This is a genomic window from Rhodococcus tukisamuensis NBRC 100609 (assembly GCF_001894985.1).
GTDB classification, from domain to species: Bacteria; Actinomycetota; Actinomycetes; order Mycobacteriales; family Mycobacteriaceae; genus Rhodococcus_G; species Rhodococcus_G tukisamuensis.
Genome location: NZ_BCXG01000002.1, coordinates 225,825 through 427,434 on the forward strand (window position 1 = coordinate 225,825; position 201,610 = coordinate 427,434).

172 protein-coding genes, 1 tRNA gene, 1 pseudogene and 1 riboswitch (1 of these 175 running past the window's edge) are annotated in these 201,610 nt (G+C 69.6%); of the genes and pseudogenes, 80 read left to right on the plus strand and 94 right to left on the minus strand.

Annotated features, from left to right (window positions below):
- Positions 1-1,077: the 5' portion of a cation:dicarboxylate symporter family transporter gene (locus tag RT2_RS03130; protein WP_072843059.1), read on the minus strand. It extends 339 nt beyond the left edge of the window; only the first 1,077 of its 1,416 coding nucleotides appear in the window; it begins with the start codon at positions 1,075-1,077; the stop codon falls past the left edge of the window.
- Between the two features lie 147 nt (positions 1,078-1,224).
- Between RT2_RS03130 and RT2_RS03135 the strand changes: the two genes are divergently transcribed.
- Both RT2_RS03135 and RT2_RS03140 read left to right on the plus strand, forming a co-directional pair.
- On the plus strand, positions 1,225-2,778 hold the full coding sequence (locus tag RT2_RS03135; RefSeq protein WP_072843060.1) for an ATP-binding protein: 1,554 nt from the start codon (positions 1,225-1,227) through the stop codon (positions 2,776-2,778).
- Positions 2,775-3,464 carry a response regulator gene (locus RT2_RS03140; RefSeq protein ID WP_072843061.1) on the plus strand — a complete coding sequence of 230 codons (690 nt, stop codon included), beginning with the start codon at positions 2,775-2,777 and terminating at the stop codon, positions 3,462-3,464. Before RT2_RS03135 ends, RT2_RS03140 begins: the two co-directional genes overlap by 4 nt.
- 11 nt (positions 3,465-3,475) lie before the next feature.
- Here the strand turns inward: RT2_RS03140 and RT2_RS03145 are convergent, their stop codons facing one another.
- The gene (locus tag RT2_RS03145) at positions 3,476-4,543 is read right to left on the minus strand and encodes an NAD(P)H-dependent amine dehydrogenase family protein (protein WP_072843062.1); all 1,068 of its coding nucleotides are present in this window, start codon (positions 4,541-4,543) and stop codon (positions 3,476-3,478) included.
- 46 nt (positions 4,544-4,589) lie between these two features.
- Positions 4,590-5,372 (minus strand): SDR family oxidoreductase, encoded by a 783-nt coding sequence (locus RT2_RS03150; RefSeq protein ID WP_072843063.1) that lies wholly within the window; start codon positions 5,370-5,372, stop codon positions 4,590-4,592.
- An 87-nt stretch (positions 5,373-5,459) separates the two neighbouring features.
- Here RT2_RS03150 and RT2_RS03155 point away from each other — a divergent pair, with 87 nt between their 5' ends.
- A complete protein-coding gene (locus RT2_RS03155) occupies positions 5,460-6,131 on the plus strand; it encodes a TetR/AcrR family transcriptional regulator (protein WP_072843064.1) in 672 nt (223 codons plus the stop codon).
- 28 nt (positions 6,132-6,159) lie between these two features.
- Here RT2_RS03155 and RT2_RS03160 read toward each other — a convergent pair whose 3' ends face one another.
- Together RT2_RS03160 and RT2_RS03165 are read right to left on the minus strand one after the other, a co-directional pair.
- Positions 6,160-8,328 carry a S9 family peptidase gene (locus tag RT2_RS03160; RefSeq protein WP_072843232.1) on the minus strand — a complete coding sequence of 723 codons (2,169 nt, stop codon included), beginning with the start codon at positions 8,326-8,328 and terminating at the stop codon, positions 6,160-6,162.
- 36 nt (positions 8,329-8,364) lie between these two features.
- Positions 8,365-9,246 (minus strand): phosphoribosylaminoimidazolesuccinocarboxamide synthase, encoded by an 882-nt coding sequence (locus RT2_RS03165; RefSeq protein ID WP_072843065.1) that lies wholly within the window; start codon positions 9,244-9,246, stop codon positions 8,365-8,367.
- 164 nt (positions 9,247-9,410) lie between these two features.
- Here RT2_RS03165 and RT2_RS03170 point away from each other — a divergent pair, with 164 nt between their 5' ends.
- The 4 genes from RT2_RS03170 (at position 9,411) to RT2_RS03185 (ending at position 14,572) form a co-directional block, all read left to right on the plus strand.
- On the plus strand, positions 9,411-10,832 hold the full coding sequence (locus tag RT2_RS03170) for an MDR family MFS transporter (RefSeq protein WP_072843066.1): 1,422 nt from the start codon (positions 9,411-9,413) through the stop codon (positions 10,830-10,832).
- 49 nt (positions 10,833-10,881) lie between these two features.
- The gene (locus tag RT2_RS03175) at positions 10,882-11,163 is read left to right on the plus strand and encodes an Rdx family protein (RefSeq protein WP_072843067.1); all 282 of its coding nucleotides are present in this window, start codon (positions 10,882-10,884) and stop codon (positions 11,161-11,163) included.
- Positions 11,164-11,344: 181 nt separating this feature from the next.
- A complete protein-coding gene (locus RT2_RS03180) occupies positions 11,345-12,760 on the plus strand; it encodes an aldehyde dehydrogenase family protein (RefSeq protein WP_072843068.1) in 1,416 nt (471 codons plus the stop codon).
- 30 nt (positions 12,761-12,790) lie between these two features.
- Entirely contained in the window at positions 12,791-14,572 is a 1,782-nt protein-coding gene (locus tag RT2_RS03185; protein WP_072843069.1) for an AMP-dependent synthetase/ligase, read from the plus strand.
- Between the two features lie 16 nt (positions 14,573-14,588).
- Here RT2_RS03185 and RT2_RS03190 read toward each other — a convergent pair whose 3' ends face one another.
- Together RT2_RS03190 and RT2_RS03195 are read right to left on the minus strand one after the other, a co-directional pair.
- Positions 14,589-15,599, minus strand: coding sequence for a 1-aminocyclopropane-1-carboxylate deaminase/D-cysteine desulfhydrase (locus tag RT2_RS03190; protein WP_072843070.1), 1,011 nt, complete (start codon positions 15,597-15,599; stop codon positions 14,589-14,591).
- An 8-nt stretch (positions 15,600-15,607) separates the two neighbouring features.
- Positions 15,608-16,060: an HIT family protein gene (locus tag RT2_RS03195; RefSeq protein ID WP_072843071.1), complete on the minus strand. Its 453-nt coding sequence runs from the start codon at positions 16,058-16,060 to the stop codon at positions 15,608-15,610.
- A 109-nt stretch (positions 16,061-16,169) separates the two neighbouring features.
- On the opposite strand from RT2_RS03195, the pseudogene RT2_RS03200 reads away from it, so the two are divergent.
- Positions 16,170-17,576: pseudogene (locus RT2_RS03200) on the plus strand (FAD-dependent oxidoreductase); the annotation flags it as partial.
- Here the strand turns inward: RT2_RS03200 and RT2_RS03205 are convergent.
- From RT2_RS03205 to RT2_RS03215, 3 genes are read right to left on the minus strand one after another with little or no spacing between them, the layout of a single operon-like run.
- Positions 17,493-19,439: an ABC transporter ATP-binding protein gene (locus RT2_RS03205; RefSeq protein ID WP_307718205.1), complete on the minus strand. Its 1,947-nt coding sequence runs from the start codon at positions 19,437-19,439 to the stop codon at positions 17,493-17,495. The pseudogene RT2_RS03200 and the gene RT2_RS03205 overlap by 84 nt on opposite strands.
- A 58-nt stretch (positions 19,440-19,497) precedes the next feature.
- Positions 19,498-20,082, minus strand: coding sequence for a TetR/AcrR family transcriptional regulator (locus RT2_RS03210; RefSeq protein WP_072843073.1), 585 nt, complete (start codon positions 20,080-20,082; stop codon positions 19,498-19,500).
- A gap of 43 nt (positions 20,083-20,125) precedes the next feature.
- Positions 20,126-21,244 (minus strand): agmatine deiminase family protein, encoded by a 1,119-nt coding sequence (locus RT2_RS03215; RefSeq protein WP_072843074.1) that lies wholly within the window; start codon positions 21,242-21,244, stop codon positions 20,126-20,128.
- 179 nt (positions 21,245-21,423) lie between these two features.
- On the opposite strand from RT2_RS03215, the gene RT2_RS03220 reads away from it, so the two are divergent.
- The 4 genes from RT2_RS03220 (at position 21,424) to RT2_RS03235 (ending at position 23,348) form a co-directional block, all read left to right on the plus strand.
- Positions 21,424-21,849: a MarR family winged helix-turn-helix transcriptional regulator gene (locus tag RT2_RS03220; RefSeq protein ID WP_072843233.1), complete on the plus strand. Its 426-nt coding sequence runs from the start codon at positions 21,424-21,426 to the stop codon at positions 21,847-21,849.
- 170 nt (positions 21,850-22,019) lie between these two features.
- A complete protein-coding gene (locus RT2_RS03225) occupies positions 22,020-22,484 on the plus strand; it encodes an SRPBCC domain-containing protein (protein ID WP_072843075.1) in 465 nt (154 codons plus the stop codon).
- The gene (locus RT2_RS03230; protein ID WP_072843076.1) at positions 22,481-22,819 is read left to right on the plus strand and encodes an ArsR/SmtB family transcription factor; all 339 of its coding nucleotides are present in this window, start codon (positions 22,481-22,483) and stop codon (positions 22,817-22,819) included. Before RT2_RS03225 ends, RT2_RS03230 begins: the two co-directional genes overlap by 4 nt.
- A gap of 88 nt (positions 22,820-22,907) precedes the next feature.
- A complete protein-coding gene (locus RT2_RS03235; RefSeq protein WP_072843077.1) occupies positions 22,908-23,348 on the plus strand; it encodes an SRPBCC family protein in 441 nt (146 codons plus the stop codon).
- Positions 23,349-23,459: 111 nt separating this feature from the next.
- Here RT2_RS03235 and purB read toward each other — a convergent pair whose 3' ends face one another.
- The 7 genes from purB to RT2_RS03270 form a co-directional block, all read right to left on the minus strand.
- Positions 23,460-24,881, minus strand: a complete 1,422-nt coding sequence (gene purB / locus RT2_RS03240) for an adenylosuccinate lyase (protein WP_072843078.1) — start codon at positions 24,879-24,881, stop codon at positions 23,460-23,462.
- A gap of 17 nt (positions 24,882-24,898) precedes the next feature.
- Positions 24,899-25,510 (minus strand): TetR/AcrR family transcriptional regulator, encoded by a 612-nt coding sequence (locus RT2_RS03245; protein ID WP_072843079.1) that lies wholly within the window; start codon positions 25,508-25,510, stop codon positions 24,899-24,901.
- A 48-nt stretch (positions 25,511-25,558) separates the two neighbouring features.
- Positions 25,559-26,728 carry a pyridoxal phosphate-dependent aminotransferase gene (locus RT2_RS03250; protein WP_072843080.1) on the minus strand — a complete coding sequence of 390 codons (1,170 nt, stop codon included), beginning with the start codon at positions 26,726-26,728 and terminating at the stop codon, positions 25,559-25,561.
- A 78-nt stretch (positions 26,729-26,806) separates the two neighbouring features.
- Positions 26,807-28,384: a GMC oxidoreductase gene (locus RT2_RS03255; protein ID WP_083577034.1), complete on the minus strand. Its 1,578-nt coding sequence runs from the start codon at positions 28,382-28,384 to the stop codon at positions 26,807-26,809.
- A gap of 340 nt (positions 28,385-28,724) precedes the next feature.
- A complete protein-coding gene (purD, locus tag RT2_RS03260) occupies positions 28,725-29,978 on the minus strand; it encodes a phosphoribosylamine--glycine ligase (RefSeq protein WP_072843082.1) in 1,254 nt (417 codons plus the stop codon).
- 10 nt (positions 29,979-29,988) lie between these two features.
- Positions 29,989-32,052 carry a glycosyltransferase family 39 protein gene (locus RT2_RS03265; protein ID WP_083577035.1) on the minus strand — a complete coding sequence of 688 codons (2,064 nt, stop codon included), beginning with the start codon at positions 32,050-32,052 and terminating at the stop codon, positions 29,989-29,991.
- Positions 32,049-33,284 carry a bifunctional glycosyltransferase family 2/GtrA family protein gene (locus tag RT2_RS03270; protein WP_072843083.1) on the minus strand — a complete coding sequence of 412 codons (1,236 nt, stop codon included), beginning with the start codon at positions 33,282-33,284 and terminating at the stop codon, positions 32,049-32,051. Before RT2_RS03270 ends, RT2_RS03265 begins: the two co-directional genes overlap by 4 nt.
- A 178-nt stretch (positions 33,285-33,462) precedes the next feature.
- Between RT2_RS03270 and RT2_RS03275 the strand changes: the two genes are divergently transcribed.
- From RT2_RS03275 to RT2_RS03285, 3 genes are read left to right on the plus strand one after another with little or no spacing between them, the layout of a single operon-like run.
- Positions 33,463-34,299, plus strand: a complete 837-nt coding sequence (locus RT2_RS03275) for an alpha/beta fold hydrolase (RefSeq protein WP_072843084.1) — start codon at positions 33,463-33,465, stop codon at positions 34,297-34,299.
- 44 nt (positions 34,300-34,343) lie between these two features.
- Positions 34,344-34,967 (plus strand): dihydrofolate reductase family protein, encoded by a 624-nt coding sequence (locus tag RT2_RS03280; RefSeq protein ID WP_072843085.1) that lies wholly within the window; start codon positions 34,344-34,346, stop codon positions 34,965-34,967.
- 7 nt (positions 34,968-34,974) lie between these two features.
- A complete protein-coding gene (locus tag RT2_RS03285; protein ID WP_072843086.1) occupies positions 34,975-35,400 on the plus strand; it encodes an HIT family protein in 426 nt (141 codons plus the stop codon).
- 79 nt (positions 35,401-35,479) lie between these two features.
- Here the strand turns inward: RT2_RS03285 and RT2_RS03290 are convergent, their stop codons facing one another.
- From RT2_RS03290 to RT2_RS03305, 4 genes are read right to left on the minus strand one after another with little or no spacing between them, the layout of a single operon-like run.
- Entirely contained in the window at positions 35,480-36,220 is a 741-nt protein-coding gene (locus tag RT2_RS03290) for an ABC transporter ATP-binding protein (protein ID WP_072843087.1), read from the minus strand.
- Positions 36,220-38,022 (minus strand): branched-chain amino acid ABC transporter ATP-binding protein/permease, encoded by a 1,803-nt coding sequence (locus RT2_RS03295; RefSeq protein ID WP_072843088.1) that lies wholly within the window; start codon positions 38,020-38,022, stop codon positions 36,220-36,222. Before RT2_RS03295 ends, RT2_RS03290 begins: the two co-directional genes overlap by 1 nt.
- A gap of 2 nt (positions 38,023-38,024) precedes the next feature.
- A complete protein-coding gene (locus RT2_RS03300) occupies positions 38,025-38,882 on the minus strand; it encodes a branched-chain amino acid ABC transporter permease (RefSeq protein ID WP_072843089.1) in 858 nt (285 codons plus the stop codon).
- 6 nt (positions 38,883-38,888) lie between these two features.
- Complete coding sequence (locus RT2_RS03305) at positions 38,889-40,103, minus strand: ABC transporter substrate-binding protein (RefSeq protein ID WP_072843090.1); 1,215 nt, start codon at positions 40,101-40,103, stop codon at positions 38,889-38,891.
- Between the two features lie 230 nt (positions 40,104-40,333).
- Between RT2_RS03305 and RT2_RS03310 the strand changes: the two genes are divergently transcribed.
- Both RT2_RS03310 and RT2_RS03315 read left to right on the plus strand, forming a co-directional pair.
- Entirely contained in the window at positions 40,334-40,855 is a 522-nt protein-coding gene (locus tag RT2_RS03310; RefSeq protein ID WP_072843091.1) for a nuclear transport factor 2 family protein, read from the plus strand.
- 123 nt (positions 40,856-40,978) lie between these two features.
- On the plus strand, positions 40,979-42,121 hold the full coding sequence (locus tag RT2_RS03315; protein WP_072843092.1) for an oxidoreductase: 1,143 nt from the start codon (positions 40,979-40,981) through the stop codon (positions 42,119-42,121).
- Positions 42,122-42,247: 126 nt separating this feature from the next.
- Here the strand turns inward: RT2_RS03315 and RT2_RS03320 are convergent, their stop codons facing one another.
- A complete protein-coding gene (locus RT2_RS03320) occupies positions 42,248-42,856 on the minus strand; it encodes a DUF4352 domain-containing protein (protein ID WP_072843093.1) in 609 nt (202 codons plus the stop codon).
- 171 nt (positions 42,857-43,027) lie between these two features.
- On the opposite strand from RT2_RS03320, the gene RT2_RS03325 reads away from it, so the two are divergent.
- Both RT2_RS03325 and RT2_RS03330 read left to right on the plus strand, forming a co-directional pair.
- Positions 43,028-44,242, plus strand: coding sequence for a sensor histidine kinase (locus RT2_RS03325; RefSeq protein ID WP_371851133.1), 1,215 nt, complete (start codon positions 43,028-43,030; stop codon positions 44,240-44,242).
- A gap of 59 nt (positions 44,243-44,301) precedes the next feature.
- Positions 44,302-44,964: a response regulator gene (locus RT2_RS03330; RefSeq protein WP_072843095.1), complete on the plus strand. Its 663-nt coding sequence runs from the start codon at positions 44,302-44,304 to the stop codon at positions 44,962-44,964.
- On the opposite strand, the gene RT2_RS03335 is transcribed toward RT2_RS03330, so the two are convergent.
- Positions 44,957-46,426, minus strand: coding sequence for a sensor histidine kinase (locus RT2_RS03335; RefSeq protein ID WP_083577036.1), 1,470 nt, complete (start codon positions 46,424-46,426; stop codon positions 44,957-44,959). The two genes, RT2_RS03330 and RT2_RS03335, sit on opposite strands and share 8 nt — an antisense overlap.
- A gap of 8 nt (positions 46,427-46,434) precedes the next feature.
- On the minus strand, positions 46,435-47,151 hold the full coding sequence (locus RT2_RS03340) for a response regulator transcription factor (protein WP_072843096.1): 717 nt from the start codon (positions 47,149-47,151) through the stop codon (positions 46,435-46,437).
- Positions 47,152-47,269: 118 nt separating this feature from the next.
- Positions 47,270-47,334, plus strand: a riboswitch (guanidine-III (ykkC-III) riboswitch).
- Between the two features lie 16 nt (positions 47,335-47,350).
- On the opposite strand from RT2_RS03340, the gene RT2_RS03345 reads away from it, so the two are divergent.
- From RT2_RS03345 to RT2_RS03360, 3 genes are all read left to right on the plus strand, one after another.
- Positions 47,351-47,665, plus strand: a complete 315-nt coding sequence (locus RT2_RS03345) for a DMT family transporter (RefSeq protein WP_072843097.1) — start codon at positions 47,351-47,353, stop codon at positions 47,663-47,665.
- A 64-nt stretch (positions 47,666-47,729) separates the two neighbouring features.
- On the plus strand, positions 47,730-48,521 hold the full coding sequence (locus RT2_RS03350; RefSeq protein WP_072843098.1) for an ABC transporter: 792 nt from the start codon (positions 47,730-47,732) through the stop codon (positions 48,519-48,521).
- A gap of 662 nt (positions 48,522-49,183) precedes the next feature.
- Positions 49,184-49,825 (plus strand): hypothetical protein, encoded by a 642-nt coding sequence (locus tag RT2_RS03360; RefSeq protein WP_072843100.1) that lies wholly within the window; start codon positions 49,184-49,186, stop codon positions 49,823-49,825.
- Positions 49,826-49,858: 33 nt separating this feature from the next.
- Here RT2_RS03360 and RT2_RS03365 read toward each other — a convergent pair whose 3' ends face one another.
- The 10 genes from RT2_RS03365 to RT2_RS03405 form a co-directional block, all read right to left on the minus strand.
- A complete protein-coding gene (locus RT2_RS03365) occupies positions 49,859-51,493 on the minus strand; it encodes an MFS transporter (protein ID WP_083577037.1) in 1,635 nt (544 codons plus the stop codon).
- Positions 51,494-51,537: 44 nt separating this feature from the next.
- Positions 51,538-52,527, minus strand: coding sequence for a linear amide C-N hydrolase (locus RT2_RS03370; RefSeq protein ID WP_072843102.1), 990 nt, complete (start codon positions 52,525-52,527; stop codon positions 51,538-51,540).
- 97 nt (positions 52,528-52,624) lie between these two features.
- The gene (gene mdlC, locus RT2_RS03375) at positions 52,625-54,118 is read right to left on the minus strand and encodes a benzoylformate decarboxylase (protein WP_342742029.1); all 1,494 of its coding nucleotides are present in this window, start codon (positions 54,116-54,118) and stop codon (positions 52,625-52,627) included.
- A 263-nt stretch (positions 54,119-54,381) separates the two neighbouring features.
- The gene (gene gad / locus RT2_RS03380) at positions 54,382-55,758 is read right to left on the minus strand and encodes a glutamate decarboxylase (RefSeq protein ID WP_072843103.1); all 1,377 of its coding nucleotides are present in this window, start codon (positions 55,756-55,758) and stop codon (positions 54,382-54,384) included.
- 65 nt (positions 55,759-55,823) lie between these two features.
- Entirely contained in the window at positions 55,824-57,809 is a 1,986-nt protein-coding gene (locus RT2_RS03385; RefSeq protein ID WP_072843104.1) for a YhgE/Pip domain-containing protein, read from the minus strand.
- Positions 57,810-57,813: 4 nt separating this feature from the next.
- Complete coding sequence (locus RT2_RS03390) at positions 57,814-58,413, minus strand: hypothetical protein (RefSeq protein ID WP_371851134.1); 600 nt, start codon at positions 58,411-58,413, stop codon at positions 57,814-57,816.
- Between the two features lie 234 nt (positions 58,414-58,647).
- The gene (locus tag RT2_RS03395; RefSeq protein ID WP_072843105.1) at positions 58,648-59,928 is read right to left on the minus strand and encodes a metal-dependent hydrolase family protein; all 1,281 of its coding nucleotides are present in this window, start codon (positions 59,926-59,928) and stop codon (positions 58,648-58,650) included.
- A 719-nt stretch (positions 59,929-60,647) separates the two neighbouring features.
- Complete coding sequence (locus RT2_RS03400; RefSeq protein WP_245709116.1) at positions 60,648-61,070, minus strand: tail fiber domain-containing protein; 423 nt, start codon at positions 61,068-61,070, stop codon at positions 60,648-60,650.
- A gap of 8 nt (positions 61,071-61,078) precedes the next feature.
- Positions 61,079-61,240: a hypothetical protein gene (locus tag RT2_RS25730; protein ID WP_169888124.1), complete on the minus strand. Its 162-nt coding sequence runs from the start codon at positions 61,238-61,240 to the stop codon at positions 61,079-61,081.
- A gap of 495 nt (positions 61,241-61,735) precedes the next feature.
- Positions 61,736-61,810: transfer RNA gene (locus RT2_RS03405), tRNA-Thr, on the minus strand.
- Positions 61,811-61,967: 157 nt separating this feature from the next.
- Between RT2_RS03405 and RT2_RS03410 the strand changes: the two genes are divergently transcribed.
- Genes RT2_RS03410 through RT2_RS03445 form a run of 8 tightly spaced genes read left to right on the plus strand, consistent with a single transcriptional unit; the run spans position 61,968 to position 69,800 of the window.
- On the plus strand, positions 61,968-62,795 hold the full coding sequence (locus RT2_RS03410; protein ID WP_072843106.1) for an FAD binding domain-containing protein: 828 nt from the start codon (positions 61,968-61,970) through the stop codon (positions 62,793-62,795).
- Positions 62,792-65,518: a molybdopterin-dependent oxidoreductase gene (locus RT2_RS03415; RefSeq protein ID WP_072843107.1), complete on the plus strand. Its 2,727-nt coding sequence runs from the start codon at positions 62,792-62,794 to the stop codon at positions 65,516-65,518. Before RT2_RS03410 ends, RT2_RS03415 begins: the two co-directional genes overlap by 4 nt.
- Before the next feature lie 8 nt (positions 65,519-65,526).
- Positions 65,527-66,498 (plus strand): antibiotic biosynthesis monooxygenase, encoded by a 972-nt coding sequence (locus tag RT2_RS03420; protein WP_072843237.1) that lies wholly within the window; start codon positions 65,527-65,529, stop codon positions 66,496-66,498.
- On the plus strand, positions 66,495-67,607 hold the full coding sequence (locus RT2_RS03425; RefSeq protein ID WP_072843108.1) for an XdhC family protein: 1,113 nt from the start codon (positions 66,495-66,497) through the stop codon (positions 67,605-67,607). The genes RT2_RS03420 and RT2_RS03425 overlap by 4 nt, the downstream gene beginning before the upstream one ends.
- Positions 67,604-68,155: a nucleotidyltransferase family protein gene (locus tag RT2_RS03430; protein ID WP_072843109.1), complete on the plus strand. Its 552-nt coding sequence runs from the start codon at positions 67,604-67,606 to the stop codon at positions 68,153-68,155. Before RT2_RS03425 ends, RT2_RS03430 begins: the two co-directional genes overlap by 4 nt.
- A gap of 30 nt (positions 68,156-68,185) precedes the next feature.
- The gene (locus RT2_RS03435) at positions 68,186-68,785 is read left to right on the plus strand and encodes a PepSY domain-containing protein (RefSeq protein ID WP_072843110.1); all 600 of its coding nucleotides are present in this window, start codon (positions 68,186-68,188) and stop codon (positions 68,783-68,785) included.
- A 35-nt stretch (positions 68,786-68,820) separates the two neighbouring features.
- Positions 68,821-69,228: a nuclear transport factor 2 family protein gene (locus RT2_RS03440; RefSeq protein WP_072843111.1), complete on the plus strand. Its 408-nt coding sequence runs from the start codon at positions 68,821-68,823 to the stop codon at positions 69,226-69,228.
- Positions 69,229-69,269: 41 nt separating this feature from the next.
- Positions 69,270-69,800 (plus strand): hypothetical protein, encoded by a 531-nt coding sequence (locus RT2_RS03445; RefSeq protein ID WP_072843112.1) that lies wholly within the window; start codon positions 69,270-69,272, stop codon positions 69,798-69,800.
- Here RT2_RS03445 and RT2_RS03450 read toward each other — a convergent pair.
- From RT2_RS03450 to RT2_RS03460, 3 genes are read right to left on the minus strand one after another with little or no spacing between them, the layout of a single operon-like run.
- Positions 69,797-70,738, minus strand: coding sequence for an alpha/beta fold hydrolase (locus RT2_RS03450; protein WP_072843238.1), 942 nt, complete (start codon positions 70,736-70,738; stop codon positions 69,797-69,799). The two genes, RT2_RS03445 and RT2_RS03450, sit on opposite strands and share 4 nt — an antisense overlap.
- A gap of 4 nt (positions 70,739-70,742) precedes the next feature.
- Complete coding sequence (locus tag RT2_RS03455; protein ID WP_245709115.1) at positions 70,743-71,384, minus strand: YdeI/OmpD-associated family protein; 642 nt, start codon at positions 71,382-71,384, stop codon at positions 70,743-70,745.
- Between the two features lies 1 nt (position 71,385).
- Positions 71,386-71,799: a VOC family protein gene (locus RT2_RS03460; RefSeq protein ID WP_072843113.1), complete on the minus strand. Its 414-nt coding sequence runs from the start codon at positions 71,797-71,799 to the stop codon at positions 71,386-71,388.
- A gap of 94 nt (positions 71,800-71,893) precedes the next feature.
- On the opposite strand from RT2_RS03460, the gene RT2_RS03465 reads away from it, so the two are divergent.
- Positions 71,894-72,844: a helix-turn-helix transcriptional regulator gene (locus RT2_RS03465; protein WP_072843114.1), complete on the plus strand. Its 951-nt coding sequence runs from the start codon at positions 71,894-71,896 to the stop codon at positions 72,842-72,844.
- Positions 72,845-72,903: 59 nt separating this feature from the next.
- On the opposite strand, the gene RT2_RS03470 is transcribed toward RT2_RS03465, so the two are convergent.
- Positions 72,904-76,071 carry a multicopper oxidase family protein gene (locus RT2_RS03470; RefSeq protein WP_072843115.1) on the minus strand — a complete coding sequence of 1,056 codons (3,168 nt, stop codon included), beginning with the start codon at positions 76,069-76,071 and terminating at the stop codon, positions 72,904-72,906.
- 168 nt (positions 76,072-76,239) lie between these two features.
- Here RT2_RS03470 and RT2_RS03475 point away from each other — a divergent pair, with 168 nt between their 5' ends.
- Together RT2_RS03475 and RT2_RS03480 are read left to right on the plus strand one after the other, a co-directional pair.
- Complete coding sequence (locus tag RT2_RS03475) at positions 76,240-76,614, plus strand: nuclear transport factor 2 family protein (RefSeq protein WP_072843116.1); 375 nt, start codon at positions 76,240-76,242, stop codon at positions 76,612-76,614.
- A 1-nt stretch (position 76,615) separates the two neighbouring features.
- Positions 76,616-78,061 carry a threonine/serine exporter family protein gene (locus tag RT2_RS03480; RefSeq protein WP_371851135.1) on the plus strand — a complete coding sequence of 482 codons (1,446 nt, stop codon included), beginning with the start codon at positions 76,616-76,618 and terminating at the stop codon, positions 78,059-78,061.
- Here RT2_RS03480 and RT2_RS03485 read toward each other — a convergent pair whose 3' ends face one another.
- The 4 genes from RT2_RS03485 to RT2_RS03500 all read right to left on the minus strand — a co-directional run bounded on the left by RT2_RS03485 (position 78,062) and on the right by RT2_RS03500 (position 97,581).
- On the minus strand, positions 78,062-78,295 hold the full coding sequence (locus tag RT2_RS03485; protein ID WP_072843117.1) for an MbtH family protein: 234 nt from the start codon (positions 78,293-78,295) through the stop codon (positions 78,062-78,064). It abuts the gene before it with no gap.
- Positions 78,292-79,656, minus strand: a complete 1,365-nt coding sequence (locus tag RT2_RS03490) for a lysine N(6)-hydroxylase/L-ornithine N(5)-oxygenase family protein (RefSeq protein WP_092775836.1) — start codon at positions 79,654-79,656, stop codon at positions 78,292-78,294. Before RT2_RS03490 ends, RT2_RS03485 begins: the two co-directional genes overlap by 4 nt.
- A gap of 102 nt (positions 79,657-79,758) precedes the next feature.
- A complete protein-coding gene (locus tag RT2_RS03495; protein ID WP_072843119.1) occupies positions 79,759-96,693 on the minus strand; it encodes a non-ribosomal peptide synthetase in 16,935 nt (5,644 codons plus the stop codon).
- Positions 96,694-96,780: 87 nt separating this feature from the next.
- Positions 96,781-97,581 (minus strand): alpha/beta fold hydrolase, encoded by an 801-nt coding sequence (locus RT2_RS03500; protein ID WP_072843120.1) that lies wholly within the window; start codon positions 97,579-97,581, stop codon positions 96,781-96,783.
- 123 nt (positions 97,582-97,704) lie between these two features.
- Between RT2_RS03500 and RT2_RS03505 the strand changes: the two genes are divergently transcribed.
- The 3 genes from RT2_RS03505 (at position 97,705) to RT2_RS03515 (ending at position 100,680) form a co-directional block, all read left to right on the plus strand.
- Positions 97,705-98,643 (plus strand): methionyl-tRNA formyltransferase, encoded by a 939-nt coding sequence (locus tag RT2_RS03505; RefSeq protein ID WP_072843121.1) that lies wholly within the window; start codon positions 97,705-97,707, stop codon positions 98,641-98,643.
- 132 nt (positions 98,644-98,775) lie between these two features.
- On the plus strand, positions 98,776-99,666 hold the full coding sequence (locus RT2_RS03510) for a bile acid:sodium symporter family protein (protein ID WP_072843122.1): 891 nt from the start codon (positions 98,776-98,778) through the stop codon (positions 99,664-99,666).
- Between the two features lie 102 nt (positions 99,667-99,768).
- Positions 99,769-100,680, plus strand: a complete 912-nt coding sequence (locus RT2_RS03515) for a tyrosine-protein phosphatase (protein WP_083577039.1) — start codon at positions 99,769-99,771, stop codon at positions 100,678-100,680.
- 107 nt (positions 100,681-100,787) lie between these two features.
- On the opposite strand, the gene RT2_RS03520 is transcribed toward RT2_RS03515, so the two are convergent.
- From RT2_RS03520 to RT2_RS03540, 5 genes are all read right to left on the minus strand, one after another.
- Positions 100,788-102,233 carry an HNH endonuclease signature motif containing protein gene (locus RT2_RS03520; protein ID WP_072843123.1) on the minus strand — a complete coding sequence of 482 codons (1,446 nt, stop codon included), beginning with the start codon at positions 102,231-102,233 and terminating at the stop codon, positions 100,788-100,790.
- A 104-nt stretch (positions 102,234-102,337) separates the two neighbouring features.
- Positions 102,338-103,207, minus strand: a complete 870-nt coding sequence (locus RT2_RS03525; RefSeq protein WP_072843124.1) for a hypothetical protein — start codon at positions 103,205-103,207, stop codon at positions 102,338-102,340.
- Positions 103,204-104,019: a MerR family transcriptional regulator gene (locus RT2_RS03530; RefSeq protein WP_245709114.1), complete on the minus strand. Its 816-nt coding sequence runs from the start codon at positions 104,017-104,019 to the stop codon at positions 103,204-103,206. Before RT2_RS03530 ends, RT2_RS03525 begins: the two co-directional genes overlap by 4 nt.
- Before the next feature lie 62 nt (positions 104,020-104,081).
- Positions 104,082-105,830, minus strand: coding sequence for an ABC transporter ATP-binding protein (locus RT2_RS03535; protein WP_072843126.1), 1,749 nt, complete (start codon positions 105,828-105,830; stop codon positions 104,082-104,084).
- Positions 105,827-107,548: an ABC transporter ATP-binding protein gene (locus RT2_RS03540; RefSeq protein ID WP_072843242.1), complete on the minus strand. Its 1,722-nt coding sequence runs from the start codon at positions 107,546-107,548 to the stop codon at positions 105,827-105,829. Before RT2_RS03540 ends, RT2_RS03535 begins: the two co-directional genes overlap by 4 nt.
- Before the next feature lie 137 nt (positions 107,549-107,685).
- Between RT2_RS03540 and RT2_RS25735 the strand changes: the two genes are divergently transcribed.
- Positions 107,686-107,859, plus strand: a complete 174-nt coding sequence (locus RT2_RS25735) for a hypothetical protein (RefSeq protein ID WP_169888127.1) — start codon at positions 107,686-107,688, stop codon at positions 107,857-107,859.
- A gap of 51 nt (positions 107,860-107,910) precedes the next feature.
- Positions 107,911-109,371 carry an alpha,alpha-trehalose-phosphate synthase (UDP-forming) gene (locus tag RT2_RS03545; RefSeq protein WP_281244398.1) on the plus strand — a complete coding sequence of 487 codons (1,461 nt, stop codon included), beginning with the start codon at positions 107,911-107,913 and terminating at the stop codon, positions 109,369-109,371.
- A 74-nt stretch (positions 109,372-109,445) separates the two neighbouring features.
- Here the strand turns inward: RT2_RS03545 and RT2_RS03550 are convergent, their stop codons facing one another.
- From RT2_RS03550 to RT2_RS03605, 12 genes are all read right to left on the minus strand, one after another.
- Positions 109,446-110,012, minus strand: a complete 567-nt coding sequence (locus RT2_RS03550) for an Rv1363c family protein (protein ID WP_092775782.1) — start codon at positions 110,010-110,012, stop codon at positions 109,446-109,448.
- Positions 110,009-110,887, minus strand: coding sequence for an Rv1363c family protein (locus RT2_RS26270; protein WP_255312497.1), 879 nt, complete (start codon positions 110,885-110,887; stop codon positions 110,009-110,011). Before RT2_RS26270 ends, RT2_RS03550 begins: the two co-directional genes overlap by 4 nt.
- Positions 110,854-112,272 (minus strand): MCE family protein, encoded by a 1,419-nt coding sequence (locus RT2_RS03560; RefSeq protein WP_072843128.1) that lies wholly within the window; start codon positions 112,270-112,272, stop codon positions 110,854-110,856. The genes RT2_RS26270 and RT2_RS03560 overlap by 34 nt, the downstream gene beginning before the upstream one ends.
- Complete coding sequence (locus RT2_RS03565; protein WP_072843129.1) at positions 112,269-113,516, minus strand: MCE family protein; 1,248 nt, start codon at positions 113,514-113,516, stop codon at positions 112,269-112,271. The genes RT2_RS03560 and RT2_RS03565 overlap by 4 nt, the downstream gene beginning before the upstream one ends.
- Positions 113,513-114,796 (minus strand): MCE family protein, encoded by a 1,284-nt coding sequence (locus RT2_RS03570; protein WP_072843130.1) that lies wholly within the window; start codon positions 114,794-114,796, stop codon positions 113,513-113,515. The genes RT2_RS03565 and RT2_RS03570 overlap by 4 nt, the downstream gene beginning before the upstream one ends.
- Positions 114,793-115,848 carry an MCE family protein gene (locus RT2_RS03575; protein ID WP_072843131.1) on the minus strand — a complete coding sequence of 352 codons (1,056 nt, stop codon included), beginning with the start codon at positions 115,846-115,848 and terminating at the stop codon, positions 114,793-114,795. The genes RT2_RS03570 and RT2_RS03575 overlap by 4 nt, the downstream gene beginning before the upstream one ends.
- Positions 115,845-116,873, minus strand: a complete 1,029-nt coding sequence (locus RT2_RS03580) for an MCE family protein (RefSeq protein ID WP_072843132.1) — start codon at positions 116,871-116,873, stop codon at positions 115,845-115,847. Before RT2_RS03580 ends, RT2_RS03575 begins: the two co-directional genes overlap by 4 nt.
- Complete coding sequence (locus tag RT2_RS03585; RefSeq protein ID WP_072843133.1) at positions 116,873-118,051, minus strand: MCE family protein; 1,179 nt, start codon at positions 118,049-118,051, stop codon at positions 116,873-116,875. Before RT2_RS03585 ends, RT2_RS03580 begins: the two co-directional genes overlap by 1 nt.
- A 4-nt stretch (positions 118,052-118,055) precedes the next feature.
- A complete protein-coding gene (locus tag RT2_RS03590) occupies positions 118,056-118,907 on the minus strand; it encodes an MlaE family ABC transporter permease (protein WP_072843134.1) in 852 nt (283 codons plus the stop codon).
- A gap of 4 nt (positions 118,908-118,911) precedes the next feature.
- Entirely contained in the window at positions 118,912-119,676 is a 765-nt protein-coding gene (locus RT2_RS03595) for an MlaE family ABC transporter permease (protein ID WP_072843135.1), read from the minus strand.
- Positions 119,677-120,270: 594 nt separating this feature from the next.
- On the minus strand, positions 120,271-121,179 hold the full coding sequence (locus RT2_RS03600) for a 3-oxoacyl-ACP reductase (RefSeq protein ID WP_072843136.1): 909 nt from the start codon (positions 121,177-121,179) through the stop codon (positions 120,271-120,273).
- A 136-nt stretch (positions 121,180-121,315) separates the two neighbouring features.
- A complete protein-coding gene (locus tag RT2_RS03605) occupies positions 121,316-121,507 on the minus strand; it encodes a ferredoxin (RefSeq protein WP_072843137.1) in 192 nt (63 codons plus the stop codon).
- 225 nt (positions 121,508-121,732) lie between these two features.
- Between RT2_RS03605 and RT2_RS03610 the strand changes: the two genes are divergently transcribed.
- The 3 genes from RT2_RS03610 (at position 121,733) to RT2_RS03620 (ending at position 125,735) form a co-directional block, all read left to right on the plus strand.
- A complete protein-coding gene (locus tag RT2_RS03610) occupies positions 121,733-122,908 on the plus strand; it encodes an acyl-CoA dehydrogenase family protein (protein ID WP_072843138.1) in 1,176 nt (391 codons plus the stop codon).
- A gap of 69 nt (positions 122,909-122,977) precedes the next feature.
- Positions 122,978-124,096 (plus strand): acyl-CoA dehydrogenase family protein, encoded by a 1,119-nt coding sequence (locus RT2_RS03615; protein WP_072843139.1) that lies wholly within the window; start codon positions 122,978-122,980, stop codon positions 124,094-124,096.
- Between the two features lie 16 nt (positions 124,097-124,112).
- On the plus strand, positions 124,113-125,735 hold the full coding sequence (locus RT2_RS03620; RefSeq protein WP_072843140.1) for a long-chain-fatty-acid--CoA ligase: 1,623 nt from the start codon (positions 124,113-124,115) through the stop codon (positions 125,733-125,735).
- A 130-nt stretch (positions 125,736-125,865) separates the two neighbouring features.
- Here the strand turns inward: RT2_RS03620 and RT2_RS03625 are convergent, their stop codons facing one another.
- Positions 125,866-126,978: an NAD(P)H-dependent flavin oxidoreductase gene (locus RT2_RS03625; protein WP_072843141.1), complete on the minus strand. Its 1,113-nt coding sequence runs from the start codon at positions 126,976-126,978 to the stop codon at positions 125,866-125,868.
- Positions 126,978-128,624, minus strand: a complete 1,647-nt coding sequence (locus RT2_RS03630) for an acyl-CoA synthetase (protein ID WP_072843245.1) — start codon at positions 128,622-128,624, stop codon at positions 126,978-126,980. Before RT2_RS03630 ends, RT2_RS03625 begins: the two co-directional genes overlap by 1 nt.
- 81 nt (positions 128,625-128,705) lie before the next feature.
- On the opposite strand from RT2_RS03630, the gene RT2_RS03635 reads away from it, so the two are divergent.
- The gene (locus RT2_RS03635; RefSeq protein ID WP_072843142.1) at positions 128,706-129,530 is read left to right on the plus strand and encodes a crotonase/enoyl-CoA hydratase family protein; all 825 of its coding nucleotides are present in this window, start codon (positions 128,706-128,708) and stop codon (positions 129,528-129,530) included.
- Positions 129,531-129,620: 90 nt separating this feature from the next.
- On the opposite strand, the gene RT2_RS03640 is transcribed toward RT2_RS03635, so the two are convergent.
- Entirely contained in the window at positions 129,621-130,661 is a 1,041-nt protein-coding gene (locus RT2_RS03640; protein ID WP_072843143.1) for an LLM class F420-dependent oxidoreductase, read from the minus strand.
- A 106-nt stretch (positions 130,662-130,767) separates the two neighbouring features.
- Here RT2_RS03640 and RT2_RS03645 point away from each other — a divergent pair, with 106 nt between their 5' ends.
- The 6 genes from RT2_RS03645 to RT2_RS26105 all read left to right on the plus strand — a co-directional run bounded on the left by RT2_RS03645 (position 130,768) and on the right by RT2_RS26105 (position 135,854).
- Positions 130,768-131,718, plus strand: coding sequence for a Zn-ribbon domain-containing OB-fold protein (locus tag RT2_RS03645; protein WP_371851136.1), 951 nt, complete (start codon positions 130,768-130,770; stop codon positions 131,716-131,718).
- Between the two features lie 13 nt (positions 131,719-131,731).
- Complete coding sequence (locus tag RT2_RS03650; RefSeq protein ID WP_072843145.1) at positions 131,732-132,799, plus strand: thiolase family protein; 1,068 nt, start codon at positions 131,732-131,734, stop codon at positions 132,797-132,799.
- Complete coding sequence (locus RT2_RS03655) at positions 132,799-133,974, plus strand: thiolase family protein (protein ID WP_072843146.1); 1,176 nt, start codon at positions 132,799-132,801, stop codon at positions 133,972-133,974. Before RT2_RS03650 ends, RT2_RS03655 begins: the two co-directional genes overlap by 1 nt.
- Positions 133,975-133,988: 14 nt before the next feature.
- Entirely contained in the window at positions 133,989-134,852 is an 864-nt protein-coding gene (locus RT2_RS03660) for a TIGR03619 family F420-dependent LLM class oxidoreductase (RefSeq protein WP_072843147.1), read from the plus strand.
- A gap of 15 nt (positions 134,853-134,867) precedes the next feature.
- Complete coding sequence (locus RT2_RS03665; protein WP_072843148.1) at positions 134,868-135,284, plus strand: nuclear transport factor 2 family protein; 417 nt, start codon at positions 134,868-134,870, stop codon at positions 135,282-135,284.
- A 363-nt stretch (positions 135,285-135,647) separates the two neighbouring features.
- Positions 135,648-135,854, plus strand: a complete 207-nt coding sequence (locus RT2_RS26105; protein WP_072843149.1) for a hypothetical protein — start codon at positions 135,648-135,650, stop codon at positions 135,852-135,854.
- Positions 135,855-135,869: 15 nt separating this feature from the next.
- Here RT2_RS26105 and RT2_RS03675 read toward each other — a convergent pair whose 3' ends face one another.
- Positions 135,870-137,123, minus strand: coding sequence for a cytochrome P450 (locus RT2_RS03675; RefSeq protein ID WP_072843150.1), 1,254 nt, complete (start codon positions 137,121-137,123; stop codon positions 135,870-135,872).
- A 162-nt stretch (positions 137,124-137,285) separates the two neighbouring features.
- Here RT2_RS03675 and RT2_RS03680 point away from each other — a divergent pair, with 162 nt between their 5' ends.
- From RT2_RS03680 to RT2_RS03690, 3 genes are all read left to right on the plus strand, one after another.
- On the plus strand, positions 137,286-138,449 hold the full coding sequence (locus RT2_RS03680) for a steroid 3-ketoacyl-CoA thiolase (RefSeq protein WP_072843151.1): 1,164 nt from the start codon (positions 137,286-137,288) through the stop codon (positions 138,447-138,449).
- A 7-nt stretch (positions 138,450-138,456) separates the two neighbouring features.
- Positions 138,457-138,921, plus strand: coding sequence for a nitroreductase family deazaflavin-dependent oxidoreductase (locus RT2_RS03685; protein ID WP_072843152.1), 465 nt, complete (start codon positions 138,457-138,459; stop codon positions 138,919-138,921).
- 108 nt (positions 138,922-139,029) lie between these two features.
- On the plus strand, positions 139,030-139,701 hold the full coding sequence (locus RT2_RS03690; protein WP_072843153.1) for a GNAT family N-acetyltransferase: 672 nt from the start codon (positions 139,030-139,032) through the stop codon (positions 139,699-139,701).
- Between the two features lie 80 nt (positions 139,702-139,781).
- On the opposite strand, the gene RT2_RS03695 is transcribed toward RT2_RS03690, so the two are convergent.
- On the minus strand, positions 139,782-140,696 hold the full coding sequence (locus RT2_RS03695) for an SDR family oxidoreductase (RefSeq protein ID WP_072843154.1): 915 nt from the start codon (positions 140,694-140,696) through the stop codon (positions 139,782-139,784).
- Positions 140,693-141,469: an SDR family oxidoreductase gene (locus RT2_RS03700; RefSeq protein ID WP_072843155.1), complete on the minus strand. Its 777-nt coding sequence runs from the start codon at positions 141,467-141,469 to the stop codon at positions 140,693-140,695. The genes RT2_RS03695 and RT2_RS03700 overlap by 4 nt, the downstream gene beginning before the upstream one ends.
- Positions 141,470-141,604: 135 nt before the next feature.
- Here RT2_RS03700 and echA20 point away from each other — a divergent pair, with 135 nt between their 5' ends.
- From echA20 to RT2_RS03720, 4 genes are read left to right on the plus strand one after another with little or no spacing between them, the layout of a single operon-like run.
- Entirely contained in the window at positions 141,605-142,390 is a 786-nt protein-coding gene (gene echA20, locus RT2_RS03705; protein ID WP_072843156.1) for a (7aS)-7a-methyl-1,5-dioxo-2,3,5,6,7,7a-hexahydro-1H-indene-carboxyl-CoA hydrolase, read from the plus strand.
- Positions 142,390-143,280 carry a CoA transferase subunit A gene (locus RT2_RS03710; protein ID WP_072843157.1) on the plus strand — a complete coding sequence of 297 codons (891 nt, stop codon included), beginning with the start codon at positions 142,390-142,392 and terminating at the stop codon, positions 143,278-143,280. Before echA20 ends, RT2_RS03710 begins: the two co-directional genes overlap by 1 nt.
- Positions 143,277-144,026, plus strand: coding sequence for a CoA-transferase subunit beta (locus RT2_RS03715; RefSeq protein WP_072843158.1), 750 nt, complete (start codon positions 143,277-143,279; stop codon positions 144,024-144,026). Before RT2_RS03710 ends, RT2_RS03715 begins: the two co-directional genes overlap by 4 nt.
- Positions 144,023-145,087 (plus strand): NAD(P)H-dependent flavin oxidoreductase, encoded by a 1,065-nt coding sequence (locus RT2_RS03720; protein WP_072843159.1) that lies wholly within the window; start codon positions 144,023-144,025, stop codon positions 145,085-145,087. The genes RT2_RS03715 and RT2_RS03720 overlap by 4 nt, the downstream gene beginning before the upstream one ends.
- Before the next feature lie 89 nt (positions 145,088-145,176).
- On the opposite strand, the gene RT2_RS03725 is transcribed toward RT2_RS03720, so the two are convergent.
- A complete protein-coding gene (locus RT2_RS03725; protein ID WP_072843160.1) occupies positions 145,177-145,449 on the minus strand; it encodes a DUF2277 domain-containing protein in 273 nt (90 codons plus the stop codon).
- Between the two features lie 125 nt (positions 145,450-145,574).
- Between RT2_RS03725 and RT2_RS03730 the strand changes: the two genes are divergently transcribed.
- On the plus strand, positions 145,575-146,183 hold the full coding sequence (locus RT2_RS03730) for a TetR/AcrR family transcriptional regulator (protein ID WP_072843161.1): 609 nt from the start codon (positions 145,575-145,577) through the stop codon (positions 146,181-146,183).
- Between the two features lie 78 nt (positions 146,184-146,261).
- Here the strand turns inward: RT2_RS03730 and RT2_RS03735 are convergent, their stop codons facing one another.
- Positions 146,262-147,413, minus strand: a complete 1,152-nt coding sequence (locus RT2_RS03735; protein WP_072843162.1) for an acetyl-CoA C-acetyltransferase — start codon at positions 147,411-147,413, stop codon at positions 146,262-146,264.
- Positions 147,414-147,441: 28 nt separating this feature from the next.
- The gene (locus tag RT2_RS03740; RefSeq protein WP_072843246.1) at positions 147,442-148,074 is read right to left on the minus strand and encodes a TetR/AcrR family transcriptional regulator; all 633 of its coding nucleotides are present in this window, start codon (positions 148,072-148,074) and stop codon (positions 147,442-147,444) included.
- A 40-nt stretch (positions 148,075-148,114) separates the two neighbouring features.
- On the opposite strand from RT2_RS03740, the gene RT2_RS03745 reads away from it, so the two are divergent.
- Positions 148,115-148,876 carry an SDR family NAD(P)-dependent oxidoreductase gene (locus RT2_RS03745; RefSeq protein ID WP_072843163.1) on the plus strand — a complete coding sequence of 254 codons (762 nt, stop codon included), beginning with the start codon at positions 148,115-148,117 and terminating at the stop codon, positions 148,874-148,876.
- 111 nt (positions 148,877-148,987) lie between these two features.
- Here RT2_RS03745 and RT2_RS03750 read toward each other — a convergent pair whose 3' ends face one another.
- Positions 148,988-149,797 (minus strand): SDR family oxidoreductase, encoded by an 810-nt coding sequence (locus RT2_RS03750; RefSeq protein ID WP_072843164.1) that lies wholly within the window; start codon positions 149,795-149,797, stop codon positions 148,988-148,990.
- The gene (locus tag RT2_RS03755) at positions 149,794-150,999 is read right to left on the minus strand and encodes an acyl-CoA dehydrogenase family protein (protein ID WP_072843165.1); all 1,206 of its coding nucleotides are present in this window, start codon (positions 150,997-150,999) and stop codon (positions 149,794-149,796) included. The genes RT2_RS03750 and RT2_RS03755 overlap by 4 nt, the downstream gene beginning before the upstream one ends.
- 54 nt (positions 151,000-151,053) lie before the next feature.
- Here RT2_RS03755 and RT2_RS03760 point away from each other — a divergent pair, with 54 nt between their 5' ends.
- From RT2_RS03760 to RT2_RS03790, 7 genes are all read left to right on the plus strand, one after another.
- A complete protein-coding gene (locus RT2_RS03760) occupies positions 151,054-152,607 on the plus strand; it encodes a FadD3 family acyl-CoA ligase (protein ID WP_072843166.1) in 1,554 nt (517 codons plus the stop codon).
- A complete protein-coding gene (locus RT2_RS03765; RefSeq protein ID WP_072843167.1) occupies positions 152,604-153,479 on the plus strand; it encodes an enoyl-CoA hydratase in 876 nt (291 codons plus the stop codon). The genes RT2_RS03760 and RT2_RS03765 overlap by 4 nt, the downstream gene beginning before the upstream one ends.
- Complete coding sequence (locus RT2_RS03770; RefSeq protein ID WP_072843168.1) at positions 153,479-154,639, plus strand: acyl-CoA dehydrogenase family protein; 1,161 nt, start codon at positions 153,479-153,481, stop codon at positions 154,637-154,639. Before RT2_RS03765 ends, RT2_RS03770 begins: the two co-directional genes overlap by 1 nt.
- A complete protein-coding gene (locus RT2_RS03775) occupies positions 154,636-155,592 on the plus strand; it encodes an acyl-CoA dehydrogenase family protein (RefSeq protein WP_072843169.1) in 957 nt (318 codons plus the stop codon). Before RT2_RS03770 ends, RT2_RS03775 begins: the two co-directional genes overlap by 4 nt.
- Positions 155,589-156,719 (plus strand): acyl-CoA dehydrogenase family protein, encoded by a 1,131-nt coding sequence (locus tag RT2_RS03780; RefSeq protein WP_072843170.1) that lies wholly within the window; start codon positions 155,589-155,591, stop codon positions 156,717-156,719. The genes RT2_RS03775 and RT2_RS03780 overlap by 4 nt, the downstream gene beginning before the upstream one ends.
- A gap of 119 nt (positions 156,720-156,838) precedes the next feature.
- Positions 156,839-157,345, plus strand: coding sequence for a nuclear transport factor 2 family protein (locus RT2_RS03785; protein WP_072843171.1), 507 nt, complete (start codon positions 156,839-156,841; stop codon positions 157,343-157,345).
- Positions 157,346-157,455: 110 nt separating this feature from the next.
- The gene (locus RT2_RS03790) at positions 157,456-158,184 is read left to right on the plus strand and encodes an acetoacetate decarboxylase family protein (protein WP_072843172.1); all 729 of its coding nucleotides are present in this window, start codon (positions 157,456-157,458) and stop codon (positions 158,182-158,184) included.
- A gap of 22 nt (positions 158,185-158,206) precedes the next feature.
- Here RT2_RS03790 and RT2_RS03795 read toward each other — a convergent pair whose 3' ends face one another.
- Entirely contained in the window at positions 158,207-158,650 is a 444-nt protein-coding gene (locus RT2_RS03795; protein ID WP_072843173.1) for an SRPBCC family protein, read from the minus strand.
- 336 nt (positions 158,651-158,986) lie between these two features.
- Between RT2_RS03795 and RT2_RS03800 the strand changes: the two genes are divergently transcribed.
- Positions 158,987-161,044, plus strand: coding sequence for a neutral/alkaline ceramidase (locus RT2_RS03800; RefSeq protein WP_072843174.1), 2,058 nt, complete (start codon positions 158,987-158,989; stop codon positions 161,042-161,044).
- A gap of 119 nt (positions 161,045-161,163) precedes the next feature.
- On the opposite strand, the gene RT2_RS03805 is transcribed toward RT2_RS03800, so the two are convergent.
- The 5 genes from RT2_RS03805 to hsaA all read right to left on the minus strand — a co-directional run bounded on the left by RT2_RS03805 (position 161,164) and on the right by hsaA (position 165,600).
- A complete protein-coding gene (locus RT2_RS03805) occupies positions 161,164-161,982 on the minus strand; it encodes a hypothetical protein (RefSeq protein ID WP_139191119.1) in 819 nt (272 codons plus the stop codon).
- Positions 161,983-162,048: 66 nt separating this feature from the next.
- Complete coding sequence (hsaB, locus tag RT2_RS03810; RefSeq protein WP_072843176.1) at positions 162,049-162,633, minus strand: 3-hydroxy-9,10-secoandrosta-1,3,5(10)-triene-9,17-dione monooxygenase reductase subunit; 585 nt, start codon at positions 162,631-162,633, stop codon at positions 162,049-162,051.
- Positions 162,634-163,533, minus strand: coding sequence for an iron-dependent extradiol dioxygenase HsaC (gene hsaC, locus RT2_RS03815; RefSeq protein WP_072843177.1), 900 nt, complete (start codon positions 163,531-163,533; stop codon positions 162,634-162,636).
- Positions 163,533-164,414: a 4,5:9,10-diseco-3-hydroxy-5,9,17-trioxoandrosta-1(10),2-diene-4-oate hydrolase gene (gene hsaD / locus RT2_RS03820; RefSeq protein ID WP_072843178.1), complete on the minus strand. Its 882-nt coding sequence runs from the start codon at positions 164,412-164,414 to the stop codon at positions 163,533-163,535. The genes hsaC and hsaD overlap by 1 nt, the downstream gene beginning before the upstream one ends.
- A gap of 10 nt (positions 164,415-164,424) precedes the next feature.
- Positions 164,425-165,600, minus strand: coding sequence for a 3-hydroxy-9,10-secoandrosta-1,3,5(10)-triene-9,17-dione monooxygenase oxygenase subunit (gene hsaA, locus RT2_RS03825; protein ID WP_072843179.1), 1,176 nt, complete (start codon positions 165,598-165,600; stop codon positions 164,425-164,427).
- 200 nt (positions 165,601-165,800) lie between these two features.
- Here hsaA and RT2_RS03830 point away from each other — a divergent pair, with 200 nt between their 5' ends.
- A complete protein-coding gene (locus RT2_RS03830; RefSeq protein ID WP_072843180.1) occupies positions 165,801-166,973 on the plus strand; it encodes a 3-ketosteroid-9-alpha-monooxygenase, oxygenase component in 1,173 nt (390 codons plus the stop codon).
- Positions 166,970-167,308 (plus strand): hypothetical protein, encoded by a 339-nt coding sequence (locus RT2_RS03835; RefSeq protein WP_072843181.1) that lies wholly within the window; start codon positions 166,970-166,972, stop codon positions 167,306-167,308. Before RT2_RS03830 ends, RT2_RS03835 begins: the two co-directional genes overlap by 4 nt.
- 70 nt (positions 167,309-167,378) lie before the next feature.
- Here the strand turns inward: RT2_RS03835 and dmpG are convergent, their stop codons facing one another.
- Genes dmpG through RT2_RS03855 form a run of 4 tightly spaced genes read right to left on the minus strand, consistent with a single transcriptional unit; the run spans position 167,379 to position 171,807 of the window.
- Complete coding sequence (gene dmpG / locus RT2_RS03840; protein ID WP_072843182.1) at positions 167,379-168,458, minus strand: 4-hydroxy-2-oxovalerate aldolase; 1,080 nt, start codon at positions 168,456-168,458, stop codon at positions 167,379-167,381.
- Positions 168,459-168,463: 5 nt separating this feature from the next.
- The gene (locus RT2_RS03845; protein WP_072843183.1) at positions 168,464-169,366 is read right to left on the minus strand and encodes an acetaldehyde dehydrogenase (acetylating); all 903 of its coding nucleotides are present in this window, start codon (positions 169,364-169,366) and stop codon (positions 168,464-168,466) included.
- A 12-nt stretch (positions 169,367-169,378) separates the two neighbouring features.
- Positions 169,379-170,164, minus strand: a complete 786-nt coding sequence (locus tag RT2_RS03850; protein WP_072843184.1) for a 2-keto-4-pentenoate hydratase — start codon at positions 170,162-170,164, stop codon at positions 169,379-169,381.
- A 23-nt stretch (positions 170,165-170,187) separates the two neighbouring features.
- Positions 170,188-171,807: an FAD-binding protein gene (locus RT2_RS03855; RefSeq protein ID WP_072843185.1), complete on the minus strand. Its 1,620-nt coding sequence runs from the start codon at positions 171,805-171,807 to the stop codon at positions 170,188-170,190.
- A 145-nt stretch (positions 171,808-171,952) separates the two neighbouring features.
- On the opposite strand from RT2_RS03855, the gene kstD reads away from it, so the two are divergent.
- The 3 genes from kstD to RT2_RS03870 all read left to right on the plus strand — a co-directional run bounded on the left by kstD (position 171,953) and on the right by RT2_RS03870 (position 176,455).
- A complete protein-coding gene (gene kstD / locus RT2_RS03860) occupies positions 171,953-173,683 on the plus strand; it encodes a 3-oxosteroid 1-dehydrogenase (protein WP_245709112.1) in 1,731 nt (576 codons plus the stop codon).
- Between the two features lie 11 nt (positions 173,684-173,694).
- Complete coding sequence (gene chsH3, locus RT2_RS03865) at positions 173,695-174,555, plus strand: enoyl-CoA hydratase ChsH3 (RefSeq protein ID WP_072843187.1); 861 nt, start codon at positions 173,695-173,697, stop codon at positions 174,553-174,555.
- A 94-nt stretch (positions 174,556-174,649) separates the two neighbouring features.
- A complete protein-coding gene (locus RT2_RS03870; protein ID WP_072843188.1) occupies positions 174,650-176,455 on the plus strand; it encodes a cholesterol oxidase substrate-binding domain-containing protein in 1,806 nt (601 codons plus the stop codon).
- A 72-nt stretch (positions 176,456-176,527) separates the two neighbouring features.
- On the opposite strand, the gene RT2_RS03875 is transcribed toward RT2_RS03870, so the two are convergent.
- From RT2_RS03875 to zapE, 3 genes are all read right to left on the minus strand, one after another.
- Complete coding sequence (locus tag RT2_RS03875) at positions 176,528-177,994, minus strand: MFS transporter (protein ID WP_245709111.1); 1,467 nt, start codon at positions 177,992-177,994, stop codon at positions 176,528-176,530.
- Entirely contained in the window at positions 177,991-178,827 is an 837-nt protein-coding gene (locus tag RT2_RS03880) for a mycofactocin-coupled SDR family oxidoreductase (protein ID WP_072843248.1), read from the minus strand. Before RT2_RS03880 ends, RT2_RS03875 begins: the two co-directional genes overlap by 4 nt.
- A gap of 100 nt (positions 178,828-178,927) precedes the next feature.
- Positions 178,928-179,881 (minus strand): cell division protein ZapE, encoded by a 954-nt coding sequence (zapE, locus tag RT2_RS03885; protein ID WP_072843189.1) that lies wholly within the window; start codon positions 179,879-179,881, stop codon positions 178,928-178,930.
- Between the two features lie 125 nt (positions 179,882-180,006).
- On the opposite strand from zapE, the gene RT2_RS03890 reads away from it, so the two are divergent.
- Positions 180,007-180,618, plus strand: coding sequence for a TetR/AcrR family transcriptional regulator (locus tag RT2_RS03890; RefSeq protein WP_072843190.1), 612 nt, complete (start codon positions 180,007-180,009; stop codon positions 180,616-180,618).
- Positions 180,619-180,758: 140 nt separating this feature from the next.
- On the opposite strand, the gene RT2_RS03895 is transcribed toward RT2_RS03890, so the two are convergent.
- From RT2_RS03895 to RT2_RS03925, 7 genes are all read right to left on the minus strand, one after another.
- A complete protein-coding gene (locus RT2_RS03895) occupies positions 180,759-181,133 on the minus strand; it encodes a RidA family protein (RefSeq protein WP_072843191.1) in 375 nt (124 codons plus the stop codon).
- Between the two features lie 125 nt (positions 181,134-181,258).
- On the minus strand, positions 181,259-182,431 hold the full coding sequence (locus RT2_RS03900) for a lipid-transfer protein (protein ID WP_072843192.1): 1,173 nt from the start codon (positions 182,429-182,431) through the stop codon (positions 181,259-181,261).
- Positions 182,428-182,868, minus strand: coding sequence for a MaoC family dehydratase (locus RT2_RS03905; protein ID WP_072843193.1), 441 nt, complete (start codon positions 182,866-182,868; stop codon positions 182,428-182,430). Before RT2_RS03905 ends, RT2_RS03900 begins: the two co-directional genes overlap by 4 nt.
- Positions 182,865-183,869 carry a bifunctional MaoC family dehydratase N-terminal/OB-fold nucleic acid binding domain-containing protein gene (locus RT2_RS03910; RefSeq protein ID WP_072843194.1) on the minus strand — a complete coding sequence of 335 codons (1,005 nt, stop codon included), beginning with the start codon at positions 183,867-183,869 and terminating at the stop codon, positions 182,865-182,867. Before RT2_RS03910 ends, RT2_RS03905 begins: the two co-directional genes overlap by 4 nt.
- On the minus strand, positions 183,866-185,032 hold the full coding sequence (locus tag RT2_RS03915) for an acyl-CoA dehydrogenase family protein (protein ID WP_072843195.1): 1,167 nt from the start codon (positions 185,030-185,032) through the stop codon (positions 183,866-183,868). The genes RT2_RS03910 and RT2_RS03915 overlap by 4 nt, the downstream gene beginning before the upstream one ends.
- Positions 185,017-186,126, minus strand: coding sequence for an acyl-CoA dehydrogenase family protein (locus RT2_RS03920; RefSeq protein WP_072843196.1), 1,110 nt, complete (start codon positions 186,124-186,126; stop codon positions 185,017-185,019). Before RT2_RS03920 ends, RT2_RS03915 begins: the two co-directional genes overlap by 16 nt.
- Positions 186,127-186,162: 36 nt before the next feature.
- Positions 186,163-188,334 carry an acyl-CoA dehydrogenase family protein gene (locus tag RT2_RS03925; protein WP_072843197.1) on the minus strand — a complete coding sequence of 724 codons (2,172 nt, stop codon included), beginning with the start codon at positions 188,332-188,334 and terminating at the stop codon, positions 186,163-186,165.
- A 128-nt stretch (positions 188,335-188,462) separates the two neighbouring features.
- On the opposite strand from RT2_RS03925, the gene kstR reads away from it, so the two are divergent.
- Positions 188,463-189,128, plus strand: coding sequence for a cholesterol catabolism transcriptional regulator KstR (gene kstR, locus RT2_RS03930; RefSeq protein WP_072843198.1), 666 nt, complete (start codon positions 188,463-188,465; stop codon positions 189,126-189,128).
- 14 nt (positions 189,129-189,142) lie between these two features.
- Complete coding sequence (gene otsB, locus RT2_RS03935; RefSeq protein ID WP_072843199.1) at positions 189,143-191,707, plus strand: trehalose-phosphatase; 2,565 nt, start codon at positions 189,143-189,145, stop codon at positions 191,705-191,707.
- 33 nt (positions 191,708-191,740) lie between these two features.
- On the opposite strand, the gene RT2_RS03940 is transcribed toward otsB, so the two are convergent.
- The gene (locus tag RT2_RS03940) at positions 191,741-192,826 is read right to left on the minus strand and encodes a LacI family DNA-binding transcriptional regulator (RefSeq protein WP_072843200.1); all 1,086 of its coding nucleotides are present in this window, start codon (positions 192,824-192,826) and stop codon (positions 191,741-191,743) included.
- Positions 192,827-192,911: 85 nt separating this feature from the next.
- On the opposite strand from RT2_RS03940, the gene RT2_RS03945 reads away from it, so the two are divergent.
- From RT2_RS03945 to RT2_RS03965, 5 genes are all read left to right on the plus strand, one after another.
- A complete protein-coding gene (locus RT2_RS03945) occupies positions 192,912-193,988 on the plus strand; it encodes a metal ABC transporter solute-binding protein, Zn/Mn family (RefSeq protein ID WP_072843201.1) in 1,077 nt (358 codons plus the stop codon).
- Positions 193,989-194,050: 62 nt separating this feature from the next.
- Positions 194,051-194,878: a metal ABC transporter ATP-binding protein gene (locus tag RT2_RS03950; RefSeq protein WP_083577053.1), complete on the plus strand. Its 828-nt coding sequence runs from the start codon at positions 194,051-194,053 to the stop codon at positions 194,876-194,878.
- On the plus strand, positions 194,875-195,762 hold the full coding sequence (locus RT2_RS03955) for a metal ABC transporter permease (protein WP_072843203.1): 888 nt from the start codon (positions 194,875-194,877) through the stop codon (positions 195,760-195,762). Before RT2_RS03950 ends, RT2_RS03955 begins: the two co-directional genes overlap by 4 nt.
- Positions 195,763-195,823: 61 nt before the next feature.
- Positions 195,824-196,582: a LamB/YcsF family protein gene (locus tag RT2_RS03960; RefSeq protein ID WP_072843204.1), complete on the plus strand. Its 759-nt coding sequence runs from the start codon at positions 195,824-195,826 to the stop codon at positions 196,580-196,582.
- Positions 196,582-197,193 (plus strand): 5-oxoprolinase subunit B family protein, encoded by a 612-nt coding sequence (locus RT2_RS03965; protein ID WP_072843205.1) that lies wholly within the window; start codon positions 196,582-196,584, stop codon positions 197,191-197,193. Before RT2_RS03960 ends, RT2_RS03965 begins: the two co-directional genes overlap by 1 nt.
- 6 nt (positions 197,194-197,199) lie before the next feature.
- Here the strand turns inward: RT2_RS03965 and RT2_RS03970 are convergent, their stop codons facing one another.
- A complete protein-coding gene (locus tag RT2_RS03970) occupies positions 197,200-198,597 on the minus strand; it encodes an MFS transporter (protein ID WP_072843206.1) in 1,398 nt (465 codons plus the stop codon).
- A gap of 138 nt (positions 198,598-198,735) precedes the next feature.
- On the opposite strand from RT2_RS03970, the gene soxR reads away from it, so the two are divergent.
- On the plus strand, positions 198,736-199,146 hold the full coding sequence (soxR, locus tag RT2_RS03975; protein WP_281244393.1) for a redox-sensitive transcriptional activator SoxR: 411 nt from the start codon (positions 198,736-198,738) through the stop codon (positions 199,144-199,146).
- A gap of 7 nt (positions 199,147-199,153) precedes the next feature.
- Here the strand turns inward: soxR and RT2_RS03980 are convergent, their stop codons facing one another.
- The gene (locus RT2_RS03980) at positions 199,154-199,843 is read right to left on the minus strand and encodes a ZIP family metal transporter (protein ID WP_072843207.1); all 690 of its coding nucleotides are present in this window, start codon (positions 199,841-199,843) and stop codon (positions 199,154-199,156) included.
- Between the two features lie 49 nt (positions 199,844-199,892).
- On the opposite strand from RT2_RS03980, the gene RT2_RS03985 reads away from it, so the two are divergent.
- Complete coding sequence (locus tag RT2_RS03985; protein ID WP_072843208.1) at positions 199,893-200,750, plus strand: 5-oxoprolinase subunit C family protein; 858 nt, start codon at positions 199,893-199,895, stop codon at positions 200,748-200,750.
- Positions 200,751-200,823: 73 nt separating this feature from the next.
- Here RT2_RS03985 and rlmB read toward each other — a convergent pair.
- On the minus strand, positions 200,824-201,610 hold a 787-nt coding region (gene rlmB / locus RT2_RS03990; protein ID WP_218019046.1), incomplete at its 5' end, for a 23S rRNA (guanosine(2251)-2'-O)-methyltransferase RlmB.

Sequence of the window (201,610 nt, forward strand, 5' to 3'; positions counted from 1 at the left end):
GCCGGCCGCGCCCTTGGAGGCGATGATCATGAACACCAGCAGCGAGAGCTGCTCGGTCAGCGAGAGCGGCTGCCCCATCGCGTCGGCGATGAAGATCGACGCCATGGTCAGGTAGATCGCGGTGCCGTCGAGGTTGAACGAGTATCCGGTCGGGACGACGACGCCGACGGTGCTGCGCTCGACGCCGACGTGCTCCATCTTCGCGATCAGGCGCGGCAGCGCCGACTCGGACGACGAGGTCGCGAAGATCAGCAGGTACTCGCGGGCCAGGTACTTCACCAGCTTGAAGATCGAGAATCCGGTGGCCAGGCGCAGCAGGCTGCCGAGCACGCCGAAGACGAAGATCAGGCAGGTCAGGTAGAAACCGATCATCAGGGTGCCCAGCTGCACGACCGCGCCGAGGCCGGTCTGCCCGACCACGTTGGCCATCGCGCCGAAGGCGCCGATCGGCGCGAGCCACAGGATCATCGACAGGATCTTGAAGACCAGCTTCTGGAGGTGTCCGACGCCCTTGAGGATCGGCTCGCCCTGCTTGCCCAGGGCCTGCACGCCGAAGCCGACCAGCAGCGCCACGAACAGCGTCTGCAGGACACTGCCGGCGGTCAGCGCCGACAGCAGCGACGTCGGGATGATCGAGGCGATGAAGTCCATCGTCCCGCCGGCGCCGTGCGCCTGGTCGGCCAGTGCCGCACCCTGACCGGCGGTCGCCGCGGAGATGTCGAGGCCGCTGCCCGGTTCCAGCAGGTTGCCGACGACCAGACCGATGCCGAGAGCCACGGTCGACATGCCGATGAAGTAGGCCAACGCGAGCCCGCCGACCCGGCCGACCTTGGCCGCGGCCTTCACCGACCCGATGCCCAGCACGATGGTGCAGAAGATGACGGGGCTGATCATCATCTTGATCAGCGAGACGAACAGCGTCCCGAGCACGCCGAAGGACTTGCCGACGTCCGGCGCCAGCCAGCCGACGAGGATGCCGCCGATCACGGCGATCACGACACCGATGTACAGCCAGTGGGTGCGGTCACGCTTGCTGACCGTCGCCTCTGGGGCCTGGTCCTGGATGGTCGCACTCATCGGTGTTCCTCTGATCGAATGGCAACGAAGTGACGGCACTCACGTCGAGTCACGGAGAATTCTGCGGGCGCGCCCGAAACCGATGAAGATTGTGTTCATTACGTTCACGAGAGGAGCGCGGTGGCCCGCCGATCGCCCCGACGGCCGATGAGCCTCGCCCGCCAACTCCTGCTGCTGCAGGTCGCGGTGCTGGCGCTGGTCATCGCCGCGGGCACGGCGCTGGGCATCGTCGACCAGCTCCGCGACAGCGACGACGCCAACCGGCGCGAGGTGACGGCGGTCGCCGAGACCCTGGCATTGTCGGACTCGACCGCCGCCGCACTGCGCTCCCCCGACCCGACCGCGCTGCTGCAGCCGGAGACCGAACGCATCCGGCAGGCCACCGGCGTCGACTTCATCGTGGTGATGGCGCCCGACCGCACCCGGTACACCCACACCAACCCGGCCCTGATCGGGCAGCCCTTCGGCGGGAACATCGACCGCGCCCTCACCGGCGAGACGTTCACCGAGACCTACGCCGGCTCGCTGGGCCCGTCCGTCCGGGCCGTGACGCCGGTCTACGACGACGGCACCCTGGTCGGGTTGGTCGCGGTCGGCATCACCCGTGCCCGGGTGGGCGCGGAGGTCGCGGCCAGCCTGCCCCTGCTCTTCACGCTCGCCGGTGCGGGCCTGGTCGCGTCGACCCTCGGCGCCCTGCTGCTCAGCCGACGGCTGCGCCGCCAGACGCTGGGACTGGCCCCGGACGAGCTGCGCCGGCTCTACGAGCACCACGACGCCGTGCTGCACTCCATCGGCGAGGGTCTGGTCGTGTTCGGCCGCGACGAGGAGGTGGCGGAACTGGTCAACGACGAGGCCCGACGACTGCTCGAGCTGCCCGACGGTCCGGTGCGGCTGGCGTCGCTGCCGGCGTCGTTGCGCCGCCTCGACCTCTCCGACGCCACCGATGCGGGCGACGAGGTGCACCTGACCATGAACCGGGTGCTCGTGGTAAACCGGCATCCGGTCAACTGGGAGGGCCGCCGGATCGGCACGGTGCTGACCATCCGGGACCACACCGAACTCCAGGACGTGCTCGGTGAGCTCGACTCGGTGCGCGGGTTCGCCGAGACCCTGCGATCGCAGGCCCACGAGTCGGCGAACCGGCTGCACACGATCGTCACCATGGTCGAGCTCGGCCGCTACGACGAGGCCGTCGCCTTCGCCACCGACGAGCTGCGGCTCTCCCAGCAGCTCATCGACCGGCTGATGGCCACGGTCGAGGAGCCGGCCCTGGCGGCGCTGCTGCTGGGCAAGGTCGGAGAGGCGGCCGAGCGGGGCGTGACGCTGACCGTCACCGAGGACACCGCGCTCGGTCCGGTGCCGACGCTGCGGGCCCGGGAGCTGGTGACGCTGGTCGGCAACCTCGTCGACAACGCCGTCGACGCCGCCCGCGACACCGACGACCCGTGGGTGGAAGTCTCGGTCCGGCAAGAGGACTCGATGCTGGTGATCCGGGTCGCCGACAGCGGACCCGGCCTGTCCCCGGACTCGTTGGCGAACGCGACCACCCGCGGGTACTCGACCAAGTCGGGTTCCCGGGGACTGGGGCTGGCGTTGGTCTCCCAGGTGGTCGGCCGCCACCGCGGCGTCCTGCGTGCCGAGCCGTCGCTGGGTTCGATGCTCGTCGTCGAGATCCCGCTGCCGCCAGGGGGCGGGTCGTGATCCGGGTCCTGATCGTCGAGGACGAGCCGCTGATCGCGCAGGCGCACCGCTCGTATGTCGAACGGGTGCCGGGGTTCTCGGTGCACGGCGTGGTGCACACCGGCAATGCCGCCGTGCGCGCCGTGGTCGCGGCGGGCGACACCGACGACCCGGTGGACCTCGTCCTGCTCGACTTCGGTCTGCCCGACGCCGGCGGCCTCGACGTCGCCGCCGCGCTGTCCGGCCTGCGCCCGCGACCGGACGTCATCGCGGTCACCTCCGCGCGCGACCTCGAGGTGGTGCGCACCGCAGTCGCCCGGGGCATCGCCGTGTACCTGCTCAAGCCGTTCACCTTCGCCGCATTCCGCGACAAGCTCGAGCGGTACCTCGAATTCCGCAACGCCCTGCCCGCAGGCCGGTCCGCCGCCGGACAGCACGAGATCGACCGGGCCATGGCCGCATTGCGCGGCTCCAGCGAACGCCCCGTGACCCCGAAAGGCGTTGCGCGGCAGACCCTCGACCACGTCGCCTCCTGCGTCCGCGACGCCGACCGGGCGCTGACCGCCGCCGAGGTCGCGGCCGCAGTCGGGGTGTCCCGGGTGACCGCGTGGCGCTACCTGGAGCGGATGGCCGAGGACGGGCTGGTCGACCGGCGCACCGAGTACGGGCGCGCCGGCCGGCCCCAGGTGCGGTACGCCTGGCGCTGAGCGTCGTCCGTCTACGACCGGATGGTGCCCCGGCCCGGGATCACCGGCAGGTCGAGCGCGGACAGCAGTCCGGGCTTGGCGTCGCCGAGGTACGGGATCGCGTTGATCGCGCGCATCCCGGTGGCCAGGCACCCGCCGGTGATCGGGTTGTCGTCGAGTTCACCGCGGAAGACGGTCTCCTGGGTGATGTTCGGGCTGCCCTTGATGATCACCCGGTACACGTCGTTCTCCACCGAGGTGGCCCGCGGCCAGTGCGTGGCCGCGTCGTTGGTGATCCGGTTGACGTGCTCGATGACGATCTTCGCCTCGTCGCCCACCCAGCCGCGGATCTCGAATCGCACCGCGGCGCACTGGCCGGGTTCGATGACGCCGAACTTGTACTCGATCGGCTCGGTGGCCGCCCACTTCTCGTAGACGGTGTCGATCCGGTCCAGCTTCACCCCCACCGCATCGGCGATCATCGGAATGGTGTGACCCCACGCGAAGATCAGCACCTCCGGGATCTCGAGCACCGCCGCCTGCTCGATCGGCGCGCCGATTCCCATGGTCGGGCCGTAGTCACCCTCGTAGGTGGCGTAGTCCAGCAGTTCCTGCACCCGCACGCTGTCCACCCGCCCGCACACGCCCATCAGGGTCATCGGGAACAGGTCGTTGGCGAACCCGGGGTCGATCCCGGTGGTGAAGCAGGACTTTCCGCTCTCCTCGCAGGCCTGCTCGAGCGCGACCTTCATCTCCGGCGGGCACGGCTCGGGGTAGACCAGCGGCGTCATCGAGGTGGACACCACGTGCTTGCCGGACCGCAGGGCGGCGGTCATGTTGTCGATGTTCTGCACCGCGTACTCGGCGGTCGGGCCGTAGTACGCGACCGCGTCGGCGTCCAGCCGAAGGACCGCCTCCCAGTCCGTGGTGGCGGCGAGCCCGGCCGGCTCGGCGCCGATCAGGGTGCCGACGTCGACGCCGTCCTTCTCCGGGTCGTGCACGATGACGCCCACGAGCTCGAACTCCGGGTGGTCGAGGAGCTCACGGATGACGAGCTTGCCGACGACGCCGGTGCCCCAGACGATGACCTTGTGCTTCATGCCTACTGCCTTTCAAGAATTGTTGTGCGTCAACAGGTTCCGAACTTCAGCGGAAGTACTCGCCCGCGTTCACGAATAGCGTCTGGCCGGTGAGCATCCGGGCCCGGTCGGAGGCGAAGAAGACCACCGAGTTGGCCACGTCGTCGTCGGCGGGAATCTCGCCGAGCGGCATGTTCTTGGTGATCTCGCCGATCACGGTCTCCTCGGGGACGTCGCGCTGCTTGGCGGACAGCGCGACGTACAGCTCGATCGGCGGGCCCCACATCCACGTCGGGACGACGGTGTTCACCCGGATCTTGTGCGGTCCGAGCTCCTTTGCCAGTGACCACATCGCCGCGTGCAACGCTCCCTTCGACGTGGCGTATGCGGACTGCGGCAGCTGCGGGTGGAACATCGCCTGCGAGCCGATCAGCACCACAGACCCGCCCCGCTTCTTCAGCTCCGGCAGCGCGGCCTGCGTCAGGGTGAGCGTGCCGATCACGTTGGCGTCGAGCATCGCCTTCCAGGCGTCGAGGTCGGCTCCCTCGAGCCCACCGAAGACGTCCTCCTTCGCGGCAACGTTCACCAGGGCGTCCACCGACCCGAAGCGGTCGGCAGCCGTGCCGATCAGCCCCGCGCAGGCCTGTTTGTCGAGGATGTCGGTGACCGCGTACGCGACCCGCTCCCCGGTGGGGTCGATCTCATCGGCCACCGACTTCAGGTTCGCCTCGGTCCGCGCGCCGAGCACGACGTTCGCGCCGTCCCGGTACGCGGCCAGCGCGATCTCCCGCCCGAGTCCGTTGCCGACCCCCGAGACAACGACCGTCTTGCCATCCAACAGCTCCGCCATGTCCAGCTTCCTCCGGTGTGATGCAGATCATTACGTAACGTCGAGTTACGAATTTTTGCAACGTAACACCGCGTTACGCTATTGACAATGACTTCCGGCGAAGAGACGACAGGGACGGCCGCCGAGCGCAGGCGCGGGCGCCCGCGGAGCGCGGCGATCGACGACGCCGCGCTGGCCGCTGCGCGCGAACTGCTGGCCGAGGTCGGCTGGGACCAGACCACCATGGTGGCGATCGCCGATCGCGCCGGAGTCGGCAAGCCCGCCCTCTACCGGCGCTGGCCGTCCAAGACGCACCTGGTGTTCGAGGCGGTCTTCGGATGGGTCGACGAGGCCACCCCCGTCGCCGACGCGACGGACGCCGCGGACTGGATCCGACGCTCCTGCGCGTACTCCCTCGAACTCTTCGGCCGCCCCGAGGTGAAGGCCGCACTCCCCGGGCTGCTGGCGGCGTTCCGGGACCGCGCGGACCTGCTGACCACGCTGTGGACCGACTTCGGCGGCCCGGGCGTCGGGATGCTGGCCGACGTCCTCCGCGCGGACGAGAAGCGACACGAGGGCGAGGGCGAAGACGCGACCCTGGACGCACAGGCCACCATGCTGTTCATCGTCGGCGGCGCCATGGTGCTGCGCCTGATGATGGCCGACGAGGACGCCGCCGGCGTCGTCGCCCGGATGCCGGACATCCTGCTCGGTGGCGTGGAACGGGCACAGCCCTCAGGCGGCGTTAAACGGGCACGGCCCTCACCCGACGAGGGGTGAGGGCCGTGACCGAGGCCGAAGCCGAGGGCTACGCGGCGCCGCAGGTGTCGAGCACCCAGGCGTACTCGAACGCGACCTCTTTCCACTTCTCGTAGCGGCCACTGACGCCGCCGTGACCGGCGCTCATCTCGGTCTTCAGCAGCAGCGGCGCGTCGCCGGTCTTGGTGGCCCGCAGCGCCGCAACCCACTTGGCGGGCTCGACGTAGAGCACCCGGGTGTCGTTGATGCTGGTGATCGCGAGGATCGCCGGGTAGTCCTGCGCGGTGACGTTCTCGTACGGCGAGTACGAGCGCATGTACTCGTAAACTTCCTTGTCCGCCAACGGGTTTCCCCACTCGTCCCATTCGATCACCGTCAGTGGCAGGGACGGGTCGAGGATCGAAGTGAGCGGGTCCACGAACGGCACGTTCGCGAGGATCCCGGCGAACAGTTCCGGCGCCAGGTTCGCCACCGCGCCCATCAACAGCCCGCCCGCGCTGCCGCCGTCCGCCACCAGCTGCGCGGGGGTGGTGCGGCCGGTGTCGATCAGGTGCCGCGCGCAGTCGACGAAGTCGGTAAAGGTGTTCTTCTTCGTCAGCATCTTGCCGTTCTCGTACCAGTGCCGGCCCATCTCGCCGCCGCCGCGCACGTGCGCGACGACGAACACCACGCCGCGGTCGAGCAGCGAGAGCCGCGCCACCGAGAAGCCGGGGTCCATGCTGGCCTCGTAGGAGCCGTAGCCGTAGAGCAGCAGCGGCGCGGGCCCGGCGGCGTCCCGATCCCCCGTCGCTGCGCTCGCCCCGTCCGCCTCGCCGCGCTTGCGCTGCACGATCGAGATCGGGATCTGGGTGCCGTCGGCCGCCTCCGCCCAGTCCCGGTGCTGTTCGTAGTCCGCGGGGTCGTACCCGCCCAGGACCGGCTGCGACTTGCGCAGCATCAGCTCACCGGTGGCCACGTCGTAGTCGTAGACGCGGCTGGGGGTGAGGAAGGAGGTGTAGCCGAGCCGCAGCAGGGGTCCGGTCCACTCCGGGTTGGAGCCCGCGCCCACGGAGTAGAGCTCCTCGTCGAACTCCAGCTCGTGCCGATCGCCGTAGCCGTCGGCCGCGAGCGGCCACACCGCCAGCCGGGTCAGGGCCTCGCGCCGGTAGCTGAGTACCAGGTGCCCGGCGAACGCCTCGACCTCCTCGAGCCGGACGTCCTCGTCGTGCGGGAGCAACGTCCGCTGGTCCGTGGGATCGGCCACCGGCGCGTCGACCAGGGTGAAGTTCTCCGCCTTCACCCCGTCCACGACGCCGTTGTGCAGGATCAGGAAGCGGTCCTGGCCGGCCACGACGGCATGCTCGACGCTGTACTCGACGCCGTCCTCGCGGGGCAGCACCACCCGGAATTCGCCCTCGGGCGTCGCCGACTCCAGGCACAGGATCTCCGAGGTGATCTTGGAGCCGACCCAGATCATCAGGTACTTCTCGCTGCGGGTGGAGCCGCAGCCCACCCAGAACCGCTCGTCCGGCTCGTGGAAGACCTTGACGTCGTCGGCAGGCGCGGTGCCGAGCCGGTGCCGCCACACGGTGTCGGGGCGCCACGCGTCGTCGACGGTGAGGTAGAAGACGTGCTGGTCGTCCACCGACCAGGTCACTCCCGGCGCGGTCCCGGGGATCTCGTCGACCAGCAGCTCGCCGGTGCGCAGGTCCTTGAACCGCAGCGTGTACCGCTCGTCGCCCGCGGTGTCGACGGAGTAGGCGAGCAGGTTGCCGTCGAGGGTTACGGAGAAGGCACCCAGGGAGAAGAACGCGTGCCCCTCGGCCAGCACGTTGCCGTCGAGGAGGACCTGCTCACCCGGGATGTCGGTGTCGGCGGACAGCACCGGCGGGGTCCAGTCGTCCGGCCCGGTGATCGGGCACCGGCACTGCACGCCGTACTGCTTGCCCTCGAAGCTGCGCGAGTAGTACCACCACTGCCCCATCCGGGACGGCACCGACAGGTCGGTCTCCTGGGTGCGGGACTTGATCTCCTGGAAGATCGCGTCCCGCAGCGGCGCCAGGTGCTCTGTGTGCGCGTCGGTGTAGGCGTTCTCCGCCTCCAGGTACGCGAGGACCTCCGGGGACTCCTTGTCCCGCAGCCACTCGTAGTTGTCGACGAAGGTCTCGCCGTGGTGGGTGCGTTCGAGGGGAACCTTCTTGGCCACCGGAGCGGTGACCGGGGAGACGGACGAAGTCATGGCGCCCACCCTATGCGGTGGGCGCCACGACGTGAGTCAGACCCAGTCGGCGAAGGACAGCCCGGAGATCCGCTCGTAGGCCTCGATGTAGCGCGCCCGGGTGGCCTCGACGATCTCGTCCGGCAGCGGGGGCGGCGGCGTGTCGCCCGCCCGGTCCCATCCAGACTCGGCGCTGGTCAGCCAGTTGCGGACGAACTGCTTGTCGAAGCTCGGCTGCACCCGGCCCGGCTCGTAGCCCTCGGCCGGCCAGTACCGCGACGAGTCCGGGGTGAGCACCTCGTCGGCGAGGACCAGGTTTCCGTCGGCGTCGAGACCGAACTCGAACTTGGTGTCGGCCAAGATGATTCCGCGGTCGGCGGCGAAGCTGGCGGCCCGGAAGTAGATCTCGAGGGTGTCCTCGCGAAGCTTGACGGCGAGGTCCTGCCCGAGCTGCTCGACGACGGTCGCGAAGTCCACGTTCTCGTCGTGCTCACCCATCACGGCCTTGGTGGCCGGGGTGAAGATCGGCTCGGGCAACTGGCTCGCCTCGACGAGGCCGTCGGGCAGCTGGACGCCGCACACGGCGCCGGTGCGCTGGTAGTCGGCCAGTCCGGAGCCGGTGAGGTAGCCGCGGGCCACGCACTCGACGGGCACCATGTCCAGCTTCCGCACCACCAGCGCGCGGCCGAGCACCTCCGCCGGGATCCGCTCGTCGTCCGGGGGTCCGGCCAGGTGGTTGTAGCCGCCGAGCTCGTTGAAGAAGAACACGCTCATCGCGGTGAGCACGCGCCCCTTGTCCGGGATCGGCGTGTCGAGCACGTGGTCGTAGGCCGAGATCCGGTCGCTCGCGACGAGCAACAGGTGCTCGTCGTCGATCGTGTAGAGATCGCGGACCTTGCCGCCGGCCAGGTGGGCGTAGTCGGAAAGTGAAGGGCGCACGTCGAGTAACCCTATCGGGTGTGCCACCCACCCGACAGTGCCGCCGCCCGCCGCCCCGGGACCGGCGGCCGAATGTGCCCCGCGCCACGCCGACGCCGGGGCCATCCAGTCGCCGCGACGTAGCGTGATACACAATCGAGTCCTTCCGAGGACAAGGGCACGCGATGACAACCGAGGTGGTGGACAGGCGCAGCATCGGACTGCGCTCGGATCGCGGGCCGGTCCTGCTCTCGCTGATGCTCACCACGGCCCTGGTCGCGCTGGACTCCACCATCATCGCGACCGCGGTGCTCACCATCGTCGACGACCTCGGCGGCTTCACCGCGTTCCCGTGGCTGTTCTCGATCTACCTGCTCGCGCAGGCCGTCTCGACGCCGATCTACGGCAAGCTCGCCGACCTGTTCGGCCGCAAGCCGGTCATGCTGTGGGGCATCGGAGTCTTCTGCGTCGGCTCGGTGCTGTGCGCGAGCGCATGGTCGATGCCGGCGCTGATCGCGTTCCGCGCCGTGCAGGGCCTCGGCGCGGGAGCGGTGCAGCCGATGGGCCTGACCATCGCCGGCGACATCTACACGCTCGCCGAGCGGGCGAAGGCGCAGGCGTACCTGGCCAGCGTCTGGGGAATGTCCGCGGTGGTCGGCCCCACCCTCGGCGGGCTGTTCTCGGAGTACCTCTCCTGGCGCTGGATCTTCTGGGTCAACGTGCCGCTGTGCGCACTGGCCGCGGTGATGCTGATCCGCAACTTCGTCGAACCGCCGCGGACCCGGAACCGGCCCCGCATCGACTACCTGGGCGCCACCTTGCTCAGCGTCGGCGCCGCGCTGCTGATCCTGGGCCTGCTCGAGGGCGGGCAAGCCTGGGCGTGGGGCTCCCCGGTCGGATTCGGGGTGTTCGCCGTCGCCGCCGTCTCGCTGGCACTGTTCGTCCTGGTCGAGTCCCGCGCCAAGGATCCGGTCCTGCCGCTGTGGGTGCTGACCAGCCGGGTGCTGGTGGCGAGCAGCCTGGTCGCGGTGAGCATCGGCGCCATCGTGATGGGACTGGCCTCCTACGTGCCGGCGTTCGCGCAGGGTGTGCTCGGCACCGGCGCCCTCGTCGGGGGGTTCGCACTGGCCGCCCTCACCGTCGGCTGGCCGGTCTCCGCGGCGCTGGCCGGCCGGCTGTACCTGCGGCTGGGCTTCCGCTCCACCGCGCTCGTGGGCGGCGCCCTGACCCTGATCGGCACGGCGGCCACCACGCAACTCGGGACCGGGTCGCAGGTGTGGCACGTGGCGGCCGCATGCTTCGTGACCGGCGCCGGTCTGGGGTTGGCCGCGGCCCCCACCCTGATCGCCTCGCAGACGAGCGTGGACTGGGAGCAGCGGGGCGTGGTGACGGCCACCAACATGTTCGCGCGCTCGCTGGGCAGCGCCGTGGGGGTCGCGATCTTCGGCGCCCTCGCCAACGGCCGCCTCGGCGGGGCCCAGGATCCGTCGGCCGCGGAGCTGTCCTCGGCCCTGGATCCCGTGTTCCTGGCGGTGACGGTGGCCGCGGCGGCGGTGCTGGCCGCGGCGGCGTTCATGCCGGGCCGCACCACAACCGACGGTCGCTGAGCCAGACACTCGCCGAGCCTGGCCGGGCCGGGTTTGGCAGGCTGAGGCGATGAGCTCCCCTCGCGTCACCATCACCTACTGCACCCAGTGCAACTGGCTGCTCCGCGCCGGCTGGATGGCCCAGGAGCTGCTGCAGACGTTCGCGGCCGAGCTCGGCGAGGTGGCGCTGGTCCCCGGAACCGGCGGCATCTTCCAGATCGAGGCCGACGGGCAGTTGCTGTGGGACCGGGCCCGCGACGGCGGTTTCCCGGACATCGTGGCGCTGAAGAGGCTGGTACGCGACGCCGTCGCGCCGGACCGGGACCTCGGGCACGCGGACCGGTCGCGCTGACACCCTGGTCTGCACGCCGGCACCCGGGCCTTGACTGGGCCCGCGGAGGCGACAAGTGTTGACGGCTAGGGGGGAACGGCGGCGCTGATGCCGCCGAACGGCTCACCGCCACTTCACGGTCGGCCCCGAACACCTCACATGCGATGACTTGAGCCGTGCCACCACACGATCGAGGTGCGCCATGACCGCCAATCCGAGCACCGTCACCGGCACCGTCGACACCGATGCCGCGATCCCCGAGATCGTCGGGTCGCTGCGCACGACGTACGCCTCGGGCCGCACCAGACCCGCGACGTGGCGGATCGAGCAACTGCGCGGCATCGAGCGACTGCTGGCCGAACGAGAGGACGAGATCGCCGACGCCCTCGCCGAGGATCACGGGCGCGACGCCTTCGAGGCCTGGATGACCGACATCCTCTCCACCAAGCTCGAGGCCGCGTACGCACGCAAACGGGTGCGCCGGTGGATGCGCAGCCGGCCACGGCCGCTGCCGCTGCACCAGATGCCCGCACTGGGATGGGTGCAGTACGAGCCGCTCGGGGTGGTGCTCGTCATCGGGGCCTGGAACGGTCCACTGACGGTCACCCTGGGACCGCTGGTCGCCGCCGTGTCGGCGGGCAACTGCGCAGTCGTCAAGCCGTCGGAGCTGGCCCCCGCGACCTCGCGCCTGCTGGCCCGACTGCTCCCTGAGTACCTCGACGCCGACGCCGTCACCGTGGTCGAGGGCGACGGGCACACCACCCAGACGCTGCTCGCCCAGGGCTTCGACCACGTGTTCTTCACCGGCGGCACCGAGATCGGCCGGAAGATCCTGGCCGGGGCCGCGCCCCACCTGACGCCGGTGACCCTCGAACTCGGTGGCAAGAGCCCGGCGATCGTCATGCGGGACGCGGACCTCGCCGTCACCGCCCGCCGCATCGCGGGGACGAAGGTACTCATCTCCGGCCAGGCCTGCATCGCGGCGGACTACGTGCTGGCCGAGCGTGCCGTCCGGGACGAGCTGGTCGAGCGAATAGTCCACAGTCTCAACGAGTTCCGGGCAGACGAAACTCAGCCGGGCGTGCGCATTGTCAACGAGCGCCAGTTCGACAGGTTGGCCGGGTACCTCGCGAGCACCGAGGCCACCGTCGCGCTCGGGGGCGGCACCGATCGGGCTTCGCTGACGATCGAGCCCACCGTGCTGGTGGACCCTGATCCCGGCGAGGCGGTGATGCGGGAGGAGATATTCGGGCCGATCCTGCCGGTGCTCGCCGTCGACTCGCTGGACGAGGCGATCGCGTTCGTCAACGCGCGGCCGAAACCCCTGGCCGCCTACGTCTTCACGAGGTCGGCGCGGACTCGCCGTCGGGTGCTGTCCGAGATCAGCTCCGGAGGAGCGGTGGTCAATCACGTGACCTTGCAGTATCTGGTGCCGCAGCTCCCGTTCGGCGGTGTCGGGAACAGCGGCATGGGGCAATTCCATGGCAGGTGGGGATTCGAGGCCCTCAGCCACCGAAAGGCCGTGCTAGTCAAGCCGTTCAAGCCCGATCCCCGGTTCGCGTACCCGCCCTACACCGACCGGGCGGTCAAGCTGATCCGACGGATGTACCGGTCCTGAGGCGACCGACGCCCCCCGAGGAGGCTCACGATGACCACCAGCAACGCGTCACCCCGGACCCTGTGCGAGGCCTTTCAGGCCACGGTCGCTCGAAAACCCGACGCCGTCGCCCTCCGCACCCCCGGCGACGCCGTTGTGATCACCTGGCGCCAGTACGGCGAAAGGGTCCGCCGCATAGCCGCGGGCCTGGCCAAACTCGGTGTCCGCCACGGCGACACCGTCGGCATCATGCTGACCAACCGGCCCGAGTTCCACCTGGTCGACACCGGTGCCCTGCACGCGGGCGCCACCCCGTTCTCCGTGTACAACACGCTCGCCCCCGAGCAGTTGAACTACGTCCTGGGCAATGCCGGGAACCGAATCATGGTCTGCGAGGAGCAGTTCCTGCCGGTGATACGCAAGGCGGTCGAGGGCACCGCGGTCGAGCACATCGTCTGCGTGGACGCGGACGCGGAGGGCACGACGAGCCTGCGGGATCTCGAGGCGAACGGCGACCCGGACTTCGACTTCGAGGCGTCTTGGCGGGCAGTGGATCCCGGCGACCTGCTCACCATCGTCTACACCTCGGGCACCACGGGGCCACCGAAGGGGGTCGAACTGACACACGCAAACCTGCTCGCTGCCCGGGATGCGGTCATCGAGTTCGTCTCGGACCGACCGGATCACCGGATCGTCTCGTACCTTCCGGATGCGCACATCGCGAACCGGGCGATCGCGCACTACCTCGCCGCATTTGTCGCGGCGCAGGTCACCACCCTGGCGGACATCAAGCAGGCGATCACCGTGCTGCCGGAGGTCCGCCCGACGATCTTCCTCGCCGTGCCGCAGGTCTGGTACAAGGTCAAGGCCGCGATCGAACTGGCGCTCGCAGAGGAGTCGAGCCCGATCAAGAGGAAGCTCGCGCACTGGGCGATCGACATCGGGAAGCGGAAGGCACGTCTCGAATCCGACGGCGCACCCCTGCCGCGGCGGCTGCTGGTCGAGCATTCGCTCGCGGACCGACTGGTCCTCGGCGCGGTCCGGAAGAAGCTGGGGCTCGATCAGGTGCGATTCGCGGTGACGGGCGCGGCCCCGATCTCACCGGACGTGCTGGAGTTCGTCCTGGGTCTCGGCATCCCGTGCTCCGAGGTCTGGAGCATGACCGAGACGAGCGCCGCCGCGACGATCAACCCCCCGGATTCCTTCCGGATCGGCAGCGTCGGGAAGGTTGTCCGCGGTGCGAAGCTCAGGCTGGCCGAGGACGGCGAGCTCCTGGTCTCCGGTCCGATGGTGATGAAGGGCTACCGGGGCGACCCCGCCAAGACCGCCGAGGCCATCGACGCCGACGGCTGGCTGCACACCGGCGACATCGGGACCGTCGACGCGGACGGCTATGTCCGGATCATGGACCGCAAGAAGGAACTGATCATCAACGCCGCGGGCAAGAACATGTCGCCGTCGAACATCGAGGGCGCCCTCCGCGCGGCCAGCCCGCTGATCGGCGGCGCGGCGGTGATCGGGAACGACCGCCCCTACGTCGTCGCCCTGCTGACGCTGGACCCCGATGCCGCGGCCGCCTTCGCGACCCGCAACGGCATCCACAACGGCTCGCCCGGGGACCTCGCGTCGAACCCCTTGGTGCGTGCGGAGATCGACCGCGCCGTCGCGGCCGCCAACGCGAAACTCTCCCGCGTCGAGCAGGTCAAGAAGTTCAACCTGCTGCCGGCGATCTGGGAGCCGGGCGGCGACGAGTTCACCCCGACGATGAAGCTGCGGCGCAAGCCCATCGACGCCAAGTACGCCCGCGAGATCGAGGCGTTGTACGCGGGCTGACGACGACGGCCGGGCGTCAGTCCGGCCGCGGGCCGTAGGTGTCAAGCATGACGACGGGCCCCTCGCCGAACCGCTGGTCGGCGTCCATCTCCAGCACCGCGGCGAAGGCCTTCGCCGTGTAGACGGGGTCGAGGGTGAGCCCGTGGTCGGCCCCGACCCGCTGCGCGGCGGTGCCCTCGGGGGTCGCGTACCCGTATCCGGGCCCGAGCCACTCCCCCGTCACCACCAGTGCGCCCGGTTCGAACTCGACCGGCCCGATCGCGGCGCCGCGATCGCGCAGCAGCCGGTGCGTCCGGCGCGCGAGCCCGACCAGGTCCCGCTCGGCCAGCGGCAGCGTGTCGTTCACGACGACGCCGACCACCCGGGTGCGCAGGCCCGCGAGCCGCAGCCCCAGCAGCAGTCCCGCCGCGGTGCCGCCCGAGCCCACCGCCGTCACCACGTGCGTCGGCTCCGGCATCACGCCGGCCTCGACCTGGGCGGCGAGCTCGAGGGCGACCTCGACGTACCCGAGGGTCCCGAGCGGCGAGGACCCGCCCGCGGGCAGGTAGTAGGGCAGGTGCCGGCCGCGCACGTGCCGCGCGAACAGCCAGGGCGCCGCCGCGATCGTCCGCGCCTTGGTCCGGGTGAAGTGCAACGTCGCGCCGGCGCGCCGCAGGCGGTCCACCTGGGCGTGCACGTGCGCGTCCATCGGCTGGTCGATCAGCGCCAGCGCCGTGTCGATGCCCTGCTCGCGCGCGTAGAGGGCGATGGCCAGGCCCCAGTTGGTGCCCTGCCCACCGACACTGAGGATCTGCCGGGAACCTCTCGCGAGGACATCGGGGAGGATCCACTCCAGCTTGCGAACCTTGTTGCCGCCCCAGCCGCCCGAGCCGTAGGCGCCCTCGTCCTTGCACCACAGCCGGTTTCCGGCGCCCAGCCCGTCGAGGTGGACGATCGGGGTCGGGGCGGAGCCGAGCCTGCGGTACGGGGTGGTCGCCCCGAGTTCGGGGAACATGCGGTGCAGCGTGGGGGCGGTCGTCTGGTCCATCCGGTCGCCTAGACCGAGCCGAGCCGACGGCGGAGCGCACCGGCCAGGTAGTCGAGGTCGGGCCGACGCGCGGAGACGGGACGGCCGCGGAGACCGAACCCGTCGCCGGGGGTGCGCGGGACGACGTGCAGGTGCACGTGGAAGACCTCCTGGCCGGCGACGGCGCCGTCCGCGAGGTAGAGGTTCACCCCGTCGGCGCGCGGACCGTCGGCGGGCAGGCCCGCCCCGTCGGCGCCGTTGTCCCGCAACGCGGCCGCCAGCTTCTGACCGACCGCGAAAATCCGACCGCCGTCCTCGGGATCGAGCTGCGCCAGTCCCGAGGCGTGCCGCTTCGGGACCACCAGCAGGTGCCCCGGAGTGAACGGGCGGATGTCCATGAACGCCACGGTGTGCTCGTCCTCGTGTACGAGGCTCGCCTCCGCCTCGCGCGCGATGATGGCACAGAAGATGCAGTGGCTCATGGGGATTGATAATAGGCCCATCGGCCTTCCCGGTGGACGGACATTGGCCCTACCCGCGGCGGCGGGGCGGTCCTACAGTGTGCCCACCGACAGTGGATGGGAGTTGCGAATGAGTGCACACAGTCCGGTGACGCCCCTCGATGCGGGCGACGTCGAACACTTCGACCACGAGACCGATGTCCTCGTCGTCGGTTACGGCTGTGCCGGCGCGGCCGCGACCCTGGAGGCAACGGCCGCGGGCGCCGAGGTCATTGTCCTGGAGAAGGCGAGCGGAGGCGGCGGGTCGTCGGCGCTGTCCGGCGGCGAGATGTACCTGGGCGGCGGCACCGAGATCCAGCAGGCCTGCGGATTCGAGGACACCGCGCAGGACATGGAGGCGTTCCTGCTGGCCGCCCTCGGACCCGACGCCGACAAGGAGAAGGTCAGCCTCTACAGCCGCGAGAGTGTCGCGCACTACCAGTGGCTGGTCGATCACGGGGTGCCGTTCAAGCCCTCGCTGTGGAACTCCCCCACCTGGGTGCCGCCGACCGACGACGGACTGATGTGGATGGGCGAGAACTCCTACCCCTTCACGGAACTCGCGAAGCCGGCACCCCGCGGGCACCGCGTCACCTCGGACGGGTTCGGCGGCAAGGTGCTGATGCAGAAGCTGTCCGAGGCAGTCGCGGCCACCGACGTCGCGGTGCACACCGACACCTACGCCACCCGGTTGATCGTGGAGGCCGGCGCGGTGGTCGGCCTCGTCGCCCGCCAGTACGGCAAGACGTACACCTACCGGGCGCGCCGCGGCGTGGTGCTCACCACCGGCGGGTTCGCCGACAACGCGGAGATGGTCGCGCAGCACGCCCCGCAGCTCGTGGGCCTCGGCGTCAACAGCGACGGCGGGGACGACGGCCGCGGCATCGTGATGGCCCAGGCCGTCGGCGCCGCCGTCAAGCACATGTCCGCCGGCCAGGTCGGCATCTCGCTGGTCCCGGGGATGATGGTGCGCGGCATGATCGTCAACAGCGTCGGCCAGCGCTTCATCAACGAAGACGTCTACCCCGGCCTGGTCGGGCAGGCGGCGTTGTACAAGCACGGACTGAAGGTGTGGGTGATCCTCGACGAGCAGGCCTACGAGGAGGTTCCGGTCGACGAACGCTGGGGCGTGCAGCCGCATTTCGTGGCGGAGACGCTCGAGGAACTCGAACAGCAGATCGGCATGCCGCCCGGCGCGCTGGTCACCACCGTCGGCGAGTACAACCGGCACGCCGCCGAGGGCGAGGACCCGTACTTCCACAAGTCCGCGACGTGGCTGCGACCGCTGAAGTCCCCGTTCGCCGCGATCGATGTCCAGCGCGGCATCGCCCCGCCGGAGTACGGCGAGGCGGGCCGCGGCGGCGCGGAGGTCTTCACCATCGGCGGCCTGCACACCACCGTCGACGGCCGCGTCCTAGACCTCGACGGCGACGCGATCCCCGGCCTCTTCGCCGCGGGGCGCGCGACGTCGGGCCTGCACTCGTGGGGCTACATCAGCGGCACCTCGCTCGGCGACGGCACCTTCTTCGGCCGCCGCGCGGGCGTCGCCGCCGCGAGCGAGTAGCGCGGCATAGCGACCGCCGAGTGCGCGCAGTTCCTCGTGGCTGCCGCGCTCGGCGGCCCGTCCCCGGTCGAGCACCACGATCTGGTCGGCGTCACGGATCGTCGAGAGCCGGTGCGCGATCGTGATCGTGGTCCGGCCGCGGCTCACCGCGTCGAGAGCGGTCTGCACGGCTCGCTCGGTCTCGTTGTCGAGGGCGCTGGTGGCCTCGTCGAGCACCAGGATCCGGGGATCGCGCAACAGCGTGCGCGCGATCGCGATGCGCTGCTTCTCGCCGCCCGAGAAGCGATGCCCGCGGGCACCGACCACGGTGTCGTAGCCGTCGGGCAGGGACTCGATCAGCTCGTGCACCTGCGCGGCCCGGGCGGCGGCCTCGATGTCGGCGTCGCTAGCCTCGGGGCGGGCGTGCCGCAGGTTCTCCCGGATGGTCGCGTGCAGCAGGTAGGTCTCCTGCGAGACCACACCGACCAGCTCGGACAGCTCCGCGAGCGAGATGTCGCGCAGGTCGACGCCGTCGATCGTCACGCGGCCCGCGGTGGGGTCGTGCAGTCGCGGCACCAGCGACGCGAGTGTGGTCTTGCCCGAACCGGTCTCGCCGACCAGCGCCAACGAGGACCCGACCGGCATGTCGATCGTGACGCCGTCGAGGGCGTTGCGGTCGGCGTTCTCGTAGCGGAACACGACGCCCTCGAAGCGGACCGCGCCGGCGACGTCCTCGCGGGGCATCGGGACCGGGTGCCGCGGGTCGTCGATCTCGACCGGCAGGTCCAGGTACTCGAAGATGCGGCTGAACAGCGCCAGCGAACTCGTCACGGACACACCGACGTCCAGCAGGCTCATCAGCGGCCGGAAGAGTGCGCCCTGCAGTCCCGTGAACGCGACCAGGGTGCCGATGGTCATGCCGCCGGAGGTCGCGGGCAGGCCGGCGGCCAGGTAGAGCAGGGCCGGGATCGCGGCGAACACGATGCTCATCGTGGCCATCCGCCAGCGGCCGGACAGGTCCGAGCGGACCTCGAGGTCCGTCAGGACGAGCGAGGATTCCGAAAACCGTTGCGACATGGCCGGACCCGCGCCGAGCGTCTTCCCCAGCTGAATTCCGCTGATGGAGAGCGACTCCTCGATCTGGGACTGCATGTCGGCGAGGGTCCGCTGACGCTCGGCGGTGATGGCGCGGCGCATCCGGGCGACCTTGCGGGTCAACCAGATGGCGGGCGGGAGCACGATCAACGAGAGCAGCGACAGCCGCCAGCTCAGCACGGCCATCGCGACCGCGGTGCCCACCACGGTGGTGAGGTTGGACGCGATCGAGGTGGCGGTCGAGGTGACGACCGTCTGCATGCCGCCGATGTCGTTGGTCAGCCGGGACTGGATCTCGCCGCCCCGGGTGCGGGTGAAGAAGCCCAGCGACTGCCGGTGCAGGTGCGCGAAGACGTCCGTGCGCAGGCCGTGCATGATGCGCTGGCCGACGGTGGTGGAGATCCACGTCTGCACCACGCCGATCACGGAGACGGCGACGGTCACGGCGAGCATGCCGAGGACGGTCCACACGAGCAGCGGGACGTCCTGCGCGGGAATCGCCCGGTCGATCACCGCGCGGACGAGGAACGGATTGGCCAGGGAGATCAGCGAGGACGCCACGATCAGCGCCACGACCACGGCGACCTGCCAGCGGTAGGGCGCGAACAGTGCGCCGATCCGGCGCAGGCTGACGGGTTGTTCTGCGAGTTGGGCACGGTCCGCGGGATCGACCTTGCGTGGGCGGGGGCCCGATCCGGGTCCGCCGTAGTGGGGGCTGGTCATCAACCACCCCTCTCAGTACGTCGGGGCATGACTTACTGAGGTTTCCTCACAATGAGGTTTATGTCAAGGAGGGTCGGGGCCCGAGCTCGACCGCGATCGCCCCGGCGAGGAGTTGTTGCGCCCGCTCCACGGTGATGGACCCACTGAGCCAGCGCTCACTCAAACCCTCCACCAGTGCGGTCAGTCGCTCGCCGGCGTCGACGGGCACGACGGCCGGGTCCACCAGTCCCGCCGCCTGCGCCTGCCCGACGAGGGTCTCGACGTCACCGACCCACGACTGGGTGGTCGCGCGCAACGAGTCCCGGAGGTCGTCCGAGAAGACGGCGCTGGCCCGGAGCTCGCCCCAGGCAATGCTGTTCTCCCGGACCGTGGGGGTGCTCTGGATCTCCAGCAGGAGCATCTGCTCGAGCTGCGTCCGCGGGTCTGCCGACACGAGGGCGTCCTCGGTATAGCGTTCGGCCCGCTCGTTGACGTGCTCGAGCGCGCGGCGGAGCACGCCGGCCCGGTCCCGGAAGTGGTAGTAGACAAGGGCAGTCGACACGCCGGCCTCGGCGGCGAGCTTCTCGACCCGAAGGCCGCGCACGCCGGACTGGGCAATGACGCGAATGGCTGCTTCCAGGATCTGAGTTTGACGGTCTGCCACGAATCCTCACTCTACGGACGTCCGAACTACCGGACGACGGGTCCTAGGACGCGGGTTCCTGCTGCGTGGTGCAGTGGATGCCGCCGCCGCCCGCCGCGATGGCGTCGATGTTGATCTGCACGACGCGGCGGCCGGGGAAAAGTCGTTCGAGCTCCCTTTGGGCAGCTCGGTCGGTTTCGGGGTCGCCGAACTCGGGGGCGATCACCGCGCCGTTGCAGACGTAGAAGTTGATGTAACCCGCCGCGAAGTCGTCCGAGTCGAACGCCGGCCTGACCGAACCCGGCGCGTCGAGCACCACGACCTCGAGCGGGCGGCCCTTCGCATCGGTGGCCTGCTCGAGGATCTCGAGGTGGCGGGCCGTGACGTCGTGGTCGAACGACTCCAGATCGGGATCGAACCCGGCGACGACCACGCCCGGGCGCGCGAACCGTGCGTAGAAGTCGGTGTGACCGTCTGTGATGTCCTTGCCCTTGATCCCGGGCAGCCAGATGATCTTCTCGAGCCCCAGCAGCGCCCCCAGCTCGGCCTCGACGTCGGCCTTCGACCATCCGGGATTGCGGTTGTCGTTGAGCACGCAACTCTCGGTGATGATCGCGGTCCCGTCGCCGTCGACCTCGATGCCGCCGCCCTCGAGAATCAGATCGCTGGGCAGCGACTCGACACCGGCGCGGGCGCAGACGACGTCCGCCACCCCCGCGTCCCGATCGAAGTCCTGCTTCTCACCCCAGCCGTTGAAGTTGAAGTTGACTCCGGCCTTGGTGCCGTTACCCGTGACGAACACGGGGCCCGTGTCGCGCATCCAGAGGTCGTCGAGCGGGGCCTCGACGAGTTCGACGGTTGGGCCGACCAGGCCGCGTGCCAGGTCGAGCTCCTCCGGACGCACCAGCATCGAGACGGGCTCGAACTGGGCGATCGCCTGCGCGATCGTCGCCAGGTCGCGGCGAACCTCGGGCAGGAGGGCTGCGCCCCAGACCGCCTCGCTCGCACCGAACGCCATCCAGGTCCGCCGGTGCGGATCCCCCTCTTCCGGCATGTGCCATGTGCGCGGATCATCCTCCCCACCGCTGCCGCCGCCGCGGAACAGGTCGGGGTCGGAGCAACCCGCGGCGAGCAGTCCGCCGACCGCGGCCAGGCTCGCCTGCAGGAATCGTCGTCTCATCATTACGTTGTTCTCCCTGCTCTTGCCTGCACCGTACGACCAGATCGTATCCTGACTGAAAATTCAGTCAAGATCTCGGACGAGCCGAGTGACCCAGTTCATGCCAGGTCCCGTTCGCGTCCGGGTCCGACTCTTGCTGGGGTTTCCTCACAATGAGGCGAGTGCAGATAAGCTCCGCGACCATGACCGAGGGACCGCCCGCCCCGCTCCGCGATCTTGTGATGTCGACCGCCCGGGCGCTGCGCAGGCGCTGGCTCGTCGCGCTCGAGCCGTGGCAGCTGTCGCCGCACGAGTACCGCGCGCTCCGCGCGATCGGGCGCGACGCGACGGCGGCCCCGCGACTCGGCGACGTCGCCAAGGAGCTGCGGATCGCACCGCGCTCGGCGACCGAGGTGGTGGACCGACTGGAGCAGCGCGGCCTGGCCGAACGGCTACCCGATGCCGGCGACCGGCGCGCGGTATGTGCGCGGCTGACCGACGAGGGCCGTCACGTCATTGCCACGCTCGACGCCGCACGCGACGCGGACGCCGACGACTTCTTCGCCCGCCTCGACGATCGCGAGCGGGCCGAACTGCGCCGAATCCTCGACAAACTGCAGCAGGCCTGATTCATCCGGGACCCGGAAACGACCATGCGCGGTCGGCGACCGAGACGGGCACCGCATTTCTCGACCAACTCCTCTCCGACGAATACGTCCAGCAACCTTTGGTTGCGCATCCCCAGCGGATGCCCTACCGTCATATGCAACCAAAGGTTGCTAGAGGATGGGAGAACGGAATGGAGTACGGCAGCATCGAGAGGGAGATCCACGTCGAAGCCGCGCCCGAGGTGGTCTACGAGGTCATCAGCGCGCCCGAACACCTGCGGGAGTGGTGGCCGGACGAGGCAGAGCTCGAGCCGGTGCCCGACGCCACCGGGGTCATCTCGTTCGGCGACAGAACCACGCCGGATGCGAAGGTCGTCTCACTCACGGTGATGGAAGCCGACCCGCCCCGGCGGTTCTCCTTCCGCTGGGTCTACGACGAGGGTGCGACCGCCACGTCGACCAACTCGCTCCTGGTGACCTTCGATCTCGTCCCGTCGGGTGCGGGCACGCTGCTGCGGTTCACCGAGGCGGGGTTCCGTGAGAGAGGCTGGGAGGCAGCAGTACTCGAGGAGGCGTACCGCGAGCACGTCACCGGCTGGGACCACTTCCTGCCCCGCCTGGTCACGTACGTCGCTCGGCTGGTGTCGACGCCGTGAGTGCCGCCATCGACGACGACCTCTGGTCGGCGGTCGGGGACCCTATCCGGCGACGGATGCTCGACCTCTTGTTGAGCGGCGGCAGCGGGACGGCGACCACGCTGAGCGAGCAACTGCCGGTCACGCGGCAGGCGGTCGCCAAACATCTCGGCGTCCTCGACCGGGTCGGTCTGGTCCACGTCACCCCGTCCGGGCGCGAGCGCCTCTACCAGGTCGACCAGGCCCAGCTCGCCCGCGCGGTCGCGCAGCTGTCGTCCGTCGGGGCCACCTGGGACGCCCGCCTGCAACGCATCAAACGGATCGCCGAGGCGATCCAGCGCAGCCAGGAGAGCTGACACCCCACAAACGAACGTCGTCACGTCCGTGGCAGCGCCGACGAAACGCGCCCGAATGCGGACGCCTGCACTGGAAAGAGGTATCGAGATGGTGGACATCCTGCACCGGATCGGAGTCACATCGACTCCCGAGGCTGTCTACGCGGCCCTGACCACGGTCGACGGGCTGGCGAGCTGGTGGACGGAAGGCACGGACGGGGACGGCGATGTCGGAGGAGTCATCCGGTTCCGCTTCGAGCCCGGCGGGTTCGACATGAAGGTACTGGAGGCTCAACCCGCCGAGCGCGTGCTCTGGGAGGTCATCGACGGTCCCGAGGAGTGGCTCGGCACGCAGATTCGGTTCGACCTGAAACAGGAGGACGGCTTCACGATCGTGCTGTTCCGACACGAGGGCTGGAGGGAGCCGGTGGAGTTCATGTACCACTGCAGCACCAAGTGGGCGACGTTCCTGATGAGCCTCAAGAAGCTGGTCGAAACCGGCAAGGGCGAGCCCGCGCCGCACGACGTCAAGATCAGCAACTGGCACTAGACGCCGATTCGAGCGGTCCCCGGCCGCGCCGACGAGAACCGGGTCCACGCACCAGCGTGGCCCGGTCCTCGTCGGCGCGATCTCGACGAATCCGGTCGATGCCGCGCGACGCTAGAGGATCGGCGACGGCGAGTACTTCGCCGCCTCGGGGTACTGCTCGACCAGCAGCCCCACCCGACGCACGACGGCGTCGACCTGCGCCTCGGCGGCGCCGATGAACGCGGACTTGTCGGCGAGCGCGGCGTCGAGGCCGGCCCGGTCCAGCGGCAGCCGGTCGTCGGCGGCCAACCGGTCCAGCAGGTCCGGCTCCTTGCCCTCCTCGCGCATCGCCAGCGCGACCGCCACCGCGTGCTCCTTGATGGCCTCGTGCGCGGTCTCGCGTCCGACGCCGGCGCGCACCGCCGCCATCAGCACCTTGGTGGTGGCCAGGAACGGCAGGTAGCGGGTCAGTTCCTTCTCGATGACGGCCGGGTACGCCCCGAACTCGTCGAGCACGGTCAGGAAGGTCTCGATCTGCCCGTCGATCGCGAAGAACGCGTCCGGCAGCGCGACGCGGCGCACCACCGAGCAGAACACGTCACCCTCGTTCCACTGTGCGCCGGCCAGCTCAGCCGCCATCGACGCGTAGCCGCGCAGGATCACCTGCAGGCCGTTGACACGCTCGCAGGAACGGGTGTTCATCTTGTGCGGCATCGCCGAGCTGCCCACCTGGCCGGGCTGGAAGCCCTCGGTGACCAGCTCGTGGCCCGCCATCAGGCGGATGGTGTGCGCGAACGACGACGGGCCCGCGCCCAGCTGCACCAGCGCGGAGAGCACGTCGTGGTCGAGCGAGCGCGGGTACACCTGGCCGACGCTGGTGAGCACGTGCGCGAAGCCGAGGTGCTCGGCGACCTTGGCCTCGAGGAACTCGAGCTTCTCGGTGTCACCGTCGAGCAGGTCCAGCATGTCCTGCGCGGTACCCATCGGGCCCTTGATGCCGCGCAGCGGGTAGCGGTCGATCAGCTCACGCAGCCGGGTCAGGGCGACCAGCAGCTCGTCGGCGGCGGACGCGAACCGCTTGCCGAGGGTGGTGGCCTGCGCGGCGACGTTGTGGCTGCGGCCGGCCATCACCAGCGACGAGTACTCGGCGGCCCGCTCGGCGAGCCGGGCCGCGACCGCGACGCCGTGCCCGTGGATGTACTCGAGCGACCGCAGAACCTGCAGCTGCTCGACGTTCTCGGTGAGGTCGCGGCTGGTCAGGCCCTTGTGCACGTGCTCGTGCCCGGCGAGGTCGTTGAACTCCTCGATACGTGCCTTGACGTCGTGCCGGGTCACCCGCTCGCGGTCGGCGATCGAGGCCAGGTCCACCTGGTCGAGGACCCGCTCGTAGTCGTCGAGCGCGGCCGCGGGGACGTCGATGCCGAGCTCGGCCTGAGCCCGCAGGACCGCCAGCCACAGCTGACGTTCCAGCACGATCTTGTGCTCCGGCGACCACAGTTCGGTCAGATCGGGGCTGGCGTAGCGGGTGGCGAGGACATTGGGGATGCGGGTCACGAGATGCCAGTTTACGGCTACCTCGGGGCCATCGGCGCCAGGATGTCGATGACCTGCACGAGCATCTCCCTGGCGAAGCCCATCGGGTCCGGATCCGCCGCGCTCAGCGCCCCCACTGCCGCGCCGTCCACCACGCACACCAGCCGCCGCAGTCCGTCGGGTCCGATCTCCCTGCCGGACCGCCGCAGCACCTCCACGATCAGGTCCTCGAGCTGCGAACGCAGTCGCAGCTGGGTCTCACGCAGCTCCGGGTGCCGCGCGAACGCGACGAAACGCTCGCACCGGCTGACGAGCTGTTCGCGGCGACCGTCGGCGGACTCGAAGACCCCGATCAGCATGTCCACGAGCAGCTCGACGGTGGCGTCGACGCCACGGTTGCGCTGCGACACCTCGGCGACCCGGGCCCGCATCATGTCCAGTTCTCGGTTCCCGCAGGTCTCCACCGCCGCGGCGACCAGGTCGTCGAGGGACTCGAAGTAGTAGGTGGTCGAGGCGAGCGGAAGATCGGCGCGCGAGGCCACCGCACGGTGCCGGACGGCATCGAGGCCGCCCTCCAGCAACAGGTCCGCGGCGGCCTCGACCAGCGCGACCTTTCGTCGCTCGCCCTTCGGCGTCACCGCTGCAGTCACCGTGCCATCCTGCCAGCGGTCCCCTCGTTGGGACCGCAGAACCGCGAACTACCCACCCAGCAACGCACTTCGGGCCATCCGCGCCAGCGCCTCCTCGATGTCCGCGGTGGCCCCCGCGAACGAGAGCCGCATGGTCCGGTCGCCGTGGACGGTGTCGAAGTCGATACCCGGCGCCACCGCCACCCCGGTCTCCCGGAGCAGGTCCGCGCACCACGCCGTGGAGTCGCCGGTGAGGTGGCCGATGTCCGCGTAGACGTAGAAGGCGCCGTCGGCCGGCGCCAGGTCGGTGATGCCGAGCCGCGGCAGGCCGGCCAGCAGAACGTCCCGGTTGAGGGCGTACCGGCGTACGTGGCCGTCGAGTTCGGCGACGGACTCGTCCGTGAACGCCGCGACCGCCGCGTACTGGGAGATCGCGGGCGGGCACACCGTCATGTTCGACGCCAGCCGCTGCAGCGGGCGGCGCAGCGCGGCCGGCACCAGCATCCAGCCCAACCGCCAGCCGGTCATCGAGAAGTACTTGGACACCGATCCGACCACCACGGCCTCGGTCGAGGTCTCCCAGGCGCACGCGGTCGCCGACTGGCCGGAGCCGAACTCGATGCCGTGGTAGATCTCGTCGGAGATCAGCAGGGTGTCGTGCGCCTCGCACCAGCGGGCCAGCGCCGCGAGTTCGGCGGGGTCGATGACGGTGCCGGTGGGGTTGGCGGGGCTCGCCACCACCAGCCCGGCCGGCGGCTCGTCGAGCGCGTCGAGCATCGCCACGGTCGGCTGGTACCGGGTGTCCGGCCCACAGTCGAGTTCGACCACTCGGCAGCCGAGGGCGGTGAGGGTGTTGCGGTAGGCGGGGTAGCCGGGCCGGGCCACCACCACGGTGTCGCCTGGGTCGAACGCGGCCAGGAACAGCAGCGTGAACGCCCCGGACGAGCCGGTGGTCACCACCACGTCGTCGGGGTCGACGGCGATGCCGGAGCGCGCCGAGTGGTATCCGGCAATCGCCTCGCGCAGCGGCAGGATCCCGAAAGTCTCTGTGTAGCCCAGCAACTGCGTGTCGACGGCCTCCCGGGTGGCCCGCAGCACGGGCGCGGGCGCCGGTGTGGACGGCTGCCCGGCCGCCAGGGTCAGCACGTCGCCGTGGGTCCGGGCCCGCTCGGTCGCGGCCCTCCAGACGTCCATGACGTGGAAGGCGGGGATCTGGGATCGCTGGGACTCTGCTCGCACCTGTCCAGGCTATCGCTCCCGGTCGAGCGGGGGTTCACGGCTCGACTGCGTGCCGTGAACCCCCGCTCGGCCGAGGGTCTAGTGCAGGTCGTTCGCGACGATGTTCGCGATGTTGCGTTCGGCCAGGGCGGTGATGGTGACGAACGGGTTCACGCCAAGGTTGCCCGGCACCAGCGCGCCGTCCATCACGTACAGGCCGGGGTGCCCGTGCAGCCGGCCGTGGTTGTCGGTGGCCTTGTTCAGGATGGCGCCGCCGAGGGGGTGGTACGTGAGGTTGTCGCCCCACGTCTTGTACCCGCCGAACATGTCGGTGCGGTAGATCGTGCCTTCCTTGCTGTTGATCTTGTCGAAGATCCGCTTCGCCATGTTGATGGCGGGCTGGTTCTGCGAGGTCTGCCAGGACAGCCCGACCTTGCCGGTCGACGCGTTGTACTGGAACTGCGCGCGTTCCGGGTTCTTGGTGATCGACAGGTACAGGCTGATGAACAGGTCGGCGCCCGCGGGGAAGGGGGCGATCTCCGCGAACGCGGGTCCCCCGGCGTCGTCCCAGTTGTCGATGCCCATGGTCGGGATCGACGCCTGCTTGCCGCCCGTCGCGTCCCAGAGGTGGTTGGCCCGGCCGACCATGACGTTGCCGTTGTTTCCCCAGCCCTGACCGACCTCACCGGACAGGTTCGGCAGATGGCCCTGCGCCTTCATGGCCACCAGCAGCTTGCTGGTGCCGATGCTGCCCGCCGCGAAGAACACCTTGTCCGCCGCGACCGTCTTGGTCGCGACGATGTTGCCCTGCTCGTCGATCTGCTCCATCTCAACGGAGTAGCCGGCGCCACTGGGCACGACCTTGGTCACTCGGTGCAGCGTGGTGATGGTGACCTTGCCGGTCGCCGCGGCCTCCGCCAGGTACGTCTTGGGCAGCGACTTCTTGCCCGCGTGGTTGCCGAAGATGACCTCGCCCGCCAGCGCGGACTTGAGCACGGCGCCGGCCGACTCCTGCTTCATGTAGTTCATGTCGTAGACGTTGGGCACGAACACCGTCTTGAAACCGGAGCGCTGTGCGGTCTTTCGGCCCGTCCGCGCGAACTTGTACCACTCGGTCGACTCGAACCAGGCCTGGTCGATGTTGTTGACTCCGAGCCCGCTGTTCGCCCTGGGGAAGAAGACGTTGTACATCTCGGTGGAGTCGACCGAGGGCAGAAGTTCCTCGAAGTAGCCGCGCCTGGGCGTGACTGCCATGCCGCCGTTGACCAGCGAGCCGCCGCCGACACCGCGACCCTGGTAGACGTTGATCCCACCCATGTTCTCGCAGTCGAGGATTCCGACGTACTTCTCGATGTCCTTGTCGATCGAGACACCCATGAAGTGCGAGACCGGCTGCGCCGTGCGATTCCTCAGCCAGAACCCGCGCTTGTCCGGCGCGGTGGTGGAGGTGAAGACCCCGGAGTCGGCCGTGGACCACTCCTTGCCCATTTCGACGATGTGGGCGTCGATGCCCGCCTGCGCCAGTCGCAGCGCAGTCACGGCGCCGCCGTAACCACTGCCGATGATCAGGGCGGGAACCCGGTCACCGGTGTTGAGGGCGCGGCGCGGCGACGCCGCCGCGGCGACGCCGGCCGACGACAGGGCGATGGCACCGGCCGCCAAACCGGTTGCCGCCATAAACCTTCGACGGGAGAGCGGGGGATTGATCGACGCTGACCTGACTCGTGACTGCCGGTATTCGTTCAACGGAACCTCTCTGTTCACGGCCGTGCTGACGCGCTCGTTATACCGTCGTGACCCGACGTCGCGGCCGAATACCGGCGAGTAATTCCATTGAATGATTAATCTGAATTGAATCCGTCGAATTCTGTCCGGTTCGTCACCTGCGCCAGTAATGTCTGGCGACCCAAATGCGAACGGGCGCAGCGGTCTGCACCGAGACGAGCCGACTGCCCCACATGACAACACCCCCTCCGGCGATGGCCGGAGGGGGCGTTGGAAGGTGTGGGATTCCCCGTCAGATGCCGATTCGTCCCTCGACGGCGCCGAGTCCGATGTCGGTGCGGAAATGACCGCCCGGCAACCGGACATCCGCGAGCCGGGCGTACGCGTCCGCGCGGGCCGCGGACAGGTCGGTGCCGGTGCCGACCACGCTGAGTACCCGTCCGCCCGCGGAGACCACCGCGCCGTCCTCGCGCAGCGCGGTGCCGGCGTGCAGCACCCCCGCCGCGTCGGCGCCGGAGATCGCGTCCCCGGTGCGCGGGGTGCCGGGGTAGTTCTCGGCCGCCAGCACCACGGTGACGGCGGCGCCCTCGGTCCAGCGCAGCGGCGCGGCTTCCGCGAGGGTGCCGGTGGCGGTGGCGCCCAGGACCTCGCCGAGCGGCGACTCCAGCAGCGCCAGCACGGCCTGGGTCTCGGGGTCACCGAAGCGGCAGTTGAACTCGACCACCGCCGGGCCCTGGGCCCCCATCGCGAGGCCGGCGTACAACAGGCCGTTGAACGGGCAGCCGCGACGGGCCATCTCGGCGGCCACCGGCGCGACCACGTCGTCGACGATCTGCTGCACGGCGCCGTCGGGCAGCCAGGGCAGCGGCGTGTAGGCGCCCATGCCGCCGGTGTTCGGGCCGGTGTCACCGTCGCCGACCCGCTTGTGGTCCTGCGCGGGCAGCAGCGGGACCACGGTCTCTCCGTCGACCAGGCAGAACAGCGAGACCTCGGGGCCGTCCAGGAACGACTCCAACAGCACCGGGTGACCGCACTCGAGCAACTCGGCGGCGTGGGCCCGGGCCGCGTCGCGGTCGGTGGTGACCACGACGCCCTTGCCCGCGGCCAGCCCGTCGTCCTTGACCACCCAGTTGGGCCCGAAGCGGTCCAGCGCCTCGTCCAGGTGCGCCGGGTTGTCGACGATCTCGCTGTGCGCGGTCCGCACACCCGCGGCCGCCATCACGTCCTTGGCGAAGGCCTTGGAGCCCTCGATCCGGGCGGCGTCGGCGGAGGGGCCGAAGCAGGCGATGCCAGCCGCCCGCACGGCGTCGGCGACGCCGAGCACCAGCGGCACCTCGGGGCCGATCACCACCAGGTCGGCGTCGACCTGCCGGGCGAGGGCCACCACGGCCTCGCCGGAGGCGACGTCGACGGGATGCTGCTCCGCGATCTTCGCGGTTCCGGCGTTGCCGGGCGCACAGATCAGCGCCGTCACGGACGGGTCGCGACCGAGGGCGAGGAGCAGGGCATGTTCACGGGCACCAGAGCCGATAACGAGTACGCGCACGGACCTCAGACTACGGCCCTGCCTGCACCTGGGGCGCGGTCAGGTCGTACAACGTGACCCCGTCGACGGTGCTGGGCGTGAAGTTCAGCGTCACCCACTCGGCGATCGCCGAGCCGGCGCCCTCCCCCCGGCCGCCCGTCGTGCCGCCACCGCCGATGAAGTAGTGGATCCGTCCCGCCGCCACATCCTGCTGGAACTGGGCGAGGGTCGGCGACGGGTCGCTGCCGTTGAACCCGCCGATCGGCATCACCGGCAGCTGCGTCGCCAACTGGTAGCCGGAGGCGCTGTTGGACCCGACGGTCGCCGCCACCCAGGTGTAGCCGTCCCCGCCGGACTCGAGCAGCGCGGTCAGTTCCGGTCCCGGCTCGCTGCCCCGCAGCAGGTTGCCCGCCGCGCCGCCGGCACCGCCGCCTCCCCGACCGTCAGTGCCCGCCCCGGGAGGACCGCCCGCGAACATCTCGCCCAGCTGCGCGGCGCCCGGGACCTGTCCGCCCGGCCCGGCGCCGCCGGGGAACATGCCGCCGCCGGGGAACTCGCCCCGTCCGCCGTGTCCGCCGAACCCGCCCATGCCGCCGGCCACCGCCGGTCCCGCGGTGTTCAACGCCCCGGCGTGCGGGGTCCCGACCGTGTCGAGCGCGTAGGCCGTCGGGCCGGCCAGCGCCGCCACCACCACCGCCAGGACCGACGCCGCCGTCAGCCGACCGGTCAGCCGGGGCACCAGCAGCGCGACCGCCGCGACCACGCCGACCACCAGCACCGCCCAGCGCAGCCACGGCAGGAACGACGGGCTGCGCCCCAGCAGCTCCCACGACCACCACGCCGTCGCCAGCATGGTCAGCGCCGAGACCACCCGCACCCAGGCCGCGCCGCGGCTGCGCCACGCGAGCACCGCTCCGCCGCCGACGAGCGCGCCGATCTGCGGGGCCAGCGCCACGGTATAGTAGGAGTGGAAGATCCCGGCCATGAAGCTGAACACCAGGCCGGCGGTGAGCAACCAGGAACCGAACAGCACCAGCGCCGCCCGTGGCACATCCACCCGGGTCAGCTTGCCCCGCAGGACGATTCCGAGGACCCCGAGGATCAGGGCCGCCGGGATCAGCCAGGCGATCTGCCCGCCCTGCGCGGGTTCGAACATCCGGGCCAGGCCGGTGCTCCCCCACCTTCCGCCGCCGCCCCCGGGCGGGCCCGCCGCGGCGCCATTGACGCTGCCCCGTTCGTCGCCGTTGAGCCGCCCCAGGCCGTTGTAGCCCAGGGTCAGCTCCAGGATCGAATTGTTCTGCGAGCCACCGATCCACGGGCGCGACGAGGCCGGCCACAGCTCCACGGCCAGCAGCCACCAGCCGGCGGCAACCACCGTCGCCGCCAGCGCGGCGAACAGCTGCGCGATCCGTCGCCCGAGCCGCGGCGGCCCGAACAGCAGGTAGGTCAGCGCGAGCGGCGGCACCACCAGCATCACCTGCAGCTGCTTGGTCAGGAACCCGAGGCCGACGAACACGCCGGCGAGCACCAGCCAGCGGGTGCGCCCGTCCTCGACGCCGCGCAGCAGCGCCCAGGCCGCGGCCAGGGTCAGCAGCACCAGCAGGGCGTCCGGGTTGTTGAACCGGAACATCAGCACCGCAACCGGGGTCAGCGCCAGCACCAGGCCCGCGAGCAGGCCCGCCGCCGCGCCGAAGTGCCGCCGGACGGTGGCCCACAGCAGCCCGACGGAGGCGACGCCCATCAGCGCCTGCGGGACCAGGATGCTCCACGAGCCGAGCCCGAACGCCCGAACCGAGAGCGCCATGATCCACAGCGAGGCGGGCGGCTTGTCGACGGTGATCGAGTTGGCCGCGTCGGACGAGCCGAAGAAGAACGCCTTCCAGGACACCGACCCGGCCTGCACCGCGGCGGAGTAGAAGGAGTTGGCCCAGCCGGAGGCGCCCAGCCCCCACAGGTAGGCGACGGCGGTACCGAGCAGCAGCAGCGCCGGCGCCCACGACTCCCAGCTCCGCCGCGGCGTGGGGTCTCCGGCAGCGGGCGACCCGCCGGTCCGGTCTGGCACGGTGGTGTCGGGTTCGATCTCGGTCGTGGTCACAGCGTGGCTTCCTGGTCGTGGCTCCGGAACACCCGGCGAAGGGCGACGAAACGGGTCAGTGTGGCAACGAGATTGGCGACGACGAGCACCGCGAGTTCGAGGTGCCGGGATGCGTCGGGCAGGGCGCGGTGCAGGACCAGCAGCGAGCCGCTGGTGAGCAGCAGGCCGAACGCGAACACCGCCAGGCCCTGCAGCTGGTGCCGGGCCGCCCCCTCCCGGCCGCGGATCCCGAAGGTGAAGGCCCGGTTCGCCGCGGTGTTGAACACGGCGGTGACGAGCAGTGCGAGGAGGTTCGCGGCCTGCGCGCCGAAGAGCGGGTGCGCCAGCAGGTAGAGCACCGCGTAGGCCAGCGTGGACACCACGCCGATCACGCCGAACCGGACCAGCTGGCCGACCATCCCGGGTGGCACCCCCGGCACCAGCGGCTCGCGGCCCAGACTGGTGCGCAGCGCCGCGACCGGCAGCGACCCGGCGGCCAGCGCCCGCCCGACGCGGACCACGCCCTTGAGGTCGGCGGTCGCGGTGGCGACGACGTCCACGGTGGAGTCCGGGTCGTCGACCCAGTCCACCGGCACCTCGTGGATCCGCAGGCCCACCCGCTCGGCCAGCACCAGCAGTTCGGTGTCGAAGAACCAGCCGGTGTCCTGCACCAGCGGCAGCAGCTGCCGGGCCACGTCGGTGCGGATCGCCTTGAACCCGCACTGCGCGTCGGAGAACTTCGCCCGCAGCGCGCCCCGCAGGATCAGGTTGTAGCAGCGGGATATCACCTCCCGCCTGGGCCCGCGGACCACCCGCGACGACCGCGCCAGCCGGGAGCCGATCGCCAGGTCGGAGTGCCCGGAGACCAACGGCGCCACCAGTGGCAGCAGCGCGTTGAGGTCGGTGGACAGGTCCACGTCCATGTAGGCGACGACGGTGGCGTCCGAGGCACCCCACACGGTGCGCAACGCGCGACCGCGGCCCTTCTCGTCGAGGTGCACCACCCGCACCGCGTCGATCTCGGCCGCCAGCCGGTGCGCGATGGCCAGCGTCGCGTCGGTGCTCGCGTTGTCGGCGACGGTGATCCGGCTGGGGAAGGGGACGTGCGCGCCGAGGTGCTCGTGCAGCCTGCGCACGCAGCGTTCGAGGTCGCGTTCCTCGTTGTAGACCGGTACCACCACGTCGAGCGCCACGGTCCGGGTGTCCGGTGGCGGTTCCGGTGCCGTCTCGCCCCGGACCAGTGAGTTCGTCATGCGGCCCACCCTCACGGCCGAACCTGTGGTGTCCCTGGACCGCGCCTGGCAACTTCCTGCGGACGCGGGATGTGACCTACGTCACATGGCGGTGGCGATGAGTGCCGGTGCCGACCGCCGTCTCTATTGCCGAACCCACCGCACGGTGAGAACAGAGTTCGACGAAAGGACTCAGATCATGGAATCCATCACCACACCAGCCGGAATCACGCTCGCCTTCGACCGCTATGTCGGTGGCGATGCCGGAACAGTCATTCTCGTCGGTGGTGCATTCAGCTACCGCACCTTCCCGAAAATGGTGGAGCAGGCCCAGAAGCTGGCCGATGAATACCGTCTCACCGTCATCAATTACGACCGTCGAGGCCGGGGCGACAGCACCGATTCGCCGGGCGTGTACGACGTCGAGAACGAGATCGACGACATCGCCGCACTGGTCGAGGCGACGGGTGGAGCCGCCGCACTGTTCGGCTGGTCCTCCGGCGCGGGACTCGCACTGCTGGCGGCCGCCTCGGGCCGGGTGCCCGGCATCACCAAGGTGATCGCCTTCGAGCCGCCGTTCGTCGTCAACCACGAGAACTTCGTTCCCGCCGCGAATCTCCATGTCACGCTGCACAAGCTGATCGCCGAGGACCGCCGCGCCGAGGTCGTGAAGTTCTACATGACCCACGCCATGGGCATGCCCCGCCCCTTCGTCGCCGTCATGCGGTTCACGCCGTTCTGGAAGAGCCTGAAGGCGACCGCCCCTGCGACGGCCCATGATTGGGCCGTCATGGGCGACTACATGCGCGGCGAACCGCTGCGCGCGGCGGACTGGTCCGACATCACCGTGCCGACCCTGGTCATCTCCGGCGGAAAGAGCGGTGATCTGCTGCGCACCGCCGCTCGCGCGATCACCGCGGTACTGCCCAACGCCCAACACGTGGAGCTGGCCAAGCTGAGCCACAACCCGAACATCGCGCTCCTCACCCCACCCACCGGCGAATTCCTCACCGGTACAGCAAAATACGCCATCTGATCCAGGCCACACCCACACCCGACAACACCGCCAGGAGTACTCCCATGCGCAGAATCACCGCAGGCCTGTTCATTTCGCTCGACGGCGTCGTCGGCGAACCTCAGGACTGGCACTTCCCCTACTTCAACGACGAGATGGGCGCGGCCGTCGGCGCACAGCTCGCGTCCGCCGACACCCTGCTGCTCGGCCGCGAGACCTACGACAGCTTCGCCGGAGCCTGGCCGGGGCGGGAAGCCGCGGGCGGCGAGGACGCCGGCATGGCCAAGGCCCTCGGCGATGCCCGCAAGGTCGTCGTCTCCCGTCGGGATCTCGAATTCACCTGGCGCAACTCCGAACAGCTGAAGGGCGATCTGGTCGACGCCGTCACCGAGCTCAAGCAACAGCCGGGCGCGACGGATATCGCCATGAGCGGTTCCCCGTCGATCGTCCAGCAGTTGCTGGCAGCAGGGCTGATCGACGAGCTGCATCTGCTCGTCCACCCCATCGCACTGCGCAGCGGTAAGCGGCTGTTCGAGGAGGGCACGCCGATCCCGCTGCGCCTGATCTCCGCCCAGACGTTCACCACCGGGGTGCTGCACCTGATCTACACCTCCGCCGAAGCCGCGGGCTCCGCCGGCTACGACGACGCCCGAGTGCATCTCGCCGCCGAAACGGCTCACCCGGCATAATCGCGGCATGGCATCCGTGTTCAGCATGATCATCGCCGGCGACCTCCCGGGCCGGTTCGTCTGGGAGGACGACGAGGTCGTCGCGTTCCTCACCATCAACCCGATCACCCAGGGGCACACGCTCGTCGTCCCCCGCGCGGAGATCGACCAGTGGCAGGACCTCGACGGCGAGGTCCTGGCCAAGTGCACCCGGGTCGCGCAGGTGATCGGCCAGGCGGTGCGCGCCGGCTTCGACGCACCGCGCGCCGGCCTGCTGATCGCCGGGATGGAGGTGCCGCACCTGCACCTGCACGTGTTCCCCGCGTTCACCCTCCACGACTTCAACATCTCGGGGGCGGACCCGTCGCCGTCCCCGGAGTCCCTCGACGAGGCGCAGGCGAAGATCAAGGCCGCGTTGCGCGAGGCCGGCCACGGCGCGCACGTCCCCGCCTGACCGAGTTCCCCCACCCGACACACCGCGACCCCGCACGGCTGCTGCCGGGCGGGGTCGCGTGCGTCGTGGGGCCGGTCGCTCAGGTCACCGACGACATGTCCGCGCGGCCGAGGTAGGCCTCGCGCAGGCTGTCCCGGTTCGTGATCGCCGCCACCGGCTTGTCCATGACGACCTTGCCCATGTCGATCACCGTCACGTGGTCGGCAACCGACAGCGCGGTGTCCACCTCCTGCTCGACCAGCAGCACCGCCAGCCCGCGGGCCTTGAGCGCCTCGACCTGGCGCAGCACGTCCTTGACGATGACCGGGGCCAGGCCGCCGGACGGCTCGTCGAGCAGCAGCACCTTCGGCTGCGACATCAGCGCCTGCCCGATCGCCAGCATCTGCTGCTGACCGCCGGACATGGCCCCGGCCAACAGGTTCTTCCGCTCGGCGAGCATCGGGAACATGTCGTAGACGTCGTCGAGCGAGTTCGCCAGCTTGCGCCGCCCCAGCCCGCGGGAGAAGCCCCCGAGCACCAGGTTCTGGTCCACCGTCTGCTCCCGGAAGACCTTCTTGCCCTCCTGCACGTAGGCCAGTCCGGCGCCGACCCGCTTGTGCGCGGGCATCGAGGTGATGTCCTTCCCCTCGAGCCGGACCGTGCCGGCGCTCGCCTTGTTCAGCCCCGTGATCGCCCGCAACGTGGTCGTCTTGCCTGCGCCGTTGCGGCCCAGCAGCGCGGTGATCTTCCCCGGGAGCACCGTCAGGCTCACGTCGGTGACCACCCGGATGTCCCCGTAGCCGGTGGCCAGCCGCTCGACCGTCAATCCCTGTTCCGACATCAGGACGACACCTCCTCCACGCTGATCCCGAGGTACTCGGTGAGCACCCGGGGGTTGGTCTCGATCTCTTCCGGGGGCCCCTGCGCAATGACCTCGCCCCGGGCCAGGACGTAGATGACGTCCGCGAGCTTGAGCACGAGGTCGAAGTTGTGCTCGACCAGCACGACCGTGCCGCCGGACGCCCGGATCTGGCGCACCAGCTCGGCCAGGCGAAGGATCTCGTCCTCGTCGAGTCCCGACGCGATCTCGTCGAGCAGCAACAACGCGGGCCGCGCCACCACCGCGCGGGCGAGTTCGAGCAGACGACGGTTGCCCAGCGGCAGGTCCGACGCCTTCTCGTTGGCCTGGTCGGCCAGACCCACGAGGTCGAGCACCCGCATGGCCTCGGCTCGGTCGTCGCGAACGACCCTGCGGTACTTGGGTAGTCGCAGGATCGCGCTGACCATGGAGACCCGGTCGGTGCTGTACCGCCCGGTCTGCACGGACTCGAGGACGGTGATGTCCTCGGGGATGTTCGGGGTCTGGAAGGTGCGGGCCACGCCGCGACGCGCGACGGCGTCGGAGGTCAGGGTCTGCAGCTCGCCGTCGCCGAGCGCGATGACGCCGGCGTCGGAGCGGTAGAAGCCGCCGATCATGTTCATCAACGTGGTCTTGCCGGATCCGTTGGGCCCGATCAGCGCGGTCACCTCGCCGGGGCGGGCCGTCAGGTTCACCCCGTTCAGCGCCTTGTTGCCGCCGAAGGCCTTCTCCAGCCCGTCGACCACCAGGAGCTGACCGTCGATCCGCCCGCCGCCGGCGCCCGCCGCGGCCGGGTCGACCGCCGGTGTCGCCGGCACGTACCCCGCGCGACGGTCGAGCTTCTCGATGGCCAGCTTGCCGAACTTCGCCAGACCGCCGCTGAGCAGCACCCCGCCGATGATCAGGAAGATGCCGTAGAAGATCAGCGCGTAGTCCTGGAACTCGGTGGACTGGTTGGGGCCGAACTGCATGATCAGCGCGCCGGCCAGCGCGCCGTAGATGCTGGCCGAGCCGCCGAGGATGCTCGCCGCCAGCACGGTCATCGCAAAGGTGAAGCCGAAGGACATCGGCGAGATGTAGAGGTCGGTGTTGGCGAACAGCGCACCGGCCAGGCCGGCCGGGATGGCACCGATGGCGTAGCCGGTCAGCTTCATCCGGTAGACCGAGATGCCCTGCGCCGAAGCGAGAACCGGACTCTGCTTGAGCGTCCGGAATGCCACACCGTGCCGCGAGAGGACCAGGTTCCGCAGCACCGCGAACCACGCGATCATCACCACGACCACGACCACGTAGAAGCTGTCGGAGTCGATCACGGAACCGAAGAGGGTGGCCTGCTCCATCCCGCTGAGGCCGTTCTTGCCGCCCGTGGTCTCGCTGAAGATCGACAGGATGTCGGGGATCAGCAGCACCAGGAAGAACGACGTCATCGCCAACGACCAGCTGCCCAGGCGCAGGCCCGGGATGCCGGTGAGCAGGCCGACGAGCAGTGCGACCGCGCCGGCCGCGACGATCTGGACGATCAGGTCGGTGTGGCCGTGCACGGAGAGCAGTCCGGCGGTGTAGGCACCGGCCGCGTACATCGCGGCCTGGCCGAGGGCCAGCTCACCCGCATAGCCGAGGCTGAGGTTCAGGCCGCTGACCACCAGCGCCAGGATGCAGGCCAGCTGCATGTTCCGGGTGGTGCTGTACCCGAGCCCGAAGGCCGGTAGGAAGATCAGCAGTACGCCGATCGCGAGCGGGAAGACCCAGCTGGGAATTCGCCGAATGGCTAGCCACGCGGACATGGTCACACCACCCTTTCCTTGACTTTGCCGAACAGGCCGGCGGGCCGGATCATCAGGATCACGATGAGCACCATGAAGACCGTGAGGTTGCTGTACTGCGCGCCGAGCTGATAGGTCGCGACGGCCTCGATGACGCCGACCGACAGTCCGCCGATCAGCGCTCCGTAGAGCGAGCCGAAGCCACCGATGGCCAGGGCCACGAAGCCCTTGAGCGCCAACGACGTTCCGAGTGTCGCGACCGCGAAGGTCTTCGGCCCGACGAAGACGCCGAGCAGGCCGGCGATGGCACCGGAGAGCAGGAACGCGGCAAAGATGAAGCCGCGCACGTTGATGCCCTTGAGCTTGGCGGCCTCCTCGTCCTCGGAGATGCCGACCAGCGCGAGACCGTAGCGGCTCATCTTGGTGAAGCGGCTGAGCACCACCACCAGCACGACGGCGACGACGAGCAGTGCGATTTCCGCGGGATAGGTACGGCCACCAAGGATCTCGACGACGTTGTTACCGCCGGTGAACGGGACGGAAAGCGGGTCCCGGCCCCAGATCAGCTGGGTGATCCCGTCGAGCAGGATCGAGACGCCGAGCGTAGTCACCAACAGGGTGCGGTGATCGGAGACCGGCCGGATGGCCAACACCTCCTCGAGCCCGGCCACCACCGTGACGACGAGCATGGCCATGATCACCACGACCACCACCGGCAGGTCCAGCGTGACCAGACCCGTGTAGGCGACGAACGTGCCGAGCATCATCAACTGCGCGTGCGCGAAGTTGAAGGCCTTCGAGGAGATGTAGACGATGTTGTAGCCGATGGCCACCAACGCATAGACCGCGCCGAGCGCGAGTCCTGACCACAGAAGTGTCATCGGATGTCAGGCCCCGCCGGCGGCCGGGTTCGCGAACTGCCCGTTGAGCAGCGGCGTGGGTGCGATGTAGGTGAAGGTCGAGGCGTCGGGGTTCGAGCTGTGGCTCTCGGCGCTGTAGTTCGGGACCGGGATCATCGCGGTCTTCGCCTGCTTCTGCACCTCGATGTCCTCGATGGCGTCGACCAGCTTGTCGAGGTCGGTGCTGCCTGCGCTCTCGGCGGCGGCGGCGACCATCGGGACGGCGTCGTAGGAGGCCGCGACGATCAGCGTCGAGGCGATGGTCCCCATGCCGGCCATCGTGTCGACCGCGGTGTTGACCAGCTCGTCCGCGGGGTCGTACGCGGTGCTGTGGAACATCTGCATGACCATGTCCTTGGTCTGCGGGACGCCGAGGAAGCCGCCGGGCGGCGGGGTCGCGATCGACGAAGTGCCGGCGACGGAGTTGTTGCCGATCAGCGGGACGTCCCAGCCGAGCCGTTCGAGGCTCTGGATCAGGTAGCCGAGGGGTGCGCCGTAGGCGTCGACGACCAGGGCCTTGGTGCCGGCGTTCTTGAGCGACTGCAGCTGCGCGGTCATGTCCAGCGCCGCGGTGTCGTACTCCTTGCTCTCGGTGACCTTGACGCCGGCGGAGCCGAGCGCGGCGACCATCGCGTTGCCGAAGTTCTCGCCGTAGGTGCTGTTGCCGTGGATGATGCCGACGTCCTGGTACTGCTTGCCGGCGATGAAGGCGGCAATGCCCTTGGCGTACACCTCGGCACTGGGTGAGATGTCGAAGTTGTACGGCGCGACCTTGGGATCGGCCCCGGATGCGGTGGGGCTCATCGTGAACGACAGGATCTTGTTCTGGGTCAGAATCGGGACGGTCGCGGTGCCGACGGTCGAGGAACCGGTGTTGACGTAGAGGTCCGGCTTGGTCTTGCCCGAGGCGATCTCCCGCAGCTTGGAGACCGCGATGGTCGGGTCGCCGCCGTCGTCGAGGACGGTCACCTTGATCTGCCTGCCGTTGACGCCGCCGGATTCGTTGGCGATCTTGGCGCTGGCCTCGACCGCCAGTGCGGAGGTCTTGGCGTTCTTCGCCAGCTGGTCCGGGCCGCTGATGGCGGCCGCCACGTAGACATTGAACTCACCGTTCGAGCCCGCGTCGGCGCCGCTCGAACAGCCGGCCAGGGTCAGCGCACCGACCCCGATCAGGGCGAGCGTCGAGACTGTCAACTTCTTCACTTCGGACTCCTACCTGGTATCCGGGGCCGCGGTACGGCCGGCTCCGGAGGGCAACTGGACGTGGCGCGCCTGGCGACCACTCGGCCGATTCACGCACCCCAAGCAAATGATTGGCCGATCACCAATCAAGCGCTTGATCGATCTAAGCGTATGATCTACGTCATATCAACCGGTCGCCCGGGTCCAGACCCGCCGGCAGCCAGAAAAATAGCTACTGACCAGGAGAAACAGTGAACGAAACCGGACCCGATCCCACCGAGTTGGCCGGCCAACTCGCCGATGTCGAGGCCATCAAGCGACTCTTCGCGGCCCGACTGCGGTGCATGGACACCAAGCAGTGGGACCGCTACGCGTCGTTCCACACCGACGACATCGTCAGCCAGTCGTGGGGCGGGCTGCCGGCGGACAAGCAGCCCGGGACCGACGGCGAGGCCAACCGGGTGGTCGGCGGCGAGGCGCTCACCCGCGCCATCAGCCGGCTCCTCGACGGCCCGGTCTTCGTGACCACCGTCCACCACGCCCACTGCCCGGAGATCACCCTCACCTCACCGACCACCGCGACCGGGATCTGGTCCATGGAGGACAAGCTCTGGTGGTCCGACGAGACCACCGAGCACCACCTGCACGGGTACGGCCACTACCACGAGACCTACCGCAAGGTCGACGGCGAATGGCTGATCAGCTACCGCAAGCTGACCCGCCTGCGCGTCGACGAGACGCCCGGATTCTGGTCGTTCGTGGAGGAGCTGTGAGCACCGCGGGGCGAGCCTCGCGAGGGCCGACGCGTCGGTCGCGCGTCGACGTCCGACCGGCCGCGGGTCCCGCTAACCGGGATTCGGCATGCATTCGCACCGCCCGAGCGATTGGTTGTTAGCGTGACCACCACTGCATCCCCGCTCCACCAGCCCCTGCGCATCCGTGGGCTCGAGCTGCCCAACCGCATCGCCATGTCCCCGATGACCCGCACCTTCTCCCCCGGCGGGGTGCCGACCGAGGACGTCGCGCAGTACTACCGCCGCCGCGCCGAGGGCGGCACCGGGCTGATCGTCACCGAGGGCGTCGGCATCGACCACCCCAGCGCGATCGACCACCCGGACGTACCGAACATGCACACCCCCGCGGCCCGCGACGGCTGGCGCCGCGTCGTCGACCAGGTGCACGAGGCCGGTGGACGGATCGTCCCGCAGCTCTGGCACGTCGGGCCCCTCTTCGGCGCGATGACCGACATGCCGCACATCGCACCGATGCGCCCGTCCGGCGTGTGGGGCACACCCGGCGTCACCTCGTACCCGCAGGAGTACGTCGACCGGGCCGTGCCGGAGACCGCCGCGATGACCGAGGACGACATCGCCGCCGTCATCGCCGCCTACGCCGACGCCGCCCGCACCTCCGTCGAGCTGGGCTTCGACGGCATCGCGATCCACGGCGGCCACGGCTACCTGCTGGACTCGTTCCTGTGGTCCTCGACCAACCTTCGCGACGACGCCTGGGGAGGAGACCTGCAGCGCCGCACCGCGTTCCCCGTCGCCGTGGTCCGCGCGATCCGGGAGGCCATCGGCGACGACCTGCCGATCGTGTACCGGTTCTCGCAGCACAAGCAGCAGGACTTCACGGCCCGGATCGCGGAGACCCCCGAGGAGCTCGGCCTGATCCTGGGCGCCATCGTCGACGCCGGCGCGGACGTCCTCGACGCAAGCTCGCGCCGGTTCGACGCGCCCGCGTTCGAGGGCAGCGACCTGTCGCTGGCCGGCTGGGCGAAGAAGACCACCGGGGCGATCACCATGAGCGTCGGCTGCGTCGGCCTCGGCAAGTCGCTGCGTGACGGGCGACTGGCCGGCGGCAGTGTGGAGAGCGTCGACAACATCGCCGAGCTCGAACGCCGCATCGGGACAGGCGAATTCGACCTCGCCGCCATCGGCCGGCTGCACCTGGCCGACCCGCGGATCACGGAGACGCTGCGCAACGGCGGCCCGCTGCCGACCTTCGACCGCGCGGTGCACGAGTCCGTCCTGACCTGAGGCGACTCCGTCGCTCGTGAGTCCTTCTGGTCCCCCCTGCGGGCCAGAAGGACCACGAGCCGGGCTGTCCGTGGTTTCGGACGAGGCCGCCGCGATCCTCGCGCGGCGGCCTCGTCCGACTCGGCCCTAGATCGTGTTGATCCAGGCGACCCGGTCGGAGGACATCGAGAAGGTGTCCTTGAACAGCACGACGTAGGTTCCGGACGCGGCACCTTGGCGGGCGTCGAAGCAGACGCTTCCCGATGCCTGCCCGCCCGGCGCCAGCTGTCCGGACTCCAGCAGTTCGTGATCGGGGGCGTAGGTGGCGTCGCGGATCGCGCCGTTCGCGTCCTGCATGCTCCAGTCGATGTAGCCGTTGAAGTCGTTCTGTTTGTCGCCGACGTTCTTGATGGTGACGTTGCTGCACATGTAGTCCCCGACGACGCTGCTCCCCTGCTCGAGCGGCGTCACGGTGTACGCAAGACCATCCCGGGTAATCGTGTCGCCGGCCATCGCGGACGTGTCCTTGGCGAGCTTGCCAGGGAATTCCGGGCCGCTGTTCGCCGCGGGAGCGCCGCCACCGTCGCTCGAACCCGAACTGACGGTGGCGCTCTCGTCGCCGCCGACTGCGGAGACCATCGCCACCGTGCAGCCGCCGAAGAGCAGTACCGGGACCCCGATGACGATCCACGGCCAGATCTTGCGCTTCTTCTTCGCCGGCGGCTGCTGCGGGTAGGGCTGATTCGGGTCGGTCATCGGTGAGCTCCTTTGCGGCGGATTCGGTAGTGCTCACAGCTCACTCGACCAGCGGCCGCGGCGCCTCGTCCGATCGGGCGGAACCGGTCGTCCTTTCGGTCGGACCTCGTCCCGGAACTCCACCTTTCGGGTCCTGCCGGACCGCCGTGGTCATTGCGTAGCCTCCATTCGGTGACTGCGAAAACCGAGATCATCCGTCGCCGCGCCTGGACGACGGGCGCAGTGACACTGAGCGTTTTCTGCACCCTGATGGCCCTCGGGCTGTCCGCCGACTCGGGCAACGTCCACGACCTGAACCTCGCCCTCGGCCTGATGCTGAACCTTGGTGCCGCCGTAGCTCTGGTGTGGCGTCATGAGCGCCCCTGGCTGGTCCTCGCTCTGACACTGGCGGGGCCCCTGTTCTTTTCGACTGACGCCACGGCGGCGCTGATCGTGCTCTACGCGATCGCGAAGACCGAGCGGGGCGAGCGACTGGCCGCCGCGGCGATCGCGGTGTTCCTGGCGTGCGCCGTGTCGCTGACCTACGACGCCCACCGCACCCGCGACAACTCGGTTCTGACGATGGGCGCCACCAGGCCGGAGGTGGGTGCACCGAAACCGGAATGGGATATCGCACCGTGGATTCCGTGGTTCGTCGCCGCGGTGCTGGTCGCGCTCGTGGTCGGCGGGGCGATGCTCAAACACACCCGATCCGAGTTGGCCGAAGCCGAGCACAGCCGCGACGTCGCGACCGAGCAGACCTCCGTGATGCGCGATGAGGTGATCCGGACCGAGGAGCGCACCCGGATCGCCCGGGACATGCACGACACCCTTGCCGCGAGCCTGAGTCGCATCTCGCTGTTCGCCGGCGCGCTCCAGGTCAACGGCGCCGACAACCCGGAGAAGGTCGCCAACACCGCCTCGATGATCCGCTCCACCGCTCACGACGCACTCGACGATCTCAAGCACATCGTCGGAGTGCTCCGTGGATCCGCGTCGGCCGGCGCCCGGCCGAGCGGACACCAGGGCATCGACAGCGTCGCCGAGCTCGTGCAATCCGCGCGCGCCGCGGGCCTGCACGCCACCCTGTTCACAGACCTTCGACCCGGCGACGTCGGGACGGTGTCCGGCCACGTCACCTACCGCGTGGTGCAGGAATCGCTCACCAACGCCCAGAAGTACGCGAGCGACCAGACCATCCGCATCGCAATCAGCGGCGCCGCCGAGCTCGGCATCCGAATCGACATCCGCAACGCCCTGAGCGCACAGCCCCCGACAGTCCCGCCCGGGTCAGGGTCTGGCCTGCGCGGGCTCTCCGAACAGACCCGCGACATCGGCGGCACCCTCAACGCCGGAGTACTCGGCACCGAGTTCGTCGTTGACTGCTGGCTCCCCTGGTACGCCTGAACAGAACGCACCCGCCCTCCTGATCGGCCTGTGCCGCCGGGTAATAGCCTGACGGCACCATGACTGCATCCGACGTCATCACCGTGCTCATCGTCGACGACGACCCGTTCGTGCGTCGTGGAGTGGCCGACATCTTCGCCGCCGCCGCCGACATCACCGTCGTCGCCGGCGTCGATGACGGGGACCAGGTCCCCGCCGCTGTCTCGGCCCACCGCCCCCGCGTGGTGCTGATGGATCTGAAGATGCGGCGCGTCGGTGGTCTCGAGGCCACCCGCCACCTGATGACCCTTCCGGATCCGCCTCGTGTGATCGCGATGACCGCGATGGACGTCGACGACCTCGTCATCCAGGCAGTGACCGCCGGAGCCCACAGCTTCCTCTCGAAGGACGAAGCCCCCGAGACCTTCCACCAGTCGGTGCGCGCGGTGGCCGCCGGCAACACCCTGTTCAGCCAGGAGTCACTGCGGCGCATCGTCGGCAGGACACCACCGTCACCCACGACTCATGCGGCGGCGCCGGCCAATCTGGGAACGCTCAGCGAGCGTGAACGTGAAGTACTACGGGCCCTGGCAACCGGTGCATCGAACGCCGACCTCGCCGCCGCCCTGTTCCTCAGCGAAACCACCGTCAAAACCCACATATCCTCGATCTTCACCAAGCTCGGCACCCGCAACCGAGTCGAGGCGGCACTCACCGCGTTCCGGGCGGGCCTGGTCACTTGAGCTCCGGGTCTGCCGACCACGAGGCCGTACGCGAAGGCGACGCCGCCACGTCGGCGTCAGCGCCTCCATCGGCACGCGGCAGCAGCACCCGGAACACCGCGCCGCCCGCCGCGGGCGAGTCCACGGTCACGGTGCCGCCGTGCGCGGCGACGAGGGCCGCCACGATCGACAGGCCCAGGCCGCTGCCCCCGGACTCCCGGGTGCGCGAGGTGTCCGCGCGGTAGAACCGCTCGAAGACCCGCTCGCGGGCCTGCTCGTCCAGGCCCGGACCGGTGTCGGCGACCTCGAGCAACGCGTGCGGCCCGACGGTGCCGACGCGCACGGTGACCGAGGCCGAGTCCGGGGTGTGCCCGAGCGCGTTGCTCACCAGGTTGGTCAGCACCTGCCGTAGCCGCGCGTCGTCACCGAGCACCTGCGGGCAGCCCGGCCCGTCCACCACCTCCAGCGCGATCTCCCGGTCCGGGGCGATCGCGCGGGCGTCGTGGACGGCGTCGGAGGCCACCGTCAGCAGGTCGACGTGCTCCTGCGCGAGCGGTCGCTGCGCGTCCAACCGGGCGAGCATCAGCAGGTCCTCGACAAGCAGGCCCATCCGCGACGCCTCCCCCTCGATCCGCGCCATCAGCATGTCCGTGTCGGTGGTCGCGCCCTGCCGGTACAACTCGGCGAAGCCGCGGATGGTGGTCAGCGGGGTGCGAAGTTCGTGGCTGGCGTCGGCGACGAACCGGCGCATCCGGTCCTCGGAGCGCCGGGCCGACTCCTCGGACGCCTCGGTTGCGGCGAACGCGGTCTGGATCTGGGTGAGCATCCCGTTGAGCGCCACCGACAGTCGGCCGATCTCGGTCCGCTCGTCACGCTCGGGGACCCGGCGGTGCAGGTCGCCCGCCGCGATCGCCGCCGCCGTGTGCTCCACCTCCACCAGCGGACGCAGGCTGCGGCGCACCACCAGGTAGCCCGCGACGCCGAGCACACTGAGCACCACGACGCCGATCCCCACCTGCAGTCCGACCAGCCGTTCCACGGTCTGGTCGACGTCGGCGAGCCGGATCGCGACCGTGACGGCGCCCTCGGGGGTGACGGCGGTCAGGGCCCGCCAGTGCTGGTCGGGGTGCCCGATCGAGCCGACCGTCACCGGGTCCGGGCCGGGGTCCGCCGGCAGGTCCGGGTCGAGCTTGCCGTCGTTGATCGGCGGGTTCACCGTCCCGTCGTTCGTCACCGTGCGCACGTAGAACTGGGTGGGCGGCCGGGCGGGTCCGGCCTCGCCCGGCGGCGGCAGGGGCCGGTCCCCCCGCGGCTTCGCCCAGCCGTGCGCGGCGTCGCGCAACGTCGCGTCGGTGCGGGCGATCAGGGAGTTCTCCAGGGCCGAGGTCACCGCGACCCCCGACGCCAGCAGGCCGAGACCGGCGAGCACCAGCAGCGCGGCGACCAGGGTGAACCGCAACGGCATCCGGCGCAGTGGGCGCATCACGCCCCCTACCTGGGCTCGCGCATGACGTACCCGACGCCACGCAGCGTGTGGATCAGCCGGGTGTCCCCGGTGTCCACCTTGCGCCGCAGGTACGACACGTAGGACTCGACCACACCGACCTCGCCGCCGAAGTCGTAGTGCCACACGTGATCCAGGATCCGCGGCTTGCTGAGCACCACGCCCGCGTTGACCATGAAGTACCGCAGCAGGGTGAACTCGGTCGGCGAGAGCGCCACCGGCTGGCCGGCCTTCCACACCTCGTGGGTGTCGTCGTCGAGTTCGATGTCGGCGAACCGGATTCGGGACGGCGGGACGACGTCGCCGTCCCGGGAGGCGCGGCGCAGGATCACCCGCAGTCGCGCGACCACCTCCTCGAGGCTGAACGGTTTGGTCACGTAGTCGTCCGCGCCGAGGGTCAGCCCGGTGACCTTGTCGTCGACGGCATCCCGCGCGGTGAGGAACAGCACCGGCGCATCGACGCCGTCCGCGCGCAGCCGGCGCAGCAAGCCGAAGCCGTCCATGCCGGGCATCATCACGTCGAGGATCAGGGCATCGGGCCGGAACGCCCGCGCCCGGTCGAGTCCCTCCGCGCCGTTGGACGCGGTCGCCACCTCGAATCCCTGGAAGCGCAGGCTCACGGACAGCAGTTCGACGATGTTCGGCTCGTCGTCGACGACCAGCACCCGGGCTTCGGTTCGGTTGGCACTCACGTTCCCCATCATCACCGCGGGCCCTGTCCGCCGGCTGATGGTTCGCTGGGAACTTCCTGTGAGCCGCGCGGCGACCGCCGGGACAGATTGCTCACAGTGGCTTCGGTTCGACCGTGAGCTCTTGCTACGGTGGTGGCGTCACTCTGACACCCCGGACGAGCGCACCGTACCCGGACAGCGACAAGACGGTGCCTTGGGAGAATCAGTCACCATGGCATGGATCATTCTCGTCATTTCCGGTGTCCTCGAAGCCGTCTGGGCCACCGCCCTCGGCAAGTCCGACGGCTTCAGCCGTCTCGCACCCACTGCGGTGTTCGGCGTCGCGATCGTCGCCAGCATGGCCGGCCTGGCCTACGCCATGCGCACCCTGCCGATCGGCACGGCGTATGCGGTCTGGGTCGGCATCGGCGCCAGCCTCACCGTGGCCTACGCCATGGTCACGGGCAGCGAGTCCGCGTCGGTGGTGAAGGTCCTGCTGATCCTCGGCATCGTCGGCTGCGTGGTCGGGCTCAAGGTCCTGCACTGACAGGCCCTGCGTCCGCGCCGCTCGGAGCCCGAATTGTCCATCGGCACCGGGTTACAGTTACCGCATGAACCTGGTGGCGCTCGTCACACTGCCGGCCCGGGCGAGTCTCTCGCTCGCCGACTCGGCCCTCGGTGTTGCCGAGACCGCGCTCAGTGCCGCACGGCTGATGTTGTCGGCGTCCTCGGGCGGCGCGGCGTCCTCTGCCAACCCGTCGGGCCCGTTGAAGCTGCTGCAGCAGGTCGCCGAACTGGCCTCCGACCAGCGACCGCTGGGCCAGGCGATGCGGCCCGGCGGTCCGCTGGACCGGCTGCTCGAACCGGGCGGCGTGGTGGACCGGCTGACCGCCCCCGGCGGCACCCTCGAGCGAATCATCGAGCCCGGCGGGCCGCTCGAGCGGGTGCTCGCCACCGGCGGACCGGTCGACCGACTGCTCGACGAGGACGGCCCGGTCGAGCGACTGCTCGCCCCCGGCGGCCTGCTCGACCGACTCACCGCGGAGGACGGCCCGCTCGAACGGCTCACCGCCAGCGCCGGACCGCTCGAGACCCTCACCAAGGAGGGCGGCCTCATCGACCGCGCGCTCGAGGAGGGCGGCATCCTCGAGACGCTGCTCGCCGAGGACGGCGCCGTCGAACGCATCATCGCCGAGGGCGGCCCGCTGGACCAGATCGTGTCGCTGTCGGAGACGCTGGCGGCCCTGGCCCCGAACCTGGAGAAGATGGGCGACAGCATCGAACTGCTCCGCGAGACGGTCGGGGTGCTCAGCTCCGCGGTCGGGCCGCTGGGCGACCTCGCCGGCCGACTGCCCGGGCGGTGGCTCAAGGGCGGCCGCGCCAACGGGACCGAGCTGACCTAGCTCCGATCCAACGACAAGGAGATCCGCCGATGCACCGACGTGGTCGGGATCCTCCCCGACCACACCGCATCGATCCGACTCGTCGGTTCCGTCCTCGCCCGCGGCGACAAGCGCGCCGACACCGGGCTCGTCGTCCAGCCGTGGTCCTCGAGCCACCGCAGGGTCGGGAAGGTCTGCGACAGGATCGATACCAGTGACCAAAGGCCCATCCCCGCAACGCTCGCAGCTGACAGCCCGCACCAGATCACCAGGCGCGTTTCCTGCCGCGCTCGAGCGCTTTGTTGCAGTCCGCGGAGCACACACGCCGTTCCTGACAGATCCAGTGCATGTCACGGCGGATCAGGGAGGTGCACCGGGTCCTGCTCGATCGTCTCGCGCGTGACCTCGATCCATGCGAACAAGTCGGGATCTCGAGGCGCTCTTCTGCACCGCGGCAACCGCATTGGTGACCAGGTTCGATGCCTCCGCCCGGGTGAGGGTGTCGAGTGTGCCGGTCGAGAGTCCCGTCAGGGTCCTGGTTCCGGCCTGGGTGTTGAGTGCAATCGCGATCAAGGCGGCCGCTGGTCTGAGCCCGGGGCACGGCAGAGGACTACCACTCGGCAATTCAACGCGCTGACAGCAAATCGTACATTTTACATACAACGCCAACTAGACTGCGGCCCATGCTGATTCACCCGACGCTGCGGATGCAATCATGGGGATTCACCATCGGGGCACTGCTGTTCGCACTCGGATCCGCACCCTGGATTTCCACGGCGATGGGCACCGCCAGTGCCAACACCGTCTTCTTCGTCGGATCCTGGTTCTTCACCGCCGCCGCCTTCGTGCAACTGGTACTGAGCGGGCCGGCGACCACGACCGACCAGGGCAAGCCGGCCATCCGAGCGGAATGGCTCTCCGCAGCCACCCAACTCCTCGGGACACTGCTGTTCAACATCAGCACGGGCGCCGCACTGCACGCTCACACCATCAAGGGCGAAGAGCATCTCGTGTGGAATCCGAACGCCGAGGGGTCGGTCGCCTTCCTGCTGAGTAGCGCCCTGGCCGTCCTGATGTTGCTGCGGGTCAACCAGATCTGGGAACCCGGATCGAGGGACTGGCAAAGCGTGTGGCTGAACATGCTCGGATCGATTGCGTTCGGGATCTCGGCGGTCGGCGCGTTCATCACCCGGGACGGCACGGTGATGGACGACGTGCTCGCGACCGGTGGCACGTTCGTCGGTGCGCTGTGCTTCTTCGCGGCCTCAGCGATGTTCCTCGGCAAGGACGACGAGCCCGCCGGCGAGTTGGCCGGCGCCAGCTGACCCGCACCGGGCCGGCACGGAACCCGGGACAAATCACGCGTCCGGTTCCCGGCGAGACGGCAGGTGCCGGAACGTCACGATCGGCAGGAGTACCGCCAGCCCGAGCACGAAGAGGCTCGCGCGCAGCGCGACCAGTCGGGATTCGATGTTGATCGTGACCGCGCGGTCGAGTTGCTCCGACGTCAGGTCCAGTCCGGCGAGTCGGCCGCGGAGATCGTCGTTCTCGACGAAGCTGACCGAACTGGTGGTCACTTCGATTCTGCTGTCGGACCGCAGGTCCGGGTCGTCGGCGATCCGGCTCGACGCGGACTGAGTGAGCACGGACATCAACACCGCTCCCGCGACTGCGGTTCCGGTACACAGCCCGAGGAAGTTCGCCATTCCCCGAGCGCTGCCGATCTCACCGGAGAGCGACGGCGGGTTGGTCTCCATGAGCAATGCGCTGCCCGCACTCAATCCCACACCGATTCCCAGACCCAGACACACCTCGCTGACCCCGGTCCACCCGCCCGACCACTGATTCGAAATGGTCAACGCCAGCAGCATCACGGACGCAGCAGCGAGCACATGAGCGGCGGTCAACAACGGGCGGCACGCGAACAATCGCATCAGAACCGGTGTGACAGCCGCCGAGACGAGCGCGGCGAGGGAGATCGGCACCAGCATCATCGCCGATCCCATGGGGCTCTTACCCAACACCATCTGGGTGTACAACGGCAGCAGATAGCTCACTCCCGCCATCAGCAGGTTCACCGCGACCAGACCACTCAGGCAGGCACGATTGAGCCCCGACCCGAACACCTGGGGGTCGAGCAGAGCCGTCCGTCCGCTGTCGACCAGCGAATGCTGCCGCGCGGCGAACACATGCAGCACCAGCGCTCCGAGAACCAGCAATGCCAGAACGGGTGACATGCCGAGCACATTCGCCGGCGCCGACTCGGCGGCGAGAAGAAGTCCCCACGCACCGATCTGATTGATCGCCGCGACCAACAGGAGCACACCGACGGCCGACAGCGCGATACTCGTCTTGTCGATGGAGCCACGGAAGGCAGTCCGGGGTAGAACCACTCGGGAAGCGATGACGAGCGTTCCGACAATGATGACGAGTAGGAGGGCGAAGGGCGCCCGCCAGCCCCAGGTCTGCACGAGGAATCCACCGACCAACAGCGCGAGCGCAGCACCGATTCCGGTCGTGCCCGCCAGGATCGACACCGCAACGGTGCGCTGCGCACCGGAATAGGCCTGACCGAGAATCGCCAGCGCGTTGGGAACGAGAAGAGCGCCGCCGAGTCCCGCAACCGCCTCGCCGGCGATCAGCGCCGAGACATCCCGGGCCAGGACGCAGATCAGCATGCCGGCGGCGTACACGGTCAAGCCGAGCAACTGGGTGTTCTTGGCGCCCAGGACTCCGCTGATCTTGCCGCCCGTGACAGTGAAGGCGGCAACGAACACCCCGTACGCAACGATGGCCAACTGCACGTTCGAGATGGTGGTATCCAGGCCCTCGACCACCCCACTGATTGCCATCGGCAGCACCGAGGCGTTGAACACCGAGACGAGGCCGGTGAAGCACACGAGCATCAAAGGCAACCAGCTCGCTCTGAGGAGCGCCTCGTCTGCGCTCTCAGTTGTCACACGAACGGAAGGCTGCTGATCAGCGATATCCATATGTGCACCCCTCGGGGATCATGCGGTGGGTTCGAGCCTGAAGGTCAGGACGGCAGAGTCAGGAACTGCATCGGGGCCGTTTCCTCGAAGCGGCCTGTGACGTTGCCAGCGAGCCCACCCTCGAGCGCCGTGTCGCCCATCAGGTCGAGCTTGCCCGCCGGTGCCCCCACACCGAAGTCCAGCTTGTCGAGGTCAACCCACACGACGTTGGGCCGTGTCGTCGAGTCGAAGACGTACCGCTTGTTGGTCAGGTCGGCGACCGTCTGCCAAATCGTCTGCGACGCATACGGCTTGTCGGGATCAGGGATGCGGAAGGGCTGAGCGGCATTGCGGATGACACTGAACATTCCCGCGACCGCCTCGACCTTCGTCTTGGGCTCCGGCAACCGGCCCACGTAGTACGCGGCGCGAGCGAACCGGTCGGCCGCGAGTGTGGTCCCGGGCAGGGGCTTGGTGCCGCCGAACCCGTCGACCTCCTTCAGCAATTCGATCTGCTTGTCGTAGGTCGGGGAATTGGTCATCACGCGATAGTCGCGGTCGTGCCAGACGGTGGCCTTGCCGTCGAGGTACTCGATGATCGCAGAGTCCCCGTTCGCGTCGTCCAGTGCGAGGTGCACCGCCGGCACCTCGCCGGTCGCCGGATCGCCGAGTGGCACGACCTGAACCTCGGACTCCGCGATCCACGCGGCCGCCTCGGCGACCGTACGGAAGTTGTCCAGGAAGTACTGCAGCCAGATGGCCATGCTCAGGCCCGGCCGGGCCTTGTCATGGGTTCCGTAGTCGGATTCCGCGAGCCACAGGATGTGGCCCGCCAGGCCCACCTCGTTCATGCCGTCCGCCGACATCATGTCGAACGCACCGGCCACGACACTGCCGTACTCGGCGGTCCAAGCGAGAGAACCACCGACGCCGTCGTTACGCTCGATCCCTCGGGGAAGCGACCACAGGTTCGTCCCGGTGTCTCGGTGATAATCCATGTTGCGCCCAACCAGCACGGCCCCGGCAGCGTCCGGCCACATCACCCTTGTACACATAGCTCCACCTTCCGTCGCATTTCGAGTTGCGTTCGAGAGAAACGACATTCGTCATCGAGCGTTCGGAACCAGAAGTCCGAACGGTATGGGAATCGGGCTACAGCAGGGGCGGGACGGTCGGCAGGATCGGCACCTCCAACACGGTGGGGCCGGAGCGGTCGAGTGCGGCCTTCACCGCAACCTGGACCTCGGTCACCGTCTCCGCACGTTCGGCGGCGCATCCGTACCCCTCACCGAGTGCCACGAAATCCAGGGACGGGAGGTCGAGTCCCGGCACGCCCGGCGTGTCTTCCAGCTCTGCAAACGCCTTGAGAATCGCGTACTCCCCGTTCCGTGGAACCACGTAGAGAATGGGGAGTCGATGGGCCGCGGCGGTCCCCAGCGCCTGGATCGCGTAGTGGAACGATCCGTCGCCGATCATCACCACCACCGGGCGGTTTCGGCCGGAATCGCGTTCTGCCAGAGCGACACCCACGCTGGCCGGCAGGGTCCAGCCGAGGCTTCCGCTCGCCGCGGTGTAGAAGGAGTCGGGCTCCTCGATCGGCCACGCCGTGTGCAACTCGGCGATGTTCGAAGGCGATTCCTCCATCAGCACCGTGGCGTCGGGCACCACCGACCGGATGGTCTCGAACAGCTCGAGTGCGGTCATGACCTCACCCGGGTCACCGACCAGCGGTGCCGGATGAGGGGCCATGCGATGCGGATTCACCTCGGCTGGCTTGCTCGGCGCGCGGTCGACGACTCGCTCGATCAAACCCTCGAGCGCAAGAACCGCGTCGCACAGCAGACTGTCCCCGACCGGGGCCTTCCCCGCCTCGGCCGGATCGTCGGTGACATGGAGGAGCGCCATCCCCTCTGGCAGGTACTCCCCGGCGACGTACGGGTAGTAGCGGAACACCGGCGCGCCGATGACGATGCCGACGTCGTGGCCCGCCAGTCGATCCGCAAGTGGGCCGATGGCGAACGGCAGCCCACCCCGGTACTGGGGGTGGTTCTCGGGGAACGGCGGCCGCTCCGAGGACGGCGCCGCCCAGACGGGTGCGCCGAGTTTTTCCGCCAGGGTCACCGCCTGTGCCCAGCCATCCCCGCGGGCGATCGAGGATCCGTAGATGAGCACCGGGTTCTTCGCGCCGGACAAGCGACGGGCGAAGTCGGCGATTCGTTCGGGGTCCGGCCCGATCTGCGTCGCCACCGAGCGAAGCACGGGCGTGCTCGCCGCAGGTTGCTCCCAATCGTCCAGCGGGATCGAGAGGAAGACCGGCCCGGCCGGTGGCTGCACGGCGATCGCGTAGGCGCGCATGAATGCCGCGGGTACGTCCGCGGCCCGGACGGGCTGATAGCTCCACTTGGCCCACGGCTTCGTCAGCATTTCGGGCTCGACGTTGGTCAGCCACGGCTCCATCAGGAGCATGTCGCGTGTCTGGTTTCCCGCGGTCACGATGAGCGGGGTGTGGTTCATCGCCGCGGTCATGATGTTGCTCATCGTGTTCGAGATGCCCGCGGAGGTGTGCACGTTGACCAACGCAGGCGAGCGGGTGGCCTGTGCGTAGCCGTCGGCGATGGCGACCGCCGAAGCCTCCTGCAGTGCCAAGATGTACCTGAAGTCGCTCGGGAGCTCCTTCAGGAAGGTCTCCTCGGTCGAGCCGGGTTTCCGAACACCGTGGTCAGCCCGAGCGTGCGAAGCAGGTCGAATGTGACGTCGCGAACAGTGTGCATCGATATCCACTCCCCTTGTGTCGCCCGCATGGTGTCGCGGGGCATGCTGTCCGAACGCCGGCGCGGCACCCGGAGCTCGGCCGGGTGGCCCGTAACGCACGGGGAGGGCCGGCGGCGGCCGACCCTCCCCTGCTCAACTCAGTGCGCGAACCCCTTGGCGGCGTGCTCGGCACCCGCCTTCAGCCGTGCCACCACGTCCTTCATCGCCAACACCAGCTTGTATGCCATGTCCCGACTGAACCCTTCCCGCAACACGATTCGCAGGACCGCGACGTCCTCCGCGTCGGCCGGCATGGTGTAGGCCGGCACCTGGAAGCCGCGAGCTCGCAGTTCGTGCGAGATGTCGAACACCGTGAACCCGGGATCACCGACGACCTCGAACGACAGCACGGGAATCGCGGTGCCATCGGTGATGACGTGCATGTCGTCCATGGCGGACAGTTCCGACGAGATCATCAGGGCGGTGTCGCGCAGCGACTCCATGATCTGGGTGTACCCCGCGACACCCAGCCTGATGAAGTTGTAGTACTGCCCGACCACCTGGTTGCCCGGCCGCGAGAAGTTCAGCGTGAAGGTCGGCATGTCACCACCGAGGTAGTTGACCCGGAAGACCAGATCCTCGGGCAGGTGTTCCTTCGATCGCCACACCACGAAGCCGATGCCCGGATACGTCATGCCGTACTTGTGGCCACTGACATTGATCGACACCACACGGGGAATGCGGAAGTCCCACTTCAGTTCCGGATGCAGGAAGGGGACCACGAAGCCCCCGCTGGCCGCGTCGACGTGCAGCGGCACGTCGGGGCCGCCCTTCGCGGCGATCTCGTCCAGCACCTTGGCGATCTCGGCGACCGGTTCGAGCTCACCGGTGAAGGTGGTACCGAGGATCGCGACGACCCCGATGGTGTTCTCGTCCACTGCCTCCCGAACCTGTTCCGGCGTGATGACGTAACGCCCCTTCTCCATCGGGAGGTACTTCGGTTCGACGTCGAAGTACCGACAGAACTTCTCCCACACCACCTGGACGTTGCTGCCCATGATGAGGTTCGGGCGCGCCGTGTCCTTGCCCGACGCCTCCCGCGCCGCACGCCATCGCCACTTCAGCGCGAGTCCGGCCAGCATCACCGCCTCTGAAGAACCGACGGTGGACACCCCGGTCGCGGACGCCGGATCGGACTCGTCGAGATCCACCGCATTGAACAGCGCCGCAACCATGTTCACGCACCGGGTTTCGATCTCGGCAGTCTGCGGGTACTCGTCCTTGTCGATCATGTTCTTGTCGAAGGTCTCGGCCATCAGCCGGTCGGCCTGTGGGTCCATCCAGGTGGTCACGAAGGTGGCCAGGTTCAACCGTGAGCTGCCGTCGAGCATCAGCTCGTCGTGGATGAACCGGTAGGCGGCTTCCGGATCGGTTTCGGACTTCGGCATCCGCAGCGCCGGAATCGCATCGGTGCCGAGCCGTCCGGTGTAGGCGGGGGCGAGAGTTTCGGCCGGAGCGGCAAAGGAATCAGACATCTTCTCTCCAATACTCGGTGTAAGAGACCTGCTCGGTGTAGGCGATCGACAGGGATTTCTCCTGGTCACACCTCCAGTGGTGGGTAAAGCCGCTCCATGGTGTACCGGCGGTTGCGGCGGACGGAGAGGGCGCTGACGGTCAGGCTCACCAGCAGGATGCCCACCAGCACCGCGATGGCGATCCACAGCCGCGAGTCGACGTGTTCACCGACGGTGAGCTGTCGCAGCCCGTTGACCGTGTACGTCATCGGGTCGAATGGGTGGATGTACTGGAACGGCTTGGTGGTGGTCGGCACCGGGTAGATTCCGCCGGCAGAGACGAGCTGGAGCATCAGGAAGGCGAGGGTCACCACCCGACCGACCGCTGTCCCGAACAGCGCGTTGAACGCCTGGATCATCGCCAGGTAGGTGGCGGAGATGAGCATCAGGAACGCGATCGTGCCGAGCACGTGCTTGACGTCGAGCCCGACTCCGAAGTGGACGACGGTGTACATGACGATGACTTGCAGGATTCCCACGAGCAGCGCCGGCCAGTACGAGGCCAGCACCGTTCGGTACAAGCCGACTCCACCAACCGTCGGCCGGGACTGCAGGGGGGTCAACAGCATCCAGGTGATGATGCCGCCGACGAACAGGGCCAGGGACAGGAAGAACGGCGCGAATCCGGTGCCGAAGGTGGGCGCGATGTTCGTGTAGTCCTGCTGGAGCTTGACCGGGGTCGACAGCGTCTCCGCCGTCGCCGTCTTCTGCTCGTCCGTCCAGCTCGGAACCTGCCCGGCCCCCTCCCCCAGCGCGGTGGCGAGTTCCTTCGAACCGGACTGCAGTTCGACCATCCCGGACGCCAGCTGACCGGCGCCGCCGGCGAGCTGGTTGCTGCCGTCGGTCAGCTGGACCATTCCCGAGCTGAGGGTGGCGGCACCGCTGCTGAGCTCGTCGGCGCCGCTGCGCAACTGGCGCAGGTCCGACGCGATCCCGCCGTTCTGCAGCAGCGCCAGACCGGACTGCAGGGGGCTGTTGGGGTCGGTGAGCTGGTACTCGACAGCGCGGGCGTCACCGCTGAGCCGATTGATCTCCGCCTGCAACTCCGCGGTGTCGGTGCGAGCCTGCGCGGTGGTGAGCGGCGACAGTGCCGCGACCGCCCGCTGCACGAGGGGATCCGAGCTCTGCCTGAGGATGTCGAGCGCCTGCGAGACCGCAGTGGCGGGTGCGGGCTGCGCAGGCTCGGGCAGCCGGCTCCCGAGGGCCTCGAGTGACTGCCGGAGCTCGGACACCTGGCCGCCGATGTTCGGGACGGCGCCACTACCGAGGGCGTTGATCAGCGGCGTGGTGGCCCCGTCGATTGCGGTCGCGAGCTGGGCCGCGCCACTGGCCAGTTGCGCCGATCCCGATTCCGCAGTGACCATGTTCGTCGCCAGCTCATTGGCGCCCGAGCTGAGCTGGTCCGCTCCGCTCTTCGCGGTGTCGATCCCCGAGGCGAGCTGGTCCGCACCGTCTGCGGCCTTCTCGAGGCCGGAGCCCGCACTCTGCAGGCCGGTCAGGACCTGCCCGACCCCCTGCGCACCGATCGTCGAGTTCACCTGGTTGATGACCTGCTCCGACGCATCCTGCCCGATGATCGTCGCCAGGTAGTTGTTGGCGTCGTTGAAGGTGAAGATCAACTCCGCCTTCTCCGGGTTGTCGCCGTTCGGCGATTCGACTGCGGCACTGAAGTTCTCGGGCAGGGTGATGGTGTAGTAGTACTTCCCGTCCGAGAGCCCCTTGGCCGCCTCCTCCTCGGAGACCTCCGCCAGGTCCAGCTGGCCGGATGCGATGAGCGACTTGACGACCTGTTCGCCGGCGTCGAGTTGCTCCCCGGTGGCAGTGCGCCCGGTGTCGTTGTTGACGATCGCCGCGGGAATCTTGTCGACCGCCCCGAACGGATTCCAGAACGCCCACAGGTACATCGCACCGTAGAGCAGCGGCATGAGAATGATCGTGATGATCGCGATCCGCGGCATGGTGCCGCGGAAGTACCGCTTCGAATCACTGCCGAGAGACACTCCTGCAAGCACGACGTCACCGCCCCTCGGTCATGATGCCGACGTCGCCCGCCCCGAGCACTCCGTGCAGGTCGACCACCGCCCGCACGCCCGTGTCCGACGGTAGCGGGTTGACGTCGGCCGTGATCACCGACTGCCGCTCCCCCAGTGCGACAAGGCGTTTGAGCAGAGTGAGCCGTTCGTCGTCATCGGCGACCTTGTCCAGCCGCCCGACGACGAGTAGCGGCGGGCGACGGGTGTTGGCCACCGCGATCCGGAGCAGCAGTTGCTGGAGTTCCGGTAGATCGTCGACGAATGCGTTGAGAGCGGGGAGCGGAACGTCGCCGAAGACCTCTCCGCACATGCGTTCCACGCCATCGTCACGCACTCTGGACACCATTTTGTACCAGGGTGATTCCCACCGTAGTTGTTCGGTGACGAGATCACGGACAGTCACGGACGGACTGACGTCGTCGAGTTCGTTCAGGCACGCGATAGCCGAGTGCGCGAACACCTTGGTGGGCCGGTCCGTGTGGCCGAGGACGGTCAACGACCCGCCGGACAGGCGCATCCTGCCGCACAGGGTCATGAGGAGCGCGGTTCGTGCTGCACCGGCCTGAGCGGCGATCACCGTCACCCCGCCCTCGTCGATGTCCAGGTCGAGGGGGCCGAACACGTGCCCCCACGGACCGTCGAGCTCGATCGCCCTCGCCGATACGAGCGATCCGGGTATCGGCTCCCAGAACTTCTCCGGTTCCGCCGTGATGATTTCGACCAACTCACACCTCTCATCTGACGCCGTGCGACGAGGCGGCGGCGCGCGTTCGACAGTGCTGTTCGTGTTCGATCTCGATGACTCGGCAGAGCCTGGTCAGAGGGTGTTCTTGACGACCTCGCCGTTCTTCACGACGACCGACAGGTTCTTTCCCGGGTCCGCCAGCAGGTTCAGGTCCTCGAGCGGGTTGCCGTCGACGAGCAGCACGTCCGCCCACGCCCCCTTCGCGATGACGCCGAACTGCGCGTCGCGGTAGGGGTCGCGCTCCCCGGACAGCCGGAACAACTCCGCATTCCCCCCGGTCAGCATCCGTAGCGCGTCGAGATTGCTGTAGTGATCACCGAGCCGCGCCGCCATCTCGCTCTGCCGAGGCGCCAGCTGCGGTTCGAGAAGCAGATCGGTGCCCCACGCAACCTTCACCCCGTGCTTCTTCGCCCACTCGTAGACATTGTCGGTCCCGGTGCAGATCTCGCGGTCCTTGCCGGCGCGGTCGGCGTCGGGATAGTGATGGTCGCCGAGCGCGAACGGCTGCATGGACAGCCACACCTCCCGCTCGGCAAGCATGGCGATGGTCGGCTGGTCGGCCAGGTGTCCGTGCTCGATGGACTTGACGCCGGCCTCGACTGCACGGTGGATGCCGGTGACGTTGTAGACGTGCGTGGCGACGTAGGTGCCGTAGTCCGTGGCCGCGTCCACCGCGGCGCGCAACTCCGCGTCCGTGAACTGCACCGTGTACAGCGGGTCGTACATCGACGCGGCGCCGCCGCCGACCATCACCTTGATCTGCGAGGCGCCCTTCTTCAGCTGTTCCCGGACCGAGGCCAGCACCTGTGCTTCGCCGTTCGCGACCCGCATGAATCCGATCTGCTCGGCCCGTGATTCCTCACCGCCCAGCGTCGTCGGGGTCTCGTAGACGAATCCGAAATCGCCGTGTCCACTCGTCTGCGAGATGGCGGCCTGGGACGGGTAGATCCGGGGTCCGGGAAAGAGCCCTCGATCGATGGCGGACTTGATGCCGCTCGTGTCGCCGGCCATGTCGCGAACCGCGGTGAAACCGCGCAGCAGCATGTTCTTGGCCTCGGCAAGACCATTGATCGCAATGTGAGTCGCCGAGCCCGCGACCATGTCGACAACGGAATTCGCGTTGCCCACGAGGTGGACATGCGCATCACTCATACCCGGCATGAGCACCCGGCCGCCGCCGTCGATCACCTGTGTCTCCCGACCAGGTTCGTCGCCTACCGGGGACGGCGAGACTCCCACCACCCGGTCCCCGTCGATGAGAAGGTCCCCTGCAACGAGCTTCTCGGAGACACCGTCGAACACCCGAACATCACGAAAAACAATGCGCTGCTTTGCTTTCGAAGAAGTCGTCATACCAGCGAATGGTAAGCAACGATCAAAGAACCTTCTCAGCGATGGCCCGCGCCCCAGCAAACGTTAGCTATTCGAGATAAACTACAAGGAGGTTGCGGAATTTGCGCAAAGCAATCGTTGCGGAAGGAGATTGATTGCGATAAACGCAATCAATCGAGTGAATTCGCAGCTAGTGTCGGGACGTGTCGGAGTCGGGCAATCCGGCGACGAGGCCGGCTTCCAACAGGTGACCAGTTCGGTGCGCATGTGGTCGTCGACGGTCCAGTCGAGCCTTCTTCGAGCGCTCGCCCTTGATCACCGGTCGCTCGCGGGCCCCAAGTGATCCGCGGCGAACCGTAGCCCCCTCCAGAGTCGCGGTGACGCGCGACGATCTCGACGGTCAGATCCGCGTGACGTTGACCTGATTCGCTCAATCCGGTTGCTGCAGAGCGCTTCACATGTCCCGCTAGTCTTGGTATCCACCATCCTGGGGGAACCTCGGTAACTGTTGTCGGCGATCCGGCGGGCGATACCCCTGATGCCGCGACTCAGCCCAGCGCGTCGCGCGCCACCACCACTCCAGGCCACGGACCGGCGCCCGGCGGGCACCTCGAGCACGGCATCGATCGGCCCGTCGGGCGCGTCGACCGTCGCCTCAGGCATCACAGGCCTCGGATCTCGCTCCTTCGTCGAAAGACGTTGTCCGACAAAGACTAGCTCCCAAATTCGCTTTCCGCGCATCAACCTTCCCGGTCGGCTGGCGCCGGCATCGCTGCACGCAACTCGGCGAGTTCGGCCTCGACCGCGACGAGCCGCCGGTGCAGCGCCTGGATGCTGGCCATGCAGACGCCGTTCGCATCGACCACCGCGATGGTGCGGTCGCTCGACCCCAGCCCGAACGTGCCGGCGAAGTCCTGCGCCATCGGGCCCAGGTGCCGTACCGAGTCGTGGTCGAAGCGGTAGGTCCACACGCTGACGGGCAGGGTCGCCAACCGCTCGAGGACCTCGTTTGCGCCGACGGGGACGGGCCGGGCACCCGTGACCCCGCGCCTGTGGGTCAGGTGCGAGTGCAGCCAGGCCAGCGGGTGCCGCGCGAGGGCGGCACCCGAATCTCGGTCGGCGTCCTCACCACGATCGGGGAGGATCGCCGCATCGGTCACCACGTACCCGGTCAGGGTTCGAGCGGGCGAATGTGATGCTTGGCCTTCACGTCACTGAGCAGGATTCCGACGCCGGCACCGAGCAGTCCGATTCCAACACCAACCGCCGCGCCGGCAAGCCCGAGTCCGATGCCGACCGCGGCTCCGCCGAGTCCGATCACGAGTCCCAGCATGATTCCTCCAGAGATACCGTCGGGACAGATGCGGAACGACCTCGACGGGTTGCTCCGCAAGAGTGGAGCACTGTCCACGCTCGTCCTCCCGCCTGCCGAATGCAACAGACCGGGGCCGGGAAATGCCCGACGGCCGATTCTCGGCAAATGTGCAGACTCGGAGAGTGTCGACCACCGACCGGCGACGGCGCCCACCGAACCCGCCGCCCGGGTACCCCCGGATAGTTGGACGTCCGTATAGTGGCTGGTCAAAGCGATTTACGCTATCGTCACCGACTGCACCGCCCGCCTCCTGCACGGGCGGCGCAGCCCCGGCCGGTCCAGCCCTCTCTGCGGCCCGCCGGGGCCTCAGACTAACTCCGCCGCCCCGCCGGTGCGAGGCCAAGAATCGACCGCCCGGCGTCCCGCTCCCGGCCGCGTTCGACCGCCGCGTGGCCACCGGAAACGACGAAAACGGGCGCCCCAGCATTTCTACTGGCAGACGCCCGTTTCCGGTGGAGCCTCCTGTCGGGATTGAACCGACGACCTTTCGCTTACAAGGCGAGTGCTCTACCACTGAGCTAAGGAGGCGGACAAAGCGCGCCCATCATATCTGCCCGCCCCCACGGCGGGTTAACCGACGGCCATAGGCGCCGATCCGCCCGGGCGTCGTCGCCTCAATCAGCGACGCGGGACGGACAGGCTCGGATACCGTTACACGACGCATGCCCTCGACGGGAGCGCTCCGATGGACCTGAACAGCATCACCGAAGTCGTCCGGCGACCGTTCGATCGCCCCGGCTCGCAGTGGCGGGGCGGGGACACCTGGCTGGCCGGCGGGACATGGCTGTTCTCCGTCCCGCAGCCCGACTGCCGCCGGCTCGTCGATCTCACCACCCTCGGCTGGGACGCCCTGACTATCACCGACGCCGGCCTCGAGATCGGTGCGACATGCACCATCCGCGAGCTGTATGCGTTTGCCCCGCAATGTGACTGGCCCACGGCCCCGCTGCTCGCCACGAGCTGCGAGGCGTTCCTGTCCTCGTTCAAGGTCTGGAACGCGGCGACGGTGGGCGGCAACATCTGTCTGTCGCTGCCCGCCGGCCCGATGATCACGTTGACGGTGGCACTCGAGGCCACGTACACGCTGTGGGCGGCCGACGGCACCGAGCGCACCGTCGACGCGGCCGACTTCGTCACCGGCGACCACCGGAACGTCCTCGAGCCCGGCGAGATCCTGCGGCGCATCGACATTCCGGCGGCGACCCTGCGGACACGGCACGCGCATCGCCGCTTCACCCTGACCCGGCTGGGCCGTTCGACGGTGTTCCTCGTCGGCACCCGGGCGACCGGCGCTGACGACCTGCGGCTCACCGTCACCGCCGGCACCACCCGGCCGCTGCGGCTGGCGTTCGAGGCGATGCCCGACGCCGCGGAGCTGCGGCGGCGCATCGACGCGGTGCCCGACGACGTGTGGTTCGACGACCCGAACGGCTCCCCCGACCACCGCCACCACCTGACCACGCACTTCGCCGAGCAGATCCGGGTGGAGCTCGCCGCGGGAGACCGGCCGTGACGTACACGGTGAACGACCGGACCTTCGACGAGCAGCCCGAGCCTGGGCAGTGCCTGCGCACCTTCCTGCGCGCGCTCGGCCACTACGGCGTAAAGAAGGGTTGCGACGCAGGCGATTGCGGGGCCTGCACGGTGTGGCTCGACGGCGATCCGGTGCACAGCTGCATCACCCCCGCGTTCCGCGCGGACGGCCGCGCGGTGACAACGATCGAGGGCCTGGGCACTCCCGAGAATCTGCATCCGATGCAACGGCAGTTCCGCGACGCCCCGGGCTTCCAGTGCGGCTTCTGCACCGCCGGCATGATCATGACCTGCGCGAGCCTCACCGACGCGCAGAAGGCGGACCTGCCGCGCGCACTCAAGGGCAACCTCTGCCGCTGCACCGGCTACCGGTCGATCGAGGACGCCGTGCACGGGGTCGCCGCGATCGAGGTCGCGGAGCCCGGCCGCGCCGTCGGCACCAGCGTCGGCGCCCCGGCCGCCACCGACGTGGTGACCGGCCGCGCCGAGTTCACCATGGACACCGAGGTCGAGGGCCTGCTGCACCTGAAGGTGCTGCACTCGCCGCACGCGCACGCCCGGATCGTCTCGATCGACAAGTCCGCGGCGCTCGCGGTGCCCGGCGTGCACCGCGTCTACACCTGGGAGGACGTACCGCGGAAGCGCTTCACCACCGCGATCCACACCGACCACCTCGTCGACCCGGACGACACCTACATCCTCGACCACACCGTGCGCTTCGTCGGGCAGCGGGTGGCCGCGGTGCTGGCCGACACCGTCGCGGCCGCGGAGGAGGGCTGCCGCCGGGTGGTCGTCGAGTACGACGTGCTGCCCGCGGTGTTCGACCCCGAGCAGGCGATGGCCGACGGCGCGCCCACGCTGCACGGCTCGCACGACCCGTTCGTCCGCGATCCCGTGCACAACGTCCTGCTCGAACTCCACGGGCACATCGGCGACGTCGAGGCCGGGTTCGCCGAGGCCGACGTGATCCACGAGGGCACCTACTTCTCCCCGCGCGTGCAGCACGCGCACCTGGAGACGCACGGGTCCATCGCATGGATGGAACACGGCCGCCTGCACGTGCGGACCAGCTCCCAGTCGCCGTCGATCGCGAAGGTCAAGCTGGCCCACCTGTTCGCCCTGCGCCCCGACCAGCTGCGGGTGTTCTGCCAGCGGGTGGGCGGCGGGTTCGGCGGCAAGCAGGAGGTGATCTCCGAGGACCTGGTGGCCCTCGCCGCGCTGGACACCGGACGCCCGGTCTGCCTCGAGTTCACCCGGGAGGAGGAGTTCACGACGGCCTCGCCACGGCACCCGATGACGCTGACCGTCCGGCTCGGCGCGAAGGCCGACGGCACCCTCACGGCGCTGCAGGTCCGCAACGTCTCCAACACCGGCGCCTACGGCAACCACGGCGGCGAGACGCTGTTCGCGGGCGGGGCGGCGGTCTCCATCTACCGCTGCCCCAACAAGAAGTACGACGCGTACTCCGTCTACACGAACACCGTGCCCAGCGGCGCGCTGCGCGGGTACGGCATGACCCAGCCCGCGTTCGCGGTGGAGTCCGCGATGCACGAGCTGGCCGTCGCGCTCGGCATGGACCCGCTCGAGCTGCGCCGCCGCAACATCGTGCGCCCCGGCGATTCGCTCGTCGCGTTCGAGGACGAGCCCGACGACGTCGTGTTCGCGGAGGACGGGCTAGGCAAGTGCATCGATCTCGTCGACGAGGCGCTACGGGCCGGCGGCCTTGAACCACCGGGCGGCGACGACTGGCTCGTCGGGACCGGGGCCGCGAGCTCGCTGCACGAGACCGCTCCCCCGACCGAGCACATCTCCGAGGCCTGGGCCACCCTCGACGACGACGGCGTCTACGAGCTCGCCGTCGGCACCGTCGAGTTCGGCGAGGGCACCTCCACCGCACACGTGCAGATCGCGGCGAACCAACTCGGGACCACTCCGTCGCGGGTGCGTCTGGTCCAGTCCGACACCGACCGAACGGGTTTCGACACCGGCGCCTTCGCCAGCGCGGGCCTGTTCGTGTCCGGCAACGCCGTGCTGCGGGCGTCGGACGCCCTGCGCGAGAAGATCCTCGCGTTCGCGGCCGCGCGGGCCGGCGTCGACGTCGCCGCCTGCGCGATGGACGACGACGGCGTCGTCTGCGGCGGCACCCGCCTGTCGCTGGCCGAACTGGTGGATGCGGGCCGCAGGCGCGGCATCCGGTTCACCGCGGCGCGCAAGGCGTACGGGTCGCCGCGCAGCGTAGTGTCCAACACGCACGGATTCCGCATCGCCGTGCACCGGGTTACGGGCGAGATCCGGATCCTGCGCAGCGTCCACGCCACCGACGCCGGGGTCGTGATCAACCCGGCGCAGGTGCGGGGCCAGGTCGAGGGCGGCGTCGCGCAGGGCATCGGGTTCGCGCTGACGGAGAACTTCCACGTCGACGGCGGCGGCAACATGGTCAACCCGAACCTGCGCAACTACCGCATCCCCACCTACGCCGACGTGCCCCGCACCGAGGTGCTGCTGGTCGAGTCGGCGGACTCCGTCGGGCCGATGCGCGCAAAGGGCATGGCTGAGTGCTGCATCAACCCGGTCGCGCCGGCGCTCGCGAACGCCCTCGAGAACGCGACCGGGGTGCGCTACCGGGCGCTGCCGCTCACCCCCGAACGCATCTACGGCCGACTGGCCGGGGCGCCGGCCCACCACCCGCCGGCGCAACCGTAGGAGTGTCGATGACGGCCGAGGAACGCGTCCGCGACACCGCAACGGTGATCATCGGGCAGCGGGTGCGCCCCGGCTTCGAGTCGGAGTTCAAGGCCTGGCAGGAGGAGATCAACGTCGCCGCGTCGCACTACGCCGGCTTCCTCGGTGCCCAGATCGCCGCGCCCACCACCGTGCAACCCGACTGGGTGGTGGTCTACCGCTTCGACTCCGTCGCCAACGTGCAGGCCTGGATCAACAGTGCCACCCGCCAGGCCTGGCTCGACCGGGGGCAGCAGTACCTCGACGGCCCCGCGACGCAGCAGGTGATCACCGGCGGATCCCGGCCGACGGATCAACTGGTGACGGTCGTCGTGACCCACCGCGTGGCGCCCGACAACATCGACGCCTTCCTCGACTGGCAGAACCGGATGCGGCTGGCGGAGTGCAAGTTCGAGGGCTTTCGCGGCAGCGAACTGTTCCGCCCCATCGAGGGGATCCAGGACGAGTGGACCGCGCTCTACCGCTACGACAACGCGTCGAACCTCTTCACGTGGCTCACCTCCGACAAGCGGCGCCAGCTCCTGGCCGAGGGCGAGCGGTTCCACGAGTTCTCCTCCCGCACCGTCGACAACTCCTTCGGCAGCTGGTTCGCGTTCGACGAGAAGGGAAACGAGGCACCGCCGCCGTCGGACACCAAGACGTCCGTCGCCGTCTGGGTGGGCCTCTACCCCACCGTCGTGCTGCTCACCCTCGCGCTGTCGCCGCTGAAGATGCCGCTCTGGCTCGGGCTGCTCGTCGGAAACCTGTTGTCCAGCTTCGCCATGACCTTCGTGACGATGCCGTACTACGTGAACCGACTGCTGAGGCGCTGGCTGCGGCCGCCCCCGGACGTGCCGGAGGCGAGGACGAACCTCCACGGGATCGCGATCGTCGCGGCGGCCACCACGTTCTGGGTGGTCGTGTTCTACCTGGTGACCAGGCAGTTCTGGACGCTGCCGTGACGACGCGCGAGGTCCTGCAGCAGGTCGCCGCCTGGCAGGCAGCCGAAACCGACTGCGCCCTCGCGACAATCGTCTGCGCGGAGGGGTCGACCCCCCGCCCGGTCGGCACCGTCATGGCGGTCTCGCGGGGCGGCGTGGTGGCCGGGAGCATCTCCGTCGGCTGCGTCGAGAGCGACCTGTTCCACACCGCCATCGAGGTGACGGACACCGGACGGCCCGTCGTCCGCCGGTACGCCGTCGGCGACGACGAGTTCGGCGGGGCGGACCTGATGTGCGGCGGATCGATGGCGGTGCTGGTGCAACCGGCCGGGCCCGGTGCCCTCCCGGGTCTCGCGCTGGCGGCCGACGCGGTCGCGGCAGGGCGCCCCGTCGTATTCGGGACGGTCGTCTCCCGCGGCCCCCGCCTGGGCGGGACGGTGGTCGTCACCGCCGACTCCTACGCCGGGTCCTGCGGCGATCCGCTCCTGGACGCCGCGGTGGTGGTCCGGGCCAGGACCCATCTCGACGCCGGCACCCCCACCACCGTGCGCCTGGGCGAGAACGGCGAGTGCACGGAAAACGGCCTGGCCGTGCTGATCTCGTCGGTCACCCCGCCGCCGCGGATGCTGGTCTTCGGCGCCATGGACTTCGCACACGCGCTCACCCGGGCCGCGAAGACACTCGGGTACTCGGTGACCCTGTGCGACGCCCGCCCGGTGTTCGCGACCAGGCAGCGGTTCCCGGACGCCGACGAGGTGGTGGTCATGTGGCCACACCAGTACCTCGGGCAGGCGACGATCGACCCCTCGACGGCGATCTGCGTCCTCACCCACGACCCGAGGTTCGACGTGCCGGTTCTCACGATCGCGCTGCGGTCCGGTGCCGGCTACGTGGGCGCGATGGGCAGTCGCCGCAGCCATCTCGACCGGGTGGACCGACTCCGCGCGGCCGGTGTCACCGACGCCGAACTTGCCCGCCTGGCCGCACCGATCGGCCTCGACCTGGGCGCCCAGACCCCGGAGGAGACCGCCGTCTCCATCCTCGCCGAGATCATCGCACTGCGCCGGGGCGGCTCCGGGCGCCGGCTCGGCGGGCTGACCGGCCCGATCCACGGCCGAGGCGCACCGTGAGCGAGGTGCTGGGCCTGCTCCTCGCCGCGGGCGCGGGCAGGCGGTACGGGTCACCCAAAGTTCTTGCACACCAGGGACTCTGGCTTCAGCTTGCCGTCGACGCGCTTCGCGGCGGCGGCTGCGGACGGGTCCTGGTGGTGCTCGGCGCCGCCGATGTGCCGCTGCCCGAGGGCGCCGAGGCCGTGTACGCGGTGCGCTGGGCCGACGGGGTGGGCGAGTCGCTGCGGGCCGGACTGGCCGCCGCCGCCGGGGTTCCCGACGCGCGGTACCTGGCCATGCACCTGGTCGACCTGCCCGACGTAGGCGGTCGCGTCGTGGCACGGGTGATCGGGGCCGCGGCTCGGGCGCCGAGCGGGCTCGCCCGAGCATTCTTCGGCGACCGCCCCGGCCATCCCGTCGTCGCGGCCCGGCCGCACTGGGGGCCGTTGCGCGACAGCGCCGCCGGCGACGAGGGTGGCCGGGAGTACCTCGGACGCCAGGGCGAGCTGCTCGTCCGGGTGCAGTGCGAGGACCTCGCGTCAGGGACGGACCAGGACGTTCGACGTTAGCCGAGTAACCGACCGAACAGAGGAGCCCTGATGACCACGAGAACTGTGCAGTACGCGCGCCTGATCCCCATTGCCGCGGCCTCGGCACTGCTGCTGGCGGGATGCAGCTCGAATGACAACGAGGCTCCCCCGGCCTCGACAAGCACCGCCATGGCGTCAATGTCCATGCCCCCGGGCGCCGGCACCGGCACCGGCACGGCGGCGGCGCCCACGGTCACCAAGGAACAGGCCGAACAGACCGCGGTCGCCACCGTGCCCGGTGGCACGCTCGTCTCGTCCCAACTCGAGCAGGACGACGGCAGGACGGTGTGGCACGTCCACGTCCTCAACGCCCAGGGCTGGGACTACGACGTGGACGTGGACGCCGCCAGCGGCGCCGTGGTACCGGACGACGACGACCGGAACGACGAGGGCTCGTCGCCTCCGGCCACGCCGAACGCCGGGGTGACGGTCACCAAGGAGCAGGCCGAACAGACCGCCGTCGCCACCGTCCCCGGCGGCACCGTCGCCCAGTCGAATCTCGAACAGGAGGATGGAAAGACCGTGTGGCACGTGCACATTCGCAACGCCCAGGGCTGGGACTACGACGTGGACGTCGACGCCACCAGCGGCGCCGTGGTACCCGACTGAGCCGCGTGGCTCGACCCAGCGGAACGGAGCACTCCATGGATCACGACCTGATCGACGGCGCCAGGGCGGACCTGGTCACCGTCTGCGACAACTGGTACGCGGCGATCGTCTCCAACGATGCCGACCGGATTACCGCCTTCATGGCGGACGACTGGGTGATCGTCTCCGAGTCGGGGATCTCACCGAAGTCGCAATTCCTGGACTACGTCAGATCGGGCGAGCTGACCCATTCCGCCATGGACCGGGCCGGTGGGGCGAGGATCCGGATCTACGGCGGAGCCGCGGTGTTCACGGCGAGGGTGACCAACACCGCGCACTACGGCGGCCAACGGTTCGACGCCGACGAATGGACGTCGGACGTGTTCGTCCGACGCGACGGCCGCTGGCTGTGCATGCTGACCCACATCACGACGGCTCGGGTGCCGACGGAGGGTGAGCAGTGACAAGACCCATGCGACCCCGACATCTCCCGGAGGCTAACGCCATGTGCCGCACAGTAATTCGTCGATCGTTCGTCGCCCGGGTCGCGGCATCCGTGGCGGCTCTCGCCCTCCCGCTCTGCGCGTCCGCCGCGGCGACGGCGAACCCACCGCGGCCGCCGACGACGGCGTTCCAGGTCCCGGTGCGGTTCCTCGCGGGATGCGTGGGCAGCATGTTCCCGTGCTGGACCCTGCCGACACAGACGACTGTGACGCCGACGGCAACGCCGGGTGTACCCGGCGAGGTGATCTTCGCGGCGCAGCGGGCAGCGCCCTGGGCCTACTGCTCCGACATGACGGTGAACTGGCGAAACCTCACCACCGGCGCCGCCGGCACCACCACGCTCCGGATCGTGGCGCGGGACTACACCCGGAATCCCGGACCTGAGGACTGGTGCCGATACGCCCCCGCGACGGCGGTGACCGGCGGCGGCACGGTCGCCGCGACCGCCGCCGTCGACACGGTCGTTCCCTACGGCATGTGGGGGTACAAGATTCAGGTCAACCCGGGGCTCGGCACCCTTCAGGTCCCCTAGCGGCTCGGGGCCTGCTCGACCACGTCGCGAATCGCGTCGATCACCAGTTGTGGTGACTCGTTGTGGATGTTGTGGCCGCTGTGGGTGTTCGTGACGTGGCGCGCACCGGGAAACACGGCAGCAAGGCGGTCCTGCGACGCGAGTTGCGCCCGCCAGAACACCTCCGGGTAGTCGGCCGGCGCATCCTCTGGAAGCCGGGTGCGGAAGGCCTCGGCGTCGAACGTGTCACCGCTGAGCACCACGACCGGCATTGCCGGCACCGGAGCGGCAGCGCGGAGCTGGTCGAATGTGGTGACGGGGTCGAACTGTTCGACGTCCTTCCACTGGGCGGTCCGCGATTCGTTGTCTCGCGCACTCAGCTGGAGGAACACCGCGAACTCGTCGGGAGTCAGCTCGCTCTGGAGGAACTCCGAGGTGCCGTCGACGAGGACAAGACCCGACACGTCGTGGGGGTAGGTGCTCGCATAGATCCTGGCGATCGGTCCCCCGAACGACCACCCGGCGAGGACGTACGGACCGGACACCTCGGCGGCCGCCAGCAGCGCATGCAGGTCGGCCGCATCGCCCTCCGGAGTGGTCGGCTGCGGCACCGGCGTGGAGGGCGTGAACTCGTCATTCGCGCGCGCGGTTCCGGGGCGGTCGTACGAGCAGACCCGGGTGAAGGTGCCAACCTCGGGATAGACGGCGGAATCGCTCGGCGCGGCGGCACCGGACGAATCGGTCACCTCGTGCCAGGTGTCGGCCGCAGCGACGGCGCCGGGCACGAGCACCACCGTCGGAGATCCGGTGCCCCGGCACTCCATGTACATCTGCCGGCCGCCGCCGATGTCGAATGTCCGGGCAAGGTCCGGCTGCGGCTCGCTGCCGGTCGTCTCGGTCGAACTGCTGCACCCGGCGAGCAGCATCGTGGCAGCGAGGAGAGCACCGACGAAGCGCATCACATCAGCGTGTCACACCGTCGCGAACCGCGGAACGGTGTGCGGCGAACGCCCCTGGGTGATTGGCCCGGAGATTCATCTCTGCGAGGGCGACCGTCCGATCGATCCGGCGCTGCCGGGTCTCCGGCTTCTTGGCCGCGGCAATCCATTCCAGAATCAACCGTTTCGACGACGGCGGGAACTTCTCGAAATTTGTGCGGGCGGGCTCGTTTCGGTGCAGCGGATCCCGCAGGTCGTCGGGCAGGGAGGCGACAGCATCGTCGGGCACGACCTGCCAGGTCCCCTTCTCCTTGGCGAGGTCGACCAGGGCCTGGCCACGCCCGGTCATCAGGTCCAGCTCGATCATCTTCGCCGCGCGCTCCCGATTGACCCGGCTCCACGTGCTGCGCGGGGTTCGCGGAGTGAACCGGAGTTGGGAGCTGTCCGCGTCCCGCTTGCGGTGCAGCCCGTCGATCCAGCCGTAGCAGAGGGCGTGCTCGATCGCTTCGTGGTAGCGCAGGCTCGAGGTGGCGCTGTCCTTGTGATGGATGATCAGCCAGATCTCCTTCTCGGACTGGCCGTTTCGCTCCAGCCAATCGCGCCAGGCGGCGGCGCTGCTCGCAACGAAGGTGCTCACGCCGGTTGCGCTCATGTCGGTTGCACTCATCTCACGCCTCCTTCGAGCCGAGGATGTCGAGGTAGTGCTGGTTGTACATCACGCCGAGGATGTTGCCGAACGGGTCGACGACCGACGCGGTGACGAACCCAGGCCCGCGTTCGACGGGCTTGTCGTGGACGGTGGCGCCGAGCGACAGCAGCCGCTCGAAGCTCGCGTCGACGTCGTCCACGTGCCAGTAGGTCACCTGGCCGGCGGCCTGCTCCGAGCGGGCATGCGGCGCGAACCGGGCGTCGACGATGCCGAGCTCGTGCTGGTAGTCGCCGATCCGGAACTCGACGTACGCGGTGTGCCCGTCGATCTCGCGGGCGAAGTACGGCTCGATGCCGAGCACCTCGGTGTACCAGTCCTTGGCGGCCGCGACGTCGTCGGCGAAGAAGCTGACGGTGGTGAGTCCTCGCAACATCGGTGGTTCCTTTCCTCGTTCGATTGGTGACAGGAACCATCTTTCCGACCAAAGTGCGCACCAATTGAGCACTTTTACGGGGAAACTGAAAAACATGCGCGCAGACCGACTCGTCGCCACCCTCCTGCTGATGCAGTCCCGCGGCCGGGTGACGGCCGCCGAGCTCGCCGACGAGCTCGAGGTGTCCGTGGCCACCGCGCGCCGCGACCTGGAGGCGCTGTCCACCGCCGGCATCCCGGTGTACCCGCAGCCCGGTCGCGGTGGCGGCTGGGCGCTCGTCGGCGGCGCCCGCACGGACCTGTCCGGCCTGTCGTCCAACGAGGCGCAGGCCCTGTTCCTGCTCGTCGGCCCCGCCGCGGCGGTGTCGGGCGAGGCCAAGGCAGCACTGCGCAAGCTCGTACGTGCTCTGCCCCAGACGTTTCGGGCCGAGGCCGAGGCCGCCGCAGGCGCCACCATGATCGACCCGACCCGATGGGGCGAGCGGGATCGCCGTCGACCCGAGATGGTGGACCAACTGCAGTCCGCCGTGGTCCGCAGGCGCAGGGTCCGCCTGGTCTACGTCAGCGGCGCCCGGGAACGCAGCGAACGGCTCGTCGAGCCATGGGGTCTGGTCGACAAGGACGACACCTGGTACCTGATCGCCGGGACCGACAACGGTCGGCGCACCTTCCGGGTGGACCGGATCGCCGAGGCCGAGACCACCGATCAGCCCGCCGACCGGCCCGACGACTTCGAGCTGGCCACGGCATGGGAGGAGGTCACCGGGACGATGGAGGAACGACGCTCGGCCACCTGGGCGACGGTGCTGACAGAACCTCGTTTCGTGCCGATCCTGCACGACCACTTCGGCCGCCACTGCCACGGCGACGGCGAGTCCCCCGACGGCCGTGCCCGGGTGCGCCTCGCCGCGCCCACCGCCCTGGACATCGCCCGCAACCTCGCCGGCTGGGGCGGGGCGGTCGAGGTGCTCGAACCGCAGGCCGTGCGCGCCGAGCTGGCGCGGATCGGGGCGGAACTCTCTGGTCGCTATGTCGGCGGACAGTGACGGGCCGTCGGCGAATGCCGTAACCCCGAGGATCGCCGCGAGGTCCGACACTTCCGAAACTACCGTCCGCCCAACGGAACCGGACCCGACACTCCCGGCAGCGCGGGCAGCGCACCGACCACCGTCGGCACCACCGTGCCCGCCTGCGGGTCCGCCCGGCCCAGCCCGATCTTGCGCACCTCGGCGCCACCCGCACCCATGCCGCTGACCAACAGGTCCCCGCCGGTGGTGGTGCTGCTGACGGCCACCTGCACCCCGCCGCCCGCGAACGGGTCGAAGGACGCGATCTGCCGGAAGTCCACGGTGCCCGAGTGATGGTCCGGGCTCTCGGTGTACATCCCCGGCTCGCCGTCGAGGCGCGACCCGCTCGACCACACCCGCACCGTGCCCGCGCCGCCGGCCATGCCGGTGACGATGCTCTTCGCGCCGCCCTCGGCACCGGCCACCCAGCCCGTCGCGAGCGAGACACCCCCGGTGTACCCCTCGTCGAAGGCCAGGAACTCCGACGTCATCGTCGGCTCGCCCGGGCCGACGCCGGCGGCGCCGTGTGAGCCGTGCCCGCCCCTCGCCGCCGCGGCGGCGGTCGGCTGGAACAGGTCGTAGCGGAACGCCTTCACCCACGGCGCCTCCCCCGGCCCCGGCGCGGTGACGATGCTGGCCCGTCCCGAGGCGGTGTCGACCAGACCGGTGGCGACCGTGACCCCGGCCTCGGATCCCGGGTAGGGCGCGAAGCTCGCGAACACCTCCGGCGCCGTTCCCCGTTCCGCCGGCAGCGTCGAGGAGAACACCTTCACCAGCGACGGGGCGCCCGGGCCGGTACCCACGATGACGTTGTCGGCCAGGGCGTTTCCGTCGATGTCCGCGCCGGCCACGGTCACCCCGCCACGGAAGTCGGCGTCGAACGGCGCGAACCCCGCCAGCTCGGCGGTGAACGGTCCGACGGCGCGGTCGGCGCCGTCGTAGACCACCACCTCCGGGGCCACGCCCGCACCGGTCCCGGCCACGAGGTCGAGCACCATGTCACCGTTGACGTCGGCCATCGCCACCGTCGGGGTTCCCTCGAAGGACGGGAACGGCGTCACGGCGGCAATCACCTTGTCGCCGTTGCCGTCATGCACCCGCACCGTCGCGGGGGTGCCCGGCGACCCCGGCACCGCGACCGCGTACGTGGACACCTCCGGGATCACGCTGACGAGGGCCATCAGCCCGTTGTCCTCGTGGTTGAGGCGGTGGCAGTGGATCACGAAGGTGCCGGTGTACTCGGTGAACTTGGTGCGCAGCGTCACCGAGGCCGGCTCGAGCGCGGCCTCGTTCTCGTCGGTCACCGGCGCGGGCACGTTCACGTTGTCCATGCCCCACGGCTGCACCCCGGTCCTGGTGCCCGCCACCGGGTCCACGACCTCCATCACCTGAAAGTCGTTGACGTGTACGTGCATCGGGTGTTCGTCGTTGTTGAGGTTGGTGATAGTCCACTCCTCCACCGAGTTCAGCCGGGGCTGGATCAGTGGGATGTTCGGGAAGGTGCTGTCGTCGAACTCGTAGGTGAAGGCCTTCGGGTCGCTCTTGCTGGCCTTCTCGTTGCCGAAGCCGCCCGAGACCGTGAGCGTGCGCTTCACGTCCGGCGTCATCACCGAGGTGTCGACGAAAGACGTGTAGGCGTCGAGGTTCTGGCCGGGCTCGAACGCTGTCGTCTGCCCCTGGCCGCTGCCGGGGGTCGCGTGCAGCAGCGTCTGGGTGGGGAAGGTGAAGAAGCCGTCGGCGTAGCTGATCACCGACGGGTCCACGGTCACCGTGCCCAGCACCGCGGGCGGGTTGTCGGTGCCGTTGTTGGTGTAGAGCACGCCCGGGTTGGTGACGGGCTCGGCCCCTTCCAGTGGCGGTATTTCCAGGACGAGGTCGCCAACCTTCGGCATCGTCACCGCGATCGCGAACCTCGACCCGGGCGGGACGACGAGCCGGGTTCCGTCCCCGCCGACCGGCGGCTCCACCCGGGTGAAGGGATTGCCGTCCTGCCCGACGACCGCGAACGTCGGGTGGTTACCGGTGGCCGTCTCGGTGAGTCGCAGTGGCATGTAGGCGAAGTCGCTGATGTTCGCCAGCACCCAGATCTCGGTCTGGCCGGGATCGAGTTTCAGCTCTGGCTGGAACTGTCCGTTCACCGTGTACTGCACGTCGCGCTCGTTCTCGGGCAGCGACGGGTCCGCCGGGATGGTCGTCGAATCACTCGTGAAGGTCTGCAGGTTGCCCGGCACGAACTGGTTCTGCCCACGGTGGTTGGCCGGCGAGAGTGGTCCGCTGTACCAGTTGGTGACGTATCGGGAGCCCTCCGTCGTCTCCGCGAAGTTCACCGGAGCCAGGCTCGGCCGGTAGCTGCCGTCGGCAAGCTGCGAGCCGGTCGGCGGTGTCAACGTGCTCACGTACTGCGGCCAGTTCGGGTCGTTGAGTTGGTGGCCGCCGCCCTTGCGGTCGAAGACGAAGTTGTACTGCAGCGCCATGTCGCGGATCGGGATGTCGCGCCGCGTGACCAGCGGCAGGTTGCCGTCGGGCCGCCCGATCTCGAGGAGGCCGGCGAGCCCCAGGTAGGTCTGCTGGGCGGTGAGCGTGTGGCGGTGACTGTGGTACCAGTACATGCCGTTCGGCATGTCCGTCGGCACCGCGTAGTCGTAGACGTTGCCCATCCCGGCCGGGATGTCGAGCAGGACGTTGTCGGCGTTGCCGTCGGGGCTCACGTGCAGCCCGTGGGTGTGCAGGTTCAGCGGCGCGGACGCCAGCGCCGGCGGGTAGATCGGCACCTCGCCGCCGGCGGGGGTGAAGGCCGGGTCGTAGAAGTCCTCGATCGTCAGGTCCTGCAGGTCGTTGTCGTAATGGATGATCAGTCGCTCGCCCGGGTCGACCCGCAACGTCGGCGCGGGGTAGATGTCGTCCCCCCTCGTCGAGCCGTCCGACGCCGTGCCCCTGATCACCTCGTACCCGAAGAGCAGGAAGTTCGAGACCGGCGCCGCGGCGGTGTCGAGCGCGACCGTGCCCTGGTGGGCCGACAGTCGCACCTCGAGGACGCCGTCGCTGCTCGACAGCCGGACCGGCTCCCGGTACGCGACCGGGGCGCCCCCGGCGCCGGCGTTGCCGCCCGACCGGGGCGCCGGGCCCGAGGTGCACCCCGCGAGGACCAGTAGCGCCGCGAACAGGCATGCGAGGACGGTGACCGGTCTCCCACGATTCGCGACCATCGCCGCTACTCCGTTCGACGAACACCGCACACGCCGGCGCACGGGCGTCGTCGCCTTCGCAGCATAGATCCCCGATCGACGGGAGGTCATCCGACCGCGGCCGGAGTCCGACGCGCGAGGGCGGTCCGCAGCCACCGTCAACCCTCGGAAACGGCTAGCGTGGCAGGCATGAGCACCTCCGAGATCGCCACGGTCCTCGCGTGGCACGATGCGCTGAACGACTCCGACCTCGACACCCTCCTCGCGCTGTCCAGTGACGACGTGGAGATCGGCGATCCGACGGGCGCCCGCCAGGGGCTGTCCGCGCTGCGCGACTGGGCTTCGACCGCGGGACTCACCCTGAACCCGGGGCGGATGTTCGTCCACGAGGGCGTGGTGGTCGTCGAGGAGGAGGCAACCCTCGCCTCCAATCCCGGCGAGACATCGACCTCGGCGGCCGCCTTCCGCGTGGTTCACGACCAGGTGACGTCGATGTTCCACCACGTAGACCTCGAATCCGCTTTCGCAGCAACCGATCTCAGCGAGCAGGACGCGGTGTCCTGACGTGCGGGCGTTGCGCCCGAGGGACGTGTTCGCCTGGCTGAACCGGCTGATCGGCGAGGAACGGTCGGTGGTCGACGCGCCCACCGCCGCACCCGCGCCGCTGCAGCCGGTCGACCTCACCGACGACGCCCTGGTGGCCGAGGTGCTCGACATCGCGGTGCGCTCGGGCGAGGTGCTGCTGGCGTCGGGCACCTCGGCGATCGACACCACGGCGCAGGTGCAGTTCGTGGCGTCCACCTACGGCCTGGCCCGCTGCGACGTCGACGTCACCTACAACTCGATCCGCATCAGCGCCTATCGCGGCCCGACCATGCCGCCCGCCACCAGCATGCGCATCGTGCACTACCGCTCCCTCGACTTCACCCGCCTGGCCGCGGTCGACGCGCTCACCCGCCGGCTGCGCACCGAGGCGGTGAGCCCCAGCGAGGCGCACGACGCGCTCACCACGATCAACGACGCCCCGCACCCCTACAACCGCTGGACGGCGACCTTCGCCTGGGCCTCGATGGCGGCGTCGGCGTCCGTCCTCCTCGGCGGCGGGGTCCTGGTCGCGATCGTCAGCTTCCTCACCACGATGGTCATCGACCGGGTCAACCGGATGCTCAACGGGATCGGGCTGCCGTTCTTCTACCAGCACGTGGTCGGCGGGCTGATCGCCGCCGCGCCGGCCAGCCTGCTCTACACCTTCCGAGAGCAACTGGGCATCAGCATCCGTCCGTCGCTGGTCATCGCCGCCGGGGTGATCGTGCTGCTGTCGGGGTTGTCCCTGGTGGGGTCGGTCCAGGACGCCATCACCGGCGCCCCGATCACCGCGGTCGCCCGCTTCTTCGAGGTGTTGATGATGACCGGCGGCATCATCGCCGGTGTCGCGCTGTCGCTGCGGATGGCGGCCGCGCTGGGCTCGACGCTGCCGCTGACCACCGCGCCGGAGACGCCGGCCTTCGCGCAGGCCTCGATCCGGGTGGTCGCCGGCGCCTTCACGTCGCTGTTCTTCGCGGTGGCGTGCTACGCGGAGCGGCGGGCGCTGACGGCGGCCGGTCTCGGCGGCGCCGCGGGGATCCTGGTGTACTCGCTGAGCCAGACCATCGACATCGGGACGGTGGTCGGATCGGCGATCGCGGCGACGGTGGTCGGCTTCGTCGGTGGCCTGATGGCGCGGCGGGCGTTGACACCGCCGCAGGTGATCGCGGTCGCGGGGATCACCCCGCTGCTTCCCGGCCTCTCGCTCTACCGGGGTCTGTACTCGTTGCTGAACAACCAGCTGCTGCTGGGGCTGAGCGCTTTGCTCTCCGCCTTCGGAATCGGCGTCGCGCTGGCCGCGGGCGTCACGCTCGGCGAATGGGGAGCCCGGACGCTGCGGCGGCCGCGGATACTCGGCCGGACAGGCTCGCTCCGGCGCCCGACGCTGCGTCCCCGCAGGCCGGGCGGCCAGGAGCGAACTGCCTGACTAGTTGTTGCCGGCCGCCTTGTCCTTCTCCATGGCCTCACGCAGGCTCTTGGGCCGCATGTCGGTCCAGTTCTTCTCGACGTACTCGACGCATGCCTGACGGCTGTCCTCGCCGAACACCACACGCCACCCCTGCGGCACGTCAGAGAAGGTCGGCCACAGCGAATGCTGGTCCTCGTCGTTCACGAGGACGTAGAAACGGCCGTCTTCGTCGTCAAAGGGATTGGTGCTCATCTGGCCTCGCTTGTCGCAAACTCGTTCTTCGAATGATCCACCAGCGTGGAAACCCCGACACTATCAAGATCGAGGCCAGCGGTTCGATTTTGCAGCAGGGAAGTGAGAATTTCTCCCGAACGGACTGCCACGTTGGACAGCAGCGACGCCGTCAGCCCGTGTGTCTTCTCGGTCCCGCCCTGCAAGTAGATGCCGCCGCGCACGTCCGGCGAGGTCACCAGCCGGTAGTCCCGCTCCACCTCGGCCACGACGCCGTCGGCCGGGGCCAGGTCGCCGATCACGCTGCTCAGCGGGGTCGGCGTAAAGCCGGTCGCCAGCACCACCGCGTCGCACATCAGGGTGTCGGTGAGGTCGTCGAGGCGGCTGCGGACACTGACCTCGATGCCGTCCGGTCCGTCCACCACACGCGAGATCTCCGAGGCCCGTCGCATGAACAGGCGCCGCTTTCCGCGCACCAGTTCCTGGTACTCGGTGGTGTACAGCTCGTTGATCAGCTCGATGTCGACCACCGAGTAGTTGGTGCTCCGGTGCAGCTCGAGCACCCGCTCGCGTTCCTGACGCTCGGCGCCGTGCAGCTCGTCGACGGTGGACGGGTCGAAGATCCGGTTCGCGTACGGGCTGTCGTCCGCCGGGCTGTAGCCGTAGCGGGAGAACACGCTGTGGACCTCGGCCTGCGGGTAGTGCCGGTGCAGGTACTGCACCACCTCGGCGGCGCTTTGGCCCGCGCCGAGCACCACGAAGCGCTGGTGCACCAGCTCCGGGAGCTCCTCGATCCGGAACAGGAACTGGTGGTTGTGGAAGCACCGCGGCGACGGGGTGGCCCAGTCCGGGATCTGCTCCTGAAGCCCGGCGCCGACCGCGAGGTTGCGGGTGCGCACCGTCCGGCCGTCCGCGGTCTCCACCTCGAACTCGTCGACGACCCCGTCGGCGCCCCGTACGCCGCCCACCCGGGTCACCGTGGCGCCGTAGTGCACGTCGGCGTCCACCCGCTCCGCCGCCCACCGGAGGTAGTCGTTGAACTCGTGCCGGGTCGGGAAGAAGGTCTGGTGGTTGACGAAGTCCACCAGCCGGCCCTTGTCGAACAGGTAGGAGAAGAAGCTGAAGGTGCTCGCCGGGTTCCGGAACGTCACCAGGTCCTTGGGGAAGGCGATCTGCATGGTGGCGCCGTCGAGCAGCATGCCGGGGTGCCAGCGGAAGGTGTCCTGCCGCTCCAGGAAGCGGGCCTCCACCCGCTCGCCGGGGGCGCACGTCGCGTTGTGCTCCTCGATGGCGATGGCCAGGGCCAGGTTGGACGGGCCGAACCCGACGCCGACCAGGTCGAGCGGCCGGGACGGGCCGTCCGCGGCGTGTGTCGGTTCCATGGCTGCCATCCATCCTCGCCGGTACGGCCGGCGGCTTCGGTACGTGCGGAAGTGCGTGCGGTCCAGGCGATCGAACCGAGGTGAATAGTAGCGCAGCCTACCCTAAATCTGCATGCCCACGCCCTGCGGCCGCCCGATCTGCCCGAGTTGGTGCCCCTCGTCCGCGCACACCGCCCGGAGCAGTGCCGACAACCTGTCGGCGAGTTCCGCCACCACGTCGGCGTCGAGCACGTCGGTCCGGTACCCCAGGTAGGCGTGCACCGGACCCCGTCCCACCGGCTCGTAGAAGCTCAGCGTCAGGTCCGCGACCGGCACACCCACCGGGACCGGCAGCAGCGGGCCGAAGACACCGTCGACGGCGTCCAGGCTGGCCTGCTCGTGGTGCACGATCATCACCTGCGGTCGCATCACCTCGCCACCGAGAGCCGTTGCCACGTCCTCGAATCCGATGTCCTGGTGATCCAGCGCGGCCAGGTTCGACGCCCGCACCCGGCCCAGCAGTTCCGCGAAGGTCGGATCCCCGGAGGTGTCGGTGCGCAGCACGACGGTGTTGAAGAAGCACCCGATCAGCCCGGACAGCGCCTCCTCCGGCCGTCCCGCGACCAGCGATCCGATCGGAAGGTCCTCGCCCACACCGAATTCGGTGAGCACCGCGGCCAGCGCCGCCTGCAGGACCATGAACATCGACGTCCCGGTCCGGCGGGCCAGCGCGTCGATGTCGGCGTGCAGGGCCTCGTCGATCGGCAGGCCCACCAGGTCGCCGCCCGCCGGTCGCGCCGGCCGCTCCCCCGGCAGGCTCAGCCGCTCGGGGAGGCCGGCCAGTCGCTCTCGCCAGTAGCCGAGCTGGGTTGTGTACCTGCTGGACTCGTCGTCCGCATCGCCCAGCACGGAGTCCGTCCACGCAACGTAGTCCGAGTAGCCGACCGGCAATGCGGGCAGCTCCGGCTCGGACCCGGCGACCAGCGAGACGTAGCCCGCCAACAGCTCGCCGAGGAGCGGCACGACCGACCACTCGTCGACGGCCAGGTACTGCATCACCAGCAGCAGCGCCTGGCGACCGTCCGCCGTCTCGACCAGCGTGACCCGCAGCGGGGCGTGCTCGGTCAGGTCCGTCGGCCGCTGGGCGAGCTCGAAGACCAGGGCGGCCAGGTCGCCGTCCCCCGCGTCGAGGACCTCCAGTCGTGGCCCCGCCACCGGCACCCCGCGGACCTCGACGCCGTCGGCGGTGAACGCCGTCCGCAGCGGCTGGTGCCGGGACACCACCAGCTCGAGGGCGCGCGCCAGCGCGTCCGCGTCGAGGCGGTGGTGCGGGTACAGCGAGAGGGCGTGACTGGCCGTGCCCGTGTCCCGGTACACCGACCACTGCCGACGCTGCACCGGTGCCAGCGCGTCCGTGGCCGACGCGGCTGGCGTCAGCGCCGGACGACCGCCGGCATCGACGACCGTCAGCTCGGCCAGCTCGGCCACGGTCGGCGCGTCGAACACCTCGCGGATGCTCAGCTGCGCACCGAGTTCGGTGCGGACCCGGCCGACCAGCTGCATGGAGGCCATCGAGTGCCCGCCGAGGTCGAAGAAGTTGTCGTGCACGCCCACCGACGGCAGGTGCAGGATCTCCGCGAACAGGCCGGCGATCACCCGCTCCCGCTCGGTGCGCGGCGCGACGTCGCCGGTCAGCTCCGCCCAGTCCGGCGCGGGCAGCGCCTTGCGGTCCAGCTTGCCGTTCGGGGTGAGCGGCAGCGGGCCGTCCAGCACGATGACCACGCTGGGCACCATGTAGTCCGGCAGCGACGACGCCACGTGGGCGCGCACCGCGGCCGGGTCGACGGCCGCACCCTCCAGCGGCACCACGTACCCGATCAGCCGGGCGATCGCCCCGTCCCGGTCGGCGACGACGGCCGACTGGTTGACGCCCGGGCTGTCCGCGAGCGCGGCGATGATCTCGCCGAGCTCGATGCGGAAGCCCCGGATCTTCACCTGGTCGTCGACCCGGCCGAGGAAGTCGATATTGCCCTCGGCTCGCCAGCGCGCCAGGTCACCGGTCCGGTACATCCGGCCGGGGCCGAACGGGTTGGCGACGAAGCGGCCCGCCGTCAGCGCCGGCTTGCCGAGGTAGCCGCGGGCCAGACCGCGGCCGGCGATGTACAGCTCGCCCGCGACCCCGACCGGAACCGGCCGCAGCCGCGCGTCGAGGACGAACGCCTGCTCGTTGGGGTCCGGGATGCCGATCGGCACGGCCTGGTTCCAGCCCGGCTGCGCCTGCCACAGCGTGTTGTTCACCGTGGCCTCGGTGAGGCCGTAGGCGGCCAGCAGGTTCAGCCGCTCCGCCCACCGTCCGATCAGGTCCGGCGGCACCGTCTCGGTGCCGACCAGCACCGTGCAGCCGGCGGGCACCAGGGCGCCCGGCGGCAACGCGGCCATCAGCGACGGCGGGATGATCGCGTGCGTCACCTCGTGCTCGTGCATGAAGTCGGTGAGCTCCGGGCCCGCGACCCGGGAGCGGTCCGGCACGATCACCAGCCGCGAACCGGTGCACAGCGCCATCGACAGCTCGAACACCGCGACGTCGAATCCGACCGAGGCGAACTGCAGCACAGTCGAACCCGGGACCAGTTTCATCCGGTCCTCGGCGGTGGCGACCAGGCTGGAGATGCCCTCGTGCGAGACCACCACGCCCTTGGGCCTGCCGGTGGACCCGGAGGTGTAGATGACGTAGGCGGCGTGGTCGATGCCGTCGGGCACCGTGGTCGCAGGCTTGACCGCCGCGGCGAGTGCCGCGACTGTCCCCGGCTCGTCGAGCAGCACCCGGCCCAGGCCCGGCGCCTCCTCGATCCGCGCGGACTCCTGGGCGGTGCTCAGCAGCACCCCGGCGTTCGAGTCGGCCAGCATGTAGGAGATCCGGTCGGCGGGGTGGCTCAGGTCCAGGGGCAGGTACGCGGCCCCGAGCTTGAGCACCGCCAGCACCGAGGCGACCATGTCCACCGAACGCGGGACGGCAAGGCCCACCACCGATTCCGCGCCGACCCCGCGGCCGGCGAGCACCGCGGCGATCCTGTCGGACCGCTCGTCGAGCTCGGCGTACGTCATGCTGCCGTGCTCGTCCAGCGCGGCCGTCGCGGCCGGTGTGGCCGCCACCCAGCGCGCGAACGAGGCATCGAGGGTCTCCTCCGGCACCTCCCGCCGGGTGTCGTTGAACTCCACCAGCACCAGGTCACGCTCGCCGGGCAGGAACACGTCGACCGCGCCGATCGGGGTCGACGGGTCCTGCGCGACGGCGTCGAGCAGCGCCAACTGGCGGCGGGCGATCGCGTCGGCCGTCGACTCATCGAACAGGTCCGCGCCGAACTCGAGGCGCAGCGCGATCCGATTCTCGTCCAGGAATTCGGTGAAGTTGAACACCAGGTCGAACTTCGCGGTCCGCTCCTGCAGGGGCACGGGTTCGAGCGTCAGCCCGGCCCCTTCTCGGCCTCCGGCTCGGGGGAATTCAGTACTGCCCGTGATGTCGGCGGCCCGGCTGTGGTAGCCGACCATCACCTGGAACAGCGGGTTCCTGGCCAGCGTGCGCGCCGGGTTCAGGCGCTCGACAACGGATTCGAACGGGACGTCGGCGTGGGTGAACGCCGCGAGGTCGAGCTCGCGGACCCGGCCCAGCAGCTCGCCGAACGTCGGGTTGCCGCTCACGTCGGTGCGCAGCACCAGCGTGTTGACGAAGAACCCGACCAGCTCGTCGAGACCCTGCTCGGTGCGGCCCGCGATGGGCGCGCCGAGCGGCAGGTCGTCGCCCGCGCCGATCCGGTGCAGCAGCGCCGCGGCGGCGGCGTGCAGCACCATGAACATGCTCGCCCCGCTCTCGGCGGCCAGCGCCCGCAGCGCCGCGGTGGTGCGCGGATCCAGGTCCAGCTCGATCGCGCTGCCCGCGAAGCTCGGCCGCGCGGGCCGGGCCCGGTCGGTGGGCAGCGTCAGTTCCTCCGGCGCACCGGAGAGCGTCCGCTCCCAGTACGAGAGCTGCTTGCTCAGCACCGAATCCGGGTCTGCGGCATCGCCGAGCAACTCACGCTGCCAGAGCGTGTAGTCCGCGTACTGCACGGCCAGCGGCTCCCACTGCGGGGCCTGGCCGTGCGCCCGGGAGGCGTAGGCGAGCATCAGGTCGCGCAGGAACGGCCGGTCCGACCACTCGTCGGTGGCGATGTGGTGCAGCACCAGCGCGAGGACGTGATCGTGCGCGTCCAGCCGGATCACGGTGCCGCGCACCGGGATCTCACGGGTCAGGTCGAAGGGCCGCAGCACCGCGCCGCGCACCAGGCCCGCGATCTCGGCCTCGGTCCCGTCCAACACCGTCAGCTCCGGGGTCGCCTCGTCGAGGACCCGCTGCACGGGCCGGCCGTCGACCTCGCCGAACACCGTGCGCAGTGACTCGTGCCTGCCGACCACGTCCGCGAGCGCGGTCGCGAACAGCCCGGCGTCGAGTTCGCCCTTCAGGCGCAACACGATCGGGAAGTTGTAGGCGGCCGCGGCGGGCACGCCGTCCGGCGACACCGAGCCCCCCTCGATCTGCTGCATCAGCCAGAGTCGCTGCTGCGCAGAGGACATCGGCAGGTGCTCGGGCCTGACCGCGGGGGCCAGCACCGGGCGGACCGCGTCACCTCGGTCGCGGACCCGCGCCGCGAGCTCGGCCACGGAGGGGGCCTCGAACAGGTCCCGCATCGTGAGCTCCGTCGACAGCGCCGACCGGGCCCGGCTGATCAGCCGGGTCGCCAGCAGCGAGTGCCCGCCGAGGTCGAAGAAGCTGTCCTCGACGCCGAGTTCCGCGACGTCGAGCACCTCGCCGAACAGCTCGCACAGCACCTGCTCGATGTGATCCTCCGCGCCGCGTGAGCCCGAGCCGACCGCGTCCGGCACCGGCGGCAGGGCCCGCACGTCGAGCTTGCCGTTGACCGTCATCGGCAGGGTGTCGGTCGGCACGAAGGCCGCCGGAACCATGTAGTCCGGCAGGCAGGCGCGCAGCGCCTGTGCGTACTTCTGGCCGTGCTGGCTACCGAAACCATCCACGGGCCCGCAGGGCACCACGTAGGCGACGAGCCGCTTGACGCCGCCGGGGCCGGGCGCCGCGATGACGGCGCACTGCCGCACGCCGTCGAGGCCGGCGAGGACCGACTCGATCTCACCCAGTTCGACGCGGTGACCGCGGATCTTGACCTGGTCGTCGGTACGGCCCAGGAAGTCGATGACTGCGCTGAATTCCCCCGTCGCTCCGCTCGCATCGTCGACCCGCCGCCGCACCAGGTCGCCGGTGCGGTACATCCGGCCGCCCGCCGTGAACGGGTCGGCCACGAAGCGCTCGGCGGTCAGCCCGAAGCGGTCCAGGTAGCCGCGGGCCAGGCCGATGCCCGCGATGTACAGCTCGCCGGCCACCCCGTCCGCGACGGGACGCAGCCACGAGTCGAGGATGTGGGCCCGGGTGTTCCAGATCGGCCTGCCGACCGTGGGGGTCACGGAGTCCGACGTGCCGCCGCCGAGGGTGTTGATCGTGTACTCGGTGGGGCCGTACAGGTTGTAGCCGAACGTGCCGTCCGTGTCCCGCAGCCGGCTCCACACCGAATCAGGCACCGCCTCGCCGCCGAGCAGCACCAGCGGCGGCCGGTGCTCGCCCGGACCGTCGTCGAGCAGTCCCTCCTCGAAGAGGTGCTGGGCATAGGTGGGCGTCACGTTGACGACGTCGATGCGGTGGCTGTTGCAGTACGCCACCAGCGATTCCGCGTCGCGCCGCAGGTTCTCGTCGCAGATGTGCACCTCGTGTCCCTCGACGAGCCAGAGCAGCTCCTCCCAGGACATGTCGAAGGCGAACGACACGGTGTGCGCGATCCGGAGGCGTCGGCCGCCGGTCATCTCGATCGTCGGGTCGAAGATCTCGGCGCGGTGGTTGAACTGCATGTTGGTCAGGCCGCGGTACCCGGTGACCACGCCCTTGGGCTTGCCGGTCGAGCCGGAGGTGTAGATGACGTACGCCGGGTGGTCCAGCCGCCCTGGGGTGCCGGGGGCGAAGCCGCCCAGCTCGGCATCCGTCAACGGTCCGGTGCCGTGGTCTTCGCTCGTGACACCGTCGAGCACGATCGCCGCACCCTCGAAACCGGCGAGGGTCTCGCCGACCGCGACGGTGGTCACCAGGACCACCGGCCGGGCGTCGTCGAGCATCCCGACCAGGCGGTCCGCCGGGTGGTCCAGCTCGAGCGGCAGGTACGCGGACCCGGTGCGCAGCACCGCGAACAGCGCGACGACCATCTCCACCGACCGCGGCAGGCCAAGCGCCACAATCCGTTCCGGACCGGCGCCGTGCGCCAGCAGGAGCCGGGCCATGGCGTTGATCCGGCCGTCGAGGTCTCGGTAGGTCACCGACTGCGAGCCGAAGACCAGCGCGACCTCGTCCGGGGTGCGCGCGGCCGCCTCCGCGAACAGGTCCGCGATGGTGGATTCGGGCAGCTCCCGCTCGGCCGAGCGGGACGCCAGCGCCGCGCGTTCGCCGGGCAGCGACAGGTCCAGCGACCCGACCGGTGCGGACACGTCGTCGGCGAACAGTTCGAGCAGCCCGACGAACCGGGCCAGCATCGACTCGACCGTCGTCTCGGCCACCGCCTCGGGGCGGAACTCGAACTTGATCTTCACCCGGTTGCCGGGCGTCACCACCACCGTCAGCGGGTAATGGGTGTGGTCGACGCTGTCGCCGCCGCTGATGTCGTGCGCGCTGTTGAGCGCCGACACCTGGTTCTCGTCGACGAAGTTCTGCAGCACGTAGAGCACGTCGAAGAGCTGGCGGTGATCGGACTCGCGCCCGATGGTGGCCAGTCCGAGATAGTCGTGTGGCATCAGGCAGAGGCGCTCGGACTGGCTGCGCCGCAACAGGTCCTCCACCCGCTCCGCCGGACGCAGGGTGGTGCGGACCGGGACGGTGTTGAGGAACAGTCCGGCCACCGTGTCCAGTCCCTCGACCTCCGGGGGCCGGCCGGCGACGGTGATGCCGAACACGACATCGTCGCGACCGGTCTCCGCGCCGAGCACCAGCGCCAGCGCGCCGCTGAGGACGGCGTTGAAGGTGACCCCGCTCGCCGACGCCCTGGCCCGCAGGCGCTCGCCGAGCTCGGCCGTCAGCACGGTGTCGCGGCGGCCGGGCAGCGCGGGCGCCCCGGCCACGGTCGACCCGAGCAGCGTCGGCTCCTCGAGACCGGCCAGCGCGCGCCGCCATTCCGCCCGCCCGGTCTCGCTGTCGCGGTCGCGCAGCCAGCCCAGGTAGTCGTCGAAACCGCCCGTCGCGGTGGGGAACCCGCTGTCATCGCCAGCGGCCTCGTAGAGCGCGAGCAGCTGGCTGACGACGATGCCGTTCGACCAGCCGTCCCAGAGGAGGAACTGCCGGTTGACCACCAGGCGGTCGCGGTCGTCGCCGAGGCGGATCACCATCGCCCGCCACAGCGGCGGCGCCGTCAGGTCGAAGGGGGTGAGCCGGTCGGTGGCCGACAGCTCGGCGGCGTGGGCCTCACGCTCGGCCTCCGTCAGCTCGCGCAGGTCGAACTCGACGATCGGGACGTCGAGGTCGGCGGTGACGAACTGCACCGGCGTGGTAAGGCCGTCGCTGAGGAATCCCGCACGCAGCGTCGGGTTCCGGCGCTGCAGGGTGCGCAGCGCCGCGGCCAACCGCTCGATGTCGAGCCGGTGCTCGAAGTCGAGCGAGAACTGGGCGGTGTAGATGTCGGCGCCCTCGTCGAAGGTGGCCTGGAAGTACAGCCCCTCCTGCAGCGGGGACAGCGGCCACACCGCGTCGACCCCGGCGGGGCTGCGCTCGGCGATCAGGTCCAGCTCGTCCTGGGTCAGCGTCACCAGTGTCACGTCGGACGGCGTCAGGACGCCGGGTCCGTCGTGGCGCTCCGCGGTCTCGACGAGCTCGCGCAGCGCCTGCGCCCAGCCCTGGCTCAGCGCCTCACCGTCGGCCTCGGTCAGCCCCAGCTCGGAGCGGCCGAAGTTCGCCGTCAGGACCGGCCCGTCTGCCGTGTCCTCACAGATCGCGTTGACGATCAGCAGGTAGGGGCCGCCCATGTCGGCGTCGGGATCGGTTGACAGCGAACCGGTCTCGGGAGCCGGGGCCCACGGGACCGCGATGCCGAGATCCGCCGACGGCATCCTGCCCAGGTAGTTGAACAGGACCTGCGACTCCGCGCGGGCGGCGAGCAGGCCGGCGGTGCGGGCGTTCGCGTACCGCAGCATGCCAAAGCCGACGCCGCCGTCGGGCGCGTCCCGCAGCCGCTCCTTCACGTCCTTGAGCACGTCCAGCGGCCGGTCGCCCGCCCGCAGCCGGACCGGGCTGATGCTGGTGAACCAGCCGACGGTGCGGGAGAGGTCCACGCCTGGCGCCAGCTCCTCGCGGCCGTGCCGCTCCAGGTCGACCAGGAGGTCCGACGCGGCGCGGCCGGTGTCGCGGTGCCAGCGGCTGACGGCGATCCGCAGCGCGCTGAGCAGCACGTCGGTCACGTCGGCGTGCGCCAGCGCGGGCACGGTCGTCAACGCGGCGGCGGTGTCGTCCACGGACAGCGAAACCCGGTGCTGCGAGCCGGTTCCGATGGTCGCGTGCCCGCTGACCTCCGGCACCAGCGCCGCTCCGGGCGCGGTCACAGCGGTCCAGTGCGCCAGCTCGGCGAGGCGCTCGGCGCCCTGGGCCTGCTCGGCGACGATCCGGCCGAACCCGCGCAGGGAGGTGCCGACGGGATCGAGCGCCGCATCCTGACCGGACGCCGCCGCCACGTTCGCCATCGCGAGGTCCTCGAGCAGGATCCGCCAGGACACCCCGTCCACCACGAGGTGGTGCGCGACGATCAGCAGGCGGCCGGTGACCTCCGGTCCGGCGTCGAACCACACCGCCTGCAGCATCACACCGGACTCGGGGTCGAGGCGGTCGGTCGCCGCCTCGGACTGCGCGGTGACGATGCCGCGCAACGACTCCGGGTCCCGGACGTCGACGGCGGTGAAGATCGAGGCAGCGCTCACCGAACCGGGTTCGGTGGTCACCGTCGACCACACGCCGGGTGCGTGCCGGGTCAGTCTGACGCGCAGGCCGTCGTGGTGGTCGAGCAGGGCCTGCAGCGCGTCGCGGAGCACGCGCTCGTCGGCGCCGGCCGGGGTGTGCAGCAACACGGCCTGGTTGAAGCGGTCGGTGCCGCCGGACCATTCGGAGAGCCGGTGCACCACCGGCAGCGGGATGACCTCGCCGATGCCGTCCGCCACGGCCGCGGCGGGCGCGGCCGCGTCGGCGACCGGAGCCGCCTCGCCGACCAACCGCGCGATCGCGGCCGGGGTGCGCTGCTCGAAGATCTGGCGGGGGGTGAGGGTGACGCCGTCCCGGCGGGCCAGGTTCACCAGCCGGATCGCCAGGATGCTGTCGCCACCGAGGGTGAAGAAGTCGTCGCCCGTGCCCACCCGGTCCAGGCCTAGCACCTCGGCGAACTGGGCGGCGATGCGTCCCTCCGTCCCCGTGCCGGGGGCGGACTCCGACACCGCGGCCGAGAAGTCCGGCGCGGGCAGGGCCTTGCGGTCCAGCTTGCCGCTCGGGCTCAGCGGCAACGAGTCGAGCTCCACGAAGGCACTGGGCACCATGTACTCCGGCAGCGAGGCGGCCAGCGCATGTGCGTACCTCTGGTCGCCCCGGGCACCGGAAGTGCGCACGGGCCCGGCGGGCACCACGTAGGCGACCAGCCGCTGCTGGCCGGGGCGGTCCTCACGCACCAGGACGGCGGCGTGGGCCACCGACGGATCGGCCAGCAGCGCGGCCTCGATCTCGCCGAGCTCGATCCGGAACCCGCGCAGCTTCACCTGGTCGTCGGCGCGGCCGACGTACTCCAGTTCCGCGGTCACATCCCCCGTCGCTTCGCTCGCCCAGGCCACGGACCGCACCAGGTCGCCGGTCCGGTACATCCGGGCCCCGGCCACGAACGGGTCGGCGACGAACCGGTCCGCGGTCAACGCGGCGCGGCCCAGGTAGCCGCGGGCCAGCTGCGGGCCGGACAGGTACAGCTCCCCCTCTGCTCCCGGCGGCACCAGGTTCAGGTACTGGTCGAGCACGTACAGCCGGGTGTTCGCGACCGGCGCGCCGATCGGCACGCCGTGCGCCGTCGACGAGACCGCCTGCGCCCCGAAGAAGTAGCTCACCTCGACCGCGGCCTCGGTGGGCCCGTAGAGGTTGTCCAGCCGCACCCCGGGCAGCACCTCGGCGAAGCGCCGGGCCGCCGCGGCGGACAGCGCCTCGCCCGAGCAGGCGACGACCCGAAGCGCGGTGCAGGCCGCGGCGCCAGGCTCCGCCAGGAAGAGGTCCAGCATGGACGGAACGAAATGCGCACGGCTGATGCCCCGTTCGGCGATCAGCCCCGCGAGGTAGCCGGGATCCTTGTGTCCGCCCGGACGGGCCAGCACGACGGTGGCGCCGGCGATCAACGGCCCGAAGAACTCCGGCACCGAGACGTCGAAACTCGACGGCGTCTTCTGCAGCACCCGGTCCCCGTCCGTCAGCGGGTTCTCGTTCTGCATCCAGAGCAGCCGGTTGACGATGGCCTCGTGCGCCACCAGCACACCCTTCGGCCTGCCTGTCGAGCCCGAGGTGTAGATGACGTAGGCGGGATGACCGGCCATGGCGGGGGCCCCGGACGGCAACGCGTCCGAATCCCCCAGGGCCTCGGTCAGATCCACCGTCAGCACCGGCAGTCCGGTGTCGAAGGGATCGCCGTCGGTGAGCACACACACCGGCGCGGCGTCGGCCAGCATGTACGACAACCGGTCGGCCGGGTAGTCGAGGTCGAGCGGAAGGTACGCGCCGCCCGCCTTCCCGACCGCCAGCAGCGCGACCATCAGTTCGAGCGAACGCCCGATCGCGACGGCGACGAGCGACTCCGGTCCCACCCCGCGGTCGACGAGCTCGTGCGCCAGGCGGTTCGCCCGTGCGTGCAGCTCGGCATAGGTGAGCGTGTCGCCCTCGAACTCGACGGCAATCGCGTCCGGGGTGCGTGCGGCCTGCTCGTCGAGCAGGTCGGTGAGGGTGCGGGCCTCGGCGGTGGCGCCGGATGCGACCCAGCTTGCCTCCAGCTCGTTCCGCTCGGCCTCGGTCACCAGCGCGAGCGCGGAGACCGGCCGGTCGCCGTCGCGGACCAACTCGCTCAGGAACGACACCATGCCGTCGGCCAACCGGCCGGCGGTGGCCGAGTCGACCACCGCGGCCTGGTACTTGACCTCCAGCCGCAGCTCGTCACCGGGCGCGACGATCAGCGTCACCGGGTACGGCGGGTTCTCCTCGAAGGTGATACCGGTGATCTCGAGACTGCCGGTGGCGTCGGCGACGGCGCCCTCGCCGATCGGGTAGTTCTCGAACACGACCAGGGTGTCGAAGAGCTCCTGCAGTCCCGTGAGCCGGCGCAGCTCGCTCAGGCCGATGTACTGGTGCTCGAGCAGCACCGACTGCTCGTCCTGCCAACGGGCCAGCGCCGCGGCGGCGGATTCCTCGGCGCGGTAGCGCAATCGGGCCGGCACGGTGTTGATGAACAGCCCGACCATGGTCTCGATGCCGCGCAGGTCTCCGCCGCGGCCGGACACCGTCGAGCCGAACAGCACGTCGCGGCGCTTGGTGAGCCGGCCCAGCAGCAGACCCCAGGCGCCGTGCACGAGGGTGCTCAGCGTCAGCCCACGAGCACGGCCGAACGCGATGAGGTCGGCGGTCTGCGCCGCGGACAGGTTGACCTTGATCTCGCGGACACCGAACTCGGTGCCGCGCTCGGCCCCGCCGAGCGCGGTCGGCTCGTCGACCCCGTCGAGCGCGGCGCGCCACACCTCGATCGACGCATCACGGTCACGGGATCCCAACCAGCCCAGGTAGTTCCGGTACGGCTCCGGCGCGGGCAGTGCCGCCGGAGTGGAGCCCGCGGGGGCGTACAGCGCCATCAGCTCGCGCAGCATCACCGGCACCGACCAGCCGTCGGCGACGATGTGGTGGATCGACTGCAGCAGCAGGTGCTCGTCCGCTGTCACCTCCCCCGTCGCTTCGCTCGCCCCGTCGCGCTGCACCAGCACGTACCGCAGCAGCGGCGCCTGCTCGAGGTCGAACCCGCGCACCCGTTCGTCGGCGAGGATCTGCCGGACCCGTGACGCGACCTCGTCGGCGCCCAGTCCGCGCAGGTCCACCGCGTCCATCGGAACCCGGGCCCCACCGGAGACCACCTGCACCACCCGTCCGTCGGACACCGCGTGCAGGCCGGCGCGCAGGGCCGCGTGCCGGTCCACGACCGTCTGCAGCGCGGCGTGCAGCGCCTGCGGGTCCACCGGTCCGGTCAGCTCGATGACCTGTTGCACCACATAGGGATCGGAGTGTTCGGTCTCGAACGCGCTGTGGAAGTAGATGCCCTCCTGCAGCGGGGTCATCGGCAGCACGTCCACCAGGTCGGCGACCGTGTCCTCGAGCTGGTCGACGTCGGCCTGGCGCAGCCGCGCGTGCGGGAAGTCCGCGGGGGTGTGTCCGCCGAACGGGGCACTCGCCGCGAGCGTGCCCAGCACCGCGGTCCAGGCCTCGGACAGGGCGGTGATCCGCGCCGCGGGGAACAACCCCGGCGCCCAGGTGATGGTGGTGCGCAGGGTCGGCCCGTCTGGTCCGTCCTCCGCGATCGCGTTGAACTCGATGGCATGCCCCATCGGCGCGTCGGGGTCGTTGGCGCCGTCCATCGCGACCGGCAGCCAGTCGGCGTCCGCGCCGGCAGTGACCCGACCGAGGTAGTTGAACAGCACCTGCGGCTCGGCGCCGGCGGCCAGCTCGGCGCCGGCGGCGCTGAGGTATCGCAGTGCCCCGTAGCCGATCCCGTTGCCGGGCACCGCCCGCAGCTGCTCCTTGACGGCCTTGAGAGCCCCGGCCAGCGCGGCCGGGTCGCTCAGGTCCGCGAGCGGTCCCGCGTCCAGTCGCACCGGGAACAGGCTGGTGAACCAGCCGACGGTGCGCCCGAGGTCCACCCGGCGCCCGGCGGCGTCCTCCTCGCGGCCGTGCCCCTCGAGGTCGACCAGTACCTCGTTGCTGCCCTCGCGCGACGAATCCGCCTGCGCGCCGGACGAATCACCGGCACGCCAGGATGCGAGCGTGGCCGCCAGCGCGGTCAGCAGCACGTCGTTGACCTGGCCGCCGAACGCCGCGGGCACGGCGCCGAGCAGCGGCGCGGTCAGTTCCGGCCTCAGCTCTACGGTCAGCGATTCGGCCGCGCCGCAGGTGTCGAGGGCCGGGTCGCTGTGCCGGGCCCCCAGCATCGGGTCCGCGGTCGCGGTGACCGTCCGCCAGAAGTCGAGTTCGTCGTCGAAGGCTCCGCCGCGGGCCCGCTCCTCGAGCAGTTGCGCCCAGCGCCGCAGCGAGGTGCCGGACACCGGGTCCAGGGGCGCGCCGAGCGCGGCGCGGGCCAGGTCCTCGAGCAGGATCCGCCACGAGACACCGTCGACCACAAGGTGATTGACCACCAGCAGCAGCCGGCCCGGCCGGTCGCCGCCGTCGAACCAGACCGCCTGCAGCATCACGCCCGCGTCCGGGTCCAGCTTCCCGAGCGCCGCGGCCGCCTCCTGCGCTACGGCCTCGCCGAGTGCGGCGGCGGGGACCGTCCGCACCAGTTCCGCGGCGTCGGGCACTCCCGGTTCGGGCACCCTCAGCACCCAGTTCTCGCCGCGGTCGAGGCGTGCCCGCAGCGCGGGATGCCGGTCCAGGACCGCCTGCAATGCGGCGCGCACCGTGTCCTCGGTGAGCCCGGACGGGGTGCGAACCTGTACCGCCTGGTGGAAGCGTGCGACGGCCTCGCCCTGTGCCTGGGTGCGGGCGACGATGGGGGTCGCGGGGACCTCGCCCGTCGGCACGTCCAGGACGTCCACCTCGGCCGCGGCCCGGCCCTCGACCTCACGGGCCAGCGCCTCCACCGTCCGCAGCGCGAACACCTCACGGGCGCTGAAGTGCAGCCCGGCGGCCCGGGCCTGGTTGACCAGCTGGATCGCGACGATGCTGTCGCCGCCGAGCGCGAAGAAGTCGTCGGTGACGCCCACCGTCTCCTGCCCGAGGACGCCCGCGACCACCGTGGCCAGCTGCCGCTCGAGCTCGGTGCGCGGCGCGAGACCCGAAAGGCCTGCGCGCAGATCGGGTTCCGGGAGGGCTCGCCGGTCCAGCTTGCCGTTGGCGGTGAGCGGGAACCGGTCCATCACGACCACCGCGGTCGGCACCATGTACTCGGGCAGCTTGGCCGCGGCCCAGGCGCGCAGCGCGTCCGGCTCGACGCCGCCGTCCGCCACCACGTAGCCGGCGAGGTACTTGGCGCCGGCCTGTTCGCGCACCAGCACCGCGCACTGCCGGACCGCGGGGTGCGTGGCCAGCGCGGCCTCGACGTCCTCGAGTTCGAGGCGCATGCCGCGAATCTTCACCTGGTTGTCGGCGCGGCCGATGAAGTCGAGGGTGCCGTCCTCCGCCCAGCGGGCGAGGTCGCCGGTGCGGTAGAGGCGGGTCCCGTTGACGGAGAACGGGTTGGCGACGAACCGGGAGGAGGTGAGCGCGGGCGCCCCGACGTAGCCGCGGCCGAGCAGGTACCCGGCCGCGTACAGCTCGCCGCCGACGCCGGGCGGCACGGGCCGAAGCCGGGCGTCGAGCACGTACAGCTCGGTGTTGGGGTTGGGCCGGCCGATCGACGACGCGATCCGCTCGGCACGGTCCCGGTAGATCACATGGGAGACACCGATGGTCGCCTCGGCGGGCCCGTACCCGTGGTAGAGCGTGGTGGTGAGCTGCCGGCGGAACCGGTCGAACAGTTCCGGGGTGAGCACCTCGCCGCCGCACCAGACGTGCCGGAGCCCGTCCAGTGCGGGCGTGCCCTCGGCCAGGTCCAGCAGCACGCTGAGCATCGAGGACACCAGGTACACGAAGGTGACGCGCTCGCGGTCGATCAGGTCCAGCAGGTACTGGGCGTCGCGTTCGCCGCCCGACTCGGCGACCACCAGCCGGCCCCCGGAGACCAGCGGCAGCAGCACCTCGTTGACCGAGATGTCGAAGGACAGCGGAGCCTTGAACAGGGAGGCGTCGTCGGCGCCGAAGCCGAGCACCTCCGCCACCTGCCAGCCCAGGCGCGCGCAGATCGCCTCGTGCCGGATCATCGCCCCCTTGGGGCGCCCGGTGGAGCCGGAGGTGAAGATGACGTAGGCGAGCGACCGCCCGTCGATCGCGACGTCCAGCGGCCCGGACGCGAGGCCCTCGTGGGCCCAGTCCGCCAGGTCCACCGGCACCCCCGCGTCCGCCGACGCGTCCACCCCGCCCGGACCGGTGAGCACCAGCCGCGCACCGGCGTCGGCCAGCACCTGGGTCCGACGGTCCAGCGGCCAGGCCGGATCCAGCGGGACGAAGGCGCCGCCGGCGGTCATGACCGCCAGCAGCCCCACGACCATCTCGGCCGAGCGCGGAACGCCGACCGCGACAACCTCTTCCGGGCGCAGGCCGCGCTCCAGGAGGTGCCGTGCCAGCTGGTTGACTCGGGCACCAAGCTGCCGGTACGTCAGCCGGGTCTCCCCCGCGACCAGCGCCTCCGCGTCGGGCGTCGCGGCCACCTGCGCGGCGAAGAGTTCGGGGACGGTGTGCGAGTCCTGCGGCTGGGCGGTGTCGTTGAAGTCGACGACCACCCGGCGCCGCTGCTCGTCCGACATCACGTCGAACCGCGAGAAGGGCGCCTGCGGCTCGGCGACGAGCTGGCCCAGGAACTCGGCGAGCTGCGCGCGGTGCCGCTCGAGGTCCTCCTCGAGGCCCGCACCCACCCGCAGGTCGATCCGGATCGACTCGCCCCCCTGACCTCGCTGGACGGTGAAGTCGAGCTCACCGATGGCGCCGGTGACCATGTTCTGCGGGAACGCGGGGCTGCCGCCGAAGGTCATCGAGTGCTCGAACAACACGATGTTGATGCCGGGACCGAACAGTCGCCTGGACGGATCCAGCGCGCGCATCTCCCTGGCGAGGTCCTCGCCCCGGTACCGACCGTGCCGGAGCAGGCCGATCAGCGCCTGGTCGAGGTGGGCCGTCAACGCGGCCAGCGTGCTGTCCCCGTCGACCTGCAGCCGCATCGGCAGGATGGTCGAGGCCATCGACGGCAGGTTCCGCAACGCCCGCCCGGTGCGACCGGTCAGCGGCACCGACAGCATCAGGTCGGACTGGCCGCTGACCCGGTGCAGGTAGGCGGCGATCATCGCGAACGGGACCCGGGTGCGCCGGATGCCCTGGGCGTCGGCGAACCGGTACAGGTCCGCCACGGTCTCGGCGTCGAGTTCGACGCTGGCCTTGATCGGCGGCGCGGCGGGGTCCGGGGCGGGCGGCAGCAACACCGGGGGCTCGGGGGCATCGGCCAGCCACTGCAGCCAGTGCTCGCGGTCCGCCTGGAACCGGCGGGACGCGCGGTACTCGACGTCCGCGTCGATCGCCGTCTGCAGGGACCAGTCCCGCTCGTCGAACAGCAGGTCCGGGTGCTCCTGTCTGCCGACGACCTCGTCGACCAGCAGCACGATGCCGTAGCCGTCGACGATGCTGTGGTGGTAACGCTGGTACCACCACGTCACCTCGTCGTCGATCCGCAGGATCGCCTGGGTGAACAGCGCCTCGTCGCTCTCCAGCTCCGCGACGGTCTGCATGTCGCGTTCGACCCAGTCGCGGGCCGCGGCCGCCGCGTCCGGCAGCGCCCGCAGGTCGACGACCTTCAGCGTCCAGGCCTCCGGGTCGAGGCGCTGCTGCCGGAGCACGTCGTCCGGCCCGACCGCGAAACGCACGTGCAGCGCCTCTGCGCGGCGGATGGTCAGGTACAGGGACTCGATCGCGCGGGCGATGTCGAGCGGACCGTTCACCTCGACGGTGAGCGCGATGTTGTAGGCAGCGCTCTGGGGCGCCAACTGCTGCGCGACCCACACCTCCGACTGGGCGGCCGTGACCGGCAGCCAACTGCCGGTCGCCTGTGCGGGTGCCGTCGAGCCGTGGAGGGATGCCATGGATGTCCGATCATCGTCGCGCGACGCCGTGAAGCTGCGTCAGATATCGGAGATTAGGATAGGCTATCCGCCCTAGGTGCAGGCGGCCTACCTCTTCAGGAAGTCCAGGATTGCCGCGTTGACCGCCTCCGGCCGTTCGAGGTAGCCGTAGTGACCGCAGTCCGGCAGCTCCAGGTACTCGGCTCCGGGAATCGCCTTGCCCACCTCCGCGGCCAGGTTCGCCGGCACCAGACGGTCGTCCGCGAACCCGACCGACAGGCACGGGACGGTGATCCGGCCGTACGCCGCGAGCCGGTCCCCGAAGTCGTCGAGATTGCGCTGCGCCCGCACGCCCGGCGTGGTATCCGCCTTGGAGAACGCGAAGATGTCCAGCCAGTCCTGCGCAGCCATCGGGTCGACCATCGACGCCGGGGACAGGTTCAGCACCGCGGTGATCGCGGCCCGGTACTCGGTGGGCAGCGTGATGCCCTTGCGGTCCAGCTCCCGCTCACCCTCCGACAACGTCTTCTGCAGCGTGTCGCGGCGACCGTGGGCGGCCAGGAACACGGCCTTGCGAACCAGGTCGGGGCGGGCCAGCGCGAGCTCCTGCGCCACCCGGGCACCCAGCGAGGTGCCGACCACGTGGGCGGGTCCGCCGAGGTGGGCGATCAGGGCTGCGGTGTCCGCGACCAGGTCCTCGATCGTGATGCCGTCCGCGCACTCGTCCGTCGGCGCGATGCCGCGGTTGTCGAAGGTGCAGACGCGGTAGCCGGCCGCGACGAGCGCGGGCACCTGGTGCAGGTCCCAGACCCGGCCCGGGCTGCCCGTGCCCATGATCAGGACGACGAGATCGCCTGAGCCTTTGACCTGGTAATTCAGCTGAATCCCATTGATCGTGGCGAGCGGCATGAACGAGCCTTTCTAGCAGGGAACGAGGGATCGGCCCGTCACCGACGCATATGGTTAGCCTAAGCTGGCCCTGCGTCGATCCGCATCGGCGGCAAGCACTCGCGCTCGTCCAGGAGGAACCCGTTGAGAGTCGCCACGCTCGGATACCAGACCTGGGGTCACCGTACCCTGCAGGCTCTGCTCGCTTCCAGACACGAGGTCGTCCTCGCGGTCACACACCCCAAGAGTGAGCACGCATACGAACGGATGTGGGCCGATTCCGTCGCCGACCTGGCAGCCGAGCACCAGGTGCCCGTGCACATCGCGAACAAGCCCGACGCGGGGTTCAAAGCGGCGCTGGCGGATGCGGACCCGGACATCATCGTCGCGAACAACTGGCGCACCTGGCTGCCGAAGGACGTCTTCGACCGGCCCCGGTACGGCACGCTCAACATCCACGACTCGCTGCTGCCGAAGTACACCGGCTTCTCGCCGCTGATCTGGGCGCTCATCAACGGCGAGTCCGAGGTCGGGCTGACCGCGCACCTGATGGACGAGGAGCTCGACGCCGGCGCCATCGTGCTGCAGCGCGCGACCGCCGTCGGCCCCAAGGACACCGTCACCGACCTGTTCCACCGCACCGTCGACATGATCGGCCCGATCACCGTCGACGCCCTCGACCTGATCGAGTCCGGCCGTGCCGAGTTGACCCCGCAGGACCGGTCCCAGGCCACCTTCTTCCACAAGCGGGCCGCCGAGGACAGCCGGATCGACTGGACCTGGCCCGCCGAGGTGCTCGAGCGCCTGGTGCGCGCGCAGTCCGACCCGTACCCCAACGCGTTCACCACCTTCAAGGGCCAGCGCGTGCGCGTGCTGGAGTCCTCGGTGTCCAAGGGCTGCTACGGCGGCACCCCCGGCCGGGTGTTCATCCACGAGGGCGACGGCATGGTGATCGTCGCCGGGCCGGATGCCTGGAGCGGCCGCAACCACGGGCTGTCCATCGAGCGGGTGCGCCTCGACGACGGCACCGAGATGACGGGCAAGGAGTTCTTCCCACACGGCGGCGGGTACCTGGGCGTCTAGGTGTGCGGGTGGTGTGCGGGTACGACCCCGCACACCACCGGGCGGTCCTGACCGAAACGACCCCGACATATCGGGCTGCACTGTAGCTTCGGGCGGACATCCCACCGCCGAGCCCGGAAGTAGCCGCCCACCATGGATTCCGCACTCACCTCGGTCGCACTGCCAGCCGCGCTGGCGATCATCATGTTCGGCCTGGGCCTGTCCCTGACCGTCGACGACTTCGCCCGGGTGGCACGGCATCCCAAGGCGGTGGCGATCGCCCTCGTCTGCCAGCTCGTGCTGCTGCCCGCGATCGCGTTCGGCCTGGTGACGGCGTTCGACCTCGATCCCCTGCTGGCCGTGGGCATGATGCTGCTGGCGGCCTCTCCCGGAGGCACCACCGCCAACCTGTTCAGCCACCTCTTCCGCGGCGACGTCGCGCTCAATGTCACTCTGACGGCGGTCAATTCGGTGATCGCGGTGGTGACACTGCCACTCATCACCAACTTTGCGCTCGTCTACTTCGATCCCACGGACGGCGGCGGCGACACCCTCGGCCTGCAGTTCACCAAGGTGCTGCAGGTCTTCGCGGTGGTGCTGGTGCCGGTGGCGCTGGGCATCCTGGTCCGACGCCGGTCGCCGGCCTTCGCCGACCGGGCGGACCGCCCCGTGCGGATCGGGTCTGCGGTGGTGCTGGCCCTCGTCATCGTCGGCACCGTGGTCTCCGAGCGGGAGAACATCGCGGACTACGCCGCGGAGGTCGGCCTGATCGCCGTCGCGTTCTGCGTCCTGAGCCTCACCGTCGGTTACCTGGTGCCCCGCCGACTGGGCATCACCGACCGCCAGTCCGTCGCCTGCTCGATGGAGATCGGAATCCACAACAGCACCCTCGCCATCACCATCGCGATCAGCCTGCTGGACAGCGTGCGACTGGCGGTGCCGGCCGCGGTGTACGGCGTGGTGATGTTCCCGGTGGCCGCCGCCTTCGGCTGGCTGATCACCCGCACCACCAAGTCCGACGACCCCGCGGTCGCACGCGTGTGACCCGGTCGCCCGAAAGCCGCCCTGGCTCGGCCGTGGGCTTGTAACCTCGCACGGGTTTGCGGGGGGCTGATCTCCCGACCGGACATTCAAGGGAGTTCGACGATGACAGCACGCCGATCGGCGCGGCCCCTGGGTCTCGCGTTCGCGACCCTCCTCGCGCTGACACCCGCCCTCGCCGGGCCCGCGACGGCCGCCGCGCAGTCGTCCGACATCTCGACAGGGTCGCTGATGTCCGGGTCGTCGCACTTCGGCTCGAACGGACCGGCGGCGCCGCTGCCCGAGCTGCCGCCGCCGTCCCCGACTGCCGTCCGACTCGACGAGGCGAGGAACTTCCGCGACGTGGGCGGCTACGCCACCACCGACGGGCGGAAGGTACGCGAGGGACTCGTCTACCGCTCGAACAAGCTGAGCTCGCTCAGCGACGCCGACCAGGCCAAGCTGACCGCCGCGAACGTCACCCTCGACGTGGACCTGCGCAACGCGTCCGAGCGCGCGGAGGCGCCGGACCGGATTCCGCCGGGAGTGCGGTACCAGGTAGCCGATGTCGTCGGCATCGACAGCGGGTTCTGGTTCCACGAGTTCGTGCCGCTGACCCTGGGCCGGGCGATGATCGACGCCGCGGTCAACGGATCCTCGAACATCGGGCAGTCCATCGGATACCCGTTCATGGTCAGCTACCACGGCTCGGACGTGGCCTTCGCCGACCTGCTGAAGGCCATCGCGCAGAACGACACCGGCGCCACCGTCTACCACTGCAGCGCGGGCAAGGACCGAACCGGCTGGAGCACCGCGGTGCTGCTGACCCTGCTCGGCGTTCCCCGCGAGATGGTCAACGCCGACTTCATGGCGTCGAACACCTACCTCGGCCGCGACGACGCGGTCGACTTGTCCTGGCTCAACGCCGCTTTCGACCAGATGAACCGGATCTACGGCAGCTTCGACAGGTACGTGCGGGACGGTCTCGGGCTGGACCAGGCGACGATCGACGCGCTGCGCGCCAAGCTGCTGGTCTGACGGAACAGGTCTCCCCTACCGCCCGAAACCGCGCAGACCGGTTGCAGCCGAGTGCGTCTCGGCCGCAACCGGTCCGGTTGTGGGTGAGTGTTCAGGCCTGTGCCTGGTCAGACTCCGTGGATCACGCGCCGGTTGTGAGCCGGCCGTGGTCTTCGCAACGGGTCCACCCAGGCGGGTGGTGTGAACCACGGGTGGCCGTCTGATTCGATCTGCACGGCCCAGTGGTTCCTGTGGATGATCGTGTGGTGCTTCTTGCAGAGCAGCACCAGGTTCGACAGCGCGGTCGGGCCGCCCTTGGACCAATGCCAAATATGGTGGGCGTCGGTCCAGGCGGCGGGTCGGCCGCAGCCGGGGAAGGCGCAGCCGCAGTCCCTCGCCACCAGGGCTTTCCGTAGTTTCGGGGAGATGACGCGGGTGGTGCGACCGACGTCGAGTGGGTTTCCTTCTCGGTCGACGAAGATCGGGGTGACCTGGGCGTCGCAGGAGATGCGGGCGGCGACGGCGGCGGAGACGGGGCCGGCCCAGGGCATGGTGGCGTGCCGTCTGCGGCGGTAGCGGCGGGGTGGCCTCGATCCCGCGGGGCTGGTGCAGCCTTCGCGCCCGTCGACGGGTCCGGTTGCGTTGTCGGAGTGGTAGGCCCAGCCTGTTCCGACCCACGCCCCGGTCACGGGCACCTTCGCTGTCGCGGACACCGCATCCCGTAGTGCGTCGACGTCGATGGTCACGGTGAGATGGGGTCGTTCCCCACCTTCCATCGGGCCACGTGCGTTGTCGAGGTGGCCGCGGATGATCTGTCCGAGGGCGTCGGCGCGGCGCTTGGCGGCGGATCGGGGGTCGCGGATTGGGTGGCCGTCGTCGTCGGCGCTCGGGTGCGGCTTCGACAGTCCCGACAGCGCGGTCTGGAGGGCCTCGCCGGACTCGGCGTCGAAACTGCCCTTCACGAGCACCCGACCGCCCAGGGTGGCGCTGGCGTGAAACTCGTTGAGTTCGCGGTTCTCTGCGTCGGACGGCAGGTCGCTGTCGCGCTCGAACAGGATCTCCAGTTCACGGGCCCGGGCGCGGAGCTGTGTGGGGTCCTCGACCTGGGCGGCGATGAGCAGGTATGCCTCACAGTCGTCGGCCCGACCGCTGTTCGGGTCCGGGTGCTCCCAGTCCGTGCCGTCGGGTGCCGGGTCGATGTCGAAGTCTCTGGTGAGCTTTGCGAGTCTGTCGAGGAAGTTGACGATCACCTGGACGTGGGCGAGTTCGATCCGTCCCTCGTCCAGCACGTCGGCCATCTGCGGATGCAGGGGCAGTTCGCGTGAGAGGCGGACGATCTGGGCGGCGCGGGCACGGTGCATCCGGGTGGCACCGGCGAGCCAGGAGGTGGTGTCGGCGGCGCCGGCGTGTTCGGGCAGGCATCTCTGGTCGGCCTCGTGGACGAGTCGGACGAGGAGGGCGGCGCGTCTGCGCATGTCCTGAACCAGCTCGGGTACCGCGGCCAGAATCTCGGTTTCGTCGAGTCGCCATGCCTCGACCCGGGCGGGGTCGGTGAGCCTGGCGTCGAGTTTCATACACCAAATTCTACTCGCACGCACATTCGATAACAATGATGTTTCGCCTGGTGAACAGCCTGTGGCCTGTGCGTGTTTCTGGTGGCTCTGGCGACCAAAGGTACTCATTGGTGTCGCGTGGGAGTGTCTCCCAGAACCGTCTCTACATCTCCCCGCAGCGCAGACACGAGACGAGCGGGTTCGTCGACGTACACGCTGATGCGGTCCACGAGTTCGACCTTGCGCCTACTCGGCAGGAGCGCCGGCAGATTCGCGCGCACGGGACGGCCGAGTTCGATGTCAGTGGTCGTCCCGTCCGCAGTGGGCAGATACAGTCTGCCGTCGACCACGGTCGGTGCTGTCTCCGAGAACCGCAGGCGCCGGACGGCCGACACCACGTCCGCACGATCGACGGCTGCGATCACCGCGCCCGACCGCCGGAGCACCAGGTGGGTATCCGTCAGGTAATGCGGGTGGACACGCTGAGCTGCAAGGAAGCCCAGCAATGCCAGCAGGGACCAGATCGAGAGCACTGCGACGACGACCCGAAGCCAGGCCCAGGGCAGCAAGAGGTGCAGCACTCCCACCTCGACGAAGGTGGCGGCCGCGAATGCGACTGGTACCACCACTGATCCGCGGCTCGCGCCATACGCAACAGCCCCGCCATCCACGCCCGCGGTACGGCCGCGCATCCACAGCCACAACGAGCGGTACCCGAGGATCTCCGCGCGGACGAGTGGCCAGAATGGCGAATCACCCAGCACTACCGTGATCGAGTCCCGTGCACCGGCGCCACCGTGTCGTCGCGCCGCGATTCCTGCCAGCACGCCGATGACCACAACGCCCACGAGCGGAAGCTCCACCACCAAGACGAGCAGCACCGAGGTACGCGGCGAAATCGCCTCCGTCGCAAGCAACAAGCCGTTGACCGTAAGTGCGACGAGAGCCACCAACTGTGCCGTCCAATGGAAGCGCCTTCTCCACAGGACCTTCATCGCACCTGACCATCTTCAGGCATGCATCCGGCGAGAGCTCGCTGTGCCCGGAGAACGACCTCACGCTGGGACGGATCGGGGATGACCTCCGCGAGGCCCACCGCCATCTCCCCTGCGGCACGAGTGTCGACGACCCCGGACTGAGGCGTCGCCGCCACGTTCTCGTCCTCGAAGTAGTCGGCCAGTCGCCTGGCGAGCGCGTCGATCTCCGCTTCCGCCGAATCTGGCTCCCGCCCTTCGAGATCAGACCAGTCCGCGAGGATCGCAAGATATCGGGGACGCCGCTCGTCATCGGCCACCGTCGCCGCATACGAGAACAGATGGCTCTCTGGGACGCTTCCGGAGAGCGCGAGCATCTCGAGCAGGTCCCGCTCGCGGCGAAGGGCCGCGACTACGGCGGGCGACTCGGCGCCCTCCACCGCCGCCGCGAGCGCGTCCACAACCTCGGCGGGGAGTGCCGAAAGCGGACGACCCGACTCGACATCGGCAAGCATCGCGGCAAGGCGAGTCTGCCGACGAGCGAGGCGTTCCCGCTCTCCGTTCAGGGCGCCGATCAAGGCCCGCAGGTCGGCCGCCGGGTCGCTGCTGCCCTCGCCGGCGGCATCGTCGGACAGGATGCTCGCGACCGCGGCCAGCGGAACCCCGCTGTCTGCGAGCCACCTGACCCTCATCAGCCGGAGGACATCGCCGACGTCGTACTCGCGGTACCCGTTGGAGCGACGCCGCGGCTCCTCGAGCAGGCCGAGCCGATGGTAGTGCCGCACCGTCCTCGTGGTGGTCCCCGCCGCATCCGCCAGCTGGCCGATTCTCATGGGCCCAGTGTCAACCATGACCCAACGTCAAGGTCAACCGCCGAACCGACGCGAGTCGTCCCCTACCGCCCCTCCCAGGCCGCCCACAACTGCGCATACCGCCCACCGGCCGCGACCAACTCGGCGTGCGGACCGTCCTCGACCACCGCCCCCTGTTCGAGCACCAGCACCCGGTCCGCGGTGACCGCCTGCGTGAGCCGATGGGCCACCACCAGCGTCGTGCGTCCCCGGGTGGCGGCCGCCGCGGCCTCCTCCAGGTCCCGGGCCCCGGCGCTGCCCGCCTCCGCGGTCGCCTCGTCCAGGATCGCGACCGCGGGGTCCGCCAGCACCAGGCGGGCCAGCGCCAACTGCTGCGCCTGCGCCGCCGTCACCAGATGCCCGCCCTCGCCGACCACCGTGTCCAGCCCGTCGTCCAGGGCGCGCACCCAGTCCAGCGCGCCGACCGTCGCCAGCGCCGCCTCCGCCTCCGTGGGGGTGGCCTCGGGCCGGGCCAGCCGCAGGTCCTCGATGAGCGGGCCGGCGAACACGTGCACCTCCTGACTGACGATCACGACCTGCCGCCGCAGGTCGTCACCCAGGTCCCGCAACGGAACCCCGCCGATCGAGACCACCCCGCCGGTCGGCTCGATCGAGCCGGCGGCGATCGCGGCCACCGTCGTCTTGCCCGCGCCGGTGGACCCCACCAGCGCGACCCGGCGTCCGGGTTCGAGGTGGAGGTCGATGCCGCGCAACACCTCCCGGCCCTCGTCGTAGCTGTGGTGCACGCCGGTCAGCCGCAGTTCCGCCGACGACGGCGTCTCGCCCGCACCGAGCCGCTCCTCCGGAATGTTCACCACGCCGACCAGTCGCGCCAGGCTCGCCCCGGCGGACTGGATCTCCCCGAAGGTGAACATCAGCATGCCGATCGGGTTGAACAGCCGGTGGAACAGCAGCGCCGCGGCGGTGGTCTCGCCGACGGTCACCAGATCGCCCTTCACCAGCACGAACCCGACCACCAGGATCGCCGACAGGCCGACGAACTCGGCGCGGTTGCCCCGCCCGGCAAACCGGGTGAACAGGGTGAACACCCCGGTTGCCAGGTCGCGGGCCCGCCCCGACGCCCGGTCGATCTCCGCGAGGTGCACTTCCTCTAGCCCGTAGGCCCGCACCGTGCGCGCCCCCGTCATGCTGCTCACCAACGCCTGCGACCGGTCGCCCATCGCCACCCGTTCGGCCGCGAACATCGGCCCCGACCGCGGCAGGTACCAGTGCAGCCCGATCGCGTACATCGGCAGTGCCACCGCGCCCGCCAGTCCGAGCCGCCAGTCGATGCCGAGCATCGTGCCCAGGCTCAGCCCGACCAGCAGCACGGCGGCGACCAGTCCGGGCACCACGTCCGCCACCGCCTTGCCGATCACCGAGACGTCGTCGCCGACGCGGGAGAGCAGGTCGCCCTTGCCCACCCGCTCCACGGTCGACAGCGGCAGGGTGAGCGCGCGGCCGACCGTCCGCTCCCGCAGCCGCGCCAGCATGGTTTCGCCGAGCCGGCTGATCAGTACCGAGGCCCACCCGGCGAACACACCGCCGACGATCGCGGCGACGGTGATCACCGCAACCACCCCGACGATGATCTCGGTCGGCGCCTGCTCGCGCACCCGGTCGACCAGGACGCCGAAGACGTAGATCGGCACGAGCGAGACCGCCGAGCCGACGAGCGCGACGCCCAGCGCCAGCGCGGTCAGCCCCCGGTGCCGGCCGAACTCCGCGCGCAGCCATGCCCAGCTCTGTGCGGCCGTGGCAATCGGGAGCAACTCCCGGTGCGACTCACTCACCGCAGGACCGCCTTCCGGTAGTCGGCATCGGACTCGACGAGCCCGGTGTGGGTGCCCTCGGCGACCACGTGGCCCTCGCCGAGGACCAGCACCCGATTCGCGGCGGCCAACAGCGCCGGGCTGCTGGTGATCAGCACGGTCGTGTGCAGCAACGGATCGGCCTCCCCGTGTCGCAGCCGCGAGATCCCCTCGGCGATGGCCTGCTCGGTCATCGCGTCGACCGCGGTGGTCGGGTCGTGCAACACCAGGACCGGGGTCCGGGCGACCAGGGCACGCGCCAGCGCGACCCGCTGCCGTTGACCGCCGGACAGGCTGGCGCCGCGATCGGTGACGGCCAGGTCGAGTCCCTGTGGATGTGCGTCCACGACGTCGGTGGACGCCGAGGCCGTCAGCGCAAGGTGCACCTCGTCGGCCTCCGCGTCGGGACGGCCCGCGACCACGTTGGACCGCAGGGTGCCCGCGAACAGGTCGGTGTGGTGCGGTTCCACCAGCAGTGCCCGGCGGGCGTGCGCGAGATCCATCTCCGCCAGTTCCGCGCCGCCGACGGAGAGGGTCCCGGCGTAGTCCTCCGGCGGCACGTGCCCGGACAGCAGCTGCGCCAGCGCCTCACCGTCCTGTGGCCGGTGTGCGAGCACCGCGAGCAGCTCCCCCGGTCGCGCGTGCAGCGTCAGCCCGCTCAGCGACCGGTAGCGAATGTCCTCGAGGGCGACGCCCGCGGCCTGCGGCGCCGGGCCGGAGCCGGCGGGCACCAGCTCGTCGGCGTCGAGTACCAGCGCCAGGCGGTCCGCCGAGGCCCGCGCGGTCGCCAGCGCGCCAGGCACCCGGGAAAGGCTGCCCAGCGGTTCGATGACGAACTGGGACAGCCCGACGACGGTGATCAGTTCGCCGATGCCGATCCGGCCCTGCAGCGCGAACAGGCCCGCGAAACCCGCCACGGCGACGGCGAGCAGTGCGCTGACCGTCACCGACGTCCCGATGTACACGCCCGTGGTGCGGGCGGCCCGCAGCGTCGCGCCGAGCGCCTCCTGGCTGGCCGCGCGGTAGCGCCGCGCCGCGACAGTCTCCGCGCCCAGTCCACGCAACGGCCGCAGCCCGCTCACCAGGTCGGTCGCCATCCCCGACACCCGCGCGGTGGCCGCCTGCTGGTCCGTCGCCCGGCGGGTGATCAGCGGCGCCGCCAGTTGCAGCAGCCCGAGGATCACCGGCGTGCCGATCAGGACCGCCAGCCCAAGCGTCACGTCGATCACCAGCAGTGCGACGGCCGCGACCACGGCGGCGGCCACCGCGCTGACGGCCCGCGGGACGGCGTCGAGAATCCACGCCTCACGCTCGGCGTCGGAGGTCGCGACCGTGAGCAGTTCGCCGGACCGCAGGTCGGTCCGCACTCCCTGCGGATGCAGGATCCGGCCGGCCACCTCGACCCGCAACCGGTGCGCCTCGCGCTGCATGGCGAAGACGATGAGCCGGGCACCGATGCGCCACGCGGCCGTGAGCAGCAGGAACAGCGCGCCCAGGCCGACGACGGACCAGATCATGGCCGCGGTGTCGCCGGTGGAGATAGCCCGCCCCACGATCACGCCGATCGCGATCGGCACCATCGTCTCGGCGACCTGGTGCACCACCAGCAGTGCGGTGCCGACCGTGAGCCGGCCGCGGTTACGAGCCAGAGTCCGACGTAGGACCGCCGCGCCACCGACGCGGTCGGGAATGCGCCCCATCGGGCCTCCATCCATGGTTGATGTTAGTGAACCCTAAACGACCCGGAAGTAGCGCCGGACAGCACCGTTCTCATAGAGTCGCTCAGCAAGAACGACCCGCTGCGCAGCCCGCAGCTCGCCCGGGAGGAACAAAGCGCATGTCCACCAAGCCGACCACCGAGAACGACATCGCGGACGAGGAGCTCGAGCCCGTAGCCGACGAGACCGCGCGGCAGGCTCAGCGCGTCGTCGCCGCATATGCGACCGATGCCGACGAATGCCGGATGCTGCTGTCTATGCTCGGGATCGGCCCTTCGGCCAAGAACGACTAGATCGCCGGCGCTGACCTGCACGCGGTTCCGGCTCTCGAACGAAGGAAGACTGTGGGCGCTGGAGCCTCGGAGTTTGTCGTTGTCGCGAATCGCCTGCCCGTCGACCTGGAGACCCTGCCCGACGGCAGCACGCGTTGGAAACGGAGTCCAGGCGGCCTGGTGACCGCGCTCGAGCCGATCCTGCGCGGCAAGAGCGGCGCCTGGGTCGGCTGGCCCGGCGTGCCGGACACAGATCTCGGGCCGATCGTCGAGGACGGCATCGAGCTGCACCCGGTGCGGCTGAGCTCCCAGGAAGTCGCGGACTACTACGAGGGCTTCTCCAACGCCACCCTCTGGCCGCTCTACCACGACGTGATCGTCAAGCCCGTCTACGACCGGTCCTGGTGGAACGCGTACGTGGAGGTCAACCGCAGGTTCGCCGAGGCCGCCTCGGAGGCCGCGGCCGAGGGCGCCACGGTCTGGATCCAGGACTACCAGCTGCAGTTGGTGCCGAAGATGCTGCGCATGCTGCGGCCGGACCTGACCATCGGGTTCTTCCTGCACATCCCGTTCCCGCCGGTCGAGCTCTTCATGCAGATGCCCTGGCGGACCGAGATCGTCGAGGGCCTGCTGGGCGCGGACCTGATCGGGTTCCACCTGCCCGGTGGCGCCCAGAACTTCCTGTACCTGGCCCGGCGGCTGGCGGGGCAACCGACCTCACGCGGCAACGTCGGTGTCAGGTCCAAGCTCGGCGTCGTCCAGGTGGGCTTCCGGAACGTGCGCGTGGGCGCCTTCCCCATCTCGATCGACTCCGGAAAGCTCGACGAGCTCTCCCGCAGCAAAGTGGTCCGCGACCGCGCCAAGCAGATCCGCAAGGAGCTCGGCAACCCGAAGCGCATCATGCTGGGCGTGGACCGGTTGGACTACACCAAGGGAATCGACGTCCGGCTCAACGCCATTCGTGAGCTGCTCGAGGAGGGCCGGATCGATCCGGCCGAGAACATCATGGTGCAGCTCGCCACCCCCAGCCGCGAACGCGTCGAGAGCTACATCCAGATGCGCGGCGACATCGAGCAGCAGGTCGGCCGGATCAACGGCGAGTTCGGACAGGTTGGCCGGCCGGTGGTGCACTACCTGCACCGCCCCATCCCCCGCGAGGAACTGGTCGCCTTCTTCGTCGCCGCGGACGTGATGCTGGTGACGCCACTGCGCGACGGCATGAACCTCGTCGCGAAGGAGTACGTCGCCTGCCGCAGCGACCTCGGCGGGGCACTGCTGCTCAGTGAATTCACCGGCGCCGCAGCGGAACTGCGCCAGGCCTACCTGACCAACCCGCACGACCTGGACGGTGTGAAGGACTCGATGGTCGAGGCGCTGACCCAGGACCGCGAGGCGGGCCGACGCCGGATGCGGGCGCTGCGCCGTCAGGTTCTCGCCCACGACGTGGACCGCTGGGCCAAGTCGTTCCTCAGCGCGCTGGCCCGGGACTCGGTGGCGGGCTCCGCGCTGCTGGTCGACGAGATCAAGGCCTAGAGACGACGAAACACGGCGCCGGCCACGGGAATTGATCCCGTGGCCGGCGCCGTTGTTCTGTCACTGCGGTCGATCTAGATCGGGGTCAGTCGCTCCGTGAGCCAGCGCCCGTCGACCTTCTGCATCTCCATCCGCACCCGACTGCCGGTGGTCGCCGCGTCCGGAGCGTCCGCGCTCGTGGTGACCTGGTTCAGGTACAGCAGCACCACCGCGTCGTCCGGGCTCGCCGAGACCGGGGCCGCGCCCTGCACGCTCACCTGGACGGTGAGCTTCTTCTCCTTGGCGCCCGGCGCGATGACCTCGTCGGCCAGCTTCTCGTAGTCCTCCCGGAAGGATCCGGTGAGTCCGTCCGCGGCGGCCGCCATCTGGTCGTCGACCTTGTTGTAGTCGTAGGAGAGCATCGCGACGGCCTGCTCACCCGCGGCCTTGACGGCATCCGTCCGGGCCTGCTCGGTCGCCACGTCCTGCCGGTGCTGGTAGTACAGGACACCCACCCCGACCGCGAGCGCCAGGACCAGCAGCGCGGCCACGGCCGCCAGCACGATCCGCAGCGGACCGCGGCCGCCGGCGGGCTTGGCAGGTTCTGTCGCCTCGGGCTCGGCCGCCGTCACGGGCTCGGCCGACTTGTCGTCTTCGCTCATGGCACAAACTCCACCTTCGACGCCGTCATGGTCCCGCCGTCGTCCGTCACCGTCACCCGCATGCGGAAGTCACGCGGACCGCCCTGGGACTGGTCCGGCATGGTGACGTTCGCACGCGCCGCGACGAGCACCGTGGCGGACTTCCCGTCGTCGCTCTCGCTCTCCAGACCGGACTCGACGATCGAGCCCTCGGTGGTCACCGAGGCCTCCTTGACCACGCTGACGAAGGGATCCTGCCGGCCGTCGAACTCGGACTTGAACTCGCCGCTGGCACCCGCCAGGATGCGCTCGACGTCCTCCTTCGCGGTGTCCGGCGTGATCGTGGTCAGGTTCAGCATGGTCTGACGCGCGGTCTGCACGAACGCATTTCGCCGGGCATCGCGCTCGTTCGCGGAGGTCCGGTCGATCAGCAGGAGCACCGCGGCGACGGCCAGCGCCGCCACCAGGACTCCGGCCACGATCGCCGCGAGCCGCGGGCGCCGACGGCCCTGTGCGGCCGGCGGCGTCTCCTCGTCCGCGACGGTCTCGTCCACGACGGTCTCGTCCACGGCCGTCTCGGCCGCGCTCGTCTTCGGCTCGGCCACCGTCGGCTCAGCCTTCGTCAGATCGGGCTTGGTCGGCTCGGGCTTGGCCGGCTCGGGCTTCACCGGCTCGACCGCCGCCGACTCGACTGCCACCGGCTCGACTGCCTTCGATTCAACCGTCTTCGACTCGGACTTCGTGGAATCGGCCTTGGCGGCCGAACCACTCTCACCCGATGCCGCACCCGTGGGCACGTCCTTCGGCGGCCCCGCGGGCCGGCCGGCGCGCCTACGCGGCGCCGGCCTGCTGTCCTCGGGGGTCAACCCTGCTGACGTGTCATCATCGTCTGCCACGTCGAATCCTCTCTCGGCTTGCCCCCGGTCGCGAGCGCCGGCTGGGCGTACAGGCGGCCGTCAGTGCCGGTGTACTTGCCCGTTGTCGGGTCGTACGGGCGTGCCGTGGCGGGCACCCCCGACGTTCCCTCGTAAGAACTTGGAACTGTCGTGTACGAGGGTACAGACGGATCCTGGACCGGCCCGTTCGGCGGGTTGTTGCCCTGGGCAACGTAACCGGCCTCGCTACGGCACTCCTCGGGCGTGCCCGCCCGCCTGCCGGGGAACTCCATGCACGGCGAGTTCCGGGCGCCGCGCACCACGCTCGGATCGTCCGGCGCCACCTTGCAGAACATGTCCGACGGGCTGTCCGGGGTGTCCACCTGGCTGGGGTCGCGCCACTGGTCCGCCGGGAGGAACCCGGTGGTGCAGGCCGGCGGGTCGTTCACCTGGAGGTAGAAGTTCACCAGGGCGCCCTCGTCGATCGGCGCCCCGTAGAACGAGGTCATCAACCCGGTGGCGAGGGGCGGGTACAGCACCAGGACCTGCTCGATGCTCTTGTGGTAGATCACGCCCACCTCGCCGACGCTGACCAGGTTGGCCAGCAGCAGCGGCAGCGTCGGCTTGAGCTCCTGGAAGAGCTCGTTCGCCTCGGCGGCGGTCGCCGGTCCCTTCTCCAGGAGGCTGCGCAGCTGCGGGTCGCTTGCGCGCAACTGGTCCGAGAACGTCACCAGGTCCTTGGTCCAGGACCGGATGGCGTCGCTGCTGACCACCTGGGTGTCGAGCAGCGGCCCGGCCTGATCGATCAGGACCTTGGTGGCGTCCGCGTTCGCGTTGGCCTCCTGGACGAACAGGCGGGCCGAGTCGATCAGCCGCTGCAGGTCCGGTCCGGCACCGTTGAAGGCCTTGAATGCCTCGTCCACCACCAGCTTGAGCCTGGTGTCGGAGATGCTCTTGACCAGCGTGTTCGCCTGGTCGAGCATCGAGCCGATCTCCTGGGGAATCGAGGACCGGTCCAGCGGGACCACGTCGCCGTCGTCGAGGTACGGCTCGCTGTCGGTCCGCGGGATCAGGTCCACGTACTGCTCACCGATGGCCGAGACGCTCTTCACCTGCGCGTCGAGGTCTGCCGGAATGTCGTAGCTGCTGCTGATCGTGAGCTTGGCGTCCACACCGGTCTCGGTGAGCACCACCTCTTCGACGGTGCCGACGTTGGTGCCGCGGTACGCGACGTTGGCGTGCGGGTACAGGCCGCCGGTGGACGGCAGCTCCACCGTGACCCCGATCTGCCCGATCCCGAACAGGGCCGGCAGCCGCACGTACTGGGTGGACATCACCACCAGTCCGATCACCGTCAGGACGGAGAAGATTGCCAGCTGGATGCGGACGAACTTCGTGAGCATCATGGCGTGGTCGCTCCTAGCTGCTGCAGGCCGGGGATCTGGGACAGCCCGGGGATGTCCGAAAGGCCCGGAATCAACGGTGCTGCTGTCGGTTTCGGCTCTGCTTTGGCATCTGCGGGTGCGGCCGGCTTCGGCTTCGGACTGGCCAGCGGGTTGCTCGCCTGCCCGGCAATGCCCGCCGTCTTCCCGAGGGCGCCCTCGACGCCGCCGAGGGTGCCGCCGAGCGCGGTGCCGGTGAGGAAGCTCGAGTCCAACCGCTTGTTGGTCATGTCGATGGTCATCATCAGGTTCGCGTAGTCGCCCCGGACCACCTGGTCCAGGTTCTTCATCGGGAACGGGAAGGTGAGCAAGACGGACAGCGCGTTGGTGAGCGCGTTGCCAGTACCGGCGAGCTGATTGAGCAGCGGCGCCAGGGAATGCAGGTTGGCCTTCAGGTCGTCCCCACTCTGGTCGATCACCCGAGTCGCGACGTCACTGAACTCACCCAGTGAGACAAGCGCATTGGTGAGGTTCTGGCGCTGACCGACCAGCACCTCCAGCGCCGGCGGTACGGCCTCGAGCGCCGCCGTCAAAGTGTCGCTCTGCTGGTTGACCGTGGTCGAGAGCCGGTCGATGCCCTCCATCGCGGAGACGATCTGGGTGCGCTGGTTGTCCAGGCTGCCGACCAGCTGGTCGAGCTGCGGCAGCAGGTCCCGCACCGAGTCCTCCCGGCCCAACAGGGCCGCATTGAGTTCGGTGGTGATGTCGTTCAGCTGGGCCAGGCCGCCGCCGTTGAGCACCACCGACAGCGAGGACAGCGTCTGTTCCGTCGTCGGGAAGGCTCCGGCCCGCTCGATCGGGATCAGGTCCCCGTCCTGCAGCGTGCCCTGCGGCGCGATCCCGATCGGCGGCGCCAGCTCCAGATGCTGCGAGCCGAGCAGGCTGGTCTGGCCGATCTTCGCGGTCGCGTTCGCGGGCAGCTCGACGTCCGGGTTCAGCGACACCGTCACCAGTGCGTGCCATCCGTCGACCTCTATGCCCGAGATGGTACCGACGGTGACGTCGTTCACCCGGACGGGCGAATTCTGCGACAGCGTAGTCACATTGGGCATCTCGATCTTGACCGTGTAGGCGCCGTCCTCGCCGCCCTCGGTGCCCGGCAGCGGGACCGAGTTCAGCCCGTTCCACTCGCATCCGGTGAGGGTGAGCGTCAGTCCGAGCGCCACCGCCGCGATCGCGGTACGGCGCCGGCTTGTCCTGCGGGTCATCGGCCGCCTCCCGGCTTCAGCAGGCCCTCGAGGTCCTTGGGCACGTCAATGGTCGGCAGTCCCGCGAGCGGTCCCGCGATCGGCTTCGCGGTCCGGGCCGGCACCGAACCCTCGAGGCTGGGAGGGCTGTACACGATCTGGCCCGGCAGGGCGCCGGCGCCGAGCGCCGGGTTGGTCAGGAATCCCGGGTAGTTCACCGCAACCGAGTTGAGGACCGGGCCGAAGAACTCGGTGCACAGGTCCGCGCTGCGATCCGAGTTGTTGTTCTCGAGTCCCCGGATCATGCCGCAGACCGCGTTGATCGGGTTGGCCGTGTTGTTCGTTGCCAGTGCACCCTGGAGTGAACCCTGTGCGGGGTTGTAGATGTTGTTGAAGTTCGCGAGCGCGTTGGGCGCGATGTGCAGGACCCTCTCGATCTCGGGCCGCTTCTGCGCAAGAACCTGGGTGGCATCGGCGAGCCGGCCCACCTGCTCGCTGATGGCCTCGCTGTTCTCGGAGACGAACCGCTGCACGTCGCCCATCGCAACGTCCAGGTCGGTGAGCGCCGTCCCGAGTTCGTCGGAGTTCTCCGCGAGCAGTGACGACACCGAGGCCAGACGACCGCCGAACTGGACGATCTGCTCGTTGCTCGACGACAGCGCGGTCACGAACGTCTGCAGGTTCCGGATGGTGGAGAACAGGTCCGAGCGGCCGTCGGAGAGCGTCTTCATGGTGTCCGAGAGCTCACGCAGCGTGGCCCGCAACGAGTCGCCGTTGCCGTCGAGGTTGTCCGCGGCGGTGTCGATGAAGGTGCCGAGCGAGCCCTGGTCGGCGCTGCCCTGCGGGCCCAGCGCCGTCGACAGCTTGGTCAGTTCGGTCTTGATCTCGTCCCATTCCACGGGGATCGCGGTGCGCTCGACCGGGATCTCGGCGCCGTCGGTCATCTCCTCGCCGCCCTCGAACACCGGGGTGAGCTGGATGAAGCGCGCCGCCACCAGGCTCGGCGCGACGATGATCGCCTTCGCGTCGGCGGGGATCTCCACCGAGCGGTCGACGTTCATCACCACCTTGGCGCTGTCGCCGGAGGGGTCGATGCTCTCGATCTTGCCGACCGTGACACCGAGGACGCGCACGTCGTCGCCGGCGTAGATGCCTGTGGTGGTCGGGAAGTACGCGGTGATCGTGTTCTTCCCCAGTCCGGGGAACAGGACGAGCGCCCCCGCGACGAGCGCCGCGATCACCACGGCGGCCACGCCGCCACGCAGCAGCCACTTCTTACGGTCGGCCATCGGCTCGCTCATCGGTTGGGGTCCTTCAGCTCAATCTTCGGCACCGGGAACTGCTGCAGGTCCTTCGGCACGTTCTCGGGCCAGAGCAGCGAGTCGGTGAAGGTCTGGGTCAGCTGGCCGACCCCGAAGTTCGCCACGTAGGCCATGAAGAAGGGCCCGCTGCCGACGGCCTCGCCGAGCGTGGTCGCGTACGGGCCGAGGCCGTCGAGCGCCTGCCCGATGTTGTCCTTGTTCCGCTGCAGGATCGCCACCGTCTGGTTCAGCTGGTCCAGGGTCGGCTTCATCTGCTGCTCGTTGTCCTGGACCAGCCCGGTCAGCTGCCGGGACACCGCCGAGACGTTGACGATGAGCTCGCTGATCGCGTTGCGGCGACGGTCGAGCTCGGCGAGCAGGCGGTTGCCGTCGACCAGCAGCGAGTTGATCTGGCCGCTGCGCTCGCCCAGGATCCCGGTGACACTCTCCGCCTTGGCGAGCAGGTCACGCAGGCTCTCGTCACGGGTGTTGATGCTCTGCGAGAGCCGGGTGACGCCGGCCAGCGCGGTCCGCAGCTCGGGCGGGGTGTCCGCCAGCGCGTCGGACATCGCGTTGAGCGAGTTGTTGAGCTGGTCGGTGTCGAGCTCCGAGGCCGTCCTCGAGAGGTCGCCCAGTGCGTCGTTGAGCGAGTACGGCGAGTTGGTGCGCGCCAGCGGGATGGTGTCCCCGACGTGCATCGTGCCGGAGCCGTCCGACGCCACCTGCAGGGACTTTCGCCCGAGGATGGTGTTGGTCTTGATGTCGGCGCCGGTGGAGTCGCCGAGGACCACGCCGTCGTCCACGGTGAAGGTCACCAGGACGTTGGTGTTGTCGAGCTCGACCTTCTCCACCTTGCCGACATTGACGCCGGCGACGGTGACGAAGTCGCCGACCATCAGGCCGCCGGCGTCCGCGAACTGCGCCTGGTAGCGCGCCCCGCCGGAGAGGAAGGGCAGCTTGTCGTACTGCAGGCCGGCGAGTACCAGCGAGACCGCGACGACAAGTCCGATGATCCCGATCTGTACGGGGTTTCTTTCACGAGGCTTGTTCATGACAGCGGCTCGCACCTTCCCGTCGTCTGCTCTGGGGCCACCGGAGCCGGCAGGGTGAGGTCCTTACCGTCCGGACCGGAGAACTTGAAATTGACAGCACATGTGTAGAACTGGAAGAAGCTGCCGTACGCGCCGGTTCGAATCAGTTTCCGGTAGGTCTCCGGCAGTCGCTCGAGCACCCAGTCGACCTGGTCCTCACCGAGGTTGACCTGGGTCGCGACGCGGTTGGCCTCCGCGATGGTGCTCTGCAGGTCCGGCCGCGCGCCCTGGAGCAGCTTCGCCAGGTCGCCGGTGGCGGTGGCGATCTTGGGGATCGCGTTGCCGATCGGATCGCTGTCCTGGGCCAGTCCGCTGACCAGCTGCTGCAGCTGGTCGATGGTGGTCGAGAACTGATCTCCCTTGTCGTTGATCGTGGTCAGCGTGGTGTTGAGGTTGGTGATCACCTCGCCGATCAGCTGGTCCCGGTCCGCCAACGTGGCGGTGAACGAACTGGTGCTGCCCAGCAGCGAGACCAGTGTGTCGCCCTGGCCCTGGAACACCTGCAGCAGTGCCCCGGTCAGGTCGTTGACCTGGTTCGGGTCGAGACCACGCAGCAGCGGCTTGAACCCGCCGAGCAGCAGGTCGAGGTCGAGTGCCGGCGCGGTCTGCGACACCGGAATGGTGTCGCCGTCGGACAGCGACTCGGTCGAGCCCGCGCCTTCGAGCAGCTCGAGGTAGCGGTCGCCGACGAGGTTCTCGTAGCGCACAGTCGCCTTGGTGCTCTGCAGCAGCGGGTACTTCGTGTCGACACTGAAACTCACCTCGGCGAGGTTGTCGTCACCGACCCGCACGCTCTCTACCGCGCCCACCGGCACCCCGGCGATCCGCACCTTGTCGCCGGACTTGATGCCCGACGCGTCGGTGAAGTCGGCCTGGTAGCTCTCCGAGCTGCTGAACCGGACCTGACTGAACACGACGGCGAGGCCGGCGAAGATCAGCGCCATCACCGTGGTGAAGACGAGCAGTTTGACCGTGGTCGCCCGCATTACTTCTGCCCTCCTACGGGGACGCCGGCGTAAAGCCACTGGAACAGCTTCGGCACATTCGTGCCGGTCTCGGTGGACGGCTGGTAGGGCACGTTGCCGGTGTCCGCGACGACGAACTTGGCGTGACCGTCCTTCTTCGGGTGGAAGTCCGGCAGGCCCCAGCAGTTCGGACCGCCGGAGGCGTTCACCTTGGGCAGGTCCTTCGGGTAGGTGTAGGGCTTCGCTCCCGGCAGGAAGTTGGTGCTCAGGGCGAATCCCGGCTGCAGGCCGCCGACGGCCTTCTCGGCGTCCGGCAGGACCTTGTTCATCCCGCTGATCAGGCAGGCGATGGACGGCGAGTACTCGGACAGCAGCGCCGTGGTAGGACGCAGGTCCGCGAGTGCCTTCGTCAGGTTGGCCTCGTTCTCGGTCAGGACGTCGGTCGCGGTGTTCGCCAGCCCGGTCACGTTCATCAGCAGCAGGTCGAGGTTCGCCTGCTCCTCGACGATGGTGCCGCTGGTGGCGGTCGCGTTGTCGAGCAGGTGCATCAGGTCCGGGGTGACGTCGGCGTAGAGGTTGGTCACCTTCGCCGCCTTGTCGAGGTCCTGCTGCAGCTGCGGGAGCACCGGGTTCATCGTCTTCAGGTACTGGTCCGTCTCCTCGAGCAGCTCGCCGAGCTGCTCGCCGCGGCCGTTCAACGCCGACGAGATGGCGCCGAGGGTGGCGTTGAGCTTCTCCGGCTCGATCTGCTGCAGCAGAGTCGACAGGTTCTGGAAGAGGGTGTTGAACTCCACCGTCACCGAGTCGGCCTCGATGTTCGTGCCCGCGGACAGCGACTGCGAGGACGGATTCTCGGGCACCACGAAGTTGACGTACTTGGCGCCGAACACGGTGGTGGACTTGATCTCCACCTTCGCGTTGGAGGGGATCAGGTGCATCGTCGACGGGTCCATGGCCAGGTCCAAACGGGCCTGGCCGTCGTCCTCTTCGATCGAGGCGACCTTGCCCACCTGGACGCCACGCAACTTCACCTTGGCGTCCGGGTCCATCACCAGACCCGAGCGCGGGGCGGTGACAGTCACCGACTCGGAGGAGGTGAAGCCACCGGAGAACATGGTCAGCGCGACCACGGCGGCGGCGACCAGGCTGCCGACCAGGACCAGTGCCGCGGTCTTCTTCTTGAGACTCGAATCAGCCATCCCGCTATCCCGAAAGGTTGAAGTTGCCGGACCCGCCGTAGATGGCGAGCGAGATGAGCAGGGTCACCGTGACCACTGCGATCAGGGAGGTGCGCACCGCGTTGCCCACCGCGATGCCGACGCCGACCGGGCCGCCGCTGGCGGTGAAGCCGTAGTAGGTGTGGATCAGCATGACGGCCAGGCCCATCACGATCGCCTGGGCGAACGACCACAGGATGTCCGTGGGCATCAGGAACGTCGAGAAGTAGTGGTCGTAGACGCCCGGCGACTGGCCGTTGATCACCACGGTGGCGAAGCGGCTTGCGATGAACGAGGCGATCACGGCCAGCGAGTACAGCGGGACGATCGCGATCATGCCGGCCATCACCCGGGTGCTGACCAGGTACGGGATCGACGGGATCGCCATCGACTCGAGCGCGTCGATCTCCTCGGAGACCCGCATCGCGCCGAGCTGCGCGGTCGAACCGGCCCCGATCGTCGCGGCGAGGCCGATGCCCGCGATGACCGGCGCGGCGATGCGCACGTTGATGAACGCGGCGAAGAAACCGGTCAGCGCCTCGACGCCGATGTTGCCCAGCGAGCTGAAGCCCTGGACGGCGATCACACCGCCCGAGAACAGCGTCAGGAAGGCGACGATGACGACGGTTCCTCCGATGACCGCGAGGGCACCGGTGCCCATGGCGATCTCGGCGATCAGCCGGATCGTCTCCTTGCGGTAGTGCACAAGGGCCCGCGGAGCCGAGGCGACGGCGCGCCAGTAGAACAGCGCCTGGTCACCGATTGAATCGATGGCGCCGGAGAACTTGCGGACGCTTCGTCGGGTGCCCCGAAACCGTCCAGTCAGTGCTAGTGCCATGCCGTCAGCCCGCCGTCAGCTTGATGCCGATGGCAGTGACGAGGACGTTGACGACGAACAACGCCATGAAGGCGAAGACGACGGTCTGGTTCACGGCGTCACCCACGCTCTTTGCCCCGCCTTTCACGTTGAGACCCAGGTAGCAGGCGACGAGGCCGGCGATCATGCCGAACAGGCCTGCCTTCAGCTGGGAGATCAGGAGTTCACCGAAGCCGGTCAGCAGCGTGATGCCGTTGACGAAGGCGCCCGGGTTCACGTCCTGCAGGAACACCGAGAACAGGAAGCCACCGACGATGCCGATGGTGGAGACCAGCCCGTTGAGCAGCAGCGCCACCACGGTCGAGGCCAGCACCCGCGGCACCACAAGTCGGTGGATCGGGTTGATCCCGAGCACCTTCATCGCGTCGATCTCCTCGCGAATGGTTCTCGCAGCGAGGTCCGCGCAGATGGCGGTGGCACCGGCACCGGCGACGATCAGCACGGTGACGATCGGGCCGACCTGGGTCACGGCACCGAGCGCGGCACCGGCACCGCTGAGGTCGGCGGCGCCGATCTCGCGGAGCAGGATGTTGATGGTGAAGCTCACCAGAACGGTGAACGGGATCGCCACCAGGACGGTGGGCACCATCGAGACCCGGGCCACGAACCAGGACTGGTCGATGAATTCCTGGCGCTGGAACGGGCGTTGGCCCATCGCGCGGAAGGTCTCCCCCGCCATCGCGAAGAATCCACCCACGGCGCGCAATGGCACCTCGAGGAGGTCGTTCATCGGTCCTCCTCGTCAGTTCTCGTGCACGAGACTCGACGGGGGTCGCAAGAATTCCCCCCGAAAGTCTGTGATCCGGGTCATACTAACTAGAACGTGTTCTTGTGTCAAAGCCGGTCACCCTTCGAGCCATTCGGGCGGGTCATTGCGGGTTTCGGGCCGGCCGACACCGCGGCAACCCGGACTTCGTTCAGCAGGAGAGAACTGGGGGCACGGGGCGCCTCGTCCACCGGAGTGAGGCCCAGGACCGCACACAGGTTGGAAAGCGACCGCCGCAGCCTTGTGCGACTTACCACGTTGCCCCCCTTGATTATTCACCAACACCACTCGAGCAGGAAGCGCTCGGTGGCGGAGGCCTTCGAACACGGCGCGGCGGGTGAGGAAGTCAACTCCCCACTTCCTCACCCGCCGCAGCCACGTGCCTCGCGATCCGGCCGGACTCCGCTCCCGCGTCGCCGGCGAAACGCGCCTAACTTCTAGAACACGTGCTAGCGTGTTTCGGCTCGATGCGAGCACACGCCGGTCACCATCTTGTCCCAGGTTGCAAGGTCCCGTGTTCCGAATCGGGAGATTGCTCGCACAACTAACGAGGCGTCGTCAGCCCAGGGACTTGACCGCCGCGGTGGCGGCGAACATCCGACCCGGGTCGCGATCGTCGAAGTAGCCGCCCAGCTTGTCCGCGAGCGCAGCCGGACTGAACTGCGCGTCGTCGGCGTCGAACCGCTGCTCGACGACCGGTGCCGCCATCAGCGCGACCATCGGGCCGTACACGACGAAGACCTGACCGTTGATCGAGTCCGCGGCCGGCGAGGCCAGGTAGGACACCAGGTTGACGACGTGCTCGGGCGAGAGCGGATCGATGCCGTCCTCCGGCGCGTCACCGAAGACGTTCTCCGTCATCGCCGTGCGCGCCCGCGGGCAGATGGCGTTGGCGCGGACGCCGTAGCGCTCGAGACCACGTGCGGCCGACAGCGTGAGCGCGGTGATGCCAGCCTTGGCGGCGCCGTAGTTCGGCTGCCCGGCGGGCCCGAGCAGACCGGCCTCCGAGGAGGTGTTGATCAGACGGCCGTAGACCGGCGCGCCCGCCGCCTTGGACTCGGCGCGCCAGTGCACGGCGGCATTGCGGCAGAGCAGGAAGTGGCCACGCAGGTGCACCTTGAGCACCAGGTCCCAGTCCTCGTCGGACATGGAGAAGAGCATCTTGTCGCGGACGATGCCGGCGTTGTTGACCACGATGTCGAGGCCGCCGAACTGCTCGGTGGCGGCCGCCATCAGTGCGTCGGCCGTCGCGCGTTCCCCGATGTCGCCGGCGACGAACAGCGCCTTGCCGCCGAGAGCCTCGACCTCCGCCAGTACCGCGTCCGCGTTCTCGTCGGCGCGCAGGTCGTTGATCACGACGTTCGCACCCTGTCGAACGAGACCGAGGGCCTCAGCCTTGCCCAGGCCCGACGCTCCACCGGTCACGATCGCGACCTTGCCGTCCAGACTTACCTCGCGACTAGCCAATCTCACCACTGCCTTCGTGAATTTGATGAAGACTCCGACGGACGCGCGCCGCGCATTACCGGCGCGCTCCGCGGATTCCAGCCACGTTCGTGACGGCTGTCACTCTAGAACGTGTTCCTGTTTGCGGCAAGAACTGTCAGGCCTCGAGACGCAGCGCCGCACGTGGGCACTGCGAGACGGCCTCCTTCATCAGCGCCGCCGCCTCGGGGGTGTCCTCCGGCTGGGTGATCAGCAGCTGCTCGTCGTCATCGAGATCGAAGACGTCGGGCGCAATGCCGACACACACGCCGTTGGCCTCACACAGATCAAAATCGACCGTGACCTTCATTGATGATCCTCACTTCTCATTCGAGTCAGACGCCTGCAACGCCGGTTCTACGGGCTGGAACCGCGTGCGGATCCAGCATAAGACTAGAACCCGTTCCACTCCTGTGCAATGATGCGAAAAACCCCCGACGACGGGCCGAAAGCACGCCGCGCCCGGCAAAATCCCGGGACGGAGCGACGGCCTTCCGCAAGACTAGAACCTGTGTCAGAGACCGGAGAGGCACCGATGCACATCAACTACAGCGCGGAGCAACAGAAGTTGCGCGAAGAGCTCCGCGCTTACTTCGCCAAGCTCATCACTCCGGAACGCCGAGAGGCGCTCTCCGCGCAGACCGGCGAGTACGGATCGGGCACCGTCTACCGCGACGTCGTGCGCGAGATGGGCAAGGACGGCTGGCTCACTCTCGGCTGGCCCAAGGAGTACGGCGGACAGGAACGCTCGCCGATCGACCAGTTGATCTTCACCGACGAGGCCGCGATCGCCGGCGCCCCGGTCCCGTTCCTCACCATCAACTCCGTCGCGCCGACAATCATGCATTACGGCTCCGAGGAGCAGAAGAAGTTCTTCCTGCCCAAGATCTCCTCGGGTGAGGTGCACTTCTCCATCGGGTACTCCGAGCCCAGCGCGGGCACCGACCTGGCCAGCCTGCGGACCACCGCGGTCAAGGACGGCGACGACTACATCGTCAACGGCCAGAAGATGTGGACCAGCCTCATCGCGTATGCGGACTACGTCTGGCTCGCCGTGCGCACCGACCAGAACGCCAAGAAGCACAAGGGCATCAGCATGCTCATCGTGCCGACCACCGCCGAGGGCTTCTCGTACACGCCCGTGCACACCATGGCGGGTCCGGACACCAGCGCCACGTACTACCAGGACGTGCGCGTGCCGTCGTCCGCACTGGTCGGCGAGGAGAACGGCGGCTGGGGCCTGATGACCAACCAGCTCAACCACGAACGCGTGGCGCTGGTCTCCGCCGCACAGATCCAGGGCGCGCTGCGCGACACGATCGAGTGGGCGCAGAACACCAAGATGGCCGACGGTCGTCGCGTCATCGACCAGGAATGGGTGCAGATCAACATCGCCCGCGTACACGCCAAGGTCGAGTACCTCAAGCTGCTGAACTGGGAGGTCTCCTCCGCGGACGCCCCGAGCAAGGGCGACGCGTCGGCCTGCAAGGTGTTCGGCACCGAGTTCGCCACCGAGGCATACCGACTGCTGATGGAGGTCCTCGGTCCGCTGGCGTACCTGCGCCAGGACTCGAAGGGCGTCGCCGTGCGCGGCCGCCTCGAGCGGTGGCACCGGTCCGCGCTGATCCTGACCTTCGGCGGCGGAACCAACGAGGTGCAGCGCGACATCCTCGCCATGACGGCACTGGGCCAGCCGCCCGCCAAGCGGTGACTGCCACCGCCCACCCGGCGCTGACCCCGGCCCCCATCCTGCGCTGACCGCGCGAGTCAAAGGAACATCATGGACTTCACCCACACAGAGGCCCAGCAGGACCTCGAACAGCTCACCCGGAGCATCGCCGAGAAGCTCACCACCCCGGAACGACTCAAGGAGCTCGACGGCGCGCAGGATCGCTTCGACGACAAGCTCTGGAAGGCACTTGCCGACGCCGGCGTGCTCGCCGCGGCGCTGCCGGAGTCGGTCGGCGGCGGCGGCTTCGGCATCCTCGAGCAGTGCTCGGTGCTGCGCGAGATCGGCCGGCCCCTCGCACCGGTGCCGTACCTGTCCTCGATCGTCCTCGCCGCCTCGGCACTGGCCGAGTTCGGTGACGACGCCCAGCGGCAGTGGGCGCAGCGCGCCGGCGCCGGCGAGGTCGTCCTCACCGTCGCCCTCGCCGAGGAGCTCAACGACAACCCGGCCAAGCCGGTGACCACGGCAGTGCGCAGCGGTGACGACTGGGTGCTGACCGGCACCAAGATCACCGTGCCCGCAGCCACTTTCGCGGACCTGATCCTGGTTCCCGCCACCACCCCCGAGGGTGTCGCGGTGTTCCTGGTGCAGCCGTCCGACGCCGGGGTCACCGTCGAACGCCAGCGTGTCACCGATTTCAGCGCGGAGTCGATCGTCGAGTTCGCCGGCACCAAGGTCGGTTCGGACCGACTGCTCGGCAGCACCGACAACGGCGCCGAGATCATGGACTGGATCCTGGCCCGCGCCGCCGTCGCGCTGAGCGCGACCCAGCTCGGCACCCTGGAGCGAGCCCTGGAACTGGTCGCGGAGTACGCGCGCGAGCGGGTCCAGTTCGACCGTCCGATCGGCAGCTTCCAGGCCGTGGCCCAGCGCCTCGCAGACGCCTTCATCGACGTCAAGGGCGCCCGGCTGACGCTCTGGCAGGCCGCCTGGCGGCTCAGCGAGAACCTGCCGGCCGAGGAGGAGGTCCGGACCGCGAAGTTCTGGGCAGCCGATGCCGGTCACCGGGTGGCGCACACCGTGATCCACGTCCACGGCGGTGTCGGCCTCGACCGCGAACACCCCGTGCACCGCTACTTCCTGGCGGCCAAGCACAACGAGTTCGCGCTCGGCTCGGCCACCGAGCAGTTGCGCCGACTGGGACAGATCCTGGCCGACGTGCCGGCCTGAACCTAGGCTGCACACCATGACGATCGCCACGCCCACTGTCACCGATCTGCTGCTCCGGCTTCGAGACGACGACGACCACGGAATCCTGTTCGAGGACAAGAAGATTCCGTGGTCCGAGCACGTCGCACTCAGTGCCGACCTGGCGGCGGGCCTGGCGACCCTGTTCGATCCGGCAGCACCCCGACACGTCGGGGTGCTGCTGGACAACGTGCCCGAGTTCTCCCTCCTGCTCGGCGCCGCGGCACTGGGCGGATCGGTCGTGGTGGGACTGAACACCACCCGCCGTGGCGAGGCCCTCGCCGGCGACATCGCCCGGGCCGACTGCCAGGTGGTCGTCGCCGACTCCTCGACTGTCGAACTGCTGGACGGCCTCGACCTCGGCGGGGTCCGCGTCCTCACCGTCGACTCCCCGGACTGGACGAATCTGCTTGCCGCCCACCGCGGCAGCGCCGTGCCGGACCGTGTCGCGGCGGGCGACGACCTGTTCATGCTGATCTTCACCTCCGGCACCAGCGGCAACCCGAAGGCCGTGCGGGTCACGCACAAGATGGTCGCCGGTCCGGGACGGATGCTGGCGGACCGCTTCGAACTGTCCGCCGCCGACACCACCTACGCGTCGATGCCCCTGTTCCACTCCGGCGCGGTCATGGCGTGCTGGGCCATCGCCCTGGCCGTCGGCGGAAACTTCGCCCTGCGACGCAAGTTCTCGGCGTCCGGGTTCCTGCCGGATGTGCGCCGATTCGGCGCCACCTTCGCGCACTACGTGGGCAAGCCCCTCGCCTACGTGCTCGCCACACCCGAACGGGCCGACGACGCGGACAACCCGCTGAAGGTCGTCTACGGCAACGAGGGCTCGGCGTCTGCGATCGCCGAGTTCGCGCGCCGCTTTGCCGTCCGGGTGGTCGACGGCTTCGGCTCCACCGAGGGCGGGGTGTTGATCTCCCGGCCGCCGGGCACCCCGCCCGGGGCGCTGGGCCCGCTGCCCGCCGGCATCGCCGTCCTCGATCCAGACGACGGAACACCCTGCCCCATCGCAGAATTCGACGACAATGGGCACATCACCAACGCCGACAAGGCCACCGGCGAACTGGTGAACACCGCCGGCACCGGCAGTTTCGCCGGCTACTACAAGAACCCCGAGGCCGAGGCCGAGCGGGTCCGCGACGGCCAGTACTGGAGCGGCGATCTCGGCTACGTCGACGCCGACGGCTACGTCTACTTCGCGGGCCGCAGCTCGGGGTGGATGCGGGTGGACGGCGAGAACCTCGGCACCGCTCCGATCGAGAACATCGTCTCCCGCCACCCGCAGGTCGTGGAGGCCGCGGCCTACGCGGTCCCGGATCCGCAGGTCGGCGACCGCGTCGCGGTGGCGCTGGTGGTCGCGGACGGCTTCGACGTCGACGAGTTCGCCGAGTTCCTCACCAGCCAACCCGATCTCGGACCCAAGCAGGTCCCGACTGTCATCCGAGTGAGCGCAGACCTGCCCAAGACCGCGACCTACAAGGTGCTCGGCCGTTCATTGAGCGCACAGCGCTGGAACTCCCCCGACCCCACCTGGTTCCGGGCCGCCGGGACCACCTCGTTCGTCCCCGTCACCGCCGAACTCGCGGCCAAACTCGACGCCGAACTCGACCGCTGAGCGCAGACATCTGATCCGACGGTGAAGGAGTCCCGCCGGATTCGTTCACCGACACCGAAGGCCGGGTACGAGATTCGTACCCGGCCTTCGGTGTGTGGCCTTCACTGTCCACGCCCGTGGGCGATGGAACCTACTTGAGCTTCTCCAGTCGCGCGACGGTCGCGTCGAACTCGGCGACCAGTTCGGCGATCGACTCGGCGACCGGCCGGATCTCGTTCATCCGCCCGACGATCTGTCCTGCCGGCATCGCGACCACCTCGGGATCCTCCGAGGCGACGATCCGCTGGTGTGCCTCGGCCACCAGCAGGTTCTGCAGCGGCATCGGCAGCGCGTCCGGTGCGCCGGGCTTGGACCAGGCCTCCGTCCACTTGGTCTTGAGCAGGCGAGCCGGCTTGCCCGAGTAGATCCGCGAGCGAACGGTGTCACTCGAGGTCGCGGCGAGCAGCGCACGCTGCGTTGCCGACGTCCCGTCGGCGGCGCTGCCCAGCTTGTACTCCGCGGCGGTGAGCCAGTACGACCCCATCCACACGCCGGAGGCGCCGAGGCTCATCGCCGCCGCGATCTGCCGGCCGCTGCCGATACCACCCGCGGCCAGCACGGTGGCGGAATCGCCCACCGCGTCGACGATCTCGGGAACGAGGACCATCGAGGCGATCTCACCCGTGTGGCCACCCGCCTCGTAGCCCTGGGCGATGACGATGTCGACGCCGTTGGCAACGTGGCTCAGTGCGTGACCGACCGCGCCGGCCAGGGCCGCGACCGGCACCCCGTGCGCGTGCGCCTCGTCGATGACGTCCTTGGGCGGCGAACCGAGCGCATTCGCGATCAGCGCCGGACGGTGCCGGAGTGCGACGTCGACCTGCGCGCGGGCCACCGAGTGCAGCCAGCCGAGGGTTCCCGTCGCCCGCTCGACGTCGTCGGACAGCTGCGGAACGCCGAGTTCGTCGAGCGTCCGGTTGACGAACGCGCGGTGCTCGGCCGGGATCAGCTTGTCCAGGTCGACCGCCGCGCCCTCGGTCGGGATCTTGGCCGGCATGACGATGTCGACGCCGTACGGCTTGCCGTCGGTGTTCTCGTCCATCCAGGTGAGGACGGCCTCGAGCTCCTCGGGGTCGTTGAACCGCACGCAGCCGAGCACACCGAGTCCGCCGGCCCGCGACACCGCCGCCGCCACGTGCTCGGACGGGGTGAACGCGAAGATCGGGTACTCGATGCCGAACTTCTCGGCCAGGGCGTTACGCATCAGGAGTTCCCGTTGGTGAGGTGGTCGTCGGCCTCGCGCAACTCGGTCTGCTCCTTGGCCCAGCGGTAGTCCGGCTTGCCGGCCGGGGACCGCTTGATCGCGTCGACGATCCAGAGACTGCGCGGCACCTTGTATCCGGCGATCTCCTTGCGAGCCGCGTCGACGATGTCGTTGAGGCTCGGACGGGTGCCTTCGCGCGGCGCGACCACCGCGGCGACCCGCTGGCCGAAGCGCTCGTCCGGAACACCGACGACGAGGGTGTCGAAGACGTCGGGATGCGACTTGACTGCGCCCTCGACCTCCTCGGGGTAGATCTTCTCGCCGCCGCTGTTGATCGACACCGAACCACGACCGAGCATGGTGACGGTGCCGTCCGCCTCGACGGTGGCGTAGTCGCCGGGGATCGAGTAGCGAACCCCGTTGAACGTCTTGAACGTCGCCGCGGTCTTCACCTCGTCCTTGTAGTAGCCGAGGGGGATGTGCCCGTGACGGGCCAGCAGGCCGACCTGACCGGAACCGGGCTCGACCTGGTTGCCGTCGTCGTCGATGACGACGGTGGAGGCGTCGATCTTCACCCGCGGTCCGCCGGTGTGCTCGAAGCCCTTCGAGATGGTCGCCAGGCCGCCGAAGCCGGTCTCCGACGAACCGATCGAGTCGGTGAGCAGACGGTTGGGCAGCAGGTCGAGGAACTGCTCCTTGAGCGACGGCGAGAACAGGGCCGCGCTGCTCGCGATCACGTACAGCGACGAGAGGTCGTACGGCTCACCGGTCTCCGGGTTGCCGGCGAGGAGGGCGTCGACCATGGGGCGCGCCATCGCGTCACCCGTGATGAAGATGAGGTTGACCTTGTGCTTGTCGATGACCTGCCACACCTCGTGGCCGTCGAACTCGGGGTGCATCACGAGGGTGCCGCCGCCGAAGAGGCTGTGGAACACCGCGGACTGCGAGCCGCCGTGGATCATCGGGGGGATCGGGAAGCGGACCATCGCGGGGTTGGCGGCGCCGACCTTCGCGATCTCCCACTCGTCCTCAACCCGCTCACCGGTGATGAAGTTGGTGCCACCGCCGAGCACCCGCCACCAGTCCTCGTGACGCCACATGACGCCCTTGGGCATGCCGGTGGTGCCGCCGGTGTAGAGCATGAAGATGTCGTCGGGGCTGCGCTCGCCGAAGTCACGCTCGGGCCGTCCCTCGGACAGGGCCTGCTCGTACTCGACGCCGCCGAACGAGGCGATGTCCAGATCGGTGCCGTCCTCGACGACGATCACGGACTTGACCAGCGGCGTGTTCGGCAACACGTTGGCCACCTTGTCGACGTACCGGCGCTCGACGATGAGCGCAGCCATGTCCGAGTTCTCGAAGATGTACTGCAACTCGTTCTCGACGTAGCGGTAGTTGACGTTGACCATCACCGCACGGGCCTTGAACACCGCCACCATGGCCTCGATGGCCTCGATGGTGTTGCGGCTGTAGATGCCCACCTTGTCACCCGGCTTGATGCCGTGATCCTGCAGGTAGTGGGCGAGACGGTTGGTCCGCTCCTCCAGCTGCGCGTAGGTGATCTCGCGGTCGCTGTCCAGCAGCGCCACCCGCTCGGGATTCAGGTCGATGGAGTGCTCGACGAAGTCTGCGATATTAAGGGCCACGTCCAACAAAATAGAACGTGTTACCGTTTCATGCAAGGGTCAGTTTGAGACCCACCTCACACGAGATCGGGAGCGAATTAAGTGTCCTCCACCACAGCCGAAGTTTCCGACATTTCGGAACAGTCGCCGCACTGCCTCGTCGAGAAGCGCGGTCACGTCCTCATCGTGACGATGAACCGACCGGACTCGCGCAACGCCCTGTCGAGCGAAATGATGGCGATCATGACCGCGGCCTGGGACCAGGTCGACGCCGATCCCGACATCCGGGTCGCGATCCTCACCGGCGCCGGGGGTACGTTCTGCGCCGGCATGGACCTCAAGGCGATGAACAAGAACGCCCCCGGCGACAAGTTCGTCAAGGGCGGCATGGACCTGACCAAGCTGCCGGCGCTACTCAAGGGCCGTCGGCTCACCAAGCCGCTGATCGCCGCAGTCGAGGGCGCGGCCATCGCCGGCGGCACCGAGATCCTGCAGGGCACCGACATCCGCGTGGCCGGCGAGAGCGCCAAGTTCGGCGTCTCCGAGGCCCGGCTGGGACTGTTCCCGCTCGGCGGTTCCGCGGTCCGCCTGGTCCGCCAGATCCCGTACACCGTCGCCGCCGAGATCCTGCTCACCGGCCGCAACGTCCCGGCGCCCGAGGCCAAGGAACTCGGCCTGATCGGCCACGTCGTCCCCGACGGACAGGCCTTGTCCAAGGCACTCGAGATCGCCGATGCAATCGCCGCGAACGGCCCGATCGCCGTGCAGGCGATCCTCAAGACCATCCGCGTCACCGAGGGCATGCACGAGGAAGACGCCTTCAAGCTCGAGGCTGAGATCGGCGCCGAGGTGTTCAGGAGCGACGATGCCAAGGAGGGCCCGCGCTCGTTCGCCGAGAAGCGCGCCCCGAAGTTCCAGGGCCGCTGAGTTCCAGGGACCCTGCCCCACCGTTCCCCAATGTCACATTGGTTCAGCTCGAGTGAACCGATGTGACATTGGGGAACTGTCGTTTCGCGGTCAGGCGGGGTTGATCGCCTCGGACAGCTGACGCATGTGCGCGACGTCCCGGCAGGTCACCAGCAGCATGGTGACGCCCGAGTCCTCCCACACCTTGACCTGGTCACGGACCTCGTCGACGTTGCCGAGGATCATCGTGTCGGTGACCATCTCATCCGGCACGATCGCGGCGGCCTCCTCCTTGCGGCCGGACAGGAAGAGCCGCTGGATCTCCTTGACCTCGTCGCCGTAGCCCATCCGGGTGTACACCTGGGCGTGGAAGTTCACCTCGGCCGCACCCATCCCGCCGACGTAGAGCGCCGTGATCGGCTTGAGCTTCGCGATCGCCGACGCCCGGTCGTCGGTGATGACGACCTGGCAGGTGGCCGCGACCTCGAAGTCCTCCCGGCTGCGCCGGGCGCTCGGGCGCGCGAAGCCCTCGTCGAGCCACTCGTTGTACATCGGTGCCAGTCGCGGCGTGTAGTAGATCGCCAGCCAGCCGTCCGCGATCTCCGCGGTCATGGCGACGTTCTTGGGGCCCTCCGCGCCGAGCCAGATCGGCAGGTCCGCGCGCAGCGGGTGGGTGATCGGCTTGAGCGGCTTACCCAGACCCATCGAGCCCTCACCGGTGTACGGCAGCGGGTAGTGCGGGCCGGCGTTGGTCACCGGTGCCTCCCGCGCGAGCACCTGCCGCACGATCGAGACGTACTCCCGGGTGCGCGCGAGCGGCTTCGGGAAGGGCTGGCCGTACCAGCCCTCGACGACCTGCGGCCCGGAAACACCGAGACCGAGGATCGCGCGACCGCCGGAGAGGTGGTCGAGGGTCAGCGCGTGCATGGCGGCGCCGGTCGGCGTCCGCGCGGACAGCTGCGCCACCGAGGTCCCGAGCCGGATCCGCTCGGTGCTCGAACCCCACCACGCGAGCGGGGTGAACGCGTCGTTGCCCCACGACTCGGCGGAAAAGACGGCATCAAACCCCGACCGATCCGCTTCTGCAACGAGTTCAGCCGCGTTGGCCGGCGGCTGTGCGCCCCAGTACCCGAGTTGCAACCCCAGCTTCATGTGTGCGCCTCCGTGTTTTCCCATTTCCACCGCACCATGCCGGTGACCCTTGCCACAGTAATAAGAACCTGTTCTACTCGAACTTGTGACCCCTGAAAAGACCCAAGTGGCCGAGCAGCCGCTGAGTGCACCACTAAATCTGAAATTCGACTACACGCGGTCCGTCGGACCGACCATCGGAGCATTCGTGACCGGTCTTCGCGACCGTCGGGTCGTGGGCGTCCGCGGGTCCGACGGTCGCGTCCACGTGCCGCCGCCGGAGTTCGATCCCGCCACCCACGAACCGATGACCGACTTCGTCGAGGTCTCCGACACCGGCACGGTGGTCAGCTGGACGTGGATGCCGGAACCCATCGAGGGCCAGCCGCTCCGCCACCCGTTCGCGTGGGCACTGGTGAAGCTCGATGGCGCCGACACCTCGATCCTGCACGCCGTCGACGCCGGCACGCCGGACGCGATGAGCACCGGGATGCGGGTGCGGGTGCGCTGGGCGGACGAGCGAACCGGCCACATCCGGGACATCGCCTGCTTCGAACCCGGCGAGAGCGAGTCCACCCCGGCGCAGCCCGGCGGTGACCCGGTCACCGACATCGTGACCCCGATCGACCTGCACTACAAGCACACCGCGTCGCTCGAGGAGACCTACTACCTGCGTGGCCTCATGGAGGGCAAGATCATCGGCGGCCGCACCGATGCAAACGGCAAGGTGTACGTCCCTCCGCGCGGCGCGAACCCCACCGACGGTGTTCCCACAAAGGAGCAGGTCGAGGTGTCCGACAAGGGCACCATCACCACGTTCTGCATCGTCAACGTCCCGTTCCTGGGCCAGTCGATCAAGCCGCCCTACGTGGCGGCCTACGTCCTGCTCGACGGCGCCGACATCCCGTTCCTGCACCTGATCCTCGATGTCGATCCGGCCGACGTGCGGATGGGCATGCGCGTCGAGGCCGTCTGGCGGCCCAAGGAGGAGTGGGTGTACTCGCTCCGGAACGTCTCCCACTTCCGTCCCTCCGGTGAGCCGGACGCGGACTACGACACCTACAAGCACCACCTCTAGGAGCCGAAAGACCATGACAGACATTGCAGTCGTCGGCTTCGCACAGGCCCCCCATGTGCGCGAGACCACCGGCACCACCAACGGCGTCGAGATGCTCGTCCCCTGCTTCCAACAGTTGTATGCGGAGCTCGGAATCACCAAGTCCGACATCGGGTTCTGGTGCTCAGGATCGTCCGACTACCTGGCCGGCCGCTCGTTCTCGTTCATCTCCGCGATCGACTCGATCGGGGCCGTGCCGCCGATCAACGAGTCGCACGTCGAGATGGACGCCGCCTGGGCGCTGTACGAGGCCTGGGTCAAGCTCATGACCGGCGAGGTCGAGACCGCCCTCGTGTACGGCTTCGGCAAGTCGTCCGCCGGTAACCTCCGACAGATCCTGGCCATGCAGACCGACCCGTACCTGGTTGCCCCGTTGTGGCCGGACTCCGTCTCGATGGCGGGCCTGCAGGCCCGGCTCGGACTCGACGCCGGCAAGTGGACGGCCGAGGACATGGCGCAGATCGCCCAGCGCAGCCGCGCCGCGGCCAAGGACAACCCGAACGCGCAGTTCTCCGGCGACGTCGACATCGAGACACTGCTGGCGTCCGAATACGTCGCCGACCCGCTGCGCACGCACGACTGCGCGCCGATCACCGACGGTGCGGCCGCGATCATCCTGGCCCGCGGCGACCGTGCCCGCGAGCTGTGCGAGCGGCCGGCCTGGATCACCGGCATCGAGCATCGGATCGACTCCCCCAACCTCGGGTCGCGCGATCTGACCATCTCGCCGTCGACCGCGGCCGCAGCGCGTGCCGCCACCGGTGGCGACGTCTCGAACATCGACGTCGCAGAACTGCACGCGCCGTTCACCCATCAGGAGATCATCCTTCGTGAGGCGATCGGCCTGACCGACGCCACCACGATCAACCCGTCGGGCGGCCCGCTCACCGGCAACCCGATGTTCGCCGGCGGTCTCGAGCGCATCGGCTACGCGGCGCGCAAGATCATGAGCGGCGACGCGCAGCGCACACTCGCACATGCCACCAGCGGCCCTGTGCTGCAGCAGAACCTGGTCGCAGTCATGGAAGGACGCAACAACTGATGGCAAAGCAGAATGCCGCAGTCCTCGGCACCGGTCAGACCTACTACGTCGCCAAGCGCCACGACGTCACGATGGCCGGCATGATCCGCGAAGCGATCGACCGCGCGATGGCCGACGCCCACGTCGGCTGGGACGACATCGACGCCATCGTCATCGGCAAGGCCCCCGACCTGTTCGAGGGTTCGATGATGCCGGAACTCGCGATGTCGGATGCGTTGGGCGCCAACGGTAAACCGCTGCTGCGCGTGCACACCGCCGGATCGGTCGGTGCCTCGACGGGCAACGTCGCGGCCAGCCTGGTGCAGGCCGGCGTGCACAAGCGGGTGCTCGCAGTGTCGTGGGAGAAGCAGTCCGAGTCCAACGCGATGTGGGCACTGTCCACCCCGGTGCCGTTCACGATGCCGGTCGGCGCGGGCGCGGGCGGCTTCTTTGCACCGCATGTGCGCTCGTACATCCGACGCTCGGGCGCCCCGGACCACATCGGCGCGATGGTCGCCGTCAAGGACCGCCGCAACGGCGCGCTGAACCCGTACGCGCACCTCAAGCAGGCGGACATCACCATCGAATCCGTGATGGCCTCCCAGATGTTGTGGGACCCCATCCGTTTCGACGAGACCTGCCCGTCGTCGGACGGCGCCTGTGCAATCGTCATCGGCAACGAGGACGCTGCGAAGGCTGTCGAGGCCGACGGCCGCAAGGTGGCGTGGATCCATGCGACCGCGATGCGCACCGAGCCGCTGTCGTACGCCGGCCGCAACGTCGCGAACCCGCAGGCCGGCCGGGACGCCGCTGCCGCTCTCTGGAAGGCCGCGGGCATCACCGATCCGGCAACCGAGATCGACGCGGCCGAGATCTACGTGCCGTTCTCGTGGTTCGAGCCGATGTGGCTGGAGAACCTCGGGTTCGTGCCGGAGGGCGAAGGTTGGAAGTTCACCGAGGCCGGCGAGACCGCTCTCGGCGGGCGGTTGCCGGTCAACGCGTCGGGTGGCGTGCTCTCGTCGAACCCGATCGGCGCGTCCGGCATGATCCGGTACGCCGAATCGGCGATGCAGGTGATGGAGCGCGCAGGTGACCATCAGGTCGACGGCGCCCGCAAGGCCTTCGGTCATGCGTACGGCGGTGGCTCGCAGTACTTTGCGATGTGGGTCGTCGGCGCCGACCGCCCGACCAACTAGAAGGGACACCCACTGTGAAGTTCACCGTCGGTATCGCGATGAGTCCGCTCGAGCAGTTGGTTCCGCTCGCGCAGACTGCGGAGGAGTGCGGGTTCGCCAACATCGCACTGCCCGACTCGCTGTTCTACATGGAGTCGGCCGCGGCCGACTACCCGTACACCCCGGACGGCTCCCGCATGTGGAACGCCGAGACGCCGTGGGTGGACCCGTTGATCGCGGCGGCCGCGATGGGGGCCGCGACCTCCACCATCGGCTTCTACACGAACGTGCTCAAGCTGGGCTCGCGCAACCCCCTGCTGCTCGCGCGGCAGGTGGGCTCGGTGGCCAACCTGACCGGCAACCGCTTCGGCTTCGGCGTCGGGATCGGCTGGGCGCCGGAAGAGTTCGAGTGGTGCGGCGTGCCGTTCAAGCGCCGCGGCGCCCGGGTCGACGAAATGATCGAGGTCATCAAGTTGACCCTGGCCGGCGGCATGGTCGAGTACCACGGCGAGTTCTTCGACTTCGACAAGCTGCAGATCAGCCCCGCCCCCACCAAGCCGGTGCCGTTCTACGTCGGTGGACACACCGACGTGGCTCTGCGCCGCGCGGCCCGGGTGGGTGACGGCTGGACCTCGGCAATGATGAAGTTCAAGGATCTCGTCGAGACCAAGCGCAAGCTCGACGATCTACTCGCCGAAAACGGCCGTGCGGACCAGCCTTTCGAGATTCAGGCTGTGTGCATCGACCGCTTCGGCAAGGACGGGTACCAGGAGCTCGCCGCGGCCGGCGTCACCGACACCATCGTGGTGCCGTGGCTCTTCGACGGCGTCGCGTTCGACGGCCCGCTCGAAGCCAAGCAGGACTCGCTGCGCAAGTTCGCCGCCGAGAACATCAACTAGGACCGAGGGAGCACCATGACGACGACCGTCGAACATCCGGCTCGCATCGCGTCGCGTGCCTCGCAGGCGGCAGCGAGCGGCAAGCGCAAGGCGGAGTGGCTGGACCTCTTCGCGGAGGACGGTTGGGTCGAGGATCCGGTCGGCCCTTCGGGTTTCGACCCCGAGGGCAAGGGGCACCACGGCCGGGAGGCGATCGCCCGCTTCTACGACATGACGATCGCCAACACCGACTCGTTGACCTTCAACGTCGCGGACACCCTGATCTGCGGTGACGAGATGGTCTACATCGGCAGCATCCGGTCCGTAGTGGCGGGCAACCAGATCGACGCCGAAGGCGTGTTCGTCTACCGGGTGAACGCCGAGGGGAAGCTGCAGTCGATTCGGGCCTTCTGGGAGGTCGACCGGGCGATGAAGACGCTCGTCAAGCTGTAGTACGCACGAACGCCGGAAGGGACCGCACCTCGTAATCGAGGTGCGGTCCCTTCCGTTTCACGGCAGGGTGGGTCCGACCGTAGGCGATCGGAAGGACGACATTCAGTGCACATGCAATCGGACGATCTCCGGATCTGTTTCATCGGAGACTCTTTCGTCGCGGGTGTCGGCGACGAGACCGCTCTCGGCTGGACCGGCCGCGACCTCTCGGGCGAATCTGATCGACTGCCTGGGCGCCGCCGAGGACGCGCCGGTCCTCTTCGTCGGCCCGCCGCCCGTGCACGACGAGGAACACAACCGTCAGATTCTCTTGCTCAGCAATGATTTTCGCGACATCTGCGATGCGCGTGCACCTTCGTCGACGTGTTCACCACCCTGGAGATGCACGACGTCTGGCGCCGGCAGGTGCGCGACGGCGACGGCGCCCACCCGCGATCCGACGGCTACACGGCGCTGTTCGAACTGGTGGCACCCGCCTGGGACGAATGGCTGCACCGCTGGGGCCACCGTGGACCGGAACGAAGACGGCAGCGCCGACGCGGGATGACCGCGCCGGCGCTGCCGGGGTGAGACTTGCTGTCGCGACTAGTGCGACACCGGGCAACCGCCGGTCTTGTAGTCGACCTGGTACTCCTTGATGCCGTTGAGCCAGCCGGACCGCAGCCGGCGGGTCTCGCCGACCTGGGTGATGTCCGGGAGGATGTCGGCGATCGCGTTGAAGATCAGGTCGATCTCCATGCGGGCCAGGTTGGCGCCGAGGCAGTAGTGCGCGCCGGTGCCACCGAAGGACAGGTGCGGGTTCGGGTTCCGGAGGATGTCGAACTTCTCCGGGTTCTCGAACACCTCCTCGTCGAAGTTCGCCGACACGTAGCTCATCACCACGCGCTGGCCCTTCTTGATTGCGACGCCGCCGATCTCGGTGTCTTCGAGCGCGGTGCGCTGGAAGGAGGCAACCGGGGTGGCCCAGCGGATGATCTCGTCCGCCGTGGTCTTCGGGCGCTCCTTCTTGTACAGCTCCCACTGCTCGGGGTTGTCCATGAAGGCCTTCATGCCGTGCGTGGTGGCGTTGCGGGTGGTCTCGTTACCGGCCACCGCGAGCACGATCACGAAGAAGCCGAACTCCTCCGGGCTGAGCTCGTCGCCGTCGACGTCCGCCTCGATGAGCGTGGTGACGAGGTCGTCGCCCGGGTTCTGCTTGCGCGCCTCGGCCAGCTGGTACGCGTATCCGAGGATCTCCATCGACGCGGCAGCCGGGTCGATGTCGGCGAACTCGGGGTCGTCGTACGAGGTCATCTGGTTGGACCACTCGAAGACCTTGCCGCGATCCTCCTGCGGCACACCGATCAGCTCGGCGATGGCCTGCAGCGGCAGCTCCGCCGCGACCTGGGTGACAAAGTCGCCGTTACCCTCCGCAGCGGCGGCCTTGACGATGGCCTCGGCCCGGTCCTTGAGCTCGGCCTTGAGCCCGTTGATCGCGCGGGGGGTGAAGCCGCGGGAAACCAGCTTGCGGAGCTTGGTGTGCTCCGGCGCGTCCTTGTTCAGCAGCACGAAGCGCTGCAGCTCGATGGCCTCGCGCTGCATGTCGTCCGCGAAACGCGGGATGGCGGTGTTCTCCCAAGTGGAGAACACCTCGCTCCGCATCGAGACGTCGCGGATATCCTCGTGCCGGGTGACCAACCAGTAGCCACCGTCGTTGAACCCGCCGACGCCGTCGGGCTGCTCGACCCAGAACACCGGCTCGGCCTTGCGAACCTCCGCGAGCTCCTCGACGGGGATCCGATGTGCGTAGATGTCGGGGTCCGTAAAGTCGAAACCCGCGGGAATGTTGGGCTGTGCCACTGCTGTCTCCTGCCCTCGCGATCGTTGCCGCAAGTGATGTGGAACACGTTCTATAAACATTGAATCACAGAGCCCTCACAAGGGAAAGGTCTGCACGTCATACCCTTGCCCTTCGGGGAGAACCTGTTCTACTTTCAGTGTACTGAGGGAAAGGAGCCCGCTGTGGGCACACCAGTAATCGTCGAGGCTGTCCGGACGCCGATCGGCAAGCGAGGCGGCTGGCTGTCCGGCCTGCACGCGGCGGAGACCCTGGGCGCGGCGCAGGTGGGACTGCTCGAGCGCGCGGGCATCGACCCCGCCCTCGTCGAGCAGGTCATCGGCGGCTGCGTCACCCAGGCGGGTGCACAGTCCAACAACGTCACTCGGGTGGCCTGGCTGGCTGCGGGCCTCCCGTGGCAGACGGGCGCCACCACCGTCGACTGCCAGTGCGGTTCCGCGCAGCAGGCCAACCATCTGATCGCCGGGCTGATCGCCACCGGCGCGATCGACATCGGCGTCGCCTGCGGCGTCGAGCAGATGAGCCAGGTCCCGCTCGGCGCCAATGTCGGCACCGAGGCCGGCCCGCGTCGGCCCGCGTCGTGGGACATCGACATGCCCAACCAGTTCGAGGCCGCCGAGCGGATCGCGAAGCGTCGCGGCATCACCCGTGCGGACATCGAGGCACTCGGCGTCCGCTCGCAGGCGCTGGCCAAGCAGGCCTGGGCCGAGGGCCGCTTCGACCGCGAGGTGCTGCCCGTGACCGCCCCCGTCATCGGCGAGGACAAGCTGCCGACCTCGGAGACCACGCTGGTCTCCCGGGACCAGGGCATGCGCGACACCACGCTCGAGTCGCTGGCCAAGCTCAAGCCGGTCATCGAGGGCGGCATCCACACCGCCGGCACCGCCTCGCAGATCTCCGACGGCGCCGCCGCGGTGCTGCTGATGGACTCCGACCGCGCCCTCGCCCTCGGCCTCAAGCCGCGCGCCCGGATCGTCTCGCAGGTTCTGGTCGGCGCCGAGCCCGAGTTCCACCTCGACGGCCCGGTCCAGGCGACCGCCAAGGTGCTCGAGAAGGCCGGCATGAAGATCGGCGACCTCGACCTGTTCGAGGTCAACGAGGCCTTCGCGTCCGTCGCGCTGTCCTGGGCTCGGGTGCACGGCCCGGACATGGACAAGGTCAACGTCAACGGCGGCGCCCTGGCCCTCGGACACCCCGTGGGCAGCACCGGATCCCGGCTGATCACCACCGCGCTGCACGAGCTCGAGCGGACGGACAAGTCCACCGCGCTGATCACCATGTGCGCCGGCGGCGCGCTGGCCACCGGCACCATCATCGAGCGGATCTGATCCGACGATGAAGCGCCCACCGTTGCTCGATACGAATTTCACCCGCTCCATCATCAAGTGGATGGCGAAGTCGAACGTGATCGCGTACCGGGCCACCGGTGGGCGCATCGGAGGCAAGTGGCGGGTCGGCAGCGCCGCGAAGAGCGGTCTGCCGATCTGCCTGCTCACCACCACCGGCCGCAAGTCCGGCGAGCCGCGGGTGAGCCCGCTGCTGTTCCTGGAAGACGGCGACCGGGTCGTGCTGGTCGCCTCGCAGGGCGGCCAGCCCAAGAATCCGCTCTGGTACCTGAACCTGAAGGCCGACCCCAACGTGAAGGTCCAGATCCGCTCCGACGTACGCCATCTGGTCGCGAAGGTTGCGGACGATGCCGAGCATGCGGAGCTGTGGCCCAAGCTGGTGGCGATGTACCCCGAGTTCGACGACTACCAGTCCTGGGTCGAGCGGAAGATTCCCGTCGTCGTGTGTGCGTAGCAATCACGCCCCATCTGACAGAGAATGCGTGAGAGAGCCCGCGCCGGCGCACACACCGCGTCGCGCCCGCTCCGGACGTTGCACACTCGACGGATAGGGAGATTTGTCATGACGGCAGGGCCCCAGGACCAGATCATCGACCGCCGGGAGATTGCCTCGGCGCTGCTGCGCGCACTCGACCTTCGCCACGAGATCCTCGACGCGATCGTCGACAGCGACGACCACGCGGCGGCGGTCAGCACTGTGGCCCAGCTGCTCGGCACCACCGAAACGAACGCGAATGTGGTGCTGGGCCTTCAGCTCGGGCGCCTGACCAAGCTCGAGCGAGACAAGATCCGGGACGAACTCTCGAACCTCGACGCGACCCTCAAATGGCTGCCCGAGCAGCGGCCGTTCAGCACCGGCGAGGGCGTGTCCCTGCGGCCGTTCAGCCAGAGCGACTCGGACGCCGAACTGTTCCGCCGTCGCTCCGCCGAGCAGCTCGGCGACGACGGCCAGCCGTGGCCCGCCGACCGGGTGGAAGCCGAGCGGCGCGCGGGCCTGCGCCGAGTCGACGACGAGTCGGCCGCCTGGTTCGTCGCCGAGCGAAAGGCGGGCGACCACGCCGAGTGCGTCGGCCTGGTCTTCGGCGAACTCACCGGCAGCGAGGTCGAACTCGCGGTGTGGGTCGCCCCCGACGCGCGCAAGCAGGGCGTCGGCACCGCGGCGATCAAGCAGTCCCGCTCCGAACTGGCCGCCTTCTTCCCGGGCAGCATCGTCGTCGTCCGCACCCCCGCGTAGGCGCCGCCACCCCGACAGACGCCGCTGGGCGCGTCCGGTATCCCATCGGGATCCGGACGCGCCCAGCGTCGTTGTGCTGCCTACGCGCCGTAGACCGGCGTCGGCACCTCGGCCTTGGCCAGCAGGTCCGCGACGACGGGACCGATCTCCTTGGGGTCCCAGCGGTCGCCCTTGTCCTGGCTCGGGCCGTGCCGCCAGCCCTCGGCGACGGTGATCTTGCCGCCCTCGACCTCGAACACCCGGCCGGTGACGTCCTTCGACTCGGCGCTCGCGAGCCAGACCACCAGCGGGGAGATGTTCTCCGGCGCCATCGCGTCGAAGCCCTCCTCCGGTGCCGCCATCGCCTCGGCCATCGCGCCGCCGGCGCCGACGGTCATCCGGGTGCGGGCGGCGGGAGCGATCGCGTTGACCGAGACGCCGTAGTTCTTCAGCTCGGCCGCGGCCTGGATGGTCATCTCCGCGATGCCGGCCTTGGCCGCCGCGTAGTTGCCCTGGCCGATGGAGCCCTGCAGGCCCGCACCCGAACTGGTGTTGATGATCCGGGCGTCCACCGGACGGCCGGCCTTGGACTCCGCACGCCAGTAGGCGGCGGCGTGGCGCAGCGGGGCGAAGTGGCCCTTGAGGTGCACCCGGGTCACCGAGTCCCACTCCTGCTCGCTCATCCCGACCAGCATGCGGTCGCGCAGGAAGCCGGCGTTGTTGACCAGCACGTCGAGCCCACCGAAGGTGTCGATGGCCGTCCTGACGAGGTTCTCCGCGCCCGCCCAGTCCGCGACGTCGTCACCGTTGACGACGGCCTGGCCGCCGGCCGCGATGATCTCCGCGACGACCTGCTCCGCCGGGCTCTCGCCCGTCGCCGAGCCGTCCGCGCCCGCGCCGATGTCGTTGACGACGACCTTCGCGCCCTCGGCCGCGAAGGCCAGCGCGTGCGCCCGGCCGATGCCCCGGCCCGCACCCGTCACGATGACGACGCGACCGTCCACCAATCCACTCACTTGTTCTCCTCTGTGTCTGCCGCCGCCAGGAAGGCGGGGCGCTCGCCGCCGCCGTGGACGGTCAGTGTCGAACCGCTGACGTAGGACGCCAACGGTGATGCCAGGAATGTCGCACAGTTTCCGATGTCCTCGGGTCGCGCCATCCGACCCAGCGGGACTGTCGCACCGACCGCGGCGAGGCCGTCGGGCCCGCCGTAGTGCAGGTGAGACTGCTCGGTCTCGACCAGTCCGACGACCACCGAGTTGACCCGCACCCGCGGCGCCCACTCCACCGCCAGGCTCGTGGACAGGCTGTCGATCCCGGCCTTCGCGGCGCCGTAGGCCGCGGTGCCGGGCGAGGGCCGGGCGCCGCTGACGCTGGAGATGTTGACGATCGACCCGCCCGTCTCCTGTCGCTGCATGACGGCGTTCGCAGTCTGTGCGACGAGCAACGGCGAGAGCAGGTTCAGCTCCACGATCTTCGAGTGGAAGCGCGGGCTGGCATCGGCTGCCAGCGCGAAGGGCGCACCGCCCGCGTTGTTGACGACGGTGTCCAGGCGCCCGTGGGTGGCGACGATCGAGTCGATCATCGCCTGCACCTGTTCGGGGTCTCGGACGTCGCAGGCGATGAACTCCGCCGCCCGTCCGTCCACCTCGACCGGCTCGTCGCCGGGCCGTCGCGCGCAGGTCACCACGGTCGCGCCCGCCCCGAGGAAGGCGCGGCTGATGCCGGCACCGACCCCTCGCACACCGCCGGTGACCAGCACCACGTTGCCGTCCAGACCTAGATCCACCTGTACCTCCGCTGTCAGGGATTTCCTGCGGGCCGGGGGTGCATCCGTCCCCTCGGGACGAACTCCGGCCCGACCCGCAGGTGTGCTAACTTACCAAGCAATCGCTTGGTTTGGCGACCTACCTAAGGAATCACGATGGGAATCACTTCCAAATCCGACGGGTCCGGCATCACCACGGTCACCGTCGACTACCCGCCTGTGAACGCAATCCCCTCGAAGGGATGGTTCGAGCTGGCCGACGCAATCCGCGAAGCCGGCCAGGACATGGACACCCACGTGGTGATCCTTCGAGCCGAGGGCCGCGGCTTCAACGCCGGCGTCGACATCAAGGAGATGCAGGCCACCGAGGGCCACGGCGCCCTGATCGACGCCAACCGCGGCTGCGCGGCCGCCTTCTCCGCGGTCTACGACTGCGAGGTTCCCGTCGTGGTGGCGGTCAACGGTTTCTGCGTCGGCGGCGGCGTCGGCCTGGTCGGCAACGCGGACGTCATCGTCGCGTCCGACGATGCGATCTTCGGCCTGCCCGAGGTCGACCGCGGCGCACTCGGTGCGGCCACGCACCTCGCCCGCCTGGTCCCCCAGCACATGATGCGCACGCTGTACTACACGGCCAAGAACGTCGACGCCCAGACCCTCAAGCACTTCGGGTCCGTCTACGACGTCGTCCCGCGCGAAGAGCTCGACGCCTGTGCACTGAAGATCGCCGGCGAGATCGCCGCCAAGGACACCCGGGTGATCCGGCGTGCCAAGGAAGCCATCAACCGCATCGACGTGATGGACGTGCACACCAGCTACCGGATCGAGCAGGGCTTCACGTTCGAGCTGAACCTCGCGGGCGTGGCCGACGAGCACCGCGACGAGTTCGTGGCCACCGGCAAGCCGAAGTCGAACACCCCCGCACCCAAGGAAGAGGGCAAGTAATGGCTGAGAAGCGCGACAAGCGCCGCTCACTGGACGAGGCCGTCGCCGGCATCCAGAGCGGAATGACCATCGGTATCGGCGGCTGGGGCTCACGGCGCAAGCCGATGGCGCTGGTCCGCGCGCTCCTGCGCACCGACGTGAAGGACCTGACCGTCGTCGGGTACCTCGGCCCGGACCTCGGCCTGCTGATCTCCGCCGGCAAGGTCAAGCGCGCCTACTACGGCTTCGTGTCCCTGGACTCCGCGCCGTTCTACGACCCCTGGTTCGCCCAGGCCCGCGTCGCCGGGACCATCGAGTCCCGCGAGATGGACGAGGGCATGGTCAAGGCCGGCCTGCAGGCCGCCGCCGCGCGCCTGCCGTTCCAGCCGATTCGCGCCGGCCTCGGCTCGGACGTCCAGACCGTCTGGGGCGACGAGCTCAAGACCGTCGACTCCCCGTACCCGTACGCCGACGGCCGCGTCGAGACCCTGCTGGCGATGCCCGCACTGAACCTCGACGCCGCCCTGGTGCACCTGGACCTGGCCGACGACCGCGGCAACGCCGCCTACACCGGCGTGGACCCGTACTTCGACGACCTGTTCTGCCTCGCGGCCGAGCAGCGCATCCTCAGCGCGGAGAAGATCGTCTCCACCGAGGAGCTCGTCAAGTCGGTCCCGCAGCAGGCGCTGCTCCTGAACCGCGCCATGGTCGACAGCGTGAGCGAGGCCCCGAACGGCGCGCACTTCACCTTCGCGGGCGGGTACAAGCGCGACGAGAAGTTCCAGCGCCACTACGCCGAGTCCGCCAAGACCCCCGAGTCGTGGCAGGCCTTCGCCGAGACCTACCTTTCCGGCAGCGAAGCCGACTACCAGGCCGCCGTGCGCAAGTTCGCAGAGGAGCAGAAGTCATGACCGAGGTAACCCGCGCGGAGTACTGCGCCATCGCCTGCGCCGACATGTTCGCCGATTCCGGCGAGATCTTCGCCTCCCCGATGGCGACGCTGCCGCTGATCGGCGCCCGCCTGGCGAAGCTCACCACCGAGCCGGACCTGCTCATCACCGACGGCGAGGCCCTGATCCTGGCCGATGCCCCGGCGATCGGCGCCACCGCGCCCGTCGAGGGCTACATCCCGTTCTCGAAGGTGTTCGACGTGGTCGCGTCCGGCCGACGTCACGTGGTGATGGGTGCCAACCAGCTCGACAAGCACGGCAACCAGAACCTCTCCGCGTTCGGCCCGCTGGACAAGCCGACCCGCCAGATGTTCGGCCTGCGCGGCGCGCCCGGCAACTCCATCAACCACGCCACCAGCTACTGGGTGGGCAAACACTCCACCCGCGTGTTCACCGAGAAGGTCGACGTAGTGTGCGGCGTCGGCTACGACAAGGCGGACCCGGAGAACCCGGCGTTCCGCTTCCTGAAGAACTACCAGGTGGTCACGAACCTGGGCGTGTTCGACTACGCGGGTCCCGGCCAGACGATGCGCGCCGTGAGCCTGCACCCCGGCGTCACCGCCGAGGACGTCAAGGCCAACACCTCGTTCGAGGTCGCGGGCCTGGCCGAGGCCGGCGTCACCCGGGAACCCACCGAGGAGGAGCTGCGCCTGATCCGCGAGGTCCTCGACCCGCGCAGCCTGCGTGACCGCGAGGTCTCGCTGTGACCGGCGTGCTGAAGACGCCGCTGACCGAACTGGTCGGCATCGAGCACCCGATCGTGCAGACGGGCATGGGCTGGGTCTCCGGCCCGCGCCTGACCGCGGCCACCTGCAACGCCGGCGGTCTCGGCATCCTCGCCTCGGCGACGATGACGTACGAGGAGCTCGAGGTTGCGGTCAAGAAGACCAAGCAGCTCACGACCAAGCCGTTCGGCGTCAACATGCGCGCCGACGCGTCGGATGCCGGCCAGCGGTGCGACCTGCTGATCCGCGAGGGCGTCAAGGTTGCCTCGTTCGCGCTGGCGCCGAAGAAGGACCTGATCGCCAAGCTCAAGGACAACGGCGTCATCGTCGTCCCGTCGATCGGCGCCGCCAAGCACGCCGTCAAGGTCGCCTCCTGGGGCGCCGACGCGGTAGTCGTGCAGGGCGGCGAGGGCGGTGGCCACACCGGCGGCGTCGCCACGACGCTGCTGCTGCCGTCCGTGCTCGACGCGGTCGACATTCCGGTGATCGCCGGTGGCGGCTTCTTCGACGGCCGCGGCCTGGCCGCGGCGCTGTCCTACGGCGCGGCCGGCATCGCGATGGGCACCCGCTTCCTGCTCACCAGCGACTCCGCGGTGCCGGACTCGGTCAAGCAGGAGTACCTCAAGCGCGACCTGCAGGGCACCACCGTGTCCGTGAAGGTCGACGGCATGCCGCACCGGGTGCTCAACACCGACCTGGTGAACAGCCTGGAGAAGTCCAGCTACGTCCGGGGGCTCGTCGCCGCGGCCAAGAACGCACCGAAGGTCCGGAAGATGACCGGCAACTCCTGGCCGACCCTCCTCAAGGAGGGACTGGCGATGCGCAAGACCACAGACAAGACGTGGCTGCAGATCGTCATGAACGCCAACACCCCGATGCTGCTCAAGGCCGGTCTGGTCGAGGGCGACACCGCTGCGGGCGTGCTGGCGTCCGGCCAGGTGGTCGGCATGATCGACGACCTGCCCAGCTGCCAGGAACTGATCGACCGGATCGTGACCGATGCCGTGGCACGGATCGACGCGATCGGCGCCCTGCGCGTCTGACGCGCCGCCGGTCCCCTCGCCGAAGGGCGCCGTCACCCGTTCACGCGGGTGCCGGCGCCCTTTCGTCGTCGGGGCGCAACCGCGGGGCGTCAGCCCTGCCGGGCCTCGATCCGGGCCCGGACCTCGGGGCGCCGCAGCGGCGGGACCGTCGCCGGCGGCTGCCTACGGGCCGGCAGGACCCCGAGCAGTCGCGTGGTGGTCGCGGTGACCTCCGCGACGGCCCGCTCGAACGGGTCCCGGGTGGTGTCGGTGAGCTTCTGGATCCCGCTCACCTTCCGGACGTACTGCCGTGCTGCCGCCTCGATCTCCTCCGCGGTGGCGGCCGGTTCGAGCCCGCGGAGTTCGGTGATGTTTCGGCACATGCCCCGACGATAGTCCCGGGCTCGGCCTCCGTACCGGTCCCCACGGAGCCGATTCGTCGGTCCCTCGCCGGGTACCCGCACGCGTTGTCCAATGGGGCGCAACGACTCCGGTAGTCTCCGCCCTTGTGAAGCTTTCGTCAGATCGTCCCGCTGAATCGAGCGGCCCGGGCCGGCCACGCGACCCGCAGGTGGACCTCGCGGTTCTGCAGGCAACCGTCGATCTGTTGGTCGAGTCCGGCTACCAGAAGACCACGATCCAGGCCATTGCACGGCGCGCGCAGGTGAGCGCGCCCGCGATCTACCGCCGCTGGGCGACGCGCGAGATGATCATCGAGGACGCCATCTTCCAGCTGCAGACCGGCGACGTGCCGCCTGCCACCGAGGATCTGCACGCCGACCTGCTCGCCTGGACCCGGCAGTTCCTGGACCGCACCGCCGATCCGGCCGCCCGGTCGGCCATCCCCGGACTGCTCTCGGCCTACCACCACCACGACGGCGTCCACGAGCGTCTGGTGCAGCGCGCCGAACTGCCCATCCGCACCGCTCTCGTCGCGCGGGTGCTCAAGGAAGTGCCGAACCCGGGCCCCGAGGCCGCCGCCACCGCCGAGACCGTCTTCGACCTGCTGGTCTCCGCCACCATGATCCGCGGCGTCTCCCGCGGCTACGAGGACGCCGACGAGTGGTGCCGGCGGATCGCGGACGCGCTGTACGCGCTCATCCGCACGCTGTCCTGACCCACCCGCATACGACTGCAGGGCACCCGCTTCGGCCTGAGCCGAACGCGGATGCCCTGCGGTGCAGCGGCGGGTGGGTCAGCCCAGGCGCTCGATGATGGTGACGTTGGCCGTGCCGCCACCCTCGCAGATGGTCAGCAGGCCGTAGCGGCCGCCGGTGCGCTCGAGCTCGTTGAGCAGGGTGGCCATCAGCTTGGTGCCGGTGGCGCCGAGCGGGTGGCCGAGCGCGATCGCGCCGCCGTTGACGTTGACCTTGGCCGGGTCTGCGCCGATCTCCTTGATCCAGGCGAGCACGACGGGCGCGAAGGCCTCGTTGATCTCGATCAGGTCGATGTCGTCGATGGTGAGGCCGGTCTTGGCCAGCGCGTGCTGGGTGGCCGGGATCGGCGCACTGAGCATGAAGATCGGGTCGTCGCCGCGGGCGCTCATGTGGTGGATCCGCGCGCGGGGCTTGAGGTTGTGCTTGGCGACGGCCTCCTCGGAGGCGAGCAGCAGCGCGCTGGCGCCGTCGGAGATCTGGCTGGCGACGGCCGCGGTGAGGCGTCCGCCCTCGACCAGCACGTTCAGGCCGGCCATCTTCTCGAGGCTGGTCTCACGCGGGCCCTCGTCGGTGGTGAACTCACCGACCGGGACGATCTCGTTCTCGAAGCGGCCCTCGGCGATGGCCGCCTTGGCGCGCTCGTGGCTCTGCAGAGCCCACTTCTCGAGCTCCTCGCGGCTGACGTCCCACTTGTCGGCAATCATCTCGGCGCCGCGGAACTGCGACACCTCCTCGTTGCCGTAGCGCTCGGTCCAGCCCTTCGACTCGGCCGTGGGAGTGGTGAAGCCGTACTGCTGGCCGACGATCATCGCGGCGGAGATCGGGATCTGGCTCATGTTCTGCACGCCGCCGGCGATGATGAGGTCGGCGCTGCCGGCCAGGATCGCCTGCGCACCGAACTGGATGGCCTGCTGGCTCGAGCCGCACTGGCGGTCGACGGTGACACCGGGCACGTGCTGCGGCAGGCCCGCGGCCAGCCACGACATGCGCGCGATGTTGCCGGCCTGGCCACCGATCGCGTCGACGCAGCCGAAGATGACGTCGTCGACGTCCGACGGGTCGATGCCGGTGCGCTCGACGACGGCCTTGATGACGTGCGCGCCCAGGTCGATCGGGTGAACGGGAGCCAGGCTGCCGTTCTTCTTGCCGATCGGGGTACGGATGGCGTCGACGATGTATGCCTCGGGCATGGGAAACTCCTACGGTTCGGGTCGAGAGTTAAGAAGCCGGTCGTGACTGGGGGCTGGCGAGCCCGTCGAGCACGATCGCCAGGTACTGCTTGGCCACGGTTTCGGCGGTCATCGGGCCGCCCGGCCGATACCAGCGGACCGCCACCCACACGGTGTCGCGCATGAAGCGGTAGACCAGTTCGACGTCGATGTCGGGACGGAAGCTGCCGTCCTCGATGCCGGACTCGAGCACCGAGACCCACAGGCCGCGGAACTCCCGGTTGCGCTCGGTGATGTAGTCGAACCGCTCGCTGCCGAGGAGGTGCTTGGCCTCGTCCTGGTAGATCGCCACCGCGGCGTGCGACTGGTCGATGGAGTCGAACGACGCGACCACCAGCGCCTCGAGGGTGGCCCGGGCGCCGAGTCCCGCGTCCACGATCGCGCGGTATCGGCCGAACAGGTCGTCGAGGAAGTGCTTGAGGATCTCGTCGACCATCGACTCCTTCGAGTCGAAGTGGTGGTAGAGACTGCCGGAGAGGATTCCGGCGGCATCGGCGATGTCGCGGACGGTCGTCGCGCGCATCCCACGTTCGGCGAACAGCGAGGCCGCCAGCTCGAGCAGCTCGGCTCTACGGCCGGACTTGCTGGCAGGCTCTTCGGCGGCACGGGGCGGAGGGGTCACCACTACATCGTAGCAACCAAGCGCTTGTTAGGGTACCGGCATGTCTGAAAACTCCACATGTGCCGTCGTGACCGGCGGCTCGGGCGGGATCGGGGTCGAGATCAGCAGGCTCCTGGCCGCGCGCGGGCTGCCGGTTGCCGTGACCTACCACTCCAACGCCGACCGCGCCGCCGCCCTGGTCGAGGAGATCACCGCGGCGGGCGGGCGAGCCCACGCCGCCCGCGTCGACCTGACCGACACCGACCGGGTCGCAACCTGGGCGCAGCAACTCTGCACCGAGTTCGGCGAGCCGTCGGTGCTGGTGCATGCAGCCGGGCCACACATCCCGATGGTGCACCTGTCGAAGGTCTCCCCCGCCACCTACTCCGAACACCTGGGCGCCGAGGCAACCGCCTTCTTCGCGCTGGTGCACGCGTTCCTGCCGGCCCTGCGCCGCACCGCGGGCTCGGTGGTCGCGGTGACGACGGCGGCCACCGACCGGTACCCGGTCCGCGACGGCCTGTCGGCGGGCACCAAGGGCGCGGTCGAGGCGCTGGTGCGCGGCTTCGCCGCCGAGGAGGGCCGGTTCGGCGTGCGCTTCAACGCCGTCGGCCCCGGCATGCTCACCGACGGGATGGCCGAGCGACTGATGGGCGGCGGCGACCTCGACGAGCGCGCGCAGGCCGCCGCAATGAGCCGCATCCCGTTGGGCCGCTTCGGTTCCGCCGCCGACATCGCCGAGGCCGTCTGCTTCCTGGCGAGCGACAAGGCCGGTTTCGTCACCGGCCAGAAGCTGAACGTCGACGGCGGCTACACGGTCTAGACGCCCTCGCCACCCCACCCCCCGAACGACCGAATGCGACATTCGTTCAGTTGAACTGAACGAATGTCGCATTCGGTCGATGTCGGGGCGCCGAGGACGCCCGCCTGACGCCTAGGCGCGCTGGCTGGAGATGGAAACGATCTCGCCGGTGAGGTAGGTGGTGTAGTCACTGGCCAGCATCGCGATGGTCGCGGCGATCTCCCACACCTCTGCGGCGCGGCCGAAGGCCTCGCCCTCGGCCAACTTGTCGAGCAGCTCCTCGCTGGTGACCTTCGCCAGGAAGGCGTGCCGGGCGATGGACGGCGCGACGGCGTTGATGCGGACGCCGTACTCGGCGGCCTCGATCGCGCTGCAGCGGGTCAGCGCCATGACGCCGGCCTTGGCCGCGGCGTAGTGCGCCTGCGAGTGCTGCGCGCGCCAGCCGAGCACCGACGCGTTGTTCACCAGGACGCCGTTGTGCTCGACGCTCTTGAAGTAGCGCAGCGCCGCGCGGGTGGCGCGGAAGGTGCTGGTGAGGGTGATGTCGAGGACGCGGTCCCACTGCTCGTCGGTCATGTCGACGACCGGGGTCTCGCCGCCGAGCCCGGCGTTGTTGACCAGGACGTCGATCCGGCCCAGCTGCGCGGCGGCGGAGGCGATCAGCGCGTCGACCTGCTCGGTGCTCGAGACGTCGCAGACGAACGGGGTGACCTGCTGGCCCGGGAACTCGGCGGCGAGCTTGTCGACGGTCTCGCCGAGGCGACGCTCGTGGAAGTCCGAGACCAGGACGTCGGCGCCCTCGAGCAGTGCGCGGCGGGCGGTGGCGAAGCCGATGCCGGTGCCCGCGGCCGCCGTCACGACGACCTTCTTGCCCTTGAGCAGGTTGTGGCCCTCGATCTCGACGGGTGCGGTGGCCAGGGGGGACTTGAACGACGCGGTCACGGGCGAGCCTCTCGGGGAAGTCCGAGCACGCGCTCGGCAATGATGTTTCGCTGGATTTCGTTGGAGCCGCCGTAGATGGTGTCGGCGCGGCTGAACAGGAACAGACGCTGCTGGTCACTGAGGTCGGCGTCCTCGCCGAACGCGCCATCGCCCGCGAGCAGTGACGACGCCCCCGCGACCTCCATCGCCAGTTCGCCGAGTCCGCGATGCCAGTTGGCCCACAGCAGCTTCGCCACGGAGGCCTCGCCGCCGTTGCCGGTGGCGTCGACCGAGGACAGCGTGCGCATGGCGTGCGCCCGCATCACCTGCAGGCCCACCCAGGCGCGGGTGAGCTTGTCCTTGATGACGGGGTCGGACGCGGCGCCGTTGCGCTCGGCGAGCTCGACGATCTCGGACAGTTCGCGGGCGAAGCCCACCTGCTGGCCGAGGGTGGAGATGCCACGCTCGAAGGTGAGCGTGCCCATCGCGACCGACCAGCCCTGGCCGACCTCGCCGACCACCAGGTCGGCGTCGGTGCGGGCGTCGTCGAAGAACACCTCGTTGAACTCGGAGGTGCCGGTGAGCTGGACGATCGGGCGGACCTCGATGCCCGGCTGGTCCATCGGCACCAGCAGGTAGGACAGGCCCTTGTGGCGCTGCGAGCCCGGCTCGGTGCGCGCGACGACGAAGCACCACTGCGACAGGTGCGCCAGCGACGTCCACACCTTCTGGCCGTTGATCCGCCACTGGTCGCCGTCCAGGCGCGCCGAGGTGGTGACGGCGGCGAGGTCGGAGCCGGCGCCGGGCTCCGAGTAGCCCTGGCACCACAGCTCGCTGACGTTGTTGATGCCGGGCAGGAAGCGGCGCTTCTGCTCCTCCGTGCCGAACGCGATCAGCGTCGGGCCGAGCAGCTCCTCGCCCAGGTGGCTCACCCGCGCGGGCGCCCCGGACCGGGCGTACTCCTCGTGGAAGATGACCTGCTGGCTCAGCGTGGCCTCTTTGCCGCCGTACTCCTTGGGCCAGCCGAGGCAGGTCCACCCGGCGGCCGCGAGATGGCGGTCCCAGGCAAGTCTCTCCTCGAAGGCCTCGTGCTCACGGCCGGGTCCACCCTTGCCGCGCAGCGCGGCAAACTCGCCGGTGAGGTTGTCGGCCAGCCACTCGCGAACGGTGGCGGCGAACTGGTCGTCGTCTTTGGCTGTGTCCAGCCCCTGGCTTACATCCACACCGGTAGAGTAACCTACCAAGCACTTGCTTTGTAGAGGAGTCCGAGGAGTCCAGTGACCAGTGAAGTGAATACGACCCCCGCGGCGCTCGCGCGGGCCGCACGCGAGTTCGGTGACGCCGAGGCCATTGCCGACGGCGAGGTCCGGATCAGCTATGCGGACCTCCTCGACCGCGTCCGCACCACCGCCCGTGCGCTGATTGCCCGTGGCATCGAGCCCGGCGACCGCATCGCGGTGTGGGCCCCGAACACCTATCACTGGGTGGTCGCGGCGCTCGGCGCCCAGTACGCCGGCGCGGTGATCGTCCCGATCAACACCCGGTACACCGGCAGCGAGGCGCTCGACCTGGTGATCCGCACCCAGGCCAAGGCCCTGTTCGTGGTCGGGCCGTTCCTCAAGGCCGACCGCTACGCCGACCTGGTCCGGGCGGCCGCGCCGGGCGACCTCGACCACCTGCACACGGTGGTCCGGATCCCGTTCGACGACGCGCCGTCCGCCGACGGGGTGATCGAGTGGACCGCCCTCGACAGGCTGGCCGAGTCGGTCGCCCCCGAGCAGGCCGACGCCCGCGCGCAGGCGGTGGGCCCGGACGACCTCGCGGACATCCTGTTCACGTCCGGCACCACCGGCAAGAGCAAGGGCGTGATGACCGCGCACCGGCAGACGATCGGCGTGGCGCGGGACTGGGCCGCCTGCGCGGAGGTCACCTCCGCCGACCGCTACCTGATCATCAACCCGTTCTTCCACACCTTCGGCTACAAGGCCGGGTTCCTGGTGTGCCTGCTGCACGGTGCCACCATCGTGCCGATGGCCCTGTTCGACGTGCCCACCGTGATGGCGACCATCGCGGCCGAGCGGATTTCGATCGTGCCCGGCGCGCCGACCATCCACCAGTCGATCCTCGACCTGCCGACCCGCGACGACTACGACCTGTCGAGCCTGCGGATCGCCATCACCGGCGCCGCCGCCGTCCCGGTCACCCTCGTCGAGCGCCTGCAGTCCGAACTCAGCTACAAGGCTGTGCTCACCGCGTACGGGCAGACCGAGGCCGTCGTGGCCACCATGTGCCGCACCGACGACGACCCGGTCACCGTCTCGACCAGCTCCGGCCGCGCGGTACCCGGGATGGAGGTCCGGATCGGCGAGCAGGGCGAGATCCTGGTCCGCGGCGAGAACGTGATGCTCGGTTACCTCGACGACCCCGAGGCCACCGCGAAGACCATCGATGCCGACGGCTGGCTGCACACCGGCGACGTCGGCACCCTCGACGACCGCGGGTACCTCGACATCACCGACCGGCTCAAGGACATGTACATCTCGGGCGGGTTCAACGTCTATCCCGCCGAGGTCGAGAACACGCTGGCCCGGATCGACGCCCTCGCGGAGTCCGCCGTGATCGGCATCCCCGACGAGCGGATGGGCGAGGTCGGGCGCGCATACGTCGTGGCCAAGCCCGGACACACCCTCGACGAGGCGGAGGTGCTGGCCTTCTGCAAGGAGCACCTCGCGAACTTCAAGGTCCCGCGCAGCGTCGAGATCGTGAACTCGTTGCCGCGCAACCCCTCCGGCAAGGTACTCAAGAACGACCTGCGCGAGGGCAAGGCATGACCACGCCCGACGCGGGCACCCCGGTCCCCGACGAGGGCGAGGTCGTCACCTACGAGGTCCGCGGCAAGGTCGCGGTTGTCACCATGAACCGGCCGAAGTTCCGCAACGCGCAGAACTCCGTGATGACCTATGCCCTCGACGCCGCCTTCCAGCGCGCCGTCGAGGACCCCGAGGTGAGCGCGATCGTGTTGGCCGGCAACGGCGAGCACTTCAGCGCCGGGCACGACATCGGCACCGTCGGTCGCGACCACCACGTGTCCTACGACAACAAGGCCGTCATGTGGTGGGACCACGTCGACCGCGAGGGCGGCGACCAGCGGTTCGCCCGCGAGATGGAGGTCTACCTCGGGATGTGCCGGCGGTGGCGCGAGCTGCCGAAGCCGACCATCGCCATGGTGCAGGGCGCCTGCATCGCGGGCGGGCTGATGCTGTCCTGGGTGTGCGACCTCATCGTCGCCTCCGACGACGCATTCTTCGCGGACCCCGTTGTCCGGATGGGCATTCCGGGCGTCGAGTACTTCGCGCACCCGTGGGTGCTCGGGGTGCGCGGGGCCAAGGAGATCCTGTTCACCGGCGACCGCTTCACCGCGCAGCGCGCCTACGAGTGGGGCATGGTCAGCCGGGTGGTGCCGCGGGAGGACCTCGAGTCGACCGCGATGGACCTGGCCGACCGGATCGCGACCATGCCGCAGTTCGGACTCGCACTGACCAAGAAGGCCGTCAACCAGTGCGAGGACCTGATGGGCGTGCGGGCCGGCATGGACTCGGTGTTCGGTCTGCACCACTTCGCGCACGCACACAACGCCGAAATCGGCTCCGGCCCTCTGGGCGGTCTGGACGCCAAATCGATGAAGAAGGCTGGAGAAAACTAGTGGATCTCGACTTCGACGACGCCACAGTCGCATTCCGCGACGAGGTGCGCACGTTCCTCAAGGAGAACGTCCCCGCGACGCCGCTGCCGCACATGGACACGGCCGAGGGCTTCGAGGCGCACCGGCAGTGGGAAGCCACCCTCGCCGACGCCCGCCTGTCGGTGGTGTCCTGGCCGGCCGAGTACGGCGGCCGCGACGCCACACTCGAGCAGTGGGTCATCTTCGAGGAGGAGTACTACCGCTCCGGTGCACCCGGACGGGTGAGCCAGAACGGCATCTTCCTGTTGGCCCCCACGCTCTTCGAGCATGCCAAGCCCGAGCAGCTGGCGCGGATCATGCCGCGGATGGCCCGTGCCGACGACATCTGGGCGCAGGCCTGGTCCGAGCCCGAGTCCGGCTCCGACCTCGCCAGCCTGCGTGCCACCGCCACCAAGGTCGACGGCGGCTGGCTGCTCAACGGCCAGAAGACCTGGAGCTCGCGCGCCGCCTTCGCGGACTGGGGATTCGGTCTGTTCCGCTCCGATCCGGAGGCCCAGCGGCACAAGGGCATCACGTACTACATGTTCGACCTGCGGTCGAAGGGCGTCACCGTGCGTCCGATCGACCAGCTGGACGGCCTGCCCGGCTTCGCCGAGGTGTTCCTCGAGGACGTCTTCGTGCCCGACGACCCGGCCAACCCCGCCGAGTCCGGCGTGATCGGCGCCGTCAACGAGGGCTGGCGCGTCGCGATGAGCACGGCCAGCAACGAGCGGGGCCTCTCCCTGCGCAGCCCGGGCCGCTTCCTCGCCGCCACCGACCGTCTCCTCGCGCTGTGGAAGCGCAACGGCGACCCCACGGACACCGCGCTGCGCAACCGCGTGGCAGATGCCTGGATCGGTGCCCGCGCATACGAACTGAGCACCTGGGGCACCGTGACCCGGCTCGCCGACGGCGGCCAGCTCGGCGCGGAGTCCTCGATCAACAAGGTGTTCTGGTCCGAGTGGGACGTTGCGACCCACGAGACCGCGCTGGACCTGCTGGGCCCGGAGTCGGAGCTGCTCGACTCGTGGATGGACGGCTACCTGTTCTCCCTTTCCGGACCGATCTACGCCGGCACCAACGAGATCCAGAAGAACGTCATCGCTGAGCGCCTGCTCGGCCTACCGAAGGCAGACCGTTGAGATTCGCACTCGATTCCTCGCACACCGATTTCGCGGCGAGCATCGACTCGCTGCTGACCAAGTCCGACCTGCCGGCCGTCATCCGGTCCTGGAACGCCGGTGACACCGCGCCCGGCCTGAAGGTCTGGCAGCGGCTCGCCGAGACCGGCCTCAATGCGCTGACCATCCCGGAGGAGCACGACGGCATCGGCGCCGACGCCATCGACCTGGTGGTCGCCGTCGAGCAGCTGGGCAGGCACGCGGTGCCCGGCCCGGTCGCCGAGACGCTGGCAGTCGCCCCGGCACTGCTGGCCGGCGTTGCGCCCGAGCGGCTCTCGGCCCTCGCCGAGGGTGCGCTGGCCACCGTCGCCGCCCCGCCCCGGGTGCCGTTCGCAGTGGACGCGAACGTCGCCGACCTCGTGCTGCTGGTCGAGGGCGAGACCGTCTCCCTCGCCGCCGCCGGCGAGTCGAAGGTGTCCGTCGACCAGGCCCGCAAGCTGTACACCGTCACGGCCACCGAGTCGCTGGGCACCACAGACACCGAGCACGCCTTCGACCTGGGCGCGCTGGCGACCGCCGCGCAGCTGCTCGGCCTCGGCTCGACCATGCTCGAGACCACCACCGAGTACGCCAAGGCCCGCAAGCAGTTCGGCAAGGCGATCGGCAGCCAGCAGTCCATCAAGCACCACCTCGCCGGTGTCGCGGTGAAGCTGGAGATGGCCCGGCCGCTGCTGCTCGGCGCCGCAATGGCGGTACGCGACGGCTCCGCCGACGCCCGTCGGGACGTCGCCGCCGCGAAGGTCGCGTGCGGTGACGCGGCGTACCACGCCTCCCGGATCGCCCTGCAGGTGCACGGCGCGATCGGCTACACCCAGGAACACGATCTGTCGTTGTGGCTGACCAAGACCCGGGCCCTGCTCACCACCTGGGGCACCCCGTCTCTGCACCGCGCTCGTGTGATGGACGCGCTGTGAGCGCCGTCGCAGCCGTCGGTGCGTTCACCGACGAGCAGCTCGAGCTGCGAAAGACGGTCAAGGCACTGCTGGCCAAGCACGCCGACCCCGGCGCGGTGCGCCGGGCGACGGAGTCCGAGAACGGCTACGACGCCGCGCTCTGGGACCTGCTGTGCCAGCAGGTCGGGGTCGCCGCGCTGGCGATCCCCGAGGAGTTCGGCGGCATCGGTGCGAGCGCGGTCGAGTCCCACCTGGTGCTCGAGGAGCTCGGCCGCACCCTGGCCCCGACGCCGATGCTCGGCTCGGTTGTCCTTGCCGCACAGTCGATCCTGGCCAGCGGTGACACCGATGCCTGCGAGCGGCTGCTGCCTGGCATCGCCGAGGGAACCTCCGTCGCGGCGTTGTGCTGGACCGACGAGTCGGGCTCCTGGGACACCACCGGTGCCGGCGTCACCGCGGCGGCGTCCGGTGCGGGTTTCGAGCTCACCGGCAGCAGCCACTTCGTGCTCGACGGCTCCTACGCGGACGTGCTCGTCGTCGCGGCCACCGTCGACGGCGCGGTCGCGCTCTTCGAGGTGGACCCGGCGCAGGACGCGGTGAGCCGCCGCCGAGTACCGACGATGGACACCACCCGCACCCTCGCCGTGGTCGAGTTCGCCGGGGCCACCGCGCGCCTGCTCACCGCCGACGGCGCGAACGCCCTCGAGCGGGTCCGTGAGATCGCCTGCGTCGCACTGTCCGCCGAGCAGGTGGGCGCCGCCGCACAGTCGCTCGAGCTCACCGTCGAGTACACCAAGTCACGGGTGCAGTTCGGCCGGCCGATCGGCAGCTTCCAGGCCCTCAAGCACCGCATGGCCGACCTGTACTTCCAGGTCGAGACGGCCCGGTCCGCGTCCTACGGCGCGGTGCGCTCGCTGGCCGACGGGGCGCCGAGCACCGGCGCCGACGCGGCCGTCGCCAAGGTGTACTGCTCGGAGGCCCTGCAGGCGGTGGCCGCGGACAGCATCCAGTTGCACGGCGGCATCGCGATCACCTGGGAGCACGACGCACAGATGTACTTCAAGCGCGCGCACGGCAGCGCCCAGCTCTTCGGGCAGCCGCGCACCTACCTGAAGCAGATGCAGTCGGCCGCAGGCCTGCCCGCCTGATCCCGTTCCGCTGAACACAGAAGGCCGGCCCGGACACTCCGGGCCGGCCTTCTTCCGTGCCGAGACCGGGATCGACTGAAGTTCCCGCCGCGGGCAATCGCGTGTGAGAAGCTGCGCAAGTGACCCTCCGATCCCTCGAAGAGCTCGGTGCACTCGACGAGCTGCGGCAGCTCAAGTACCGGTACTTCCGTACGCTGGATCTGAAACGGTGGGACGAGTTCGCGGACACCCTGTCGGAGAACGTCGTCGCGCACTACGGCACCCACGCGCTCGCCGAACCGCTGGTCTTCGAGGGCCGAGACGCCCTCACCGGATTCATGCGCGACGCGCTCGGTCCGGCGGTCACGACCGTGCACGTCGCCAACCATCCCGAGATCTCGGTGGACGGCTCCGACGCGACCGGCTCGTGGGCCTTCGAGGACACGGTGATCGTGCCCGGCGCGAACAGCGTGATCCGCGGCGCCGGTTACTACACCGACCGGTACCACCGCGACGACGACGGGCACTGGCGAATCGCCGAGACGTCGTACCAACGCATCTACGAGTCGCTCGTCTCCCTCGACGACCTCCCGAGCTTCACGCTCCTCTCGCACATGTGGGCCACTCCGCCCATCACGGGCCCCTGACCACACGACCCCGGCAGGCGAACGGCATGTCCAAACCCCACCGCCGGTGATAGAACAGGTTGCACAACGGAGGGAGTCTCGGTGAACACGAACTGCGGGCGAGTCGCGTCATGACCTCCCACGAGATCCTCGGCCAGCAAGTCCAGATCCCGGTCGAGGTCCGCCAGGCGTCGGCCTTCATGGCGATGTACTCCGTGCCGACCCGAGCGACACAGTCCCTGATCGGGTACACCGGGCTCGAGGTCCTGCAGTACCGGCCCGGCCACGGCATCTGCGCGCTGGTCTTCGTCGACTACGTGGACGGGGACCTCGGCCCGTACAACGAGTTCGGCGTGGCGTTCATGGTCCGCGACCACCGGGTCCGCGGCGGCTCTGTGATGCAGGACCTCAAGGCCCTGGCGACGGGCAGGGCGGGCACCCTCATCCACCAGCTCCCAGTCGACGGGGAGTTCACCATGGCCGCCGGCCGCGGCATCTGGGGGTTTCCCAAGGTGCTCGCCGACTTCGACGCCGACCACACCGGCAAGGTCAAGCGCGCCGCGGTCAGTCAGGACGGCAGGCTGATCGCCGGGCTGACCGTCAAACCGGGTGTGCCGCTGCCGGGTTCCGGGACCAACACCTCGTTGGAGGCGTACACACACCTCGACGGCGTCACCCGACACACCGCGTGGGACATGAACCCGCGCGGCGCCCGGTCCAGGATCGGCGGCGCGGAACTGCATCTGGGCAGCCACCCGATCGCCGACGAACTGCGAACGCTCGGCCTGCCACGGCGGGCCATGATGACCTCGTCCATGCCCGACCTGAAGATGACGTTCGGGGACGCCCGGACGGTGTGACGAATCGGGACCCTGCGCCCCGTCAGGACTCGAGGATGGTCTTCGCCTTCTCCAGATTGCCCCGGACATCGTGCGTGTAGAGCCTCTGCACGATGGGATCGGCGAACTTGAACAGGCCTGTGCCGGCCTCGGCCTCCTGCAGGAAGGTCACCCGAGTGCCGTCGCCGTCACTGTCGAAGTCCAACTCCCGGGTGTAGCCGATTCTCGACTCCTTGGAACGCCACTGAAGTCGCTTGTTGGGCTCGTACGTGGTGAGCTCCTCCGTCGCCTCGAGGCGGAGGCCTGCAACCTTGGCAGAAAATTCTGTCACAGAACCGACTTCATCGGCGGTACCCGAGATCACTTTGTAGTCGATTACGTTGCTGTTCCACGCCGTCCCGTTCTCGGGGTTCGAGAGGTAGGCGAACACCTCCGCGAGCGGCCTTTCGATGACAATCGATTCTTCGGTCTTCAGTGTCTTGGGCATGATCAGTGATCCTTGCCTTGCCTTGTCGTGCTCTGCTGCTTGCTGCGCTTGCACGGGTCACGCGCGATGGTCCGCGCAGCCACCCACTCGGAGCCCGGCCAGTTTCATCCCCCCGAACAGTCGGCACAGCACGACTGGTTCGCCGCTACCCCACCTCGTCCGGCGATCGCTGGCGAGTTCCTCACCTCGAACTTCGTTCAGCACCGTCAATCCTAGACGGATCGACCGCCCGGCAGAAGGTCGTCAGCCCTTGCCATCCGGCGCCGATTCGTGTGTGCTGTCTCACTGGACGCTTGACCAGTTCGGCGCTCCTCCTGTCTCCGAAAGGAATCCGTGGTGACGATCAGTCGACGCAGCGTGCTCGCCGGGGCGGCGGCCGCACCGGCGCTCGCAGCCCTGAGCGCGGGTCACGCCGCCGCAGCTCAACAAGGCCCCGCCGGGCGGGTGCGCACAACGCCGGCCGCGGGCGGCTTCCGCGTCGGCGTCGGCCTGTCCGACGTCACCGGCCCCATCGCCGAGAACGGCATGATGGGCTACTCCGAGTTCTCCCAGCGTGCCGAGGGCCTGCACCAGCGCACCCGGGTGCGCGCGTACGTGTTCGCCGACGCCCAGGACAACCGGGTGGTCTACGCCTGCACCGACACCTGCATGATCTTCCAGTCCGTGCACGACGCCGTGCTGGCCCGGCTCGCGGAGCGCTACGGCGACCGCTACACCGAGCGCAACGTCATGCTCACCGCCGTGCACTCGCACGCGGCCTGCGGCGGTTCGAGTCACGACTACGCCTACAGCCTGGCCACCCTGGGTTTCCAGCCGCTGGCCTTCCAGGCCGAGGTCGACGGCATCGTCGAGGCCGTTGCCGCCGCACACGAGAACCTCGCCCCGGGCACACTCGCGTACGGCCGCAGCACGCTCGCCGACGCCTCGGTCAACCGCTCCCGTGCCGCCTTCGACCGGAACCCGCAGGCGGACAAGGACTACTACCCTCTGGGCATCGACACCGCCATGCGGGTGCTCCGAATCAGTCAGGCCGACACCAACGTCGGCGGCATCGCCTGGTTCCCCACCCACTGCGCTTCGCTGACAAACGAGAACCTGCTCATCTCCGGCGACAACAAGGGCGCAGCCGCCTACTTCTGGGAGCACGACGTCGCGGGCGTCGACTACCTCGCCGGCGCCCCGGAGTTCGTCGCCTGCTTCCCGCAGACCAATGCCGGAGACATGTCCCCGAACCTCGACCTCGAGCCCGGACACGGTCCGACCGACGACGAATTCGAGAATGCCCGGATCATCGGCGAGCGCCAGCTGGCGGCGGCGCGCACCGCCTTCCGCGACGCGGCACCCCTGTCGAAGCTCGCCGTGGACAGCCGGATGATGTACCTGGACATGGCCGCTCAGCGCGTCGACGGCCGGTTCACCCCGGACGGCACCCCGCAGAGCACCTCCCCCGCCTGCATCGGCGCAGCCATGGCCGCCGGCAGCACCGAGGACGGCCCGGCCATCCCGATCTTCCCCGAGGGCACCCGTAACCCGATCATCGACGCGTTCGGCGGCACCGACATGCCGACCCCGCAGTGGCTCGCGGACGCGCAGGCGCCGAAGCTTGTGGTGGTCCCGGTCGGTCTGCTGCCCCCGGACGGCTGGGTCCCGCACGTGCTCAAGATCCAGATCATCCGGATCGGCGACCTCTACGTGGTCGGCGGACCGGCCGAGTACACCATCGTCTCGGGGCTGCGGATCCGCCGGACGGTCGCCGAGGAACTCGGGGTCCCGCTGGAGAACGTGATCTTCCAGGGCTACGCCAACTCCTATTCGAGCTACTGCACCACCCCGGAGGAGTACGACTCTCAGCAGTACGAGGGCGGCTCCACGCTGTTCGGCCGGTACACGCTACCGGCCTACCAGCAGGGCTACGCCGCGCTCGCGGCCGCGCTGCGCACCGGCGCACAGGTACCGCGCGGACCCGCTCCCCGCGACCTCTCGGCGGTCCAGCCCGGTGCCATGCAGTACGTCGACCTCGACGAGCCGGTGGCCGGTCACGCCTACGGTGACGTGCTGGTGCCGCCCGCCGCGCACGCGGCGCCCGGCACCGAGGTGGCCGTCGAGTTCGTCACCGGGCACCCGAAGAACAACCAGCGCCGCAACGGCACCTTCTTCGAGATCCAGCGGCGCAAGGGTGCGGACTGGGTGCGGGTGGCCGACGACGGTTCCTGGTCCACCAAGTACCGCTGGCGCCGCGAGGGCCAGCACGGCTCGGTCGCCCGGATCACGTGGGACGTCCCGGCCGACACGGAGGCGGGCACCTACCGGGTCCAGCTCTTCGGCGACCAGAAGGACCGATCCGGGACGGTGTCGTCGTTCAGCGGTGTCTCCGGCGAGTTCACCGTCGGGTAGGCCTCGACCTCGGGGCACCGTCGGCGGCCGAATCCTGACGCCCGCGGATGCCCCGCGAATTCCGAAGGGCCCCTGCATCGCAGGGGCCCTTCGGGGTTGGTGGGCAATCGATCCGCGCACTACCCCGCAGGGAAGACGAACGTGTCGTTGACGAACCTCTCGGCCTGACCGGAGAAGGCGACGCCGGTGGCGGTGTCACTGCCGAGGATCCGGTGCGCCGTCGTGCCCGCCGCCACCGTGACGGTCCCGACCCCCGCGGCCGGACGGTTGATCGTCATGTTGGCGTTCGTGGTGACCACGTAGCGGCCCTGGCTGTCTCGGGTCCACAGCTTGTAGACGATGCCGGGATTCGGGACGCGCACCGCATCCGGCAGCAGCGACGGCGTCAACTGCGCGGTCGCGGTGGTCGGCGCGATGGTGCCGCCCGCCGAGGCGGACGCCCGACGCCCGATCGCGTCGGGTGCGCCGAGGTCAAGCGCGATGTCGGTGACCTCCGACCGATATCCGAGGCCCGACTTGTACTCGGACAGAACCGTGTTCGTGTCCAACTGGGAGAGCATGTAGATGTTCTCGGCCATCACCTCGCCCAGTCGCGGTGAGCTGACGGCCCGCGGGGGCTCGACGGACAGTGCGGCCTCGGAGAGGTGGAACGACCCGATCTCGGTGTCGTTCACGCTCGCCCCCTCGCAGGTCGAGGTCTCGACGAGCATCGTGGGCAGCGCAGCGAGGGCGAAACCCTCCGGGAGCACTGCGCGGGCGCGGCCGGCCTGCTCCGGGTTCAGGGGGATGGTGACGCCCAGGTTGGCGCACGAACGGGCCTGCACCACCCCCGCATGTACCGCGCCCGCTGCCGGTTGGGCGGCAGCGGGCGCGGTCAGCGCGACGGAAGTTGCGAGCACCCCGATCACCGCCTGCGCCAAGATCACTCGATGTCTCATGGCGCGCGGCTCGTGCACTGAAGTGTCCGTCCTTCTGGTGTGAGGACACCCTCCTCTGTAGATCTCCTAGAGCCAGGTGTCCTCTGTTGTCGTGGTCAGGAATGCCTCGAGATCGTCACGCCACGGCGCAGGCACCGTCTTGTCCGGCTCGATTCCGGTGTACTGCCCACGATAGAACAGCAGCGGCCGCTCGGTCTTGATCTCACTCATCGAATGCACCCGACCGAACACCACGAAGTGGTCGCCGCCGTCGTGCACGGTCTCCACGGTGCAGTCGATGTGAGCCAACGACTTGTCGATGATCGGCGACCCCAGAGGTGAAGCCGTCCAGTCGATCCCTGCGAACTTGTCCGGTTCACGCGAGCCGAAGCGTGCGCACACCGACTGCTGCTCCTCGGCGAGGACGTTGACGCAGAACTTGCCACTGCGTTCGATCGCCGCCCAGGAACGCGAACCCTTGGTCGGGCAGAACAGCACCAGCGGCGGATCCAGCGACAACGCCGCGAAGGACTGGCAGGCGAACCCCACGGGTTCGCCCTCGTCCACCGTGGTGATGATCGTGACGCCGGTGCAGAACTGGCCGAGCACCGTGCGGAACTGCCGCGGATCGATCTCCGCGGCAGTCCCGGGCGCCACCTCGGGGGAACCCATCTACTTCATTCCCACCGTGAAGTCGTGACCCCACAGGCTCACTGCCGTGCTCTCCCGCGCAATCCAGGATTCGTCTTCGACTTCGCGTCCTTCGCAACCGAATTCGATGTCGAACCCGCCCGGGGTCTTCATGTAGAAGGAGAGCATCAGGTCGTTGACGTGCCGGCCGAGGCTGGCGGACATCTTGACCTTCTTGCGCATCGCCCGGTCCAGGCAGAGTCCGACGTCGTCGGAGTTCTCCACCTCCACCATGAGGTGCACGATGCCGGTCGGGTTCGGCATCGGCAGGAACGCGAGGCTGTGGTGCCGGGGGTTGCAGCCGAGGAAGCGCAGCCAGGCAGGCTCCCCGTCCGCGGGCCGGCCCACCATCTGCGGAGGCAGTCGCATCGAGTCACGCAGCTTGAAGCCGAGCACGTCACGGTAGAACCGCAGCGACGCGTCGTCGTCGTTGGTGGTGAGCACGACGTGCCCGAGACCCTGCTCGCCGGTGACGAACTTGTGGCCGTACGGACTGACGATCCGACGGTGCTCGAGCGCCGCGCCGTGGAACACCTCGAGCGTGTTGCCGGAGGTGTCCTCGAACGCGATCATCTCGACGACACGACGGTCCTGCAACTGGTCGGCGGTGCCCTCCTTGAAGGGCACCCCCGCCCCGGACAACCGGTCCCGGATGTCCTGCAGCTCAGCGGCGTTGGCGGTCTCCCAGCCGGAGACCTGCAGGCGGTCCTTCTCGCCCGGCACGATCACCAGTCGAGCCGGGAAGTCGTCCATCCGCAGGTACAGGGCGTCCGGGTTGGTGCCCTTGCCCTCGACCATGCCGAGGATCTTCAGTCCGTACTCGCGCCAGGCCGCCATGTCGGTGGCCTCGATGCGCATGTACGCGAGCGAACGAATACCCATCACTTGCCTCCCTCTAGCAGGAAGTCGCCGGCCAGTCGGTTGAACTCGTCGAACTTCTCGAGCTGCGCCCAGTGGCCACAGCCGCCGAACACGTGCAGCTGCGCGCGCGGGATCATCTTGAGCGCTACCAGCGCACCGTCGAGCGGGTTCACCCGGTCCTCGCGGCCCCAGATCAGCAGCACCCGCTGGCGCAGCTTGTAGGCCTCGCGCCAGAGCATGCCGAGCTCGAAGTCCGCGCTGGAGAAGGACTTCCCCATCGCCTTGGCCGCGGCCAGCGACTCCGGGGTGCTGGCGGCAGCGAAGCGCTCCTCGACCAGCTCGGGGGTGATGAGCGACTGGTCGAACACCATGATCCGCAGGAACGCCTCGAGGTTCTCGCGGGTCGGCTGGTAGCTGAACTTACCGAGGTTCTTGACGCCCTCGGTGGGGTCCGGCGCGAACAGGTTGACGCTCAGCCCACCGGGACCCATCAGCACCAGCTTGCCGGCCCGCTCGGGGTAGTCGAGTGCGAACCGCACGGCCGCACCGCCACCGAGCGAGTTGCCCAGCAGGTGCACCCGTCCCTCGACCTGCAGCGTGTCGAGCAGGTCGTTGAGCGCGGAGGCGCTGTGCACGAAGTACTGCGGGTGATCGACCGGCTTGTCCGACTGGCCGTAGCCAGGCTGATCCACCGCCAGCACGTGGAACTGCTGTGCCAGCACCGGGATGTTCTTGGCGAAGTTCGACCAGGACGAGGCGCCGGGTCCGCCGCCGTGCAGCAGCACGATCGTCGGGCCGTTGCCGACGCCGGCCTCGTGGTAGTGCAGCTTCAGGTCCGGACGGACCTGGGCGAAGCGCGAGGTCGACTCGTAGGTGTACTCGGGGGTTTCGGTCACTGTCATCAGCGGTCCCCTAGACCATCGTGTCCGTGAGCGGCAGACCGAACTCGGCGCCACCGAACATCACGTACGCGCGCTCGGCGTCGTTGGCGGCGTGCACGCGGCCGGCGTGTGCGTCGCGCCAGAAGCGCTGGATCGGGGTGCCGTTCTGCAGCGCCGTCGCACCGGAGTTCTCGAAGAGCAGGTCGATCGAGGCGATCGCCCGACCGGTGGCGCGGACCTGGTCGCGTCGGGCACGCAGGCGCAGTTCGATCGGCACCTCCTTGCCCGCGAGCAGCAACTCGTACTCGTCGGCGACGTTGCCCAGCAGCTGACGCCACGCGGCGTCGATGTCGCTGGACGCCTCCGCGATCCGGACCTTGGCGAACGGGTCGTCCTTGGCCTTCTCGCCGGCGTACGCGGCCCGCACTCGCTTGCCCTGGTGCTCGACGTGCGCGTCGTAGGCGCCGTAGGCCATGCCGACGATCGGCGTCGAGATGGTGGTGGGGTGGATGGTGCCCCACGGCATCTTGTAGACCGGGGCGGTGTTGTTCTCGAGGCCGGGCGCGGTCAGGTCGCTCATCGCCTTGAAGCTCAGGAAGCGGTGCCGCGGCACGAACACGTCCTTGACGACGACCGTGTTGCTGCCGGTGCCGCGCAGGCCGACGACGTTCCAGACGTCGTCGATCTCGTAGTCCGAGCGCGGGATCAGGAAGCTGCCGAAGTCGACCGGGCGGCCGTCCTTGATGACCGGTCCACCCACGACGACCCAGTCGGCGTGGTCACAACCGGAGGACCAGGCCCACGCACCGGAGACCTGGTACCCGCCGTCGACCGCGGTGCCCGCGCCCATCGGTGCGTACGAGGACGAGATCCGGACGTCGCGGTCCACTCCCCACACGTCCTCCTGCGCCTGCTGCGAGAACAACGCGAGGTGCCAGTTGTGCACGCCGATGATGCCGGCCACCCAGCCGGTCGAGCCGCATGCGCTCGCGATGTTGCGGACCGCGGTGTAGAACTCCACCGGGCTCGCCTCGTAGCCGCCCCACTGGGCGGGCTGCAGAAGACGGAAGAAGCCGGCCTCCTGAAGGGCCTTGATCGAATCGTCGGGAATTCGACGAAGATCCTCGGTCTCCTGTGCGCGCTCGCGCAGGGTCGGCAGAAGCTCGTTCAGCTTCTCGATCACCACGCGGCTGTCGTGCTCACCCACTGGTCACTCCCTCATGTGTAGTGCGGCTCGGAGGTTCACTTTCACCTGAGACTAGAACACGTTCCCATTCATGTCGAGCAGATCCGGGCCTACCGGAGGGAAAGTCCCTGACTGCGCCAACTGTCCTCAATGTCTGGCAAAACCGACACAAGTTCTATAACGTGTTCTAGTAACAAGACCGAAGGGATGTGAGGGCACAGATGACCGACAGAAGCGGCGCATCCGGCAAGGGCGTTCGTGAGATCGATGTGGGCAGCACCCCGACGCGGTTCGCCCGCGGCTGGCACTGCATCGGCCTCGAAAGCGAGTTTCTGGACGGCAAGCCGCACTCGGTGGAAGCGTTCGGCACGAAGCTCGTCGTCTTCGCCGACAGCGAGGGCAAGCTGAACGTCCTCGACGGGTACTGCCGGCACATGGGCGGCGACCTCAGCCAGGGCACCATCAAGGACGACTCGATCGCCTGCCCGTTCCACGACTGGCGCTGGGGCGGCAACGGCAAGTGCACCGGAATCCCTTATGCCCGGCGTGTTCCGCCGCTCGCGCGCACCCGCTCGTGGACCACGCTGCAGCGCAACAAGCAGCTGTTCGTCTGGCACGACCCCGAAGGCAACCCGCCGCCGGAGGACGTCACGATCCCCGAGCTGCCGGAGGTTCTCACCGACGAGTGGACCGACTGGCAGTGGAACCGGATCGTGGTGACCGGCTCCAACTGCCGCGAGATCGTCGACAACGTCGTGGACATGGCTCACTTCTTCTACGTCCACTACGGATTCCCGAAGTACTTCAAGAACGTCTTCGAGGGCCACGTCGCGTCCCAGTACCTGCAGAACCACGGCCGTCCGGACGTAGGCGACATGGGCACCCAGTACGGCGAGTCCGTGCTGGACTCGGAGGCGTCGTACTTCGGCCCGTCGTACATGGTCAACTGGCTGCACAACAACTACAGCGGTTACAAGGTCGAGAGCGTCCTGATCAACTGCCACTACCCGATCACGCAGGACTCCTTCATGCTCATGTACGGCGTGAGCGTGGAGAAGCCGAAGGGCCTCGACGACGCGACCAGCAACAAGCTGGCGCGCAAGTTCACCGAGGGCGTCGCAATGGGCTTCGAGCAGGACGTCGAGATCTGGAAGAACAAGACCAAGATCGAGAACCCGCTGCTCTGCGAAGAGGACGGCCCGGTCTACCAGCTGCGTCGTTGGTACGAGCAGTTCTACGTCGACGTCGCCGACATCGACGAGAAGATGACGCAGCGGTTCGAGTTCGAGATCGACACCACCAGGGCTGTCGAGGCGTGGCAGCGCGAGGTCGACGCGAACCTCGCCCGCAAGGCCGAGGAGAAGGCCGCGGCCGAGAACAAGACGGGCGTATGACGATGACCTCGACCTGGGCCAAGGCCCCGAACTACGCTTCCAGCCCTGCCCTGGTCGAGGCCGTCCGTGCGCAGACTGTCGTCGACCACCACACCTACCTCGAGCAGGGGCTGCAAGAGGTGGAGTGCCGCGCCTGCGGTACCTGCGTACTCGTCCGGAAGAACAGCGTCAGGCACACCAGCATCCAGTGGCAGGCCAATCCCACGGAGGCGTGCCCTGAGTTCGCCGGCGCCGGCGGGCGCACCGGGTCGATGCAGACCTGCCCGCGCCTGATCAGCAGCATCGACCATGCCGTGATGGAGGGCATCGTCGAGATCCGCGACGCAACCGAGTAGCAGCACAACGAGAAGGGGGCGCGCATCCGTTGGATGTGCGCCCCCTTCTCGTTGTGTTACCGGCCCAGGCCTAGCGGGCAGCAGCCTCACGCTGCAACTCGAGCGCGATGTCGATCAGCTGGTCCTCCTGGCCGCCGACCAGCTTGCGCTTGCCGGCTCGCACCAACAGCTCGGCCGCGGAGACCCCGTACCGCTGCGCCTGCCGTTCGGCGTGCTTGAGGAAGCTCGAGTACACCCCGGCATAGCCCATCATCAGAGCCTGCCGGTCGAGCAGACACTCCTGCGGCATCGCCGGGCGGACCACGTCCTCGGCGGCGTCGGCGATCGCGAAGAAGTCGATGCCGGTCTTGACGCCGATCTTGTCGAAGACCCCGACCAGCGCCTCGACCGGGGCGTTGCCCGCACCCGCACCGAACCGCCGGGTACTGCCGTCGATCTGACGCGCGCCCGCCCGCACCGCCGCGACCGAGTTCGCGACGCCCAGGCCCAGGTTCTCGTGGCCGTGGAAGCCCACCTGCGCGTCGCTGCCGAGCTCCTGGACCAGCGCCTCGATGCGGTCCGAGACCTGCTCGAGCACCAACGCACCCGCGGAGTCCACCACGTACACGCACTGGCAGCCGGCGTCCGCCATGATCCGGGACTGCTCGGCGAGCTTCTCCGGCGTCGTCGAGTGCGCCATCATCAGGAACCCGACGGTCTCGAGGCCTCGCTCACGCGCCAGCCCGAAGTGCTGGATCGAGACGTCCGCCTCGGTGCAGTGCGTGGCGATCCGGCAGATCGACGCGCCGTTGTCCTGCGCCTCGATGATGTCCTCCCCGATGCCCAGTCCGGGCAGCATGAGGAAGGCGATCTTGGCCTGCTTCGCGGTGTCCACCGCGATCTTGATGAGTTCCTGCTCAGGAACCCTGGAGAAGCCGTAGTTGAACGACGATCCCCCGAGGCCGTCGCCGTGCGTCACCTCGATGACGGGGACGCCGGCGTTGTCGAGCGCCCCGACGATCGCGCGCACCTCGTCGCCGGTGAACTGGTGTCGCTTGTGGTGCGAGCCGTCCCGCAGGGAGGTGTCGGTGACCCGGATGTCCCACGAGCTGTCGAAGTGGATTCCGTTGAAATGAACGGTGCCTTGCCGCGCCGCTTCGCTCTTGGTCATGTCCCTCACGCCTCGACGCCGAGAAGCCTCTGGGCGATCTCCTCGCCCACCTTGGTTGCCGCCGCGGTCATGATGTCGAGGTTGCCCGCGTACGGCGGCAGGAAGTCGCCCGCGCCCTCGACCTCCACGAACGTGGTGACCGTCGCGTGCCCGCCGGAGGCGAGGCTCGGCTCGTCGAACTGTGGCTCGTTGAGCAGGCGGTACCCGGGCACGTACTGCTGGACGTCCGCGACCACCCGGTGGATGGACTCGGCGATCACCGCGTGGTCCGCCTCTTCCGGGATCGCGCAGAAGATGGTGTCGCGCATGATCATCGGCGGATCCGCCGGGTTCAGGATGATGATCGCCTTGCCCTTGCGGGCGCCCCCGATCACCTCGACACCGCGGCTGGTCGTCTTGGTGAACTCGTCGATGTTCGCGCGAGTGCCCGGGCCGGCCGAGAGCGACGCCACCGAGGCGACGATCTCCGCGTACACCACGTCGACCACCCGCGAGACCGCGTGGACTATCGGGATGGTGGCCTGACCGCCGCAGGTGATCATGTTGACGTTCGGCGCATCCAGGTGCTCGCGCAGGTTCGCGGGCGGCACGACGGGCGGCCCGACCGCGGCGGGGGTGAGATCGATCGCCCGGATGCCGGCGGCCGCGTAGCGGGGCGCCGCGTCCCGATGCACGTGCGCGGACGTCGCCTCGAAGACCAGGTCCGGCTTCTCGGACTGGCTCAGCAACCAGTCGATGCCGTCAGCGGAGGTCTCCAGCCCCATCTGGCGGGCCCGGGCCAGGCCTTCGCTCTCCGGGTCGACACCGATCATCCAGCGAGGCTCGAGACATTGCGAACGCTGCAGCTTGTAGAGCAGGTCGGTGCCGATGTTGCCCGACCCCACAATCGCGACGCTCGCTGTGGCCATCGAAACCAACTCCTATGTGAACTGGAGAGATACCGAACCGAGCCCACCGAATTCGGCCTTGACCTGGTCACCCGGACGAACGTCGACGGCACGGGTGCACGAACCCGGCAGCACGACGTCTCCCGCCGTCAGTCGCACCCCGAAGCTGTCGACAGTGCGCGCCAGCCAGGCCACCGCCCTGGCCGGATGCCCAAGTACCGCATCACTGCAACCCTCGGCGACACGGTCGCCGTTGATGCTGAGCGTCGCGTCGATGGCGGTGAGATCGATGTCGCCGGGGCGGACTCGCCCGGCACCGATCGCGTGGCCCGCGTACGAGGCGTTGTCGGACACGGTGTCGACCAGATCGATCTTCCAGTCCTTGATCCGAGTGTCGATCAGCTCGATGGACGGGACCACAAATTCCGTTGCGGCCAGCACGTCCTCAACGGTACATCCGAAACCGGGCAGGTCGGCACCGAGAATGAAGCTGACCTCCATCTCCACGCGGGGCAGCAGGAAGCGCGAGCAGGCGACGGGCTCGTCCTCGCGCAGCTCGCAGGTGTCGAAGAGGTGCCCGTAGTCGGGCTCGTCGACCCCGAGCATCTCCTGCATCGCCTTGGCCGTCAGCCCCACCTTGTGCCCGATCACCCGCTCCCCTGCCAGGACCCGGCGGCGGACGTTGAGCAGCTGGATCTCGTACGCGTCGACCATGTCGATGTCGGGGTAGCGCGCCGACAACGGGTCGAGCGGGGCGAACCCCTTCTCCGCGGCATGCAGCCGGTCCGCAATCTCGAAACGCGATTCGGTCGAAAGCATGGGCCGGTTCCCTTCGGTGCGGACTATGTCGTCGAGACGACTCCGGACCGAATGGACCCGCGACGCGCGGCGTGCGCGGCGGCGCGACGGCCGGAGAACACACAGTCTGCAAGCGAGAGCCCGCTCACGTAGGAATTCGAGCAAATCCCCACCGCGGTGCGGCCGGCCGCGTACAAGCCGTCGATCGCAGCACCGTCGGCGGTGATCACCGCCCCGGACTCCTCGTCGACGACGAGCCCACCGAGAGTGATCATCGGCAGCGGGTTGGTCAGGCTCTTCTTCAGCGAGACGTCGAACATCGAGAAGGGTCCGGTGCGAACCGGCCGGCGGAAGTCGTCGGGCTTGCCCATCGGATCGCCCGCGCCGGTCTCGATCGCCTCGTTGTGCGCGGCGACGGTCGCGGCCAGACCGGCCGGGTCGACCCCGACCTTGGCTGCTACCTCGGCGAGGGTGCGGCCGGTGGTGTGATCCAGCCGGAGCAGTGTCTCCGCCTGGATCCGCTGGAACCAGTTGGTCTGACTGCGCAACTGGGTGCGAGCCTCCGCGACGAGGTCGGCGTCCGCGACCAGCCAGCCCTGCCCCTCACGCTCGGCAATCATCGCGTGACCCAGTGCGGCGCCGTACCGGGACTCGTCGACCATCCGCTCCCCCCGCCGGTCCACCAGCAGGGACCCGAGGAACGCGCTCGTCGGGACGATGAACCGCCACGCCGAGATGTTGGACATCTTGGCGGTGGCACCGCCGACGTCGGTACCGAGGAAGATGCCGCTGCCGTCGTCTGCGGCCGTGCCCAGAGCCAGTCCGCCGCGGTACCGCGGGGCATGCTCGGCGACCATCGAACGGTTGGCGATGAAGCCGCCGGCACTGACGATCACGCCGGACCGGGCCTGCACCCGGATGGGCCGGGCGTAGCGGGCCTCGATCCGCTCCACGCGCTTCTGCAGGATCTTGCGCATCGGCGGGTAGTAGATGCCAGGCTTGGCCGACAGCGCCGACAGCCGGGCGTGCGAGGCCCGCACCGCGGCGGGCGCGTCGCGCAGGCTCATGCATTCCACGCCGATGACTGCGCCTGCGTCGTCTGTCAGCAAGCGGACCGCGCGGGTCTGCTGCACGAGCCGTAGCCCCTTGGCCAGCGCGGAGTCGACCAGAGGCTGGTAGAGCATCTTGCCGGACGTGCCCTTGCCCTTGGCCCGGTGTCCACGCGGCGCGGGCGCGGCCACGTCGCGGAATCCGCCTGCGGCCTCACTGCCCGAGTAGTAGAGGTAGTACTTGTCCGTGGGGTACGACGTCTTGTAAGGGCACAGCGACGCCTCGAACGGCACCCCGTTGGCGGCCAGCCAGTCGATCATCGCGGGGCTCTCGTCGCAGAACCGGCGCAGCGTCTCGGGCCGGACCGCGTCGCCGACCTCGCTGCTCAGGTAGGCGAACATCGCGTCGGCGGTGTCGTCGATCCCGGCCGCGCGCTGTACCGACGTACCGCCACCTGCGTAGACGATGCCGCCGGAGATGGTGCTGGCGCCGCCTCCGCTGCACCTGTCGAGGGCGAGCACCTCCGCACCCGCGTCGAGCGCCTCCAGCGCCGCGGAAATCCCCGCCACACCGGTTCCGACCACCACGACGTCCGCGGAAAAGTCCCAGGCCACTGCGCACCGCCCTCTCGTCACTGCAACGAATTTTCGTCACTGCAACGTGTTTTCGTTTGGGTTCTGATCGGATCGTCCGAGTTCAGGAATACTTCCTGGCAGAAAGGATGGACGATACCGGCCATCATTCTATAACGTGTTCTACATGAGCAAGCAGGAATACGACGTCGTCGTTGTCGGAAGTGGCGCCGCGGGCATGACCGCGGCACTGACCGCGGCCCATCAGGGCCTGAGCGTGGTCATCGTCGAGAAGGCCGCCCACTACGGCGGATCCACCGCTCGATCCGGTGGCGGGGTGTGGATCCCCAACAACGAGGCGCTGCAGGCGGACGGGGTCACCGACACCCCGGCAGCCGCCCGCGAGTACCTGCACAGCATCATCGGCGACGTCGTCGCCCCCGAGCGCATCGACACCTACCTGGACCGCGGTCCGGAGATGCTGTCCTTCGTGCTGAAGAACAGCGCACTGGAGCTGCAGTGGGTGCCCGGTTACTCCGACTACTACCCCGAGGCCCCCGGCGGACGGGTCGGCGGACGCTCCGTCGAGCCCACGCCGTTCGACGGCAACAAGCTCGGCGACGACCGCAAGAACCTCGAGCCCGACTACGTCAAGGCTCCCAAGAACTTCGTCATCACCCAGGCCGACTACAAGTGGCTGAACCTGTTGATGCGCAACCGCCGCGGCCCCTTGCGCGCCATGAAGGTCGGCATGCGGTTCCTGGCCGCAAAGGCCACCGGCAAGGACCTGCTGGTCCGCGGGCAGGCTCTGGTCGCCGGCATGCGTATCGGCCTACGTGACGCGGGCGTGCCGATCCTGCTGAACACCCCGCTGACCGAGCTGTACACGGAGGACGGCGCCGTCCGCGGCGTGAAGGTGCTCGTCGACGGCGAGGAGCAGGTCATCCGCGCCCGTCACGGCGTCGTGCTCGGCTCCGGCGGCTTCGAGCACAACGACGAGATGCGCAAGAAGTACCAGCGCGGGCCGATCGGCACCGAGTGGACCGTCGGCGCCAAGGCCAACACCGGTGACGGCATCGTCGCCGGCCAGAAGCTCGGCGCGGCAGTCGACTTCATGGACGACGCCTGGTGGGGCCCGTCCATCCCGCTGACCGGCGGCCCGTGGTTCGCCCTCTCCGAGCGGACCCTGCCCGGCTCCCTGATGGTCAACACCGCAGGCAAGCGATTCGGCAACGAGGCCGCGCCCTACGTCGAGGCCACGCACATGATGTACGGCGGCGAGTACGGCCAGGGCGAGGGCCCGGGTGAGAACATCCCGACCTGGATGATCCTGGACCAGCGTTACCGCAACCGCTACACCTTCGCGGGCATCACCCCCCGCACCCCCTTCCCCGGCCGCTGGCTCAAGGCCGGCGTCGTGGTCAAGGCGGGCACCATCGCCGAGCTCGCCGAGAAGACCGGTCTCCCGGTCGAGGCGCTCACCTCGACGGTGGAGCGCTTCAACGGATTTGCGCGCAACGGCAAGGACGAGGACTTCGGACGTGGCGACAGCGGGTACGACCAGTACTACGGCGACCCGCGACTGAAGAACCCGAGCCTCGGCGAGGTGAGCAAGGCTCCCTTCTATGCAATCAAGATGGTCCCGGGCGACCTGGGCACCAAGGGCGGCATCTGCACCGACGTCGACGGCCGCGCCCTGCGCGAGGACGGCACCTGGATCGAGGGTCTCTACGCCGCCGGCAACGCCAGCGCACCGGTGATGGGCCACACCTACGCGGGCCCCGGCGCGACCATCGGACCCGCGATGACCTTCGGCTACCTGGCAGTCCTCGACATCGCCCGGCGCGCCAAGTCCGGAGCCGTCGCCACTGCGGGCACCGAGTCCGAGTCGCCCTCCGCCGCAACCAACTCGAACTGAGAGGCCCGCAGTTGCCCATCGACCCGAACATTGCGATCGGCGCCGAGCTTCCGGTCCAGGAGTTCACCTGGACCAGTTCGGACGTGCAGCTCTACCACCTCGGCATCGGCGCGGGCGCCCGCCCGCTCGACGCCCGAGAACTGCGCTACCTCACCGACGGCAACCCGCAGGTGCTCCCGACCTTCGCCACCGTGGTGGCCAACATCCATGCCACCGAGGCACCGAAGGTGTCCTTCCCCGGCGTGGAGATCGACCTCGCGAAGGTGGTGCACGGGAGCCAGGAGGTGACCGTGCACCGGCCGATCCCGGCCGAGGGAAGCGCACGCACCACGACCCGGATCTCCGAGGTGTGGGACAAGGGCAAGGCCGCGGTCATCGTCCAGGAGTCCACCACCACCGATCTGGACGGGAATCCGCTGTGGACCGCCCGCTCGTCGATCTTCGCGCGTGGCGAGGGCGGCTTCGGCGGCGAGCGCGGCCCGTCCGAGTCCGTCGCGCTTCCGGACCGGGCGCCGGACTTCGAGACCTCCGTACCGATCCTGCCGCAGCAGGCGTTGCTGTACCGGATGTGCGGTGACCGGAACCCGTTGCACTCGGATCCCGAATTCGCGTCCGCCGCAGGCTTCCCGGCACCTATCCTTCATGGACTGTGCACCTACGGGATGGTGTGCAAGGCGGCTGTCGACGTGGCCCTCGAGTCCGACGCAACACGGGTCAAGGGCTACCGGGCCAGGTTCGCCGGTGTGGTCTATCCGGGCGAGAGCCTCCGGGTTCGCATCTGGGAGGATGCGGGACGTCTGCTGATCTCGGCCACCGTGCCGGATCGCGACGACTCGCCCGCCCTCGCGGATGTCGTCCTGACCCTCGCCTGACTTTTGAACACCCGCGGCCCTCACCGGCCGCTCACAAGTTTCAAGACAACAGCACAACCCCCTCGAATACCTACCACCACAACGGAGTAGACGCATGTCTGCATCTCACGATGACCGGGCCGGCCTGTCCAGGCGAGGCTTCCTAACTGCAGGTGCGGGGGCCCTCGCAGTCTCGACCCTCGGCGCGTGGACTCCCGTCCACGCCGTCCCCGTCCGCACCCAGGGTTCCGCGGGTTCCTCGGCCTCGGGTTCCTCTGTCCTCTCGGGATCCGCTTCCGGTTCGGCCGCCGATCTCCCCGCGCCCCCGGACTTCCCCGAAGGCATCGACCTGGCCCAGCAGGCGTACCAGAACTGGTCCAAGGAGATCATTCTGGACAAGACGCTGATCGCATTCCCGAAGAACGCCGACGACGTCGTGCGGCTGACCAACTGGGCCCACGCCAAGGACTACAAGCTGCGCCCCCGCGGCGCCATGCACGGCTGGACCCCGCTCACCGTCGTGAACGGCGAGTCGGTGGACAAGGTCATCCTCGTCGACACCATCAAGCACCTCGGCGGCGTTGCCGTGCACAAGGGTTCGCCGGACACCGTCACCGCCGGCCCCGGCGCGACGCTGTACGAGATCACCTCGGCACTGCAGGAGCAGGGTCTCGGTATCGCCAACCTGCCGGCGCCCGGTGTGCTCACCGTCGCCGGTTGCCTCGCCGTGGACGCCCATGGCGCGGCACTGCCCGCCGCCGGCCAGGCCACCACCCCCGGCCACACCTACGGTTCGCTGTCGAACCTGGTCACCTCGCTGACCGTGGTGGCGTGGAACGGCACCGAGTACGCGCTGCGCACCTACGATCGCAGCGACCCGGCGATCAACCCACTGCTGACCAACCTGGGCCGCACCTTCATCACCTCGGTGACCCTGCAGGCCGGCCCGAACTTCCGGATGCGCTGCGAGTCGTTCACCGACATCGGCTGGGAGGAGATGTTCGGCCCCAAGGGCGCCGAGGGCCGCACCTTCGAGTCCTACGTCGCCAAGTCCGGTGGCGTGGAGGCTATCTGGTACCCGTTCACCGACAAGCCGTGGCTGAAGGTGTGGTCGGTGGCCCCGACGAAGCCGGCAAGCTCGAGGGAGATCACGGAACCGTACTGCTACACGTTCTCGGACAACCTGCCGGAGCCGCTGACCGACCTGCTCGGCGGGCTCAACGCGGGACTGCCGGGCATCGCCCCGATGTTCGGCCAGGGCATGTACGCCGCCACCGTCTCGGGCCTGTCGTCGACCAACACCAAGGACATCTGGGGCTGGTCGAAGGACGTCCAGTTCTACATCAAGCACACCACGCTGCGGCTGACCGAGGGCGGCGGCGCCGTCGTCACCAACCGGGCGAACATCGGCCAGGTCATCCACGACTTCACCCAGTGGTACAACGGGCGCATCCAGTTCTACAAGGGCCAGGGCAAGTTCCCGCTCAACGGCCCCGTCGAGATCCGTTGCTGCGGCATGGATCAGGTCGAGGACCTGCTGGTACCGGCCGCCGGCGCCCCGACCATCTCGGCGATGCGGGTGCGCGACGACCATCCCGAGTGGGACACCGCGATCTGGCTGAACGTGCTCGGTGTGCCCGGCACCCCCGGCATGTTCGCGTTCTACCGCGAGATGGAGCAGTGGATGCGCGGGCACTACGCCGGCGCGGACGCGGTCTTCCGACCCGAGTGGTCGAAGGGCTGGGCATTCGGACCGGAGAAGCCGTACACCGACGGGGCGATCATCTCGAACGACCTGCCGAGGAGCTACCGGGACGGCCTGCCGGGATCGGACAACTGGGACACCGCCCGCGCGGCGTTCAACGCCATCGATCCGCACCGCGTCTACAGCAACACCTTCATGGACCAGCTGCTGCCGTAGCCGGACCGAACGAGCGCCCCTCGCACCGCATCACGCGGCGCGGGGGGCGCTCGTCGTTTGTCCGGTGCGGTATCAGGACCGAACGCGCGCACGCGCCGGCACACAGAGCGTGACCGCCACGGCGGCAAGCGAAACCACCGCCCCCAGCCAGTAGAGCAGGTTGAAGGCGCCGATGGTGGGCACCGTGACACCGGCCGCCGTGACCGTGGACGTCGCGAGCACCGCCGCACCCACCGCGCTGGCGGTGGAGGTGCCGACGGAGCGCAGCAGGCTGTTCACTCCGTTGGCCGAGGCGGTCTGGTCCGCCGGTGCGGCCTCCGTGATCAGCACCGGCATCGCCGCCAGGGCCAGGGCCACCCCGCCCGAGATGATCGCCGCGCTGACGGTGACGTTGAGGACCGCGGACCCGAGCACCGCGCGTACCGCGTAGCCCACCGCGATCGCGACGGCGCCCACCATCAGGGTTGCCTGGGCTCCGTGCCGTCGGGACATCCGGGCCGAGAGGGGCGCCAGCAGGACCATCAGCAGCCCGCCCGGAAGCATTGCCAGGCCGGCCTGGGTCTCGGAAAGGCCGGGACCATAACCGGATTCAACCGGCGCTTGCAACTCCTGGGTGGCGGTGTAGGCGCTGAGGAACATCGCGAACCCGAGCAGGACCGCACAGATGTTGGAAACCAGCACCGGACGCAGCACGGTGGTCCGCAGGTCCACCAGAGGCTCCCGGATCCGCAACTCGAGCGGTATCCACGCGGCCGACGCGGCGAGGCCGACCGCCGCACACGTGAGCGTGCTGACGCCGGTCCAGCCCCACTCACCACCCTTGGAGACCGCGAGCAGCAGTCCGGTCAGGGCCACGGTCAGCAGGAGCGCGCCCGCGAAGTCGAACCGGCCCTGTGAGCGGACCGCGGACTCCGGGACGACGGCGAGCAGCAACGCCGCCAGCAGCAGACCGCCCGCGCCGCTGACCCAGAACAGCGCCTCCCAGCCGAGGTGTTCGTAGATGACGCCGGCCAGCGGCATCCCGATCATCCCGCCGATCCCGAGGGTGGCGCTCATCAGTGCCACCGCCCCGCCCAGTCGCTCGCGCGGCAGCACGTCGCGCATCAGGCTGATGCCCACCGGCAGCAGCGCCATCGCGAAGCCCTGCATGACGCGCCCCGCGACCACCACCGGGAACACCTGGCCGAGCGCTGCGACCGCCGAGCCGAGCACCATCACGGCCAGGCACACCAGCATCATCGACCGCTTGCCGAACAGGTCGGCGAGGCGTCCGATGAGCGGCGTCGCCACCGCGCTCGTCAGCAGGGTCGCGGTGACCATCCACGACGCGGTGGCGGACGAGACATTCAGCGCAACGGCGAAATCGGGGAGAATGGGCACCACCAGCGTCTGCTGGAGCGAAACCAGGACGCCACTGAGACTCAGGACCGCCACGACGCGTCGCGCACGTGCCGGATCCTGAAACACCGACTCCGCGACCGGCGCCTGGACCGTCCCGGCAGCGCCGGCCTCGGGTGCGGTGGTCTCCCCCGCGCTCACCCGGTGACGCGGGCGGCGTTGCCCGCGTCGATCGGCAGCACGGTCCCGGTGATGTGGGCGCTCGCCTCGGCGGCGAAGAACAGCACCGCGCGGGTGATCTCGAACGGGTCGAGCCACGGCACCGGCTGGGCGTGCAGGCTCTCGAACACCGGCGCGACGTCGTCCATGGTCGGCGCGTCCAGGTCCGGCCGCATCAGCGAGTAGAGCGCGTCGTTGTGGATCATCGGCGTCGAGATGTTGCCCGGGGCAATCGCATTGACGGTGATGCCGAACTTCGCCAGGTCCAGGGCCGCGCTCTTGGTCATCCCGATCACGCCCCACTTGGACGCGGCGTAGGCCACCATGTTGGTGTTGCCCGCTCGGCCGAGCATCGACGAGATGGTGATGATCCGGCCGTAGCCGCGCTCGATCATGCCGGGTGAGACCGCCCCGAGCGTGTTGAACACTCCGGTCAGGTTCGAGTTGATGACCTCGTTCCACTGGGCTGAGGTCATCGACTGCACCGGAGCCGCGACGGACACCCCCGCGTTGGCGACCGCGACGTCGACGCGACCGAACTCGGACTCGGCCCGGGCCACGAGGGCGTCCATCGCGGCCCGGTCGCCGGTGTCGGCCTTGACCGCAATGCAGCGCCGGCCGGTGGCCTCGACGAGCCGGACCGTTTCCGCGAGATCGTCCTCGGTGGCGAGCGGGTAGAACACCGAGTCGTTGTCCTCGCACCGGTCGCAGATCACCACATCGGCACCGCGCTCCGCGAAGGCCACCGCGTGCGAGCGGCCCTGTCCGCGGGCACCCCCGGTGACCAGTGCGACCTTGCCCTCGAAATCGTCCATCGTGCTGCACTCCCTCGCGTCGAATTCGTCTGCAGTCATCACTACTCCGCCCGCGGCGACCTGCGCCGGTCGATCCCGTCCAGCGGTACGCGGGCCGCGGTCACCGCAGCAGTGCCAGCCTGCTGCGGGCTCGTGCGAGGTCCGGGACCGCCGGCGGGTCCTGCAGATCCGGCGTTCGCCAGTCGGCGCCGAGCACGGTCAGCTCCACGTCGCGGTCGTACAGGACGTCGACGAGGGTGCAGAACCGCTGCACCCCGTCGGGGGCGGCCTCCCCGATCGGCGGGACGCCGCTGACCACCCACCGGCTGTGGGCGGCGGCCAGGCCGAGGTAGTCGTGCGGCGAGACCGGGCACTCGCAGAGATCGCCGAAGTCGAACCAGAGCAGGTCCCCGCGCACCGCGCGGGCCACGACGGGGCGCCCGGACGGCGGGCTCACCGTGGTGCGTTCGTGCTCGTGCGGCGGCGCCGGATGGGTCCCGCCCGGCAGGTAGCGCCCCGACGAGAAGCGCCCGTCCTGCGGCGGGGCCCCGAGGCGGTAGTCGCGCTCGCCCACCAGCTCGACCACCTCGAGCCGCCGCTTCAACGTCTCGATCGTCGGCCGGAACTTGTCGTGGAACAGCGGATTGGGCAGCAGCCCGTCCGGCGGGTAGTTCGACGTGACCACCAGTGCGACGCCGCAGTCCTCCAAGGCCGACAGCAGGCGGGTGAGCAGGGCGGCGTCCCCGATGTCGTGGACGTGGAACTCGTCGAAGAACAGCACGTCGCAGCCGGCGAGCAGACCCGTCGACGCCCGCTCGATGCCGACCTCGTGCACCGAACGGTGCAGTTGCCGGAAGAACTCGTGGAAGTGCACCCGCCGGGTGCGCCGCACCGTGAGTCCGGCGCGGTACGCGTCCATGAGCCAGGTCTTGCCGCGGCCTACCGGGCCCCACAGGTAGGCGCCGCGGCCGGGCCGCAGGTCCACCCGTGCGAGCCGCTCGGCGACCACCCGCTGGCCCGCGTCGAGCTCGAAGCCCGCGCTTGCGGCGGCACGCTCGAAAGTTTCAACGGTCATGGTCGGTCGGGTCCTTCGCATGCCCCGACTCTACGAATGTAGAGTCGGGGTCTCAATGCGAGATGGGTCTCACCCCGGGACCGGACTCGGTACAGAACGGGCGGTAGCCGGAGAGTGGTGACGAGATGGCAGGCGGCACGGACCGACGCGAACGGATCGCGGACGCGGTACTCGACATAGTCGCAGCCGACGGCATCCGGGCCCTCACCCACCGCGCGGTGGACCGACATCTCGAATTGCCCGCCGGATCCACCTCGTACTACTTCCGAACCAAGCGGGAACTGCTCGTCGCGGCGGTCGAGCGCCTGACCGAGAGCTCACGGCGCGACTTCGAGCGGTCTCGGCTGACCCGGCCTCGTCCGGGCGGGCTACCCGCCGTCGAGGAACTCGCGGCCGACATCGGCTCGGCCCTCGACGCCATGCTCTCCGACCGGGCCCGGGACATCCGCGTCCGCTACGCGCTCGCCCTGGAGATGGTGCACGACAAGGAGATCCAGCGGGCGTTGGCTACCAGCATCTTCTCGCAGGAGTTGGCGGCCGGCCTGGTCCGGGAGCTCGGATCGGCCGACCCCGAGATCGACGGCGCCAACTTTGTCGCCCTGTGCGAGGGACTGGTCTGGGAGAACTCGGTCGGGGCGCAAGCCCTGGCCGGGCCGGAACCCGGAACTGCCGCGAGCGCGCGCCGGCTCACCGCCGCGATCGCGACCTATCTCGGAGGCCTGAGCGCCCGGCCCTGAATCAGACACGCTGAAACTGGGCACTTCCGCGGCCTCGGGTCAGCGCAGGAGCTCGACCGGATCGCCCTCGCCACGCACTGATCCGTCACGGTCGGTGGGAGCCGATTCCCGGCATCCACCGACCGTACCGGTGCGGCCTGTCAGTCGCGGGCTCGGGCGACGGCCTTGATCTCCACCAGCGTGCCCGGCATGGCGAGTGCGGCGACCCCCACCGCGGTCCAGGCCGGCCGCGCGTCACCCTGGAACCGTGACTTGGCCCTCATGAACTCCGGCAGGTGCTGGGGGTAGTCGACGTGGAAGGTGGTCAGCTCCACCACGTCCGCGGCCGTGCAGCCCTGCTTGCGCAGCACCCCGAGCAACGCGTCGAAGGCGAACCGGTACTGCCGCTCGATGTCGGCCGGCACGGTGCCGTCGGCCTCGAGCCCGACCTGCCCCGAGAGGAACCACAGGTCGCCCGCCCGCACGGCGTCCGAGTACTCGAACTCCTCTTCCCAGTTCTCGTTTCCCTGTCCCATGTCCCGTTCCCTGCCTTTTGCGAAGTGCGGTCTTTCGAGAAGTACACCGGCCGACGCCGGTGAAGCGACCTCGGCCGCGAACGCAAATGCGTTCGCGGCCGAGGCTTTCCGCAACGGACTTGCTCTCAGGCGGTGAGTACCAGACCCGAGGTCGGCACGCCGGTGCCCGCGGTGACCAGCACCTGTTGGGCACCCGCCACCTGGTTCACGGAGGTCCCGCGGATCTGTCGGACGCCCTCGGCGATGCCGTTCATGCCGTGGATGTACGCCTCGCCCAGCTGGCCGCCGTGCGTGTTCAGCGGGAGCTTGCCGCCGATCTCGAGCGCGCCCGGCTCCCGGACGAAGTCCTTCGCCTCGCCGCGCTTGCAGAACCCGAGGTCCTCGAGCTGCATGAGCACGTACGGGGTGAAGTGGTCGTAGAGCACCGCCATGTCCATGTCGTCCGGACGCAGGCCCGACTGATCCCACAGCTGGTTCCCGACGAGCTCCATCTCGGGGATGCACGCGAGGTCGTCGCGGTAGTAGCTCATCATCGTGTACTGGTCCTTGCCGCTGCCCTGGGCCGCGGCCGCGATGGAGACCGGCTTCTGCTTGAGGTCCTTGGCCCGCTCCGCCGAGACGACGACGATCGCGATGCCGCCGTCCGACTCCTGGCAGCAGTCCAGCAGGTGCAGCGGTTCGGCGATGAACCGTGAGTTCTGGTGGTCCTCGAGGGTGATCGGCTTGCCGTAGAAGAACGCATTCGGGTTGGTCGCCGCGTGCTTGCGGTCGGCGACGGCAATCCGCCCGAAATCCTCACTGGTGGCGCCGTACTGGTGCATGTACCGGCGGGCCATCATCGCCACACTGCCTGCCGGCGTGCTCAGTCCGTGCGGGTAGGAGAAGGCGTAGTCGGCGCCCGACGAGTTCACCTGGTTGACCAGACCGGAGTCGACCTGGCCGAACCGGTGCCCGGACCGCTCGTTGAACGCCCGGTAGGCCACCACCACGTCCGCGACGCCCGAGGAGACGGCCAGCGCCGCCTGCTGGATCGTCGCGCAGGCCGCGCCGCCGCCGTAGTGGATGCGGCTGAAGAACTTCAGTTCCGGGATCCCGACCGCGCGGGCGACGGCGGTCTCGGTGTTGGTGTCCATCGTGAACGAGACCAGACCGTCGACCTCCGCGGGAGTCAGGCCCGCGTCGGCGAGGGCGAGGTTCACCGCCTCTGCGGCCAGCCGGAGCTCGCTGCGTCCCGAATCCTTCGAGAAGTCGGTGGCACCGATACCGACGATCGAGGCCTTGCCTGACAGGCCGCTCATGCGGGGCTCCCAACTGCGCCGGTGGTGACCGAGCCGTCCATGACCAGCCGGACGGTGGAGGTGATGTGCTTGCCCAGCGAGTCGGTCCCGACGACGGAGAGGGTGACCAGTCCGTCCTCGACCGACACGACGCTGCCCGTGAGGGTCAGGGTGTCGTAGGCGTACCACGGCACACCGAGACGCAGCTCGATCGACTTCAGGACGGCCTTCTGGCCCGCCCAGTCCGTGACGTAGCGCTGCACCAGGCCGGTGTCCGTCAGGATGTTGACGAAGATGTCCTTGGAACCGCGCTGCTGCGCGAGGTCCCGGTCGTGGTGCACGTCCTGGAAGTCGCGGGTGGCCAACGCCGTCGAGACGACGAACGTCGGTGTGCCCTCGACGACCAGGGTCGGCAGCGAGTCGCCGACCGCGACGGCGGGCGGGTTCAGCGGGGTCATCGGTTCTCCTCCACAGGCCGCCAGGCGTACAGCGTCCACGGGCCCTTGTCGTCGTTGTCCGGGTCGGCCGGGAAGTCCAGGAAGTCCACCTCGACGGACTGGCCGACGGCGACGGTCTCGGGATCGGCCCCACGCAGCTCGCCGAGCATGCGCACGCCCTCCTCCAGTTCGACCAGCGCGATCACGAAGGGCAGCGGCCGGCCCGGCACCTTCGGCGCATGGTGCACGACGTAGCTGAACACCGTGCCGCGGCCGGAGGCCACGACGTAGTCGGTGCTCTCGCCCTTGGGCTTCCACAGTGCCGGCACCGGCGGGTGCTGCAACGAACCGTCGGGCCGCTGCTGCAGACGCAGCTCGTGCGCGGCCACGCCGTCCCAGAAGAACTTCGTGTCGAGCGAGGCCGCCGGACGCATCATCCGGGTGCCGTCGAGGTCGTCGACCGGGTCACCGCTCGCCGAAGACGCCACGGCCGCCACGGTTTCGGGGGCAGCGGTCTTCGCGGGCGGCGCGAACTTGAGGATGCGGAAGAGCATCTCGGCAACCACTTCGTCGCCGACCTTCCACAGGTTGCGGGTGGTGAAGAACCAGCCCTCCCCCAGGCCCGTCTTCTTCGGTCCCACAACGTCTTCGAGCACCGACTCGATGGTGACCTCCTCGCCGGGGGCGAGGTAGCGGTGGTAGGTCTGGTCGCAGTTGGTGGCGACCACCGAGGTGTACCCGGCCTCGTCGAGGATCTCGGTCATCCGGCCGAGCGGGTCGTCCTCCTCGCGCACCGCACCGAGTCCGCGCATGGTCCACACCTGCGCCATCGCCGGCGGCGCGACGATGCCGTCGTGACCGGCGGCGCGGGCGGCGACCTCGTCGACGTAGATGGGGTTCTCGTCGCCGATCGCCTCGACCCAGTTCCGGATCATCGGCAGGTTCACCGGGTCGCGACCGCTGCGAGCCTTGCTTGCACCGCCATCCCGAACCTGCTGCGCGGCAGCGAGAATGTCGGTCATCGCCGCGCCACCTTCGGCAGCCCCAGCCCGCCGGTGGAGATGAGGTCGCGCATGACCTCGTTGACGCCGCCACCGAAGGTGATGACGAGGTTGCGCTTGGTCTGCGCGTCCAGCCACCTGAGCAGGTGCCCGGTCTCCGGGTCGGCCGCGTCGCCCCAGCGTCCGACGACCTCCTCGGCGAGCCGGCCCATCCGCTGGATCTGCTCGGTGGAGAACACCTTCGTCGCCGATGCGTCGGCCATGTCAAGCGCACCGGACTGCGAGGCCACCTGCCAGTTCAGCAACTCGTTGAGCCGGTAGATCGCGCGGATCTCGCCGAGCGCCCGCTGGACGTCGGGCTGGGTCAGCAGCGGGTTGCCGTCGGGTCCGGGACGCTTGGCCCACTCGCTGACATGGTCGTAGAGACCACCGACTCGGCCGCACGGGCCGAGCATGACGCGCTCGTGGTTGAGCTGGGTGGTGATCAGCCGCCAGCCCTTGTTCTCCTCGCCCACCAGCATCTCGACCGGGACCCGCACGTTCTCGTAGTAGGTCGCGTTGACATGGTGCGCGCCGTCGGCGGTTATCACCGGCGTCGAGGAGAAGCCGGGATCCTTGGTGTCCACGATCAGGATCGAGATGCCACGGTGCCGGTCCTCCGTGGTGCCGGTGCGCACGGCCAGCCAGATGTAGTCGGCGGCGTGACCGCCGGTGGTGAAGTACTTCTGGCCGTTGACGATGTAGTGGTCACCGTCGCGGACCGCGGTGGTGCGCAGCGACGCGAGGTCCGTGCCCGCCTCGGGCTCGGTGTACCCGATAGCGAAGTGCACCTCACCGGAGAGGATCGACGGCAGGAACTTCTGCTTCTGCTCCTCGGTGCCGTACACCTGCAGCGTCGGGCCGACGGTCTGCAGCGTCACCGACGGCAGCGGGACGTCCGCACGGACCGCCTCGTTGGTGAAGAGCTGCTGTTCGATCTCGCCGAAACCCTTGCCGCCGAACTCCTTCGGCCAGCCGACACCGAGCCAGCCGTCACGGCCCATCCGGCGGATGACCTCGTGGTACTCGGGGCCGTGCCGGTCGGTGAGCATGGCCTCGGCCTCGTCGGGCGAGATCAGCCCGGCGAAGTAGTCGCGGAACTCCGCTTGGAGCTTCTTCTGCTCCGGGGTCAGATCGATGAGCATGCTGCCTCCACGCCGAGGTCGCGGGCGCTGAGAGCGCCGAGAATGGACAGACGGGACGCGGGGCCGCCGACGAGGCGGACGAGGTCCTTGGTCTGCTCGTAGTACAGATGGGCCGGGTAGGTGACGTCGGCGCCCATGCCGCCGTGCATGTGACTGCACTGCTGCATCGAGACGGGCAGCTGCTCGGCCAGCCAGTAGGCGGCCACCGAGGTGTCCTCCGTGGCGTCGAGGCCCTCCGCGAGCCGCCAGCAGGCCGAGCGGGCAGCCAGTTCGAGGGTGCGGGCGGTGACGTAGGAGTCGGCGAGCTGCTGCGAGACGGCCTGGAAGACCGCGATCGGCTTGCCGAACTGCTCGCGCCCGGTCACGTACTTCGCGGTGAGGTTCGTCATCCCGGTGCCCAAACCGGCCGCCTGCGCCGCGACCGCGGCGAGCGCGATCCGGTACACCTGTGCGACCGGAATGCCGGTCAGCAGTGCGCCCGAGTCGATCCGCACGTTCTCGAGCACCATCGTGTACTCGGGGGCCAGCGAGGCGGTAAACGTGCGGGTCAGGGTGACGCCGTCGGCGTCGGGGGCCACCACGGCCACGCCAGCGGACGTCGGCACCAGCACGAAGGCCGCCTGCTCGGCATAGCGCACGCCGACCTTGCGGCCGTTGACGACGTAGCCGTCGCCGTCGGCGGTCGCGGCGGTCGCGGGAATCGCGGGCAGCGGTGCGCCCGGTTCTGCGAGCGCCGCGGTAAGGATCGCGCCGCCTGCGACCCCAGACAGGAAGCGCTGCGGGTCGGCGCCGAGTGCCAGCAGCGGCAGCACACCGAAGCCGAGGGTCTCGAGCACGGGGACCTGGGCGGCACACCGGCCGACCTCGCCGAGCAGGACACCGATCTCGCCGATGCCCAGGTCGTCGCCGCCGAGCGAGCCCGGCAGGGCGAGCGAGAGCACCCCCTCGTCCGCCAGCCGCTGCCACAGCGTCGTGTCCCACACCGGGGCGCCGCGGTCCATGGCGGCGAGCGTCTCGGCGCTCGCCGCCGTCTGCAGCACGGCAGCGGCCACTTCGGCCACCGCCTGCTGCTCACTACCGAAAGTGAAATCCACCTGAGAAATCCGTCCTGTCGAAGTGCGTGTAATCGGTCAGCCGCGCGGCAGCCCGAGCAGGTGCTCGGCGGCGACGGTGAGCAGGATCTGCTCGGTACCACCGGCAATGGTCAGGCAGCGGGTGTTGAGGAATTCGCGCGAGAGCGGACCCTCCACCGCGCCGTCGATGCCCGCGCACTCGAGCGCGAACTCCGCGACAGCCTGACGATGCCGTACCCCGACGAGTTTGCGCACACTCGACGCCGGACCGGGGTCCTGGCCGTCGAGCTGACGCAGTGTGGTCCGGTGCTCGAGCAGCGAGCCGACCAGGGCGTCGCCGACGAGGAAGCCGATGCGGTCCTCGGTGACCGGGTCGGTGCCACCGCGGCTGGACAGCTCGAGCAGCTCCTCCATCGCCTTGCCCAGCGACGAGCCACCGCTCATCGCGATCCTCTCGTTGGCGAGGGTGGTCCGGGCCAGCTTCCAGCCGCCGTTCACCTGGCCGACCACGCACTCGTCCGGCACGAACACCCCGTCCAGGAACACCTCGTTGAACAGCGCGTCGCCGGTGATCTCGCGCAGCGGCGAGATCCGAATTCCGGCGCTGCGCATGTCCACCACGAAGTAGGTGATGCCCTTGTGCTTCGGCGCGTCCTTGTCGGTACGGGCCAGGCAGATCGCCCAGTCCGCTTCGAGGGCGAGCGAGGTCCACACCTTCTGGCCGTTGAGCACCCAGCCGCCGTCCACCTTGTCGGCGGTGGTGCGCAGGGACGCGAGGTCGGAGCCGGCGCCCGGCTCGGAGAACAGCTGGCACCAGGTCAGGTCCCCGCGCAGGGTCGGCATCGCGAACCGCTCGATCTGCTCGGCGGTGCCGTGCTCGAGGATCGTGGGCACCGCCCACCAGCCGATCACCAGGTTGGGGGTCTCGAGGTCGGCGCGCACGAGTTCCTCGCCGATCAGGATCTGCTCGGCGGCCTTCGCGGACTTGCCGTACGGGGCCGGCCAGTGCGGCGCCAGGTAACCGGACTCGGCGAACGCAACACGCCGCTCGGCCTCCGGGAGCGCGACGATCGCCTCGATCTCGGCGCGGACGGTCTCCCGCTGCCCCGCGAGGTCGCCGAGGTCCACGGTCAGGTGCCGACGGGCCCCGGCGCGGGTCAGTTCCGCGACCCGGGCCCGCCAGGCGGCGCCGCCACCGAGCAGTTGGCGCAGCGAGAGCACCCGCCGCAGGTAGAAGTGCGCGTCGTGCTCCCAGGTGAAGCCGATGCCGCCGAGCACCTGGATGCAGTCCTTGGCTGTGTCGACCGCCGCGTCCAACGCGACGGACGCGGCGACCGCGGCCGCGATCGGCAACTCGTCGCCGGACTCGGCGGCGACGGCCGCGTCCCAGGCCACGGCGCGGGCCTGCTCGACCCGGCAGAGCATCTCGGCGCACAGGTGCTTGATCGCCTGGAACGAACCGATCGGCTTGCCGAACTGCTCGCGGATCTTCGCGTACTCGACGGCGGTCCGCAGGCACCAGCCGGCAACACCGGCGGCCTCGGCCGCGGCGAGGGTGGCGGCCAGGTCACGCACCAGGCCCGGGCGGACGCCGGTCAGGATCCGGTCCGGCGAGACCGTGACGCCGTCGAGGCGCACGGTGGCCAGCGGGACGCTCACGTCCACGTTCTCCACCGCCGCGACCGTCAGGCCGGCGGTGTCGGCGTCGAGCAGGCACCAGACAACTTCACCCGAGGCTTCGCCCGAGGAGGCGCCGCGGGTGGCGGGCAGCAGCACCGCCACACCGGGTGCGCCGCCGAGCGCGAGGCCGGCGTCGCCGCTCAGCACCAGGCCGCCGTCGGCGTCGGCCTCGGCCGCGACCGCCCCGTCGAGCACGACGCCGACCGGACGCCCACCCTCGGCCAGCTCCGGCCCCCACTGCTTGGCGGCGGGTTCACCGCTGCGCCCGACCACCAGCGCGGCCAGCGCGGTCGACAGGACCGGACCGGCCGCCAGCGCCGCGGCGGCCTGCTCGAGCATCACCGCGAGATCGACGATCTCGCCGTCCGCGCCGCCGACCTCCTCGGCCTGCGCGACCATGAACACACCCAGGTCGGCGAGCGCCGGCCAGTGCGCGCGCCACGGATCCGCCGGGTCCTGACGGAGCGTCTCGATAGGATTCGCGGAGCGCGACCAGGCCAGAATCGATTCCTGGACGGCACGCTGCTCGTCTGTCGTGGCGATAGTCACAAGGAAGGCCAACCTCTCAGTACTGACAAAATCATGTAGAACGTGTTCTAATCTGTAAGTTGGTCCAGAGTCAAGACCAGACTTGAACCGCCCTCGAAAATGTTTCGCCTAATCCAAGGATTTCGTCGATGACCTCCTCATCTCGTACACGCTCCGCGGGCAAAGCCACCGCAACCGGCGCGGCCGTGTCGACTTTGACCGACGAGGACCTCAGTTCCAACGCGCAACGAGAGCGACGCAAGCGGATCCTGGACGCCACCCTGGTGCTGGCGTCGAAGGGCGGCTACGAGGCCGTGCAGATGCGCGCGGTGGCAGAACGCGCGGACGTCGCGGTCGGCACCCTGTACCGCTACTTCCCGTCGAAGGTGCACCTGCTGGTGTCCGCGCTGGCCCGCGAATTCGAGAAGATCGACTCCCGCAAGAAGGGCATGCCGCCGGGCGACACCCCGATCGAGCGGATGCACCTGATCCTCGGTCAGATCACCCGCGCGATGCAGCGCGAGCCGCTGCTCACCGAGGCGATGACCCGGGCATTCATGTTCGCCGACGCCTCCGCTGCCGCCGAGGTCGACGCGGTGGGCAAGCTGATGGACGCGCTGTTCGCCCGGGCCATGAACGACGGCACACCCACCGAGGAGCAGCTCGCCATCGCGCGCGTCATCTCCGATGTCTGGCTGTCCAACCTGGTGGCCTGGCTGACCCGGCGCTCGTCGGCAACCGACGTCGCCAAGCGACTCGAGCTGACCGTCGAACTTCTTCTCGGCGGCGGCTACCAGGATCCGGCCGATTCCTAAGTAGACTTCGCGCAGTGAGTGCGCAAGATCTACCCCTCGAGCTCCGCCGGCGTCTGGTGTCAGTCGCCCGGACGCCGCGACTGCTGGTGGCGTCCGACTACGACGGCACCATGGCACCCATCGTGTCCGATCCGGCGAAGGCATTTCCGGATGCCGAATCGGTGCGCGCCCTGCGGGCGCTCGCGAGCCTGCCCTCGACCGCGTCCGCGGTGATCTCCGGGCGCGCCCTGCGCGACCTGGCGATGCTCTCGCGACTGCCGGTCGAGGTGCAGTTGGTGGGCAGCCACGGCTCCGAGTTCGACGTCGGCTTCGTGCACGAGATCGACGACGACGCCAAGCGGCTGCTGCGCGAGATCACCCACGAACTGCTGACGATCGCCGCCGCGGGCGACGGCATCGCCGTCGAGACCAAGCCGGCCAGCGTCGCGCTGCACGTGCGCAACGCGAGCCCTGAGGTGGCCGACGCCGCGCTGGCCCGGGTCCGCGGCGACGCCGCCACCTGGGACGGCGTACAGGTCACCGAGGGCAAGGCCGTCATCGAGCTGGCCGTCATCGTCACCGACAAGGGCGAGGCCCTCGACATCCTCCGGCACCGCGAGGGCGCGTCGGCGACCGTCTTCTTCGGCGACGACGTCACCGACGAGAAGGCGTTCCGCAGGCTGGCCGGACCCGACCTCGGCGTCAAGGTCGGCGACGGCGAGTCCCTCGCCGAGTTCCGCGTGGAGAGCCCCGAGGACGTCGGCACCGCGCTGGCGTTCCTGTTCGAGGAACGCCGCACCTGGCTGCACGGCGACAGCGCCACCCCGATCGAGCGGCTGACCATGCTCGCCAGCCCCCGCTCGGTTGCCCTGCTGACCCCCGACGCCTCACTGACCTGGCTGTGCCATCCCGAGCCGGACTCCGCCGCGATGTTCGCGCACCTGCTCGGCGGCGTCGAGGCCGGCCACTTCACCGTCGCGCCGCAACGGGCCGCGCTGCCGCTGAGCCAGCGCTACGTCGACGGCACCATGACCGTGCAGACCCGATGGGCCAGCCTGCAGGTCACCGACTACCTGCCGCACGACGTGGACTCCGGTCGCACCGACCTGACCCGAGTGATCACCGGCCAGGCCAAGGCGGTTGTCACCTTCGCGCCCCGCCCCGAGTTCGGGCAGGCGCAGGTGAAGCTCGAGCGGGAGGAGGACGGCCTGCGTGTCTACGGCACCAACGACCCGGTGGTGCTGCGCTCCGCCGGCGTCGAGTGGGAGATCGTCAACGACGGCCAGCAGCAGACCGCACACGCCGTGGTCGACCCGTCCGCCGGACCCGTGGTACTCGAACTTCGCTGCGGCAGTTCGGATCTCGATCCGTCCGCGACACCGGAACCCGACCGTCGGGCGCTGTCCGAGGCGTACTGGGCCGAGTGGGCCGAGGGCCTCGACCTGCCTCCGCTCAAGCCCGGCCTGATGAAGCGCTCCGCCCTAACCCTGCGCGGGCTGGTGCACGCCGACTCGGGTTCCATCCTCGCCGCCGCGACCACCTCGCTGCCGGAGGAGATCGGCGGCGTCCGCAACTGGGACTACCGCTACTGCTGGCTGCGCGACGCCTCGCTGACCGCCTCCGCTCTGGTCTCGCTCGGCTCCCTGACCGAGGCGGAGAACTTCCTCGACTGGGTGCACCGGGTGCTCGAGACGCTGCCCGGACCGGAACGGCTGCACCCGCTGTACACGATCTACGGCGGCGGCCTGCCCCCCGAGGCAGTCCTCGACTCGCTGCCCGGGTACGCCGGGTCCCGGCCGGTGCGCGTCGGCAACGCCGCGAACTCGCAGGTTCAGCTCGACGTCTTCGGCCCGATCGTGGACCTGATCTCGCACCTGGCCCACGCGCGGGAGAAGCAGGGCACCGCGCAGGCCCTGACCGACGCCGACTGGGACCTGGTGTGCGCCATGGTCTCCGCGGTCCAGCGCCGGTGGTCCGAACCCGACAACGGCATCTGGGAGATCCGCGGCAACCCGCGGCACCACGTGTACTCGAAGGTGATGTGCTGGGTCACCGTGGACCGGGCGCTGACCCTGGCCACGCGCTTCGACCGGGAGGCCGGACAGGACTGGAAGGCGCTGCGCACCGAGATCTCCGACGAGGTCAAGGACCGCGGCTGGAGCGACCGGGCCCGCTCGTACACCGCCGCCTACGACGGCACCGACCTCGACGCGGCCACCCTGCACATCGGGCTGTCCGGACTGATCGACCCGTCCGACCCCCGGTTCACGGCCACCGTCATCGCCACGGAGGCGGAGCTGCGCAGCGGCTCGACGGTGTACCGCTACCACCACGACGACGGCCTGCCCGGCGGCGAGGGAGGGTTCCACCTGTGCGCGGCCTGGCTGGTCGAGGCCTACCTGCTGACCGGCCAGCTCGCCGACGCGGAGGCCCTGTTCGCCCAGCTCGTGGCGGCGGCGGGTCCGACCGGACTGCTCGCCGAGGAGTACGACCCGGTCGCGGAGCGGTCGCTGGGCAACCATCCTCAGGCGTACAGCCACCTGGGCCTGCTGCGGTGCGCGCAGCTGCTCAGCGAGGCCCGCGGCCTGACCGCGCGGTAGGTCGGCCGGCCCGGCCGCAGGACGGTCGGGCCGCTAGGCCGGCGGCGCCGCGGTGTGCCCGCGCAGCAGTTCGGTCTCGAGCATTTCCACGGTCGCGACGCCGGAGTGCGACGGGGTGAGCAGCAGCCGCCCGGCCCGCCGCCCCTTCTCCTCGGCCGGCTGGCGGACGGTGGTCAGCCCCTCGCGCAGCGCGTCGTCGACGCCGTCGAAGCCGGTGATCGACAGCTGCCCGGGCACGTCCAGCCCGCGCCAGCGGGCGTAGTCCAGCGCGCCCAGCGCGAGCACGTCGGTGGTGCACAGCAGCGCGGTGATCCGCGGGTTCACCGCGAGGGCCTGCTCCGCGGCGGAGTGACCGGCCGGACCGGAGTGCTCGGCGCGCTCGATCACCGTCAGCGAGGCCGGGTCCAGCCCGGCGGCGGTCAACGCGTCCCGCACCCCGGCGATTCGCTCGCGCTGGACGTGGAAGTTCGGCGAGTTCAGCCGGTCCCCTTCGACGAGGCCGTCCCGCAGGTCGCGACCGAGCCGCATGCAGAGGACACCGAACTCCTTGTGCCCCAAGGTGATCAGGTACTCGGCCACCTTGCGCATGGCGCCGCGGTCGTCGATGCCGACCAGCGAGGCCCCCGCGATCTCCCGCGGCTGGTCACACACCACCATCGGCATCCGCCGCTCGAGCACCGCAGCGAGGTAGGGGTCGTCGTCCGCGACGGAGTACACGACAAAGCCGTCCACCCCGGCCTGCTGCACCACCGCGGCCGCGTCGACGTCGTCGCGGCCCGGCCCGGCGGGCACCAGCAGCAGCCCCTGGCCGGCGTCCTCGCAGGACTCGGCCAGGCCCGCCAGGAAGCTCATCGCCGCCGGGTCCCGGAAGGAGTAGCTCAATGCCTCGGTGAGCAGCAGTCCCACCGCGCCCGCCTTGCGGGTGCGCAACGAGCGGGCCACCGGGTCCGGGCCCGGGTAGCCGCGCCGCTTGGCGGCGTCGAGCACCCGTTCGCGCAGTTCCGCGGACAGTTGGTCCGGCCGGTTGTAGGCGTTGGAGACGGTGGTGCGGGAGACCTTCAGCTCCGCCGCGAGCGACGCCAGGGTGGCCTGACGGTGCGGATGACGGGACCGGGACATAGTCGGACCGTACTGAATGCGGCCGTGACCGACAGCACGGCCCCGCTAATGTACAACGGAAACGGTTTCCATTAATATCTTGGGCATGCCTCAGCTCGACCCGACCGCCCGTTCCCGCCGCCACCGCAAGGTCGCCGCGGCCGTCGGGCTGGCCGTCACCGCCGCCCTGACCCTCGGCGCCTGCTCCACCGCCTCGAGCGCGGACGCGGACGGCCCCGTCGCGGCCGGTCAGCGCGTCAGCATCGTCGCCTCCACCAATGTGTGGGGCTCGGTGGCCGGCGCCGTCGCCGGAGACCGTGCGGACGTCGTCTCGATCGTCTCGGACCCCTCCGCCGACCCGCACTCCTACGAGGCCAGCCCCCGCGACGCCGCCCGGATCACCGACGCCAACCTGGTCGTGCTCAACGGTGGCGGATACGACGGGTTCCTCGACGACATCCTCGAGAGCATGCCCGGCAAGCGGACGGTCGACGCGTTCGAGCTGTACGGCTCCCCCACCGACCTGCACGGCGACCACGACGCCGCCGCGGCGTCCCCCGCTGCCCCGGAGCCAGAGGCCCACGAGGCGGCGGCCCACGAGGCGGAGGCCGACTCGCACGCCGGCCACGACCACGACCACGGACACGGCGCGGTGAACGAACACGTCTGGTACGACGTCCCCACCGTCGACGCGGTGGCACAGAAGATCGCGGCCGAACTCGGCGTCATCGACCCGGCGAACGCCGACGCGTACACCGCCAACGCCGCCGACTTCCACGGCAAGCTCCACCGGATCACCGCGGTGACCGACGCCATCGCGGCGACCCACGGACAGGCCCCGGTCGCCCAGACCGAGCCGATCGCGCACTACCTGCTGGCCGCCGCCGACCTCCGCGACGAGACGCCCGAGGACTTCACGAAGGCCATCGAGGACGGCAACGACCCCCCGCCCGCGGCGATCGCCGCCACCCGGGACCTGCTGGCGGGCAAGAAGGTCCACGCGCTGATCTACAACAGCCAAACCCAGGACCGCGTCACCCAGGACGTCCGGGCGAACGCCGAGGCGGCGGGCATCACGGTCGTCGAGGTGAGCGAGACGCTGCCCGAGGGGCTCGACTACATTCAGTGGCAGAGCGCCACCGCCGCGGCACTCGCCGCCGCGCTCGACGGCTCCGCCCGCTGAGGCCGGCGCATCCGGTGCAGCGCGAACCCGAGAACCCGAATCCCGACACCCGAAAAGGCCCCGTGACCGAACCCGCCGTCGAACTCAACGGAGCCCGGCTGGCGTACGGACCCCGAACCCTGTGGTCCGGCCTCGACCTGCAGGTCCGTCCCGGCGAGTTCATCGCCGTGCTCGGCCCCAACGGGTCCGGCAAGACCTCCCTGCTCAAGGTGCTCCTCGGCCAGGTCCCGCTCTCCGGCGGCAGCGTCCGGATCGCCGGCACGCCCGCGCGCACCGGAAACTCCCACGTCGGGTACATCCCGCAGCAGAAGACCATGGACGAGGGCCTGCCGCTGCGCGGGCGCGACCTGGTCGGCCTGGGCGTCGACGGCCACCGCTGGGGCACCGGGCTGCGGAACCGTCGCGCCCGCCGCGCCATCGTCGACGCCGCCATCACCCAGGTGGGCGCGCAGGCCTACGCCGACGCCCCGGTCGGCTCGATGTCCGGCGGCGAGCAGCAGCGACTGCGGGTGGCGCAGGCCCTCGTCGGCGACCCCAGGGTGCTGCTGTGCGACGAGCCGCTGCTGAGCCTGGACCTGGCCAACCAGCACCGGGTGTCCGACCTGATCAACCAGCGCCGGCTCGAGCACGACACCGCGGTGCTGTTCGTGACCCACGAGATCAACCCGATCCTGCCGCTCGTCGACCGGGTGCTGTACCTGGTGGACGGCCGGTTCCGGATCGGCACCGCCGCCGAGGTGATGACCTCGGAGGTGCTCTCGGAGCTTTACCAGACCGACGTCGAGGTGCTGCACGTGCGCGGGCGACTGGTCGTCGTGGGCACGGGCGACGCCATCGACGCGCTCGGCAGTGCGGGCGGCGAGGGCATCCACCACGAGGACCACGAATGAACGAGAAGCTCTCCGAGGCCCTGTCGATGATGTTCGACTGGCAGGCCACCCTCGACCTGCTGCACTACGACTTCGTGCAGCAGGCGTTGCTCGCCGCCGCGATCCTGGGGTTGCTCGCCGGCGCGATCGGTCCGCTGATCATCAGCCGGCAGATGTCGTTCGCGGTGCACGGCACCAGCGAGCTGTCGCTGACCGGTGCCTCCGCGGCGCTGCTGGCCGGCCTCAGCGTGGGTCTCGGCGCCATCGTCGGCTCGGTCGTCGCGGCCGTGCTGTTCGGCCTGCTCGGCGCCAAGGCCCGCGAACGCGACTCGGTGATCGGCGTCATCATGTCGTTCGGCCTCGGCCTGTCCGTGCTGTTCATGTGGCTCTACCCCGGCCGCACCGGCACCAGCTTCTCGCTGCTCGTCGGGCAGATCGTCGGCGTCGGCAACAGCGGCCTGCAACTGCTGCTGGTGTGCGCGGTCCTGGTCCTCGCGGTGCTGCTGGTGGTGTACCGGCCGCTGCTGTTCGCCAGCACCGACCCGGACGTCGCGCGGGCCCGTGGCGTGCCGATCCGGGCACTGTCGATCGTGTTCGCGGTGCTGGTCGGCGTGGCCGCCGCGCTCGGCGTGCAGATCGTCGGCGCGCTGCTGGTGCTCTCGCTGCTCATCACCCCCGCGGCAGCGGCCGCGCGGATCACGTCGAACCCGCTGCGGACCACGCTGCTGTCCATCCTGTTCGCCGAGCTCGCGGCCGTCGGTGGCATCCTGCTCTCGCTGGCGCCCGGCGTCCCGGTGTCCACCTTCGTCACCACCATCTCGTTCGTGATCTACCTGATCTGCCGCGTGGTGGGCGCGCGCCGCGGGCGCAGCAGCGGTCGGGTCGTGACCACGGCCGCGGCCTGACTCCGGTCCGACTCTCCGGCGACGCGGGACCGTCGGCGCCGTCGGCACCTAGGATTCGGGCATGGCGTCCATCGATCTCAACAGCGACCTCGGCGAGAGCTTCGGAGCCTGGCGGCTCGGCGACGACGAGGCCATGCTCGACCTCGTCACCAGTGCCAACGTCGCCTGCGGCTTCCACGCCGGCGACCCGACGACGCTGCTGAACACCTGCCGCGCGGCGAGCGAGCGGGCCGTCCGGATCGGCGCCCAGGTCGGCTACCGGGACCTGGCCGGCTTCGGTCGCCGCTTCCTCGACGTCGCCCCCGCCGACCTCACCGCCGACGTGATCTACCAGATCGGCGCGCTGGACGGCCTCGCGCAGACCGTCGACTCCGCGGTCGCGTACGTCAAACCCCATGGCGCGCTCTACAACACGATCGTCCACCACCGTGACCAGGCCCGGGCGGTGGTGGCCGCGGTGGTGGCCTACGACCCCACCCTGCCGGTGCTCGGGCTGCCCGGGTCGGTGTTCCTCGCCGAGGCGGAGGCCGCCGGGCTGCGAACAGTGGCCGAGGCATTCGCGGACCGCACGTACACCCCGGCCGGGGAGCTGGTGCCCCGCACCGAACCCGGCGCGGTGCTCTCCGACCCCGGACTCGTGGCGGACCGGGTGCTCCGGTTGGTCGAGCGCGGCGAGATCGAGGCGGTCGACGGCAGTGTCCTGCACACCCGCGCCGACTCCGTCTGCGTGCACGGCGACTCCCCCGCCGCGGTGGCGATGGCCGCGGCCGTCCGCGCCCGGCTCGACGCGTCGGGCGTCGACATGACGCCGTTCGTCTGATGCGCCTGCTCGACGTCGGCGACAGCGCACTGCTGGCCGAGTTCGACGACCTCGACGCGGTGCTCGCGCACTACCGGGGCCTGGACGCCGCGCGCATCGCGGGCGTCGTCGACGTGGTGCCCGCCGCCCGGACGGTCCTGGTGCGCTTCGACCGCACGCTGACCGACCGCGCGCGAATCGTCCGTTGGCTGACCGAGACCCGACCGGTCGCAGCCGCCTCCGACGCGACGACCGAGCCGGTCCGGATCCCGGTCCGTTACGACGGGCCCGACCTGGCCGAGGTCGGCGAGCTGACCGGACTGGGCCCCGGCGGCGTCGTGGCCGCGCACACCGGCCGCGACTGGACCGTCGCCTTCGCCGGGTTCGCGCCCGGATTCGGCTACCTGGTCGGCGGCGACCCCCGGCTGCGGGTCCCGCGCCGGACGGTCCCCCGCACCGCGGTCCCGGCCGGTGCCGTCGGCCTGGCCGGCGAGTTCTCCGGCGTCTACCCGCGCAGCTCGCCCGGCGGCTGGCAGCTGATCGGCAGCACCGACGAGCCGATGTGGGACGTCGAACGCGACCCGCCCGCGCTGCTCCGACCGGGCGCGACCGTTCGGTTCGTCGCGCTCTGATCCCGGCTACCGGAGCGACGCCGACCGCCACGCCGTCGGCGCCGCGACCGCGGCAACGGCGGCGAACGTCCCGAACAGCAGCTGCGCCGACCCCGCCGACCCGCCGCCGAGGTTCACCAGCAGCCCGGCCAGTGCGGCCCCGAATGCGTTGGCCACCAACTGGACCGTGTTGATCGCCGCGGCCGCCTTGCCGCCCTCACCCGGGTCGTCGACGCTGCCCATCACGAAGGTCGCCAGGTGCGGCCAGGCGGCGCCGATGCCGGCCCCCGCCAGCACCAGCGCCGCGACCCACGTCGCGATCACCGGCCCGGACGCCTCCTCCCGCTGGGCAAGTGCCGCGACGAAGAAGCCGAGCGCCACCATCGCGGGCCCCGAGACCACCACCGCCCGGACCACCCGGGGCCGCGCCGCACCGGCGCTGGAGATCTCACCGATCGTCCAGCCCACGGCCAGCGCCGCACCCAGGAAGCCCGCGGCGACCGGCGTCAGCCCGCCGAGCCGCTGACCGAACAGCGGCACGAACGTCTCCGCCGTGGACGCGATCGCCAGCAGCGCGATGGTCAGGTAGGTCCACCGGAGCGGGTTGCCCGCGGCGAAGGTGACGGCGGGCAGCACCCTCGTCGACGACCTCCGCTCGCACACCACGAAGACCACCAGCAGCGCCAGTCCGGCCAGGACGCCGACGGCCGCGACACCGGCCCGGGTGGACAGGCTCGCCACGCTCACCACGAGCGCCGCGGTCGAGAGCAGCACCATCGACCGGACCGGCACCGCGTCCACCACGGTGTCCGCGGGCCGGTCGCCGGGGATGTACCGGGGCACCACCGCACCGAGCGCGGCCGCGAGCACGGCCAGCGTGACGAACGCCAGACGCCACGCGCCGAACTGGGCGAACAGACCACCCACGGCCGGCCCGACGAAGGTCCCGATCCCCCACATCCCCGACACCAGCGCGGACGCGCGGGCCCACAGCCCGGCCGGCAGCACCGATCGGATCAGCGCGTAGGCGAGGCCGCTGAGCAGCCCGCCGCCGAGACCCTGCAGGGCGCGGCCGACCAGCAGCACGAACATGTCCGGCGCCGCCGCGCACACCAGCGTGCCCGCCGTGAACAGACCGATGGCGCTCAGGTACGCCCCGCGTGAGCCCACCCCGGCCAGCAGCCGGCTCACCAACACCGCGGAGACCACCGATGCGACCAGGAAAATGGTTGTGGCCCAGGCGAAGTACCGCTCGCCGCCGATCTCGTCGACCGCGGACGGCAGCAGGCTGGCGGTGAGATAGATGTTCACCGCGTACAGCGCGACGCCGCCGGCGAGCACCACCATCGGACCGAGATGGGCCGGGCCGAGCAGTTGCCGCCAGCCGCGGTCGGGCGGGGTGGACTGTGTTTCGGTCGGCTGCATGACCGCTACGCTAAAACCTCCAGTGCACTCGAGGTCAATTCGGAGGGTCCCGTGCCGACAGGAGGCCCCGTTCCCGCCGACGCAGGCTCGACGCCGGTTCCGGTTCCGCGACGCCCTGCTGCGACGGAACTGCTCGGCGTGGGCGAAATCGCCCGGCGCAGCGGACTGGCCGTGAGCGCGCTGCACTACTACGAGTCGGTGGGTCTGCTCTCCCCCGAACGCACCGCCGGGAACCAGCGCCGCTACCCGCGCAGCGTGCTGCGGCGGATCGCGTTCATCCGGATGGCGAACCGGGTCGGGATCCCGCTGGCCGACGTCGCGGCGGCGCTCGCCACCCTCCCGGACGGGCGGACCCCGACGAGGCGGGACTGGGAGCGGCTGTCGGGTCAGTGGCGGGCCGAGCTCGACGAACGGATCCACCGCCTCCAGCAGTTGCGCGACGACTTCACCGGCTGCATCGGCTGCGGCTGCCTCTCGCTCAACTCCTGCTGGATGCTCAACCCCGGTGACCGGCTCGGCGAGCAGGGCCCGGGGCCGCAACGGCTCTGACGCCCGGTCAGCCGCCGAGGGCGAAGGCGACCAGGAATCCGACCGCGGTGGAGAGGCCGACCCACCAGCCGCCCTCCCGGTACGCCTCCGGCATCAGCGAGTCCGCGAGCACGGCGATGGTCGCGCCGCCGGCGAAGGCCTGGATCACCGCGATGTGACGGCTGCCGATGTTGTCCGCGGCGGCGTTCGCGGCGATCACCACCAGCACCAGCACCACAGCGGTCACCGCCCACAGCAGCAGCGTCCGGCGCGGGTCGAACCGCGGTTGGGTGCGCATCGATGCGGCGCCGGCGACCGCCTCCGGGACGTTGCCCACCGCGACCGCCACCAGCAGCACCATCCCGCCGCCGCCGCTCAGCGAGACGCCGAGGGCGGTGTTCTCCGGGATGCCGTCGAGCAGGGTGCCGAGCATCAGTGCCCAGCCCAGGGCCGCCGGACCCAACTTGTTCTCGATCAGGTGGTCGGCCACCACGTAGACCAGCGCGCCACCGAGGAGTGCGGTCCCGGCCACCAGCACACCCTCGGAGTCGAACGCCGGCTGGAACAGTTCGGTGGAGACCGCCGCGACCATCGTCCCGGCACCGAACGCCATCAGTGCGGCGAGCAGCGGCCGCGGCAGGTCGTACCGCAGGCCGATCAGGGCGCCGAGAAACAGCGGCACGGCCGTGCCGAGCCCGTACAACGCGGCGGTCAGCATCCGCCGATCGTAGTGGGGCTCGCGGCGCCGGTGAGGGAGACTCTCAGGTATGGCATGGCTCGAGGTGATCCGGACCGGTGCGCTCGCCACGGTCCAGGACCGTGGCCGGCCCGGCTTCGGCGCGCTCGGCGTCGGAGCATCGGGCGCCGCCGACCTGGGCTCGCACGACAGCGCCAACAGGCTGGTGGGCAACGACCCCCAGGCCGCGACGGTCGAGGTGACGCTCGGCGGGCTGCGGGTACGCGCCGTGGGGTCCGCGACGGTGGCGGTCGCGGGGGCACGGGTGCCCCTGACGCTGAACGGGTCGCCGCGCGCCGACTACAGCCGGGTGCAGCTGGAGGACGGCGACGTGCTCGCGCTCGGCCGGGCCGTCGGCGGGCTGCGCAGCTACCTGGCCGTGCGCGGCGGGATCGCGGTCCCGCCGACCCTCGGCAGCCGCGCCACCGACACCCTCGCCGGGCTCGGGCCGCCGCCGGTGCGGGTCGGCGACCGACTGCCCGTCGGCGACGACGCTGCGGACTGGCCGGCCGAGGAGATCATCCCGCCGCCGCCCGTCCGTTCGGGGCCGACCCTGCTGCGGTTGCGTCTCGGGCCGCGGTCGGACTGGTTCGCCGAGTCCGCTGTCGACACGCTGCTCGGACAGACCTGGGCGGTGTCCCCCGAGACCGACCGGGTGGGCGCGCGACTGCGTGGTGCGGCGCCGCTGCCGCGCCTTGGCGACAGTGAACTGCCGAGCGAGGGCATGGTGCGTGGGGCTCTGCAGGTTCCGGCCGGCGGGCAGCCGGTGCTGTTCCTGGCGGACCACCCGGTGACCGGGGGCTATCCGGTGATCGCGGTGCTGGTGGACGCGGATCTCGGTGCGGCCGGGCAGCTGGTGCCCGGCGACGTGGTGCGCTTCGCCCTCTGACGGGCGCGGCCGCCCTGGTCGACCGCAGTGAGTCCTTTCGGCCCCAGCGGGACCGAAAGGACTCACGGATGCGTCAGCGCCTCCGCTGGCGGGCGATGTCGGAGAGCACCACGCCCGCCGCGACGGACGCGTTGAGCGACTCCACCGGTCCGGCCATCGGGATGCTCAGGATCGTGTCGCAGGTCTCGCGGACCAGGCGGGAGAGGCCCTTGCCCTCCGAGCCGACAACAATCACGACCGGGCCGGTGCCGTCGTACTCGTCGAGGGTGGTGTCGCCGCCCGCGTCGAGCCCGACCACCTGGACGCCCTTGGCCGCCCAGTCCTTGAGGGTCCGGGTGAGGTTGGTCGCCTGCGCGATCGGCAGCCGCGCCGCGGCACCGGCACTGGTCCGCCACGCGACCGCGGTGACGCTGGCGCTGCGGCGCTGCGGGATCACCACGCCGTGCCCGCCGAACGCCGCCACCGAACGCACCACGGCGCCGAGGTTGCGCGGGTCGGTGATGTTGTCCAGCGCGACCAGCAGCGGGCGCTCCTGGTGCTTGCGGGCCTCGGCGATCAGGTCGTCGGGGTGCGCGTAGCGGTACGGCGGCACCTGCAGGGCGACGCCCTGGTGCAGCCCGTTGGCGCTCATCCGGTCCAGGTCGCCCCGGGGGACCTCGAGGATGGAGATGCCGGCCTCGGCCGCCAACTGCACGGACTCCTTGAGCCGGTCATCGCTGTCGGTCCCGACCGCGACGTACAGGGCGGTCGCCGGGACGCCCGCCCGCAGGCACTCGACGACGGGGTTGCGGCCCAGCACGTTCTCGGGACCGGCGTCGCCCTTGCGGGGCGAGCCGCCGCGACCGCGGGGTGCGCTGCCG

Coding starts and splice junctions, on each gene's coding strand:
- RT2_RS03285 (WP_072843086.1), top strand. CDS start 34,975: ATGGCATCCGTGTTCAGCATGATCATCGCCGGCGACCTCCCGGGCCGG.
- RT2_RS03300 (WP_072843089.1), bottom strand. CDS start 38,882: ATGACACTTCTGTGGTCAGGACTCGCGCTCGGCGCGGTCTATGCGTTG.
- RT2_RS03280 (WP_072843085.1), top strand. CDS start 34,344: ATGCGCAGAATCACCGCAGGCCTGTTCATTTCGCTCGACGGCGTCGTC.
- RT2_RS03455 (WP_245709115.1), bottom strand. CDS start 71,384: ATGAGTGCAACCGACATGAGCGCAACCGGCGTGAGCACCTTCGTTGCG.
- RT2_RS03520 (WP_072843123.1), bottom strand. CDS start 102,233: ATGAAACTCGACGCCAGGCTCACCGACCCCGCCCGGGTCGAGGCATGG.
- RT2_RS03985 (WP_072843208.1), top strand. CDS start 199,893: ATGGCATGGCTCGAGGTGATCCGGACCGGTGCGCTCGCCACGGTCCAG.
- RT2_RS03435 (WP_072843110.1), top strand. CDS start 68,186: ATGACCACGAGAACTGTGCAGTACGCGCGCCTGATCCCCATTGCCGCG.
- hsaC (WP_072843177.1), bottom strand. CDS start 163,533: ATGGGTATTCGTTCGCTCGCGTACATGCGCATCGAGGCCACCGACATG.
- RT2_RS03805 (WP_139191119.1), bottom strand. CDS start 161,982: ATGAGACATCGAGTGATCTTGGCGCAGGCGGTGATCGGGGTGCTCGCA.
- RT2_RS03345 (WP_072843097.1), top strand. CDS start 47,351: ATGGCATGGATCATTCTCGTCATTTCCGGTGTCCTCGAAGCCGTCTGG.
- RT2_RS03850 (WP_072843184.1), bottom strand. CDS start 170,164: ATGCTTTCGACCGAATCGCGTTTCGAGATTGCGGACCGGCTGCATGCC.
- RT2_RS03270 (WP_072843083.1), bottom strand. CDS start 33,284: ATGACGAACTCACTGGTCCGGGGCGAGACGGCACCGGAACCGCCACCG.
- RT2_RS03715 (WP_072843158.1), top strand. CDS start 143,277: ATGACCGAGGTAACCCGCGCGGAGTACTGCGCCATCGCCTGCGCCGAC.
- RT2_RS03365 (WP_083577037.1), bottom strand. CDS start 51,493: ATGGATATCGCTGATCAGCAGCCTTCCGTTCGTGTGACAACTGAGAGC.
- RT2_RS03970 (WP_072843206.1), bottom strand. CDS start 198,597: ATGCAGCCGACCGAAACACAGTCCACCCCGCCCGACCGCGGCTGGCGG.
- RT2_RS25730 (WP_169888124.1), bottom strand. CDS start 61,240: ATGCTGGGACTCGTGATCGGACTCGGCGGAGCCGCGGTCGGCATCGGA.
- RT2_RS03330 (WP_072843095.1), top strand. CDS start 44,302: ATGACTGCATCCGACGTCATCACCGTGCTCATCGTCGACGACGACCCG.
- RT2_RS03440 (WP_072843111.1), top strand. CDS start 68,821: ATGGATCACGACCTGATCGACGGCGCCAGGGCGGACCTGGTCACCGTC.
- RT2_RS03360 (WP_072843100.1), top strand. CDS start 49,184: ATGCTGATTCACCCGACGCTGCGGATGCAATCATGGGGATTCACCATC.
- RT2_RS03565 (WP_072843129.1), bottom strand. CDS start 113,516: ATGACCCGCAGGACAAGCCGGCGCCGTACCGCGATCGCGGCGGTGGCG.
- RT2_RS03745 (WP_072843163.1), top strand. CDS start 148,115: ATGTCTGAAAACTCCACATGTGCCGTCGTGACCGGCGGCTCGGGCGGG.
- RT2_RS03180 (WP_072843068.1), top strand. CDS start 11,345: ATGACCGCCAATCCGAGCACCGTCACCGGCACCGTCGACACCGATGCC.
- RT2_RS03605 (WP_072843137.1), bottom strand. CDS start 121,507: ATGAAGGTCACGGTCGATTTTGATCTGTGTGAGGCCAACGGCGTGTGT.
- RT2_RS03155 (WP_072843064.1), top strand. CDS start 5,460: ATGACTTCCGGCGAAGAGACGACAGGGACGGCCGCCGAGCGCAGGCGC.
- RT2_RS03665 (WP_072843148.1), top strand. CDS start 134,868: ATGACGACGACCGTCGAACATCCGGCTCGCATCGCGTCGCGTGCCTCG.
- RT2_RS03980 (WP_072843207.1), bottom strand. CDS start 199,843: ATGCTGACCGCCGCGTTGTACGGGCTCGGCACGGCCGTGCCGCTGTTT.
- dmpG (WP_072843182.1), bottom strand. CDS start 168,458: ATGACCAAGAGCGAAGCGGCGCGGCAAGGCACCGTTCATTTCAACGGA.
- RT2_RS03235 (WP_072843077.1), top strand. CDS start 22,908: ATGGTGGACATCCTGCACCGGATCGGAGTCACATCGACTCCCGAGGCT.
- RT2_RS03845 (WP_072843183.1), bottom strand. CDS start 169,366: ATGGCCACAGCGAGCGTCGCGATTGTGGGGTCGGGCAACATCGGCACC.
- RT2_RS03580 (WP_072843132.1), bottom strand. CDS start 116,873: ATGCGGGCGACCACGGTCAAACTGCTCGTCTTCACCACGGTGATGGCG.
- RT2_RS03560 (WP_072843128.1), bottom strand. CDS start 112,272: ATGATGCTCACGAAGTTCGTCCGCATCCAGCTGGCAATCTTCTCCGTC.
- RT2_RS03215 (WP_072843074.1), bottom strand. CDS start 21,244: ATGATGAGACGACGATTCCTGCAGGCGAGCCTGGCCGCGGTCGGCGGA.
- RT2_RS03515 (WP_083577039.1), top strand. CDS start 99,769: ATGACAGCACGCCGATCGGCGCGGCCCCTGGGTCTCGCGTTCGCGACC.
- RT2_RS03510 (WP_072843122.1), top strand. CDS start 98,776: ATGGATTCCGCACTCACCTCGGTCGCACTGCCAGCCGCGCTGGCGATC.
- RT2_RS03465 (WP_072843114.1), top strand. CDS start 71,894: ATGCGCGCAGACCGACTCGTCGCCACCCTCCTGCTGATGCAGTCCCGC.
- RT2_RS03900 (WP_072843192.1), bottom strand. CDS start 182,431: ATGAGCGGCCTGTCAGGCAAGGCCTCGATCGTCGGTATCGGTGCCACC.
- RT2_RS03135 (WP_072843060.1), top strand. CDS start 1,225: ATGAGCCTCGCCCGCCAACTCCTGCTGCTGCAGGTCGCGGTGCTGGCG.
- RT2_RS03625 (WP_072843141.1), bottom strand. CDS start 126,978: ATGCGTAACGCCCTGGCCGAGAAGTTCGGCATCGAGTACCCGATCTTC.
- RT2_RS03185 (WP_072843069.1), top strand. CDS start 12,791: ATGACCACCAGCAACGCGTCACCCCGGACCCTGTGCGAGGCCTTTCAG.
- RT2_RS03790 (WP_072843172.1), top strand. CDS start 157,456: ATGACCTCCCACGAGATCCTCGGCCAGCAAGTCCAGATCCCGGTCGAG.
- RT2_RS03500 (WP_072843120.1), bottom strand. CDS start 97,581: ATGCCGCTCGCCACGATCAATGGGATTCAGCTGAATTACCAGGTCAAA.
- RT2_RS03960 (WP_072843204.1), top strand. CDS start 195,824: ATGGCGTCCATCGATCTCAACAGCGACCTCGGCGAGAGCTTCGGAGCC.
- hsaB (WP_072843176.1), bottom strand. CDS start 162,633: ATGGGTTCCCCCGAGGTGGCGCCCGGGACTGCCGCGGAGATCGATCCG.
- RT2_RS03295 (WP_072843088.1), bottom strand. CDS start 38,022: ATGTCCGCGTGGCTAGCCATTCGGCGAATTCCCAGCTGGGTCTTCCCG.
- RT2_RS03150 (WP_072843063.1), bottom strand. CDS start 5,372: ATGGCGGAGCTGTTGGATGGCAAGACGGTCGTTGTCTCGGGGGTCGGC.
- RT2_RS25735 (WP_169888127.1), top strand. CDS start 107,686: ATGTCCACCAAGCCGACCACCGAGAACGACATCGCGGACGAGGAGCTC.
- RT2_RS03485 (WP_072843117.1), bottom strand. CDS start 78,295: ATGAGCACCAATCCCTTTGACGACGAAGACGGCCGTTTCTACGTCCTC.
- RT2_RS03170 (WP_072843066.1), top strand. CDS start 9,411: ATGACAACCGAGGTGGTGGACAGGCGCAGCATCGGACTGCGCTCGGAT.
- RT2_RS03460 (WP_072843113.1), bottom strand. CDS start 71,799: ATGTTGCGAGGACTCACCACCGTCAGCTTCTTCGCCGACGACGTCGCG.
- RT2_RS03620 (WP_072843140.1), top strand. CDS start 124,113: ATGACGATCGCCACGCCCACTGTCACCGATCTGCTGCTCCGGCTTCGA.
- RT2_RS03410 (WP_072843106.1), top strand. CDS start 61,968: ATGGACCTGAACAGCATCACCGAAGTCGTCCGGCGACCGTTCGATCGC.
- RT2_RS03690 (WP_072843153.1), top strand. CDS start 139,030: ATGACGGCAGGGCCCCAGGACCAGATCATCGACCGCCGGGAGATTGCC.
- echA20 (WP_072843156.1), top strand. CDS start 141,605: ATGGGAATCACTTCCAAATCCGACGGGTCCGGCATCACCACGGTCACC.
- RT2_RS03420 (WP_072843237.1), top strand. CDS start 65,527: ATGACGGCCGAGGAACGCGTCCGCGACACCGCAACGGTGATCATCGGG.
- RT2_RS03870 (WP_072843188.1), top strand. CDS start 174,650: ATGTCTGCATCTCACGATGACCGGGCCGGCCTGTCCAGGCGAGGCTTC.
- RT2_RS03595 (WP_072843135.1), bottom strand. CDS start 119,676: ATGAACGACCTCCTCGAGGTGCCATTGCGCGCCGTGGGTGGATTCTTC.
- RT2_RS03530 (WP_245709114.1), bottom strand. CDS start 104,019: ATGAGAATCGGCCAGCTGGCGGATGCGGCGGGGACCACCACGAGGACG.
- RT2_RS03175 (WP_072843067.1), top strand. CDS start 10,882: ATGAGCTCCCCTCGCGTCACCATCACCTACTGCACCCAGTGCAACTGG.
- RT2_RS03275 (WP_072843084.1), top strand. CDS start 33,463: ATGGAATCCATCACCACACCAGCCGGAATCACGCTCGCCTTCGACCGC.
- RT2_RS03610 (WP_072843138.1), top strand. CDS start 121,733: ATGCACATCAACTACAGCGCGGAGCAACAGAAGTTGCGCGAAGAGCTC.
- RT2_RS03370 (WP_072843102.1), bottom strand. CDS start 52,527: ATGTGTACAAGGGTGATGTGGCCGGACGCTGCCGGGGCCGTGCTGGTT.
- RT2_RS03955 (WP_072843203.1), top strand. CDS start 194,875: ATGAACGAGAAGCTCTCCGAGGCCCTGTCGATGATGTTCGACTGGCAG.
- RT2_RS03320 (WP_072843093.1), bottom strand. CDS start 42,856: ATGACCGACCCGAATCAGCCCTACCCGCAGCAGCCGCCGGCGAAGAAG.
- RT2_RS03650 (WP_072843145.1), top strand. CDS start 131,732: ATGACAGACATTGCAGTCGTCGGCTTCGCACAGGCCCCCCATGTGCGC.
- RT2_RS03550 (WP_092775782.1), bottom strand. CDS start 110,012: ATGAGCGAAGACGACAAGTCGGCCGAGCCCGTGACGGCGGCCGAGCCC.
- RT2_RS03335 (WP_083577036.1), bottom strand. CDS start 46,426: ATGCGCCCACTGCGCCGGATGCCGTTGCGGTTCACCCTGGTCGCCGCG.
- RT2_RS03340 (WP_072843096.1), bottom strand. CDS start 47,151: ATGATGGGGAACGTGAGTGCCAACCGAACCGAAGCCCGGGTGCTGGTC.
- RT2_RS03685 (WP_072843152.1), top strand. CDS start 138,457: ATGAAGCGCCCACCGTTGCTCGATACGAATTTCACCCGCTCCATCATC.
- RT2_RS03190 (WP_072843070.1), bottom strand. CDS start 15,599: ATGGACCAGACGACCGCCCCCACGCTGCACCGCATGTTCCCCGAACTC.
- RT2_RS03450 (WP_072843238.1), bottom strand. CDS start 70,738: ATGCGCTTCGTCGGTGCTCTCCTCGCTGCCACGATGCTGCTCGCCGGG.
- RT2_RS03945 (WP_072843201.1), top strand. CDS start 192,912: ATGCCTCAGCTCGACCCGACCGCCCGTTCCCGCCGCCACCGCAAGGTC.
- RT2_RS03395 (WP_072843105.1), bottom strand. CDS start 59,928: ATGACGACTTCTTCGAAAGCAAAGCAGCGCATTGTTTTTCGTGATGTT.
- RT2_RS03940 (WP_072843200.1), bottom strand. CDS start 192,826: ATGTCCCGGTCCCGTCATCCGCACCGTCAGGCCACCCTGGCGTCGCTC.
- RT2_RS03495 (WP_072843119.1), bottom strand. CDS start 96,693: ATGGCATCCCTCCACGGCTCGACGGCACCCGCACAGGCGACCGGCAGT.
- RT2_RS03590 (WP_072843134.1), bottom strand. CDS start 118,907: ATGGCACTAGCACTGACTGGACGGTTTCGGGGCACCCGACGAAGCGTC.
- RT2_RS03795 (WP_072843173.1), bottom strand. CDS start 158,650: ATGCCCAAGACACTGAAGACCGAAGAATCGATTGTCATCGAAAGGCCG.
- RT2_RS03255 (WP_083577034.1), bottom strand. CDS start 28,384: ATGGCGGCAACCGGTTTGGCGGCCGGTGCCATCGCCCTGTCGTCGGCC.
- RT2_RS03895 (WP_072843191.1), bottom strand. CDS start 181,133: ATGGGACAGGGAAACGAGAACTGGGAAGAGGAGTTCGAGTACTCGGAC.
- RT2_RS03570 (WP_072843130.1), bottom strand. CDS start 114,796: ATGAGCGAGCCGATGGCCGACCGTAAGAAGTGGCTGCTGCGTGGCGGC.
- RT2_RS03615 (WP_072843139.1), top strand. CDS start 122,978: ATGGACTTCACCCACACAGAGGCCCAGCAGGACCTCGAACAGCTCACC.
- RT2_RS03220 (WP_072843233.1), top strand. CDS start 21,424: ATGACCGAGGGACCGCCCGCCCCGCTCCGCGATCTTGTGATGTCGACC.
- RT2_RS03575 (WP_072843131.1), bottom strand. CDS start 115,848: ATGAACAAGCCTCGTGAAAGAAACCCCGTACAGATCGGGATCATCGGA.
- RT2_RS03835 (WP_072843181.1), top strand. CDS start 166,970: ATGACGATGACCTCGACCTGGGCCAAGGCCCCGAACTACGCTTCCAGC.
- RT2_RS03965 (WP_072843205.1), top strand. CDS start 196,582: ATGCGCCTGCTCGACGTCGGCGACAGCGCACTGCTGGCCGAGTTCGAC.
- RT2_RS03350 (WP_072843098.1), top strand. CDS start 47,730: ATGAACCTGGTGGCGCTCGTCACACTGCCGGCCCGGGCGAGTCTCTCG.
- RT2_RS03205 (WP_307718205.1), bottom strand. CDS start 19,439: ATGACCAGCCCCCACTACGGCGGACCCGGATCGGGCCCCCGCCCACGC.
- RT2_RS03890 (WP_072843190.1), top strand. CDS start 180,007: ATGGCAGGCGGCACGGACCGACGCGAACGGATCGCGGACGCGGTACTC.
- RT2_RS03475 (WP_072843116.1), top strand. CDS start 76,240: ATGAGCACCTCCGAGATCGCCACGGTCCTCGCGTGGCACGATGCGCTG.
- RT2_RS03470 (WP_072843115.1), bottom strand. CDS start 76,071: ATGGTCGCGAATCGTGGGAGACCGGTCACCGTCCTCGCATGCCTGTTC.
- RT2_RS03225 (WP_072843075.1), top strand. CDS start 22,020: ATGGAGTACGGCAGCATCGAGAGGGAGATCCACGTCGAAGCCGCGCCC.
- kstD (WP_245709112.1), top strand. CDS start 171,953: ATGAGCAAGCAGGAATACGACGTCGTCGTTGTCGGAAGTGGCGCCGCG.
- RT2_RS03540 (WP_072843242.1), bottom strand. CDS start 107,548: ATGGGGCGCATTCCCGACCGCGTCGGTGGCGCGGCGGTCCTACGTCGG.
- RT2_RS03445 (WP_072843112.1), top strand. CDS start 69,270: ATGTGCCGCACAGTAATTCGTCGATCGTTCGTCGCCCGGGTCGCGGCA.
- RT2_RS03905 (WP_072843193.1), bottom strand. CDS start 182,868: ATGACCCCGCTGAACCCGCCCGCCGTCGCGGTCGGCGACTCGCTGCCG.
- RT2_RS03880 (WP_072843248.1), bottom strand. CDS start 178,827: ATGGACGATTTCGAGGGCAAGGTCGCACTGGTCACCGGGGGTGCCCGC.
- RT2_RS03160 (WP_072843232.1), bottom strand. CDS start 8,328: ATGACTTCGTCCGTCTCCCCGGTCACCGCTCCGGTGGCCAAGAAGGTT.
- RT2_RS03710 (WP_072843157.1), top strand. CDS start 142,390: ATGGCTGAGAAGCGCGACAAGCGCCGCTCACTGGACGAGGCCGTCGCC.
- RT2_RS03765 (WP_072843167.1), top strand. CDS start 152,604: ATGACCACGCCCGACGCGGGCACCCCGGTCCCCGACGAGGGCGAGGTC.
- RT2_RS03640 (WP_072843143.1), bottom strand. CDS start 130,661: ATGAAGCTGGGGTTGCAACTCGGGTACTGGGGCGCACAGCCGCCGGCC.
- RT2_RS03735 (WP_072843162.1), bottom strand. CDS start 147,413: ATGCCCGAGGCATACATCGTCGACGCCATCCGTACCCCGATCGGCAAG.
- RT2_RS03910 (WP_072843194.1), bottom strand. CDS start 183,869: ATGACCGACATTCTCGCTGCCGCGCAGCAGGTTCGGGATGGCGGTGCA.
- RT2_RS03915 (WP_072843195.1), bottom strand. CDS start 185,032: ATGCTCATCGATCTGACCCCGGAGCAGAAGAAGCTCCAAGCGGAGTTC.
- gad (WP_072843103.1), bottom strand. CDS start 55,758: ATGTCTGATTCCTTTGCCGCTCCGGCCGAAACTCTCGCCCCCGCCTAC.
- RT2_RS03585 (WP_072843133.1), bottom strand. CDS start 118,051: ATGGCTGATTCGAGTCTCAAGAAGAAGACCGCGGCACTGGTCCTGGTC.
- RT2_RS03830 (WP_072843180.1), top strand. CDS start 165,801: ATGACCGACAGAAGCGGCGCATCCGGCAAGGGCGTTCGTGAGATCGAT.
- RT2_RS03290 (WP_072843087.1), bottom strand. CDS start 36,220: ATGTCGGAACAGGGATTGACGGTCGAGCGGCTGGCCACCGGCTACGGG.
- RT2_RS03490 (WP_092775836.1), bottom strand. CDS start 79,656: ATGGAACCGACACACGCCGCGGACGGCCCGTCCCGGCCGCTCGACCTG.
- zapE (WP_072843189.1), bottom strand. CDS start 179,881: ATGACCGTTGAAACTTTCGAGCGTGCCGCCGCAAGCGCGGGCTTCGAG.
- RT2_RS03655 (WP_072843146.1), top strand. CDS start 132,799: ATGGCAAAGCAGAATGCCGCAGTCCTCGGCACCGGTCAGACCTACTAC.
- kstR (WP_072843198.1), top strand. CDS start 188,463: ATGACCTCCTCATCTCGTACACGCTCCGCGGGCAAAGCCACCGCAACC.
- hsaD (WP_072843178.1), bottom strand. CDS start 164,414: ATGACAGTGACCGAAACCCCCGAGTACACCTACGAGTCGACCTCGCGC.
- RT2_RS03725 (WP_072843160.1), bottom strand. CDS start 145,449: ATGTGCCGAAACATCACCGAACTCCGCGGGCTCGAACCGGCCGCCACC.
- RT2_RS03525 (WP_072843124.1), bottom strand. CDS start 103,207: ATGAAGGTCCTGTGGAGAAGGCGCTTCCATTGGACGGCACAGTTGGTG.
- RT2_RS03145 (WP_072843062.1), bottom strand. CDS start 4,543: ATGAAGCACAAGGTCATCGTCTGGGGCACCGGCGTCGTCGGCAAGCTC.
- RT2_RS03195 (WP_072843071.1), bottom strand. CDS start 16,060: ATGAGCCACTGCATCTTCTGTGCCATCATCGCGCGCGAGGCGGAGGCG.